At 64.6% G+C, this 224,879-nt stretch carries 205 protein-coding genes, 1 tRNA gene and 3 pseudogenes (1 of these 209 cut by a window edge); 113 read left to right on the forward strand and 96 right to left on the reverse strand.

Annotated elements, in window-relative coordinates; translation table 11 throughout:
* Positions 1-3: 3 nt before the first annotated feature.
* Positions 4-600 carry a hypothetical protein gene (locus tag ACVWYQ_RS26520; RefSeq protein ID WP_157287596.1) on the forward strand — a complete coding sequence of 199 codons (597 nt, stop codon included), beginning with the start codon at positions 4-6 and terminating at the stop codon, positions 598-600.
* A gap of 205 nt (positions 601-805) precedes the next feature.
* Here the strand turns inward: ACVWYQ_RS26520 and ACVWYQ_RS26525 are convergent, their stop codons facing one another.
* The 5 genes from ACVWYQ_RS26525 to ACVWYQ_RS26545 form a co-directional block, all read right to left on the reverse strand.
* Positions 806-1,894 carry a TRAP transporter substrate-binding protein gene (locus ACVWYQ_RS26525; RefSeq protein ID WP_157287597.1) on the reverse strand — a complete coding sequence of 363 codons (1,089 nt, stop codon included), beginning with the start codon at positions 1,892-1,894 and terminating at the stop codon, positions 806-808.
* A gap of 178 nt (positions 1,895-2,072) precedes the next feature.
* Positions 2,073-3,386, reverse strand: coding sequence for an NAD(P)H-dependent oxidoreductase (locus ACVWYQ_RS26530; RefSeq protein ID WP_404545564.1), 1,314 nt, complete (start codon positions 3,384-3,386; stop codon positions 2,073-2,075).
* A gap of 153 nt (positions 3,387-3,539) precedes the next feature.
* Positions 3,540-4,340 carry a phytanoyl-CoA dioxygenase family protein gene (locus tag ACVWYQ_RS26535; protein WP_404545566.1) on the reverse strand — a complete coding sequence of 267 codons (801 nt, stop codon included), beginning with the start codon at positions 4,338-4,340 and terminating at the stop codon, positions 3,540-3,542.
* A 162-nt stretch (positions 4,341-4,502) separates the two neighbouring features.
* Positions 4,503-5,180 carry a GntR family transcriptional regulator gene (locus ACVWYQ_RS26540; protein ID WP_404545568.1) on the reverse strand — a complete coding sequence of 226 codons (678 nt, stop codon included), beginning with the start codon at positions 5,178-5,180 and terminating at the stop codon, positions 4,503-4,505.
* 139 nt (positions 5,181-5,319) lie between these two features.
* The gene (locus tag ACVWYQ_RS26545; protein ID WP_404545570.1) at positions 5,320-6,219 is read right to left on the reverse strand and encodes a sigma-70 family RNA polymerase sigma factor; all 900 of its coding nucleotides are present in this window, start codon (positions 6,217-6,219) and stop codon (positions 5,320-5,322) included.
* Positions 6,220-6,319: 100 nt separating this feature from the next.
* Between ACVWYQ_RS26545 and ACVWYQ_RS26550 the strand changes: the two genes are divergently transcribed.
* Positions 6,320-6,775, forward strand: coding sequence for a carboxymuconolactone decarboxylase family protein (locus ACVWYQ_RS26550; protein WP_271546516.1), 456 nt, complete (start codon positions 6,320-6,322; stop codon positions 6,773-6,775).
* A gap of 1 nt (position 6,776) precedes the next feature.
* On the opposite strand, the gene ACVWYQ_RS26555 is transcribed toward ACVWYQ_RS26550, so the two are convergent.
* Both ACVWYQ_RS26555 and ACVWYQ_RS26560 read right to left on the reverse strand, forming a co-directional pair.
* Positions 6,777-7,589, reverse strand: a complete 813-nt coding sequence (locus ACVWYQ_RS26555) for an alpha/beta fold hydrolase (protein ID WP_404545572.1) — start codon at positions 7,587-7,589, stop codon at positions 6,777-6,779.
* Between the two features lie 2 nt (positions 7,590-7,591).
* Positions 7,592-8,410 (reverse strand): alpha/beta fold hydrolase, encoded by an 819-nt coding sequence (locus ACVWYQ_RS26560; protein ID WP_275497676.1) that lies wholly within the window; start codon positions 8,408-8,410, stop codon positions 7,592-7,594.
* A gap of 136 nt (positions 8,411-8,546) precedes the next feature.
* Here ACVWYQ_RS26560 and ACVWYQ_RS26565 point away from each other — a divergent pair, with 136 nt between their 5' ends.
* On the forward strand, positions 8,547-9,089 hold the full coding sequence (locus ACVWYQ_RS26565; protein WP_404545575.1) for a methylated-DNA--[protein]-cysteine S-methyltransferase: 543 nt from the start codon (positions 8,547-8,549) through the stop codon (positions 9,087-9,089).
* A 128-nt stretch (positions 9,090-9,217) separates the two neighbouring features.
* On the opposite strand, the gene ACVWYQ_RS26570 is transcribed toward ACVWYQ_RS26565, so the two are convergent.
* Positions 9,218-10,762: an acyl-CoA synthetase gene (locus ACVWYQ_RS26570; protein WP_404545577.1), complete on the reverse strand. Its 1,545-nt coding sequence runs from the start codon at positions 10,760-10,762 to the stop codon at positions 9,218-9,220.
* 117 nt (positions 10,763-10,879) lie between these two features.
* Positions 10,880-12,052, reverse strand: coding sequence for an acetyl-CoA C-acetyltransferase (locus ACVWYQ_RS26575; protein WP_109142268.1), 1,173 nt, complete (start codon positions 12,050-12,052; stop codon positions 10,880-10,882).
* 149 nt (positions 12,053-12,201) lie between these two features.
* Between ACVWYQ_RS26575 and ACVWYQ_RS26580 the strand changes: the two genes are divergently transcribed.
* The 7 genes from ACVWYQ_RS26580 (at position 12,202) to ACVWYQ_RS26610 (ending at position 20,644) form a co-directional block, all read left to right on the forward strand.
* Complete coding sequence (locus ACVWYQ_RS26580) at positions 12,202-12,855, forward strand: TetR family transcriptional regulator (protein WP_404545579.1); 654 nt, start codon at positions 12,202-12,204, stop codon at positions 12,853-12,855.
* 69 nt (positions 12,856-12,924) lie between these two features.
* The gene (locus ACVWYQ_RS26585; RefSeq protein ID WP_024337318.1) at positions 12,925-13,683 is read left to right on the forward strand and encodes an SDR family NAD(P)-dependent oxidoreductase; all 759 of its coding nucleotides are present in this window, start codon (positions 12,925-12,927) and stop codon (positions 13,681-13,683) included.
* Between the two features lie 192 nt (positions 13,684-13,875).
* The gene (locus ACVWYQ_RS26590; RefSeq protein ID WP_456726547.1) at positions 13,876-14,682 is read left to right on the forward strand and encodes an enoyl-CoA hydratase/isomerase family protein; all 807 of its coding nucleotides are present in this window, start codon (positions 13,876-13,878) and stop codon (positions 14,680-14,682) included.
* 43 nt (positions 14,683-14,725) lie between these two features.
* Positions 14,726-16,597, forward strand: a complete 1,872-nt coding sequence (locus tag ACVWYQ_RS26595; RefSeq protein ID WP_271546046.1) for an AMP-binding protein — start codon at positions 14,726-14,728, stop codon at positions 16,595-16,597.
* A gap of 162 nt (positions 16,598-16,759) precedes the next feature.
* Complete coding sequence (locus tag ACVWYQ_RS26600; RefSeq protein ID WP_271546044.1) at positions 16,760-17,887, forward strand: acyl-CoA dehydrogenase family protein; 1,128 nt, start codon at positions 16,760-16,762, stop codon at positions 17,885-17,887.
* A 131-nt stretch (positions 17,888-18,018) separates the two neighbouring features.
* Positions 18,019-19,263, forward strand: coding sequence for an acyl-CoA dehydrogenase (locus ACVWYQ_RS26605; protein WP_271546043.1), 1,245 nt, complete (start codon positions 18,019-18,021; stop codon positions 19,261-19,263).
* A 136-nt stretch (positions 19,264-19,399) separates the two neighbouring features.
* Complete coding sequence (locus ACVWYQ_RS26610) at positions 19,400-20,644, forward strand: acyl-CoA dehydrogenase (RefSeq protein WP_157283172.1); 1,245 nt, start codon at positions 19,400-19,402, stop codon at positions 20,642-20,644.
* 69 nt (positions 20,645-20,713) lie between these two features.
* Here ACVWYQ_RS26610 and ACVWYQ_RS26615 read toward each other — a convergent pair whose 3' ends face one another.
* The gene (locus ACVWYQ_RS26615) at positions 20,714-22,309 is read right to left on the reverse strand and encodes an ABC transporter substrate-binding protein (RefSeq protein WP_456726548.1); all 1,596 of its coding nucleotides are present in this window, start codon (positions 22,307-22,309) and stop codon (positions 20,714-20,716) included.
* Between the two features lie 196 nt (positions 22,310-22,505).
* Here ACVWYQ_RS26615 and ACVWYQ_RS26620 point away from each other — a divergent pair, with 196 nt between their 5' ends.
* From ACVWYQ_RS26620 to ACVWYQ_RS26675, 12 genes are all read left to right on the forward strand, one after another.
* The gene (locus ACVWYQ_RS26620; protein WP_404545583.1) at positions 22,506-24,164 is read left to right on the forward strand and encodes an ABC transporter substrate-binding protein; all 1,659 of its coding nucleotides are present in this window, start codon (positions 22,506-22,508) and stop codon (positions 24,162-24,164) included.
* Between the two features lie 244 nt (positions 24,165-24,408).
* Complete coding sequence (locus ACVWYQ_RS26625; protein ID WP_057028344.1) at positions 24,409-25,362, forward strand: ABC transporter permease; 954 nt, start codon at positions 24,409-24,411, stop codon at positions 25,360-25,362.
* Between the two features lie 216 nt (positions 25,363-25,578).
* Positions 25,579-26,481 carry an ABC transporter permease gene (locus ACVWYQ_RS26630; protein ID WP_057028343.1) on the forward strand — a complete coding sequence of 301 codons (903 nt, stop codon included), beginning with the start codon at positions 25,579-25,581 and terminating at the stop codon, positions 26,479-26,481.
* A 2-nt stretch (positions 26,482-26,483) separates the two neighbouring features.
* Complete coding sequence (locus tag ACVWYQ_RS26635) at positions 26,484-27,545, forward strand: ABC transporter ATP-binding protein (protein ID WP_271546033.1); 1,062 nt, start codon at positions 26,484-26,486, stop codon at positions 27,543-27,545.
* A complete protein-coding gene (locus tag ACVWYQ_RS26640; RefSeq protein ID WP_404545585.1) occupies positions 27,542-27,739 on the forward strand; it encodes a hypothetical protein in 198 nt (65 codons plus the stop codon). Before ACVWYQ_RS26635 ends, ACVWYQ_RS26640 begins: the two co-directional genes overlap by 4 nt.
* Complete coding sequence (locus ACVWYQ_RS26645) at positions 27,736-29,151, forward strand: amidase (RefSeq protein ID WP_271546028.1); 1,416 nt, start codon at positions 27,736-27,738, stop codon at positions 29,149-29,151. Before ACVWYQ_RS26640 ends, ACVWYQ_RS26645 begins: the two co-directional genes overlap by 4 nt.
* Positions 29,148-30,125, forward strand: coding sequence for an ABC transporter ATP-binding protein (locus ACVWYQ_RS26650; RefSeq protein WP_271546026.1), 978 nt, complete (start codon positions 29,148-29,150; stop codon positions 30,123-30,125). Before ACVWYQ_RS26645 ends, ACVWYQ_RS26650 begins: the two co-directional genes overlap by 4 nt.
* 99 nt (positions 30,126-30,224) lie before the next feature.
* A complete protein-coding gene (locus ACVWYQ_RS26655; protein ID WP_035997080.1) occupies positions 30,225-30,494 on the forward strand; it encodes a GlsB/YeaQ/YmgE family stress response membrane protein in 270 nt (89 codons plus the stop codon).
* Between the two features lie 255 nt (positions 30,495-30,749).
* Positions 30,750-32,498 carry a type I secretion system permease/ATPase gene (locus ACVWYQ_RS26660; RefSeq protein WP_057028339.1) on the forward strand — a complete coding sequence of 583 codons (1,749 nt, stop codon included), beginning with the start codon at positions 30,750-30,752 and terminating at the stop codon, positions 32,496-32,498.
* A gap of 10 nt (positions 32,499-32,508) precedes the next feature.
* On the forward strand, positions 32,509-33,840 hold the full coding sequence (locus ACVWYQ_RS26665) for an HlyD family type I secretion periplasmic adaptor subunit (RefSeq protein WP_271546022.1): 1,332 nt from the start codon (positions 32,509-32,511) through the stop codon (positions 33,838-33,840).
* 205 nt (positions 33,841-34,045) lie between these two features.
* Complete coding sequence (locus ACVWYQ_RS26670; RefSeq protein WP_271546021.1) at positions 34,046-35,515, forward strand: AMP nucleosidase; 1,470 nt, start codon at positions 34,046-34,048, stop codon at positions 35,513-35,515.
* 46 nt (positions 35,516-35,561) lie between these two features.
* Positions 35,562-35,870, forward strand: coding sequence for a DUF1488 family protein (locus tag ACVWYQ_RS26675; protein WP_271546019.1), 309 nt, complete (start codon positions 35,562-35,564; stop codon positions 35,868-35,870).
* A gap of 170 nt (positions 35,871-36,040) precedes the next feature.
* On the opposite strand, the gene ACVWYQ_RS26680 is transcribed toward ACVWYQ_RS26675, so the two are convergent.
* A complete protein-coding gene (locus ACVWYQ_RS26680; RefSeq protein WP_404545587.1) occupies positions 36,041-36,523 on the reverse strand; it encodes a CinA family protein in 483 nt (160 codons plus the stop codon).
* 145 nt (positions 36,524-36,668) lie between these two features.
* Between ACVWYQ_RS26680 and ACVWYQ_RS26685 the strand changes: the two genes are divergently transcribed.
* The 3 genes from ACVWYQ_RS26685 to ACVWYQ_RS26695 are packed head-to-tail and all read left to right on the forward strand — an operon-like array spanning position 36,669 to position 39,275.
* The gene (locus tag ACVWYQ_RS26685; protein ID WP_271546015.1) at positions 36,669-37,727 is read left to right on the forward strand and encodes an amidohydrolase family protein; all 1,059 of its coding nucleotides are present in this window, start codon (positions 36,669-36,671) and stop codon (positions 37,725-37,727) included.
* Between the two features lie 25 nt (positions 37,728-37,752).
* Positions 37,753-38,862, forward strand: coding sequence for an amidohydrolase family protein (locus tag ACVWYQ_RS26690; RefSeq protein WP_271546013.1), 1,110 nt, complete (start codon positions 37,753-37,755; stop codon positions 38,860-38,862).
* Positions 38,862-39,275: a Rieske (2Fe-2S) protein gene (locus ACVWYQ_RS26695; protein WP_157283159.1), complete on the forward strand. Its 414-nt coding sequence runs from the start codon at positions 38,862-38,864 to the stop codon at positions 39,273-39,275. The genes ACVWYQ_RS26690 and ACVWYQ_RS26695 overlap by 1 nt, the downstream gene beginning before the upstream one ends.
* A gap of 188 nt (positions 39,276-39,463) precedes the next feature.
* Here ACVWYQ_RS26695 and tcuC read toward each other — a convergent pair whose 3' ends face one another.
* Together tcuC and ACVWYQ_RS26705 are read right to left on the reverse strand one after the other, a co-directional pair.
* On the reverse strand, positions 39,464-40,792 hold the full coding sequence (tcuC, locus tag ACVWYQ_RS26700; RefSeq protein WP_271546011.1) for an MFS transporter: 1,329 nt from the start codon (positions 40,790-40,792) through the stop codon (positions 39,464-39,466).
* 144 nt (positions 40,793-40,936) lie between these two features.
* Positions 40,937-41,836 (reverse strand): transcriptional regulator GcvA, encoded by a 900-nt coding sequence (locus ACVWYQ_RS26705; RefSeq protein WP_157283157.1) that lies wholly within the window; start codon positions 41,834-41,836, stop codon positions 40,937-40,939.
* A gap of 110 nt (positions 41,837-41,946) precedes the next feature.
* Between ACVWYQ_RS26705 and ACVWYQ_RS26710 the strand changes: the two genes are divergently transcribed.
* Positions 41,947-42,150, forward strand: coding sequence for a DUF1127 domain-containing protein (locus ACVWYQ_RS26710; protein ID WP_271546010.1), 204 nt, complete (start codon positions 41,947-41,949; stop codon positions 42,148-42,150).
* A gap of 68 nt (positions 42,151-42,218) precedes the next feature.
* On the forward strand, positions 42,219-42,842 hold the full coding sequence (locus ACVWYQ_RS26715; RefSeq protein ID WP_271546008.1) for a GNAT family N-acetyltransferase: 624 nt from the start codon (positions 42,219-42,221) through the stop codon (positions 42,840-42,842).
* Positions 42,843-43,027: 185 nt separating this feature from the next.
* Here the strand turns inward: ACVWYQ_RS26715 and ACVWYQ_RS26720 are convergent, their stop codons facing one another.
* Positions 43,028-43,858: an enoyl-CoA hydratase gene (locus ACVWYQ_RS26720; RefSeq protein WP_157283155.1), complete on the reverse strand. Its 831-nt coding sequence runs from the start codon at positions 43,856-43,858 to the stop codon at positions 43,028-43,030.
* A 122-nt stretch (positions 43,859-43,980) separates the two neighbouring features.
* The gene (locus ACVWYQ_RS26725; RefSeq protein ID WP_404545591.1) at positions 43,981-44,682 is read right to left on the reverse strand and encodes an SDR family NAD(P)-dependent oxidoreductase; all 702 of its coding nucleotides are present in this window, start codon (positions 44,680-44,682) and stop codon (positions 43,981-43,983) included.
* A gap of 34 nt (positions 44,683-44,716) precedes the next feature.
* Between ACVWYQ_RS26725 and ACVWYQ_RS26730 the strand changes: the two genes are divergently transcribed.
* The 3 genes from ACVWYQ_RS26730 (at position 44,717) to ACVWYQ_RS26740 (ending at position 47,950) form a co-directional block, all read left to right on the forward strand.
* The gene (locus tag ACVWYQ_RS26730) at positions 44,717-44,920 is read left to right on the forward strand and encodes a hypothetical protein (protein WP_404545593.1); all 204 of its coding nucleotides are present in this window, start codon (positions 44,717-44,719) and stop codon (positions 44,918-44,920) included.
* Positions 44,904-46,688 carry an acyl-CoA dehydrogenase family protein gene (locus tag ACVWYQ_RS26735; protein ID WP_404545595.1) on the forward strand — a complete coding sequence of 595 codons (1,785 nt, stop codon included), beginning with the start codon at positions 44,904-44,906 and terminating at the stop codon, positions 46,686-46,688. The genes ACVWYQ_RS26730 and ACVWYQ_RS26735 overlap by 17 nt, the downstream gene beginning before the upstream one ends.
* A gap of 173 nt (positions 46,689-46,861) precedes the next feature.
* Positions 46,862-47,950, forward strand: coding sequence for a Zn-dependent alcohol dehydrogenase (locus ACVWYQ_RS26740; protein WP_271546002.1), 1,089 nt, complete (start codon positions 46,862-46,864; stop codon positions 47,948-47,950).
* Positions 47,951-48,066: 116 nt separating this feature from the next.
* Here the strand turns inward: ACVWYQ_RS26740 and ACVWYQ_RS26745 are convergent, their stop codons facing one another.
* The 6 genes from ACVWYQ_RS26745 to ACVWYQ_RS26770 all read right to left on the reverse strand — a co-directional run bounded on the left by ACVWYQ_RS26745 (position 48,067) and on the right by ACVWYQ_RS26770 (position 54,321).
* Complete coding sequence (locus ACVWYQ_RS26745) at positions 48,067-49,539, reverse strand: amidase (protein WP_404545597.1); 1,473 nt, start codon at positions 49,537-49,539, stop codon at positions 48,067-48,069.
* Between the two features lie 93 nt (positions 49,540-49,632).
* Entirely contained in the window at positions 49,633-50,781 is a 1,149-nt protein-coding gene (locus ACVWYQ_RS26750; protein WP_404545599.1) for an alpha/beta hydrolase, read from the reverse strand.
* A gap of 118 nt (positions 50,782-50,899) precedes the next feature.
* Complete coding sequence (locus ACVWYQ_RS26755) at positions 50,900-51,766, reverse strand: MBL fold metallo-hydrolase (RefSeq protein WP_404545601.1); 867 nt, start codon at positions 51,764-51,766, stop codon at positions 50,900-50,902.
* A 15-nt stretch (positions 51,767-51,781) separates the two neighbouring features.
* A complete protein-coding gene (locus ACVWYQ_RS26760) occupies positions 51,782-52,393 on the reverse strand; it encodes a glutathione S-transferase family protein (protein WP_157283150.1) in 612 nt (203 codons plus the stop codon).
* 150 nt (positions 52,394-52,543) lie between these two features.
* On the reverse strand, positions 52,544-53,386 hold the full coding sequence (locus ACVWYQ_RS26765; protein WP_271545994.1) for a fumarylacetoacetate hydrolase family protein: 843 nt from the start codon (positions 53,384-53,386) through the stop codon (positions 52,544-52,546).
* Positions 53,387-53,472: 86 nt separating this feature from the next.
* Positions 53,473-54,321, reverse strand: coding sequence for an MBL fold metallo-hydrolase (locus ACVWYQ_RS26770; protein ID WP_275497704.1), 849 nt, complete (start codon positions 54,319-54,321; stop codon positions 53,473-53,475).
* Between the two features lie 127 nt (positions 54,322-54,448).
* On the opposite strand from ACVWYQ_RS26770, the gene ACVWYQ_RS26775 reads away from it, so the two are divergent.
* On the forward strand, positions 54,449-54,925 hold the full coding sequence (locus ACVWYQ_RS26775) for a DUF3775 domain-containing protein (protein WP_271545992.1): 477 nt from the start codon (positions 54,449-54,451) through the stop codon (positions 54,923-54,925).
* Positions 54,926-55,095: 170 nt separating this feature from the next.
* On the opposite strand, the gene ACVWYQ_RS26780 is transcribed toward ACVWYQ_RS26775, so the two are convergent.
* Both ACVWYQ_RS26780 and ACVWYQ_RS26785 read right to left on the reverse strand, forming a co-directional pair.
* Positions 55,096-55,878: an SDR family oxidoreductase gene (locus tag ACVWYQ_RS26780; RefSeq protein ID WP_271545990.1), complete on the reverse strand. Its 783-nt coding sequence runs from the start codon at positions 55,876-55,878 to the stop codon at positions 55,096-55,098.
* A 130-nt stretch (positions 55,879-56,008) separates the two neighbouring features.
* Positions 56,009-56,521 carry a CvpA family protein gene (locus ACVWYQ_RS26785; RefSeq protein WP_036021099.1) on the reverse strand — a complete coding sequence of 171 codons (513 nt, stop codon included), beginning with the start codon at positions 56,519-56,521 and terminating at the stop codon, positions 56,009-56,011.
* A 121-nt stretch (positions 56,522-56,642) separates the two neighbouring features.
* Between ACVWYQ_RS26785 and ACVWYQ_RS26790 the strand changes: the two genes are divergently transcribed.
* Complete coding sequence (locus tag ACVWYQ_RS26790; RefSeq protein WP_404545604.1) at positions 56,643-57,404, forward strand: SDR family oxidoreductase; 762 nt, start codon at positions 56,643-56,645, stop codon at positions 57,402-57,404.
* Positions 57,405-57,611: 207 nt separating this feature from the next.
* On the opposite strand, the gene ACVWYQ_RS26795 is transcribed toward ACVWYQ_RS26790, so the two are convergent.
* Positions 57,612-59,204: a GMC family oxidoreductase gene (locus ACVWYQ_RS26795; RefSeq protein WP_404545606.1), complete on the reverse strand. Its 1,593-nt coding sequence runs from the start codon at positions 59,202-59,204 to the stop codon at positions 57,612-57,614.
* Positions 59,205-59,627: 423 nt separating this feature from the next.
* On the opposite strand from ACVWYQ_RS26795, the gene ACVWYQ_RS26800 reads away from it, so the two are divergent.
* A tRNA-Met gene (locus ACVWYQ_RS26800) sits at positions 59,628-59,704 on the forward strand.
* Between the two features lie 248 nt (positions 59,705-59,952).
* On the opposite strand, the gene ACVWYQ_RS26805 is transcribed toward ACVWYQ_RS26800, so the two are convergent.
* From ACVWYQ_RS26805 to ACVWYQ_RS26835, 7 genes are all read right to left on the reverse strand, one after another.
* Positions 59,953-60,438, reverse strand: a complete 486-nt coding sequence (locus tag ACVWYQ_RS26805) for a cupredoxin domain-containing protein (protein ID WP_193760727.1) — start codon at positions 60,436-60,438, stop codon at positions 59,953-59,955.
* Between the two features lie 110 nt (positions 60,439-60,548).
* Entirely contained in the window at positions 60,549-62,591 is a 2,043-nt protein-coding gene (locus ACVWYQ_RS26810; protein ID WP_456726549.1) for a peroxidase family protein, read from the reverse strand.
* A 331-nt stretch (positions 62,592-62,922) separates the two neighbouring features.
* Positions 62,923-63,690, reverse strand: a complete 768-nt coding sequence (locus tag ACVWYQ_RS26815; RefSeq protein WP_404545610.1) for an ABC transporter permease — start codon at positions 63,688-63,690, stop codon at positions 62,923-62,925.
* The gene (locus tag ACVWYQ_RS26820) at positions 63,687-64,451 is read right to left on the reverse strand and encodes an ABC transporter permease (RefSeq protein WP_404545612.1); all 765 of its coding nucleotides are present in this window, start codon (positions 64,449-64,451) and stop codon (positions 63,687-63,689) included. The genes ACVWYQ_RS26815 and ACVWYQ_RS26820 overlap by 4 nt, the downstream gene beginning before the upstream one ends.
* Entirely contained in the window at positions 64,448-65,254 is an 807-nt protein-coding gene (locus ACVWYQ_RS26825; RefSeq protein ID WP_404545614.1) for an ABC transporter ATP-binding protein, read from the reverse strand. The genes ACVWYQ_RS26820 and ACVWYQ_RS26825 overlap by 4 nt, the downstream gene beginning before the upstream one ends.
* The gene (locus ACVWYQ_RS26830; protein WP_271545975.1) at positions 65,251-65,955 is read right to left on the reverse strand and encodes a GntR family transcriptional regulator; all 705 of its coding nucleotides are present in this window, start codon (positions 65,953-65,955) and stop codon (positions 65,251-65,253) included. Before ACVWYQ_RS26830 ends, ACVWYQ_RS26825 begins: the two co-directional genes overlap by 4 nt.
* A gap of 12 nt (positions 65,956-65,967) precedes the next feature.
* Positions 65,968-66,876: an ABC transporter substrate-binding protein gene (locus ACVWYQ_RS26835; protein ID WP_456727211.1), complete on the reverse strand. Its 909-nt coding sequence runs from the start codon at positions 66,874-66,876 to the stop codon at positions 65,968-65,970.
* Positions 66,877-67,005: 129 nt separating this feature from the next.
* Between ACVWYQ_RS26835 and ACVWYQ_RS26840 the strand changes: the two genes are divergently transcribed.
* Both ACVWYQ_RS26840 and ACVWYQ_RS26845 read left to right on the forward strand, forming a co-directional pair.
* On the forward strand, positions 67,006-67,995 hold the full coding sequence (locus ACVWYQ_RS26840) for a fumarylacetoacetate hydrolase family protein (protein ID WP_271546514.1): 990 nt from the start codon (positions 67,006-67,008) through the stop codon (positions 67,993-67,995).
* Positions 67,996-68,054: 59 nt separating this feature from the next.
* Positions 68,055-68,831 (forward strand): cyclase family protein, encoded by a 777-nt coding sequence (locus ACVWYQ_RS26845; RefSeq protein WP_271545971.1) that lies wholly within the window; start codon positions 68,055-68,057, stop codon positions 68,829-68,831.
* 100 nt (positions 68,832-68,931) lie between these two features.
* Here ACVWYQ_RS26845 and ACVWYQ_RS26850 read toward each other — a convergent pair whose 3' ends face one another.
* Positions 68,932-69,885, reverse strand: a complete 954-nt coding sequence (locus tag ACVWYQ_RS26850; RefSeq protein ID WP_442869364.1) for a helix-turn-helix domain-containing protein — start codon at positions 69,883-69,885, stop codon at positions 68,932-68,934.
* A 130-nt stretch (positions 69,886-70,015) separates the two neighbouring features.
* Here ACVWYQ_RS26850 and ACVWYQ_RS26855 point away from each other — a divergent pair, with 130 nt between their 5' ends.
* The 3 genes from ACVWYQ_RS26855 to ACVWYQ_RS26865 all read left to right on the forward strand — a co-directional run bounded on the left by ACVWYQ_RS26855 (position 70,016) and on the right by ACVWYQ_RS26865 (position 73,987).
* Positions 70,016-70,720 carry a DJ-1/PfpI family protein gene (locus ACVWYQ_RS26855; RefSeq protein ID WP_157283137.1) on the forward strand — a complete coding sequence of 235 codons (705 nt, stop codon included), beginning with the start codon at positions 70,016-70,018 and terminating at the stop codon, positions 70,718-70,720.
* A gap of 55 nt (positions 70,721-70,775) precedes the next feature.
* Positions 70,776-72,002 carry an ABC transporter substrate-binding protein gene (locus ACVWYQ_RS26860; RefSeq protein ID WP_157283136.1) on the forward strand — a complete coding sequence of 409 codons (1,227 nt, stop codon included), beginning with the start codon at positions 70,776-70,778 and terminating at the stop codon, positions 72,000-72,002.
* A 371-nt stretch (positions 72,003-72,373) separates the two neighbouring features.
* Complete coding sequence (locus ACVWYQ_RS26865) at positions 72,374-73,987, forward strand: acyl-CoA synthetase (protein ID WP_404545618.1); 1,614 nt, start codon at positions 72,374-72,376, stop codon at positions 73,985-73,987.
* 36 nt (positions 73,988-74,023) lie between these two features.
* Here the strand turns inward: ACVWYQ_RS26865 and ACVWYQ_RS26870 are convergent, their stop codons facing one another.
* Both ACVWYQ_RS26870 and ACVWYQ_RS26875 read right to left on the reverse strand, forming a co-directional pair.
* On the reverse strand, positions 74,024-74,974 hold the full coding sequence (locus tag ACVWYQ_RS26870; RefSeq protein WP_271545966.1) for an AraC family transcriptional regulator: 951 nt from the start codon (positions 74,972-74,974) through the stop codon (positions 74,024-74,026).
* Positions 74,975-75,171: 197 nt separating this feature from the next.
* Positions 75,172-76,371: an MFS transporter gene (locus ACVWYQ_RS26875; protein WP_404545624.1), complete on the reverse strand. Its 1,200-nt coding sequence runs from the start codon at positions 76,369-76,371 to the stop codon at positions 75,172-75,174.
* Positions 76,372-76,557: 186 nt separating this feature from the next.
* Here ACVWYQ_RS26875 and ACVWYQ_RS26880 point away from each other — a divergent pair, with 186 nt between their 5' ends.
* The 3 genes from ACVWYQ_RS26880 (at position 76,558) to ACVWYQ_RS26890 (ending at position 79,482) form a co-directional block, all read left to right on the forward strand.
* On the forward strand, positions 76,558-77,361 hold the full coding sequence (locus tag ACVWYQ_RS26880; RefSeq protein ID WP_157283132.1) for an MBL fold metallo-hydrolase: 804 nt from the start codon (positions 76,558-76,560) through the stop codon (positions 77,359-77,361).
* Positions 77,362-77,508: 147 nt separating this feature from the next.
* Positions 77,509-78,525: an alpha/beta fold hydrolase gene (locus ACVWYQ_RS26885; protein ID WP_456726550.1), complete on the forward strand. Its 1,017-nt coding sequence runs from the start codon at positions 77,509-77,511 to the stop codon at positions 78,523-78,525.
* Between the two features lie 15 nt (positions 78,526-78,540).
* A complete protein-coding gene (locus tag ACVWYQ_RS26890; protein ID WP_404545628.1) occupies positions 78,541-79,482 on the forward strand; it encodes a fatty acid desaturase in 942 nt (313 codons plus the stop codon).
* A gap of 56 nt (positions 79,483-79,538) precedes the next feature.
* Here the strand turns inward: ACVWYQ_RS26890 and ACVWYQ_RS26895 are convergent, their stop codons facing one another.
* Positions 79,539-79,787: a hypothetical protein gene (locus tag ACVWYQ_RS26895; RefSeq protein ID WP_028138614.1), complete on the reverse strand. Its 249-nt coding sequence runs from the start codon at positions 79,785-79,787 to the stop codon at positions 79,539-79,541.
* 137 nt (positions 79,788-79,924) lie between these two features.
* Positions 79,925-80,905: a helix-turn-helix transcriptional regulator gene (locus tag ACVWYQ_RS26900; RefSeq protein WP_275497720.1), complete on the reverse strand. Its 981-nt coding sequence runs from the start codon at positions 80,903-80,905 to the stop codon at positions 79,925-79,927.
* An 86-nt stretch (positions 80,906-80,991) separates the two neighbouring features.
* On the opposite strand from ACVWYQ_RS26900, the gene ACVWYQ_RS26905 reads away from it, so the two are divergent.
* Complete coding sequence (locus ACVWYQ_RS26905) at positions 80,992-81,636, forward strand: glutathione S-transferase family protein (RefSeq protein WP_271545955.1); 645 nt, start codon at positions 80,992-80,994, stop codon at positions 81,634-81,636.
* 7 nt (positions 81,637-81,643) lie between these two features.
* Here ACVWYQ_RS26905 and ACVWYQ_RS26910 read toward each other — a convergent pair whose 3' ends face one another.
* From ACVWYQ_RS26910 to ACVWYQ_RS26920, 3 genes are all read right to left on the reverse strand, one after another.
* Complete coding sequence (locus ACVWYQ_RS26910) at positions 81,644-82,429, reverse strand: enoyl-CoA hydratase/isomerase family protein (RefSeq protein WP_404545631.1); 786 nt, start codon at positions 82,427-82,429, stop codon at positions 81,644-81,646.
* 123 nt (positions 82,430-82,552) lie between these two features.
* On the reverse strand, positions 82,553-82,771 hold the full coding sequence (locus ACVWYQ_RS26915) for a hypothetical protein (RefSeq protein ID WP_018321417.1): 219 nt from the start codon (positions 82,769-82,771) through the stop codon (positions 82,553-82,555).
* Positions 82,772-83,024: 253 nt separating this feature from the next.
* Entirely contained in the window at positions 83,025-84,470 is a 1,446-nt protein-coding gene (locus ACVWYQ_RS26920) for a TAXI family TRAP transporter solute-binding subunit (RefSeq protein WP_456726551.1), read from the reverse strand.
* Between the two features lie 403 nt (positions 84,471-84,873).
* Here ACVWYQ_RS26920 and ACVWYQ_RS26925 point away from each other — a divergent pair, with 403 nt between their 5' ends.
* Positions 84,874-85,221, forward strand: coding sequence for a DUF3307 domain-containing protein (locus ACVWYQ_RS26925; RefSeq protein ID WP_050991738.1), 348 nt, complete (start codon positions 84,874-84,876; stop codon positions 85,219-85,221).
* 308 nt (positions 85,222-85,529) lie between these two features.
* A complete protein-coding gene (locus tag ACVWYQ_RS26930; RefSeq protein ID WP_035997226.1) occupies positions 85,530-85,928 on the forward strand; it encodes a hypothetical protein in 399 nt (132 codons plus the stop codon).
* Here ACVWYQ_RS26930 and ACVWYQ_RS26935 read toward each other — a convergent pair.
* Together ACVWYQ_RS26935 and ACVWYQ_RS26940 are read right to left on the reverse strand one after the other, a co-directional pair.
* A complete protein-coding gene (locus tag ACVWYQ_RS26935; RefSeq protein ID WP_198399697.1) occupies positions 85,925-86,239 on the reverse strand; it encodes a YkgJ family cysteine cluster protein in 315 nt (104 codons plus the stop codon). The genes ACVWYQ_RS26930 and ACVWYQ_RS26935 overlap by 4 nt on opposite strands.
* A 5-nt stretch (positions 86,240-86,244) precedes the next feature.
* Positions 86,245-86,943, reverse strand: a complete 699-nt coding sequence (locus ACVWYQ_RS26940; RefSeq protein ID WP_025033709.1) for a helix-turn-helix transcriptional regulator — start codon at positions 86,941-86,943, stop codon at positions 86,245-86,247.
* 113 nt (positions 86,944-87,056) lie between these two features.
* Between ACVWYQ_RS26940 and ACVWYQ_RS26945 the strand changes: the two genes are divergently transcribed.
* Together ACVWYQ_RS26945 and ACVWYQ_RS26950 are read left to right on the forward strand one after the other, a co-directional pair.
* The gene (locus ACVWYQ_RS26945; RefSeq protein WP_035997233.1) at positions 87,057-87,332 is read left to right on the forward strand and encodes a hypothetical protein; all 276 of its coding nucleotides are present in this window, start codon (positions 87,057-87,059) and stop codon (positions 87,330-87,332) included.
* A 38-nt stretch (positions 87,333-87,370) separates the two neighbouring features.
* Positions 87,371-88,099 carry a glutathione S-transferase family protein gene (locus ACVWYQ_RS26950; RefSeq protein WP_035997236.1) on the forward strand — a complete coding sequence of 243 codons (729 nt, stop codon included), beginning with the start codon at positions 87,371-87,373 and terminating at the stop codon, positions 88,097-88,099.
* Between the two features lie 148 nt (positions 88,100-88,247).
* Here ACVWYQ_RS26950 and ACVWYQ_RS26955 read toward each other — a convergent pair whose 3' ends face one another.
* The 6 genes from ACVWYQ_RS26955 to ACVWYQ_RS26980 form a co-directional block, all read right to left on the reverse strand.
* Positions 88,248-89,399, reverse strand: coding sequence for an ABC transporter substrate-binding protein (locus ACVWYQ_RS26955; protein ID WP_404545636.1), 1,152 nt, complete (start codon positions 89,397-89,399; stop codon positions 88,248-88,250).
* Between the two features lie 78 nt (positions 89,400-89,477).
* Positions 89,478-89,897, reverse strand: a complete 420-nt coding sequence (locus ACVWYQ_RS26960; RefSeq protein ID WP_157283120.1) for an acyl-CoA thioesterase — start codon at positions 89,895-89,897, stop codon at positions 89,478-89,480.
* Between the two features lie 10 nt (positions 89,898-89,907).
* Positions 89,908-90,669 (reverse strand): SDR family NAD(P)-dependent oxidoreductase, encoded by a 762-nt coding sequence (locus tag ACVWYQ_RS26965; RefSeq protein ID WP_404545638.1) that lies wholly within the window; start codon positions 90,667-90,669, stop codon positions 89,908-89,910.
* A gap of 230 nt (positions 90,670-90,899) precedes the next feature.
* Positions 90,900-92,783, reverse strand: coding sequence for a feruloyl-CoA synthase (locus ACVWYQ_RS26970; RefSeq protein WP_271545938.1), 1,884 nt, complete (start codon positions 92,781-92,783; stop codon positions 90,900-90,902).
* 10 nt (positions 92,784-92,793) lie between these two features.
* Positions 92,794-93,603 carry a crotonase/enoyl-CoA hydratase family protein gene (locus tag ACVWYQ_RS26975; protein ID WP_404545640.1) on the reverse strand — a complete coding sequence of 270 codons (810 nt, stop codon included), beginning with the start codon at positions 93,601-93,603 and terminating at the stop codon, positions 92,794-92,796.
* A gap of 127 nt (positions 93,604-93,730) precedes the next feature.
* Entirely contained in the window at positions 93,731-94,576 is an 846-nt protein-coding gene (locus tag ACVWYQ_RS26980) for an SDR family NAD(P)-dependent oxidoreductase (RefSeq protein ID WP_404545642.1), read from the reverse strand.
* 181 nt (positions 94,577-94,757) lie between these two features.
* On the opposite strand from ACVWYQ_RS26980, the gene ACVWYQ_RS26985 reads away from it, so the two are divergent.
* The 5 genes from ACVWYQ_RS26985 (at position 94,758) to ACVWYQ_RS27005 (ending at position 100,160) form a co-directional block, all read left to right on the forward strand.
* Positions 94,758-96,254 (forward strand): aldehyde dehydrogenase family protein, encoded by a 1,497-nt coding sequence (locus ACVWYQ_RS26985; protein WP_404545644.1) that lies wholly within the window; start codon positions 94,758-94,760, stop codon positions 96,252-96,254.
* 111 nt (positions 96,255-96,365) lie between these two features.
* Positions 96,366-97,493, forward strand: a complete 1,128-nt coding sequence (locus tag ACVWYQ_RS26990) for an alkene reductase (protein WP_456726552.1) — start codon at positions 96,366-96,368, stop codon at positions 97,491-97,493.
* 77 nt (positions 97,494-97,570) lie between these two features.
* Complete coding sequence (locus ACVWYQ_RS26995; protein ID WP_404545648.1) at positions 97,571-97,726, forward strand: hypothetical protein; 156 nt, start codon at positions 97,571-97,573, stop codon at positions 97,724-97,726.
* A gap of 16 nt (positions 97,727-97,742) precedes the next feature.
* Positions 97,743-98,246: a GFA family protein gene (locus tag ACVWYQ_RS27000; protein ID WP_404545650.1), complete on the forward strand. Its 504-nt coding sequence runs from the start codon at positions 97,743-97,745 to the stop codon at positions 98,244-98,246.
* 252 nt (positions 98,247-98,498) lie between these two features.
* Positions 98,499-100,160 carry a thiamine pyrophosphate-binding protein gene (locus tag ACVWYQ_RS27005; protein ID WP_404545652.1) on the forward strand — a complete coding sequence of 554 codons (1,662 nt, stop codon included), beginning with the start codon at positions 98,499-98,501 and terminating at the stop codon, positions 100,158-100,160.
* A 161-nt stretch (positions 100,161-100,321) separates the two neighbouring features.
* Here the strand turns inward: ACVWYQ_RS27005 and ACVWYQ_RS27010 are convergent, their stop codons facing one another.
* On the reverse strand, positions 100,322-101,701 hold the full coding sequence (locus ACVWYQ_RS27010) for an LLM class flavin-dependent oxidoreductase (protein WP_456726553.1): 1,380 nt from the start codon (positions 101,699-101,701) through the stop codon (positions 100,322-100,324).
* 296 nt (positions 101,702-101,997) lie between these two features.
* On the opposite strand from ACVWYQ_RS27010, the gene ACVWYQ_RS27015 reads away from it, so the two are divergent.
* The 6 genes from ACVWYQ_RS27015 to ACVWYQ_RS27040 all read left to right on the forward strand — a co-directional run bounded on the left by ACVWYQ_RS27015 (position 101,998) and on the right by ACVWYQ_RS27040 (position 107,730).
* Positions 101,998-103,395, forward strand: a complete 1,398-nt coding sequence (locus ACVWYQ_RS27015) for a M20 family metallopeptidase (protein WP_456726554.1) — start codon at positions 101,998-102,000, stop codon at positions 103,393-103,395.
* Positions 103,396-103,482: 87 nt separating this feature from the next.
* The gene (locus ACVWYQ_RS27020) at positions 103,483-104,394 is read left to right on the forward strand and encodes an amino acid ABC transporter substrate-binding protein (protein ID WP_271545923.1); all 912 of its coding nucleotides are present in this window, start codon (positions 103,483-103,485) and stop codon (positions 104,392-104,394) included.
* A gap of 118 nt (positions 104,395-104,512) precedes the next feature.
* Positions 104,513-105,244 carry an amino acid ABC transporter permease gene (locus ACVWYQ_RS27025; protein ID WP_035997279.1) on the forward strand — a complete coding sequence of 244 codons (732 nt, stop codon included), beginning with the start codon at positions 104,513-104,515 and terminating at the stop codon, positions 105,242-105,244.
* A gap of 3 nt (positions 105,245-105,247) precedes the next feature.
* Positions 105,248-105,940, forward strand: coding sequence for an amino acid ABC transporter permease (locus ACVWYQ_RS27030; protein ID WP_128266201.1), 693 nt, complete (start codon positions 105,248-105,250; stop codon positions 105,938-105,940).
* 12 nt (positions 105,941-105,952) lie between these two features.
* Positions 105,953-106,684, forward strand: coding sequence for an amino acid ABC transporter ATP-binding protein (locus ACVWYQ_RS27035; protein ID WP_128266202.1), 732 nt, complete (start codon positions 105,953-105,955; stop codon positions 106,682-106,684).
* 185 nt (positions 106,685-106,869) lie between these two features.
* Entirely contained in the window at positions 106,870-107,730 is an 861-nt protein-coding gene (locus ACVWYQ_RS27040) for a D-amino-acid transaminase (RefSeq protein WP_456726555.1), read from the forward strand.
* Positions 107,731-107,866: 136 nt separating this feature from the next.
* On the opposite strand, the gene ACVWYQ_RS27045 is transcribed toward ACVWYQ_RS27040, so the two are convergent.
* From ACVWYQ_RS27045 to ACVWYQ_RS27055, 3 genes are read right to left on the reverse strand one after another with little or no spacing between them, the layout of a single operon-like run.
* Positions 107,867-108,328 carry a carboxymuconolactone decarboxylase family protein gene (locus ACVWYQ_RS27045; RefSeq protein ID WP_404654746.1) on the reverse strand — a complete coding sequence of 154 codons (462 nt, stop codon included), beginning with the start codon at positions 108,326-108,328 and terminating at the stop codon, positions 107,867-107,869.
* A gap of 26 nt (positions 108,329-108,354) precedes the next feature.
* Positions 108,355-109,965, reverse strand: a complete 1,611-nt coding sequence (locus tag ACVWYQ_RS27050; protein WP_271545916.1) for an MDR family MFS transporter — start codon at positions 109,963-109,965, stop codon at positions 108,355-108,357.
* Between the two features lie 4 nt (positions 109,966-109,969).
* Complete coding sequence (locus tag ACVWYQ_RS27055) at positions 109,970-111,151, reverse strand: HlyD family secretion protein (RefSeq protein WP_456726556.1); 1,182 nt, start codon at positions 111,149-111,151, stop codon at positions 109,970-109,972.
* 205 nt (positions 111,152-111,356) lie between these two features.
* Between ACVWYQ_RS27055 and ACVWYQ_RS27060 the strand changes: the two genes are divergently transcribed.
* Entirely contained in the window at positions 111,357-112,268 is a 912-nt protein-coding gene (locus ACVWYQ_RS27060; RefSeq protein ID WP_157283105.1) for a LysR family transcriptional regulator, read from the forward strand.
* Here ACVWYQ_RS27060 and ACVWYQ_RS27065 read toward each other — a convergent pair.
* Positions 112,252-112,596, reverse strand: a complete 345-nt coding sequence (locus tag ACVWYQ_RS27065) for a hypothetical protein (RefSeq protein ID WP_271545912.1) — start codon at positions 112,594-112,596, stop codon at positions 112,252-112,254. The genes ACVWYQ_RS27060 and ACVWYQ_RS27065 overlap by 17 nt on opposite strands.
* Between ACVWYQ_RS27065 and ACVWYQ_RS27070 the strand changes: the two genes are divergently transcribed.
* Complete coding sequence (locus tag ACVWYQ_RS27070) at positions 112,589-113,608, forward strand: DUF3616 domain-containing protein (RefSeq protein WP_456726557.1); 1,020 nt, start codon at positions 112,589-112,591, stop codon at positions 113,606-113,608. The two genes, ACVWYQ_RS27065 and ACVWYQ_RS27070, sit on opposite strands and share 8 nt — an antisense overlap.
* 81 nt (positions 113,609-113,689) lie before the next feature.
* Here the strand turns inward: ACVWYQ_RS27070 and iaaH are convergent, their stop codons facing one another.
* Both iaaH and ACVWYQ_RS27080 read right to left on the reverse strand, forming a co-directional pair.
* Positions 113,690-115,111, reverse strand: coding sequence for an indoleacetamide hydrolase (gene iaaH / locus ACVWYQ_RS27075; protein WP_456726558.1), 1,422 nt, complete (start codon positions 115,109-115,111; stop codon positions 113,690-113,692).
* A gap of 75 nt (positions 115,112-115,186) precedes the next feature.
* Positions 115,187-118,636 carry an indolepyruvate ferredoxin oxidoreductase family protein gene (locus ACVWYQ_RS27080; protein WP_456726559.1) on the reverse strand — a complete coding sequence of 1,150 codons (3,450 nt, stop codon included), beginning with the start codon at positions 118,634-118,636 and terminating at the stop codon, positions 115,187-115,189.
* A gap of 152 nt (positions 118,637-118,788) precedes the next feature.
* On the opposite strand from ACVWYQ_RS27080, the gene ACVWYQ_RS27085 reads away from it, so the two are divergent.
* Together ACVWYQ_RS27085 and ACVWYQ_RS27090 are read left to right on the forward strand one after the other, a co-directional pair.
* Complete coding sequence (locus ACVWYQ_RS27085) at positions 118,789-119,244, forward strand: Lrp/AsnC family transcriptional regulator (protein ID WP_404545671.1); 456 nt, start codon at positions 118,789-118,791, stop codon at positions 119,242-119,244.
* Between the two features lie 245 nt (positions 119,245-119,489).
* Positions 119,490-123,602 carry a bifunctional diguanylate cyclase/phosphodiesterase gene (locus tag ACVWYQ_RS27090; protein WP_404545673.1) on the forward strand — a complete coding sequence of 1,371 codons (4,113 nt, stop codon included), beginning with the start codon at positions 119,490-119,492 and terminating at the stop codon, positions 123,600-123,602.
* On the opposite strand, the gene ACVWYQ_RS27095 is transcribed toward ACVWYQ_RS27090, so the two are convergent.
* The 5 genes from ACVWYQ_RS27095 to ACVWYQ_RS27115 all read right to left on the reverse strand — a co-directional run bounded on the left by ACVWYQ_RS27095 (position 123,576) and on the right by ACVWYQ_RS27115 (position 129,404).
* Positions 123,576-123,917, reverse strand: a complete 342-nt coding sequence (locus ACVWYQ_RS27095; RefSeq protein WP_157283101.1) for a hypothetical protein — start codon at positions 123,915-123,917, stop codon at positions 123,576-123,578. The genes ACVWYQ_RS27090 and ACVWYQ_RS27095 overlap by 27 nt on opposite strands.
* Positions 123,918-124,137: 220 nt before the next feature.
* Positions 124,138-125,130, reverse strand: a complete 993-nt coding sequence (galE, locus tag ACVWYQ_RS27100; RefSeq protein WP_404545675.1) for a UDP-glucose 4-epimerase GalE — start codon at positions 125,128-125,130, stop codon at positions 124,138-124,140.
* Between the two features lie 19 nt (positions 125,131-125,149).
* Positions 125,150-125,953 (reverse strand): WecB/TagA/CpsF family glycosyltransferase, encoded by an 804-nt coding sequence (locus tag ACVWYQ_RS27105; protein WP_404545677.1) that lies wholly within the window; start codon positions 125,951-125,953, stop codon positions 125,150-125,152.
* Positions 125,946-128,321 carry a Wzz/FepE/Etk N-terminal domain-containing protein gene (locus ACVWYQ_RS27110; protein ID WP_404545679.1) on the reverse strand — a complete coding sequence of 792 codons (2,376 nt, stop codon included), beginning with the start codon at positions 128,319-128,321 and terminating at the stop codon, positions 125,946-125,948. The genes ACVWYQ_RS27105 and ACVWYQ_RS27110 overlap by 8 nt, the downstream gene beginning before the upstream one ends.
* A 282-nt stretch (positions 128,322-128,603) precedes the next feature.
* Entirely contained in the window at positions 128,604-129,404 is an 801-nt protein-coding gene (locus tag ACVWYQ_RS27115) for a class I SAM-dependent methyltransferase (protein WP_157283098.1), read from the reverse strand.
* 322 nt (positions 129,405-129,726) lie between these two features.
* Here ACVWYQ_RS27115 and ACVWYQ_RS27120 point away from each other — a divergent pair, with 322 nt between their 5' ends.
* Positions 129,727-130,755 carry a glycosyltransferase family 2 protein gene (locus ACVWYQ_RS27120; protein WP_456726560.1) on the forward strand — a complete coding sequence of 343 codons (1,029 nt, stop codon included), beginning with the start codon at positions 129,727-129,729 and terminating at the stop codon, positions 130,753-130,755.
* Positions 130,756-130,976: 221 nt separating this feature from the next.
* Here the strand turns inward: ACVWYQ_RS27120 and ACVWYQ_RS27125 are convergent, their stop codons facing one another.
* Positions 130,977-131,963 (reverse strand): glycosyltransferase, encoded by a 987-nt coding sequence (locus ACVWYQ_RS27125; RefSeq protein ID WP_275510744.1) that lies wholly within the window; start codon positions 131,961-131,963, stop codon positions 130,977-130,979.
* A 285-nt stretch (positions 131,964-132,248) separates the two neighbouring features.
* Between ACVWYQ_RS27125 and ACVWYQ_RS27130 the strand changes: the two are divergent.
* From ACVWYQ_RS27130 to ACVWYQ_RS27140, 3 genes and pseudogenes are all read left to right on the forward strand, one after another.
* Positions 132,249-133,315 (forward strand): annotated as a pseudogene (locus ACVWYQ_RS27130) (glycosyltransferase).
* A 3-nt stretch (positions 133,316-133,318) separates the two neighbouring features.
* Positions 133,319-134,671 (forward strand): O-antigen ligase family protein, encoded by a 1,353-nt coding sequence (locus tag ACVWYQ_RS27135; RefSeq protein WP_404545683.1) that lies wholly within the window; start codon positions 133,319-133,321, stop codon positions 134,669-134,671.
* Entirely contained in the window at positions 134,668-135,813 is a 1,146-nt protein-coding gene (locus ACVWYQ_RS27140) for a GNAT family N-acetyltransferase (RefSeq protein ID WP_404545685.1), read from the forward strand. Before ACVWYQ_RS27135 ends, ACVWYQ_RS27140 begins: the two co-directional genes overlap by 4 nt.
* A 21-nt stretch (positions 135,814-135,834) precedes the next feature.
* Here the strand turns inward: ACVWYQ_RS27140 and ACVWYQ_RS27145 are convergent, their stop codons facing one another.
* Positions 135,835-136,374 carry an RBBP9/YdeN family alpha/beta hydrolase gene (locus tag ACVWYQ_RS27145; protein ID WP_404545687.1) on the reverse strand — a complete coding sequence of 180 codons (540 nt, stop codon included), beginning with the start codon at positions 136,372-136,374 and terminating at the stop codon, positions 135,835-135,837.
* A gap of 123 nt (positions 136,375-136,497) precedes the next feature.
* On the opposite strand from ACVWYQ_RS27145, the gene ACVWYQ_RS27150 reads away from it, so the two are divergent.
* On the forward strand, positions 136,498-136,974 hold the full coding sequence (locus tag ACVWYQ_RS27150; RefSeq protein WP_404545689.1) for an Lrp/AsnC family transcriptional regulator: 477 nt from the start codon (positions 136,498-136,500) through the stop codon (positions 136,972-136,974).
* 103 nt (positions 136,975-137,077) lie between these two features.
* Positions 137,078-137,962, forward strand: a complete 885-nt coding sequence (locus ACVWYQ_RS27155) for a protein-L-isoaspartate O-methyltransferase family protein (RefSeq protein WP_404545691.1) — start codon at positions 137,078-137,080, stop codon at positions 137,960-137,962.
* Positions 137,963-138,027: 65 nt separating this feature from the next.
* Here the strand turns inward: ACVWYQ_RS27155 and wrbA are convergent, their stop codons facing one another.
* Together wrbA and ACVWYQ_RS27165 are read right to left on the reverse strand one after the other, a co-directional pair.
* Complete coding sequence (gene wrbA, locus ACVWYQ_RS27160) at positions 138,028-138,627, reverse strand: NAD(P)H:quinone oxidoreductase (protein WP_057028278.1); 600 nt, start codon at positions 138,625-138,627, stop codon at positions 138,028-138,030.
* 139 nt (positions 138,628-138,766) lie between these two features.
* The gene (locus tag ACVWYQ_RS27165; protein ID WP_404545693.1) at positions 138,767-139,465 is read right to left on the reverse strand and encodes a pirin family protein; all 699 of its coding nucleotides are present in this window, start codon (positions 139,463-139,465) and stop codon (positions 138,767-138,769) included.
* 113 nt (positions 139,466-139,578) lie between these two features.
* On the opposite strand from ACVWYQ_RS27165, the gene ACVWYQ_RS27170 reads away from it, so the two are divergent.
* On the forward strand, positions 139,579-140,514 hold the full coding sequence (locus ACVWYQ_RS27170; protein ID WP_404545695.1) for a LysR family transcriptional regulator: 936 nt from the start codon (positions 139,579-139,581) through the stop codon (positions 140,512-140,514).
* Between the two features lie 137 nt (positions 140,515-140,651).
* Positions 140,652-141,173 (forward strand): REP-associated tyrosine transposase, encoded by a 522-nt coding sequence (locus ACVWYQ_RS27175; RefSeq protein WP_404545697.1) that lies wholly within the window; start codon positions 140,652-140,654, stop codon positions 141,171-141,173.
* 112 nt (positions 141,174-141,285) lie between these two features.
* Here ACVWYQ_RS27175 and ACVWYQ_RS27180 read toward each other — a convergent pair whose 3' ends face one another.
* Positions 141,286-141,543 (reverse strand): hypothetical protein, encoded by a 258-nt coding sequence (locus ACVWYQ_RS27180; protein ID WP_404545699.1) that lies wholly within the window; start codon positions 141,541-141,543, stop codon positions 141,286-141,288.
* Between the two features lie 142 nt (positions 141,544-141,685).
* On the opposite strand from ACVWYQ_RS27180, the gene ACVWYQ_RS27185 reads away from it, so the two are divergent.
* Entirely contained in the window at positions 141,686-142,672 is a 987-nt protein-coding gene (locus ACVWYQ_RS27185; RefSeq protein WP_456726561.1) for a tripartite tricarboxylate transporter substrate binding protein, read from the forward strand.
* Between the two features lie 8 nt (positions 142,673-142,680).
* Here the strand turns inward: ACVWYQ_RS27185 and ACVWYQ_RS27190 are convergent, their stop codons facing one another.
* Positions 142,681-145,296, reverse strand: coding sequence for an autotransporter outer membrane beta-barrel domain-containing protein (locus ACVWYQ_RS27190; RefSeq protein WP_404545701.1), 2,616 nt, complete (start codon positions 145,294-145,296; stop codon positions 142,681-142,683).
* A gap of 250 nt (positions 145,297-145,546) precedes the next feature.
* Here ACVWYQ_RS27190 and ACVWYQ_RS27195 point away from each other — a divergent pair, with 250 nt between their 5' ends.
* The gene (locus tag ACVWYQ_RS27195) at positions 145,547-145,885 is read left to right on the forward strand and encodes a hypothetical protein (protein ID WP_157283186.1); all 339 of its coding nucleotides are present in this window, start codon (positions 145,547-145,549) and stop codon (positions 145,883-145,885) included.
* Between the two features lie 6 nt (positions 145,886-145,891).
* On the opposite strand, the gene ACVWYQ_RS27200 is transcribed toward ACVWYQ_RS27195, so the two are convergent.
* The 4 genes from ACVWYQ_RS27200 to ACVWYQ_RS27215 all read right to left on the reverse strand — a co-directional run bounded on the left by ACVWYQ_RS27200 (position 145,892) and on the right by ACVWYQ_RS27215 (position 148,630).
* Positions 145,892-146,359, reverse strand: a complete 468-nt coding sequence (locus ACVWYQ_RS27200) for a YbaK/EbsC family protein (RefSeq protein WP_157283085.1) — start codon at positions 146,357-146,359, stop codon at positions 145,892-145,894.
* Positions 146,360-146,400: 41 nt separating this feature from the next.
* Positions 146,401-147,132, reverse strand: a complete 732-nt coding sequence (locus ACVWYQ_RS27205) for a haloacid dehalogenase type II (RefSeq protein WP_404545703.1) — start codon at positions 147,130-147,132, stop codon at positions 146,401-146,403.
* A gap of 125 nt (positions 147,133-147,257) precedes the next feature.
* A complete protein-coding gene (locus tag ACVWYQ_RS27210) occupies positions 147,258-147,572 on the reverse strand; it encodes a barstar family protein (RefSeq protein ID WP_275497763.1) in 315 nt (104 codons plus the stop codon).
* A 686-nt stretch (positions 147,573-148,258) separates the two neighbouring features.
* Positions 148,259-148,630: a winged helix-turn-helix transcriptional regulator gene (locus tag ACVWYQ_RS27215; protein WP_275498095.1), complete on the reverse strand. Its 372-nt coding sequence runs from the start codon at positions 148,628-148,630 to the stop codon at positions 148,259-148,261.
* Positions 148,631-148,789: 159 nt separating this feature from the next.
* Between ACVWYQ_RS27215 and ACVWYQ_RS27220 the strand changes: the two genes are divergently transcribed.
* Complete coding sequence (locus ACVWYQ_RS27220; protein WP_275497764.1) at positions 148,790-149,524, forward strand: SDR family NAD(P)-dependent oxidoreductase; 735 nt, start codon at positions 148,790-148,792, stop codon at positions 149,522-149,524.
* Positions 149,525-149,701: 177 nt separating this feature from the next.
* Complete coding sequence (locus tag ACVWYQ_RS27225; RefSeq protein WP_404545705.1) at positions 149,702-150,601, forward strand: translation factor GTPase family protein; 900 nt, start codon at positions 149,702-149,704, stop codon at positions 150,599-150,601.
* Positions 150,602-150,660: 59 nt separating this feature from the next.
* Here the strand turns inward: ACVWYQ_RS27225 and ACVWYQ_RS27230 are convergent, their stop codons facing one another.
* Positions 150,661-151,545, reverse strand: coding sequence for an amidohydrolase family protein (locus ACVWYQ_RS27230; RefSeq protein WP_128266238.1), 885 nt, complete (start codon positions 151,543-151,545; stop codon positions 150,661-150,663).
* Positions 151,546-151,854: 309 nt separating this feature from the next.
* Here ACVWYQ_RS27230 and ykgO point away from each other — a divergent pair, with 309 nt between their 5' ends.
* From ykgO to ACVWYQ_RS27245, 3 genes are all read left to right on the forward strand, one after another.
* The gene (ykgO, locus tag ACVWYQ_RS27235) at positions 151,855-151,980 is read left to right on the forward strand and encodes a type B 50S ribosomal protein L36 (RefSeq protein WP_006611362.1); all 126 of its coding nucleotides are present in this window, start codon (positions 151,855-151,857) and stop codon (positions 151,978-151,980) included.
* 119 nt (positions 151,981-152,099) lie between these two features.
* Positions 152,100-152,735 (forward strand): tetratricopeptide repeat protein, encoded by a 636-nt coding sequence (locus ACVWYQ_RS27240; protein WP_157283076.1) that lies wholly within the window; start codon positions 152,100-152,102, stop codon positions 152,733-152,735.
* Positions 152,736-152,859: 124 nt separating this feature from the next.
* Positions 152,860-153,120: a hypothetical protein gene (locus ACVWYQ_RS27245; RefSeq protein ID WP_404545708.1), complete on the forward strand. Its 261-nt coding sequence runs from the start codon at positions 152,860-152,862 to the stop codon at positions 153,118-153,120.
* 7 nt (positions 153,121-153,127) lie between these two features.
* Here the strand turns inward: ACVWYQ_RS27245 and ACVWYQ_RS27250 are convergent, their stop codons facing one another.
* Positions 153,128-153,310, reverse strand: coding sequence for a hypothetical protein (locus tag ACVWYQ_RS27250; RefSeq protein ID WP_028180446.1), 183 nt, complete (start codon positions 153,308-153,310; stop codon positions 153,128-153,130).
* Between the two features lie 328 nt (positions 153,311-153,638).
* Between ACVWYQ_RS27250 and ACVWYQ_RS27255 the strand changes: the two genes are divergently transcribed.
* Complete coding sequence (locus ACVWYQ_RS27255) at positions 153,639-154,595, forward strand: alpha/beta fold hydrolase (RefSeq protein WP_157283072.1); 957 nt, start codon at positions 153,639-153,641, stop codon at positions 154,593-154,595.
* A gap of 117 nt (positions 154,596-154,712) precedes the next feature.
* Here ACVWYQ_RS27255 and cycA read toward each other — a convergent pair whose 3' ends face one another.
* Positions 154,713-155,108: a cytochrome c-550 CycA gene (gene cycA / locus ACVWYQ_RS27260; protein WP_157283070.1), complete on the reverse strand. Its 396-nt coding sequence runs from the start codon at positions 155,106-155,108 to the stop codon at positions 154,713-154,715.
* 228 nt (positions 155,109-155,336) lie between these two features.
* On the opposite strand from cycA, the gene ACVWYQ_RS27265 reads away from it, so the two are divergent.
* Positions 155,337-156,830 carry an FAD-linked oxidase C-terminal domain-containing protein gene (locus ACVWYQ_RS27265; RefSeq protein WP_404545711.1) on the forward strand — a complete coding sequence of 498 codons (1,494 nt, stop codon included), beginning with the start codon at positions 155,337-155,339 and terminating at the stop codon, positions 156,828-156,830.
* A gap of 5 nt (positions 156,831-156,835) precedes the next feature.
* On the opposite strand, the gene ACVWYQ_RS27270 is transcribed toward ACVWYQ_RS27265, so the two are convergent.
* Complete coding sequence (locus tag ACVWYQ_RS27270) at positions 156,836-157,606, reverse strand: hypothetical protein (protein ID WP_404545712.1); 771 nt, start codon at positions 157,604-157,606, stop codon at positions 156,836-156,838.
* A 220-nt stretch (positions 157,607-157,826) separates the two neighbouring features.
* Positions 157,827-159,404: a cation:proton antiporter gene (locus ACVWYQ_RS27275; RefSeq protein ID WP_456726562.1), complete on the reverse strand. Its 1,578-nt coding sequence runs from the start codon at positions 159,402-159,404 to the stop codon at positions 157,827-157,829.
* 85 nt (positions 159,405-159,489) lie between these two features.
* Here ACVWYQ_RS27275 and ACVWYQ_RS27280 point away from each other — a divergent pair, with 85 nt between their 5' ends.
* From ACVWYQ_RS27280 to ACVWYQ_RS27295, 4 genes and pseudogenes are all read left to right on the forward strand, one after another.
* A complete protein-coding gene (locus ACVWYQ_RS27280) occupies positions 159,490-160,248 on the forward strand; it encodes a tetratricopeptide repeat protein (protein WP_404545715.1) in 759 nt (252 codons plus the stop codon).
* A gap of 306 nt (positions 160,249-160,554) precedes the next feature.
* A complete protein-coding gene (locus ACVWYQ_RS27285; protein ID WP_271545850.1) occupies positions 160,555-161,946 on the forward strand; it encodes a tetratricopeptide repeat protein in 1,392 nt (463 codons plus the stop codon).
* Between the two features lie 368 nt (positions 161,947-162,314).
* A pseudogene (locus ACVWYQ_RS27290) lies at positions 162,315-164,226 on the forward strand (propionyl-CoA synthetase).
* Positions 164,227-164,383: 157 nt separating this feature from the next.
* Positions 164,384-164,653, forward strand: coding sequence for a hypothetical protein (locus tag ACVWYQ_RS27295; protein WP_404545717.1), 270 nt, complete (start codon positions 164,384-164,386; stop codon positions 164,651-164,653).
* Between the two features lie 149 nt (positions 164,654-164,802).
* Here ACVWYQ_RS27295 and ACVWYQ_RS27300 read toward each other — a convergent pair whose 3' ends face one another.
* A complete protein-coding gene (locus tag ACVWYQ_RS27300) occupies positions 164,803-165,498 on the reverse strand; it encodes a DUF1013 domain-containing protein (protein ID WP_035997500.1) in 696 nt (231 codons plus the stop codon).
* 263 nt (positions 165,499-165,761) lie between these two features.
* Between ACVWYQ_RS27300 and ispH the strand changes: the two genes are divergently transcribed.
* The 3 genes from ispH to rnhA are packed head-to-tail and all read left to right on the forward strand — an operon-like array spanning position 165,762 to position 168,181.
* A complete protein-coding gene (gene ispH / locus ACVWYQ_RS27305) occupies positions 165,762-166,730 on the forward strand; it encodes a 4-hydroxy-3-methylbut-2-enyl diphosphate reductase (protein ID WP_404545719.1) in 969 nt (322 codons plus the stop codon).
* Positions 166,731-166,736: 6 nt separating this feature from the next.
* The gene (locus tag ACVWYQ_RS27310; protein WP_404545721.1) at positions 166,737-167,720 is read left to right on the forward strand and encodes a homoserine kinase; all 984 of its coding nucleotides are present in this window, start codon (positions 166,737-166,739) and stop codon (positions 167,718-167,720) included.
* Positions 167,717-168,181 carry a ribonuclease HI gene (rnhA, locus tag ACVWYQ_RS27315; RefSeq protein ID WP_271545843.1) on the forward strand — a complete coding sequence of 155 codons (465 nt, stop codon included), beginning with the start codon at positions 167,717-167,719 and terminating at the stop codon, positions 168,179-168,181. The genes ACVWYQ_RS27310 and rnhA overlap by 4 nt, the downstream gene beginning before the upstream one ends.
* A gap of 153 nt (positions 168,182-168,334) precedes the next feature.
* Here the strand turns inward: rnhA and ACVWYQ_RS27320 are convergent, their stop codons facing one another.
* The 6 genes from ACVWYQ_RS27320 to ACVWYQ_RS27345 all read right to left on the reverse strand — a co-directional run bounded on the left by ACVWYQ_RS27320 (position 168,335) and on the right by ACVWYQ_RS27345 (position 175,998).
* Positions 168,335-168,820 carry a peroxiredoxin gene (locus ACVWYQ_RS27320; protein WP_028180275.1) on the reverse strand — a complete coding sequence of 162 codons (486 nt, stop codon included), beginning with the start codon at positions 168,818-168,820 and terminating at the stop codon, positions 168,335-168,337.
* Positions 168,821-168,928: 108 nt separating this feature from the next.
* Entirely contained in the window at positions 168,929-169,483 is a 555-nt protein-coding gene (locus tag ACVWYQ_RS27325; RefSeq protein WP_404545722.1) for a DUF924 family protein, read from the reverse strand.
* Positions 169,484-169,498: 15 nt separating this feature from the next.
* On the reverse strand, positions 169,499-171,184 hold the full coding sequence (locus tag ACVWYQ_RS27330) for a long-chain fatty acid--CoA ligase (protein WP_157283050.1): 1,686 nt from the start codon (positions 171,182-171,184) through the stop codon (positions 169,499-169,501).
* Positions 171,185-171,374: 190 nt separating this feature from the next.
* Positions 171,375-172,880, reverse strand: coding sequence for a D-alanyl-D-alanine carboxypeptidase family protein (locus ACVWYQ_RS27335; RefSeq protein ID WP_225111594.1), 1,506 nt, complete (start codon positions 172,878-172,880; stop codon positions 171,375-171,377).
* Between the two features lie 189 nt (positions 172,881-173,069).
* Positions 173,070-174,866, reverse strand: coding sequence for a glucan ABC transporter ATP-binding protein/ permease (locus tag ACVWYQ_RS27340; RefSeq protein ID WP_404545724.1), 1,797 nt, complete (start codon positions 174,864-174,866; stop codon positions 173,070-173,072).
* Positions 174,867-174,948: 82 nt separating this feature from the next.
* Positions 174,949-175,998, reverse strand: a complete 1,050-nt coding sequence (locus tag ACVWYQ_RS27345) for an ABC transporter substrate-binding protein (RefSeq protein ID WP_404545726.1) — start codon at positions 175,996-175,998, stop codon at positions 174,949-174,951.
* 226 nt (positions 175,999-176,224) lie between these two features.
* On the opposite strand from ACVWYQ_RS27345, the gene ACVWYQ_RS27350 reads away from it, so the two are divergent.
* The 7 genes from ACVWYQ_RS27350 to ACVWYQ_RS27380 all read left to right on the forward strand — a co-directional run bounded on the left by ACVWYQ_RS27350 (position 176,225) and on the right by ACVWYQ_RS27380 (position 181,813).
* The gene (locus tag ACVWYQ_RS27350; RefSeq protein ID WP_157283042.1) at positions 176,225-176,584 is read left to right on the forward strand and encodes a hypothetical protein; all 360 of its coding nucleotides are present in this window, start codon (positions 176,225-176,227) and stop codon (positions 176,582-176,584) included.
* Between the two features lie 118 nt (positions 176,585-176,702).
* Positions 176,703-177,107 (forward strand): phosphoribosyl-ATP diphosphatase, encoded by a 405-nt coding sequence (gene hisE, locus ACVWYQ_RS27355; RefSeq protein ID WP_157283040.1) that lies wholly within the window; start codon positions 176,703-176,705, stop codon positions 177,105-177,107.
* 46 nt (positions 177,108-177,153) lie between these two features.
* Entirely contained in the window at positions 177,154-177,756 is a 603-nt protein-coding gene (locus ACVWYQ_RS27360) for a YqaA family protein (RefSeq protein WP_081492862.1), read from the forward strand.
* A gap of 47 nt (positions 177,757-177,803) precedes the next feature.
* Positions 177,804-178,346: a hypothetical protein gene (locus ACVWYQ_RS27365; RefSeq protein ID WP_036021240.1), complete on the forward strand. Its 543-nt coding sequence runs from the start codon at positions 177,804-177,806 to the stop codon at positions 178,344-178,346.
* Positions 178,347-178,376: 30 nt separating this feature from the next.
* Entirely contained in the window at positions 178,377-179,777 is a 1,401-nt protein-coding gene (locus tag ACVWYQ_RS27370) for an aspartate ammonia-lyase (protein WP_271545832.1), read from the forward strand.
* A 271-nt stretch (positions 179,778-180,048) separates the two neighbouring features.
* A complete protein-coding gene (locus tag ACVWYQ_RS27375; protein WP_036021244.1) occupies positions 180,049-181,017 on the forward strand; it encodes an NAD(P)H-dependent flavin oxidoreductase in 969 nt (322 codons plus the stop codon).
* A 22-nt stretch (positions 181,018-181,039) separates the two neighbouring features.
* Positions 181,040-181,813 (forward strand): thioesterase family protein, encoded by a 774-nt coding sequence (locus ACVWYQ_RS27380; RefSeq protein WP_271545830.1) that lies wholly within the window; start codon positions 181,040-181,042, stop codon positions 181,811-181,813.
* A gap of 374 nt (positions 181,814-182,187) precedes the next feature.
* Here ACVWYQ_RS27380 and ACVWYQ_RS27385 read toward each other — a convergent pair whose 3' ends face one another.
* Positions 182,188-183,750 (reverse strand): AMP-binding protein, encoded by a 1,563-nt coding sequence (locus tag ACVWYQ_RS27385; protein ID WP_404545730.1) that lies wholly within the window; start codon positions 183,748-183,750, stop codon positions 182,188-182,190.
* A gap of 108 nt (positions 183,751-183,858) precedes the next feature.
* On the opposite strand from ACVWYQ_RS27385, the gene ACVWYQ_RS27390 reads away from it, so the two are divergent.
* The 4 genes from ACVWYQ_RS27390 (at position 183,859) to ACVWYQ_RS27405 (ending at position 186,819) form a co-directional block, all read left to right on the forward strand.
* Positions 183,859-184,824: an NAD(P)H-dependent flavin oxidoreductase gene (locus ACVWYQ_RS27390; RefSeq protein WP_271545828.1), complete on the forward strand. Its 966-nt coding sequence runs from the start codon at positions 183,859-183,861 to the stop codon at positions 184,822-184,824.
* A 136-nt stretch (positions 184,825-184,960) separates the two neighbouring features.
* Positions 184,961-185,209 (forward strand): hypothetical protein, encoded by a 249-nt coding sequence (locus tag ACVWYQ_RS27395; RefSeq protein WP_271545826.1) that lies wholly within the window; start codon positions 184,961-184,963, stop codon positions 185,207-185,209.
* A gap of 132 nt (positions 185,210-185,341) precedes the next feature.
* Positions 185,342-186,055 carry a hypothetical protein gene (locus ACVWYQ_RS27400; RefSeq protein ID WP_271545824.1) on the forward strand — a complete coding sequence of 238 codons (714 nt, stop codon included), beginning with the start codon at positions 185,342-185,344 and terminating at the stop codon, positions 186,053-186,055.
* Positions 186,056-186,144: 89 nt separating this feature from the next.
* Positions 186,145-186,819 carry a hypothetical protein gene (locus ACVWYQ_RS27405; protein ID WP_404545733.1) on the forward strand — a complete coding sequence of 225 codons (675 nt, stop codon included), beginning with the start codon at positions 186,145-186,147 and terminating at the stop codon, positions 186,817-186,819.
* Positions 186,820-186,862: 43 nt separating this feature from the next.
* Here ACVWYQ_RS27405 and ACVWYQ_RS27410 read toward each other — a convergent pair whose 3' ends face one another.
* Positions 186,863-188,419, reverse strand: a complete 1,557-nt coding sequence (locus tag ACVWYQ_RS27410) for a winged helix-turn-helix domain-containing tetratricopeptide repeat protein (protein WP_271545820.1) — start codon at positions 188,417-188,419, stop codon at positions 186,863-186,865.
* Positions 188,420-188,791: 372 nt separating this feature from the next.
* Between ACVWYQ_RS27410 and pcaB the strand changes: the two are divergent.
* Both pcaB and ACVWYQ_RS27420 read left to right on the forward strand, forming a co-directional pair.
* Positions 188,792-190,154: pseudogene (gene pcaB / locus ACVWYQ_RS27415) on the forward strand (3-carboxy-cis,cis-muconate cycloisomerase).
* Between the two features lie 113 nt (positions 190,155-190,267).
* Positions 190,268-191,527 (forward strand): aminopeptidase, encoded by a 1,260-nt coding sequence (locus ACVWYQ_RS27420; RefSeq protein WP_035997576.1) that lies wholly within the window; start codon positions 190,268-190,270, stop codon positions 191,525-191,527.
* Between the two features lie 189 nt (positions 191,528-191,716).
* Here ACVWYQ_RS27420 and ACVWYQ_RS27425 read toward each other — a convergent pair whose 3' ends face one another.
* A complete protein-coding gene (locus ACVWYQ_RS27425; protein ID WP_456726563.1) occupies positions 191,717-192,271 on the reverse strand; it encodes a hypothetical protein in 555 nt (184 codons plus the stop codon).
* A gap of 237 nt (positions 192,272-192,508) precedes the next feature.
* Here ACVWYQ_RS27425 and ACVWYQ_RS27430 point away from each other — a divergent pair, with 237 nt between their 5' ends.
* The gene (locus tag ACVWYQ_RS27430) at positions 192,509-192,964 is read left to right on the forward strand and encodes a cupin domain-containing protein (protein ID WP_456726564.1); all 456 of its coding nucleotides are present in this window, start codon (positions 192,509-192,511) and stop codon (positions 192,962-192,964) included.
* Positions 192,965-193,045: 81 nt separating this feature from the next.
* Here ACVWYQ_RS27430 and ACVWYQ_RS27435 read toward each other — a convergent pair whose 3' ends face one another.
* From ACVWYQ_RS27435 to ACVWYQ_RS27460, 6 genes are all read right to left on the reverse strand, one after another.
* The gene (locus ACVWYQ_RS27435) at positions 193,046-194,098 is read right to left on the reverse strand and encodes an amidohydrolase family protein (protein ID WP_456726565.1); all 1,053 of its coding nucleotides are present in this window, start codon (positions 194,096-194,098) and stop codon (positions 193,046-193,048) included.
* A gap of 110 nt (positions 194,099-194,208) precedes the next feature.
* A complete protein-coding gene (locus tag ACVWYQ_RS27440) occupies positions 194,209-194,730 on the reverse strand; it encodes a hypothetical protein (RefSeq protein WP_456726566.1) in 522 nt (173 codons plus the stop codon).
* 71 nt (positions 194,731-194,801) lie between these two features.
* On the reverse strand, positions 194,802-195,746 hold the full coding sequence (locus ACVWYQ_RS27445) for an EamA family transporter (protein ID WP_157283010.1): 945 nt from the start codon (positions 195,744-195,746) through the stop codon (positions 194,802-194,804).
* Positions 195,747-195,814: 68 nt separating this feature from the next.
* On the reverse strand, positions 195,815-196,627 hold the full coding sequence (locus tag ACVWYQ_RS27450; RefSeq protein WP_271545809.1) for an MBL fold metallo-hydrolase: 813 nt from the start codon (positions 196,625-196,627) through the stop codon (positions 195,815-195,817).
* Between the two features lie 91 nt (positions 196,628-196,718).
* Positions 196,719-198,248, reverse strand: coding sequence for a permease (locus ACVWYQ_RS27455; RefSeq protein ID WP_456726567.1), 1,530 nt, complete (start codon positions 198,246-198,248; stop codon positions 196,719-196,721).
* Positions 198,245-198,994, reverse strand: coding sequence for an ABC transporter ATP-binding protein (locus ACVWYQ_RS27460; RefSeq protein WP_456726568.1), 750 nt, complete (start codon positions 198,992-198,994; stop codon positions 198,245-198,247). Before ACVWYQ_RS27460 ends, ACVWYQ_RS27455 begins: the two co-directional genes overlap by 4 nt.
* A 274-nt stretch (positions 198,995-199,268) precedes the next feature.
* On the opposite strand from ACVWYQ_RS27460, the gene ACVWYQ_RS27465 reads away from it, so the two are divergent.
* The 6 genes from ACVWYQ_RS27465 to ACVWYQ_RS27490 all read left to right on the forward strand — a co-directional run bounded on the left by ACVWYQ_RS27465 (position 199,269) and on the right by ACVWYQ_RS27490 (position 206,063).
* On the forward strand, positions 199,269-200,144 hold the full coding sequence (locus ACVWYQ_RS27465; RefSeq protein WP_036021277.1) for a branched-chain amino acid ABC transporter permease: 876 nt from the start codon (positions 199,269-199,271) through the stop codon (positions 200,142-200,144).
* A 5-nt stretch (positions 200,145-200,149) separates the two neighbouring features.
* Positions 200,150-201,301 carry a branched-chain amino acid ABC transporter permease gene (locus tag ACVWYQ_RS27470; protein WP_404654784.1) on the forward strand — a complete coding sequence of 384 codons (1,152 nt, stop codon included), beginning with the start codon at positions 200,150-200,152 and terminating at the stop codon, positions 201,299-201,301.
* Positions 201,298-202,056, forward strand: a complete 759-nt coding sequence (locus tag ACVWYQ_RS27475) for an ABC transporter ATP-binding protein (protein ID WP_035997604.1) — start codon at positions 201,298-201,300, stop codon at positions 202,054-202,056. Before ACVWYQ_RS27470 ends, ACVWYQ_RS27475 begins: the two co-directional genes overlap by 4 nt.
* Positions 202,057-202,059: 3 nt before the next feature.
* Positions 202,060-202,848 carry an ABC transporter ATP-binding protein gene (locus ACVWYQ_RS27480; RefSeq protein WP_271545800.1) on the forward strand — a complete coding sequence of 263 codons (789 nt, stop codon included), beginning with the start codon at positions 202,060-202,062 and terminating at the stop codon, positions 202,846-202,848.
* 95 nt (positions 202,849-202,943) lie between these two features.
* Positions 202,944-204,782, forward strand: coding sequence for an AMP-dependent synthetase/ligase (locus ACVWYQ_RS27485; protein ID WP_404545747.1), 1,839 nt, complete (start codon positions 202,944-202,946; stop codon positions 204,780-204,782).
* Positions 204,783-204,863: 81 nt separating this feature from the next.
* Complete coding sequence (locus ACVWYQ_RS27490; RefSeq protein WP_035997612.1) at positions 204,864-206,063, forward strand: ABC transporter substrate-binding protein; 1,200 nt, start codon at positions 204,864-204,866, stop codon at positions 206,061-206,063.
* A 222-nt stretch (positions 206,064-206,285) separates the two neighbouring features.
* On the opposite strand, the gene ACVWYQ_RS27495 is transcribed toward ACVWYQ_RS27490, so the two are convergent.
* Both ACVWYQ_RS27495 and ACVWYQ_RS27500 read right to left on the reverse strand, forming a co-directional pair.
* Entirely contained in the window at positions 206,286-207,401 is a 1,116-nt protein-coding gene (locus ACVWYQ_RS27495; protein WP_271545796.1) for a lysozyme inhibitor LprI family protein, read from the reverse strand.
* A 178-nt stretch (positions 207,402-207,579) separates the two neighbouring features.
* Complete coding sequence (locus ACVWYQ_RS27500; protein WP_271545794.1) at positions 207,580-208,311, reverse strand: transglutaminase-like cysteine peptidase; 732 nt, start codon at positions 208,309-208,311, stop codon at positions 207,580-207,582.
* Positions 208,312-208,933: 622 nt separating this feature from the next.
* Between ACVWYQ_RS27500 and ACVWYQ_RS27505 the strand changes: the two genes are divergently transcribed.
* From ACVWYQ_RS27505 to ACVWYQ_RS27515, 3 genes are all read left to right on the forward strand, one after another.
* The gene (locus ACVWYQ_RS27505) at positions 208,934-214,759 is read left to right on the forward strand and encodes a VCBS domain-containing protein (protein ID WP_442869361.1); all 5,826 of its coding nucleotides are present in this window, start codon (positions 208,934-208,936) and stop codon (positions 214,757-214,759) included.
* Between the two features lie 142 nt (positions 214,760-214,901).
* Positions 214,902-217,133 (forward strand): CHASE2 domain-containing protein, encoded by a 2,232-nt coding sequence (locus tag ACVWYQ_RS27510; RefSeq protein WP_271545790.1) that lies wholly within the window; start codon positions 214,902-214,904, stop codon positions 217,131-217,133.
* Positions 217,134-217,267: 134 nt separating this feature from the next.
* Positions 217,268-217,966, forward strand: coding sequence for a nitroreductase (locus ACVWYQ_RS27515; protein ID WP_271545789.1), 699 nt, complete (start codon positions 217,268-217,270; stop codon positions 217,964-217,966).
* A gap of 97 nt (positions 217,967-218,063) precedes the next feature.
* On the opposite strand, the gene ACVWYQ_RS27520 is transcribed toward ACVWYQ_RS27515, so the two are convergent.
* Positions 218,064-218,612, reverse strand: coding sequence for a sigma-70 family RNA polymerase sigma factor (locus tag ACVWYQ_RS27520; RefSeq protein WP_018316216.1), 549 nt, complete (start codon positions 218,610-218,612; stop codon positions 218,064-218,066).
* Entirely contained in the window at positions 218,612-218,845 is a 234-nt protein-coding gene (locus ACVWYQ_RS27525) for a NepR family anti-sigma factor (RefSeq protein ID WP_025032292.1), read from the reverse strand. The genes ACVWYQ_RS27520 and ACVWYQ_RS27525 overlap by 1 nt, the downstream gene beginning before the upstream one ends.
* 231 nt (positions 218,846-219,076) lie before the next feature.
* On the opposite strand from ACVWYQ_RS27525, the gene ACVWYQ_RS27530 reads away from it, so the two are divergent.
* Positions 219,077-219,883: a response regulator gene (locus ACVWYQ_RS27530; protein WP_035997648.1), complete on the forward strand. Its 807-nt coding sequence runs from the start codon at positions 219,077-219,079 to the stop codon at positions 219,881-219,883.
* Between the two features lie 84 nt (positions 219,884-219,967).
* Here ACVWYQ_RS27530 and ACVWYQ_RS27535 read toward each other — a convergent pair whose 3' ends face one another.
* Positions 219,968-220,816, reverse strand: a complete 849-nt coding sequence (locus ACVWYQ_RS27535; RefSeq protein ID WP_404545753.1) for a TonB family protein — start codon at positions 220,814-220,816, stop codon at positions 219,968-219,970.
* 184 nt (positions 220,817-221,000) lie between these two features.
* Between ACVWYQ_RS27535 and ACVWYQ_RS27540 the strand changes: the two genes are divergently transcribed.
* The 4 genes from ACVWYQ_RS27540 to ACVWYQ_RS27555 all read left to right on the forward strand — a co-directional run bounded on the left by ACVWYQ_RS27540 (position 221,001) and on the right by ACVWYQ_RS27555 (position 224,679).
* Positions 221,001-221,657 (forward strand): nuclear transport factor 2 family protein, encoded by a 657-nt coding sequence (locus ACVWYQ_RS27540; protein ID WP_404545755.1) that lies wholly within the window; start codon positions 221,001-221,003, stop codon positions 221,655-221,657.
* A 240-nt stretch (positions 221,658-221,897) separates the two neighbouring features.
* Entirely contained in the window at positions 221,898-222,356 is a 459-nt protein-coding gene (locus ACVWYQ_RS27545; RefSeq protein WP_456726569.1) for a lipocalin-like domain-containing protein, read from the forward strand.
* Between the two features lie 283 nt (positions 222,357-222,639).
* A complete protein-coding gene (locus tag ACVWYQ_RS27550) occupies positions 222,640-223,797 on the forward strand; it encodes an alpha/beta hydrolase family protein (protein WP_404545759.1) in 1,158 nt (385 codons plus the stop codon).
* 87 nt (positions 223,798-223,884) lie between these two features.
* Complete coding sequence (locus ACVWYQ_RS27555; protein ID WP_404545761.1) at positions 223,885-224,679, forward strand: DUF3313 domain-containing protein; 795 nt, start codon at positions 223,885-223,887, stop codon at positions 224,677-224,679.
* Positions 224,680-224,871: 192 nt separating this feature from the next.
* On the opposite strand, the gene ACVWYQ_RS27560 is transcribed toward ACVWYQ_RS27555, so the two are convergent.
* Positions 224,872-224,879 carry the 3' end of a pyridoxal phosphate-dependent decarboxylase family protein gene (locus ACVWYQ_RS27560; protein ID WP_404545763.1) on the reverse strand. It continues 1,423 nt past the right edge of the window, so 8 of the gene's 1,431 nt are visible here — the last part of the coding sequence; the start codon falls outside the window, past its right edge — the gene reads right to left on this strand; its stop codon occupies positions 224,872-224,874.

Genomic DNA, 224,879 nt, shown 5'->3' on the forward strand with positions numbered 1-224,879 from the left:
TCCATGCCAGCATTGCTTCGTCCCGCCTTCGCCGCGCTCGGCGCCGCGTGTCTCGTGTCCGCAGCATCGATCGGCTCCTCCGGCACTGCGTTCGCGCAAGCCAAGCAGCAGGCGGCGCCCGCGCAACAGGCCGCGCCGGCGCAGCAGCAGGCGCCCGAGCTCAAGCAGATCGCGCTGACCGACAAGCAGCTCGACGGCGTGCTCGCCGCGCAGAAGGACATGGACGCGATCACGGAGAAGCTTCCCGAAAACACCGCGCCCGATCAGAAGGTCATCGCGCAGCTCGAGGAGGTCGCCAAGAAGCACGGCTTTGCCAGCTACGACGACTACAACAACGTCGTCGACAATATCAGCCTTGTCATCGGCGGCTTCGATCCCGCCACCAAGAAATATGTCGGCCCCGAAGCGGTGATCAAGGCTCAGATCGCGGAGATCCAGGCCGACAAGAAGATGCCGGCGAAGGACAAGAAGGAAGCCCTCGACGAGCTCAACCAGGCGCTGAAGACGCCTGCGCTCCAGGTCGAGCACAAGAGCAACATCGATCTCGTCGCCAGGTATTACGACAAGCTGATCGCAGCGCTCGGGGATGAGGAGAATTGAGGATGCTTGTGGTGCGTTGCTCGCGCCGCGCATTCGCTTCTCGTAGGGTGGGCAAAGGCGCGCGATGCGCGCCGTGCCCACGTCTTCTCAGCTTCCACGTGGGCACGCTTCGCTTTGCCCACCCTACGAGAGTCGTTTAATGGCAAAAGCCCCGGAGACATCTCCGGGGCTTTCGTCGTTCTGCCGTGCGCAGCGCGCGATGCGCTTACGTCCGCGTCCGCATCCGCATCATGAAGGTATCGAAGCTGAGCTCGGCCACCTGCATCCAGGCGAGCGACTCGCTGCGGAAGGCGGTGAGGCTCGCATACATCTTGCCGAAATGCGGGTTGTTCTTGGCGAGATCGGCGTAGATCTCGTTGGCTGCGCCGTAGCAGGCCTCGAGCACCTCCTGCGGGAACGGCTTCAGGATTGCGCCGGACGCCAGCAGCCGTTTCAGCGCGGGCGGGTTCACCGAATCGTACTTGCCGGTCACCCAGGTGAAGGTGTCCATCGATGCCGTGCTGATGGCGGCCTGGTAGTGCTTCGGCAGCCCATTCCACTTCTCGAGGTTCATGATGTTGTGGCCCTGGCCGGTGCCTTCCCACCAACCGGGATAGTAGTAGTACTTCGCCACCTTGACGAAGCCGAGCTTCTCGTCGTCATACGGACCGACCCACTCGGCAGCGTCGATCGTCCCTTTCTCCAGCGCGGGATAGATGTCGCCGGCCGCGATCTGTTGCGGCACGCCCCCGACCTTTGCGACAATGGTGCCGGCGAAGCCGCCAACCCGGAATTTCAGGCCCTTGAGATCATCGACGGTCTTGATCTCCTTGCGGAACCAGCCGCCCATCTGAGCCCCGGTCGAGCCGGTCGGCACGCCGATCGCGTTGTGCTCTTTCAAGAGCTCATTGAGCATGTCCTGACCGCCGCCCCATATCAGCCAGGAAATGTGCTGACGCGTATTGAGGCCGAACGGCAGCGAGGTGCCGAAGGTGAATGCCGGGTTCTTGCCCCAATAATAGTAGAGCGCCGTGTTGCCCATTTCGACGGTGCCGTTGGACACGGCATCGAGCACTTGCAGGCCTCCGACGATTTCGCCGGCCGCGAAGGGTTGGATCTGGAATCTGTTGTCGGTGATCTCCGCGACCCGCTTGCAGAAATACTCGCAGCCGCCGTAGAGCGTATCCAGTGATTTCGGCCAGCTCGCCGCCAGCCGCCATTTCACCTCGGGCATTGATTGTGCGACAGCCGGCGCTGCAATTGCGCTTGCGGCAAGGCCCAGTCCGCCTGCCGTCAGAAATTTACGACGTTCCATGCGTTCCCTCCTGCGGTGTCGTGTCCTCGACGAGGGATCGCGGTCTTGACGCCGCTTCATCTTCGCCGGTGGCCGACGTTTCTTGGTGTCCGAAATTCAATGTTCCCGGATCGCAGGCAGCATGACGAAAGGGGAACAGCAAATCAAGCTCGCTTTGGTTGTGCGCCTGCCAAGCCGATCAATGCTGCGGCGCGAACGCGGCTTCCATGGCCCTGCGTGCCTTCACCGTTTCGTTGCCGGGGTCGAATTCGACATCGCTCCAGCGTACCAACGTGCCATGGGCGACGTCGTGCTTAAGCTTGAGGCGATGTGCGAGCCCGATCGGCAGGGCCCCGGCCCTGAGGCTCGCGGCCGCCGGTATCAGCTTGCCCCATACCGTGTAGCCGCCTTCGCCGTCGAGCACCTCCCCGGCACGCAAGTTACGTTTGGCCACGGCGGCGACGTCGCCGCGGAAGCCGTAAGGCTGCCCGGTGGGCTCGCCCCGTAGCGCGGCCGACAGCACCGAGATGTTCAGCTCGAGCCCGATCAGGTGATACGGCTTGTACATGGCGGCGAAGCGTCCGCTGGCATCGGTCTTCAGTCCATATTGCCGGAAGCAGTCGGCGGCATAGTCGTTCGGTGCTTCCAGCACGACATAGACGCCCCAGCGCAGATCGCGAAACACCGGCCTGCCGTCGCGCTCGAGCGAGGAGACGACTTCGACGACACCGGATCGCTCCAGCACGCCGCCGCGCGAGCGCGGCCGCATGACATGCGGCAGATCGTCGACGCCGCACGGCGGAAACGCCAGGCCCTCCGCGGGCACGTCGAGGCCGCAGGCATTGGCAATCGCGGCCATCTCGATCGCCGATTTGGTGCCGTCGAGGAAAGAGTTGAACATTTGCGGATTCATGCCGGCCGACTGCGCTTCGCCCGCGGTCAGGCCATAGTGCTGCCAGACACCGTCGGGCGTCACGTCGTGATAGGCCGGCAGGTACTTCGTGCCCTTGCCGGCGGCAACGACGTGAAAGCCTGTGGCGCGGGCCCAATCGACCATCTCCGCCGTCAGCGCCGGCTGGTCGCCATAGGCGAGCGAATAGACCACGCCGGCTTTGCGCGCTTCGTCGGCGAGCAGCGCGCCCGCCAGCACGTCGGCCTCGACATTTACCATCACGATATGCTTGCCCGCCGCGATCGCGGCGCGCGCGTGGGCAATGCCGACGGCGGGATTGCCGGTCGCCTCCACCACCACGTCCATGGCGCCGCCGGCGATGGCGCGCACGCCGTCATCGGTGAACACGGTCGCGGCGATGCGCTCGGCGCTCCAGCCGACGGTCCGGCAGGCCTCGCGGGCCCGGTCGCGGTCGATGTCGACGATGATGGGCACCTCCAGCCCCGGCGTGTGCGGCACCTGTGCGAGGAACATCGAGCCGAACTTGCCGGCGCCGATCAGCGCGACACGGACGGGCTTGCCGGCGGATGCGCGGGCTTGCAGGAGGCGGAAGAGGTTCATGGGGGGTCCGAGATCGCTATGGCTGTGAGGTGACACTGTCAAACTTCGTCATTCCGGGGCGCGCGAAGCGCGAGCCCGGAATCCATTTCTCCACAAGCACTGCGGCCCGATGGATTCCGGGCTCGACGCTCCGCGTCGCCCCGGAATGACAGGTTACTCCGCCGCCTGCCGCGGTGTCCGTGCCAGCCGCAGCAGCGCGTCGTCGTCGACCGTCTTAATCGGCGTGAAATCGCGATGCGCGATGTAATCCGGTCGTGTCGGTGTGCGGATATGGTTCGAGACCGCATTCAGCGTCAGGTACACGATCTTGCGCGGATAGGGCGTGATGTTGCCGCTGGAGCCGTGCACGAGATTGCCGTGGAACATCAGCATGCCGCCGGGCTTGCCGGTGGGCGCGACGATGCCGCCCTGCTTGACGAGGCGCGTCACCGTATCCTCGTCCAGCGTCCACAGCGGGTAGGAGGTGGTGGCGAGATCGTGCGAAGCCTCGAGATCGCCCGCATTCTGGCTGCGCGGCACCAGCATCAGGGGGCCGTTGATCGGCATCACCTCGTCGAGGAAGATCGCGATGTTCATCGCCCGCGGCTCCGGCATGCCGTCGTCGCGCTTCCAGGTGCCGTAATCCTGGTGCCATTGCCAGACGTCGCCGGTGAAGGCCGATTTGGCGTTGATCTTGAACTGGTGCATGTAGACGGGCTCGCCGAACACCTGCTCGACCGGCTCGATCATGCGCGGATGCGCGCCGAGGATCGCGAACGCCTCGTTGTAGACATGCGCGGCAAAGGCGGTGCGCGGCGCGCCGCTCTTCTCGCGCCAGACCTCGGGCCGGTTGGCATCGTAAATGGCGACCGCCTCTCGCGCGAGCAGGTCGACCTCCTCTTGGGCGAACAGCTCGGGCAGGAACAGCCAGCCCTCGCGGTGGAAGAACTCCAATTGCTCCTGGGACAGTTTCACGGGTCGTCCTCCTGTTTGCTTTGTTTTGTCATTCCGGGGCACGCGAAGCGTGAGCCCGGAATCCATTCCTCCGCAGTCTCTGCCGCCCGATGGGTTCCGGGCTCGACGCTCCCGGGCCGCGCTTCGCGCGGTCCCGTCGCGTCGCCCCGGAATGACGGCGTGCTACGCCGCCGCCTCTTCCGTCACCCGCAATCTCTCCTCGGTCATCCGTCCCGCCGTCTGTGCATGCGCGAGCGCGGCGCGTTCGGCCGCCGTCGCGTTGCCGCTGAGAATATGTCCGGCAATATCGGCATGCTCCGCCCAGGCGCTGGCGCGATAATCGAGCTCGGAGAGCACTGTCGCCATCGAGCGCCGCATGTGCGGCCATTGCGGCGCCATGGCCTCCTCGATCACGGGATTGCCGGCGAGCTGATAGATCGCGCGGTGAAAATCGACATCGAGGGTGATGAGCTCGGGTAGAATCGTGTTGCGGTCACTGCGGCGCCCGGCGGCGAGCGCTGCCTCCAGTCGCGCGCGTCCCGCTGCGTCGCTGGCCGCGCGCTGAGCGGCCAGCCCGGCCGCCAGCGCGTCGATGGCGCCGCGCACCTCGTAGAGCTGACGGATGCGCGCGGGATCGAGCTGTGTCACTTCAAAGCCGCGGCGGCCGCTCTCGGCGACCAGGCCTTGCCGATGCAACAGATGCAGCGCATGCGACACCGGCTGGCGCGACACGCCGAGCCGATCGGCGAGCTCGTTCTGCCGGATGCGCTGGCCGGGCCGAAGCGTGCGGTCAGAGATCGCCTCCAGGATCCGCGCATAGACCTGGTCGATCAGGTTCGGGAGCGGGTCGAGAGGGATCACGCCGGCAGCTCCAAGCTTATCGGAATACGGAATTCCGTATTCGAACTTACGCTCGGCCAAGTAGAGCGTCAAGCCGTATCTGGGGCGATCCCAATGGCTTCATGTCACCCGGGTAAGCTGTTGATTTTCCTAAGTCCGTCTACTGTGCATGGGGTTGTTTTCGCGACAACGGGTCCGGATCTGAGCCATCCAGCACCTGCACCTCCATCGCGGCGATGTCGTCCGCATCGGCGACGGCCTCGATCGCGCCGATCCGCTCGCCCACGAACGTCACGCGCAGCGCGACCCGCAACTGTCCGCCGAGGATGACGGCAGCACCCATCTCGCCATCGACCAGCGCCGTGCGCGCCGCCCGGGCGCGGCCCTTGTAGAGCTGCGCGACAGCCTCGGCGCCGCGGACCTCCGCCAGCGAGCCGAGCCGCACCGCCGCCAGATCGGCGCGGAAGACGACGTCGGGATCCAGCACCGCGAGCAGCCCTTCGAAGTTGCCCCCGCGCGAGGCTTCGAGAAATGCATCGACGATCCTTCGCTGTTGCGTCAGATCCGTCTCCGGCACCGGTGCGCCCTGCACGCGCCGCCGGGCGCGGCTCGCCAGCTGCCGCGAGGCATCGACCGAGCGGCCGACGATCGGCGCGATCTCCTCGAACGGGACGGCGAACATGTCGTGCAGCACGAAGGCGAGCCGCTCCGCGGGCTGCAGCGTTTCCAGCACCACCAGCAGCGCCGCACCCACCGAATCGGCCATCTCCGCTTCGCGCTCGCGGGTATCGTCGACCGGCTCGGGTACGTGCGGACCCATCGGATACTCGCGGCGCGATTTCCGGGCGCGCAGCATGTCGAGGCAAATACGGGCAACGACCGTGGTCAGCCAGCCGCGCAAATTCGCGATGTCGGACAGGTCGTAGCGGCTGACCCGCAGCCAGGCCTCCTGCACGGCATCGTCGACCTCGGCGCGGGAGCCCAGCATGCGGTAGGCGACCGCACGCAAATGGTCCCTGCTCGCTTCGAACTGCTCAGTCAGAAAATTTTCTTCGGTCATCGGTCACATTCCCTCGTCGCGATCCGTCAAGCCCATGACGAAGCCAATCCAGTCGATGTGACCGGAACCTTCGAAATTCGACAGATGGAGTTGCAACATGATGCACGCCCGCATGAAACACCCTGTCATGGTCCTGCCGGAGGCCATGAATGTCCTTCAGTCCCTCGGCAACCTGACAAAACAGGGTCTGCCGGAAAAGCTCTTGGAACTGGTGCACCTGCGCGCCAGCCAGATCAATGGCTGCAGCGTCTGCGTCGACATGCACCCGAAGGTCGCCCGCAGGCTGGGCGAGACCGACGAGCGCCTGTTCGCCGTATCCGCCTGGCGCGAGGCGCCCTACTTCACCGATGCCGAGCGCGCCGCGCTGGCCCTGACCGAAGCCGCCACGCGCCTTGCCGATCGCGAGGATCCGGTGCCCGATGCGATCTGGAATGAAGCCGCCAAGCACTTCGACGAGCGCGAGCTCGCCACCCTGATTCTTGCGATCGCGACGATCAACGTGTGGAACCGCTTGAACGCGACGATCAAGATGCCCGTCGGCGTGTGGAAGGTGTGAGCTACTTCGCCAGGAACCTACTCACCACCTCGCCGAACTCGAGCGGCGCCTGCTCGAACATCCAGTGGCCGGCGTTCGCGATCACCGCCGTCTCGGCGCCCGCGATGTGCGCGGCCAGCACGCGCCACATCACTGACAGGCTGCCGGTGGTGGCGCCGCCGCCGATCAGCAGCGTCGGCGTCCTGATCGCCTGCGCATCGCCGAGCGTGTAGGGCCGGCGCTGCTCGTTGATCTGGCCGAGGAAGGTGAGCGCGTTGTCGCGCAGTTGCTGCTTGGCCGCAGCCGGCACGCGCCGCCAGGAGCCGTCGCCTTCGATACCTTCGTAGAAATTCCGCACCGCGCCCTCGAGGTCGCCGGCGCGGATCATCTCGACCGACCGCGCGGTGCGCGCCGCCAGCGGCGGATGCGCGGGCGTGCCTGCCGGCACAGGCAGGGATACGTCGAGATCGCCGCCGGGCTCGGCGAGCACCAGCTTGCGCAACAGATCGGGCCGCGCCTGCGCCACGCGGAAGGCGATGTGGCCGCCGCGCGAATGGCCCATCAGGTCGACGGGGCCGGGCTTGACCTGCTCGATGAAGGCGATCGTATCGGCAACGTGCTGCGCCATCTTGTAGTCGTCGCCGACGGCGTCCCAATGCTCGGGAAAGAAGTGCCGCAGGCTGACCGCGATCACGCGATGGGATTTCGACAGCGGACCGAGCACCGAATACCAGGTGCGGAAGTCGCCGAGTGTGCCGTGCACGCAGACCAGCGGCGGACCCTCACCGACTTCGAGATAGGCCATATCGTAACCGTTGACGTGGAAGCTTTGCATGGTCAGCTCGCCAGAAAATCCAAAACCACTTCGGAGAATTTCTGCGGCGCCTGCTCGAACATCGGATGCGTCGCGTTCGGGATGATCGCCGTCTTGGAATAAGGCACATGGGCGGCCAGCGCATGCAGCACTTTCGGCAAGAGGCCCTTGGTCCGCGCGCCCAGGATGAACAGCGTCGGCATCTTGATCGCCTCCGCGTCCGCCCTAGAGAACGGCGGGCGGCTGTCGCGGACCTGGCCGATCAGGGTATAGGCATTGTCGCGCAGGTTCTGCTTCACCATCGCGGGCAATCGCGGCCAGGTGCCGGGGCCTTCCAGCGTGTCGACGAAGACGGCAAGGCCGCCGTCGACATCGCCGGCGGCGATCTTCTCGGCCGAGGCGGTGAAGCGCGCCAGCAGCGGCGAGGGGCCGCCGACGTAATCCGGATCAAGGCTGGCATCTAGCTCGCCCCCCGGTTCGGCCAGGATCAGCCGTCGCAACAGATCGGGCCGCTGCTGTGCCACGCGGAAGCAGATATGCCCGCCGCGGGAATGGCCCATCAAATCGACCGGCCCGAGGTCGAGCTTGTCGATGAAGGCGATGACGTCGCTGGCGTGCTGGGCGATCGAATAGGTGTCACCGACCCCATCCCATTTTTCCGGGAAGAAGTGCCGCAGGCTGACGGCGATCACCCGGTGCCGCTGCGTCAGCGGCCCGAGCACGCAGCCCCAGACGCGGAAGTCATTCAGCGATCCATGCACGCAGACGAGTGGCGGACGGCCCCTGTCTTCGCCCACGTCGAGATAGGGCATGTCGTAACCGTTGACGTGGAGGCTCTGCATTATGGACTCGCGGGAGAGGATTGGAACGCCTGTGCAAGATTCCCGGAAACCGGGTGGATCGCAACTATTTCCAAGCCTAGATTTGGCACGACATCAAAGTGGGGGCCTGCAACGAAAGCAATCCAGGAACCAAGTCATGACCGACCAGCATTTTGCCCTGTTCGACACAAAGATCGGCCTGTGTGCCATCGCCTGGGGCCCGCGCGGCATCAACGGCACGCAATTGCCGATGGGCGGCGAGCAGAAGATCCGCACCCGCATCAGCCAGCGCCATCCTGACGCCATTGAGGCCGAGCCGACCGCCGAGGTGCAACAGGCGGTCGACCGCATGACGAGACTGCTCGCCGGCGAGCCGGATGATCTCACCGATATTCCGCTCGACCTCGACGGCGTGCCCGAGTTCAACCGCGGCGTCTACGCGATCGCCCGCGCGATTCCACCCGGCAAGACCGTCACCTACGGCGACATCGCCAAGCAGCTCGGCGGCGTCCAGCTGTCCCGCGACGTCGGCCAGGCGCTCGGCCGCAACCCGTGCCCGATCGTCGTGCCCTGCCATCGCGTGCTGGCGGCGGGCAACAAGCCCGGGGGCTTCTCCGCGAACGGCGGCGTGGTCACGAAGCTGAAGATGCTCGAGATCGAAGGCGCGCTGGTGAACCACACCCCGAGCCTGTTCGATTGAAGATACCAAAGCTTGCTCGGCGTCATGGCCGGGCTTGACCCGGCCATCCACGTCTTCCTTTGCGGTACAAAGAACGTGGATGCCCGGGACAAGCCCGGGCATGACGGTGTTGAGAGCGGCCGCTCTCCCTAAATCTTCGCCGCTGTCTTCGGCCAATACCGATCGCGCAAATGCCGCTTCACCAGCTTGCCGGTCGGCGTGCGTGGCAGCTCGGCTTCGAAATCGATCGAGCGCGGGCATTTGATGGCGGAGAGGCGGCTCTTGCAATAATCGATCAGATCGGCCTCGAGTGCCTTGCCGGCGCGGCTCATGTCGTGCGGCTGCACCACCGCCTTGACCTCTTCGCCCATCTCCTCGTTCGGCACGCCGAACACCGCGACGTCGGCCACCTCAGGGTGCGTGATCAGTACGTCCTCCGTCTCCTGCGGATAGATGTTCACCCCGCCGGAAATGATCATGTAGGACTTGCGGTCGGTGAGATAGAGGAAGCCGTCCTTGTCGAGATAGCCGACATCGCCGAGGGTCGACCAACCCTTGGCGTTGTAGGCCTTCTTCGTCTTCTCGGGATCGTTGTGATAGGTGAATGCGGGCGCGTCGGCGAAATAGACGGTACCGATTTCGCCGACCGGCAGCTCCTCGTCATTCTCGCCGAGAATCTTGATCTTGCCGACCACTGCGCGGCCGACGCTGCCGCGGTGCTCCAGCCATTGCTGCGAGTTGCAGACGGTGACGCCATTGCCTTCAGACCCGGCGTAATACTCGATCAGGATCGGCCCCCACCATTCGATCATCTTGGCCTTGACGTCGATGGGGCAGGGCGCGGCGGCGTGGATCGCGCCCTTCAGGGTGGAGACGTCGTACCTCGTGCGCACCTCGTCCGGCAGCTTCAGCATGCGCACGAACATGGTCGGCACCAGCTGTGATTGCGTCACCTTGTACTTTTCGACCAGCTTCAAGAACTCTTCGGCGTCAAAGTGCTCCATGATGATGGAGGTGCCGCCGAGCACGATCGCCATCATGTTGAAGCGCAGGGGCGCTGCGTGATAGAGCGGCGCCGGCGACAGATAGGTGCTCTCCGCATTCATGCCGCACATGTCGGCGCAGAGCACGCGCAGGAAGGCGTTCGGCACGTCGATCCTGTTGCCTTCGAAAGCCTTCTTGATTCCCTTCGGGCGGCCGGTGGTGCCCGACGAATACAGCATGTCGTAGCCTGCGACCTCATCGGCGATCGGCGTGGTCGGCTGCGCGGCGGCTTCCTTGTCGTAGGAGCGGAAGCCGGGCAGCGGGTCGTCCATCATGTAGAAGATCGGCTCGCCGGGCGTGCCCTTGATCAGGCCTTTGATCTGGTCGGCGCATTTCGGCGTCGTGATCACGACCTTGGCGCCGCAATCGGCGATGATGTAATCGATCTCGTCCTGCTTCAGGTAGCGGCTGATCGCGGTGTAATAGAGCCCGCTGCGCTGTGCCGCCCAGCACAGCTCCATGAAGGCGAGCCGGTTCTCCATCAACAGCGCAATGTGGTCACCGGCCTTGAGGCCAAGCGAGCGAAACAGCTGCGCGCCCTGGTTCGAGAGCTCGTCGAGCTCGCGATAGGTGATCGCCTTGCCGGTCCCGGCCATCTGGTAGGCGATCTTGTCGGGCGTCGTCTTGGCGTGGATACAGGGGTGGGTCATGGCGTTTCCTCAAAACGCGAATGGCGAGTAGCGAGTGGCGAATAGGGAAGAAGGGCAAACCGCTCTTCGCCTAGTCACCATTCGCTACTCGCCACTCGCTACTCGCTTTTGCTTTTCTTACAGCCGCTCCACGATCGTCACGTTGGCCATGCCACCACCCTCGCACATGGTCTGCAGGCCATAGCGCTTGCCGCGCTGGTGCAGGGCGTGGACCAGCGTCGTCATCAGCTTGGTGCCGGAGCCGCCGAGCGGATGGCCGAGCGCGATGGCGCCGCCGTTGACGTTGAGACGCTCCGGATCGGCACCCGTGGTCTTCAGCCAGGCGGTCGGCACCGAGGCGAAGGCTTCGTTGACCTCGAACAGGTCGATGTCGCCGATCTTCATGCCGGCCTTCTCCAGCGCACGCTTGGTGGCGTGCAGGGGAGCATCGAGCATGATCACGGGATCGCCGCCGGTCATGGTCATGTGATGGATGCGGGCGAGCGGCTTGACGCCAAGCTGCTTCAGGCCCTTCTCGTTCACCACCATGACGCCGGAGGCGCCGTCGCAGATCTGGCTGGCGCTGGCTGCGGTGAGCTTGCCGTTCTCGGCGATCAACTTGACGCCCTTGATGCCGTCGAGCGTGACATCGAAGCGGATACCTTCGTCGATGTGGTGGGTGTCCTTGCTGCCGTCGGCGCGGGTGATCTCGAGCGGCACGATCTCCTTCTTGAAGTGACCTGCTTGCGTCGCCGCGATCGCGCGCTGATGGCTGTCGTAGGAGTACTGGTCGAGCTCATCCTTGGAGAGGCCGTACTTCTCGGCCATCATCTCCGCGCCGGTGAACTGGCTGAACACGATGTTCGGATACTTCTTCTCGATGCCCGGGCTCTTGTAATTGCCAAAGCCGTTCTTGGCCGGAAGCTGCGACGACAGGCCCATGGGCACCCGCGTCATCGACTCCACGCCGGCCGCGATCACGACGTCCATCGCACCCGACATCACCGCCTGCGCGGCGAAGTGCAGCGCCTGCTGCGAGGAGCCGCACTGGCGGTCGATCGAGGTGCCCGGCACGCTTTCCGGAAGCTTCGAGGCCATGATCGCGTTGCGCGCGACGTTGTTGGACTGTTCGCCGACCTGCATGACGCAGCCCATGATCACGTCCTCCACCTGGGCCGGATCGACCTTGGTGCGGTCGACCAGCTCGTCCAGCACCTTCGCGGCGAGATCGGCCGGATGCCAGCCGGCGAGGCGGCCCCCCTTGCGCCCGCCGGCGGTACGCGCTGCGGCGACGATGTAAGCCTCGGCCATTCGGTCTCTCCCTGGATTCTGATTGGGTTAGTTGTCGGGGACGGATTTAAGGGGCCGAAGATCGTTTAGTCAATCGATCAATTAACTCTTGTGATGAGGCGCTGCTTGCGCTTATCTGCGCCCGCTCCAGCGGCCAAACAGGGATCTCCGTGGCGACCAGCGTACCGAACAGGCTCCCCAGCGGGAAAAATTCCACGGCAGAGAAATTGCTGGTGGCCGCGAGCGAGCTGATGATCGAGCGCTCGTCGATTGAGATCTCGCTCTCCGACATTGCGCAGAAGTCGGGCGCCAACGCGGCCCTGGTCAAATATCACTTCGGCAACAAGGACGGCCTGCTGCTGGCGCTGCTCGCGCGGGATGCCGCGACCGAGATGACCAACCTCGAATATCTGCTGGCGCAGCCGATCACGTCGACGGCGAAGCTGAAGCTGCATGTCGCCGGCATCATCCGCGCCTATCATCGGTTCCCCTACATGAACCGGCTGATCCACTATCTCTTGCACGAGACCAGCGCGAGCTCCGCCGACGAAGTCTCGAAATTCTTCGTTGCGCCGCTGTTGGACTTCCACCGCCGCCTGCTGGCGGAAGGCGTCAGCCGCGGCGAATTCCGCCCGACCGATCCGGTGCTGTTCTACACCAGCCTGATCGGCGCCTGCGATCACCTGTTCTTCGGCCGGCACGCGATGTCCCGCGCGACCGGCGTCGGCCCGGTCACCGATGATGTTTGCCGGCAATACATCAAGCACATGGAAACGCTGATCTGCGGCGGCATACTGAACGAGCGAATGGCGAATGGCGAATAGCGAATTGGGCCGCAGGCTCCATTCGCCACTCGCTATTCGCCATTCGCCACAACAAGGAGAGGTTCTAAAATGCAGTTGAAAGACGTAGCCGTTCTCATCACCGGCGGCGGCTCGGGCCTTGGTGCCGCGACCGCCCGCGCCATGGCCGCCAAGGGCGCCAAGATCGGCGTGATCGATCAGAGCAAGGAAAACGCCGAGAAGGTGGCCGCCGAAGTGAAGGGCGTCGCGCTGCACGCCGACGTCACCAGCGAGGAGCAGATCAAGGCTGCGATTGCCAAAGCGGAAGCCGCACACGGCGTCGCCCGCGTGCTGATGAACTGCGCCGGCATCGGCGGCTCGCAGCGCATCGTCGGCCGCGACGGTGTCTATCCGCTCGAAAAGTTCGCGCGCATCATCAACGTCAACCTGATCGGCACGTTCAACTGTCTGCGTCTGTTCGCTGAGCGCCTCGTCACTGCGGAGCCGATCGGCGAAGAGCGCGGCGTCATCATCAACACTGCCTCGGTTGCCGCCTACGAAGGCCAGATCGGCCAGATCGCCTATTCGGCCTCGAAGGGTGGCGTCGTCGGCCTCACGCTGCCGGCCGCGCGCGATCTCGCCAGCCAGAAGATCCGCGTCAACACCATTGCGCCCGGCCTGTTCTTCACGCCGCTGCTGATGGGCTTGAACGAAGAGGCCCGCAAGAGCCTGGGCGCCCAGGTGCCGCATCCCTCGCGTCTCGGCGATGCCAACGAATACGGCATGCTCGCGGTGCACATCGTCGAGAACCCGATGCTGAACGGCGAGACCATCCGCCTCGACGGCGCGATCAGGATGGCGCCAAGGTAGGCGGCTCTCTCTTACCCTCCCCTGGAGGGGGAGGGTCGGCGCGAAGCGCCGGGGTGGGGTGATCTCTCCACTCGGGCACTGTTCGGTGGGGAGAGACTGTCACCCCACCCCGCTCGCGCTGCGCGCGATCGACCCTCCCCCTCCAGGGGAGGGTGGGAGACGGTCTCTGTGTGGCACGAAGGTACGAGCCTCATGTCCCAACCGCTGCTGATCGAGCATGACGACGGCGTCGACCGGGTGACGCTCAATCGGCCCGAGCACCTCAACGCGCTCGATCCCTCGCTGATCGATGCGCTCAACGATTATTTCCAGGGCCTGCAACGCAATCGCGACACGCGCGTCGTCGTGCTCAAGGGCGCCGGCAGGAATTTTTGTGCCGGCCTCGATCTCAAAGCCGCGATGGAGCGCCGGGCCGGGCAGCAGGAGCCGCCGGGCGTCACGGAGTCGCTGGATTCGCAGCGGCGCATCGCCGACATCGTGATACTGATGCGGCGCTGTCCGCAGCCGATCCTGGCGCTGGTGCAGGGCGCGGCCGCCGGCGGCGGCTTTGCGCTGGCGCTGGCCTCAGACATGCGCATCGCGACGAGATCGGCGCGGATGAATTGTGCCTTCATCAAGCTCGGTCTCGGCGGCTGCGACATCGGCACCAGCTATTTTCTGCCGCGCCTCGTCGGCGTCTCCGTTGCATCCGAGCTGATCCTCACCGGGCGCTTCATCGGAGCGGAGCGCGCGCTCGCGGTCGGCCTCGTCTCGGAGCTCGTGGACGAGGACAAGCTCGATGACGCGGCAGGGCCTTACGTCGAGGCGATGATGACGGCCTCGCCCGTGGGCCTACGGCTATCCAAGGAATGCCTCAACATGAGCGTCGATGCCGGCTCGCTCGAAGCCGCGATTGCGATGGAGGATCGCAACCAGGTCCTGTGCAGCCGCTCGGAGGAGTTTTCGGAAGGCATCAGGGCCTTCCTTGAGAAGCGAAAGCCTGTCTATATCAGGCGCTGAACGAGAACGATCCGCAAAGGACAGTAATTCCGGGAGACGCAAAATGAGTGGAAGCGCGGCAGCGGTGATGACGAAGCCCGCCTTTCGCAAGGTCCAGTGGCTCGCGCGCGACATCGACGTCGAGCGCCGCGCCGACGGCACGGTGGTGCTGAAGTCGCGCATTCCGCTGCAGCCTTATGAGAAGCACATTCCGGCGTCGCTGGCGAAATGGGCGAAGGAAGCGCCCGAGCGCATCTGGCTGGCGCAGCGCGGCGGTCCGAACCGCGAATGGCGCAAGGTGTCCTATGGCGAAGCCAAGCGCATCGTGGACGCGCTGACGCAAGGCTTGCTCAATCTCGAGCTCGGCGGCCGGCCCGTCACGATCCTCTCGGGCAATTCGATCGAGCATGCGCTGATGACGCAGGCTGCGATGCAGGCGCGCGTCCCCGCAGCGCCGGTATCGCCGGCCTACTCCTTGATGAGCCACGACCACGTCAAGCTGAAGTATCTGTTCGACCTGATCAAGCCGGCCGTACTGATGGTGCAGGACGGACCGACCTTCGAGAAGGCGCTGAAGGCGCTCGACCTCAGCGGCGTCACCGTGGTCCACGTCGCGCGGCCCTGCGAGGGCATCAAGAGCGTCAGCTTTGCCGAGCTCGCAGCAACGCCCGTCACGGCCGATGTCGAGGCCTCGATCGCGAAGATCACGCCGCAGACCATCGGCAAGCTGCTGTTCACGTCGGGCTCGACCGGCATGCCCAAGGCCGTCATCAACACGCAGGAGATGATGTGCGCCAATGCGGCGATGATGATGCAGGTGCGGCCGCGCGATCCGAACGGGCCTGTTGCGACCATGCTGGACTGGATGCCCTGGAACCACACCATGGGCGGCAATGCCGCGTTCCATCCAATATTGGTCGACGGTGGCACGCTCTATATCGACGACGGGCGCCCGATGCCGGGCCAGTTCGAGGAGACGCTGCGCAATTTGCGCGAGATCTCGCCGACCTATTACGCCAACGTGCCCGCCGGCTATGCCGCGCTCGCCGCCGCCATGGAGAAGGACGACGCGCTTTGCCGCTCATTCTTCAAGAACCTCTCGATCATGGCCTATGGCGGCGCGCGCCTGCCTGACGATCTCTACGAGCGCATGCAAGCGCTGGCGGTAAAGACCACCGGAGAGCGGATCGTGTTCTATACCGGCTGGGGCTCGACCGAGACCGCGCCGACCTCGACCGGCACCTATTGGGACACCGAGCGCGTCGGCCTGATCGGCCTGCCGTTCCCAGGCGTCGAGTTGAAGATGGTGCCTTGCGGCTCGAAGTACGAATTGCGCCTGCGCGGCGTCAACGTCACGCCCGGCTATTTCGGCCAGCCGGAGCTGACCAGGAAAATGTTCGACGAGGAAGGATTCTACTGCATTGGCGATGCCGGCATCTTCGTCGACGATGCCGATCCGGTGCAAGGCATCATCTTTGCCGGCCGCGTGGTGGAAGACTTCAAGCTCACCACCGGCACGTTCGTGCATGTCGGCTCTCTGCGGACCGATGCGATCGCAGCAGCGACGCCTGTGGTGCACGACGCGCTGGTCGCGGGGCAGGACCGTCCCTTCATCGGCCTCTTGGCCTGGCCGAACCTGCACGCCTGCCGCCAGCTGGCCGGCAATCCCGATCTGAGCTTTACCGATGCGGTGAAGCATCCCGAGGTGATCGCCTGCTTCAGGCGCGGCCTGGAAGCCCACAACCGTGAGTGCGAAGGCGCCAGCAGCCGGGTCATCGCGCGCGCGATGCTGATGGTCGAGCCGCCTTCGATCGACGGCAACGAGCTCACCGACAAGGGCTACATCAACCAGCGCGCCGGCCTGGAACGCCGCGCGGCGCTGGTGGAGCGGCTCTATGCGGACAAGCCGGATGAAGATGTGATCGTGCTGAAATGAGAGCGCAACTCTCTCCCCTCGTCATTCCGGGATGGCCCGAAGGGCCAGGCCCGGAATCCATAACCCCGGCTCGTGGTTATGGATTCCGGGCTCGCGCCAAGGGGCGCGCCCCGGAATGACGGTGCCAATAAATGACAACGAATAAACAAAGGTAGCCCCGCCATGAACTTCGATTTCTCCGACGACCAAAAACAGCTCCGCGACCAAGCGCGCAAGTTCCTCGCCGAGAAATGCTCGCCCAAGGCGGTGCGTGTCGTGCTCGACGGCAAGACGCCTTACGACAAGGAGCTGTGGAAAGGCCTCGCCGAGATGGGCTTCCTCGGCGTCGCGATTCCCGAGGAGTTCGGCGGTGCCGGCGCGGGCCATCTCGAGCTGTGCGTGATCGCGGAAGAAATGGGCCGCGCCAACGCGCCGGTGCCGTTTTCCTCGACCGTGTACCTCGCCGCCGAAGCGTTGCTGATCGCCGGCAGCGACGCGCAAAAGAAGAAATGGCTGCCGGCGATTGCGTCCGGAGAGGCCATCGGCACGCTGGCGCTGTTCGAGGGCAAGGGCAACCCAGCGCCGAAGAACGTCAAGCTGACGGCTGCGAACGGGGTGCTCAACGGCGTCAAGAAGCCGGTCGCCGACGGTGCCATCGCCGATTTTGCGGTGGTTGCCGCGCGCACGGGATCGAGCGGGCGCGACAATGACATCTCGCTGTTCCTGGTCGATCTCAAAGCCGGCGGCGTCGAGGTCAAGAACCTCACTAATCTCGATCCGACCCGCGGGCAGGCCGAGATCACCTTTAAGGACGCCAAAGCCGAGCCTCTCGGCGCCGCGGGCGACGGCTGGAGCATCCTCACCCAGGTGCTCGACCGCGCCGCGGTGCTGTGCGCGTTCGAGCAGGTCGGCGGCGCCGACCGCGCGCTGGAGATGGGCCGCGACTACGCGCTGGACCGCATCGCCTTCGGCCGGCAGATCGGCTCGTTCCAGGCCGTCAAGCACATGCTGGCCGACATGTACGTCTCGGCGACGCTGGCGCGATCCAACAGCTATTACGGCGCCTGGGCACTCTCGACCAATGCGGCCGAGCTGCCGGAAGCCGCCGCCGCCGCGCGCATCAGCGCGACGCAGGCGTTCCAGCACTGCGCCAAGAACAACATCCAGGTCCACGGCGGCATGGGCTTCACCTGGGAATTTGACTGCCACATGTACTACCGCCGCGCCAATGCGATGGCGCTTGGCCTGGGCAGCCTGTCCTATTGGGAGGATCAGCTGATCGACCGCATGCGGAAGAAGAACGCGGCGTAACCCTCGCTCGTGTCCCGGACGCGGCGCGGAGCGCCGCAGAGCCGGGACCCAGGGGCTGCAATGGACCCCGGCTCTGCAGCGCACCGCTTCGCGCTGCGCAGCGTCCGGGGAACGAACCGAGAGATGAGACCATGAACTTCGACGACACCCCGCAGGAAGCCGAGTTCCGCGCCACCGCCCGCGCCTGGATCAACGCCAACGCGCCCAAGCAATACGAGGAGGAGCTGCGCAAATCCTCGCTCGGGCGTACCGTGCTCAAAAACGCGGATATCCTGCAGGTCGCAAAAGCCTGGCAGAAGAAAAAGGCCGACGCCGGCTGGGCCTGCCTGCACTGGCCGAAGGAATATGGCGGCCGCGGCGCCTCGCCGATCGAGCGCGTGATCTGGCAGCAGGAGGAAGGGCCGTTCGGCCAGCTCTCCCGCATGTTCATCATCGGCCACGGCATGTGCGGGCCGACCATGATGGCGTTCGCGCGCGAGGAGCATAAGCGCACCTATCTGCCGCCGCTCGCCTCCGGCGAGAAGGTCTGGTGCCAGCTGTTCTCCGAGCCCGCCGGCGGCTCTGATGTCGCGGGCCTCCGCACGCGTGCGGAGAAGGACGGCGACGACTGGGTGATCAACGGCCAGAAGATCTGGACCTCGGGCGCGCATTATTCAGACTATGGCATCCTGCTCACGCGCACCGATCCGACCGTGCCCAAGCACAAAGGCCTCACCATGTTCTTCCTGGACATGAAGAGCCCCGGCGTCGAGGTGCGGCCGATCAAGCAGGCGAGCGGCGCCTCGGATTTCAATGAGGTCTATTTCACCAACGTCCGCATCCCCGACCATCAGCGCCTCGGCGAGGTCGGCGACGGCTGGAACGTCTCGCTGACCACGCTGATGAACGAGCGCAGTGCGATCGGCGCGGCCGTATCGACCGGTTTCCCTGAATTGTTCGAGTACTGCTCCAGCTTGATGCTCGACGACGGCCCGGCGATCGAGGATCGCGCGGTGCGCTCCAAGCTGGCGAACTGGGCGGTGAAGGCGAGCGGCTTGAAATACACCAGCATGCGCGCGATCTCGGCGCTGTCGAGGGGCGAACGCCCGGGGCCGGAGAACTCCATCGGCAAGCTGGTGGCGGGCTCCATGATCCAGGACGTCGCGACCTACGCGTTGGATCTGCAGGGCGCGTCCGGCGTCGTCAGCGGTGAGGATGCCGAGCTCGCCGGCCGTTTCCAGGCCATGCTGCTGCGCGCGCCGGGTACCCGCGTCGAAGGCGGCACCGACGAGATCATGCGCAACATCATCGCCGAGCGGGTGCTGGGCCTGCCAGGCGACATCCGCGTCGACAAGGACGTGCCGTTCAACAGGATCCCGACGAAGGGAAGGAATTAGCCGTGTCCCGGACGCGATGCAGCACGCAGTGCTGCTTCGCAGAGCCGGGACCCAGATGGCCGCAATGGGCCCCGGCTCTGCAGCGCACCGCTTCGCGCTGCGCAGCGTCCGGGGCACGAGAGAGGAGAGCTCGAAGATGAATTTCGACGACACCCCGCAGGAAGCCGCGTTCCGTGAGACCGCGCGCAAATGGATCGAGACCAACGCGCCGAAGGAGCTGCATGGCGAGCTATCAAAGTCCTCGCTCGGCCGCATCCGCCTTGCCAACCGCGACATCGTCGAAGTCGGCAAGGCCTGGCAGAAGAAGAAGTTCGAGGGCAATTGGGCCTGCCTGCACTGGCCCAAGGAGTATGGCGGCCGCGGCGCGACGCCGATCGAGAAGGTGATCTGGCAGCAGGAGGAGGGCGTCTACGGCAAGCTGACGCAGCCGTTCCAGATCGGCGAAGGCATGTGCGGACCGACCGTGATGGCGTTCGGCAGTGAGGAGGCCAAGCGCCGTTACTTGCCGAAGCTCGCATCGGGCGAGGAGATCTGGTGCCAGCTGTTCTCCGAGCCGTCTGCCGGCTCCGATGTCGCAGGGCTTCGCACACGCGCGGAGAAGAAGGGCGACAATTGGGTCGTCAACGGCCAGAAGATCTGGACCTCGGGCGCGCATTATTCCGACTATGGCCTCCTCATCGCACGCACCGATCCGAACGTGCCCAAGCACAAGGGCCTCACCATGTTCTTCCTGGACATGAAGAGCCCCGGCGTTGAGGTGCGGCCGATCAAGCAAGCCAACGGCATGCAGGAGTTCAACGAGGTCTATTTCACCGATGTGGTGATCCCCGATAGCCAGCGGCTGGGCGCCGTCGGCGACGGCTGGAACGTCTCGCTGACCACGCTGATGAACGAGCGCATGTCGATCGGCGCGCGGCTCGCGACCGGCGTGCCTGAAATGTTCGAGCTCTGCTCGAACCTGATGCTGGAGGAGGGCCTCGCCATCGACGATCCCGCCGTGCGCTCGAAGCTCGCGAGCTGGGCGGCGAAGTCGAACGGGCTGAAATACACCAGCTACCGCACGATCTCGGCGCTATCGAAAGGCGAGCGCCCGGGCCCGGAGAATTCGATCGGCAAGCTGGTCTCGGGCATGATGCTGCAGGACATCGCGACTTACGCCATGGACCTGCAGGGTGCGGCCGGTGTTCTCACCGGCAACGACGAGGAAACGGCCCAGGGCCAATTCCAGCAGATGCTGCTGTCCTCGCCCTCGATGCGCATCGCCGGCGGTACCGACGAGATCCTGCGCAACATCATCGCCGAGCGCGTGCTGGGCCTGCCGGGCGACATCCGCGTCGACAAGGACGTGCCGTACAACAAGATCCCGACCAAGGGGCGGTGATCGCGCGCGCTGAGCATGGACCTCGGGTGGGCAAAGGCGCAAAGCGCCGTGCCCACCCTTGCGCGTTGCTCACTCCACCCCGATCGTCGTCAAGTCCTGGAACCAGTGCTGCGCCTGCACGAACTGCTTGATCTTCGGTGACAGCGCGTGCGGGTTGGTGTCGTGGACGACCCACACCAGCGTGGCATCGTCCACGATCAGCGCATGCGCCTGCGCCAGCAATTGATCCTGCTTGGTGCTCTCGAAAGTCTGCTTGGCCTCGTCGATCAGCGCGTCGACCTTCGGGTTCTTGTAGCCGCCCCAATTGACGCCTACCGGCGCGATCTGGCCGGAATGGAAGAAGCGGACGATGGCGTAAAGCGGATCCGAGGTGACATAGGCGATGTTGTTGGAGGTGATGCCGGCGTTCATCTCGTCGGCGGCGCCCTTGCGCCAATGCGTATAGAGCGTCTCCAGCTCGACCACCTTGAAGTCGATCTCGATGCCGATCTCCTTGAAGCTTTGCTGCAGGAATTCGTTCATCGGCAGCGACAGCATCTGGCCGGTGCCGCCTTGCGCGATGATGAAGGTGGTCTTCAGCGGCTTTGCTTTGGAATAGCCCGCTTCCTCCACCAGCTTCTTGGCGGCGGCGAGATCATATTTCAGCTCGAAGCTGGGCTTGCCGAACCACGGGCTCGACGGGTCGACCTGGCCCTTGGCGGGCTTGGCGAGGCCGTTCATCAGTCCGACGACTTCGTCGCGGTTGATCGCAAGGTTCAGCGCCTTGCGCAGGCGGATGTCGGTCCAGGGCGAGCCCGGCAGCACGCTGAGGTGATAATTCCACACATGCGGCGTGACGTTGTCGACCAGCTTCATTCCGGCCGCCTTCAACTGCGGCACGGCATCCGGCGCGGGTGTCTCGATCAGGTCGACCTGGCCGGCGAGCAGCGCATTGGTGCGCGTCAGCGCTTCCGGCATCGGTACCAGCACAATCTTGTCGGCCTTGGGAATGCGCTTCTTGTTCCAGTAGTCCGGATTTTTGCTGAGCTCGGCGAGCTCGCGCGGCACCAGCTTCGTCAGCTTGAACGGGCCGGTTCCGGAGGGCTGGCTGGCGAACTTGTCCCAATCCTTGCCGAGTTTTTCGTATTGCGCCGGGCTCGAGACCAGGAACCACAGCATCTGGTAGGGGAAGAAGGAATCGACCGTCTTGGTGGTGATCTCCACGGTGGAGTCGTCGATCTTGGCGTAGCTGGCGACGGAGGGGAGGCGGGTCTTCACCTGCGCGCTCTGCCGCTTGTCGAATTGCGGCGCCTTGTCGTTGAGCACCTTGTCGAGATTCCAGATCACCGCATCGGCGTTGAAATCGCTGCCGTCGTGAAACTTCACGCCCTTGCGCAAGCTGAAGCGCCACTTCGTCTTTTCGGCATCGTCCACCTTCCATTCGGTGGCAAGGCCCGGCACCAGCTTGCCGGGGCGGTCGGCGACGTCCATCTCCCAGGCCACCAGGGGATCGTAGATCGTGTAGGCCGTGAACTGATAGGCGCCGGCGCCGCGATCAGGCTGGCCGGTGGTGAGCGGAATATCCGCCATCGAGATGCCGTAGCGCACAACACTCTCCGCGCGCGCCGAGATTGCGGAGGACGCCAGCGCAAGCACGGCGAGACAGGTCGATAAGCGAATACGCATGGTCCAAGCTCCCAGGGATTTCGGAGCCGAACTTGCAATCTTGATGCCAGAATAGGCAGCCCGCCTGGTTGCCTCCTGGCGATCCACAAGGACTTGTCGCCGCAGGCAAGATTTGCAGAAAAAGTTTCTCCTTGGCATAGCCATTGCATACCATTGCATCAAAATTAATCATCCAAAGCCGGAGAAGGACGAGGCGATGCTTACTAAGAAGAAGACACGTGCGGCACTGATCGCGGTGCTCGCTCTGACGACAGCCGCCGCATGGCCGCGTGTGGCGAGCGCGCAGACCGTGCTGCGCATCGGCATGACCGCTGCCGATATTCCGCGCACGCTCGGCCAGCCCGATCAGGGTTTTGAAGGAAATCGCTTCACCGGCCTCACCATGTACGACGCGCTGACCGGCTGGGACCTGTCCTCCGCCGAGAAGGCGAGCGTGGTGATCCCCGGTCTTGCCACCGAGTGGAAGGTCGACGATGCCGACAAGACCAAATGGGTCTTCAAGCTGCGCCCCGGCGTCACCTTCCACGACGGCTCGCCGTTCAACGCGGACGCCGTGGTGTGGAACGTCGAGAAGGTGCTGAAGCAGGATGCGCCGCAATTCGACGCCAGCCAGGTCGGCGTCACGGCCTCGCGCATGCCGACGCTGGCCTCGGCGAAGAAGATCGACGACATGACCGTCGAGCTCACCACCAAGGAGCCCGACAGCTTCCTGCCGATCAACCTCACCAATCTGTTCATGGCGAGCCCGGCGAAGTGGCAGTCCTTCTACGACAAGACCGAGGGCGCCGACGCCAAGGCGAAGTCGCAGGCCGCCTGGACTGCGTTTGCCAAGGACGCCTCGGGTAGCGGTCCCTGGAAAATGGCGAGCTTCACGCCGCGCGAGCGGCTCGAGCTGGTCAAGAACGCGAACTACTGGAACAAGGATCGTGTGCCCAAGGTCGACAAGATGGTGCTGCTGCCGATGCCGGAAGCCAACGCGCGCACCGCGGCGCTGCTCTCCGGCCAGGTCGATTGGGTCGAGGCGCCGGCACCGGACGCGATCCCCGAATTGAAGCAGCGCGGCTTCAAGCTCTACTCCAACGAGCAGCCGCACGTCTGGCCATGGCAGTTCTCGCGCGTCGAGGGCTCGCCCTGGAACGACATCCGGGTGCGCAAGGCCGCGAACCTCTGCGTCGACCGCGAAGGCCTCAGGGACGGTCTGCTCGCCGGCCTGATGGTGCCGGCGACCGGCACCTTCGAGCCCGGCCATCCCTGGCGCGGCAATCCCACCTTCCAGATCAAGTACGACAAGGCGGCTGCGCAAAAGCTGATGCAGGAGGCCGGCTACGGTCCCAACAAGAAGCTGACCGTGAAGACGCAGACGTCGGCGTCCGGCTCGGGCCAGATGCAGCCCTTGCCGATGAACGAGTATCTGCAGCAGGCGCTGGCCGAATGCTATTTCGACGTCCAGCTCGACGTCATCGAATGGAATACGCTGTTCACCAACTGGCGCCGCGGCGCCAAGGATCCCAGCGCCAACGGCTCGCACGCGACCAACGTCACCTACGCGGCGATGGACCCGTTCTTCGCGCTGGTGCGCTTCCTGCAGTCGGGCATGGCGCCGCCGGTCTCGAACAATTGGGGCTTCATCAACAACCCCAAGTTCGACGAGCTGGTGAAGAAGGCGCGCCAGACCTTCGATCCCGCCGCGCGCGACGCCGCGCTCGCCGAGCTGCACGCAGCCTCCGTCGACGACGCCGCTTTCCTTTACGTCGCCCACGACGTCGGCCCGCGCGCCATGAGCCCGAAGGTGACAGGCGTCGTGCAACCGAAGAGCTGGTTCATCGACTTCTCGCCGGTGTCGATCAAGCAGTGAGGTGAGTACGCTCTATCGACGCGTCATGCCCGGGCTTGACCCGGGCATCCACGTGTCTCCTCCAGCTCCGTCATTGCGGGATCGTCCGAAGGACCAGACCTCAGGTGTGCAATTGCGCACCGGGGAATCTCGAGATTCCGGGTTCGATGCTTCGCATCGTCCCGGATGACGAACCAAGAAAACGTGGATGGCCGGGACAAGCCCGGCCATGACGACCACTACGCACTAACTTGAGTAATCCAACGTGCTCGCCTATACCGCCAGACGCATTGTCTACGTCGTCCCGATCGTCATCAGCGTCGCGCTGGTGTGCTTCCTGCTCGTGCACATCACGCCGGGCGATCCGCTGGTCGCCGTGCTGCCGGCCGACGCGTCGCAGGAGCTCGCCGCGCAGCTGCGCGCCGCCTACGGCTTCGACCGGCCGCTGCCGGTGCAGTTCGGCCTGTGGCTGTTGCGTGCCCTTCACGGCGATCTCGGCAATTCCATCGCGACGGGGCGTCCGGTGCTCGCCGAGGTCATGCGCGCGGTCGGCAACACCGTCACGCTCGCAATTGCCGCCGCCATCATCGGCTTCACCATGGGCGTCTTGCTCGGCCTGATCGCCGGCTATTTTCGCGAGACCTGGATCGACAAGGTCGCGACCTCCTTTGCCATCGCCGGGGTCTCGGTGCCGCATTACTGGCTCGGCATGCTGCTCGTCATCATCTTCTCGGTCCAGCTGAACTGGCTGCCCGCGGTCGGCGCCGGCCCCAGCGGCTCCAACTCCTGGGCCTGGGATTGGGCGCATCTCAAATATCTCGTGCTGCCGGCGATCACGACGTCGGTGATCCCGATGGGCATCGTCACCCGCACGGTCCGCGCGCTCACTGGCGACATTCTCTCGCAGGACTTCGTCGAGGCTTTGCGTGCAAAGGGCCTGCGCGAAACCGGCGTGTTCCGCCACGTCATCAAGAATGCCGCGCCCACCGCGCTCGCGGTGATGGGGCTTCAGCTCGGCTACATGCTCGGCGGCTCGATCCTGATCGAGACGGTGTTCTCCTGGCCGGGTTCGGGCTTCCTGCTCAACTCGGCGATCTTCCAGCGCGACCTGCCGCTGCTGCAGGGCACGATCCTGATCCTGGCGCTGTTCTTCGTCTTCCTCAATCTCCTGGTCGACATCGCCCAAGCCGCGATCGACCCGCGCATCAAGCGGGGCTAGCGGGATGCATTTGAGCCGAGCTATAGCCGCGAAGCCGGTGCGCTCCCTCCCCCGCGAGCGGGGGAGGGTTGGGGAGAGGGTGTCTCCGCTCGCGAGAACCCCCAAGAGGCGAAAGCCCTCACCCGTCGCTTCGCGACGACCTCTCCCGCAAGCGGGAGAGGTTAACCGACCAAGCGGTTCGCACCGACCACACCGATACGCAACGGGAGCCAGCCGATGAGCGAGCTTCCGCTGTCCGCCACCGCCGACGCCGCGCTGCAGGCGGCGCCTGCCACCAAGGCGCGCGGCTATTGGGCGACCGTCGGCCGCCGCATCATGCGCGACAAGGTCAGCATGGCCTGCGCGCTGGTGTTGCTGCTGATCTTCCTCTCCGCGATCCTCGCGCCGTGGCTCGGTCTCGAAGACCCCTACAAGGGTTCGATGATCCGCCGGCTCCGCCACATCGGCACCACAGGCTATCCGCTCGGCACCGACGAGCTCGGCCGCGACATGCTGGCGCGGCTGATCTATGGCGGGCGCCTGTCGCTGGTCATCGGCATCCTGCCCGTGATCCTGGCCTTCTGCATCGGCACCTCGCTCGGCATCATTGCCGGCTATGTCGGCGGCAAGCTCAACACCGCCATCATGCGCACGGTGGACGTGTTCTACGCCTTCCCGTCGGTGCTGCTGGCGATCGCGATCTCTGGCGCGCTCGGCGCCGGCATCCTCAACTCCATCGTGGCGCTGACCATCGTGTTCGTGCCGCAGATCACCCGCGTCGCCGAGAGCGTCACCACCGGCGTGCGCAACATGGACTTCGTCGAGGCCGCCCGTGCCTCCGGCGCGGGCGCCTTCACCATCATGCGCGTCCACATCCTCGGCAACGTGCTCGGCGCGATCTTCGTCTATGCCACCAGCCTGATCTCGGTCTCGATGATCCTGGCGGCCGGTCTGTCCTTCCTCGGCCTCGGCACCAAGCCGCCGGAGCCGGAATGGGGCCTGATGCTGAACACGCTGCGCACCGCGATCTACGTCAATCCCTGGGTCGCAGCCTTGCCGGGCGCAATGATCTTCGCAGTCTCGATCTGCTTCAATCTCCTTTCGGACGGCCTGCGCAGCGCCATGGACATCAGGAATTAGCCATGAGCGAGATCAACGCATCTGTCGCCATGCTGGAGCCGGTCGAGGACCGCGGCGGGCTCGCGCAGCCGCTGCTTCAGGTCAACGGCCTGACCAAGCATTTTCCGGTGCGCGGCGGCCTGTTCGCCGCCAAGCGCACGGTGCGTGCCGTCGACAATGTCTCCTTCTCCGTCGCCAAGGGCGAGACGGTCGGCATCGTCGGCGAGTCCGGCTGCGGCAAGTCCACGACCGCGCGGCTCCTGATGCACCTGATGCCGCGCGATGACGGCGACATTATCTATGACGGCATGACCGTCGGTCAGTCGCTGAGCTTGCGCGAGCTGCGCCGCGGCATGCAGATGGTGTTCCAGGATTCCTACGCTTCGCTCAATCCGCGCCTGACGATCGAGGAGTCGATCGCCTTCGGTCCCAAGGTCCACGGCATGGCCGATGGCTCGGCGCGCAATCTGGCGCGCGAGCTGCTCGGCAAGGTCGGCCTGCGCCCGGAAAACTTCGCCAACCGCTATCCGCACGAGATCTCCGGCGGCCAGCGCCAGCGCGTCAACATCGCCCGCGCGCTGGCGCTGTCGCCGCGGCTGGTGATCCTGGACGAGGCCGTCTCGGCGCTCGACAAATCCGTCGAGGCGCAGGTGCTCAATCTGCTCGCCGATCTCAAGCGCGAATTCGGCCTCACCTATCTCTTCATCAGCCACGACCTCAACGTGGTGCGCTACATCTCGGACCGCGTGCTGGTGATGTATCTCGGCGAGGTCGTCGAGCTCGGCCCGGTCGACCAGGTCTGGGACAGCCCGGCCCATCCCTACACCCGCGCGCTGCTCGCGGCGATGCCGTCTTCCGATCCCGACAGGCGCACCGAGACGCCCCCGATCACGGGCGATCCGCCCAATCCGATCGATCCGCCCCCCGGCTGCCGTTTCCACACCCGTTGCCCGTTTGCGGAGCCGCTCTGCGCAAATGCGACACCAAAGCTCACCGCGCTGGATAATATGGGTCACGAGGCCGCGTGCTACATGGCCATACCGGGCTCAGGCCATAGCCGCGCCCCCAGGGGAGATATCGCATGACGAGACCGACACCGAAAGAGATCAAGCCGATCGCGCATATCGCCGGCGTGCCCGTGGACGACGAGATCGCGATCCGCATCTCCAATGCCATCGGGCCCGCCTTCGAAGGCTTCACCGCGATCGCCGGCACGCTGCCGTTCGATCTGGAGCCCGCAACTTACGTGCTCGCGCAGACGCAGAAGGTGTCGAAATGAGCCGTGAGCCCGCTCTGATGACGCTCACCGAGGTCGCGCGCGCGATCGCGATGAAGCAGGTGTCCTCGCACGAGGCGACGCGTGCGCTGCTGCAGCGCATCGCGCAGTGGCAGCCGCATCTCAACGCCTTCATGTCGATCGAGGCCGAGGCTGCATTGAAAGCGGCGGATGCTGCCGATGCCGAGCTCGCCAAGGGCAATGTCCGCGGTCCCCTGCATGGCGTGCCGCTTGCGCACAAGGACATGTACTACGATGCCGGCCACGTCTCGACCTGCGGCTCGCTGATCCGCCGCGACTTCGTGCCGAACGTCACGTCCACCGCCTTGCAGCGGCTCAAGGACGCCGGCCAGGTCCGGCTCGGCACGCTGCATCTCGCCGAGTTCGCCTATGGCCCGACCGGGCACAACGCCCATTACGGTCCGGTGCGCAATCCCTGGAACGTCGCCCATATCACCGGCGGCTCCTCATCCGGCTCCGGCTCGGCGGTGGCCGCGCGCCTGACCTATGCGGCGCTCGGCTCGGACACCGGCGGCTCAATCCGCATGCCCGCGCATTTCTGTGGCGTCACGGGGCTCAAGACCACGGTGGGCCGCGTCAGCCGCGCCGGCGCAATGCCGCTGTCGCAATCGCTCGACACCGTCGGCCCGCTGGCCCGCACTGCCGAGGATTGCGCGCTGTTGCTGGCGCTGATGGCCGGGCCTGATCCCGCCGATTCGACCTGCAGCCACGAGCCGCTCTCGGACTACGTCGCGGCCACCAAGAGCTCGCTCAAAGGTCTCAAGATCGGCGTGCCCGCCTCGTTCTACGTCGACGATCTCGACAGCGAGGTTGCGCGCGTGCTCGACGAGACCATCGCGGTGCTCAAGCGCGAGGGCGCCGACATCGTCCCCGTCGAGCTGCCCGACCAGCGGCAATTGTCCTCGGCCAGCCAGCTCGTGCTCGCCGCGGAAGCTGCCGCCTTCCACAAGCGCTGGATGATCGAACGTCCGCAGGACTATGGCCCGCAGGTCTTGATGCGGCTTCAGAACGGCCTCGCCGTTCCCGCCATCACTTACCTCGAGGCGATGCGTTGGCGCGGGCCGGCGCTCGCGGCCCACAATGCCGCGACGGCAGGCGTCGATGCGGTGATCGCGCCGGCGTCCCCAGTGCCGGCGCCGACGATCGAGGAGAGCGACGTTGGCGGCGGCCCGAACGCGCCGGCGCTGTTGCAGCGGCTGACGCTGTTCACCCGCCCGGTGAATTTCCTGGGCTTGCCGTCACTGACCATTCCGTCGGGCTTCACCACGACCGGCCTGCCGGTCGGCATGCAGCTGATCGGCCGCTCCTTCGACGAAGCCACCCTGCTGACCATCGGCGCCGCGTTCCAGCGCGTCACCGATTATCACGATCGATTGCCGAAACTGCCGTCATGACAAAACTCGTCGAGATCTCAGGCCTCAACATCCGCTTCACCGGCGAGCGCACGGTCTATGCCGTGAACGATCTCAGCCTCTCGCTCGGCAACAGTGAGGTGCTGGGCCTGCTCGGCGAATCCGGCTCCGGCAAGAGCGTGACCTTGCGTGCGCTGATGCGGCTGTTGCCGAGGAAGCGCACGCAGATCTCGGGCACGGTCAATGTGTTGGGTCGTGACGTGCTCGCCATGAACGACGAGCAGCTATCGTCCTTTCGCGGCCAGACCGTCTCGATGATCTTCCAGGAGCCTGCGCTCGCGCTCGATCCGGTCTACACGATCGGCGCGCAGATCGCCGAAAGCGTCGTGCGCCACGAAGGCAAGAGTTTTGCGGAAGGGCGCGCGCGGGCGCTGGAAATGCTCGAGGTGGTGCGCATTCCTTCCGCCAAGCGCCGGCTGGATGCCTATCCGCACGAAATGTCCGGCGGCATGCGCCAGCGCGCCATGATTGCGCTGGCGCTGGCCTGTCGTCCCAAGATTCTGCTCGCGGACGAGCCGACCACCGCACTCGATGCCACCGTGCAGATCCAAATCCTGCTGCTGCTGCGCGAACTCCAGCGCGAGTTCGGCATGTCCGTCATCTTCGTCACCCACGACATCGGCGTTGCGATCGAGATCTGCGACCGCGTCGCAGTGATGTATGCCGGCCAGATCGTGGAGCAGGGCACCTTGCGCGACATCGTCCGCTCGCCGGTGCATCCCTATGCCAAGGGCCTGCTCGCCTCCACCATCCACGGCGCCAGGCGCGGACAGCGGCTGGAGACCATCCCCGGCACGCCGCCGTCGCTGGCCGAGAAGCCGCACAATTGCTCCTTTGCTCCCCGCTGCAAGCTCGCCGAGCCGCGCTGCCTGGAGCAATTGCCTGCCAATGTCGAGGTCGGGTCGGGCCGGGCGGCGAGGTGCGTGCTGGCGGAGCCGGTCACCGCAGTATCATAGTTCGGATGAATGAGCCGGGCTGAGCGAGCCTCCAGCATTCACACCCCGTTCATTCCGGTTCCCGTTCCATGGCTCCGTTCACGGAGAGGAACCTCACGGATGTACATTTCCAACGAAGGCCTGCTCGTTATCCTGTTCGTCGGTCTCGTCGCCGGTTGGCTCGCCGGCAAGATCGTGCGGGGCGCCGGGTTCGGCCTTATCGGCGACATCGTGATCGGCATCTGCGGTGCGCTGGTGGCAAGCCTGCTGTTTCCAAAGCTCGGCATTCGCCTGGGCACCGGCTTGATCTCCCAGATCGTCTATTCTGCCATCGGCGCGGTCATCCTGCTGCTGGTGGTCCGTCTGGTGCGCGGCGGGGGCCGGCTCTAGCCTCTGCATTCGGCTGAGCGGAACTTGAGCCGCGCTTTTCGCGGAAGCGGCTGAAAGCCTGCAAGAAAAAGCCGCAAGCCTGTGGAATTCCGGACTTGCGCGGAAGGCTGTCGGGGGTAAGATGTGGCCCATGAGGCCTCGGATTAAATTCGACCGCGTTGGACGGCCGGAAAACAGATGTTAATCCAAGGCGAGTACTCCTTGAATCGCCTTTGAAATCAGGGCTTTGCCCGTTAGCCGAAAGAGATCAGACTGATGGCAGCCATCCCTGGCGTCCGCCGTTCAGAGCTCGGTGACGCCTTGCGCGCTTGTCGCACGGCCTTCATCGGCGTGGGCCTGATGAGCTGCATGATCAACCTGCTCTATCTGACCGGGTCGATCTTCATGCTGGAGGTCTATGACCGGGTGCTGCCGAGCCGCAGCATCCCGACCCTGGTCGGCCTCATCATCCTCGCCAGCTTCCTCTACATGGCGCAGGGCGTGCTGGACATGATCCGCAACCGCATCTTGGGGCGGATCGGCACCGCGCTCGACGAGGCCCTCAATAAGCGCGTGTTCGACACCATCGTGCGCCTGCCGCTGCTGGTCGGCAGCCGCAACGAGGGCCTGCAGCCGCTGCGCGATCTCGACAATGTCCGTTCCTTCCTCGGCGGCATGGGCCCGAGCGCGTTCTTCGACCTGCCCTGGCTGCCGCTCTATCTCGCCATCTGCTTCGCTTTCCATGTCCTGATCGGCGTCACCGCGCTGGTCGGCGCCATCATCCTGGTCGGGCTGACGCTGGTGACCGAGTTCATGTCGCGCCAGCCGGCGAAGGAGGCGATGGGCCTCGCCGCCCAGCGCAACGATCTCGCCCAGGCCAGCCGCCGCAACGCCGAAGTGATGGTGTCGATGGGGATGGCCGGCCGGATGAACCAGCGCTGGAGCGAGGCCAACGAAAAATACCTCGCCGGCAATCAGCGGGCGAGCGACGTCGCCGGTGGTCTCGGCGCGGTCGCCAAGGTGCTTCGCATGATGCTGCAATCGGCCGTGCTCGCGGTCGGCGCCTATCTCGTCATCCACCAGGAGGCCACCGCCGGCATCATCATCGCCGGCTCGATCCTGTCCGCCCGCGCGCTCGCGCCGGTCGATCTCGCCATCGCGCATTGGAAATCCTTCGTCGCGGCGCGCCAGAGCTGGCAGCGTCTGACGCGCCTGTTGGAGCAGATGCCGGCGCAGGCGATGCCAACCCAGCTGCAGGCGCCGACCAGCCGGCTCTCGGTCGAGGGCGTCGCCATGGTGCCGCCCGGCGATCAGCGTCTCGTGGTGCAGGATGTCACCTTCGCGCTCGCCGCCGGCAACGGCCTCGGCGTGATCGGCCCGAGCGGTTCCGGCAAGTCGTCGCTGATCCGCGCGCTGGTCGGGGTCTGGCAGCCGGTGCGCGGCAAGGTGCGGCTCGACGGCGCGGCGCTCGATCAATGGACGAGCGACGCGCTCGGCCGCCATATCGGCTATCTGCCGCAGGACGTCGAATTGTTCGGCGGCACCATCGCGCAGAACATCAGCCGGTTCGATCCCGAGGCCACCTCCGAGGCGATTATCGCCGCGGCCAAGGAGGCCGGCGTGCACGAGATGATCATCAAGATGCGCGAGGGCTACAACACCCAAGTCGGCGAGCAGGGCGCCGCGCTTTCCGCAGGTCAAGCCCAGCGCGTGGCGCTGGCGCGCGCTCTCTACGGCAACCCCTTCCTGATCGTGCTCGACGAGCCCAATTCCAATCTCGACACCGAAGGCGACGAGGCGCTGACCCGCGCCGTCCGCTCGGCGCGCGAGCGCGGTGCCATCGTCGTCGTGGTGGCGCACCGCCCGATCGGCGTCGAGGCGGTCGACCAGATCCTGGTGCTGCGCGACGGCCGCATGCAGGCCTTTGGGCCGAAGGAGCAGGTGCTCGCCCAGGTGCTGCAGCCGCGCGTGACGCCGCCGGCGCCGATCAAGATCGTCAGCGAAGGCGGAGTGGCCAAACCATGAGCACGAAGCCATGAGCACGATGGCCATCGGCGGCCCCAAGGCGGCCGCGAAGACCGTCCGCGACTCCATCAGGTTCCACCTGATGCTCGGCCTCGCCATCGTGGTGGTCCTGGTCATCGGCCTCGGCGGCTGGGCCTCGACCGTCCTGATCTCGGGCGCGCTGATTGCGCCGGGCCAGATCGTGGTCGAATCCAACGTCAAGAAGGTGCAGCATCCGACCGGCGGCGTGGTCGGCGAGGTGCGCGCCCGCGACGGCGACCTGGTCAAGTCTGGCGACATCGTGGTGCGGCTCGACGACACCGTCACCAAGGCCAATCTTGCCATCGTCACCAAGAATCTCGATGCGGCGCAGGTGCGTGCGGCGCGATTGCAGGCCGAGCAGCGCGGCCTCGACCGAATCGAGTACCCGCAAAGCCTCATCGAGCGGGCGGGCGATCCCGACGTCAAGGCGCTGCTCGCGGCTGAAACCAAGCTGTTCGAGGTCCGCGTCAACGGCCGCACCGGGCAGAAGGCGCAGCTGCGCGAGCGCATCACGCAGCTCAACGAGGAGATCGCCGGTCTCAGCGCCCAGGAAAAGGCCAAGGACCAGGAGATCGCGCTGGTGCTGAACGAGCTTACCGGCGTGCGCGAGCTCTACGACAAGCGTCTGGTGCAGATCTCGCGCCTGACCCAGCTCGAGCGCGACTCGGCCCGCCTCAATGGCGAGCGCGCGCAGTACATCGCCGCGCGCGCCCAGGCCAAGGGCAAGATCACCGAGACCGAGCTCCAGATCATCCAGATCGACAAGGACGTGGTCAGCGAGGTCTCCAAGGACCTGCGCGAGACCAACGACAAGATCGGCGAGCTGATCGAGCGCAAGGTCGCGGCCGAAGACCAGCTCCGCCGCGTCGACATCCGCGCGCCGCAGGACGGCATGGTGCTGCAATCGAGCGTGCACACGATCGGCGGCGTCGTCACCGCCGGCGACACCTTGATGCTGATCGTGCCGCAGGCCGACGATCTCCAGGTCGAGGCCAAGGTCAATCCGGTCGACATCGACAAGCTCCAGATCGGCCAGAAGACGCTGCTGCGCCTTTCCGCGTTCAACCAGCGCACCACGCCCGAGCTCAACGGCGTCGTCAGCCGCGTCTCGCCCGACGTCACCACCGACCAGCGCACCGGCCAGAGCCATTACACCATCCGCGTCTCGATGCCGCCGGAAGAAATCGCCCGGCTCGGCGACGTCAAGATGATCCCCGGCATGCCCGTGGAAGCCTTCGTCCAGACCGGCGACCGCACCATGTTGTCCTATCTGATGAAGCCGTTTCACGACCAGCTGATGCGCGCGTTCCGCGAGAAGTGACGCGCGACATCGCGTCATCTTCACCCGTCATTGCGAGCGTAGCGAGGCAATCCAGTCTCGTAGGGTGGGCAAAGGCGCAAAGCGCCGTGCCCACGATCTTTCACACGATGAGCATATTGGTGGGCACGCTTTCGCTTTGCCCACCCTACAACACCGCCTTCTTTGCTATAGTTCGACTCAGGCCCAATCATCCGGCGGTCGAACCATGCAATCCCCACCCTCCATCGCCACCCAATCCTTCTCCGACGCGTCCCTCGCCGTTGCCCGCCTCGAGGAGATCTACGAGCGCAACACGAAATTCCTGCGCGACCGGTTCGAAGCCTATGTCGGCGGCGAGGCGATCACGACGCGGGTTCGCGCCTACTATCCCTTCGTCCGTCTCACCACCGCGACGCATGCGCGGCTGGATTCGCGTCTTGCTTACGGCTTCGTGGCCGGACCCGGCGTGCATGAAACCAGCGTGACGCGGCCGGATCTGTTCCGCAGCTATCTCACCGAGCAGATCGGCCTCTTGATCCAGAACCACGGTGTGCCCGTCGAGATCGGCGAGTCCGCCGAGCCGATCCCGATCCACTTCGCCTATCGGCGCGACATCAATATCGAAGCCGCCATCACCACCAGCGAGAACTCGTCCGTCACACGCTCGCTGCGCGATGCGTTCGACGTGCCCGTTCTCGCGACGATGGACGATTCGATCGCCGACGGCACCTTCGAGCTCCAGCCCGGCGCGCCCGAGCCGCTGTCCCTGTTCCGCGCCGCCCGCGTCGATTACTCGCTGCGCCGGCTCTATCACTACACCGGCACCGATCCCGAATATTTCCAGAACTTCGTCATCTTCACCAACTACCAGTTCTATGTCGACGCCTTTGCGCAAGCGTGCCAGCAGCGGCTGCAGTCCGGCGAGGCCGGACTCGAGGCTTTCGTCGCGCCCGGCAACGTGATCACGAACAGCGGCGGCGCGATCAGCGGCACTGCGCCGGCTCGTGCACCGCAGATGCCGGCCTTCCACCTGGTCGCACCTGGCTATCGCGGCATCACGTTGATCAACATCGGCACCGGCCCGTCCAATGCGCGCAATGTCACCGACCACGTCGCGGTGCTGCGGCCGCATGCCTGGCTGATGCTCGGCCATTGCGCGGGCCTGCGCAACACGCAGCGGCTCGGCGATTACGTGCTGGCGCACGGCTATGTGCGCGAGGATCACGTGCTCGACCGCGAGCTGCCGCTGTGGGTGCCGATCCCGGCTCTGGCCGAGATGCAGGTCGCGCTCGAGGAGGCGGTCGAGGACGTCACCGGGCTCGAAGGCTTCGAGCTCAAGCGCCTGATGCGCACCGGCACGGTCGCGAGCGTCGACAACCGCAATTGGGAAATTTCCGGGCCCGAGGTGATCCGCCGGCTGTCGCAATCGCGCGCGGTGGCGCTCGACATGGAATCGGCCGCGATCGCCGCCAACGGCTACCGCTTCCGCGTTCCCTACGGCACGCTGCTGTGCGTCTCCGACAAGCCGCTGCATGGCGAGATCAAGCTGGCCGGCATGGCCAGCGAATTCTACCGCCGTCGCGTCGGCCAGCATCTCGAGATCGGCCTGAAGGCGCTGGAGCGGCTCAAGCAGCAGGAATCGGAACGGCTGCATTCGCGCAAGCTCCGCAGCTTTGCCGAAGTGGCGTTCCAGTAGGGCCGAGGCCGCACTTTGCTGCTGACAAGCGCAGCGATTTTCAGCATTGTCCGGCGCGGGGCTCGACCGGGACGACTTGATGCCACTCATGCGCCACAAGATCATTGGCCATGATCTGGAACGGCTGGCCTTTCGCTTCACCATGCTGAACGATGGCGAGGTCGTGCAGTGCCAGATCAGCGACGCCGCGATGGACGAGCTCGCGGGCATGCAGGGCACCGAAAGCAGCGCACGACAGGCGCAATTCCTGTCGTTGCGTGAGACCATCGAGCGGATCGCGTCCGATCTCTACGACGAGGCACCGCGATTCCCGGGCTATGTGGTGCGGATTTTCATGCGGCATTTGGAAAGGTAGCTGTCTCGCCACACTCCGTCGTCATCGCCCGGCTTGACCGGGCGATCCAGTACTCCGAGACGGCAGTGATAGAACCGAGAAGACGCGGCGTACTGGATGCCCCGGTCAAGCCGGGGCATGACAGCGATTATGTGGCGAGCTTGTCCGCTCGCTCACATCGCACAGCCGCATCACCCCTCAAGCTTCCTCAACATCAGCTTCAGCGCCGTCGCCGTGAATACCTGCATGTTGCCGAACCGGTCGTTGCTTCCTGTCTCCAGCGTCATCACCTCTGGCGCGGGCCCTGCAACCGCCATGCAGCTATGGCCCGCCGAATCGCCGTAGCGGTTGCCGGCGGGGCCGGCGGCGCCGGTCTCGGACAGGCCCCAATCGCTGTCGAAGCGCGTTCGCATCTGCTCGGCCAGCAATTGCGCGTAGGGCTCCGACGAGGACCGAAAGCCCCTCATTCCTTCGTCCGAAATATCCATGAGCACGCGCCTGGCATCGCGCGTATAGACCACCGCGCCGCCGAGGAAATAGGCGGATGCGCCGGGCACCGCGAGCAGGCTGGCCGCGATCAAGCCGCCGGCGGAGGATTCGGCAACCGCAATGGTCTGTTTGCGCGCGATCAGTTTGGCGGCGACCTGTTCCGCAATGCCGACGAGCTCTTTCATGTCGTAACCCCTCATTCCTTCGCAACCGAGCTCAGCCTTCCTAGCATATGACAGGACGCTTGGCCGAGTTGCGGGCGGCGGGCAGGCCTGCTTGAATGGCGGGGATAAGAAGAGACATGCGAGGAAACGTGAGAAGGGAGACGTAATGGCATCCCTGATCGCCGGCGGCATCGACTGCGACGTGCATCCGGCCGTGCCGCATCTGACCAGCCTGCTGCCGTACCTGAACGATTATTGGCGCGATCAGGTCACGACGCGCGGCATGGTCGACCTTGTCTCGCAATCCTATCCGCAGAACTCGCCGATCACCGCGCGGCCGGACTGGCGCCCCGAGACCGGCAAGCCCGGCGAGAGTCTGGAGGCCATGCAGCGTCACGTGCTCGATCCCTTCCAGCTCAAGCATGCGATCTGCAATCCGCTCTACGGCGTTCAGATGGTGTTTTCGGAAGACATGCAGGCGGCCTTCTGCCGCGCGCTGAATGATTGGCTGGCGAAGGAGTGGCTCGATCGCGACGCGCGGCTCCGCGGCTCGATCGTGATCCCCACGCAAAGCGTCGAGAAAGCGGTTGCCGAGATCGAGCGCTGTGCACCGGACGAGCGCTTCGTGCAGGTGCTGATGCTGGTGATGGGCGATACGCCGCTCGGCAAGCGCGCGCTGTGGCCGATCTACGAGGCCGCGGAACGTCTGGAACTCCCGGTCGGCATCCACGCCGGTTCCGCCTATCACAATCCGCCGACCGCCGTGGGCTGGGGGTCCTATCACATCGAGGATTATGTCGGGCAGGCCCAGGCGTTCCAAACCCAGCTCACCAGCCTGATCGTCGAGGGCGTGTTCGCCAAATATCCGCGGCTGAAAATGGTGATGCTGGAGTCCGGCGTGTCCTGGATCGCGCCCTATCTGTGGCGTCTGCACAAGTTCTGGCGCGGGGTGCGGATGGAGACGCCGTGGGTCGATCGCGCGCCGCTGGAGATTGTGCGCAGCAACATCCGCTTCTCGTTACAGCCATTTGATGCCCCGCCGGAACCCGAGACATTAATTCGCCTGTTTGATCATATGCAGTCGGACGAATTGGTCCTATTCTCCACGGACTATCCGCACTGGCAGTTCGACGGCCAGGACGCGCTGCCCGAAGGTCTGTCCCCCGATCTCGTGCGCAAGATCATGATCGACAATCCGCATGCAACCTATCCCCGCCTGACATGAGCCCGCTGCCAAAGGAGGCAAGGCGATGAATATCCAGTTCCGCGAGAACCAAGAAGCCGCTTCCCCACTGACCGTCAAGACCGCAATCGCGGACTGCGACATCCATCCGGCACGAACGACCCCCACCGAGCTCTATCCCTACCTCGCCAAACGCTGGCAGCATCATCTCGAAATTTACGGCGTCCATGCCTATCAGGGCATGCTGGAAGGCCCGCCCTATCCAAAGGCCCAGCCCAACGCCTCGCGCCGCGATGCCTATCCGCCGGAAGGCGGCCCGCAGGGCTCTTCACTCGCCTTCATGCAGAAGCAATTGCTCGATCCCAACAACGTGCAGCTGGGCGTGCTCAACCCGCTCAACACCGGGCAGGGCATCCGCAATCACGAGCTCTCAGCCGCGCTGTGCTCGGCCATCAACGATTGGCAGATCGACAAATGGACCAGCAAAGATAAGCGGTTGAAGGCCTCGATCGTGGTCGGCAATGAGGACGGGCTATCGGCCGCCGCCGAGATTCGCGAGCGCGCCGGCGACAAGAATTTCGTGCAGGTGCTGCTGCTCAGCCGCAATGTCGAGCCGCTCGGCCAGCGTCGCTATTGGCCGATCTACCAGGCCGCAGAAGAAGCGGGGCTCCCGGTCGGCGTCCACGCCTTCGGCTTCGGCGGCAATCCGATCACGCCGTCGGGCTGGCCATCCTATTACATCGAGGAGATGGTCGGGCATTCGCAGTGCCAGCAATCGGCGCTTGCAAGTCTGGTTTTGGAGGGCGTGTTCGAGCGCTTCCCGAAATTGAAGATGGTGATGATCGAGGCCGGCTTCGGCTGGGCGCCGTCACTGGCGTGGCGGCTGGACAAGGCCTGGCAGCGGCTCAGGAGCGAGGTGCCGCATGTAAAACGGCCGCCGTCGGAATATATCCGCGAGCAGGTGTGGTGGACGACGCAGCCGATGGAAGATCCTGAAAGGCGCGAGGATCTGTTCGACGTCATCAAATGGATCGGCTGGGATCGTCTCTTGTTCGCCACCGATTATCCGCATTGGGACTATGACGAGCCGTCGCGCGTGCTGCCAGCGGGAGTCAGCGAGGCCAACCGCGAGGCGTTCTATCTCGGCAATGCGAAGAAGCTGTACGGAATCAATTGATGGCGCGGCACGTCATTGCGCCAGTGGATGAACTCCCGCCCGGCACGCGAAAATTCCTGGAGATCGACGGGCGGCCGATCGCAGTCTTCAACATCAAAGGCGAATATTTCGGCCTGATGAACCGCTGCCCGCATCAGGGCGCTGCGCTGTGCGAGGGGCCGTTGATCGGTCTCGCCCAGTCGCGCAATCCCGGCGAGATCGAATACACCAAGCTGGGTGAGATCATCCGCTGCCCCTGGCACGGCTGGGAGTTCGACATCCGCACCGGCCAATCCTATTGCGACCCCCGCCGTTTCCGCGTGAAGGCCTATCCCGCCCATGTCGAGCCGGGCGCGAGCGTGGTGAAGGGGCCCTATGTCGCGGAGACCATCCCGGTGAAAGTCGAGAGCGACTACGTGGTGGTCGAAATCTAAGCCGCACCGGCGGTGCGCTCCCTCGCCCCGTTCTTACAGGGAGAGGGTTGGGGTGAGGGGCCTCTCTCAACACGAGCGGTCGTCGAGATACCTGTACCCCCTCACCCGAATTCGATCTGCGATCGAATTCGACCTCTCCCCGCAAGCGGGGAGAGATGAAGAGAGTGCGCGTCCCGAAATGACACCGTCTAGCGCCCCGCCACCGGCTCCGGCACCGCATCATAGGCCGGCACTGTGCCGCCGCCGCGATACACCGTCGAGGCCGCGATGATGCCGAGCAGGGCGGCGAACATTAGCCAGAAGCCAGGCGCGGCCTTGTCGCCGGTGCGCTCGATCAGCCAGGTCGAGGCGAACGGCGTGAAGGTGCCGAACAGGGCGGCGGCGAGCGCGAAGGCGAGCGAGAAGCAGGTGGTGCGCACGTGCGCCGGCACGATCTCGACGAGTGCGCCGAGCATGGTGCCGCTGTAGACGCCGAAATAGAACGAGAACATCATCTCGACCGCGAGCAACTTGCCGAACGTCGGCGCGGCCACCAGCCAGTGCAGCGCCGGATAGGCGGTGACGAGAGAGAGGCCGGCGATGGCGAGCAGCACCGGCTTGCGGCCGATGCGATCGGACAGCGCGCCGCCGACCGGATTCCAGATGAAGTTGCTCACTGCGACGAGCAATGTCACGAGCAACGCGTCCTGCGTCGACAGCTTCAGCACAGTCTTGCCAAAGGTGGGCGTGTAGACGGTGACGAAATAGAACGTCGTCGTGGTCAGGATCGCGATCATCATGCCGAGCACGACGATGCGCCAGTTGGTGAGTGCGGAGGCGAACACCTCGCGCGTCGTCGGATGCTTTCTCATGGCAAGGAAGGCCGGCGTCTCCTCCAGCGTCCGCCGCAGGATGAAGATCAGCGGAATGATCAGGCAGCCCACGAAGAAGGGAATGCGCCAGCCCCAGGCGGCCACCAAGTCGGCCGGCATCACCTCCGAGAGGATGAAGCCGAGGATCGAGGCCACGAAGATCGCGACCTGCTGGCTCGCCGATTGGAACGAGGTGTAGAAGCCGCGATTGCCGGGCGTTGCGATTTCCGCGAGATATACCGAAACGCCGCCGAGCTCGACGCCCGCCGAGAAGCCCTGCAGCAGCCGGCCGATCAGCACGATGATTGGCGCGGCGATGCCGGTGGTCGCGTAGCTCGGGCAGAACGCGATGACGACGGTGCCGAAGGCCATGATGCCGAGCGTGACGATCAGGCCCTGGCGGCGGCCGATGCGGTCGATATAGGCGCCGAGCACGATCGCGCCGACGGGACGCATGAGAGCGCCGAGCCAGAATACGCCGAACGTGTTGAGTAGCGAGGCCGTCTCGTTGGTGGAGGGGAAGAACGCCTTGCCGATCGCGGCGGCATAGAAGCCGAACAGGAAGAAGTCGAACTGCTCGAGGAAATTGCCCGAGGTCGCGCGCAGGATGGCGCCGATGCGCGATTTGATCGCGGGTGGATTGGTCGATGCGGCTGATCCAGCCATGGCGTTCTCCCCTTGGAAAGGCGTGGCCGGCCGAGAATCGTTCTTTCGGCAAGGCGACAGATTGATGCTGCGACAATCTGCCATACCCCTTCCCGCGCGGGGCGAGGCGAGTCAACCGATTTCGCCGGGGAAGCTGATGAATTTTCAGGCTTTATTTTGCGCTGCAGCGATCATCCAGTCGCGAAAAGCGACCAACTTTGGCGCCTCGCGACGGCCCTCGGGCGAGACCAGGTAAAAGCCGGCGTCCGCCGGCAGCGCGATCTTGAACGGCACGACGAGCCGACCTTTGGCGATGTCGTCCTGCACGTAGGAGGTCCGTCCCATCGCGACGCCGATGCCGTCGATCGCCGCCTGGATGGTCATGAAGATCATGTCGAAGGTGATGCCGGGGTGTCTTGCGATATCGGCCGGCAGGCCCGCCGCGGTCAGCCACAGCCGCCAGTCGTCGCTATTGGTGCTCGACGTGTGCAGCAGCGGATGGTTGCGCAGATCCTCGGGGCGGCGCAGCGGCTTGTCGCCGCGCAGTAGCGACGGGCTGCACACCGGAAACAGCTCGTCCGCCATCAGCCAGTCGGCGCGCAGGCCCGGCCATTGGCCGCGGCCATAGCGGATCGCGGCATCGACATTGTCGCGTTGGAAATCGACGAGGCTGGTCGAGGTGGTGATGCGCACATCGATGCCGGGGTGCTGCTCCTGGAAATCGGTCAGCCGCGGCAGCAGCCATTTGGCGGCGAGTGAGGCCAGCGTCGACACCGTCAGCACCTTGTCGTCCTCCTTACGCAGCAGGCGGTCAGTGGCCAGGCGCAAGTCGTTGAAGGCGGCGCGGACGCCCGGCAGGTAATCGCGCGCCTCCGGCGTCAGCGCCAGCGCGCGGTTCTGCCGGATGAACAGGCGGATACCGAGCTCCTCCTCCAGCCTGCGGATCTGATGGCTGATCGCGGTCTGGGTCACGTTCAGCTCGCTGGCTGCCAGCGTGAAGCTGAGATGGCGCGCGGCGGCCTCGAACGCCCGCAATCCGTTCAGGGAGGGCAATCTGGCAGTCATTTGGCAGCAGGATGCATGACGTTATTTCATGCGAAAAGGTACAAATTGTCGTTTGTCGCGGCGCAGCAGAAGGCAGATATTAGCCGTCAACTTAGCTCCAGGAGCTGAAAATGTCTACATTGACCGACAATTCGATGACAAATCATCATGCGCACGGCCTCCTCTACCAGATCGGTGAAATCCTCCACGTCTGGCACGAGCGCTACCGGACCCGGCGCGAGCTGACCAACTGGACCGCCCGCGACCTCCACGACGTCGGGCTGTCCTGGTCCGACATTGCCTACGAGGCCGACAAGCCTTTCTGGCGGGCCTGATAGGCCGCCAGGCCGGCGCCGCCTGAGCACAGGGGCGCCGGCGGTCCCTTTTCCGCAGGGCATGTGACATGAGCAGCCTCCGCCTCGAAGACCTCAAGCAATATTCGGACGTGCTGCGCACCCGGCACGGTGAGCGGCTCAATGTCCGCTTCGTCGAGCCGCGCGACACCGATGAACTGCAGCACTATTTCCGCTCGCTCTCGACCCGCTCCCGCTACAACCGCTTCTTCGGCGCGATCAGCGAATTGCCCAAGGGCCTGCTGCACGATTTCCTCGAGGTCGGCGAGCGCGATCGCTTCACCATCGTGGCGACCATGATGGTCGACGGCTTCGAAACCATCGTGGCCGAAGCGCGCTATGCCTTCCATGCCGAGACCGCGACCCTCGAGTTCGGCCTCTCGGTCGATGACCGCTGGCAGGGCCACGGCATCGCCACCGCGCTGATGAAGAATCTCGAATGCCGCGCGGCCGCGCTCGGCGCCGAGCACATCTACGGCGACACGCTGCGCTCGAACGAGACCATGGTCTCGCTCGCGCGCAAATCCGGCTTCACCTTCGTCAACCACCCTGATGACTGGAAGCTGGTGCGCTTCGACAAGGAGATCAGGGTCGAACCGAAAGACATTCCCTGTGCGAGCTGGCGCCTCGCCGCCCTTTCCCGTCAGGCCGACAGCCCCTCAGCCTCGGCCTGACATGACTGCAGCCCGGCCTGGCCAAGCCAGCGCCGGGCTTTTTTTCCACTGCGGTCTCTCACTCCATCGTCATTCCGGGGCGCGCGTAGCGCGAACCCGGAATCCATTACACCGCGCGTTTCGCGGCCCGATGGATTCCGGGTTCGATGCTGCGCATCGCCCCGGAATGACGCCTCGTTTCGGAACTACTTCCCCGTGAACACCGCCTTGCGCTTCTCGATGAAGGCCTGCACGGCCTCCTTGTGGTCGGCGGTCGTGGTGAGGCGGACCAGCCGCTCGGCTTCGTGGTCGCGCGCGGTTTCGAAGTCGAACAGCAGGGCCTCGTCGAGATTGTCCTTCATGTAGCGCAGCGCGAGGCGCGGGCCTTCGGCGAGCGATTTGGCCAGTGCGAACGCCTCGGTCTGCAATTTGTCGTCGGGCACGACGCGGTTGACGAGGCCGATCGCTTCGGCGCGCGCGGCATCGACGCGGTCGCCGGTGAACATCAATTCGCGCGCCCGCGCGGTGCCGACCAGCCGAGTGAGCAGCCAGGCGATGCCATAATCGCCGCTGAGCGCGATGCGGGCATAGCCGGTGGCGACGAAGGCAGATTGCGCGGCGATGCGGATGTCGCAGGCCATGGCGATGGCGAGCCCGGCGCCGACCGCGGGGCCGGGAAGCGCAGCGATCGTCGGCTTGCGCACAGACACCAGCGCGCCGGTGAGCAGCCGCTGCCGCTCCTGCAGGTCGGCGACCTTGTCGTCAAAGGACATGTCGAGCTTGGCCTTGTCGCGATGCGCACCCATGCCCTTGACGTTGCCGCCGGCGCAGAAGGCTTCGCCCGCGCCGGTCAGCAGCAGCGCGCCGACATCGGGATTCTCGCCGCAGCTCCTGATCATCGTGCGCAGCGCCGGCGTCAGCGCGTCCGACAGCGAGTTGCGCGCCTCCGGCCGGTTCAGCGTGATCACAGCGACGCGGTCACGGACCGTGCAGAGGAGTTCATTGGTGCCGGTGTCAATGGTGGTTTCGGTGGTCATGTCGCCTCCCTCGTTCGTCATTGCGAGCGAAGCGAAGCAATCCAGAATCTTTCCGTAGAGCCAGTCTGGATTGCTTCGTCGCTTCGCTCCTCGCAATGACGGGTGTTGTTGTCAGCTCGCCCTCAAAACCTCTCCACCCAGGGCCGCAGCTCCAGCTCCCAGCTCCAGGCGCTGCGCGGCTGCTGCAGCACGTTCCAATAGCTCAGCGCGATCGCGTCGGGATCGAGCATCGAGTCCGACTTGTCCGCCGGATCCGTCCGCGCGGCGCTCCTGATGCCGCCGTCGATGACGAAATGCGCGACATGGATGCCCTGCGGCGAGAGTTCGCGCGCCATGCTCTGCGCAAGTCCGCGCAGCGCGAACTTGCCCATCGCGAAGGGAGCGGACTGCGCATAGCCCTTGACGCTGGCGGAGGCGCCGGTGAACAGGATCGCGCCGTGCTGGTTCGGCAGCATGCGCTTGGCCGCCTGCTGCGCCACCAGGAAACCGCCATAGGCGCTGACCGCAATCGCCTGCGCGACGTCGGCGGGCACGAGGTCGACGAACGGCCCGCGCGTGCGGCCGGAGGCGTTGTAGACGACGAGGTCGGGCATGCCGATCTCGCGCTCGACCAGGCCGAACAGCCGCTCCACCTCGTCGGGCTCGGTGGCGTTGCAGGCATAGGCCTTGGCCCCGGTCTCCGTGCAGAGCGCGCCAAGCTTCTCGATCTTGCGTGCGGCGAGCGCGACGCGGATGCCCTGCGCCGCCAGCAGGCGCGCCAGCGATGCGCTGAGGCCTTCGCCGGCACCGACGATGAGGGCGATCCTGTAGTTCGGGTGTTCCATGGCGTGATCTCTCCGAAGTAGGAGCCGCTGATCTATGCATGGTCCGCGCAGACAACCAGCCGGCGCGATCACAATTCCGCAGGGCGAGTTGCTCCCTCGCGGCGATCATGCCGCCCTGACATTTTGCGGCTTTATCGCTGTCTGCGACTGGAGCATGATCGACATCATCCAAAGCGGCAAGCGCAAAGAATTGCCGTCGGACGGAAACGAAGAGGACGATCATGCCCGGACCGGTTAAAGCGCAGCCAAAAGATATCGCGGCCGCACCCTCCGGCCTGCTGGCGCCCGATACGTCGGGCATGAATTTCTACCGCGCCGATCCCGCGCTCGCGGACCTGCTTCGCATCCATCTGCCGGAGAATCTGTTCCGCCACATCGAGCCGCATCTCGACCGGCTCGGTGAGCTCGCCGGCGGCCATCTCGACGAATGCGCGCGTCTTGCCGACCGTCACACGCCCATCCTGCACCAGCGCGACAAGTTCGGCCGCGACGTGCAATGGATCGAATATCACCCGGCCTATCGCGAGCTGGAGAACGCCGCGTTCGGCGAGTTCGGCATCCATGCGCTCTCGAACGCTAAGGGCATCATGGGCTGGCCGGAGAAATACCCTGTTGTCGCCAAGCACGCCTTCACCTTCCTGTTCAACCAGACCGAATTCGGGATGGGCTGCCCGATCAACGTCACCGATGGCTGCGCCAAGCTCTTGGCGAATTTCGGCAGCGAGGCGCTCAAGGCGAAATATCTGGATGGCCTGACCTCGACCGACATGAGCAAGCTGACCCAGGGCGGCCAGTTCATGACCGAGAAGGAAGGCGGCTCCGACGTCGGCACGCTGACCACGCGCGCCGTGCAGGAAGGCGACCATTGGCGCCTCTATGGCGAGAAATGGTTCTGCTCGAATGCCGACGCCAAGGTCGTAATGCTGCTGGCCCGGCCCGAAGGCGCCGGGCCCGGCACCCGCGGCGTCGGCCTGTTCCTGATGCCGCGCTTCCTCGACGACGGCACGCAGAACCATTACCGGATCGTGCGCCTCAAGGACAAGCTCGGCACCCGCTCGATGGCCTCGGGCGAGATCAAGCTCGAAGGCGCGATCGCCTACCCCGTAGGCAAGCTCGACCGTGGTTTCGTGCAGATGGCCGAGATGGTGAATTCGTCGCGGCTCTCCAACGGCGTCAAGTCCACCGCACTGATGCGCCGCGCCTATCACGATGCGATGACGGTCGCGACCAACCGCGTGGTGTTCGGGCAGCGCATCATCGATCTACCGCTGGGACGGCGGCAGATGCTGAAGATCATGCTGCCGGTGGAGCAGGGCCTGTCGATGAGCTTCCTCACTGCTGATGCCCTCGACCGTGCCGAGGCCGGCAGCCAGGATGCTGCGGCGCTGCTGCGCATCCTCACCCCGACGCTGAAATTCCGCGCCACGCGCGATGCGCGCAAGGTTTGCGGCGATGCGCTCGAGATGCGCGGCGGCATCGGCTATATCGAGGAATTCGCCACCGCCCGCCTGCTGCGCGATGCGCATCTCGGCTCGGTCTGGGAAGGCACCGGCAACATTGTCGCGATCGATGCGCTGCGGCGGGCAGTGGGCCGCCACGGCGCGGAATCCGCGCTCGCGGCCGATCTGCACGCCCGGCTCGGCGACAGCGCCTCGGTACCGCAGGCCTGGCGCGATCATCTGCGTGGCCTCACCGACCGCGTCGTCGGCTTCGCACGCGAAGTTGCGGCCAAGTCCGAGAACGAAGCCGATGCGCGCCGCGCCACCAGCGCGCTCTATCACGTCGCCAGCGCAGTCGCCTTCGCCTGGGAAGCGCACCGCGTCCACGAGATGCGTGGCGATGCACGCCGGCTGCTGCTCTCGCGCCTCGTGATCGACCATCGCGTGACGCCGAGCGATCCGTTCCGGCTGACGGAAAATGCCGCGCAGGCGAAGATTGCCGCGCTGTTGCTCGGCGATCGTGCCGCCAGCATGAGCGAGGTTGGCGAACTGGTTCTGGCGGCGTAGGCTTCTGTCTTCACCTCTCCCATAGGGAGAGGTCGATTTGCGTAGCAAATCGGGTGAGGGGCTCAGGTCCCACGAGGGGGTGTAACCCCTCACCCGACGCTTCGCGCCGACCTCTCCCCATGGGAGAGGTAACGTCCGCACGCAACGAAATCATAAACAACGAGGAAACACCGATGAAGGCCGCCGTCCTCTATGAAGTCAACCAGCCGCTCGTCATCGAGGACATCAGCCTGCCGAAGCCGGGACCGCGCGAGGTGCTGATCCGGACCGCCGTTGCCGGTCTCTGCCATTCCGACCTGCACTTCATGGAAGGGCTCTATCCGCATCCGCTGCCTGCGGTGCTCGGTCACGAATCCGCTGGCGTGGTTGAGCAGGTCGGCTCCGATGTGACTTATGTCAAGCCGGGCGACCATGTCGTCACATGTCTCTCCGTCTTCTGCGGCACCTGCGACAATTGCACCACCGGCCGCACTGTGCTCTGCACCGACGCGACGGTGAAGATGCTGCCGGGCGTCTCCAACCGGATGCAATGGTCGAAGCCGGAGAAGCTTCACCAGTTTCTCAATCTCTCCTCCTTCGCCGAGCAGATGCTGGTGCACGAGAACGCCATCGTGAAGATCCGCAAGGACATGCCGCTCGATCTCGCCGCCCTGATCGGCTGCGGCGTCATCACCGGCTATGGCGCGGTGGTGAACACGGCGAAGGTGACGGCCGGCGAGACCGTAGCGGTGATCGGCTGTGGCGGCGTCGGCATGGCCGCGATTAACGGCGCGCAGATCGCCGGCGCCGGTCGTATCATCGCCATCGACACCAATCCCGCAAAACTCCAGCTCGCGACCAAGCTGGGCGCGACCGACATCATCAACCCCGCCGACGGCGATGTCGTGAAGCAGGTGCGCGACCTCACCAATGGCGGCGTGCACCATGCCTTCGAGGTGCTCGGCCGCAAGGAGACGGCCGAGCAGGCTTTTGCGATGCTCGCCTCCGGCGGCACCGCCACCATCGTCGGCATGATCCCGTTCGGGCAGAAAATCGAGCTGCACGGCTTCGACTTCCTGCGCGAGCGCAAGATCCAGGGCTCCTCGATGGGCTCGAACCATTTCCGCGTCGACATGCCGCGCCTGGTCGACTTCTATTTGCGCGGCCGGCTGCATCTGGAAGATTGGATCTCGGCCAAGCTGAAGCTCTCCGAGATCAACGAGGGCTTCGCCAACATGAAAGCGGGCAAGACGCTACGCAGCGTGATCGTGTTCGATAGTTGATTCCAGAACCGCTGTTTCGCTCCGTCATTGCGAGGAGCCCTCGCGACGAAGCAATCCAGGAGTCTCCGCGGAGATAGTCTGGATTGCTTCGCTTCGCTCGCAATGACGTGAAGGAATCAATCATCGAACATCTTCGGCGGCACGAAGCCGCCGAACTCGCGCTCGATCAGCTCGGCGAGCTTGAGCGGCGTGCGGTCCTCGAGGAAGGGACCGACGATCTGAGCGCCGACCGGCAGGCCGTCCTTCGACAGGCCGAGCGGAACGGCCGTTGCCGGCAGGCCCGGAAGCGTTGCGATGCCCGGCCAGGCGAGCTGGTCGGAATAGGGGTAATCCTTGCCGTCGATGCTGATCGTTCGCAGGCGCTGCTCCGGCGAATGATCGTGCGGAAAGGCCGGCGTCGGCATGATCGGGCAGATCACCGCGTCGAAGCTCCCGAACAACGCCCGCCATTGCGCGCGCAGGACGGCGCGGGCCCCCGCATCGAGCACCCAGGCGCGGTGGCTCGCGGTGATGCCGCGCAGTCGCTCCGCGTCAAGGCTGGTGTCCTCCGGTGACAGCTGGCTCGCCCGCGCCTGCGCATCCGCCAGCTCGTCGGGAGGCAAGAACGCGCCGAGGAAACCCAGCAGCATGCGCATGTAAAGCCGGGACGTCTCCGCGAAGTCCGGGAGCAGCGCGCTCTCGCGTGCGACGGTGACGCCGGCCTTCGCAAGATCGATTGCGAGCTTGTCGATCGCGCTGCGGACATCTCGGTCGCTCGGCAGCAGAGGATGGCTGTCGATCACCAGGATACGAAAATCCCGCAGCGACTGATGCCGCGCAGCCGGCAAATCGAGCTTGTAGGCGATACCGATGTCGAGAGGATCGGGTCCCGCCATGACGTCGAGCAGCAAGGACAGATCCGCCGCATTGCGCGCCATCGGCCCGATGACGGCGAGGTCGCCCTCGCGCGGAATGGCTGGAAACGGCGGCGGGGTCTCGCCGCGCGCCGCGCAGAGATTGAGCGTCGGCTTGTGCGCGAACACGCCGCAATGAAATGCCGGCACACGCAGGGAGCCGCCGATGTCGGAGCCGGTGGCGAGCGCGCAATAGCCTGCGGCGAGGGCTGCCGCCGATCCCCCGGACGAACCGCCCGGCGTGCGGCCGAGATCGTAGGGGTTGTTGGTGGTGCCGTAGATGTCGTTGTAGCTCTGCCAGTCGCCGAGGCCGACCGGCAGGTTGGTCTTGCCGAGGATCACGCCGCCGGCTTGCTTGATGCGGGCCACGGCCAGCGCGTCTTCCACGGGCTTGAAATCCTTCTGCGGCAGGAATCCCCAGGTCGTCGGCAGGCCGGCGATGTTGAAGGATTCCTTGATCGTCGTAGGCAGGCCGAGCAGCGGCTTGCGCTCGCCGCGCGCCAGCGCCGCATCCGCCTCGCGCGCCGCAGCGAGCGCGCGATCGAAGTCGCGCACGCACACCGCGTTGATCCTGCCGTCGTGCCGTTCGATACGCGCGATCGCGTCCTGCGCCAGCTCGACGGCCGAGACCTTCTTCGCACGCAACGCGGCCGACAGTTCGACCGCACTCTTGAAACTCCATTCCGATCTGGCCACGGCGCTTCTCCCGCTCCGGTTCTTGGAAGATGATGCGCAGTTTGGCCGAATCTCTCAACGGCTGTTTGATGGAGATTGTGGTTCCCGATCAAATCAGGCCATGCCGGCGCTAGCGAGGAAGTCGAGCAGCAACCTGCTCACCGCGGCCGGCTGCTCCTGCTGGACCCAATGGCCGGCGCCGTCGACGAGATGGCAACCGAGCATCTTCGTGCACGCGCTGCGCTGCATCGTCTCGAATACGCCGGGCCGTTGATAGGTGCCCCAATCCTGCTTGCCCGAGATGAAGCAGGAGGGCACGTCGATGCTGCGGCCGGCAAACAATTGCATCTCATTGTTCAGCGTGCCCGACGTGCCGTAGCGGTACCATTGCAGCCCGCCCTGAAATCCGGTGCGGCTGTACTCGGCGCTGTAATGGGCAAGTTGGCTGTCCGGCAGCCATTGGTTCGCGGCGATCGCGGCCGGAGAGGGCATTTCCTTCGCGACCGTCTCGGCCATGGTCTCATGCAAGTCCATCACGTAATAGGTCGGCAGCTTCGCCAGCTCCTGCGCCGACCACGCTTGCAGCGGATAGGGCTTGTTGTCGGTCCAGTCCGCGCTCTTGTGATGATAATAGGCGCGCAGGAAATCGTGCACGCCCTGCGGTGCCTGCTGCATGTGGGCATTGGCTTCCCGTGTCGAATAGTACCATTGATAGTGCTTGCGTGGCCGCGGCAGCGCGGCGAGCTCGCGATGCACCGGGTCTTCCACCGCGGGCTTTGCCGGATTGTCGACCGTGCCGAACGGCAGCGCCGGTGGGCCGCCGAACGGCGCGCTCATCATCGTCACCGAACGAAACACGTCGGGCCGGATCAAGGCGCACCAGGCTGCGACCGGGCTGCCAAAATCATGTCCGACCACATCGACCTGCCTGTAGCCGAATGCCGACACCAGAGCGAGCGCATCGCGCACGAGATTGAGAAGCGAGAACGGCGCGAGAGGGCCGTCGTACTCCGCGCTCCATCCCGTGGTGCGTCCGTAGCCGCGCTGGTCCGGTGCGATTACGTGATAACCAGCGGCGGCCAGCGCCGGCATCACCTTGCGCCAGGAGAAGGCGAGCTCGGGAAAGCCGTGCAGCAAGAGGATACAGGGCCGTCCCTTGGTCTCGAAACCGGCCTCCAGCACATGCATCCGCAAGCCGTTGATGCCGTCGACGGTGCGCGAGCGGATTCCGGCGGGCAGGGGGACGTCGGGGAGTGCGGTCATCGTATTCTCCACACGGGCAGTATCGTAGGGTGGGCAAAGGCGCAAAGCGCCGTGCCCACCATTGTTCAACGCGAGATACCGTGGGCACGCTTCGCTTTGCCCACCCGACGACAGCTCGCTACACCGCCGTGCACACGAACGCGTTGCCCTTGCGCCTGATCTTCCCCACCGACGGCGAGGGGAAATGCGCGGTGCAGCACAGCGTGTCGGTGTCGCAATAGCGTTCCAGGAAGCTGCGGCGCGTTTTCGCGGCTGCGGCCGGATCGACGTCGAATTTGATCGACAGCTCCGGATAGAGCGTCTGCAGTGGCGAGTGGATGAGATCGCCCGAGAACACCGCATCGTCCTTGCCGCGGCCCATCGTGATGGCGATATGGCCCGGCGTATGGCCAGGTGTCGGCAGGATGCGGACGTGGTCGCCGATCTCGTGGTCGTTGCCGACGAGCTCGTGCCTGTTGGCCTCGACCACCGGCAACACGCTGTCGACGAAGGGCGGGATCTCCGTCTTCTCGTTCTGCGCGGACCAGTGATCGAATTCCTGCTTGGCGAACACATAGCGCGCCTTGGGGAAGGTCGGCACCCAGCGGCCGTTTTCCAGCCGCGTGTTCCAGCCGACATGGTCGACATGCAGATGCGTGCACATCACGAAGTCGATGTCGTCGACCGAAAACCCCGCGGCCCCGAGGCCGCGCAAATAGGTGTCGTCGGTCTTCATGTTCCATTTCGGCCGCGGCCGCGGCTTGTCGTTGCCGATGCAGCTGTCGACCAGGATGGTGTGGTGCGGCGTCTTCACTACGTAGGACTGGAAGCACAGCAGCAGCACGTCCTCTTCGTCCAGCGCCTTCGCCTCGCGCATCCACGCCCGGTTCTCGGCCAGCACCTCGGCCGTCAGCCCCGGCAGCATCTCCAGCGCCGGGACGAACGAGGTCTCCTGCTCGATGACGCGATGGATGGTGAGATCGCCGACCGAGAATCTGAGGCTCATGAGAACTCCCGAACTTTATGCGGGTGGCGGCACCGAGATCTTCACTGAGGGCCGCTCCAGCATCTTCTGGTGGAAGGCGTCGAGCTTGGGAAAGGCCTTGCGCCAGCCGCAATCGGCGAAGCGGAAGTCGGCATAGCCGAGCACGCAAACGAGGCCGATCTGCGAGATGTCGAACGGGCCGTTCAGCACGTCAGGCATGTTCTCGAAGCGCGCCATGCCGGTCCAGGCTCTGTTCCAATGGTCGTCCGACCAGGCCTGCCATTGCAGGCCCTGCGGCCGCACCATCTTCTCGTAACGGCACAGCAGCATGGAATCGAGCATGCCGTTGATCAGCGAGTGATTGGTCTTGGCCTTCCAGCGCCGCGGGCCGTAATCCGGAATCAGGCTGCCGCCGGCGATCTCGTTGAGATATTCGACGATGACGTAGGAATCCAGGATCACGTCGCCGTCATTGGTGATCAGCACCGGCAGCTTCTTCAGCGGCGTGATCTTCGAATAGTCCTCGTTGGCCGTGCCCGGCGTCACGCTTGCTGGCACGAATTCGATCTTGTCGATCAGCCCGAGCTCGATCGCGGCGATGCGCACCTTGCGGGCAAAGGGCGAGGCGGGGGAGAAGGTGAGCTTCATGGGAATTCCCTGCAATCGAACTTGTGCGAACGGCGTCTCCTCGTCATGGCCGGGCTTGACCCGGCCATCCACGCCTTGCCGCGTAGTCAGACTGTGAGACGTGGATGCCCGGGTCAAGCCCGGGCATGACGACGGTGTATGATGCGCGGCTTACGCCGCCACGATCTCCTGGCGCTGCTCGCCGAGGCCTTCGATGCCGAGCGTGACGACGTCGCCGACATTGAGGAAGGTCGGCGGCTTCATGCCGAGGCCGACTCCGGGCGGGGTGCCCGTGGTGATGACGTCGCCGGGCAGGAGCGTCATGAACTGCGAGACATAGGAAATGCACTTGGCCATCGAGAAGATCATGGTCTTGGTCGAGCCGGTCTGGCGGCGCTGGCCGTTGACATCGAGCCACATCGACAGGTTCTGCACATCCTTGATCTCGTCCTTGGTGGCGAGCCACGGCCCGAGCGGGCCGAATGTGTCGTGCGACTTGCCCTTGGTCCACTGGCCGAGGCGCTCGATCTGGAAGGCGCGCTCGGAGACGTCGTTGCAGACGCAATAGCCGGCGACGTGGTTTAGCGCGTCGGCTTCCGAGACATATTTGGCGCGAGTGCCGATGATGGCGGCGATCTCGACCTCCCAGTCGAGCTTGGTCGAGCCGCGCGGCTTCTCGACGGGATCATTCGGGCCCGACAGCGAGGTATTGGCCTTCATGAAGATGATCGGCTCGCTCGGAATCTCGGCGCCGGTCTCCTTGGCATGGTCGGAATAGTTGAGGCCGATCGCGACGAATTTCGAGATGCCGGTGACGGGCGCGCCGAACCGGGGCTTGCCGGAAACGGCGGGCAGCGAGGCGGGATCGATCGCGGCCAGCTTCTTCAGGGATTCCGGCGAATAAGCTTCGCCGGTGAGGTCCTTCAGATGCGCCGACAGGTCGCGCAATTGGCCGGATCTGTCGATCAGGCCGGGCTTTTCCGCACCCTTCTCGCCATAACGAACAAGCTTCATTCTCGTTTCTCCCTGGAGATTGGACCGATCGGTTGAATAGCTTCTTGGAACAGGGCGGCGGGAAATTCAACCGCCCAAAACGGGCATCACCCCAGCGCCACGAACCTGAATGCGTCGCCGTCCCGCTTGATATGTCCGGCCGAATAATGACCGCCGATCACCAGTGTGGGCGTGTCGGCAAAGCGCGAGAACACCGCGTACCGGCTTGCCGCCGATCGCGCGGGATCGGTATCCACGGTCGAGCACCAGTCGAGATGGGCCATCTGGCAGGGATGATGGGCAACGTCGCCGGTCAGAAGCGCCTGCTCGCCATCGGACTCGATCAGGACGCTCATGTGCCCCGGGCTGTGACCGGGGGTTGGGATCATTTCGATCTGCTCGCAAAGCCGATGGTCACTCGGGACCAGATCGGCCTGGCCGGCATCGACCACTGGCTTCACGGAATCGTTGAACACCGCGACCTTGTCCGGCTCGGCCGTGTAATCACGCCAGTGCTCATATTCGGTCCTGCCGAAAACATAGCGCGCCTTCGGAAATGTCGGCACCCAGCGGCCGTCAACCAGCCGCGTATTCCAGCCGACATGGTCGACGTGAAGATGCGTGCACAGCACGGTGTCGATGCTGTCAGGCGGAAACCCCGCCGCTGCCATGGTCTCCAGAAAGGGTGTGCTGCGGTTGTTCCAGGTGGGGACACCGCGGCCCTGCTTGTCGTTGCCAAGGCCGGTGTCCACCACGATCCGGCGCGTCGGCGTCTCCACCACCAGCGAGTGGATCGACATTTTCAGCCGGCCTTCGTCGGTGGCGAAATGCGGGATCAGCCAGGGCAGCTTCTGGATCTCGTCATTGGTCGCTGCCGGCAGGATGAAGCGGGTCGAGCCGACCGTCTCCATTTCGACGAATTTGGTGATCCTGACCTTGCCGACCTTCCACTGCATCCGGCGCCTCCCCTGTGTTCTTGCTCTTGCGCTGGAACATGCACATTTTCTGCCATCGGGCGCAATGGATCATCTGAGGTGATGTGGCGTTATCGCGGGGAACTGGATGCTAGCCGAAGAGGACGCCATGCCAGAGCTTGCGATTTCCGCGGAGAAGGTCGCCTTCATCATCGAGAAGGCGCGCGAATTCGACGTCAAGGAGGGGGCTTCTGATCCGGACTCCGGCTCGAACGCGGCCGACGACGATATGATGGACGTCCTCGACGACGATGGCTCCGATCCGGTCGTGCAAGAGCTCGGCAGCTTCATGATCGCCCTGAACGAGGACGAGCAGCTCGACCTCGTCGCGCTGACCTGGCTCGGCCGCGGCGACGGCACGATCGATGACTGGGACGAGCTGCGCGCCCGCGCGGCGGAGGCGCGCCGTGAATATGGCAGCCCACGCCGCGAAACGGTGCACTATCTGCTCGGCGAGCCCATGCTGGGCGATCTGCTCGCGAACGGGCTCGACGAATTCGGCATCGACTGGACCGATGAGCGCACCACCGCCGATTCCTCCGCTCCGAGCCAGCAGGATGAGGACGAGCCCACCAAGCAGCGGTGAGGATCGGGCTTTGACGCCTCCACATCGTCATGGCCGGGCATAGCCGTCCGAAGGACGGCGTCGCTTCCGCTCGCCTATGCCCGGCCATCCACGTCTTACTTTGCCGAACAAAGAACGTGGATGCCCGGGACAAGCCCGGGCATGACGATCCTTCGTGATGCGATGATGCTTTACAGCGTCCCCGGGAACGCGCCACCATCCAGCAGAATGTTCTGGCCGGTGATGAAGCCGGCCTTGGCGCCGCACAGGAAGGCGCAGGCATAGCCGAATTCGTCGGGCTGGCCGAAGCGGCCGGCGGGGTTGAGCTTGGCGCGCTCGGCCAGGATCTGCTGCGGCGTGACGCCACGCTTGTCGGCTTCGCCCTTCGCGGTGCTGGTCAGGCGATCGGTCTCGAACGGGCCCGGCAGAAGGCCATTGATGGTGACGTTGTTGATGACCGTCTTGCGCGACAGGCCGGCGATGAAGCCGGTGAGGCCGGCGCGGGCTCCGTTGGAGAGGCCGAGGATATCGATCGGCGCCTTCACCGCGGCCGAGGTGATGTTGACGATGCGGCCGAACTTGCGTGCCATCATGCCGTCGACCGTCGCCTTGATCAGCTCGATCGGGGTCAGCATGTTGGCGTCGATCGCCTTGATCCAGTCGTCGCGGGTCCAGTTGCGGAAATCGCCGGGCGGCGGGCCGCCGGCATTGTTGATCAGGATGTCGGGCTCGGGGCAGGCCTTCAGCACCGCCTCGCGGCCCGCCGGCGTCGTGATGTCGCCGACGATCTCGGTGACGGTCACGTCGGGATAGGCCTTGCGGATCTCGTCGGCGGTCTTCTTCAGCGTATCAGCGCCGCGCGCGGTCAGCGTGACGTGAACGCCGGCCTCGGCCAGCGAGATGGCGCAGGCGCGCCCCAAGCCCTTGCTGGATGCGCAGACGATGGCGCGGCGACCCTTGATCCCAAGATCCACTGTTTCACTCCCGTAAATGTCAGGCAGGTTTTGGACGGCGGCTACCTTAGCCAACTGTGATGCCGCTGATAAGGGAGCGGCCCGCACCAAAATGCATGCGCCTCGCGGCTAGCGATGCAAATGCGCCAGATCAGATCCGCCGCTCCTGCTTGAGGCGGTCGATCGCGGCGGCAGCTTCCGGCGGCAGCGACTTGAAGCCCATCTGGCCCGCGGTCGAGAACAGCGGGCGCAGATGCGAGCCGGCGAGGAAGGGCGGCTGGCGGTTCGTCGGCACGATCTGATCGAACACCAGCACCAAGGTGGTGGCGACGAGGCCGACCCTGACGGCGCCGAGCGCCGCGCCGCCGAGCCGGTCGCCGAGGCCGGCCTCGCCGATCGTGTCGTTCAGCGCGATGCGGCCGATATGGCCGAACAGCATGCCGACGACGACGAAGATGGCGAAGAACCAGATCCAGTTCTGCAACAGCGGCGAGTTCGGATTGCCGGCGATCTGCGGTGCGATCAGCGGCATCAGCGCCACCGCTATGGGTGCGGCGAGCAGATAAGCGAGGATGGTCATGGCACTGCGCAGCAGCCCGGTCCTGAACCCCAAGCCGACCGCGACTGCCAGCGCGGCGTAGACAGCGAGATCGAAACTGTTCATTCGCGAAAGCCCCGCCTCGACGGAACGAATGAACGCCGAGCCGATCATTCCGGTTTCAGATCGCTAAAATCGTCTGTATTGGTGGCCTCAAAGCTCAAGGGAACCGCGCAAGGAACGCGTCATGTCAGACCTATTCGACGTCAGTAAAGAAATCATCCTCGTCACGGGTGCGAGCCAGGGGCTGGGCCGGCAATTTGCCCGGGTGCTGGCCGCGCATGGTGCGGCCGTCGCGCTCGCTGCGCGGCAAACGGACAAACTGAGGAGCCTGGAAGAGGAGATCCGCGGCAAGGGCGGCCGCGCCGCTGCGGTCGCGCTCGACGTCACCGACACCGCCTCGATCGCCAGGGCTGTCGACGCCGCCGAGGCCGCGCTCGGGCCCGTCACCGTGCTGGTCAACAATGCCGGCATCGCCATCGAGAAGCTCGCGACCGAGCAGACCGAGGCGGATTGGGACGCCGTGATCGGTGCCAATCTCAAAGGCGCCTATTTCCTCGCAACCGAAGTGGCGCGGCGCATGATCGCGCGCAAGCAGCCGGGCAACATCGTCAACATCGCCTCCGTGCTCGGCACCGGCGTCTTGAAGGCGCTCTCGCCTTACGCGATCTCCAAGGCCGGCATCATCCAGGCGACGAGAGCGATGGCACTCGAGCTCGCGGGCCAGAACATCCGCGTCAACGCGCTCGCGCCCGGCTATATCGACACCGAGATGAACCACGCCTTCTGGTCGACGCCGGCAGGCGAGCGCCTCGCCAAGCGCATCCCGCAACGCCGCGTCGGCGCCGAGTCCGATCTCGACGGCGCGATCCTGCTGCTGGCATCGAACGCGTCGCGCTACATGACGGGCAGCGTGGTGACCGTGGACGGCGGCTTCTTGCTGAATTGAGCCCCTCTTCGCCTCTCCCCGCTTGCGGGGAGAGGCCGGAATTTGCGAAAGCAAATTCCGGGTGAGGGGGAGTCTCCACGTGTCGCGATCGTTGGCACACGCAGTGTTCCATCCACATCGTCATTGCGAGCGTAGCGAAGCAATCCAGAATCCCACCGCGGAAAGACTCTGGATTGCTTCGCTGCGCTCGCAATGACGGAGAACGACTTAGCGCATCTCCCCCCGGATCATATCCGCCGCCTTCTCCCCGATCATGATGGTCGGCGCATTGGTGTTGCCGCCGATAAGCGTCGGCATGATCGAAGCGTCGACGACGCGCAATCCTGCCACGCCATGCACCTTCAACGCCGGGTCGACCACGGCCATCGCGTCGGTGCCCATCTTGCAGGTGCCGACGGGGTGATAGACGGTGTCGACACGCGCGCGCAGAATTGCGCGGATGTCCTCGTCCGTCTTCACCTCGGATGTGAACATGTCCTTCTTCTGCAGCGCCCGCATCGCGGGCGTCTCCATCAGCCGCCGCGTCGTCTTGAAGCCGGCGACCATCGCCTCGAGATCCTCCGCCTCGCCCAGAAAGTTCGGGTCGATCATCGGTGCTGCGAGCGGATCGGCGCTTTTCAGCCAAATGCTGCCGCGGCTCTTCGGTCTGAGCAGACAGAAATGGCATGAGAAGCCCGCCTCCTTGTGCTTCTTGCGGCCGTGGTCGTCGAGCATCGCGATGACGAAGTGGAGCTGGATGTCAGGCACGTCGAGATCAGGCCGGGTTTTCAGAAAGCCACCGCACTCGGCGAAATTCGTCGTCATCACGCCGCGCCGTTCGCGGCGATAGCGCTGGATACCGCGCAGCAGGGATGGCAGCCGGCTGATCGAGGCGTGAACGAAGTGCGGATAATCGGAGGCGTAGACGAATACGAAGTCCGGATGGTCCTGCAGATTACGCCCGACGCCCGGCAGGTGATGCACGACGCCGATGCCGTGCGCGGCAAGTGCGTCGGCGTCGCCCACGCCCGACAGCATCAATAGCTGCGGCGACTGGAAGGCGCCGGCGGCGAGGATCACCTCGCGGCGGGCGCGCAGCTGCCTTGTCTGCTTGCCCTGCACATATTCGATGCCGACCGCGCGCCCAGCTTCGAACAGGATCTTCGTTGCCTGCGCTCCCGTCTCGACCCGCAGATTCGGCCGCTTGCCGAGATGAGGAGCCACATAAGCCCGCGCCGCGCTCCAGCGCTCGCCGCCCCGCTGCGTCACCTGGTAGCTGCCGAGCCCTTCGTGGTCCTCGGCATTGAAGTCCTCGCGGATGCGGAACTGCGCCTCGCGCGCCGCCTGATGGAAGACGTCATGGATCGGATTGTCCGAGCGCAGCCGGTTGACATGCAGCGGTCCGCCCTTGCCGTGATACTCGCCGTCGAAATCGGCGTTGTCTTCGGAAGCCTTGAAGTAGGGCAGCACGTCGGCATACGACCAGCCGGCATTGCCGAGCGCGGCCCAGTGGTCGTAATCCCATTTGTGGCCGCGGATATAGACCATGGCGTTGATCGCCGAGGACCCGCCGAGGCCCTTGCCGCGCGGCTGATAGCCGATGCGGCCGTTCAATCCTTTCTGCGGCACGGTATCGAAGGCCCAGTTGGCCGCGGCGTAAGGCAATGCGAGCCCGAATGGCGTCGTGATCCGCCAGGTGTCGTTCCGTCCCCCAGCATCGAGCAGCGCGACGGATGTCGGCGCATCCTCCGATAGCCGCCCCGCAACCGTGCAGCCGCCCGAGCCCGCGCCCACGACGACGAAATCGAATGTGTCGGTCAATGTTGTTTCCCCCATTTAGCGTCATTCCGGGGCGCGCGAAGCGCGAACCCGGAATCCATTCAGCCGCATGACGTGCTGAGAGATGGATTCCGGGTTCGATGCTGCGCATCGCCCCGGAATGACACTCCGGCGTTTCAGCCTTAATCTTGTTGCCGCAAGCTGGCCCTTTGTGGAACTTCTGGCAAGACCGCGCGAAACGGCGCGAAAATCCGCCCATTCCCCTGTCACAAAGTCGAAAAAAACGTTCCCGCAGCCCTTTCCAAAGGCAGCCCGCCTTGATACATACCCCCCGCACCCCGACGGGCATTGCCCAGGGGTCGCCTTCCAAGGAAGCCTTTGGGACGGAAGCGAAAAGCCAGCGCGACCAGCGCCGGCCGCAACAGACCGTCCCCAGGACTTAACGGAAGGCGCGCAAAGGTTTAACGCGGGGTGGAGCAGCCCGGTAGCTCGTCAGGCTCATAACCTGAAGGTCATAGGTTCAAATCCTATCCCCGCAACCAAATTCGGATTGACCGGATCCGAGACGAAAATGGCCCGCGATAAGCGGGCCATTTTTGTTTTTGGGGGGAAGGATCGCGGGCCGTCTCAAAGCCGGGACGAGGCCGCGGCTAGTGCCAATCCGCTTGAGTCGGTCAGCAATACGGCACGTCTGTGAACCGTGCCGAACTTGGCCAGGTCGGAGAGGCAAACTGAGGCGCTGTCATCGTAGCTCACAATCCGCGGACCAGCAGCACGTCGCAGCAACTGCTTATTCAATGACGATCTCGCCTATCATGCCGTGGTCGGCGTGCGTGCGGCCGTCAGCCGCAACGATGCCGCAGCGCAGGTCGGTGACGCGGCCGGTCGCCACCGGCACGAACCACCATTCCGCCGTTTGCCCGGGATAGACCTCAATCTCGCGGATCGCCCCCTTGAACTCGGCGAGCGCCGCCAACTTGCCGTCGCGCGTTCCCATGGCCTGGACCTTGCGCGTGAAAATGAGCTGCGCGAAGCCCTGCGAGGTGAAGTAATGCGCGTCGTTGCTCGGGTTCTTGAGCACCAGCTTGTAGAGCTTGCCGGTCTCGAACCTCAGCTTGTTTGGCACGAACACGTGCTGCCCTGGCTTGCCGAGCTCGATTGTGACCTCGATCGGCTCCTGCCCCGCCAGATTACCCGCGGCAAACGCGCCGCTCGCGAATGCCATAGACAACAGACCAACGACAGCTAGTGTCGAGGTGAAAGAAAATCTGCGCATGATCGTCATCCTCCTTGCTCGTCTGGTTCGCGCTTCATCCGTTTTCAATCCCGTCAACGATAGAAGTCCATGAACGGCTCGCGGCCGTTGTGGTATCTGCGGCTCCGCATTCAGACATCGAAAATGAAATCATATTTGTGAATGGCGGAGGGACGAACGCCAATCAGTTCGATGTGGTCATCGCCGACCGACACGATGGCATTGCCTTGCACAGATGAGATGCGGACATCATTCCAGCCGAGATTTTCTGCGTGCTTGAACTCGAGTTTGTCGACGCCGGGCTGGAAGTCGGTGATCGTGGCTCTGGTCCCGCCCTTGTCGAAGACGAAATGGTCGGCACCGCCCAGTCCCGTGAGTGTTTGCTTTCCAGTGCCGGCGAACAGGAAATCTCCCTGTGGGCCGCCGACAAGCGTGTCCTTGCCGTTCGAACCGATGACGAGCTGTCGCTCATCGGGATCTTCCGACTCCACGCCGCCCTTTAACCCGGTGTGTCGTGTGTATGCGATGAAGACATCGTCCTGAATGTGTTGGGTATCGGTGTTGCGGAGGATGATGTCGGCGAGCGTCGTCTGCTCGATCTGCTGCAATGTCTTGGCGTCGAAGCCCTGATTTTCAAACCAGAATCGGTCGCCATCGCGCAAGGCCCCGAACTGCATGGCGATGACGGTCTGGAAAGTCTCGCCGACGAGCGCGCCAGCGGCATGATTCTCGGCCAGCCCCCCGGTCCAAAGGTCGATCAGGTCGACGTTGTTCGAGAAGGCCTCCTTCAAGGCCGCCCGCGTTCCCGGATCGCTGGTGATCTGGTCGATCTCCGTATACCGGGCGAGGCCGAGCGATTCGCGTACGTCGTTGAGGGATCCGACACCGAAATCGCGCTCACGCTGGATGTTGATCGCGGCGAGATCCATGCTCACCGGCGGGTCGAAGAGGAAATTGCGCAGGTCTTCGACGATGCGAACATCCATAGCCTGCGACGGGTCGCCCGCCAGATGGCGCAACTGCCCGTCGGCGCCGCCGGACGCAACGAAATCCGATGGCGGTGCGAAGAAGATATCCTTGAGCTCACGCTCCGTTCCTTCGATCACCTCGCCGTTCTCCGCCAGGCTCTCGGTTTCTGCGGAGACGATCGAATGTCCGAAGCGGAAGGCGATGTTGAACTCAAGCGAAAGGCGCGGGTCCACGCTTGCGTCGTAACCGCCGTAAGGCGCAATCGCATCGTCGCCGAGCAGGTTCGGCAGAAATTCCTCATACGTGATGTTCGCGATCTCCGCCGTGACGATGGCTCGCGCATAGTTGTAGAGCTGATCGCCGCTCCAGGTCGGGTGCGCATTGTGCAGCTTGTCGACCTGATAATTGTGTTCGCGCACGAACAGCGTGTGCAGCGAAGTCAGCGCAAAGTTCTCTGCGGCGCGCGGATCGCCGGCAGCGAACATGCCGTTGACGATCGGAAGATTGCCTCCCTCCGACACCTTCATGTGTCCGTCGGGCAGGCGTAGGCTCGTCGCCGTCGCTAAGTTGGAGCCGTAGACCATGGAGGCATCGAGCCAGCCGGTGCTGAAATTGAGGGGAGTGGCCGGGTTGTCCGGGCTCGTTCCGCTCGACGGATCGGTGATCGCTCGGGTCATGGGCATGATTGCGCCGTCGCCGAACACGGGGTCGCCGTTGGGCACCGCGATGCTGATGTCATTGATGCCGTCGCTGCGCGTCAGCGTCAGATCGTGATCGATGAACTGGCCCCAGGCGTACATGAATGCCGACACGCCTTGCTCGTTGGGGACGTTCGCGTCGCCCTCGCCGACAACGACGTTGCTGATGGTCCGCGGGTTGGGGCCATCGAGCGGCTCGGAAATGCCGTCGCTGAAATGGGCGGGGCCAATGCGGTCGACCGCCGTACCGGCGGCGTTGAGGTCGAGGTCCGTGAGATTGTTTCCCGAACCGTCAAAGCTGCGAAACTGGAGCGTTGGCAAGGGCGGTTGCGGGCACCCGTACCAAACCTGATGGCCTTTAAACGCCCAGTGAAACTCGCCTGAATGACTGCCGCGCGGCTCTTGGAAACCAGTCCAGAGAGACGCGCCGGGGTCGTCGTCAAAGTCGAAAGGGTTCTGCTCGAGGCGAAACTCGCTTGGCCAAGTCGGTCGCAGCCCCCGCATCATGTGCCTCCCCTTTTTATGTAATGCGAGTAAGAATGATTTGCATCTGTAGTGCAAATGCGAATTAGTTGCAATACATTCGATACGGAGCGTCCGCGCCGGGGAGGGGAAGGGGCCTCCGGGCTCGGCAGATGTCGAGTTGTGGAGAGGTCGTGGCCGCGATGCACCTGCTGCTGGGATAGCGTCCAAGGTCTGCCGCTCAAATTGCGGCTTGAAGCAAGTGTCGGTATCGGTGGTTGCCTATCCCCGCAGTCAAATTCGGATTGACCGGATCCGAGACGACAACGGCCCGCGCGAAGCGGGCCGTTTTTGTTTTGGCGATGGGATCGCCGCGCTACCTCGCCGCGGTCTGCCAGGCGAGTAGCCGCTGCTCGACGAGTGACATCGCAACTGACGTCAAATATCCGGTCGCACCGAGCAGGATGACGCCGGCGAAGAGGTCGGCGGATCGAAACGCGCGTGCCGAGAGCAGGACCCAGTGACCAAGGCCGTCGAGGCCGGCCAGGATCTCGCAGACCACCGAGAGGATCAGCGCGACGGTCAGGCTGAGCCGCATGCCCGCGAGGATATCCGGCAATGCCGAGGGCAGGGCGATCTTGGCGATGATGGCGGTGCGCGACATCTGCAGCGAGCTGGCGACCTCATACAGCCGCGGCTCGACTGCGGCAAAGCCGTGAATGGTGGCGAGCATGATCGGCCAGATCGCGCCGAAGGCGATCACGAACAGCGCCATGCCTTGCGTCAGCCCGAGCATCGCGATCGCGACCGGGATGATCGCCGAGACCGGCAGGGGCCTTAAGAATTCCAGCGACGGCGCGACATAGGCGCGCATCGTCTTGGACGAGCCGATCAGCGCGCCGAGAGCAATGCCGGCGATCGAGGCGGCGAACCAGCCATAGGCCATGTGCTCCAGCGTGCCGACGAGCTTGCCCGCGAGATCGCCGCTGGCGAAGCCACGCACCAAAGCGGCCCAGGCGCGGTCCGGACCAGGCAGGAACACAGGCGACACCAGGCGCAGGTCGGCGATGAGCTGCCACGCCGCGATGAAGCCCGCTGCGACGAGGACGCTTGCGACACGCCAGAGGATCGCCGCGCGCTTCATGGATTGTCTCCGGCGAGCGCGGCGCGGCCGAACAGGCGGCGCTGGGCCCCGATCAACAGCATGTTCAGCGCGTAGCCGATCGCGCCGATCCAGACGAGATAGGCCAGCATCAGGTCGGCGCGCAGTGCCTGCTGCGCCAGCATGATGCCGGCACCCAAGCCGATCGGGTTGATGGCGATCTCGACGGTGACGGCGACGATCAGGGCGATCCCGGCCGACAGGCGGAAGGCGACGAAGATCCTCGGCAGTGCGGCCGGGATCACGATCTTCGCGATCCGTTGCGGCGCGCTCAGCCGCAAGGCCCGCGACACCTCCATCAATCGCGGCTCGATGCTGCGCACCGCGCTGCGCGTCATGATCAGCATCGGCCAGACGCAGGCGAACGCCACGATCACGATCTCCATGCGGTAGCCGAAGCCGAGCGCGATCAACGCAATCGGCAGCAGCGCGATCGAGGGAATCGGGCGGATCGCCTCGACCGTCACCTCCATCAGCCGGTCGAGGGGACGCGAGATGCCGAAGGCAATGCCGAGCGCAAGTCCGATGGCGCTGCCGATGGCAAGCCCCGCAAAGGCGGCGAACAGCGTGTCGCGGGTCGCGACCGGAATCGAGAGATCGGCGAGCGCCGTGGCCAGCGCCGCGAGGATTGCGCTCGGCGGCGCCAGGCTGTCGCTTTGCAGATGGGTGAGGCGCGCCCAGAGCTCAAACGCCAGCACCAGCGCCAGCGGCAGCAGCAAGGGCTTGGTGCGGTCGAGGCTCAATGCTCGGTCGCCTTGATGAAGTCGAACAATTGCCGGCGCAGCCGCAGGAATTCCGGATGTTCGCGGGTGGCGAGCTGGTCGCGCGGACGCGGCAGGTCGACGTCGAGCTCGATCCCGATCCGGCCGGGATGCGGCAAGAGGCCGATGACGCGGTCGCCGAGATAGATCGCCTCGTCAAGATCGTGGGTCACGAAGATCACGGTGGTCTGGCTCGCCTGCGTCAGCGACAGGACCTCGTCCTGCAAGCCTTGCCGGGTCATCGCATCCAGCGCGCCGAACGGCTCGTCCATCAGCAGCGTGGTCGGCTCCTGCGCAAGGCAGCGCGCGATCTGCAGCCGTTGCTGCATACCTCCTGACATCTCAGTCGGATATTTGTCGGCATGGCCGGGCAACCCGACCTTGCGCAGCAGCGCCTCGATGCGCGCGCCGCGTTCGCGCGCCGGCACCCGCGAGGCTTCCAGCGCCAGCGAGATGTTTCCGGCGGCGGTCCGCCACGGCAACAGCGCCTTGCCGTAATCCTGGAACACGATCGCGACCTCGCGCCGCGGCTCGGTGATCTCTTCGCCCTCAAACGTCACCGCGCCGCTCGTGGGGCGATAGAGGCCTGCGGCGAGCCGCAGCGCCGTGGTCTTGCCGCAGCCGGAGGCGCCGACGATGCAGAGGAATTCGCCCGGCCGCACCTGAAGATCGAGGTTCTCGATGATGGTCTTGCCGCCGAGCCGCAGCGTCGCGGCATTGAACGCGATCAGCGGTTTCTGCCGCCGCGCGGCGCGCGCCTCGCTGAGCCTTGCAACGACGCTCATGATTGCTCTCCGCCCACCTGCGGATAGACGAAGTCGATGGTCGAGTGCAGATGCGCCGCCAGCATTTTTTGCGCGGCGGCCACGTCGCGGGCGAGCACGTGGTCGGCGAGTATCTGGTGACTGCGGATGAATCTCTCGCCGCTGTCGATGGCGCCCATCATCACGCGGCGGTAGCGGTAGGCCTGGTCGTAGAGGTCGGAGTGGGCGGCCAGCATGCGCCGCGAGCCGCAGGCGGCGAGCAGCGCGGTGTGGAAGCCCTTGTGCAGCCGGTCGAACTCCGCAGCGCCCTCGCGGAATTCGTTGCCGGTGCGCTCGATATGCCGGCGCATCTGATGCAGCGCGCTGATGATGCCGGCCTCCCAGGCGGCATCGCCGTGCAGGATCGCCAGCCTGACCGCCTCGATCTCGACCGCGGTCCGCATGCAGGTGATGTCGGCGAGATCTTCGCGGCTGACCTCGGCGACGCGGAAGCCGCGCTGGCCGATGCCGACGATCAGGCCGCGCGACATCAGCCGCGACAGGCCTTCACGCAGCGGCGTGGCGCCGATATCGTAACGCTGCACGAGGTCGACGATGCCGAGCCGCGATCCCGGCGCGAGATCTCCGGCCAGGATGTCCTGCTCGATGAGGTTTGCGGCACGCTCGCTCAAGGTGCCGGCTTCCGTCGGCGGGCGTTCGAGAGTGCGCTCGGGAGCTGGCATCGTCGATATCCCCTAGTTCAGCACCAGTTTCGCGGTGTCGAGCTTCGATTGCAGCATCTTCTGCGACGACATCACCTCGATCCACCAGCTGAGGTTTTGCGGCTTGAGGTTCGGCTCGGACTGGTTCGGCGGCGTCGCCTTGACGAGATCGAGCGGCTGCTTGGTGAACTTGGCGATCGAGGCCGAGGCCTTCTCGCGGTCGCTGTTGACGATCGTGGCGGCCTCCGCGATCGCTTCGCGGAACTTCTTCACGGTGGCCACATTCTTCTCCGCCCAGTCGCGGGATGCGGCATAGAAGATGATCGGATCGGTGCGGCCGAGCTCGGCGCCATAGCGCGCGCCGACCGAGCCGAGCCCCGCATTGCTCATGCGCGTGATGAACGGCTCGGCGGTGAGCACGGCATCGACGCCGCCTGATTTGATGATGTCGGCCATGGTCGGGAAGGTGACCTCGACGAAATTGACGCTTAGGGGATCGACGCCTTTCTCGACCAGCCATTTCACGAACAGCACGTGCAGGAAGGCGTTCAGGCCCGGCGCGCCGACCTTCTTGCCGATGAAGTCCTTGGGATCCTTGATTGTGATGCCGTTGCGGACGAAGGCCGCGATCGCGGTGTTGGAGGTCGGGTTCATGACCGAGGCGCCGGCAATCGCGACGAGGTCGAGGCCGCCGTCGACGGCTTGCAGGAAGACGGTGGAGGTGGGTCCGCCGACCTGAATCGAATTCGACAGGATCGCCGCCGGGATGTTGGAGTTGATCGCGATCGGCGTCATCTCGACGTTCAGCCCGTGCTTTCTAAAAATGCCTTCGTCGACTGCGACCATGGCCGAGGCGCAGTCCGAAGTCGCGGTGCAGCCGATCTGGATCTTGGCCTGCGCCAGCACGGGCGCCGTGGAAGCAACGGACACCCCAAGGCCCACCGTGAGACCTGCCAATATCGCCCTGACCTGTGTCCCTCTCACCGCGCTCTCCCGATTTGTATTTTTCTATCTTGTTTATCGATATTTTATCTGATCATATATTTCGAACGATAACAAGGGGTGCCCAAGGTGAAACTCGCAACATTCAGATCGGCCGGTCAGGAGAAGATCGGAGCCGTCCACAGCAATAGCAGCCAGGTGTTCGACCTCGCCGCCGCGGCCGCACGGGACGGCGGGGCCGATCCGGCCTTTGGCTCGATGCTGGCGCTGATCGACGCCGGGCCCCGCGCGCTCGATCGGGCCCGGGCCCTGCTCGACAAGCACGGCCAGGACGCGACGCTGTCGGCGGCGGTCAACGCCGTCGACATCCTCGCGCCGGTCCCGGAGCCCAGGCAAATGCGGGACGGCATGTCGTTTCCCCTGCACATCCTGCAGGCGCCGCGCGGGCAGCAAAAGCTCGCCGCGCGTGCCAAGGGCGACATGGCGGCATTGGCGCGCATCGACGCCGAGCCGCTCGGCGAATTGCCCGAGGTCTATCGCAAGCAGCCGATCTTCTACATCACCAACCGCTTCAGCGTCCGCGGCACCAACACCACGGTGAAATGGCCTCGCTACAGCAAGGTGATGGACTACGAGCTCGAATTCGGGATCATCACCAAGAACAAGGGCGCCAACATCACGCCTGCGAAGGCTGGGGATCACATCTTCGGCTATACCATCTTCAACGATTTCTCGGCGCGCGACGCCCAGCGCATCGAGATGGAGGGACGGCTCGGCCCTGCCAAGGGCAAGAGTTTTGACGGCGGCAACGTGATGGGGCCCTGGATCGTGACACCGGACGAGATCGGTGATCCCTACAAGCTAAAGATGGAAGCGCGCGTCAACGGCGAGACCCGCTCGAAAGGCGTGAGCGAGGGCATGCTGTTTTCGTTCGAGGAGATCATCGCGCACGTCTCCCAGGACGAGACGCTGATGCCCGGTGAATTCATCGGCTCCGGCACGGTCGGCAATGGCTGCGGCCTCGAGCTCGGCTGGTTTCTCGAGCATGGCGATACGATCGAGCTCGAGGTCGAGAAGATCGGTATCTTGAAGAACCGCGTCGAGCGGCAAGATACCTGAAGGGGACGTCTGAAGGCGCGGCTGACGCCGCCAACGAAAACAATCGACGAGGAAGCGCCATGACGAGCAAGCTGATCGACATCTCAGTCCCTCTCCAGAACGACGTGCCCGCCGACCCGCCCGGCAATCATCCGACGATCCAGTATATCGATCATCAGCAGGGCCTGCCGCGCATGCTGCAGTTCTTCGACGGGCTGAAGGCCGAGGATCTGCCTGATGGCCAGGGCTGGGCGGTGGAGCAGGTCAGTCTCTCCACCCACAACGGCACGCATCTCGACGCCCCCTGGCATTTTCACCCGACCATGAATCGCGGCGAGCGGTCCTGGACCATCGACGAGGTGCCGCTGGAATGGTGCTACCAGCCCGGCGTGAAGCTCGACTTCCGGCACCTGCCGGACGGCTATGTCGCAACGGCCAAGGACGTCGAGGCCGAGCTCGAGCGCATCGGCCACGAGCTGAAGCCGCTCGAGATCGTCGTGGTCAACACCAGCGCTGGCGCCAAATATGGCCGGCAGGACTACGTCACGTCGGGCTGTGGCATGGGCTACGAAGCAACCATGTACCTGCTCGAGCGCGGCGTGCGCCTGACCGGCACCGACGGCTGGAGCTGGGACGCGCCGTTCGTTCACACCGCGAAGAAATATGCCGAGACGAAAGACGCCAGCCTGATCTGGGAAGGCCACAAGGCCGGACGCCATATCGGCTATTGTCATCTCGAGAAGCTGCACAATCTCGAACTGCTGCCGCCGTCAGGCTTCAAGGTGTCATGCTTCCCGGTCAAGATCGAGCGCGCCTCGGCCGGATGGACGCGTGCGGTCGCGATCTTGGAAGGCTAGCTCCTCGAGGCCCGCGACCACCGAGACCGACAATTGCCGATGACGTCCATTTGACGCGATTGACGCCCAACGCGGAGCCGCCGCCGGCCTGTCGCTGACTTTACCCTTGATGGAATCGAGTCCGATAGTCATGCGGCAACACGTTCAGGCGGCGGCGGAACGCGCGGCGCAGATGCTCTTCGCTTTGAAAGCCTGCGCGCGCGGCGATTTCCTTGATAGGGGAGGCGGACTCTTCCAGCGCGCGTCGGGCGGCCTCGACGCGAAGCTCTTCCACCGCCTTGGCCGGGGTGCGGCCGGTCTTCTGGCGAAACACGCGCGCGAAGGTGCGCGGGCTCATGCCGGCTCGTTCGGCGAGACTTTCGACGCGCAAATCGCGGCCCAGATTTTCCTGCATCCAGCTCGAAATTGTTTCGAAAGCGCGGTCTTCCGAGGCCTGCATTGACAGCGGCACGCTGAATTGCGCCTGCCCGCCGGGCCGCTTGAGGAAAACGACGAGCCGGCGCGCGATGCGCATGGCCTCGCGATGGCCGAGATCATCTTCCAGCAGCGTAAGCGCCAGATCGATGCCGGCCGTCACGCCTGCCGATGTCCAGATGCCGCCGTCATGCACAAAGACTGGATCGACCTGAACCGAAACGTCGGGATGTTTTTCTCGCAGCAGGTCACAGGAACCCCAATGGGTGACCGCGCGCCGCCCGCGCAGCAGCCCGGCCGCAGCCAGAACGAATGTACCCGTGCAGACCGAGCAGACGCGCCTTGCCTTCGGCGCTGCCAGGCGAAACCAATCGACCAGCGCGGCTTCTGCAGCGGCGCGATGGACGCCGGGACCCCCACCCACCACGAGGGTGTCGATGTTCTTTTGGTCGCAATCAGCGAGGGCGGTCGTGATCACCTCCAGACCGGACGAGGTTTTGACCGGCCCGCCCTTCAACGAGCAGATCTGCCAGACATAGGGCGCCTGCCCCGCTTTGGACGTTTCGCAGGCCAACTCGAAGGCCTGCAGCGGTCCGGCGAAGTCGAGCAACAGGCAGTCGTCGAACAGCACGAAGATCACGCGGCGGCGGACGGAACGGGCCATTGGCAGCGCCTTGAGCAGGGACGGCTTGGCAGGAATTGCGTGTGTAATGACATTTCGGCAAATGCCCTCCGCTGTCAACATGGGTTATCCAACGTAGGAGGGCTCCATGTCCGGCAAGCGGATCGAAATCGGAATTCTGTACTATCCCGGGATGACGCAGCTGGACGTCACCGGACCTTTCGAAGTGTTTGCCCGTCTGCCGAACGTCCGCATGCACCTGTTGTGGAAGCGTATCGAGCCTGTCGTCAGCGACGTCGGTCTTCCGCTGCTGCCAACCACGACGTTCGCCGACTGCCCGGATCTGGACGTGTTCTGCATCGGCGGCGGCCCGGGACAGGTCGCCACCATGGACGATGACGAGGTGATTGCCTTCGTTCGCGACAAGGGTGGATCGGCACGCTACATCACTTCGGTTTGCGCCGGCTGTCTGATCCTCGGCGCCGCAGGCCTGATCGACGGATACAGGTCAGCCTGCCATTGGCTGATGAGCGACCAGCTTGCTGCCTTTGGCGCCATCGCCGTCGACGAACGCGTCGTGGTTGACCGCAACCGCATTTCCGGCGGCGGTGTCACCGCCGGTATCGATTTCGGTTTTCAGGTCGCCGCCGAGCTCTGCGGCGAAGACGTTGCGAAAAATCTCCAGCTGATGCTGGAATATCAGCCGCAGCCGCCGTTCGACATCACCGTGCAGAATGCGCCGCGTGAGCTGATTTCCCGCATGCGCCGCGAGGCCGAACCTTGGCTGCAAAAGCGCGCAGCCGCGGTGCAGAAGGCAGTTTCTAAACTCAAGGCGAAAGCAACGGCAGCTTAAGCCCGTTCGGCACAGGGAGGAAAGCCACAAGCGCCACTATTGGAAAGGTGTTCGCATGAACTGGCACGGCCGCATCGCTACCCTTCTCGTCGTTGGGACTTTCATCGCATCTTGTCCGCCCACTCGCGCCGCCGAACTCTCCGGTAGTGTGGTCCGGATCGGCATCATCAATGACCAGACCGGGCCATTGTCCGACCTGTCGGGATCGGGCTCCGTTGCGGCAGCCAAGATGGCGGCGGAAGATTTTCAGAAATTAGTGCCGTCGATCAAGGTCGAGATCTTGGCCGCCGATCATCAGAACAAGCCTGATATCGGCGTCGGCATTGTGCGGAAATGGTTCGACGTCGACGGCGTCGACATGGTCGCCGACGTGTCCAATTCGGCCGTGGGGCTGGCGATCCAGTCGCTGGCGCGCGACAAGAACAAGATTGCGATCTATTCGGCGGTGGCGACCACCGAATTGACGGGCAAGCAATGTTCGCGAAGCGGCCTGGCCTGGCTGCACGATTCCTACAATCTGGTGTCGGGACCGATCCGTACCCTGGTCAGCCAGGGCTACGACACCTGGTTCTTCATCGCGGCCGATTACGCGTTCGGCAAGAACATGGTGTCGGAATCGCAGCGCGTGCTGGCGGCCGCGGGCGGCAAGTCGCTCGGCGCGGTGTATCACCCGATTGGCAACGCGGACTACAGCTCGTTCATCCTGCAGGCGAAGGCGTCTGGCGCGAAGGCGATCGCCTTCGCCAATGCCGGCGATCAGCTGGTCAATCTGATGAAGCAGTGGAACGAGTTCGGCATGAACACGGGAAACCAGAAGCCCGTGGCCGAACTGATGTTCGACACCGATGTTCATGCCATGGGCCCGAAAATCGCCATGGGCCTGACCACGCTGACGGCATGGTACTGGGCGCTGGATGACGAGAGCCGGGCGTTCGGCCAGCGCTTCTTCAAGCTTCGCAGCGCCATGCCCACGGCACCGCAAGCCGCGGTCTATTCCGGCGTCAGCCACTATCTGAAAGCAGTCGCTGCCGTAGGCACGGATGCAACGGATCCAGTGCTGGAGAAGATGCGCGCGACGTCCGTCGACGATTTCTACGCACGCGGCGCGCGGTTGCGCGAGGACGGCAAGCTCGTGCACGACTTCTACCTTGTGCAGGTGAAGGATCCGTCCGAGGTCAAGGCACCCTGGGAGTACTACAACGTGCTCGAGAAAATTCCGAGCGGCGAAGTCTACGCTTCGCTCGCTGACAGTGAATGCCCGCTGGTCAGGCGGGGTAATTGAGCTTGGAGTGCCAAACCGCGATGATGCCACTATGCTCCTGTTTTGCCCGACGAAGCAAATCACGGGAGACGTCATTCGGATGGGAGCAACCATCGCGGCCAATTCTCCTCGGCTCGCTTAGGCGCGCCGGACGGGCGAGTGGAACCACTGTCCCTTGGCTTTTTGGCTCCTGAAATCCTGCCCGACTCACACCCAATCCCGCTTCCCACCTAACCCATTGATCTTGCAGCCACCGTCTACTGTGCATGGGGTTGTTTTCGCGGGTTTTATTTGCCCGCGTGTAATTTGACGTCGCTGACGGCGCCGACTACGGTCCGCGAAACACGAAAGCTCGCGGCCTTTGTGCTGAACGAAAATTCCACGGGGAAGAAATGACCGGCGACATTGCAGCCACCATCTCGAAAGCGCGCGAGCATTCCATCGGCGATCTCCTGCGCCGCTCCGCAGGCCGCGAGCCGAACAAGCTCGCGGTGAGCTGCGGCGACGTGAGCTGGAGCTTTGCCGAGATTGACGCGATCTGCAACCGGCTCGGCCGCGGCCTGCTTGGCCTCGGCGTCGGGAAGGGCGACCGCCTCGCCGTGCTCTCGCGCAACTCGCACGCCTTCGCTGCGCTGCGCTTCGCGGCGGCGCGGATCGGCGCGGTGCTGGTGCCGATCAACTTCATGCTCAATCCGGACGAGATCAATTTCATCCTGAAGAGCTCCGGCGCAAAGCTGCTCGCGACCGGTCCCGATTTCGTCGAGCCCGCACGCGCGGCGAGCGCAAAGGATTGCGCGGTCGAGAAGATGATCTGGCTGCCGGGCGAGGATCCGGCCGCGCCGCCCGCAGACCTCACCACCTTCGATGATCTCCTGCATCCGGACGGCTCGTTCCTGGACGCCTCGGTCGACAGCCGCGATCTCGCGCAGATCGTCTACACCTCAGGCACGGAATCGCTGCCCAAGGGCGCGATGCTGACCCATGAAGCCGTGATGTGGCAGTATGTCAGCTGCATCATCGACGGCGGCATGAGCGTGGACGACAAGTTCCTGCACGCTCTGCCGCTCTATCATTGCGCGCAGCTGGATGTGTTCCTGGGCCCGCAGGTGTATCTCGGCGCCTCCGGCGTAATTACCGGCAAGCCGACCGCCGACAACATCCTGGCGCTGATCCAGGCGCACAGGATCACCTCGTTCTTCGCGCCGCCGACGATCTGGATCGCGATGCTGCGCTCGCCGAACTTCGACAAGACCGATCTGTCGACCTTGCAGAAGGGCTATTACGGCGCCTCGATCATGCCGGTGGAGGTGCTGCTCGAATTGCAGCGCCGTCTGCCCGCGGTCAAGTTCTGGAATTTCTACGGCCAGACCGAGATCGCGCCGCTCGCGACCGTGCTGCGACCGGAGGATCAGCTCCGCAAGGCCGGCTCCGCCGGCAAGCCCGTGCTCAATGTCGAGACGCGCGTCGTCAACACGGCGATGGAGGATGTCAAGGTCGGCGAAGTCGGCGAGATCGTGCATCGCTCGCCGCATCTGCTCTCCGGCTATTACAACGATCCGGTCAAGACTGCGGCGGCATTTGCCGGCGGCTGGTTTCACTCCGGCGATCTCGCCACCGTCGACGAGGAAGGCCACATCACCGTGGTCGACCGCGTCAAGGACATGATCAAGACCGGCGGCGAGAACGTCGCGAGCCGCGAGGTCGAGGAGATGGTCTATCGCATTCCGGAGGTCTCCGAGGTCGCGGTGGTCGGCCTGCCCGATCCGCGCTGGATCGAGGCCGTGACCGCCATCGTCGTGGTCAAGACCGGGGCGAAGCTCGACGAAGACGCCGTCATCAGGCATTGCGCCGGCCACATGGCCCATTTCAAGGTGCCCAAGCGCGTGATCTTCGTGGACGCCCTGCCGAAGAATCCGAGCGGCAAGCTGCTCAAGCGCGAGCTGCGCCAGCGCTTCGTCGGCGGCGAGACGCTCGACAAGGCGGTGCAGAAGAGTTTTGGGACCTAGCAGGCGCCGTTCCGGCGCCGTCGCGGCGGAACTCGCTTATTCGGCCTCGCCAGCCAGCTTCCTGACATCGTCGGGCGTCGCTCCGAAACGGCGGCGAAACGCGCGATGGAAGTAGGAGACGTCGTGAAAGCCAGCGAGGTGCGCGATCTCGATGATCTTGCGGCTGCGCATGGCAGGACTTCGCAGCAGTCGTTCGGCGCGCAGTAATCTTTGCTCCAGCACGAAGCCGCTATAGGTGATGCCGGCGCGCTCGAACAGCAATTGGATGCTGCGCGGACTGATCCGGTGCGCGGCTGCGAGGTCGGACAGCGACAATGCGGGGCTGTCCAGCTGAGCCAGGATGTCGGACTTGAGCGCTTCGAAGCGCGCCGCCGCAAGGCCCCGCAATTGAGCCTCTTCGGCGGCATCGCCGCGTGCGCCGAGCATCAGGACGGCGAGGTCGAACAGGTGCTGCGAGACCGCATCGAGCTCCGCCGGCGCGAGCTTGTCCGCGTGCGCGTGTGCGAGGTCGTAATATCGCAGGAACATCGATGTGATCGGGTTGGCGCCGGAGATCGACCCCGCGATTAGGTCCTCGGCATTCGGGCAGGCGCGCAGCAGAGCTTTCCGCGGCAGCAGCGCGGTCTGGAAATTACCATACGCCAGTTGCGTGATTTGGGCCCCCTTGATCGAGGGATCGCCGATCGTGATGTCGCCGGCGGCGACCTCCAGTGGCCGTTTCCCCATGGCCCCACGCAATGCCGAATTGGGCGACGTCGTGATCACCAACTCGTCGTTCGTTCCCAATGACACGAAGGACATCGGCGTGCCGAACGAGGCCGAGAGTCTGAGGCGGGGAAGAATGGCAGGCGCAATGGTTCGGTGAACGCGCCCTTCACCAACCGGCACGAAATCGACGTTCGCTACCTGACGGCAAAACTGCTCGCGCCATTGCTCATAGGCCGCACCGTTCGGATCGCCATCGAATGAGAGCTGCGGCTGGGTCATCGATCGCCGGAACGCCTATTGCCGATTCATTGCGGTCCGCACTTTCGTCGGCGCGCCGGGGATGCGGCAACTGGAAAAGCGCCAGATTGCGCGAAAAACCACTCGCACCTACGCGCTGAGCCAGCGACGAGGTGCCGCAGCCTGCTTATTGGGCAAATCGAGCACTTTGCGCCGCGACCGCCAGGCGCCGGAGAACCTCAATACTTCTTCACCGCCGCACTGAAGGCCAGCCACAGCGCGATCGACGCCAGGCCAAAGCCGCCGAGCAGCAGGAAGGTCGGCCCATAGCCGATCCATTGCGCGATCCAGCCGCCGAGAGCGGGACTGAGGCTCGCGCCGATACCCTGCACGGTGATCACGGCGCCCTGGCCGAGATTGATGCGGCCGGTGCCGTTGAGCGAGCGCGCGACCATGCCGGGGACGGCGACCGTTTGCAGTCCGGTGCCGATGCCGTCGAGCACCTGCATCGGCACCACGCCCCACCATCCCGTGACGAAGAACGCGAGCACGCCGCGGACCGGCAAGAACATGAAAGACACCAGGATCACCGGCCAGTAATTGCGCTTGCTCGCGGCCGTCATCGCGATCAGCGAGGTCACGATCATCACGCCCTGTGCGATCACCACGGTCGTTGCGACGAAGCTCGGGCCGTTGGCCTGTCCCTCGGCGACCGCGGCAAGTCCGTACAGCGGCACGATCGCGGCATTGCCGAGGTGGAACAGCGCGAGGGCGAGAGCAAGCACGAGCAACGCCTTGTGCTTCAGCAGCATCGTCATCGCATCCGGCGGCGCCTTGGAATCGTCCTCCTTGCTGCCGCGCGCGGCGCGGTCGTCGATCGCCTTGGCTGGAATCATCAGCACGCAAGCGATCGCGATGGCGCCGAACAAGGCCGCCAGCGCGAACACGGCAAAATAGCCATACTTGTAGCCGAGATAGCCTGAGAGCGCGGCTCCGACCATGTTGCCGGCGTGGTTGTACGCCTGGTTGCGGCCATTGAGCGCATTGAAGCCCTTCTGCTTGGCGATACCGAGCGTGATGCCCGTGACGGCCGGCACGATTGCGGCGCTCGCCAGCGATTGCGCGACTTGCGAGAACGTCACCGCCCAGAAGTTTTGCGAGATCAGGATGATTGCGGACGCCGAAACGACGCAGATGCCGGGAATGATCACCCACAGCCGCTTGTTGCGGCTGGAATCGATGAAGCCGCCGATCGGAGTCGTGACCAGCATGCCCGCGACGTTGCCGATCGTCATTGCCGTGCCGATCAGGCCGGTCGCCCAGCCGCGTTCCTGAAGGAAGACCCCGACGAACGGCCCGATGCCCGACTGCATGTCGGCCATGAAGAAATTGAGCGCGAACAGGGGCCAGATGCGAGACGTTGAAGGGCGCGATGTCATCGAGACGCTGAACTTGATGCTGCCGATCGAATCGGATCTCGCATGAGACGGGCTCGGCGGGCGCTGCGGGCGCCCGGGGCGGACCAGAACTTAACCTGCTCTCATGGCGTTGGTTCCGGTTGCTCTTGCGATCCGGCGCGCGCGACGTCATGTCTTGCAAGAATGGACTCACGATGGATCAGCGCGATGCCCCTCTGGACCTGCGCAACCTGCGGCGCTCAATTCCCGGATAGCGGGAATCCCCCTGCGGCCTGTCCGATCTGCGAGGACGAGCGCCAGTTCGTCGGCTGGGACGGTCAAGCCTTCCTCACGCGCGAGGAGCTCGCGCGCAAGCACCGACTGGTGGGGCGCGACGATCTCGGCCTGACCGGAATCGGCATGGAGCCGAGCTTTGCCATCGGGCAGCGCGCGCTGCTGGTGCCCGACGGCGGCGGCTGCTTGATGTGGGACTGCATTCCACTCGCGAGCGACGAGGCCATCCATCACATCGCAGCGCTCGGCGGCCTCAAGGCCATTGCGATCTCGCATCCGCATTATTATGGCGCGGCCGCCGACTGGAGCGACAGGTTCGGTGGCGTGCCGGTCTATCTGCATGCCGACGATCGCGCCTTCGTCACGCGACCTCACCCGGCGATCGTGCACTGGACCGGCGAAAGCCATCGCCTCTCCGACGACGTGCTGCTGCTGCGCACCGGCGGCCACTTCGCCGGCGCCACCGTGCTGCATTATGCGCGTGGTGCGGACGGCAAGGGCGCGCTGCTCACGGGAGATATCGCGCAGGTGACGATGGACCGGCGCTTCGTCAGCTTTATGTATTCCTACCCGAACTACATGCCGCTCAACGCCGCTGCGGTACGGCGGATCGCGTCGGCTGTCGAGCCGCTCGCCTTCGACCGGATCTACGGCGCCTGGTGGGGCCGCAACATCGCCGGCGGTGCCAAGGCGGCGTTTGCTGCGTCGGTCGCGCGCTATCTCGCGGCCATCGCCTGAGCCGGGCTGCGGATCGGATTTGTCTTGCCGGTCTCTAATAACTGTACTAGAAGTACAATATAGGCCAATCGAAGCATCTGGCCAAGGGCCGGCATGATCGATGCATTGCGGACGCCGAGAAGGCCTCCGCGAGCGGGAGCTGAGTGCATGACGGTGCAGCGCGATGACGAGATCTTCGAGGCTAGCGACGTCGCGCTCCAATCCGGGACCGTCTTTCCCTCCCTGAAGCTCGCCTACAAGACCTACGGCACGCTGAGCCCGGCCAGGGACAACGTCATCCTCTATCCGACCTCGTTCAGCGCGCAGCATACCGACATTGAATGGCTGATCGGCCCCGACGGCATGCTCGATCCCACGCGCTACTTCATCATCATCCCGAACCTGTTCGGCAACGGCCTATCGTCTTCGCCCTCGAACACGCCCGCGCCCTTCCCGGAGGTGAGCTATCACGATGCCATCGCGGTCCAGCACCGGCTGCTCACCGAACGCTTCGGCATCTCGAAGCTTGCGCTGGTCTATGGCTGGTCGATGGGCGGCATGCAGGCCTATCACTGGTCGGCGCTGCATCCCGACATGGTCGAGCGCGCCGCCGTCGTTTGCGGCAGCGCCCGCTGCGCGCCCTATAACTACGTCTTCCTTGAAAGCGTGAAGGCCGCGCTCACGGCCGATCCCGCCTTCCGCGACGGCCGCTTCCTCGAAAAACCCGTCGCCGGCTACCGCGCCATGGGACGCGTCTATGCCGGCTGGGCGATGTCGCACGGCTTCTATCGCGACGAGCTCTGGCGCGAGGCCGGCTTCACTTCACTCGAGGATTATCTCGCCCGCGCCTGGGATGCGACCTTCGCGCGGCGCGATGCCAACGATCTCCTGGCGCAGATCGGCATCTGGCAGCGTGGCGACATTAGCCGGTGTGTGGCATTCGCCGGTGATCTCGATCGCGCGCTGGCGGCGATCAAGGCACACATGCTGCTGATGCCGGGCGCGACCGACCGCTATTTCGACGTGCACGACAACGAGGACGAGCTCGGCAAGCTCGTCAACGCGAGATCGGCGGTGCTGCATCCGATCCCATCGCTGCATGGCCACCGCGCCGGCAATCCCATCAACAATCCCCGCGACCAGGCCTTCATCAAGGCCGAGATCGCCGAGCTTCTCCGCAAGTAGGGCACGCAATCGATCATGAGCGACGCAACGGACGCCGGCCATCGCCTGAAGCCCCTGACACCCACCACGCTGCGCGAATTGTCGGTTCGCTCCAACATCAGAGGTGCGGTGCAGAGCCTCGGCCATTACGGCGTGATCGTGCTGGTGGGCGCGCTGATCTGGAAGGTTTGGTCGAGCTGGGGCGCGCTCTGGGCGCTGCCGCTGATGGTGGTGCAGGGCTATGTCGTCGCCTTCCTGTTCATGGCGGTGCACGAGACCGCGCACAAGACGGCGTTCAGGAGCCGGGGCCTCAATCTCGGCGTCGGCTATCTCTCGGCGTTCATCATCGGGCTGCCTTACGAATATTACTGCCTGTTTCACTGGGACCATCATCGCTACACGCAGGACCCCGAAAAGGATCCCGAGCTGATCGTTGGCGTGAAGCCGACGTCCGACACCCAGCTTGCGCTCGCCTATAGCGGCCTGCTCCAGGTCGCCGGCCGTCTGCGGCTGATGCTCGGCCACGCGATCACCAGCAAGGTCGTCGTGCCATGGATTCCCGAGAGCAAGCGCAGCACCATCGTGGCCGAGGCGCGCGCCTATGTCGCGCTCTACGCCCTGCTGCTGGCGCTGTCGCTGTGGTTCTCTTCAGCGCTGCTGCTCTGGGTCTGGATCGTGCCGCTCGTGATCGGGCAGTTCTTCCTGCGGCCCTATCTTTACGCCGAGCATACCGGTTGCGACCGCACCCGCAGCGCCTTTCAGAACACCCGCACGACTTACACCGGTGCTATCGTCAAATGGTTCGCGTGGAACATGCCGTATCATGTCGAGCACCACGCTTATCCCTCGATCCCCTTTCACGCCCTGCCGAAGCTGAACGCGATTGTCGACGGCGAGATCGTCCATCGCGGCCGCGGTTACATCAGAACGACGCGCGAGACCTGGGCTTGGTTTCGCCGGCAGCGGCAGGCCGGCTAGCTCAACGCAAAACTCCGGCCGCGATGCGACCGGAGCTTTGTCGGGATATCGAGATATCAGTAGATCCCGTAGGCGCAGACGTTCACGACGCGCACGCGCAGGCCGTGACGGGTCCGGACCAGGCGCTCCTGATAGCAATTGCTGACGCCGGTGTTGAGGTAGATACCGCCAAAGCCCCAGCCGGGACCCCAGTGGTGATGACCATGATGGTGATGGAAGCCGCCGGCCGAGGCCGCGGTGGGGGCGAGAGCGGCAACGCCGAGCGAGCCGGCGGCGATCAGACCAAGTGCAAGCTTACGAAACATCTTCATTCTCCATTCGGCGCTAGGGCCATTGTTGCGTCCCTGCATTTCCGTCGAGACGAGACGCGATCGCGTTCATGGCAAGCGGGAAGAATCGTGTTTCAGGAATGTTTCGTCGGCTGCGGCAGAATGCGCCGCGATCAGGCTTTCTGCGCCGCGCGATACCGCGCGGCCATCGCCTGCGTCAGCTCGGCCATCTTGTCGCGGAGATCGGCCGGTTCAAGGACTTCGGCTTCCGGGCCGAGTCGCAGCAGTTCGGCCGCGGCATGCCACGATGTCTTTCCGACCGGCACGCGCGCAATGCGCCAGCCGTCTGCATCGGTTGTCTCCTCGAGCTGCGTGCGTGCCTTGACATAGGGCTGGCTCAGCGCGCCGAGCAGCTTCACGCCGAACGGCGACAGCCGGACGATCGCGACATTGGGATGCATCTCCGCTTCGAGCCGCAGCGTCGCGGCCCGCCAATGGGCGGCGAGGTCGAAGCCGGCGGGACGATCGAAGCGGTCGCCAAGGGCTGTGCAGTCGAGCACGCGTGCGACGCGATAGGTACGCACGCTGGCGTCGACTTGTCCTGCGAGATACCAGCTGCCGCCCTTCAGCACGAGGCCGAGCGGCGCGACGCGGCGCTGCTTCTCAGCACGCCAGCTCTGGTACCGAATCCTGATCAGCGTCCCGCGCAGTACGGCGCCGGCGATGGTGCGCAGGTGCTTCGGGTCTTCCGCTTCGCCGAACCAGCCGGGCGCGTCCAGGTGGAAACGCTCCTGCATCCGCCCGGCATCCTCGCGCAAATTCGGAGGCAGTGCCGCCATCAGCTTGTTTTGGGCGGCGATCATCGCGGCATCGAGCCCGAGCGCGGCGGCCGGGCCCGGCAATCCTGCCAGGAACAACGCGCCCGCCTCGCTCTGCGACAGCCCGTTCAGTCGCACGCGATAGCCGTCGAGCAGGCGATAGCCGCCTTCCGCGCCGCGGTCGGCGTAAACGGGAACGCCGGACGCCGCGAGCGCGTCGATGTCGCGATAGATCGTGCGCACCGAGACCTCACAGGCCGCCGCGAGCTCGGGAGCGGTAACCATCCCCCTGGCCTGAAGGGTGGTGAGAATCGACATCATTCGGCTCGCGCGCATGATCCCTTAGACCATACCTGACAGAGGATGTCAGGTATGGTCCGCTACAAGCGGCGCCATCGCCAGCCGGCCAGATGGAGATTGCCATGACCGATCCGAACCGCATCACCCTGTTCTATTCGCCGCAGTCGCGGGCCACCGGCACGCGGATGCTGCTGGAGGAGCTGGGGGCTCCTTACGATCTCCATGTCCTCAACATGAAGGCCGGCGAGCAGCGCAAGCCCGCTTATCTCGCCGTCAACCCGCTGGGCAAGGTGCCGGCGATTCGCCACGGCGAGGCGCTGGTGACCGAGCAGGTCGCGATCACCATCTATCTCGCCGACCTGTTCCCGCAAGCGGGGCTGACCCCCGCCCTGAACGATCCGCTGCGCGGGCCTTATCTGCGCTGGATCGCCTATTATGGGTCGTCGTTCGAGCCGGCCTTGATCGACAAGTTCATGCAGCGAGAGCCGGCGCCGATCACGCAATCGCCCTATGCCGATTACGATACGATGCTGGGTGCGCTCGAGGCCCAGCTGGCGAACGGGCCCTATCTGCTCGGCGAGCGCATGACGGCGGCCGACGTATTGTGGGGCGTCGCCTTCAGCTGGACCATGATGTTCGGCATCGTGCCGAAGAAGGATGTCTTCGTCCGCTATGCGGAGCGCATGACGGCGCGGCCGGCGTTCCAGCGCATCAATGCCGCAGATGCGGAGATGGCGGCGCAGCATGCCGCCGCGGCGGGTGGATGAGAGGGCGTCAAAATCGCGGTGCCCGCTTCTCGGCGAACGCCTTGATGCCTTCCTTGATCTCGTCGCCGCGCATGCTGTCGCGGTGGCGCTGATCGGCGGCGTCCTCCTCGAGCTCGCCGCGGGCGAACTCGTTGATCGCCCGCTTCATGCCGCGCATCGCCTCCGGGGCGTTGCCGGCGAGGATCGCAGCGAGCTTGTCGACCTCCTGATCCAGCAAGTCCACCGGCACCATCGCGGTGAGATAGCCGATACGCAGCATCTCCGGAGCGTCGATCTTCTGCGCGGTGAGGAACAGCTTTTTCGCATTGTCCATGCCGAGGCGAGTCACGTAGCGTTTGATGCCGCTCGGGTAGTAGTGCAGCCCAAGTCGCGCCGCCGGCATGAACATTTCCGCGGTATCGACGCCGATGCGGAAATCGCAGGCGAGCGCGAGGTCGGTCGAGCCGCCATAGACGCCGCCATTGAGCCGGCAGATCGTGGGAACGCCGAGATCCTCGAGCCGGTTGACCACCGCCTCGAAGGCCGAGCCCGCGCTCTGCTGCTCGCTCGCGCTGACCGCGCGTTCCGCGACTGAATTGAGATCGTAGCCGGCGGAGAAGGCGCGCCCGGTGCCCGTCAGCACCAGCACGCGAATAGCAGGGTCGGCCTCGACCCGGCCGAACAATCTCGTCAGCTCGTCGAGATCCTCGGCCTGGAGCCGGTTGAGATGCTTGGGCCGGTTGAGGCGGATGGTGGCGCGGGCGCCGATGATTTCGAGCAGGGGGCTAGAAGCTGCGTCGGCTGTGTCCGACATTCTCGTCTCCGTTGTCGGCGCCAAAGTGCCCGCCCGGGCGGAGGCCGTCAACGACGGCGCCGGTCGTTTGCCGCGCCGCTGCACCGGGCCTGCCGTCCACGCCGCTGTCCCTGGCGAGGTGCCCTACCTGAAATGTGGCGGTTCGTCGTAGCCGCGGCGGCTGCTGAAGAACAGCAGCACCATCAGCCCGACGCCGACGATGACGGAGAACCCCGCGCCCAGCGCCAGCGCCACATAGCCTTCCGTCGGGATCGGCTCACCTTCGACCGCCATTGCGGAATAGGCGAAGTAGCCGGCCGCCGCCAGCATTCCCAGAAGGAGGATGATGAGGAGTGCACGCATGCCGCGTTCTCCGGTTGCAACCGGAAACCAACGGTTGCGGATGGGCAGGGTTCCAGACGGCCGGCTGGCGATCGGACGGGCCTCGGTGTCGTCCCCCGGACGCAGCGCAGCACGCAGTGATGCGCCGCAGAGCCGGGGCCCATGTGGCAACGCATATTGTCGCCGGTTCCTGGGTCCCGGCTCAGCGCTGCAACGCCTTTGTGCATTGCAGCTTGTCCGGGACACGGACGGTGGTGTGCTCAATCCGGCGGGGTCAGGCGCTCTGGGCGGTCTTCACCACCACGACATTGCTGTCGTCCGACGGAGCCGGGCCGGCATCGCGTACCGTCTTGTCGGCTTCGCCGGCATGACGTTTCAGATAGTCGCGGCGCATGCCGATCTCGTCACGGACGAATTCGTAGCCGAGCTTGAAGGTGTCGAGCCCGTCGGTACTGATCGTGCCGTCCCTGAGGCCGATGACGGCACCGCGCAAGATAGTCTCGAGCTCATCCTGGAGACATTCGAGCTGATCCAGCGAATGGGGGTGCTCGATCCGCTCGCCGATATCCAGGATGGCGGTGGAGAGCTCGCTGGCCTTCTCCGGCGCGATCCGCGTGATCTTGGCGTAGATCGCCGCGAAGATCGAGCCGATGATGCTGAGCGCGGCGACGCCCAGATACATCACGTCACTGTACTTATCCAGGAACGACTTGGTGTCGTCGTTGATGTAGTCGGCGGCGCCCCGATGCGCGATCACGAAGGCGTCCTTCTCCACCGAGGCCGGCTCGATCCTGGTGGCAAAGCCGTTGTCGAGCCCGAGCGCCGACTTATTCTCGTAGACGGTGCGGGCGAGCTCGCCGGCCGTGCTTGGGGATATCCGGGATTGCGCGACCAGCAGCCATTCGAGACCGATCGTGTCGAGATCGTCGTCGGGAATCTGCGGGGATGTCGACACCGAGCCTGCCGTTACGGTCTCGTCGGAAATGCCGGGAAATTTGCGCGCCAGCGTCTTGGCTTCTTCGATGGTGTTCAGTGTGAAGCCGCCGCGTTTGGCGGCTTGCTCATAGGATTTGTCCCGGACTGCCTTCGAGGCGTGGACGATCGCGATCACCGCGCTGAAGCCGTTTGCCGGGGCGAACAGCTTGTCGAGCGTCGCGCCCTGCGGCGCCATCTGGATCTTCGCAGCCTCAGGGCCATCGGGGACGTCGAGGATGCTGCGGACGAAGGCGAGCGAGGATTCGTTCTCGGCGACGACCGCCACCTTCTTCTTCTTCAATTCGGCCAGCGATTTGATCTTCTTGTTGCCGGGACCGAGCAGGAGCACGAGATCGTGCTCGAGGATCGCGAGCGTGCGCGCCCGCAGCGGCACCTTGGCGTCGGTGCGCAGCACGGCGAGGTCGGCCTGCCTGCGGTCGAACTGCGCGAGCGCCTTGGCATTGTCGGCGTTGTTGACGATGTTGATCCGCAAGCGCGACGCGTTGTTCTTCAGGAGGGCGGCGAGCTTGGCCGCGAACAGCGCCTCATCGCTGTTGGGGCCGCCGACGGCAAAGGTCAGCGTCTCCGAATTGTGCACCAGCGTGCGGCCGGCCCAGACAGTGGCGAACGACAGCAGCAGGGTCAGCACGACGTAGAGGAGAACCTGCTGCTGGTTGGTCTTGATCACCTTGGGGCGCCGGGGCGGCGGCATGGTCGGCGATGCGATGGGGCCTTCGGTACTCATGGCAGCACTCTGGCCTTATCGTTTGGCTGGCGGCGGCGCGTGGCTTGGAAGCGCGGCGGGCCCCGGTAATTCGTAAACGCCTGAAAAAAGAACGATATTCCCGATCGCCGATGATAGCGCGAAGGCGGCGGAATGCAAATTTCGAGCCGGAGGTAACCTTACTCGATATGTCCGCGGCGATTGGCACTCCTATCACCGGTTAGCCACACTTGGCGATTTTCCGGTTCCACCCGGCTGCATTCCGCCGCGGGAGATGTCATAAATTGCGCGTCCCGGCGCTTGACCGGTCCAAGAAGAAGTTGCGCTGAACGCTCCAATTCTTCTCGTCACGTCAATGAGGGCGTCAGCTTTGTCGTTTCCACCCATGTCATCGGCGATTCCGGTTGAAGCGCTCATTGGCTGGATGTTGCTGCTCACCTTCAAGCACGTCATCGCCGATTTCGTTCTTCAAACCGCCTGGATGGCGCACGGCAAGGATCAGAAGCATGGCTGGGCCCTGCCGCTCCTGGTGCACTGCCTGGTCCACCTTGCCGTCGCGCTGCCGCTGATCGTGATCGTGGCGCCGCGATTCTGGTTCGTGGCCTTCATCGACTTCCTGATCCACATCACGATCGACCGCGCCAAGGGATACGTCTCCGCCAATTTCGGCGTCGACCTCGCCCATCCCTGGTTCTGGACGCTGATCGGCGTCGACCAGGCGCTGCACCACCTGACCGGCTTCGGCCTCGCGATCTTCATGGCGGCGAACTGAGGGCGGGCTGCCCTTTTGAGCGAGGCAACTTTTCATCGGCACTAGAGGTCGTCATGCCCGGGCTTGTCCCGGGCATCCACGTTCTTCGTGCATCTGGGCTGTCCGTGGATGGCCGGGACAAGCCCGGCCATGACGCAGTGGAGACGCCGGTGCCCCGCTATCCCAGCCGGCGCGGTAGTCCCCGAGTCCCCACTGCGCCCCACCGATTCGCGGCCGACGCGCAACTACCCCGGGTGACTACCGGGCAGCGTGGTTAACCTTTCGTTAGAGAATTGCGCTGCATCTTCCTCACACGAGGGAGAACTGCAATGTTTTCAAGCCGCGACGCCTTTGAAAGCGATTTCTGCCCGGTCCGCGACGAGCTCCTTGGCGAGATGTATCGCGCCAGCGAGAGTGGCCTGCCGAGGCTGGTTGAGAGTGTTTCCCCTGACGTGCGCGCCAGGCTGGCGCTGTTCTGCTACCGCCGTAGCCATTTGCACTCGCTGGCGGTCGCGATCGCAGCGAGCTGCAGCGAGCGCGATCTGATCGAGAATGGCGGCCGCGTCGGCTCGACGCTCTTCGCGCTGTCGCGCGAAGGCACCGCGAAAGCTTCGACGTCGCTGACGGGTGGGCGCAAGCCGATCACGCTGTCGACCAAGCCGCTCTCGGTGCTCGCACCGCTGGATGACGAGCTCGACGACGAGATCGGCGAAGCCGTCCCCGCCTAAGCGGCCTCGATAACGGGCAGGCCGAACTTCCGCCGCGCCATCGCGCATTCGGCGTCACCAGGCATGCAGGTGCGGCACACCTCCGGCCGCACGTCATAGATGCCACAGGCCGTCATCTTTCCGATCTCGCCTTGCAACGCCGCGCAGCGATCGCCCTCGCATCGCATGCCCGATTGCCGGTCGTTGACGAGCGCCTCCGGGATCAGCGCAAGCTCCTCGTCGCTCTCGATCGAGAAGCGCGGCCAGTTCTGCGAATAGCCGCAGCAGGCGCCGCAGCCCTGGCAACAGCTCGACAGCTCGGTCTCGTCCATCGTCCTCACGTGTCCTTCGGCGGACCCCAGACCAGGCTTTGCCGCCATCTCGCGCGCAGAACGTCGCGCCTTTCAGGATATTTCTCGTCGAGATAGGTCGCCTCGACCACGCGGTCGGTGCGGAAGCTGCGGAAGTCGCCGCGCAGCTCGCACCAGGCCGCCAGCAGCCGCACCGCTTCGAGATAGCCGACCGAGATCGGCCAGATCATGCGCTCGCTGGGGCGGCCCTGTTCGTCGCGATAGCGCAGCATGATCTTCTTGCCTTCATGGATTTGGGTGCGCGTGCGCGCCATGTCCAGGCGGTCCGGTTCCCGGTTCCAGCTCGGACGCGCCCGGCTCGCCGGCTCCAGCACGAAGGGGCGCAGGCGCTCCGGGACGGTATCGGCGATCTTGGCCATCAAGTCTTCGGCCGCGCGCGCCAGCGCGGAATCGGCGTGGCCCGCGACCCATTGCGCGCCCAGCACGGCCGCCTCGATCTCGTCCGGCGTCAGCATCAGGGGCGGCAGGTCGAAACCCTTTTCCAGGATGTAACCCATGCCGGCTTCGCCGCGGATCGGCACGCGCTGGCCGATCAGTGTTGCGATGTCGCGGTAGATGGTGCGCTTCGAAGTCTCGAGCTCGGCCGCGATCGCGTCTGCCGTCAGCGGCTTACGCGTGCGCCTCAGCACCTGGATGATTTGAAACAGCCGGTCGGCGCGTCTCATGACAATTCTCTTCTCGAACGATGGATCAGAAATCGGCGCGCGGCTGCTGACAGGATGTTGGCAGCAGGGGGGTTCTATACCGGGACAACACATCGACTGAAGAGGATTTGTCCATGATCATTCCAACCCATTTCGGCCAGGCCGGTCCACTGTGGCGGGCGCAGCTGTGGCACGGCCAAATGTTGCGGGCTTGGGCGTTTGGCCGCCTCGTTCCGCTTGATCTCATGGCCGTTGATCTCCGATTTGCGCTCGCAAGCGTGGTGACACGCTCGCTGAACCATGCCGCGGATGCGCTGGTCCGCCATCTGATGGGCCGCGCCTGGCGCGGGGCCCGCTTCGCAGAAGATATCACGGCTGCTGCCACCATGGTGGCAGCAGCCGGCCGCTAGGTTCCTTCCACTCGTTCGACAGGTTCAGGAGAGCTTGCATGATCACGCTTTACGGTTTTGGCGCCGGCTTCGGCCTGCCGGAAATCAGCCCCTTCGTCACCAAGACCGAGGTGCAGCTCAAGATGGCGGGACTGCCTTACCGGAAAGAGCGGGCGATGCCGCCGGCCTCGCCCAAGGGGCAGCTGCCCTTCATCGACGACGGCGGCGAGGCGGTGGCCGATTCCACCTTCATCCGGGCCCATATCGAGCGCCGCTATGGCTTCGATTTCGATGCCGGCCTCACTTTGGCCGAGCGGGCGCAGGCCTGGGCGTTCGAGCGCATGATCGAGCACCATGTGTATTGGGCGCTGGTGGGCGCGCGCTGGGTCGATCCGGTCAATTTCGCCAAGGGGCCCGCGCATTTCTTCGACGGCGCGCCGGAGCACAATCGCGAGAAGCTGCGCGAGGATGCGCAGTTCCGCGTCGCCGAGAACTACCTGCTCTCCGGACTCGGCCGCCATGCGCCGGATGACGACGTCGATCTTGCCGTGCGTTCGCTGTTCGCGCTCTCGGTGCAGCTCGGCGACAAAGCCTACCTGATGGGCAACAGGCCCTGCGGCGTCGATGCCACTGCGTTCGGCATGCTCGCCGGCGTTCTCTCGCCGTTCTTTGAATCCGCCTTGCGCGAGCGGGCCGAGGGATTTCCGAACCTCACCGCTTATGTCGACCGCATGATGGACGACTATTATCCCGAGTTCGCCTGGACCCCGTTGCGGCAGGCGGCGTAGCCGCGGTGCATCGGCTGACTCGGTGCAACCTCTCTCCCGCTTGCGGGAGAGGGGGCGCACCTGGGCCGGTGCCGCAGCTTGCCCCATTGACCAAACAAAAGAGCCGGCCCATCGGGCCGGCTCTCGTCGTCTCGAATCTTCGCCGCGCCTACTTCACCAGCGTGTACTTGCCGTCCTTCACCGTGAGCAGGATGCGCGAGCGCTCGTCGAGGCCGTAGCGGTCCTTTTCGGTGAAGTTGTAGACGCCCTGGCTCGCCGCCAGCTCCTTCTCCGTCAGCAGCGCCTGGCGGATGGCTTCGCGGAATTCCGGCGTGCCGGGCTTGGCCGTCTTCAACGCCGCTGGAATGACGCGCTTGAGGATCTCGAACGCATCAAAGGAATGGCCGGCGAACTGGCTGCGGCTGTTGGGGCCGTACTTTGCCTCGTAGGCGGAGTTCAGCGCGAGGCCTGGCTTCTTGGTCAGCGCGCTGTCCGGCTGTTCCTCGGGGGCCATGACGGGACCCGAGGCCATCAGCACGCCTTCCGCCGCTTTGCCGGCAATGCGGATGAAGTCCATGCTGGCCGCGCCGTGGGTCTGGTAGATCAGGCCCTTGTAGCCGCGCTCGCGCAGCTCGGTCTGCGGCAGCGCGGCCGCGGTGCCGGACGCCCCGACCAGGACGGCGTCGGGATTGGCGGCGACGAGCTTCAGCACCTGGCCGGTCACCGAAGTGTCGGGACGGGCGAAGCGCTCCTCGTCGACGATCGTCATTCCCATCGGCACGGCCTGCGCCTTGAGGTCGTTGAACCAGAGGTCGCCGTAGGAATCGGAATAGCCGATATAACCGAGCGTCTTCACGCCCTTGGACTTCATGTGGTCGTACAGCACCTTGCCGACGATCGGAATCGGCTGCGGCATCGCCACCGACCACTTCATGCGCTCCGGCGTGATCGGGAAGGGTGCCAGACCGAAGTGCGGGATACCGGCTTCGTTGGCGACATTGGAGACCGCGATGGTCGGCGGCGTCAGCGCCGAGCCCATGATGATGTCGGCCTTGGATTCGGTGACGAAGCGACGGGCGTTGGTGGTGGCGGTGGTGGGATCGCCGCCGTCGTCGAGCACGATCACCTTCAGCGGCACGCCGCCGATCTCCTTCGGCACGAATTCCAGCGCGTTGCGCTCGGGAATGCCGAGTGCCGCACCCGGGCCGGTCGTGGTGGTGGTGATGCCGATGGTGACTTCGCTGGTCTGGGCCAGCGCGGGCAATGCCGGCAGGGCCAGCGCAGCCGCAGTGATGGCAGCGGTCAAATAAAAGCGTTTCATCTATTCCTCCCTTGACGTGTTTATTTGAAAGCAGAAATCGGGGGGTAATTCAGCCCCCTCTTTTGGTGATGCGGCGATTTAGCTTCCCGTGAATTTGGCTACCATTTCCGCCGGGAACGGTGCCGATTTCAACTTGTCTGGGTTAACGGGATCGCGGCCGACCAGGACGCGGGTCTCGAAACCCTCGATGGCGAGCGCCTCGCCCTTGTAGACGTTGTGCTTCACCTCGAAGCTCGAGCGCTTGATGCTCTCGATCTTGGTTTCAATGGTGATCCAGTCGCCATAGGTCGAGGGGATGTAGAACTTGGCCCGCGTATCGACCATGGGAATGCCCACCAGGCCGTATTTGCGGACCAGGTCCTGCTTGGAGAAGCCGGCGGCTTCGAACAGGGTCGAGGTCGAATCGTCGAACATCGCGAAATAGCGCGGGTAGTAGACGATGTTCGCGGGGTCGCAATCGCCCCACTGGATCTGGACCTCGCGCCGGTTCACGAACATGAGCGCTGCCTTACTTGGGCGCCATGCGCAGCGAACCGTCGAGGCGCACCACCTCGCCGTTCAGGTAGGCATTCTCGACCATGTGCAGCGCGAGCGCTGCGAACTCGTCGGCTTGTCCGAGCCGGCGCGGGAAGGGGATCGCGGCGGCGAGCGAGTCCTGGGCCTCCTGCGGCAGGTTCGCCAGCAGCGGCGTCAGGAACAGGCCGGGGGCGATCGTCAGCACGCGGACGCCGAACTGCGCGAGCTCGCGCGCGATCGGCAGCGTCATGCCGACGATGCCGCCCTTGGAGGCCGAATAGGCGGATTGGCCGATCTGGCCGTCATAGGCGGCAACGGAGGCGGTGTTGATGATGACGCCGCGCTCGCCGGTCGTCTGCGGCTCCAGCTTGGACATTTCGGTGGCGGCGAGGCGCAGCATGTTGAAGGTGCCGATCAGGTTGACCTTGATCACCTTGTCGAAATCCGAAAGCGCCATCGGGCCGTCGCGGCCGACCACGCGCTTGGCAACGCCGATGCCGGCGCAATTGACCAGCACGCGCGCCGGGCCGTGGGCCTTGGTCGCCTGCGCGATCGCGGCTTCAGCGGAGGCGGCATCGGAGACGTCGCAGGTGACGGCCACGCCCTTGATCTCTGCCGCGACCGTTTCGGCCAGCTTGGTGTTGAGGTCGCACACAGCGACCTTGGCGCCCTGTGCCGCCAGCGTTCTTGCGGTGGCCGCACCAAGTCCCGATGCGCCGCCGGTGACGATGGCTGCCTGATCCTTCAACAACATGGCGTTCTCCTTTGACCGTTCTTGGGTGCGACCGGATCGGCCGGTCTGCTCCCTCTCCCCGTTCTTACGGGGAGAGGGTTTGGGTGAGGGGCTTGCTTCCGCGAATGCGGTGGCAGTGGGACTCGCGGCGGCTCCCCCTCACCCGAATTTGCGCGTTGCGCAAATTCGACCTCTCCCCGCAAGCGGGGCGAGGTGAAGGAAGCGCCGACTGGTTCACTCCCATTGTCATGTTAGCCGACCGATATCACACGGTTCGACGGATTGGCAGCGTAGAGCTCCTCGATCAGCTCGCCGCGATGCTCCAGCACTGCGCGCTGGTTGATCGAGCCCTTGTCGGTGACTTCGCCCTTGTCGATCGAGAGCGGCGTGTCCATCAGGATCGCGCGCGTGATCCGTGTCGAGGATCCCGTGGCCTGGCCGAGGAAACGGGTCAGGCGCTCGCGGAAAGCCTCGCGCACCAGGCGGTCGCGCGTCGCGACGATGAGATCGTCGGGCGGCAGTGTCGGGTTGATCAGCCGGCAGCCGTCGAGATCGAGCACGACCAGCGCGGAGATCTCGTCGCGGTTGATGCCGGCGATGACGACGTCGCGCACCAGGGGCGCGCAGGCCGCGGTGAGGCGCGCGCGCAGCGGGCCGACGCTGACCCAGGTGCCGCTCGCGAGCTTGAAGTCCTCGCTGACGCGGCCGTCGAAGTCGAAGCCGGCGTTGAAATCATCGGGATCGGCGGGCTTGAGCGCATCGCCCATCTTGTAAAATCCTTCCTCGTCGAAGGATTTTGCCGTGATGTCGGGTTGGCGCCAGTAGCCGGGCATCACGTTCGGCCCCTTGGCGCGCACTTCCAGCTTGCCGTTGTTCGGCACCAGCTTGGCGTCGTTGCCAGAGACCGGCAGGCCGACATGGCCGGAGCGGCTGGTGCGCGGATTGACCGACATGAAGAACGGCGCGGTCTCGGTCGCGCCGAGACCGGTCAGCATCGGCACGCGATAGCCCTTCTCCTTCGCCGCGAGCTCGTCGAGGCTGTCCCAGACGAACGGCGACAGCGCCGCGCCGGAGAAGAACATCGCATGCAGCCGGTCGAAGAACTTGGCTCGCAAGCCCTGGTCGTCGCGCAGATAGGGCAGCAGCGATTCGTAGCCCTTGGGCACGTTGAAATAGACCGTCGGTGAAATTTCCCGGAGATTGCGCACGGTCTCCTCGATGCCCCCAGGCACCGGCTTGCCGGCGTCCAGATACATCGAGCCGCCGTTGTAGAGCGTCAGGCCGATGTTGTGATTGCCGCCGAAGGTGTGATTCCACGGCAGCCAATCGATGATGACTGGCGGCTCGTCCTTCAGGAAAGCGAGCGTCTCGCGCAGCATCACCTGATTGGCGCAGATCATGCGCTGGGTGTTGATGACGGCCTTGGGATTACCGGTCGAGCCCGAGGTCAGCAGGAATTTTGCGATCGTGTCGGGGCCGATCCGGCCGTGGACATCGTCGAGGTCGCCACGGATCGGCGTCGCCATCAGGTCGGCCAGCAGGGTGACGTCGCGGCCCGGCACTTGGCCATAGGACGCGGCGATCTCGGTGCCGAGCGAGACGTTGGCGGCGAGCGCATCGGCGAACTTGTCGGCATCGTCGGCGAAGACGAGGCCCGGCGTCAGCAGCTTCATCAGATAGGACAGCTTGCCGTAATCCTTCGACACCAGCGAATAGGCCGGCGACACCGGGCAGAACGGAACGCCGGCATAGAACGCGCCGAACGCCAGGAGCGCGTGGTCGATCGAATTGCCCGAGAGGATGACGACCGGCCGCTCCGCCGACAGGCCGCGCTGGATCAATGCGGAGGCGATGTGCCGGCTCGCGGTGAGCAGCTCGGCATAGGTGATCTTGCGCCAGCCGCGGCCGCCTTCGCGCTCGGCCATGAAGACGCGGTCCGGCGTCGTCGTGGCCCAATGATGCAGGCGGTCGGTGATGCGGACCGGATATTCGCCGAGCGGCTGCTTTGGCCGCAGGTAAATCGTGCCGTCGTCGCGCCGCTCGATGTTGACGACGGGATCACCGAACGAGATGGGCCGCAGCGGGAAATTGCTCGCGCCGCGCTCGATGCCGGAAGAGGACGGCTGGGCGCTCATGACTTTACGCTCATGATTTGGGCTTCACCTTCGCGGTCTTGTGCTCGAGGAATTCGCGGATCCGCCGCTTGGCCTCCTTGTCGCTCTGCGCGACGGTGGCCATCAGCGACTCCATCAACAGGCCGGTCTGCGGATTGGTTTCTGCGATCATCGGCAGCGCCTGGAGCACGGCGAAATTCGTCAGCGGGGCGTTGGACGCCACCTTGGTCGCAAGCTCCAGTGCTTTGCCGAGCCCGTTGCCGGCCTCCGTCAGATATTGCGCAAAGCCGTAGGACGCGCCCTCGGTCGCGCTGTAGACGCGTCCCGTCAGCATCATGTCCATCATCCGGGCAACGCCGATCAGCCGCGGCAGCCGCACCGAGCCGCCGCCGCCGACGAAAATGCCGCGCTGCCCCTCCGGCAGCGCGAAATAGGTCGAGGGCTCGGCGACGCGTATATGGGCCGCGCAGGCAAGCTCCAGCCCGCCGCCGATCACGGCGCCCCGGAGCGCTGCGATCACGGGCACGCGGCTGTACTGGATGCGGTCGAACACCCGGTGCCACATCTGGGAGTGCAGGAGCCCGCCGGTGGCGTCGTGCTCGGTCAGCTCGGAGAGGTCGAGACCACTGGAGAAATGGTCGCCGATACCGTGGATGACGACCGCGCCGATATCCTCGGGCAGGTTCGCAAAACACTCGCCGATTTCCAGGATGATGCCGTCATTGAGCGCATTGCGCTTGGCCGGCCGGTTCAGACCCACGGTCAGAACCCGGTCCGCCCGCTCGATCCTCAAAAGCCCGGAGGGACCCGCATTCGCGGTCTCGGCGTTTCCTTGTGTCATTTGCGTCCTTGTCAGAATAGTTATGTTGTATAACGAATTTTGGGGGAGTCAAGGTGGGGCAAGGCCAGGCGGCCGTGACCCCACCCTCTCCGTGAGACCCGGGGACGAGCGAGAGAGCGGTGCAGGCCTACTCACGCGCCACAAACTTCGCGAACGCATCGGCGTAATCCGGATGCCAGCGCGACAATGGCGGGCGGTTCTCGACGATATCGCCGGCCGCCCAGAGCATGCGCTTCTCGTCGAGCGCGCGCGGCACGTCATTATCCGGGCAGAGAATGTAGAAGTCGCCGACCTCCAGCCGCGCCAGCATGAAATCGACCGTCTGCTCCGGCGTCCAGGCGCCGGCCGGCTTCTCGGTGCGGCCCTTTGCGGTCAGGCCGGTGAAGACGAAGCCGGGGATCAAGAGGTGCGCCGTGACGCGACAGTCTTTCGTGTTGCGCAACTCGTGCTGGAGCGCCTCGGTGAACGCCTTCACGCCGGCCTTGGAGACGTTGTAGGCGGGATCGCCGGGCGGCGTGGTGATGCCCTGCTTGGAACCGGTGTTGATGATGAGGCCGCGCCTGCCACGGGCGATCATGTTGGGTGCGAAGATGCGCGAGCCGTTGATGATGCCCCACATGTTGACGGCGATGATGCGCTGCCAATTGTCCGGCGCGTCGAACAAGGTGCTGCCGGGCTGAATGCCGGCATTGTTCATGAGGACATCGGTGCCGCCGAACCGCGCGTGGACGGCGCGCTCGAGTTCCGTCACGCTCTCGATCCTGCTAACATCGACGGCCGAGGTCATGACGTTTGCGGCCGATGTTACGGATGACAATCTTGTTGCAGCTTCTGCCAACCGTGTCTCGTCGACATCCGCGATACACACCTTCATTCCAGCGCGCGCAAATGCCGCGGCGGCGGCAAATCCGATGCCGGCTGCGCCACCCGTGATCACGGCAACATTGTCCTTGACGATGGCGGGATGTGACATCGAGCGTCTCCGTGGAAAGCCTTCAGCCGAGCTATAGCATGGCAGCCGTGCGACCCTGCACAAGTCGGCATGGGAGGTCTTCGTTGCGCGCTGCCTTTACGCCTATCAGGCGCGGCTGTATCCTCGACAAAACGATCCCGCCCAGATCGAACCAATCAATCACCTGACAGGGAGTGCAGCCATGGCTGTGTCGCAGGCTATTCCGATCACGCGCCATCCGTTCGCCAACGGGTCCTACAAGCAGATGCTGATCGACGGCAAGTGGGTCGATGCAGCCTCGGGCAAGCGCTTCGAGACCCGCAATCCCGCCACTGGCGAGCTGCTCGCAACCGTCGCCGAAGGCGACAAGGAAGACATCGATCGTGCGGTCGCGGCCGCGCGCCGCTCTTTCGAAGGTCCGTGGAGCAAGGTCAAGCCGTTCGAGCGGCAGAACCTGCTTCTGAAGCTCGCCGATCTCGTCGAGAAGAATTTCGACGAATTGTCGCAGCTCGACACGCTCGACATGGGCGCGCCGCTGAGCCGCACCCGTGCCTACCGCCTGCGCGCCGTCGGCATGCTGCGCTATTACGCCGGCCAGACCACCGCGATTCATGGCGAGACCATCGAGAACTCGCTGCCCGGCGAGATATTCTCCTACACGCTGAAGGAGCCGGTCGGTGTCGTCGGCGCCATCATTCCCTGGAACGGGCCGCTGACCGCGACGATCTGGAAGATCGGCCCGGCGATCGCGACCGGCTGCACCGTGGTGCTCAAGCCGGCCGAAGAAGCGCCGCTGACCTCGCTGCGCATCGCTGAGCTCGCGCTGGAAGCGGGCGTGCCGCCCGGTGTCATCAACGTCGTTCCCGGCTATGGCGAGACCGCGGGCGCGGCGCTCGCCTCGCACCACGACGTCGACAAGGTCGCGTTCACCGGCTCGCATGTCACGGGCCAGTCGATCATCCGTGCCTCCGCCGGCAACCTCAAGCGCGTCTCGCTCGAGCTCGGCGGCAAGTCGCCGGACATCGTGTTCGCCGATGCCGATCTCGACGCCGCCGTGCCGGGTGCCGCGATGGCGGTGTTCGCCAATTCGGGGCAGATCTGCAGCGCCGGCACGCGCCTGTTTGTCGAGCACTCGATCTACGACGAGTTCGTCGGCCGCGTCGCCGAGTTCGGCAAGAAGCTGCAGGTCGGCAACGGCCTCGATCCCAACGTGCAGATCGGCCCGCTCGTCTCCGAGCAGCAGCTCGAGCGCGTCACCGGCTATCTCGACATCGGCCAGAAGGAAGGCGCGAAGGCGCTTGCCGGCGGCGGCCGTGTCACCGAAGGCGCGCTGTCGAAGGGCTTCTTCGTCTCGCCGACGGTGTTCGCGGGTGTCGAGGACAACATGCGCATCGCGCAGGAGGAGATTTTTGGCCCCGTCATTTCCGCGATCGCGTTCAAGGACATGGACGAGCTGGTCAAGCGCGCCAACAACACCACCTTCGGCCTCGGCTCCGGCCTGTGGACGCGCGACGTCAGCAAGGCCCATGCGGTGGCGAAACGCTTGCGTGCCGGCTCGGTGTGGGTCAATTGCTACCAGGCGATGGACCCGGCGGTGCCGTTCGGCGGCTACAAGATGAGCGGCTACGGCCGCGAATCCGGCAAGCAGCACGTCGAGGAATATCTCAACGTGAAGGCCGTCTGGATCAAGACGGCCTAATGTCCCTCCTGCGTTTCGCGGGGAGGAGTTTCCTTCGTGGGGGCGGCGCCTTCTCCAGGTTTCGCCCCCGCTCTATGATCGTCATCTTACCAAGCTCCAGTTGAGGCCAGCATGAAATTCGAAGCGTTGTTTCGGCCGTTGCAGGTCGGTCCCTACAGGCTCGCGCATCGCGTCGCGATGGCGCCGTTGACGCGCATGCGGGCCGAGCGCGACACTTTCGCACCGCGGCCGCTCAACGCCGAGTATTACGGCCAGCGCGCGACGAAGGGCGGCTTGATCATCGCCGAAGCCTCGCCGGTGCTCTCGCACGGCCGCGGCAACCCGGCGACGCCAGGCATCTATTCGGAGGCGCAGGTCGCAGGCTGGCGCGAGGTGACGGATGCCGTGCACGTCAAGGGCGGCATCATCTTCCTCCAGCTCTGGCATGTCGGTCGCGTCTCGCATTCCTCCTTCCATGGCGGTGAGCTGCCGGTTTCGGCCTCGGCAATTCCGATCAAGGCCGAAGGCATGAAAGCGATGACGGCCGACGGCAAGATCGCCGACTACGAGACGCCACGCGCGCTGGAGACCGATGAGGTCAAGGGCATCGTGGAAGCATTCCGGCAGGGTGCCAAGAATGCGCTCGCCGCCGGCTTCGACGGTGTCGAGATCCATGGCGCCAACGGCTATCTGCTCGAGCAATTCCTGCAATCGCGCAGCAACCAGCGCACGGACCAATATGGCGGCGGAATCGAGAACCGTGCGCGCCTTCTGCTCGAGGTCACGCAGGCCGCGATCGACGTCTGGGGCGCCAACCGCGTCGCGGTGCGGCTATCACCCCACGGCATCGCCAATGATTCCGGCGAGCCGGATCCGATGCCGCTCTACACGCACGTGGTGAAGACGCTTGACAAGCTCGGTCTCGCCTATCTGCATCTCATCGAGCCGCGCTCGAGCGGCGCCGGCCGCGCCGAGGTCAATTGGCAGAACGTGCCGTCCGCCATGGTGCTGTTCCGCCCGCTCTACAGCGGCGTCTTGATGACGGCCGGCGGCTTCACCGGCGAGACCGCGAATGCGGCGATCGCGGAAGGCCACGCCGACATCATCGCCTTCGGCCGCATCTTCATCTCCAATCCGGATCTGCCGCGTCGTCTTGAGCACGGCTACCCGATCACGCCGTACAACCGCGCGACCTTCTACAGCGGCGAGGAGAAGGGGTACACGGATTATCCGGTCTATGACGAGCTGACGCCGGCTTAGGCGCTCTCTCTCGGTCATTCCGGGGCGCGACGAAGTCGCGAGCCCGGAATCCATCGGGCCGCATGCCTGGACGTGGGATGGATTCCGGGCTCGATGCTTCGCATCGCCCCGGAAATGACGAGCTTGATTTGTTGCGCGACCGCCACCACAGATTCCGTCATTACGAGCGCAGCAAAGCAATCCAGCATCTCTCCGCTGAGGCACTCTGGATTGCTTCGCTGCGCTCGCAATGACGACGGAGAGACGTCCATGGCCAAAGCCGCAGCCGCCGCAGGGATCGCCACGGGCCGATGCCTCTGCGGCAAGGTCGCCTTCGAGATCGACGTGCCTGCGCGCTGGGCCTGGCACGATCATTCCGCCGGCAGCCGGCGCGCCCATGGCGCGGCTTACGCCACCTATGTCGGAAGCTGGAAGAAGCGCTTCCGCATCACCTCGGGCAAGACCGCGCTGACCCGCTACGAGGACAAGGCGACGAAGACCGCGCGCAGCTTCTGCTCGCATTGCGGCACGCCGATCATGTACGAGCGCCCGCGCGGGCCGCACATGGTCAACATCCCCCGCGCCCTGTTCAACGAGCGCACCGGCCGCCAGCCGCTCTATCACATCGCCATCGAGGAGCTGCAGGAATGGGCCTATACCGGCGAGCCCCTGGTGCCGCTGAAGGGCTTTCCCGGCGTCGTCTGGCAGCGCTCGAAAAAGAAGAAGCGCCCAGGCGGCGAGGATCCGTTCGAGCTGGGGCGGGAGGAGATGTAGCTCAACTCTCGTGCCCCGGACGCAGCGCAGCACCTCTTCGGTGGTGCGCTGCTGAGCCGGGGCCCATGCAGCGGAGAATGGGGTGAGCAACTGGGTCCCGGCTCAGCGCCGCAACGTTGCACGTGGCGACGCGTGCGGGACACGAAACCGCCGAGCGCAACGCAGCCATGACCGCGCTTCCTTGCGCCTCTGCCAACATCTCGGCCATCATGCTTTCGGTCCTTGCGGCAACGGTCCGCTCCTGGAGGAAACATGAAGAACAAGATTACCGGCCGCTCCGCCTTTCTCGCGCTGCTCAAGGACGAGGGCATCACGCATCTGTTCGGCAATCCCGGAACCACCGAGCTGCCGATCATGCATGCGCTGAAGGACCATCCCGATCTCACTTACGTGATGGCGATGCAGGAGAGCCTGGTGGTCGCGATCGCCGACGGCTACAGCCGCGCTTCGGGCAAGCTCGTCGCCTGCAACGTTCACGTCGCGCCCGGCCTTGGCAATGCCATGGGCTCGCTCTACAACGCCCAGTTCACGGGCACGCCGATGATCCTGACCGCAGGCCAGCAGGAGCAGGGCCACGGTCTGATGGAGCCGGTGCTCTATGGTCCGCTGGTGCGCATGGCCGAGCCGCTGGTGAAATGGGCGGTCGAGGTGACACGGCTGGAGGACCTGCCGCGCATCGTGCGCCGTGCCGCCAAGGTGGCGATGACGCCGCCGACCGGGCCAGTGTTCATCTCGCTGCCCGGCGACATCCTCAACAGCGAAGCGGGGATCGATCTCGGTCGCTCCACCCGCATCGATGCGCGCACGAAACCGTCGGACGAGGCGCTGAAGGCCTTTGCCGCACGCCTGCTCAAGGCCGAGCGTCCCGTGATCGTCACCATGGACGAGGTGGTCAAGAGCGATGCGCTGAAGGAGGCCGCTGAACTCGCCGAGCTGCTCGGCGCTGCGGCCTATCAGTCCTCGACGCCGTACGGCTCGCACTTTCTGTCCGAAAGCCCGAGCTTCGTCGGAACGCTCGCGCGCGTACAGAAGGTCGCCCGCGATACGCTCGCGCCATACGATCTCCTGATCGCGCTTGGCGGTGATCCCTTGCGGATGTCGGTCTATAGCGAGGTCGACGCGCTGCCTGAGGGCCTCGGCATCGTGCAGATCGGCCTCGTCGACTGGGAGATCGCCAAGAATTACGGGGCCGAGATCGCACTGAAGGCGGATCTGAAGGAAACGCTGCGCGCGCTGATCCCGGTACTCAAGGAGATGGGCGGGGCAGCCCTCGCGAGCCGCGCTAAGCAGCGTCTCGCCGAACTCGCGCCGAAGAACTGGACCGCGCGCCGCGCGGCGCTGGTCGAGCAGATCGGCAAGAGTGCCGGCCGCACACCGATCGATCCGGACTTCCTCGTGCTGCAAATGGTCGAGGCGATGCCTGACAACGCCATCCTGGTCGATGAAGGTCTCACCTCCAGCCGCCAGATCCCGGCCCTGTATCCGCATCGCGACCGCTACGGCTATCACGGGCTCGCCTCCGGCGGCATCGGCTGGGGCCTGCCGGCCTCGGTCGGCGCCAGCATTGCCAATCCCGATCGCCCCGTCGTGTGCTTCTCCGGCGATGGCAGCGCGATGTACTCGATCCAGTCGCTCTGGACCGCGGCGCATCACAAGCTGCCGCTCAACGTCGTCATCGCCAACAACGGCGGCTATCGCATCATCAAGCAGCGCCTGCTCGCCTTCCACGGCGACGACAATTACGTCGGCATGGACTTCGTCGATCCGCCCGTGGATTTCGCCGGCGTCGCGAAGGCGCTGGGCTGCGAGGCGATCAAGGTCAGCGATGTCAGCGAACTCAAGGCAACGCTGGCGTCGGCGTTTGGCCGGCCGGGGACGAAGCTGATCGAGGTGATGGTGGACGGGAAGGTGTAGCCCCGCTGTCGTCCCCGCGAAGGCGGGGACCCATACCGCGTGATCTATCGACTGCGGCTGGTAGGCGTACCGAACTCCCGAGTCTTCGCCAAACCACTCCCTGTGGTTATGGGTCCCCGCCTTCGCGGGGACGACAGCCTGCCTGTGGCGCGATTTTCCGCCTACCCCTTCTTCCCTACGCGGTACCCCGCCGCTGGGTGTGACGCACCTAACCGTGCGCGGCCCCCACCGAACAGCTTCTCCCGCAACGTGCCCTTGGCGTACTCGCGCTTGTACCGCCCGCGCCGTGTCAGCTCCGGCACCAACATCTCGGCGATATCCTCGAAATCGCCGGGCGAGATCGCGAAGGCGACGTTGAGCCCGTCGACGTCGGTCTTCTCGAACCAATCCTCGATCTTGTCGGCGACGCTTTCCGGCGTGCCGACCACGACCGGACCGGCGCCGCCGATGCCAACATGCTCGATGACGTCGCGCACGGTCCAGATGCGGTCGGGGTCGGCGCGGGTGACGTTGTCCATGGCGCTGCGGCCGGCATCGTTCTGGACGTGGCGCACCTGCTGGTCGAGGTCGTAGCCGGAGAAGTCGACACCGGTCCATCCCGACATCAGCGCCAGCGCGCCTTCGGGGCTGATGTGGCGGCGGTAGTCGGCGTATTTTTCCTTCGCCTCGGCCTCCGTCCGGCCGAGGATGATCGTCATCATCGAGAACATCAGGATTTCGGCGGGGTTGCGGCCGAGCGCCGCAGCCTCCTGCCGGATCGCGGCGACGCGCGGCGCGATCACCTTGGCCGACGGTCCCGACATGAACACGCACTCGGCGTGCCTGGCCGCGAATTGCCGGCCGCGCGGCGAGGTGCCGGCCTGGTACAGCACCGGCGTGCGCTGCGGCGAGGGCTCGCTGAGGTGAATGGTGTTGTTGATGCGGTAGTTCGCGCCCTCATGATTGACGCGATGAACTTTTGCCGGGTCGGTGAAGATGCCGCGCTTGCGGTCGCGCAGCACGGCATCGTCCTCCCAGCTTCCTTCCCAGAGCTTGTAGACGACCTCCATATATTCGTCGGCGATGTCGTAGCGGTCGTCATGCCCGGTCTGCTTGTCCCTGCCCGCACCGCGCGCGGCGCTGTCGAGATAGCCCGTGACGACGTTCCAGCCGATCCGCCCCTCGGTGAGGTGATCGAGCGTCGACATCCGCCGTGCGAACGGATAGGGCGGCTCGAAGGACAGATTGCTGGTGACGCCGAAGCCGAGATTTTGCGTCACCGCCGCCATCGCCGATAGTAGCAGCAGCGGCTCGTTCGACGGCGTCTGCGCTGCATTGCGCAAGGCTGCGTCAGGGCTGTTGCCATAGACGTCGTAGACGCCAAGTACGTCGGCCAGGAACAGCCCGTCGAAACGGCCGCGCTCCAGCGTCTTGGCGAGATCGATCCAGTAGGGCAGGCGGTTATACTCGGCGGTGCGGTCGCGCGGATGGGTCCACAGGCCCGGTGATTGGTGTGCGACGCAATTCATCGCAAAGGCGTTGAGCCTGATCTCTTTGGCCATGCTGGTCCCTCGGCGCTCTGTACTGAGCGCTCTTCGAATGATAGACGTGCGCCCCAACTTGGCGAAGTTCTTGCATATAATTGGCCCTTGGCAAGGGCCAAGAATAGAAGGCTTGCGCTTGGCAAGGCCAAAGTCAGCGTCGCAGCTGCGCTTGGCAAGCCAGTCTCAAGGAAGCAAGAACGAAAATCCCAAGAGAACCACGAGAAGAAAACTACAAGAACTATCCAGTCCCCGCCACTTTCGAAGGCCAACTCGCCTCAGGTAAGGTCCTTCGTCTCACATCTCGAAAAGCAAGTATGACCAGAGCCGACGCCATCGCCCGCGCCCGTGAGGATTTCAAGTCCGGCGCGTTCCTCGCCGAACTCGACCGCCGCGTCGCCTACAAGACCGAGAGTCAGAATCCGCAGCGCGGCCCCGAGCTGCGTGCTTATCTGGAGCAGGAGATGCAGCCGGCTTTCGCCGCGCTCGATTTTTCCAGCCGCATCGTCGAATCCCCGAGCGGCAAGGCGCCGTTCCTGTTCGCCGAGCATCACGAGAGCGCGTCTGCGCCGACCGTGCTGGTCTACGGCCATGGCGACGTCGTCGACGGCATGGAAGGCGAGTGGCGTGATGGCCGGGATCCCTGGCGCACCAATGCTTCCGGCACGCGCCTCTATGGCCGCGGCACCGCCGACAACAAGGGCCAGCACAGCATCAACATGGCCGCGCTGCGTGCAGTGCGCGAGGCGCGCGGCGGTAAGCTCGGCTTCAATGCCAAGTTCATCATCGAGATGGGCGAGGAGATCGGCTCGCCCGATCTCGGCAAGGTCTGCGACCTCCATCGCGACGCGCTCAAGGCCGACCTGTTCATGGCCTCCGACGGGCCGCGCCTCTCGGCCGATCGGCCGACGCTCTTTCTCGGCTGCCGGGGCGGCATCCGCATCCATCTCGACGTGAACTTGCGCGACGGCGGTCACCATTCCGGCAATTGGGGCGGCGTGCTCGCCAACCCTGCGACCATCCTGGTCAACGCGATCTCCACCCTGGTCGACGGCCGCGGCCGTCTCCAGCTCGATGCCTTGAAGCCGCCGCGGCTGACCAACCAGATCCGCGCCTATCTCGCCGACGTCGAGGTGGTGCCGACCGCGGACGAGCCGGCGCTGGCCGAAAATTGGGGCGAGGAGGGTCTTTCGGCCGCCGAACGGCTTTACGCCTGGAACACGCTGGAAGTGCTGGCGATGTCCTCAGGCAATATCGAGAAGCCGACCAACGCGATTCCAGGCCATGCCAATGCGGTGCTGCAACTGCGTTTCGTGGTCGGGACGAAGGTTGACGGGCTGATCGACGCGGTCCGCGCGCATCTGGTCGGACGCGGTTTTCCGATGGTCGAGGTGCGCGCGGCGCAGAGTTTTGCTGCATCGCGCACCGATTTCGACAGCCCGTGGATCAAATGGGCGGCGGATTCGGTGCAGGAGACCACCGGCAAGGCGCCGGCCGTGCTGCCGAATTTCGGCGGTTCGCTGCCCAACGACGTGTTTTCCGAGATCCTGGGACTGCCGACGATCTGGGTGCCGCATTCCTATCCCGGCTGCTCCCAGCATGCGCCCAATGAGCACATCCTGCTGCCATTGACCGAAGAGGCCTTGACGGTGATGGCCGGGCTGTTCTGGGATCTCGGCGAGCTGCCAAAGCCACTGACAGGCCCGTTAACCTGAGCCGATGATCCAGCCGAAAGTTACATTCTAATCCGGCCCGATTTGTGCTTGCATCCGGGCCGCATCATCCGAAAGGGGAAGAAAAACGTGAAACATTTCCGTCACATCGGGCTCGCGCTCGCCGCGACCTTCGTCGTCAGCCAAGCCGGGGCCCAGGAGCTGACCGGCACGCTGAAGAACATCAAGGACACCGGCGCGATCACGCTCGGCTTCCGCGATTCCTCGATCCCGTTCTCTTATCTCGACGACAACCAGAAGCCCGTCGGCTTCGCGATGGACATCTGCTACAAGATCGTCGATGCCGTGAAGAAGGAGCTCAAGCTCGACAAGCTCGAGGTCAAGCTCAACCCGGTGACCTCGGCGACGCGTATCCCGCTGATGGCCAACGGCACCATCGACCTCGAATGCGGCTCGACCACCAACAATGCCGAGCGCCAGAAGCAGGTCGCCTTCACCAACACCCACTACCTGACCGCCAGCCGCTACGTCTTCAAGAAATCGAGCGGCCTGAAGTCGATCGATGACCTCAAGGGCAAGACCGTGGTCTCGACCGCCGGCACCACCAACATCAAGCAGCTCACCGAAGCCAATGTCGCCAAGGGCCTCGGCGCCAACATCATTCCGGCCAAGGATCACGCCGAAGCCTTCCTGATGGTCGAGACCGACCGCGCGGTCGCCTTCGTCATGGACGACATCCTGCTGGCAAGCCTCGTCGCCGGTTCGAAGAACCCGGACGACTACGTTATCTCCAAGGACGCGTTCTCCAAGCCCGAGCCCTACGGCATCATGCTGCGCAAGGACGATCCCGCCTTCAAGAAGGTGGTTGATGCGGCGACCGCCGCGCTCTACACCTCCGGCGAGGCCGAGAAGATCTACAACAAGTGGTTCACCCAGAAGATCCCGCCGAAGGGCCTGAACCTCAACACGCCGATCTCTGCCGAGCTGAAGAACGAGTTCGCCAAGCCGACGGACTCGCCGAACCCGGACGACTACAAGTAAGATAGAACCTCGATTTTTCGATCGGGATCATGTCCGGCCACTCTTGACACCAGGGTGGCCGGACATTTGCATAGGCGCTCAAGACGTCCAATGACGGGCGCGTTCGCGCGGGGGACACGTGAACTACAACTGGAACTGGGGAATCTTCTTCCAGCCGAACCCGATGGGGACCGGCACCTACCTCGACATGCTGCTGTCGGGGCTGGCGCTGACCCTCAAGACCGCGGCGCTGGCCTGGGTGATCGCGCTGATCACAGGCTCGATCGTCGGCGTCATGCGCACGCTGCCGTCGAAGGGCGCCAATTGGTTCGGCTTCGCCTACGTCGAATTCTTCCGCAACATGCCGCTTCTGGTGCAGCTCTTCCTGTGGTTTTTCGTGCTGCCGGAAATTCTGCCGAGGGCGGCCGGGCTGTGGCTGAAGCAATTGCCGAACGCGCCGTTCTGGACGGCGGCGATCGGGGTCGGCTTCTTCATGTCGGCACGCGTCGCCGTGCAGCTGCAGGCCGGCATCTCCTCGCTGCCGCGCGGGCAGAAGATGGCGGCGACCGCGCTCGGCCTGACCACCGTGCAGGGCTATCGCTACGTGCTGCTGCCGATGGCCTTCCGCATCATCCTGCCGCCGCTGACGTCTGAATTCCTCAACACCATCAAGAACACCGCGGTCGCGATCACCATCGGCCTGCTGGAGCTGACCGGACAGGCGCGCTCGATGCAGGAATTCTCGTTCCAGGTGTTCGAGGCCTTCACCGCCGCGACCATCCTCTATCTCCTCGTCAACGCCGTCGTCGTGACCGCGATGCGCTTCCTCGAGCGCTGGGTCGCGATCCCCGGCTACATCACGGGGAAATAAGCGATGTTCGGCAATCTCGATTTCGATGTCATCCGCCGCGCGCTGCCCTATCTGTTCTACGAGGGCATGACGTTTACCCTGACGCTGACCTTCCTCGCAGCTCTCGGCGGTCTCGTCTTCGGCACGGCGCTCGCCCTGATGCGCCTGTCCGGATTCAAGATTCTGGGCCGCATCGCCGGCATCTATGTCGACTTCATGCGCTCGCTGCCACTGGTGTTGGTGATCTTCTGGTTCTACTTCCTGGTGCCCTATATCGGGCAGTGGGTGACAGGCGCCTCGCGTCCGATCAGCGTCGGCGCGTTCACGTCCTCGCTCGTCACTTTCATCATGTTCGAGGCGGCGTATTTCTCCGAGATCATGCGCGCCGGCATCCAGTCGATCTCGCGCGGCCAGCCGGCCGCGGCGAGTGCGCTGGGGCTGACCTACGCCCAGACCATGCGCTACGTCGTGCTGCCGCAGGCCTTCCGCAACATGCTGCCGGTGCTGATCACGCAAACCATCGTGCTGTTCCAGGACACCTCGCTGGTCTACGTCCTGTCGATCACCGACTTCCTGGGCGCGGCGAGCAAGGTGGCGCAGCGTGACGGCCGCCTGGTCGAAATGTATCTGTTCGCCGCCGTGGTCTACTTCACCATCTCCTGTATCGCGTCCTACGGCGTCCGCCGCCTCCAGGCGCGCATCGCCATCATTCGCTAGGGCTCCCCGCTCATGATCGAAATCAGCCACGTCAACAAATGGTACAGCCCCACCTTCCAGGTGCTGACCGACTGCACCACCAATGTCACCAAGGGCGAGGTGGTCGTGGTCTGCGGCCCCTCCGGCTCGGGCAAGTCGACGCTGATCAAATGCGTCAACGCGCTGGAGCCGTTCCAGAGCGGCGACATCCTGGTCGACGGCATCAAGGTGAACGATCCCAAGACCAACCTGCCGAAGCTGCGTTCGCGCGTCGGCATGGTGTTCCAGCACTTCGAGCTGTTTCCTCACCTGAAGATCATCGACAATCTCTGTCTCGCGCAGGAGAAGGTGCTCGACCGGTCGCGCGACAAGGCGATGGCGAAAGGCATGCAGCTGCTGGAGCGCGTGGGCCTCAAGGAACAGGCGCAAAAGTATCCCGCGAATCTGTCCGGCGGCCAGCAGCAGCGCGTTGCGATCGCCCGTGCGCTCGCCATGGATCCGATCGTCATGCTGTTCGACGAGCCGACCTCGGCGCTCGATCCGGAAATGGTCAGTGAGGTGCTCGACGTCATGGTGGACCTCGCTCATGAGGGCATGACCATGATGGTTGTCACCCACGAGATGGGCTTTGCCCGCAAAGTGGCCAATCGCGTGATCTTCATGGACCGTGGCGAGATCGTCGAGGACGCGGCGAAGGAAGACTTCTTCGGCAAGCCCCGCAGCGACCGCGCACAGAAGTTCTTGTCGAAGATTTTGTCGCATTAACCGGTCGTCATCCCGGGGCGCGCATAGCGCGAGCCCGGGATCCATCATGCGGCAGTACCGCGGTGAGATGGATTCCGGGCTCATTCGCCTTGCGAATGCCCCGTAATGACGGATCGTGGGTTTATCGAGCCCGCCAAATCTCCTATACCCGTGGCCAAATCCCTTCCCCTCCCAGGAGACCTGCCTTGGACTCGATCGCCTACGTCAACGGCTCATTCGTCCCGCTCTCGGAAGCCAAGATCTCGGTGCTCGATCGCGGCTTCCTGTTCGCCGACGGCATCTACGAGGTCTCGGCCGTGCTCGACGGCAAACTGGTCGACAATGCTTCGCATCTGGCGCGGCTGGAGCGGTCCGTCGGCGAGATCAGGTTGAAGCTGCCGGAGACCATCGAGCGCATCACCGAGCTGCAGAAGGAGCTGATCGCCCGCAACAAGCTCGTGAACGGCCTCGTCTATCTCCAGGTGACGCGCGGCGCCGACAAGGGGCGCGACTTCCCGTTTCCCAAGGCCGACGTCAAGTCGAGCCTGGTGATGTTCACGTCCGAGAAGGACATCATCAACGCCGCGGTGGCCAAGACCGGCATCAATGTCATCACGGTGCCCGACATCCGCTGGGAGCGCCGGGACATCAAGAGCGTGGCGCTGCTGGCGCAGGTGCTGGCAAAGCAGGCCGCGGCGGAAGCCGGCGCCGGCGAAGCCTGGATGCTGCAGGATGGCTATGTGACGGAAGGCGGCTCGTCCACGGCGTTCATCCTGACCAAGGACGACGTCATCGTCACCCGCCAGAACTCCAACGCGATCCTGCCCGGCTGCACCCGCAAGGCCGTGATTGCGCTTGCCGAGGAGCGCCAGCTGCGCGTCGAGGAACGCTCCTTCACGGTCGCCGAAGCGCTCGCCGCCAAGGAAGCGTTCATCACCAGCGCATCCTCGTTCGTGCAGCCAGTGGTCGCCATCGACGGCAAGACGATCGGCGACGGCAAGCCCGGCCCGATGGCGACGCGCCTGCGCGAGATCTACGTGGACTTCGCCAAGGCGACGGCGGTCTGAGCCACACACTCGGCTGCCGTAGGGTGGGCAAAGCGAAGCGTGCCCACCTTTTCTTGAGTTCATGGAGAGATGGTGGGCACGGCGCAAGTGCGCCTTTGCCCACCCTACAATACTGCGCCCGAGGCGGCGCTGTAGCCTACGCCACCGACGCCTTCACCTTCACCGGATGCACGGCGCGGAACGCGATCGCGATCCTGTTCCAGGCATTGATGGCACCGATCAGCATGGTCAGGTTCACCGTCTCCTCCTCGGAGAACTGCGCGCGAACCTGTTCGTAAGTCTCGTCGGGCGCGTGCGTCTCGGCGATCAGCGTCACCGCTTCGGTCCAGGCCAGCGCGGCGCGCTCGCGGTCGGAATAGAGCGGGGATTCGCGCCAGGCGTTGAGCAGGTAGATGCGCTGCTCGGTCTCGCCGCGCTTGCGGGCGTCCTCGGTGTGCATGTTGATGCAGAAGGCGCAGCCGTTGATCTGCGAGGCCCGGATCTTGACCAGCTCGATCAGCGATTTCTCAAGGCCCGTCGACTGGATCTGCTGCTCAAGCGCCATCAGCGCTTTGATCGTATCGGGCGCGGCCTGGTAGTAGTTCATGCGGGGCTTCATGGTCGTTCTCCTTTTCTTTGGTTGGGTTAGTGGGCTCCGCCGGCCGAGACTTGGCCGGGCTTCTTCAGAAAGAATACGGCGACGAGGGCAACGATCAGCGCCATGCCGAGCAAGTAGAACGTGTCGCTGAAGGCGAAGATGAAGGCCTGCTTCTGTACGGTATGGCCGATCGCGACATAGGCGCGATGCGCGGCGTCCGCACGGTCGAGAACGCCGTGATTGACGAAATATTGCGTGAGCTGCTCGAGCCGCGTGCGCGTGGCCTCCTCGAAAACAGAGACCGACTGCATCAGCACGTTGGAGTGATATTGCTCGCGCTTGGACAGCACGGTTTGCAAAAGCGCGATGCCGACGGCGCCGCCGAGATTGCGCATCATGTTGAACAGGCCGGAGGCCGAGCCCGCATTCTCCGCTTCGATGCCTGCCGTCGCCACCGCCGACAACGGCGCCATCACCAGCGCCTGGCCGATGGCGCGCACGACATTGGGCCACAGCAGCTGGTCGGCGGCATAGTCGTTGGTCATGTAAATGTTCATGAAATTTGATGCTGCGAACAGAACGAAGCCGACGCCGATGATGATCCGCGCATCGAACTTCTGCATCAGGCGCGGCACCAGCGGGATCAGCACGAGTTGCGGCAGCCCGGTCCAGGCCAGCACCATGCCGATCTGCTCGGCATTGTAGCCCTGGATGCGTGACAGATATTGCGGCAGGATGAACACGGAGCCGTAGAGTGCAATGCCGAGCAGGAAGTTCGCGAGCATGCCGAAGCCGAAGTTGCGACGCACGAGCAGACGCAGATTGAGCAGCGGCTTCTTCACCGTGAGCTCGATGATCAGGAATGCCGTCAGCGCAACAGCGGCGATGATCGAGAGCTTGACGATGAACGGCGAGCCGAACCAGTCGTCCTTGTTGCCTTCCTCCAGCACGGTCTGGAGCGCGGACAGGCCGATCGCCATGGTGATGATGCCGGCCCAGTCGCCCTCGCGAAGCAGCGCCAGCTTCATCGGCTTGGGCTCGAGCGCGTACCAGAGCATGCCGACCATGATCGCGCCGGGCACCAGGTTGACGTAGAAGATGTATTGCCAGCCGAAATTCTCGGTGAGATAGCCGCCGATGGTCGGGCCGATCGCCGGCGCGAAAGTCGCCGACAGCGCGAACAGCGCAAGGCCGACCGGCTGCTTGGCGCGCGGCAGCAGCATGATGATCAGCGTGAAGGCCATCGGGATCAGCACGCCGCCGGTGAAGCCCTGGATGGCGCGCAGCACGATCATCTGCGACAGATCCTGCGCCAGCGCGCAGGCCGCGGACAGAATCAGGAACAGGATCGCGTTGGTGAGCAGGTAGATGCGGATCGAGAACACCTGCGCCAGCCAGCCCGACAGCGGGATGACCACGATCTCGGCGATCAAATAGGAGGTCGAGATCCAGCCGCCGTCGTCGATGCCGGCGCCGATCGCGCCCTGGATGTCCGCGAGCGAGGCGTTGACGATCTGGATGTTCAGAACTGCCATGAAGGCGCCGAGCGTGGCGCCGATCACCGCGATCCAGGTTTTTGTCGACACCGTGGGCGCGAGGGGGGCAGCGGGGGCGGGGAGGCCGGCAGCGGCGTCGACCGTCGGTTGGAGCGTGCTCATGGTTTCAACCGCCATTCGCGCGGGACGTACTGCCGGCGAGACGCTTGGCCGTCTCCCGCTCGGCCAGCACCGCCTGTTTGGTGTCGACGGTCGGCACCGCGGACATGCCGGGCCGCAGCAAGCCGGTGAGGCTGTGGTCGTCGAGGACGATCTTCACCGGAACGCGCTGCACGATCTTGGTGAAGTTGCCGGTGGCGTTGTCGGGCGGCAGCAGTGCGAATTCGAGCCCGCTCGCCGGCGACAGGCTGTCGACATGGCCGCGCAGGGTGGTGTTGCGGAAGCTGTCGACGTGCAACTCGACCGGCTGGCCCGGCCGCACATGCGTGAGCTGGGTCTCCTTGAAATTGGCGACGACGTAGACGGCGTCGAGCGGCACCACCGCCATCAATTGCGTGCCGGCCTGCACGTATTGGCCGACACGCAAGCTGCGGGCGCCGACCGTGCCGTCCACCGGCGCGGTGATCTCGGTATAGGACAGGTTCAGCGCCGCCTGCTGCGCGACCGGCCGGGCGCGTTCGAGCTGGGCGGTGGCCTGAGCGCGCTGGGTGGTGAGCACGTCGACCTTGCGCTGCGCGGCGACGAGGCCGGACTTGGCATGCTGCAATTGTGCGCTGCTGGCGCGCAGCGCCGCGTCGGTCTGCTGCGCGCGCTGGATCGTGCCGGAGCCCGACTTCATGAGGTCGTCGTAGCGGGCGCGCTCCTCCTGCGCGAATTTCAGATTGGCTTCTGCAGCTGCGACGTCGGCGGTGCTCTGTTCGATGATCGGCTGCTGCAGTTCGAGCTGGGCGTCGATGTTGCGGACCGAGGCTTCGCCGGCAGCGACGTCGGCTTTCGCCTGGTCGAGCGCCGCCTTGAAATCGCGGTCGTCGATCTTGGCCAGCAGCTGGCCCGCCCGAACCTTCTCATTGTCCCCGACCAGCACCTTGGCGATGTAGCCAGAGACCTTCGGCGCAACGATCGTGGAGTCCGCCTTCACATAGGCGTCGTCGGTGGATTCGAGGTAGCGGCCGTTGGCCCAGTAATCGTGTCCGTAGTAGCCCATGGTCGCAGTGGTTGCGAGCAGTGCGAGCACCAAGGCCGCCCGCCGGACCCTGTTCCGGGCCGGCGTAGCGGGCGGCGCCTTGGCGTAATCGCGCGTGATTTCAGCGGCTTGCTGGAAGGTCTCGGTGCGGGGCATTTCGGACATCGCAGTCTCCTGTCGGCTCGCTGAGACTATCGGTCTTGCTGGCCCGGATGATAATCGGCTAGATTCTGGAAGGATTATCCATTCAGGGTGGATAATCTGAGCAGTCACCCCTGTTCGTGATGTCTACCGGGTCAGGCGCGCGGCTACGCCAGCGCGATTGCCGCGCGATTGCTGCTGAGGCGCACATCCCAGTGCAAGGAAAGCCATGGATCGATTGACCAGCCTCGAAGTGTTCAGCCGGGTGGTCGAGACCGGCGGCTTCTCCGCAGCAGCCCGCAAGCTCAACATGTCGACTACCATGGTGAGCAATCACGTGCAGGCATTGGAAGACCGGCTCGGGGTGCGGCTGCTTCACCGCACCACGCGCAAGGTCAATCTGACCGAGATCGGGAAGGCCTATTACGACCGCTGCGTCCAGATTCTCGCCGACATCGAACAGGCCGACGACATCGCGAGCGAATTGCAGTCGGTGCCGCGCGGCACGCTGCGCATTCACGTCGCCACGCACATGGTGCCGTTCGTCGCGCCGATTGCGGCCAAACTGCTGTCGACCCATCCGGAGCTCAAGATCGATCTGCGCATGGGCGAGGCCGAGGTCGACCTCATCGAGGAAGGCTATGACGTTGCCCTGCGCATGACACAGCCACCGGATTCAAGCCTGATCGTGCGGAGCCTTGCCACCTGGCGCCACGTGCTGTGTTGCTCCCACGATTACATCGAGAAGCACGGCCGGGTGCAAAAGCTCGACGAACTCGCCGGGCACAATTGTGGTCGGCACTTGAACTATCCGTTCGGCGACGAATGGCGCTTCCTCGATCGCAAGGGCACGCCGGCCTCGGTGCGCGTCTCCGGCAGCTTCGTCACCAATAGCGGAGAAGCGCTGCGCAAGGTCGCGCTGGAGGGCGCCGCGATCTGCCTGATGGCGGGGTTCCTCATTCAGGATGATCTCGAAGCCGGCCGCCTCGTGCGCCTGTTGCCGGAATATCGGACGGTCGAGCTCTCCATGAACGCGGTCTATCCGCATCGTCATCATCTGTCGGCGAAGGTGAGGACCTTCATCGACCTGCTCGTGCACCACAGCGCCGAGCAGCAGAAGCTGATCAACCCGTATTCATGAGACCGTTCACCGGCGGCTCCACGTGCGGCAGAAAGCGTGTTGACATCGCCGAGTTGTCTGCAACAATACAACCTGAGATATGAATGATGTATTTGGGACCGAGGCAATCGGTTCGATCCTTTTTGATACGACGTTTCGTCCAGGCCAGCTTTCTAGCTTCTCCTCTTCCATCTGTTGCTCTTCCATGTTTGACGGATCGACGGGCGGCAAGCCGGTCAACGTTCTCTTGCGTGAGAGCTTCGCAAGGGATCGGCGGCAACATCCCTGTGATGGAGCTGGATGGCTTGGTCTGGCCCGACTGCCGCTCTAGGGAGGCTTCGATGACCATTGCCAGAACAGGATGGATTGCGACTTTGCTGCTCGGCCTCGTGATGGCGAGTGGCGTGCAGCCTTCTCCTGCTGCGGCCGACGATGCGTGGCCAGTCAAGAACAAGCTGATCGGCAAGGACGGAGGCAAGTCGAAGGATGTCAGCGGCATCGCCTGCACGACCGCTGATGGGTTTCCCCGTTCGTGCCTCGTTATCGACGACAATCTCCAGGGCGCTCAATTCATCGAATTGACCGACGGCAAGCTCGTCGCCGGCAGCCCCGTGAAGTTGATCGACAACACGTTCAATGGCAAGGCGCTCGAACTTGATGGCGAGGGCATCGCCTTCTCCAAACGGCAGTATTACGTCATCGGCTCGCATGGCCATCCGCGGGACAAGGACCACAAGCTCGACCCCAAGAAAGATGCCGATAAGATTCGAGCGAGGATTGCCGCAAGCAGCCAGATCGTTCGGTTCCGCACGACGGGGGCAGATGGCAATGCGTCGGGCATCGAGCGTACGGGACAATTGCGAGAGGTCATCGCGGCCGAACCTGCACTTCTCGAGTTCATGGATATCAGGCTGGAGAAGAACGGCTTGACCATCGAGGGCGTGGCGATCAAGGACGATCGGACGTTGCTCGCGGGATTCCGGGGGCCCGTCTTGAACGACAATCGCGCCGTCGTCCTGTCGGTAGAGATAGACGCGCTGTTCGGTGATCGAAAAAGCACGACTCACCGGCTGTTCCGACTTCCGCTCGGTGACAACAGGGGTGTACGCGATCTCGCCGCGTTCGGCGATCGCATCCTCATCCTGGCCGGTCCTGGTGCGGACGTGCCGGGAGCCTACGCAATATATTCTTGGGACGGAGCGTCCGAGACCGTACGGCTATTGAAGGAACTTCCGTTCGATCCAAAGCGAAAGCCGGAGGGACTACTGCCGTTGGGCGCGACTTCCGCCGGACTGCGCGTCCTGATCGTATTCGACAGCGATAAGGAAGGTACGCCCACCCCCATCGAAATACCACGATGAACGGGATCGGACCTCCCCTCGCCTTGTCCGGCCGGCCGAACGAACGAGGCGCCACCTTCGATCATTTCCGGAGGGAGTCCGTCAGCGAGCCGGTGGCGGCAAGCGCCCGAACGCAGCCTCGAGCGCCATGCCGATCGCGAGCAGGCGGGAATCGCTACGAGCGGGGCCATCGAACTCAAGCCCGATCGGCAATCTGCTGCTGGCACCGAGCGCGATCGGGATCTGGATGCCGGGAATCCCGGCATTGCTGCCGGGGTCCGTGTTCTGAATGAACAGGCCGAAATTCTCGAGGCTGCTGGACTCCGGATTGGAGGGAATGGCGACGCGCGGCGTGGTCGGGAAGGCGATCGCATCGAGCCGGTTGTCGGCAAAGCTCCTGGCGTACAGCGCCTGCAGCGCGGGGCGCGCAATCTCTATCGCGGCGTCGTAGATCGGCTTGGCGTCGACCAGGGTGCCGTCGGGACCAGGCAGCTTGCGCGGGATCACCAAGCCGTCATAGGTGCCCTTCACATCGGCGCTGGCGATCTGCTCCGCCAGTGCCGCGATGGAGAGGCCGGTGCCGGTGTGCCTGAGATAGGCGACCAGATCGTCATAGGCCTCGTACAGCGCGACGGGAAAGCTGACTTGGGCGTCGAGCTCTGCCAGTTGCGGCATCTCGATCTCGACGACCGTGACGCCTTGCACCTTCATTTTCGCGACGGCTTCCTGGAACGCGGCCTCGGTGTCGGCATCGAGATTGGCTAGCATCGATCTCGCGAGGCCGACTCGGACCTGAGTCAGATCCGCCGGCGCAAGCGCATCGCCACCGGCGATGACGCGGTCGAGCAGCGCGACATCTGCCATGGTTGCAGCCATCGGGCCTGCGGTATCGCGGGTGTGCGAGATCGGCGCGATGCCGTCTTGCGGGTAGCGACCGACGGTCGGGCGCAGCGAGGCGCATCCGTTCAGGGCGGCAGGCACCCGCACCGATCCGCCGGTGTCCGTGCCGAGCCCGCCGGCGACGATCCGCGCGCCGATCGCCGCGCCCGTGCCTGACGAGGAGCCGCCGGCGATCAATGTGCGATCATAGGCGTTGCGCACGCCATACTCGGCGCCGGTCTTGAACGCGGTGTTGTAGCCGGAGATACCGAAGGCGAGCTCGTGCATGCTGGTCTTGCCGATGATGACCGCTCCGGCATCGCGCAGCTTTGTCACGACAGGCGCGTCGGCCTTCGGAATGTAATCCTTCAGCGCCGGTGTGCCGGCGCTGCAGGGCAGTCCCGCGACCTCGATATTGTCCTTGATCACGATAGGTACGCCGCCGAGCGGCTTTGTCTTGTCGCCTGCCGCGTCGAACGCGGCCGCGGCCTTCAAGGCGCCAGCTTCGTCCAGGGTGACAAAGGCATTGAGTTCGGCGTTGGCCTTGGCGCGGGCCAGGGCTTCCCGGGTGAGTGCGGTGCTCGTGAATGTCCCGGCGGCGAGGCCGGCCGCGGCCTCGGTCAGTGTCAACTGGTCGAAATCCATGATGCATCACCCGATTGCAGGAGGCCATCAGAGCGCCCCTTAAGGAGCAGAGGCTGAAGCGTCCGCGGCGCCGCGTCAACCGGTGGCGAGCATCCTTGCCGGCGATGGCGTGTCCAGTTCGGCGAGTAGCCGCTCGACGTCGGCCTTCACCTTCACAACCGCGATGTCCTTCACCGGGCCATAGCCGCGGATATCCATCGGGCCTTTGGCGATCGCCACGAGATTTGGCAGATGCGCCGCATCGAGCTCGCCCAGCATCCGCTCGATCAGGCCTTCATACCAGGCGATCAGTTCACGCTCGGCGCGCCGTTCCGCGGTGTAGCCGAACGGATCGAACGGCGTGCCACGCAGTGCTTTCAAGCGCGCAAGCATGGCCAGAGGCACCTGAATCCACTGGCCGAAGGCGCGTTTGCGCGGACGTCCCCGTGCATCGCGCCGCGACTTCAGGAAAGGCGGGGCGAGGTGGTACTGGATGCTGAAGCCGTCCTCGAACTCGCGCTTCAATTCGTCGAGGAAGCCGCTTCGCATGTGCAGCCGCGCCACCTCGTACTCGTCCTTGTAGGCCATCAGCTTGAACAGGCCGCGAGCGACCGCCTCGGTCAGCGCCTCACTGTTCAGCTTGGCCTCGGCATTGCGGACCTTTCCGACCATCGCCCGGTAGCGCGCCGCGTAGGCGTCGTTCTGATAGGCCGTGAGGAACTCGGCGCGCCGGGCAATGATCTGGTCGAGCGTCTCGGCTTCAGGTGGCTTGTCCGAGGTCGGCAGAAAATCCGGATCGGCAACGGCGATCCGGCCCCAGGCAAAGGCCTGCTTGTTGCGCTCGACCGCGACGCCGTTGAGCTCGATCGCGCGGAGCAGCGCCTGTAATGAAACAGGGATGAGACCGCGCTGCCAGGCAAAGCCCAGCATGATGATGTTGGCGTAGACGGCATCGCCGAGCAGGCGCTCGGCCAGCGCATTGGCATTGACCGTGTCGAGATTGTGCTCGCCGATGACCTGACCGATCGCGCGCAGGCGGCTTGGCGCAGCGAGATCGGCGTCGCGGAAGCGGACCACGTCGCCGGTCGGCATTTCCGCGGTATTGACGGCGGCACGGGTGCCGCGGCGATATGTGCCTGAGGCTTTGGGCGAGGCGCTGACGACGAGGTCGCAGCCGATCAGCGCATCGGCCGCGCCCTGGTCGATGCGAACCTGGTGCAGCGCCTCGGGGCTCGCGGCCAGGCGAATGTAGCTCAGCACAGGCCCGAATTTCTGCGCAAAGCCGGTGAAGTCGAGCACCGAAACGCCGCGGCGTTCCAGATGCGCGGCCATGCCGATCAGCGCGCCGACGGTGATCACGCCGGTGCCGCCGACGCCGGTCACCAAGAGATCGTAGGGCCGCTCGAGCGTTGCGGGGGCGGGCAGGGGTAGCGTGGCGGCGTGGCCGGCCGCATCGATCCGGCTCGCGCTCTTCTTCCGCCGCGTCGCGCCTTCTATCGTGACAAAGCTCGGGCAGAAGCCGTTGAGGCAGGAAAAATCCTTGTTGCAGGACGACAGATTGATCTGCCGCTTGCGGCCGAACGGCGTCTCCTTCGGCTCGACGCTGAGGCAATTGGATTCGACCGAGCAGTCGCCGCAGCCTTCGCAGACGAGGTCGTTGATGTAAGCGAAGCGCTTGGGATCGGCCATCTGCCCGCGCTTGCGCCGGCGCCGCTTCTCGGTGGCGCAGGTCTGCTGGTAGATCAGCACCGAGACGCCGGGAACCTCGCGCAGCTCGCGCTGCACGGCATCCATCTCCTCACGCGGATGGGTGGTCACGCCGGATGGCAGGTCGGCCGGCCTGAATTGCGCGGGATCGTCCGACACCAGGGCGATGCGCTCGACACCTTCGGCGCGGACGCTGTGGGCGATGGCATGGACGCTGACGGGCCCATCGACCGGCTGGCCGCCGGTCATGGCGACCGCGTCGTTGAACAGGATCTTGTAGGTGATGTTGGCCTTGGCCGCGATCGCCTGCCGGATCGCCATCGAGCCGGAATGGTAGTAGGTGCCTTCGCCGAGATTCTGGAACACGTGCTTGCGGCCGGTGAATCGCGATGAAGCAGCCCAGTTCACGCCCTCGCCGCCCATTTGGATCAGTGAGGAAGTCTCGCGGTCCATCCAGCTTGCCATGAAGTGACAGCCGATGCCGGCGAGCGCCTTCGATCCTTCCGGCACTTTGGTCGAGGTGTTGTGCGGACATCCCGAGCAGAAATAGGGCGTGCGGGTCGCGCCGCTGACATTGATCGTGCGCGCGGCCTCCGGCATCAGGGCGGCCGCGCGCGCGGCGAGATTGAGACCCGGAAACATCGGATCGAGCCGGCGCGCGAGCACGTTCGCGAGCGCGCGAGGCGACAATTCGCCGATCCAGGAGATCAGCCGTGCGCCGGTTTCGTCGTGCTTGCCGACCATGCGCTCGGGCTTGCTGCCGGGATAATCGTAAAAATATTCCTTGAACTGGCTCTCGATGATGCCGCGCTTCTCCTCGACCACCAGGATCTCGCGCTTGCCCTTCACGAACTCCATCGCGTCGTGCAGCGCCAGCGGCCAGACCATGCCGACCTTGTAGACGTCGATGCCGATGCGGCGACAGGCCGCTTCATCGAGGCCCATCAGCCGCAGCGCTTCCATCAGGTCGAGATGCGCCTTGCCGGTGGTGACGATGCCGTAGCTGGCGCTGGGGATATCGTAGATGTGGCGGTCGATCGGATTGGCCTTGGCGAAGGCGTAGACGGCGTGCTTCTTGGCTTCCAGCCGTTCCTCGATCTGCGGGCCCGGCAAATCGGGCCAGCGATAGTGCAGGCCGCCGGGCGGCGGCGTGAAATCGGGCGTGCGGAAGACGCGCGGCGGGCGCAGCGCGACGGATGCGCCTGATTCCACGATCTCGGAGATCGCCTTGAAGCCGACCCACATGCCGGAGAAGCGGCTCAGCGCGTAGCCATATTCGCCGAACGCCAGATATTCGCCGACGTCGCCCGGATGCAGCGTCGGCATGAACCAGCTCATGAAGGCGACGTCGGACTGGTGCGGCATCGAGGAGGAGACGCAGCCATGGTCGTCGCCGGCGACCACCAGCACGCCGCCATGCGGCGAGGAGCCATAGGCATTGCCGTGCTTGAGCGCATCGCCGGACCGATCGACGCCCGGGCCCTTGCCGTACCAGAGCCCGAATACGCCATCGACCTCGCGGTCGCCTTGCGTCTCGACCTGCTGCGATCCCAGCACCGCGGTCGCCGCGAGGTCCTCGTTCACGGCGGGGAGGAATTCGATGCGGTCCTGCTTGAGCCGCTGCTGGATGCGCCAGAGCTCGAGATCGATGCCACCGAGCGGCGAGCCGCGATAGCCGGAGATGAAGCCGGCGGTGTTGAGCCCGGCCGCACGGTCTCGTCGCGCCTGGTCGAGCGCGATGCGGACGATGGCCTGCGTGCCCGTGAGGAAGACGCGGCCCTCCTCGCGCTCGTAGCGATCGGAGAGCTCGTACGTGTCGAGTGACGGAATGGCGTCCATGGCGGACCTCGCGCGGCATCCTGCCCAGTGATGGAAGGTTATGCCTGGGTCGCCGGTAGGTCTTACCTATTTATCCCTTCTGCTATAGAAATTCGGTAGAATTTTGCATGCAGACGTCGAATCTGGTAGATCTGCTCGAACTGGAGCCTCCCATGATCGAAGAGCAGGACACCCGCATTCTTGCCCATCTCCAGCGAGATGGCCGCGCCACCAACCAGCAACTCGCCGACGAGGTCGGCATGTCCACCTCGGCCTGCTGGCGGCGGGTGCGAGCGCTGGAGGAGAGCGGCGTCATCCAGGGCTATGCGGCGCTGGTCGCGCGCGAACGGGCAGGCTTTGCGATGTCCGCCATCCTCCACGTCTCGCTGGAGCGGCACGATGCAAAGTTCGTCGATGAATTCGTGGCGAGGGTCACCAAACGCCGCGAGGTGCTGGAGTGTTTTGCGACCACCGGGGACGCCGATTATCACCTCCGCGTCGTCGTCCAGGACATCGCGGCCTACAACCGCTTCCTCGACGAGTTCATGTTCCGCATCCCCGGCATCCGTTACGTCCGTAGCAACGTGGTGCTGAAGGAGATCAAGACCAGCGTGGCGCTGCCGTTTTGAAGGAGGTGCTACGGCACCGCGATATCAACCTCCCGTAAATCATCACAGGCTGCAAACTGGTAGACGGAACATGCCATTCGTGGGCGGTTCGACCTCGCAGCGGTATTCCGGTCAGTTTTGTCGCGCTCGTTCGCAGCTCGTTCACTTTGATCGACGGTTTGCGCCGCGCAATAACGACCACTTAGGCGATCGCCGCGCATAAAGGCCCCGGGATAAATAGGCAGAAATGCCCGGGAGCTGAGATCGTGCCGACGACACTCGCGCGCACCTTTGCGGCGTTGAGCGCCATCAATGAAGCGATCCTGTACGCGAGATCGCCGGAGGAGCTGTACCAGAAGGTCTGCGACGCCGGGTTTTCGAGCGGGGATTTTCTGGCCGTTGCCGTTTTCCTGGTCGAGCCGGACGGCCGAAGGCTGCGCTACGCGGCCGGTTGTGGCGATGACATTGCGCGGCTCCGCTCGATCGTGATCACGACGGAAGCCGGCACGCCAGAGGGATCCGGCGTCGGCGGCGAGGCGTTTCGCGATCAGAAGCTGTGCGTCAGCAACGACTATCTGAACGATCCGCGCTCGCTGGCGTGGCGCGAAGGCGCCGCCAAGGCGCATATCGGTGCGGCCGCGGCGCTGCCGCTGCTCTGCAATGGCAAGAGCGTCGGCGTATTGTATGTGACGCGGAGCGAGGCCAACTCGCTGAACGAGCAGATGGTGTCACTGTTCGAGCGCATGTCGGCGAACGTTTCCTACGCGCTGGACAATTTCGCCCGTGAGACCGCGCGGCAGACCAGCGAGCGGGCGACGCGGCGGCTCAACCGCATGTTCGGCGCCATCAGCGCCACCAACGAGGCCATCCTGCGCGCCAAGACCGAGCGGGAGCTATACCAGCTCGTGTGCGACGCTTCGGTCCACAGCGGCAAGTCGCTGGCGACCATCGTGCTGCTTCGCGAGCCGGACTCGCACTGGATGAAGCCTGTCGCCGCCACCGGGCAGAACCTCGATCTCGTCACCCAGGCGCGCTATTCGGTCGATCCGGACAATCCTTACGGCAAGGGTATCTCGGGCGAGGTGTTCCGGACGCAGAAAGCCATCGTCGAGGACGATCTTGCCAGCCGCACAAGGGGCACGCCGTGGGAGCAGGCCAACGTCAACACCGGCGTCGCCGCCTGCGTGGTCGCGCCGTTGATCAGGTACGGCGAGAGCGTCGGCGTGCTGCTGTTCTTCATCAGCCGGTCCTGGGCCAAGGACGAGGAGATCGTCGCGCTGCTGCTGCGCATGGCCGAGAACGTCTCCTTCGCGATCGAGAATTTCGGCCGCGAGGCCGAGAAAGCCCGGATCTCCGCCGAAGAAGAGTGCCTGGCGCGGATGTATGCGGCGCTCAGCGCCACCAACGAGGCGATCCTGCGGGCACGGTCGCGGGCTGAGCTGTTCGACCTCGTCTGCGAGGCGACCGCAACGGGAGCAAAGTTCACCTCGGCCACCGTCGCGCTGGTCGACCATCAGACCGGGCTGCTGCGCGTCGTCGCCTGCTACGGGCCGAATGCGGATCAGGTTCGCAACTTCACGTTCTCCACCTCCGACCAGGTGCCCGAAGGGCGCGGCTTGACCGGCACCGCGTTTCGCACGCGCCAGCCCGCCGTCAGCAACGACGTGCTCGCTGACGAGCGCATTGCGCCGTGGCAGGCCAGTGCCCGCCGCAACGGCATCGCGTCCTCCGCGGCCTTGCCGCTGTTCAACGGCGACTGGGTCGAGGGCGTCTTTCTGTTCAACTCCCCGGAGCGCGGCACCTTCACCCCGGAGCTTGTCGAGCTACTGCGCAAGCTTCAGGCCAACGTCGCCTTCGCGCTCGAAAGTTTCGACCGCGCCGACGAGAAGGCGCGGGCGGACAAGCAGCGCAATCGTCTGAGCGGAATGTTCGAGGCGCTGAGCGCGACCAACGAAGCCATCATGCGCGCCAAGACGCGCGAGGAGTTGTTCGAGGCGGCCTGCCAGGCGGCCGTGCTCGGCGACCTGTTCGCCTCGGCGACGATCGGCATCATCGACGACGCGCGCGAGCTCGTCCGCGTCGTTGCCGTCAAGGGACGCCTGCAGGAGCGTATGACCGGGCGCACCTGCATCATTTCCGCCGATCATCCCGAAGGCCAGGGCATCATCGGCACCTCGCTGCGGACGTGCCGGCCCAGTGTGATGAACGATTATCTGAACGAGCCGCGCTCCGCATATTGGCGCGCAAAGGCCATCGAGGATGGAACGCGGGCTGCGGCGAGCTTCCCGCTTCTGAGAGCGGGACGGGAACCGATCGGCATTCTGCTCTTCCTCGCACCGGAAGAGAATACGTTCACGCCCGATCTGGTCGAGCTGCTCGGGCGCCTCGCGGAGAACGTCTCCTTCGCACTCGACAATTTCGAGCGCGCTGAGGAGAAGGCCCGCACCGAAGCGCAGAAGGAGCGCCTGACGCGCATGTTCGCGGCGCTGAGTGCGACCAACGAGGCGATCATGCGCGCGAAGTCGCGCGCCGAGCTGTTTGACCTCGTCTGCCTTGCGGCATCGAACGGCGCCAAGTTCACCTCGACCACGATTGCCCTAGCCAGATCCGGCACGGACCAGCTCGAGATCGTCGCCGCCGCAGGTCCCTCCGCCGGCACCACGCGCAATGTCCGTCTCTCCATCGATCCGGATCGGCCGGAAGGGCGCGGCATGAGCGGCACGGCGTTCCGCACGCGCCAGCCCTGCATCAGCAACGATTATCTCAACGACGACCGCGTCCGTGTCTTCCACCCCATCGTGCGCGGGGACGGCGCGCGGTCGGGCGCCGCGTTTCCGCTCATCGTGCACGACCAGGCGGTTGGCGTCATGATCTACATGTCGACCGAACCGGCGACCTTCACGCCCGAATTCGTCGAGCTGTTGCAGCGCCTCGCCGACAACGTCTCCTTCGCGATGGAGAACTTCGATCGCGCCGACGAGAAGAACAAGGCCGACGAGCGCATCGAATACCTCGCCTCGCACGACAGCCTGACCGACCTGCCGAACCGCGAGACCTTCAACGCCCTGCTGCGCGAGGCGATCGATGCGGCGCAACGCCACGATCACCGCTTTGCGGTGCTGTTCATCGACCTCGACCGCTTCAAGGTCATCAACGATTCGCTGGGTCACGAGGCCGGCGACCTGCTCCTGCTCGAAGTGGCGAACCGCTTGCGCGGCGCTCTGCGAGCGAGCGACGTGGTCGCGCGCCTCGGCGGCGACGAGTTCGTGGTGATCCTCGACCAGTGCGGCGAGATCGAGGACGTCCAGCGCATCGCCACCGGGCTGCTCGCCGCGCTCGCCGAGCCCATGCAGCTGGCCGGCCACGAGTGCCATTCCACCGCCTCGATCGGCATCGCGATGTATCCGGCCAACGGCTCCGACGCCCAGACGCTGACCAAGAACGCCGACATGGCGATGTACCTCGCCAAGGAGGACGGCAAGAACGGCTATCGCTTCTTCTCCAACGAGGTGAAGACGCAATCGATCGAGCGGCTGTCGCTGGAGAGCGCGCTGCGCCGCGCGCTGGAGCGCGAGCAGTTCTCGCTCAACTACCAGCCCAAGGTGGACATGGCGACGGGGCAGATCACGGGCGTCGAGGCGCTGCTGCGCTGGACGCATCCCGATCTCGGCAATGTCTCGCCGGCACAGTTCATTCCGCTCGCGGAGGAAACCGGGCTGATCGTGCCGATCGGCCGCTGGGTGCTGAAAGAGGCCTGCGCGCAGGCCATGGCCTGGCAGCGCCGCGGCCTGCTGCCGCTGTCGATGGCGGTCAACCTGTCGCCGCGGCAGTTTGCCGACGAGCATCTGTTGCAGGACGTCGACGAGGCGCTGGCGGCCTCCGGCATGTCGCCCGTGCTGCTCCAGCTCGAGGTCACCGAGAGCATGATGATGCGCAATGTCGGCCGCGCGCTGAAGGTGCTCGACTCCATTCAGAGCCGCGGCATCCGTCTCGCCATCGACGATTTCGGCACCGGCTATTCGTCCATGTCGCTGATGAAGCACTTCCCGATCGACACCATCAAGATCGACCGCTCCTTCGTGCGCGATCTGCCGCAAGATTCGGAGGATCAGGCCATCGCGCAGGCGATCATCAGCATGGGCAAGGCCCTCGGCATGACCGTCGTCGCCGAAGGCGTCGAGAACGCCGAGCAGGAGGCATTCCTGCGCGCCCATGGCTGCGACGAGATGCAGGGCTTCCTGATCTCCAAGCCGCTGCCGGCGCGGCAGATGAGCGAGCTGCTGCGGCCCATGGCGCTGCCCGTCGCGCCGCCGCTGCAGCCGGAGCAGGACGCTGCAGTCACGGAAGCTGCGTCACGGCTGAAACGCACTGTCGTCTGACGGCTGCGGCTGCAGCTCGCGAATCTCGTCATCCTTGGTGTCTGCCTTGCGCGGAAAATCCTCCGGCCAAGACACCGAGGTCTGATCCTCGAACAGAGCGAGGAGCAGACACGCGCCCTCTGCAAAGGTCGATCCGTCTTCGAGGCCGAGCGCATGCGACCACGCACCGGGCATCGGCTGGCGCACGTCGAGCACCGCGATCGCGGGTCCCCACCACCAAGCCGGCGCCGGCGAGCGCTCGTCCTCGGGCACGGCGAGCCAGCGGGCGAACTCGTTCACCACGCGCTCGAATTGCAGGCTTGCGGCCTGATGCATTCGCTCGGTGCTCCTTGTCGCGCCTGAAACCAGGCCGATGCGCGCACTCGGTCGTGGTCGTGAAGTTTTGAAGAACGGCGTCTCTCGGAGGCCGTATGCCGGCCCATCGGGGCCATACCACAAGCAAGCGACGGCCGGAAAAGAGGCCGGCGCGGCTGTCATAGTCTCTTCATTCTCTTTAGCGGTTGAAGGTGCCCACCGGCAAGGAGCAATATGCTGCCTAACGCGGCCTGAACGGATGCGCTTTCTGGTGCCAGGCCCAGGCCGTGCGGACGATCGTCGGCAGGTCGGAGTGACGCGGCACGAAGTTCAGCACCTTTCTCGCAGCAGAGGGATCGGCGACCAGGAAGGTGGGATCGCCGGCGCGGCGCGGCTTGACCGTGTGCGGCACCTCGCGCCCGGTCTCCAGCCTGATGGCGTCGAGGATCTCGCGCACGGAAAAGCCGGAGCCGGTGCCGAGATTGAAGCTGCCGCCGGCGTGGCCTTGCTCCAAGAGCCTCAAGGCCGCCACATGCGCCGCCGCAAGGTCCGTGACGTGGATGTAGTCGCGGATCGCGGTGCCGTCGGGCGTGTCGTAGTCGTCGCCGAACACCGCGAACTCGACATGGCCCTGAAGCGCCATCATCGCGCGGGGAATGAGGTGGGTTTCGTTGTCGCGCAGCTCGCCGATACCACCGGCCGGATCGGCGCCGCTGGCGTTGAAATAGCGCAGGCAGAACGCGCCGAAGCCGTAGGCCGTGCGGTAGTCGGCGAGCATGCGCTCGATCATCAATTTCGACGCGCCGTAAGGATTGATCGGCGCGCAAGGAAAGTCCTCCGGCAGCGCCTTTGAATCGGCGTTGCCGTAGACGGCGCCGGTCGAGGAAAACACGATGCGATGGCAGCCCGCGTTGCGCATCGCCTGCAGCAGCGACAGCGTGCCCTGGACGTTGTTGATGTAATATTTCTGCGGGTCGGTCATGGATTCCCCGACGAGGCTCGCCGCCGCGAAATGCATCACCGCCGCGATCTTGTGGTCGGCGAAGGCGCGCGCCAGGGCCGCGCCGTCGAGCAGATCGCCCGTCACCAGCGGGCCCGATACGAAGCTGCGATGACCTGTCGAGAGATTGTCATAAACGACGGGCTGGTAGCCGGCGGCGGACAATGCACGGCAGGCATGCGAGCCAATATAGCCAGCGCCCCCGGTGACGAGGACGGTCGGTCGGTCGGTCATGTCGTATTCTGCTCTTCTCTTAATGGAGGGGCCGGTTGCGGCTGAAGAGAAGATAGAGCGCGCGGGGGTTGGTGGTCAAATAACGCCAGAGCAGACGGCGCGGCTCGAGCAAGGTGCGCCAGGCCCATTCGAGCCCGATCTTCTGCATCCATTGCGGCGCGCGGGAACGGCTGCCTGACAAGAAGTTGAACAATCCGCCGGATGTCTTGATGACGCCAACATTGGTCAGATGCGGCGTAAATTCCTTCACGAATGCCTGTTCGTTGGGCACACCGAGCGCGACCCACAGATAGTCCGGCGCCAGGGCGTTGATCTCCTCGACCTTGGCACGCAGCGCCTCGCCGCGCAGATAGCCGTGGCTGTGCCCGACGATCTTGAGACGTGGATACATTTTCTGGACGTTCGCGACCGCCGCGGCGTTCTCGGCCTCGCTTGCGCCGAACATGTAGAAGGTGCGGCCGGCGGCTTCGGCCTTGCGCGCGACGACGTGGAACAGGTCCGTGGTTGCGACGCGCTCCGGCAGCGGGAACCAGGATTGCAGCTTTGAAGCGGCGACCAGCGGCTGTCCGTCGGCGTTGATCAGATCGGCGGCACGGAACAGCTGCTCGGTCTGCGGCTCGGTCGAGCAGCGCGCCAGCACCTCGCCATTGGCCGAGGTCAGGAACAGCGGACGGCCGATGCGATGGTCGGGATTCGTCGCCTCGATCATGAAATCGGCGGTCTCTTCCAGGTCGATCGCGGCCATGCGAAGTCCGCCGACGGTGATTCTCGGCACCTCGGCAGTTGCTGCCCGTCCGTCGAGGTTGACGCGGCGCTCAAGCATATTGTCTGCCTCGCTGGCGCGTTTGCATTGCAGGGGTGAGCTCGTCGAGCACGACGCCGACGAGCTTGCGCTCGGCCGGGCCGAGCGCGGCTAGGATTTCTTCCAGGCTGTCGTTGACGTCGAGGCTGGTCGGCAGCACTGCCACCAGCGAGTCGATGTCCTCAAGCAGCTTGCGGCCGCCGGCCGCGAGCGGAATGGCCGGGCCGTCGAGGATCACGAGATCATAGCCGCCGGCTGAACGGGCCTGCGCAATCGCCTTGTGGATGGCATCGGCGGCCTTGCCGGCGTCGCCTTCGGCGGCCGGCAGCACCGAGATGCCGTTGACCGTCTTGATCTCGCGCGCGTCCTTGCTGCCGATCGAGAGCCAGCCGAGCCTGCTCGACTCGCTCTTGCCGGGACGGATGACCCTGTTCGTGAGCGAGCGCGCCTGATGGTCGGCATCGATCATCAGCACGCGGGCGCCGTCGCGTGCGGCCGCCAGCGCGAAGTTCAGCGCGGCCACGCTGCGGCCGCTGGTCTTGCCGGTGCCGACGAGCGCGACGACCGGCATCGCCTTGCCGCCGGCGCGGCGCGTCACCGCGGCGCGCATGTCGCGCCAGGCGTTGAGCAAGCTGGTCATGGGAAAGCCGGGGCGCAGCGTCGGCCAACCCAGCCGCGTGAGATCGACGCCGCCGCCGGTGGGAAGGATGGCGCCGAGCGTATGGATGACGTCGGCCTCCTGGAAGCGTGCGATCAGCGGCTTCTCGATCACTGGCTGCTCGACCATCGAAGGCTGCAGCGGGGGCGCGGCAAGTTCCGGCGTCGATGGCGCTGCTTCAGGAACGCGCGGGGCCTGCCGCGGCGGAGCAACCTCCGCAGCGCGCGGCAGCTCCGGAGCTCGGGACGTCTGCGGCGCCGGCGAGCGCTCACGCCGGGCGGGTGTCGGCGTCCCGGGCGCGGCTGCGCCGGCGAAAAGCAAATCTGCCACAACGAACCAGCTCGACGCCGCGATCGCCCCGAAGATGAAGCCGATCATGGCGAACAGGCTCATGGCCGGCGGGAACGAGCGCCGCTGCGGCACCGTCGCCTCGCCGATGACGCGGGCGGCCGAGGTGTTCAGGCTCTCCTGCTCCTCGGTCTCGCGGGAGCGCTTGAGAAAGGACTGATAGACCTCGCGGCTGGCATCGGCTTCGCGCTCGAGCTCGCGCAGGCGCACGGCGGCCTGGCTGAGCTGGACGCTCTGCCGCTTCTGCGCTTCCAGCGCGCGGTTGAGCGAGGCCTCGAAATCGCGGGCGCGCGTCAGATCGTTCTTGGCGGACTGGGCGAAGCGGTCGATCTCCTCGTTGATGGTGCGCTTGAGATCCTCGACCTGCTTCTCGGTCTGACGCAGCGCCGGGTGGCGCGGGCCGAGCTCACCGGCCTGCTCCGCATATTTCTTGCGCGCATCGGCATATTGCGCGCGCAAATTCGCAATCGTCGGCGATTGCAGCGCCTCCGGAATCGCGCCGGCATCGGCAGCGGTGCGGCGGCTCGCCTCGATCTGGTCGAGCCGCGCCTGCGCGTCCATCGTCGCTGCGCGGGCCGCGGAAAGCCGCTGATTGCTGGCGGAGAGCTGCTGATCGCTAATCAACGCATCCTGGGTGCCGACGAAATTGTTCTGGGCCTTGTAGGTCGCCAGCGCAGTCTCGGCGTTACGCAGCCGGTCGCGCAGCTCCTTCAGGCGGCTGGAGAGATCGTTGGTGGCGCGCCGTGCCGCCGAAGCCTGCGACTTGCGGGACTCGGCGAGATAGGCATTGGTCAGCGTGTTGGCGAGCATCGCCGCCTTGGCGGGATTCGTCGACCAGACCTCGATGTCGACGATGAAGCTCTTCTCGGTTTTGCGGATCGCGATGTGCTTGTTCAACGCATCGAGCGCCGCGAGCTCCACTTCCCTCTTCTCCGCAGCGGAGGGCGCGCGCGGTTGCAGGCCGATCAGGCCGAGCAGCGACGACATCAGGCTCCCAGCCTCACCGCCTCCGAATTCCGGATCCTTGTCGAGGCCGGCCTGCTGGATCACCTGGAGCAGCACGCTGTTGGAGGTGATCAAGCGCGCCTGGCTCTCCACCACCATGGCCATGCCGGTGACGTCCTGGGCCCGGGGCGTGAGCTCGCGGTCGACGAGCTGAAGCTCGCGCGGGTCGACATAGAGCTGAGCGGTGGCGGTGTAGCGGGGCGTCACGCTCTTGCCGATCGTGACGGCAAGCGCCGCACCGAGCAGGGCGGCCGCGGCGATCGCGACCTTCCGCCGCCAGAGCAGATTGGCGAGCTCCAGCACGTTGAAGCCGGCCTGAGGCTTCCGTTGCGCGGCCTCCGGTCCGGCTCGATCGATCGGCTGGTTATAATCAAGCATGATCCCCAGCTTTCATTCCAAGTGCCGCGGGCTGAGGGGTTACTCTTCGCTTTACGCCACGCACCCGGGATATAGGTGTCCGATCAACGCAACAGGGAAAATTAACCATACTCATTGAGGGACTATTCACCGAAATGGCAAACAAAGCGTTTAAGCGCATGCCATCCCTCGGCGCCTTCCTGTGAATCTCGCGATACCCGCTCCTTAACGGTTCGTTACCGCGCGCAGCATGGCCGCGAGCCGTCGCTCGTCCCTTGATGGGCCGCGCACGTGCCATCGCCGTCAGATCCTCCGAAGGATGACGTGATAGTCGCCGCGGCGGACGTCGGTGCCGCGCGGCAGCACGGCGTTGAGCACCGCGGCGCCGGCGTCGACCAGGGCCGCAAACAGCGGCTTGCGCCGGCGCATCTCGGGATAGCGCGGACTTTCGACTTCACGACGATAGATCATCTCGAGGCCGTTGGCGGCTGCGAATGCTTCCAGCCGGGGCAGCGTCACCAGCGGATGGAAGAACGTCGGGAACGGCGGCTCGCCGGGCAGGCCGGCGTCCTTGATGCCGCGGATATGCCGGTAGAACCAGACGTGAAACCAGTGCGGCGAATATTTGGTGACGAACCCGGAGAGCGAGCGCGGATTCGGTGCGCCGATCAGGATCATCCCGCCCCGCCTCAGCGCATCGCGGAAGTTCAAGAGCGCGGCGTCGACATGGGGCAAGTGCTCGATCACGTTGTAGCATATCACGAGATCGAAGGTCTCGCGGGCGAAGCTGTAGGTCTGGACGTCGCCGAGGATCGCCTCGTCGGCGTAGGTGTTGTTGCGGACCTGGTCCTCGTCGATGTCGACCACGGTGACCTTGCTGCGGCTCAGCAAGTCCGGTGGCAGAACGCTGCACGAGCCGCCGCCCGCCTCATAGATCGCGAGCCGGCCCTGCGGCAGCTCGCGGCACAGCACGTCGTGGACGGCGAGCAGGCTGTCGCGGGCTTCGCCGGGAACGAGATCATGGAGCGCCTCGGCATATGGTGCAGCCGCGGGGAATTGGATCGCCGTGGCTGTCGCGAAATCGATCGGTGCTGGCTTGTTCATGGATTCTGACCGCGCTTGTTCTATTCAAATTTACAGGAAAAAATGCGCCTGCCCGAAGAGCAAATCCGATGCCGCACCGTCTCACCGGTCGCAGTGCTTACGGCCCGGTTAATGCGCATGCGCATTAACTACGGTATTGTTCATGTTGGAGCGTTGCCGGCGCATGGACCGCCGATTGCAGCATGACGCGCGGCGAACATGGTGGCTATGTACCGCGCGGCAGCCGTTCATTTTGAGACGCATCTGTCCCGCGGCGATGTGCCGTCGTGGGACGCGCGATCGAAGCAGGGATTCTTCAATACATCTCGGACATCTAGACCTCATGACATTGATCCCGACAGACCTGTCTGCAGCACGCATCCCGGATGCCGTGCGCGATTCCAACCGGGAGATCGTGGCGAGCTCTCGCGTCATCGACCTCTCGGTCGGCATCGTCGTCTGTGTCCCGTGCTTCCGTCGTCCGCAACACCTGCGCCTGACGCTGGAGTCGCTCGCGAACCAGCGCACCCCGCGCTCCTTTGCCGTCGTCATGGTCGAGAACGATGCGGTGCGGCGCGAAAGCGCGCCGGTTGCCGCGGAGTTTCTGGCCGCTGGAAGGCTCCAGGGCGTCTGCCTCATCGAGAAGCGGCAGGGGAACTGCCAGGCGATCAATGCTGCCTTCGAGACGGCGCAACAGCTGTTTCCCGCCGCGACCCGTTTCCTGATGATCGACGACGACGAGATCGCATCAAGCGACTGGCTTGAGCTGATGGTCCGCACCGCGGAGGCGACCGGCGCCGACGTGGTCGGCGGGCCGGTGCTGCCGGTCTTCGACGACGACAGCAAGCCCTGGCTTTCGCGTCATCCCGCCTTCTGTCCAGCCTACGACTACAGCGGTGCGGTGCCGCTGATCTACGGCTGCGGCAATTGCCTGATCACGCGTGCCGCCTTTGAGCGGTTCGACCGTCCCGCGTTCGACCTGCGCTTCAATTTTCTCGGCGGGGGAGATTGCGATTTCTTCGTGCGGTGCCGTGACGCCGGCATGCTGTTCCACTGGACGGCGGAAGCCGTCATCACCGAGACCGTGCCGCGTAGCCGCACCAGCCTCGGCTGGATCGCAAAGCGCGGCTTGCGCATCGGCGCGATCAATTATCGTGTGCAGTACAAGGCCGCCCCGAGCGCAGCAGCGCGGGCGCGGGTGTTTGCGCAGATGCTGGGCCGTTTGCCGCTGTCGCTGCTTCGCGCCGCCGCCTTGTTGCCGTCGTCGAAAGCCGTCGTCGCGATGCATCCGGTGATGGTTGCGTCTGGCGCCGCGCTGGCGGCTCTCGGCCTTGAGCCGAAGCCTTACGAGGCCTCGAAGATCGCGTCCTGACGCGGCGACGACTAGAGCGTGATGAGATCGGGTTGATTGCTACAAGGTAAGTGCACTCCCTCTCCCGCTTGCGGGAGAGGGCCGGGGAGAGGGTGTTTCCGCAATGGGATAGCCCCCTAGAGGAGAAAGCCCTCACCCGCGCCTTCGGCGCGACCTCTCCCGCAAGCGGGAGAGGTTGCAACGAGCCCGTGGCAAGCGATTCGACTTAAAGCCATTCCGCTTTAGATACCGAAACGGGCGAAGGCGACCCGGATTGCCGAGCGTGGCAGCGATTTGAGCGACTGCCGGCCGATCATCGCGAGATAAGCGAACGCCTGGCGATATCTGCCGAAGCGGACCGCCTGCATCGCCGAGTAGGTGACGAGATGAATCTCGGCGGCAAGGCGCAGCCCGGCTGTCATGTGCTCGGGCAATCTCGCCAGGATCAATCCGTCATCGAACACCCGCGCGATGGCCGGGAAGAAGTCCTTCGGCGTCCGGACCGCGGCGTTCATGGTGTTGGCGGTGTGAAGACGATAATCGAGCAGCAGCTCCGGCGCGAACGCGAACTCCCCGATCGCAGCGAGGCGGCACCAGCAATGCCAGTCCTCGCAATATTTGAGGGACGTATCGAAGCCGCCGATGGCGCGGAAAGCTTCCGCGCGTGCGAGCGCGATGCCGCCATTGACGATGAAATTGCCGGCGGCGAGCCGCGTCAGCACGTCTCCGGACGGCTTCCGGCGCCCCTTTAGGAGGCCGCGCCGGCCGATCTGGCGGCCTTCGCTGTCGATGGTGTTGTAGTCGCCATAGACGAGAACGGCGCGCGGCGCGCCACGCGCTGCAGCGAGCAGCGCCGCCACCGCGCCGGGGCGCAGGCGGTCGTCGGCATCGAGGAAGAGCAACCACTCGCCGCTTGCCTGTCTTGCGCCGAGATTGCGTGCGGCCGATACGCCCGCGGAATCGTTGTGGAACAAGTGCAGCCGCGGGTCACGCATGCCGCGGACGATCGCAACGGTTTCGTCGTCCGAGCCGTCGTCTACGACGATCACCTCGGTCACCTCGCGCTGCGCCAGTGCGCTGGCGAGCGTTTCGCCGACATAGGCCGCAACGTTCTTGGCGGGAATGACGACCGATACCGATGTGGTCGAGCCGACCTGAAGCGGAAAGCGCGCCGGCGCTGCCGCGCGGGAGGCGGCTGGCAGTTCAAGAACCTCTTCAGCGGTGATCAAGCTACGGCTCGCCTTTAATGATCCGTTAACCAGGACCCATGTGCCGCGCTGGTAACGCTGGCGATCTGCAAGTCCGGCGTGCGCGCATGATACTCGCATTGCGCTCGAGCGGTTGCCGAGAAGGCTCGCGTGCCGCCGGTTTCGTAGAATAACGTTAAGCCGCTGGCATTAAGCCTGTGGCAAATTTGGAAGAGTGCGGCGGCCTATCCCGTGCGAGAATACGCATCGGAATGCCGCGGATGGAATCCCGTGCCCGTAAACAGGTTCGAACACGCCCCCGATACGATGATCCTGAACCTCTTCTACGAGGACAAGGATGACCGCTGGTTTCCGGGCGACCGGCATCTGCGCCGCATCGCCCGCCGGTTGTTGCTCGGCGAGCCGCGCATGAGTGGCCAGCTGCGCGTGTTCCTCAATCTCTGTGCGGGGCTCGACCGGCTCGGCATCCGCTACCGCGTCAACGATTACGGCTACATCGCGGAACATCCCGACGAGCTCGCCTGCGTCGTCGGCCGCACTTTCTTGCTCGACAAGTTCCCATGGAAGAACCCGATCCTGCTCGGCGCTGCCGCCCACAATCATCCGCTCGACGACCCTGATCTATTCAAGCGTCTGCCGGTGAAGAAGGTCGTGGTGCCCGGTCCCTGGTACGTCGATATGTACCGGCCATATTGGCCCGAGACCGAGGCCTGGCCTGTCGGCATCGACACGAGTCTCTGGGCGCCGTCGGCTCGAGCCCAAAAGACCATCGATGTCCTGATCTACGACAAGGTGCACTGGGATCGCGAGCGTTACGCGCCGGAGATGATCGAGCCCGTGCGCGCCCGGCTCATCAAGGAAGGCCGCTCGTTCACGGAGCTGCGCTACGGCAGCTACAAGGAGGCAGATTATCAGGCTGCGCTCGCGCGTTCGCGCGCGATGATCTTCCTGTGCCAGAGCGAGAGCCAGGGCATCGCCTATCAACAGGCCTTATCCTGCGGCGTGCCGGTGTTTGCCTGGGATCCGGGCGGGCCGTGGCGCGACCCCGACTATTATCCGCATCGCGTGCAGTTCGCGCCGGTTCGTCGGTGCCGTATTGGGACGAACGCTGCGGCGTCAGGTTCACCGACATCGCCGGCTTCGAGGCGGGCTGGGACAATTTCTGGGCCGGGTGCAGCGCTGGCGAGTTCGATCCGCGCGGCTACATCCTGGACAATATCACGCTGGAACAAAGAGCGCTGCAATATTACGAGATCGCGCGGAGCATCCTGCGGCAGCCCGTGGTGTCGCAGACCTCCGCAAGGCCCGTTGACGAAGCCTCGGAAGGGTTGAGCCGCGACCCGAAGCTTCACCGGCGTTACCAAATGTCTTGAGCCATGGACCGCAGCGCCGCCAACATGACCGACGTCGAGCCCCGACCGTTCGGCCATATCCTGCGTGATCGCCTCGCAGGGCTCGATGCCGTGCAGGTGGCGCGCTGCCTCGTTGCGGTCGGGGCGCTGCTGCTGGTGCTCGTGACACTCGATCCGTTCCCGGACCTTGGCAATCCCAACGTCACCATGATCGTCGGCGGACGAATGGCGCTGACCTATGTCGCCTGGGGCCTGCTGGCTGCGGTCGCTATCCTGTGTGTCGCTGCCACCGATGCGCCCGCGCTGAAGAGCCTGGTGACGCCGCTGCATCTCTGCCTGCTGGGCTGGCTTGTGATCAACATCGTGTTCTCCGAAAGCCGCGGCGTTTCGATGCAGCGATTCGTGCTCACGGTCAGCGTGACGTCGCTCGCCATCGTGTTGCTGTTGCTGCCGCCGACGCGGCGCAGCTTCAACCTTTGCCTGGGCGGCGCTGCGCTCGTGCTGCTCGCGCTGTGCTATCTCGGCGTCTTCCTCGCGCCGCAATATGCGGTCCACACGGCGCTCGACGTCACCGAGCCGCAGCTTGCCGGCGACTGGCGCGGCAGCTTTGGCCACAAGAACATCGCCTCCGCCGTGATGACCATCCTGGTCTATGTCGGCATCTACCTGTCCGCCGTCGGCTCGTTCGTGATGGGGCCTGTGGTCGCCGTGCTGGCCGGCACCTTCCTGATCTTCACCGGCGGCAAGACGTCCTCGGTGCTGTGCCTTGCGATCTACGTGCTCGCTTCGCTGGTCTATGTCACGCCAAGCCTGTGGCTGAAGCGGCTCATCTGCTTCGTGCCGCTGATTGCGATGAACCTGTTGACCGTCGGCAGTGTCGTCAGCCCGGTGCTGGCGGCGATGACACGGCTGCTTCCGCTCGATCCCACCTTCACCGGACGCTCCGCGATCTGGGATTTCGCGCTCGCGGCCGTCGCCGAGAAGCCGATCATCGGCCACGGCTATTCTGCGTTCTGGGACGACGTGAGTGCGCGGGCCACCGCGGAAGGAGCCGAATGGGCAACATCGGCGGCGCACAGCCACAATAGCTACCTCGATCTCGCGGTCATGATCGGTCTGCCGGGGCTGCTGCTGGTGATCCTCATCTTCGTGCTCGCTCCGCTCCGCAATTTCCAGACGGCGCAGGCTCACAGCCGCAGTGGCGCACTGGCCAAGCTGTTCCTGACCGTGTGGCTGTTCGGCCTGTACTACGGTGCCACCGAGACCTTCCTGCTCGAACGACAGAATCCGATCTGGTTCATGTTCGCGCTGGCGGTGGCCGGCCTGCACTTCCTGGCAAGGTTCCAATGCATCGAGCAGACCGAGCCCCGCGCATGACCTTCCTCAGCGTTGATCAGCCCGACGATTTTGCGTCCAGCGCGTCGGCCATCGCGGTCGATTTCCTGCGTGACTGGCGGCATGCGGCCTCGCGCCTGAACGCCGGGCACCGCACCGCTTTCCAGCATGCTGGCTGGCTCGGCGCCTGGTACGAGTCGTTTCACGACGTCGCTCCGTTGATCGCCGTGATCTCCGATGCTGCCACCGGCAAGGACATCGCGGTCGTGCCGATGATGAGCCATGTCCGGCGCGGCATCCGCATCGTCGAGTTCGCGGACCTCGGCGTCTCCGACAACAACGCACCGATCCTGGCGCTCGATGCCTCGTTGGATGCGGGAACGGCGGATGCGATCAACACGGCGCTGATCGGCACGTTGCGCGCGCTGCCCGATCGTTTTGATCTGCTCCGCCTGAAGAAGATGCCGGCAGAGGTCGGCGGCAAGCCGAATCCGCTGGTATCGCTCGGCCGGATCGGATCCTCCTCGCTCAACGGCAATCTCGTGTTGATGGGCGACGACTATGGCGGCTATCAGGCCGCGATCAAGCGCCTGCAGATGCCGCGCTGCTGGCGGGTCTTCAGCCGTCATGCCGGTGCGCGGTTCGAGATCGCCGCCGATGTCGGGCGTGCGCACGAGCTGTTGGACGTGATGGATCTCCAGCAGCAGGCACGCATGCAAAAGCTCGGCTCGCGGTTCGTTCTCAACGACGAGACCCATGCGCGATTCTATCGCGAGGTCGTCCGCCGGGGCCTCGCGGGAGGTCATGCCATGGTCTCGGCACTCGTGTGCGAGGAAGGCATTGTCGCCACCGCGCTTGGCGTCAAGCATGGCGCGACCTATGTCCTGCTGCGCATCAGCCATGGCGGCGATCAATGGTCGAATTGCTCGCCGGGTCTGCTCGTCATCGAGCGCACCATGGCGGCGCTGCATGCGCAAGGCCTGCGCCGTTTCGACCTCAGCATCGGCAATCAGGACTACAAGCGGCGCCTCGGCGCCGAGAGGGTGCCGCTGATCGATGTCAGCGTCGCGCTGTCCTGGCGCGGCCTGCCCTTCGCCTGGCGCGATCACGCCGCGCAGGGCCTTCGGCGCTATCCGAAGCTCGCCTCCCTCGCGGCGAGGGCGATGGGCAAGGGAGCGCGCTGACGGGCGCCCTCTGTTTCGCCATCACCTCGGAAGGCCCGCCCGGAAAGCATCCAGCAACGCGCGTCCGTGCGGCCAGTCGCAGAGCCCGCTCGCGGCATTGATGTGGCCGAGCGCGCCGGGCACGATCAGGCCGGACTGCCAGTCCTGCGCCCGCCGCCGTGTCACCTCGAGCGCTCCATAGGGATCATTCGTGCTCGCGATGATCAGCGCGGGAAAACGCAACGCGCCGCCGGGGACCGGCTTGAACGCTGCGGCCTCCGCGGGAAAATGGCCGCCATCGGGATCGGGCACGGCCACCAGAAAGGCGCCTGCAATCGCAGAAGGGAAGCGCGCGGCCCAGTGCGCCACCAAAAGGCAGGCGAGGCTGTGTGCGACCAGGACGGGCGGCCTGGCGCAGCGCGCGACCGCGTGCTCCAGGGCTTGCTCCCAGTCGTCGAGCTCCGGCTGGTCCCAGCTCGCCGGCTGGAATCGCGCGAAGCGCGCATCAGCGCGCTCCCATAGCGTCTGCCAGTGGGTATCTCCGGAGCCGCCGAGCCCGGGCAATGTGATGATGTCGTGCATGAACGTCTCGTGATATCTGAGGTGACGCCGCAGTGTGACCGATCGCGGTCCTGCATCACATGGCAAGTCATCGGCGAAATCGACCATCTGCCGATGATCTCAAGGTGGAACGGAGAATTGAGTTTGGATCGCTTCGGGAGCATCGATGCCAAGGATTTGAAGATCCTCGAGGCGCTGCAGGCCAATGCGCGCGTGCCGTTGTCCGAGCTCGGCCGTTCCGTCGGGCTGTCCCAGCCGGCCGTGTCCGAACGCGTCAAGCGGCTCGAGGAAGCCGGCATCATCGAGGGCTACGGCGCCCGCATCAACCCGCGCGCCCTCGGGCTCGGCCTGATGGCGCTGGTGCGCCTGCGCACCTCGCACGAGCATATCAAGACCTGCCTCAAGCGGTTCAGCGAAATCCCTCACATTATCGAAGTCCATCGCGTCACGGGCGATGACTGTTTCGTGCTCAAGGTGCTCGTTCCGGCGCCGGAGGATCTCGAGACCATCGTGGATCGCATTGCCGGTTTTGGCGCTGTGACGACCTCGCTGGTGCTGCGGAGCGAACCCGTGCGGCCAATCGGCAGGGACCTCGTCAGGAAGAAAACAGAACGGAGTTGAGGCGTGGCCACGTCACCGCGCCGTCACAAAGGCCCGCGATTGCGCAAGCCTTCCGATGATCGTCCTCGTTGTGTTATCGTCGCTTCCATTCCGCGGAGGCGACATGGAAGACCGTTCGGCAAAATATCGTGCATTCTATGCGCAGTTGATTTGCGCTGCTGCGAAGGCTGCAGACCCTCGCCTCGAGCAGGCCTTTCGGACCATCAGGCGCGAGCCGTTCGCCGGGCCCGGGCCGTGGTCGATCTGTCTCGGCGGTCATCCCTATGTGGTCACGCCTGACGATGATCCCGCCTTCCTCTATCAGAACGCGCTGTTGGCGCTGGACCCGGCGCGCGGTCTCAACATCGGCATGCCCGGAGCGCACGCCTACTGGCTCAACGGCTGCGCCGTGAAGGAAGGCGAGACCGTGGTCCAGATCGGCGCCGGCAGCGGCTACTACACCGCGATTCTCGCGCATCTCGTCGGTCCCGGCGGCCGCGTTCACGCCTATGAGATCGATGAACGTCTGGCGGGACTGGCGCGCGACAATCTGAAGGGCATCGCCCATGTGGACGTGCGCGGACGCTCGGGCATCGCTTCCGATCTGCCGGCGGCCGACGTGATCTATGTCTGCGCGGGGGCGGCGCAGCCGGCGGCGGAATGGCTCGATGCGCTGCGGCCCGGCGGGCGGCTGGTGTTTCCGCTCGCGCCCGAAGGCATGCTCGGCGGCATGTTGATGATCACCCGGCCGGATGATGGTGCGATCTGGCCGGCGAAATTCCTCAGCCGCGCCCAATTCATCGGCTGCGCGGGATTGCAGGATGCCGAGGCCGGCCGGCGATTGGGCGAGGCGTTCGCGAAAGGTTGGGAAGGGGTGCAGTCGTTGCGGAGAGAGGGCGCCCCCGACGAGACATGCTGGTTTGCCGGTGAGGGCTGGTGGCTCTCGAGAGCGGCCGCACCTCTACCGACGGAGCCGGTTCGGCCTCACGCCGACATCACGCAGATTTAACGGTGACCCTATCCCAATCCCGGATTGGGGCGGCATTCCCGACTGAGAATGCCGCCCGGGTCGCATCAGCCATGCAGCTTCTTGGCGGTCTCCGCGATCTGGCGGCCCTGATAGCGCGCGCCGGCGAGCTCGTTGGCGCTGGGCTGGCGGCTGCCGTCGCCGCCGGTGATCGTGGTGGCGCCATAGGGCGCACCGCCCGTGACCTCGTCGAGCTTCATCTGGCCGGCAAAGCCGTAGTTCATGCCGACCACGACCATGCCGAAATGCAGCAAGTTGGTGATGATCGAGAACAGCGTGGTCTCCTGGCCGCCGTGCTGGGTCGCGGTGGCCGTGAAGGCGCCGCCGACCTTGCCGTGCAGCGCGCCCTTGGCCCAGAGCCCGCCGGCCTGGTCGAGGAAGTTCGCCATCTGCGAGGCCATGCGGCCGAAGCGGGTGCCGGTGCCGACGATGATCGCGTCGTAATTGGCGAGGTCCTCGATCTTGGCGACCGGCGCGGCCTGGTCGAGCTTGTAATAGGAGGCTTTCGCGACCTCGGCCGGCACCAGCTCGGGCACGCGCTTGATGTCGACGGTCGCGCCGGCCTCGCGCGCGCCTTCGGCGACGGCATTGGCCATCGCCTCGATATGGCCATAGGCGGAATAATAGAGGACGAGAACTTTGGTCATGGTGGTCTCCGTTGGGACTAGTGTTGGTCTAATTGTTGAGGTCGTCATGCCCGGGCTTGTCCCGGGCATCCACGTTGTTGTCGGCGCGTGGAGAGGCGTGGATGGCCGGGACGAGCCCGGCCATGACGGAGAGAGCGGTTTAGGCCGCGTCGACGAGCACGAGCTCGGAATCTTCGAGCGCCGTGATCTTCAGCCTGGCCTCGTCGCGGATCGCGGCGCCGTCGCGGGCATTGACGCGGACGCCGTTGACCTCGACGGCGCCTGCCGCCGGCACCAGATAGAGATGCCGCGACGTCTGCGGCTCATATTCCGCGCTCTCGCCCGCCTTCAGCGTGGTGGCGAGCACTCGGGCATCGGCGCGGATCGGCAGTGCGTCCGTGTCGCCCGCCAAGCCGCTGGCGATGGTGACGAGCCTGCCGGAGCGGTCTGCCTTCGGAAACGGCTTCGAGCCCCAGGTCGGCTGTCCGCCGCGCATCGCCGGCTCGATCCAGATCTGGAAGATCCGCGTCCTGGTCGGCTCGAAATTGTACTCGGAGTGGCGGATGCCGCTGCCGGCGCTCATCACCTGCACGTCGCCCGCTTCGGTGCGGCCCTCGTTGCCGAGGCTGTCCTGATGGGTGATCGCGCCCTCGCGCACATAGGTGATGATCTCCATGTTGGCGTGGGGATGGGCGGGAAAGCCGGTGTTGGGCGCGATCTCGTCGTCATTCCACACCCGCAAGGCGCCGTGGCCCATGTTGTTCGGGTCGTAATGGCCAGCAAACGAGAAATGATGCTTGGCCTTGAGCCAGCCGTGATCGGCGCCGCCGAGCTTCGCGAAAGGTCTGAGTTCGATCATCTGTGCAATTCCTTGATGTCGGATTGACTGTTGGATAAGCCTTCGCCCGTGGTATAGAAATAGAAACTGTTGAAACGCATTGTTTCCTCAAATGCCCTACCAGGACGGCTGTCATGGCAAAACTCCCCGACTTCGAGGCACTCGCGATCTTCGCCAAAGTCGTGGAGCTGCGATCATTTGCGGGGGCTGCGAGCGAGCTTGGGATGTCCAAGGCCACGGTGTCCAAGGCGGTCACGCGATTGGAGGAGCGGCTCGGCGCGCGGCTGTTCAACCGCACCTCGCGCCGGCTCGCGCTGACCGATGCCGGCCACAAGCTGGCCGAACGTGCGACGCGCCTCTTGGCCGACGGCGAGGCCGCCGAGAACGAGGCGTTGGCGCAGTCGGTGGCGCCGCGCGGCCTGGTGCGGCTCGCCGTCCCCATGACGTTCGGCATCAAGGCGGTGGCGCCGCTGCTGCCGGAATTTTTCGAGACCTATCCGGAGGTCTCGGTCGATCTGCATTTGAGCGATGCGACCGTCGACCTGATCGGCGAAGGTTTCGACATGGCGGTGCGGATCGCGCGGCTGCCTGACTCTTCGCTGATCGCGCGGCGGCTCTTCACCATGCCGCGCTACACGGTCGCCGCGCCGTCTTATCTCAAGAAGCACGGCCGGCCGACGCACCCGATGCATCTCGCCGCACACAAATGCTTCAGCTACGCCTATCTCTCCACGCCCAACGCGTGGCACTACACCAATTCGGCCGGCGAGCAGGCCAGCGTCCGCCCGGGCGGCCAGCTTCGCGTCAACAATGGCGAAGCCGTGATGCCGGCGTTGATCGCGGGGCTCGGCATCGCCGAGCTGCCGGAATTCATCGTCGGCGAGGCGATCTCGTCGGGCGAGGTCGAAGTCATCCTGAAGGACTGGAAGCAGGCCGAAGGCGCCGTGCATCTCGTGACCCCGCCCGGCGGCCCCCGCCCCGCGCGCGTCGAAGCGCTCGCCGATTTCCTCGCAGCCAAGCTGCCGGGCACATGCAAGCGGCGGCCGAAGAAGGGTGTGAGAGTGCCGTGATATTTGGTCGGCGGGCACGGCGCGCGAGGAGCGCGCCTTTGCCCACCCTGCGGAATCTCGCTAGTCTATCCTAAACGCAGCTATCGTAGGGTGGGCAAAGCGAAGCGTGCCCACGTCTTTGCCCGAGGTTATTGCAAGTGTCTCGATATCGGCGCGCGCAGGGCAGCACGTTCTTCTTCACGGTCGTGCTCGCCGATCGTTCAAGCACGTTGCTCGTGGATCATGTTGATCGCCTGAGGCGAATTTACCAGACGGTCCAGCAACGCCGCCCGTTCGAAACGATCGCGATCTGTATCCTGCCCGATCATCTCCATGCCATTTGGTCGCTTCCGGACCACGACGTCAATTTTTCGTCGCGGTGGAATCTGATCAAGGGCGGCTTTTCGCGCGGGATAGAACCGCGGGAGCGCTCGGTAAGCAAACTGCTCAAGCGCGAGAAGGGCATCTGGCAGCGCCGCTACTGGGAGCATGCCATTCGCGACGATGCGGACCTGGAGCATCACGTTGACTACATCCATTTCAATCCAGTGAAGCACGGCCTCGTCGAGCGCGTGCGCGATTGGTCTCTCAGCAGCTTCCATCGCTACGTGCAACAGGGTGACCTTCCCCTGGATTGGGGCGGGGATATGCGAGACATCGCGGGTCGTTTTGGAGAGTGATCGTGGGCACGGCGCGCGAAGAGCGCGCCTTTGCCCACCCTACGAGATCTCGCTGGTCGAATCTAGGTGCGGCTACCGTAGCGTGACGCAAAGCGGCGTCCCCACCATCTCGCTACGACACCTTCACGCCATGGATCGCGACGACGCGCAGGTTCGGCTTCAGCGTCCCCTCCAATTGCGCCTTCAATTCGTGAACACGTGGGTCGCTCGACCGCGCCGCGCACACACCATATTGATGGACGGATCGTGCCAGCGCGCGCCGCGCTTCCGGCGTTCGCGTCAATTCGGGCGTCGAAAGCCGCAACACGATCGCTGCGAGATTCACCAGCATCTCGTCCAAGGCGACGTCGATGGTTCCAAGATTGTGCATCACTCACTCCCTGGAAGGCCAACGGCGGCTCAAGGCCGGCGTTCCTGGCCACCCCGGACATGGCTAACGTTTGGTAAACGACTTGTCCTTGCCGGTCGCCGCGCTAGGCTGGCGAAACAAGAAAATCAGGGGAGGGACCACTATGGATCGACGCGATCTCTTGCGCGCCGCTGCGGCATTGCCGTTGCTGCGGGCTGCTTGGCCGGACAAGGCCGCTGCGCAAGCCTATCCGGCGCGCAACATCACCATGATCGTTCCGTTTCCGGCCGGCGGACAGGCCGATCTCGCTGCGCGACCGGTCGCGACGGCGTTGGAGCGAATTCTCGGCAAGCCCGTGATCGTCGACAACCGGGCGGGAGGCGGCGGCGGATCGGTCGGAAATGCCGCGGCCGCGCGTGCCGAGCCCGACGGTTACACGCTGCTGATGACACTGTCCTCGCTCGCGGTGCTCCCCGAGGCCGACCGGCTGTTCGACCGACCCGTCGCCTACGAGGTGTCGCAGTTCATGCCGATCGCGCGCGTGCTCGCCGATCCCACGCTGCTCGCCGTGCCGGCCTCGGCGCCCTGGAGAACCGCACAGGATTTCGTCGAGGACGCGAAGAAGCGGCCGGGCCAGATCACCTATGGCTCGTCCGGACCGTACGGCACCCTGCATGTGGCGATGGAGATGTTCGCGAGCAGCGCCGGCATCAAACTGCTGCACGTGCCGTTCCGCGGAGCAGGCCCCGCGCTGACCGCGATCCTCGGCGGCACCGTGCAGGCGATCACCGCTGCACACGGCACGCTGAAACCGCAGGTCGACGACGGCAAGCTGCGCGTGCTCGGCAATTGCGGCGCGCAGCGCATCGCGAGCTTCCCTGATGTGCCGACCTTCCAGGAGCTCGGCTACAAGGATGTCGAGTTTTACATCTGGGCCGGGCTGTTCGCGCAGAGCGCTCTGCCTGCGCCGATCGCGACCCGCCTGCGCGAGGCGATGGCGCAGGTGATGACGAGCCCCGACGTCCTCAAGGCGTTCGAGACCTCGGGCAGCCTCGTCGCCTATCAGGACGCGCCGGCCTTCTCTGAGTTCGTCGCGACCGACAGCAAGCGGCTGATCGCGGCGGTGAAGAAGATCGGCAAGGTGGAGTAGGGCGAGGTTCAGAATTCGCTGCGGACCAGGCCGCGCAGCGTGTGACGGTCGTATCCCGGCGCGAACGCGCCCTCGTACGAGGCCTTGAACGATGTCGCGGTCGTCAGATCCCACCGGATTTCGGCGCCGGCAAGCGCCACCGTGCGCGCGCGCTCGACGCCGGTGATCGCGAACGGAATGCCGGGTGCGCCTTCCAGAGCCGCCGTCGTGGTTGCCGCGCTGCCGGTAAACTCATGACGAACGGCAATGGTCGCGCCGAACTGTGCCGCGTGGCCATTCGGCATCATCATGCGCTGGCTGCCGCGCAGGCCAGCCGTGCCATAGCCGAGGTCGAAACTGCCGCCTCGCACCAGCTGATTTACCCCCGGCGCACCGGCCTCTGAAAGACTGCCCTGGCGTGTCGCGTACCAGTCAGCCTTGGCAAAGGGCTCGGCGACAAGACCCCATCCGGTCTGGAACGGCCGCGAGATGCCCAGCGAAGCGGCAAAGGTGTTTGCGCGCGAAGCGGCAGTTGCCGTCTCGCCGAGGAACGCGATCGTGCGTGAGGAGTCGAGCGCCGCGAAGGAATAGCTGATCGCCGATGCGAGATTGAATCCGCCGGCTTCGCCGCGCGCGTAGACGCCGGCATGCCCGGCATTGGCCTCGATGCGGTCGGCGCGGCCGGCCATGCGCAGCTGGCCGGTCGATGCGCCAATCGCGAGGCCTGCCGTAAAGCCCGGCCTGTGCCAGAGATCGGCACCGAGCGCGGCGCCGGCGATGGTCGTATTGGTTCCGAAGGCAATGTCGCTCGCGGCCACCTTGTCCCAATTGCCATAGCCGCCAAACCAGACGCTCTGCATCGGCGCCGCGCGGCGGCGGTTCAGCGCCTTGCCGATCGGGTCCGTGGGCTCCGGCGCATAAGCGGACGCGGTCATCCGAACGGTCTCGCCGCGCGACTGCGTTCCGGCGTTCCACATGAAGCTCTGAAACATGTCGGCCTGATCGGCGACGAAGCGGCGTCCATCGGCGTGGATTTGACCGGCCAGGTCGTCGAGGCCGGCCTTGATAACAGGCGTGTTGAGCGCGGCGAGCGTGTTGATCGCAGTCGCCAGCAATCCCGATGCGCCGCCGAGCTGTGCCTGATCGAGTGCGCCGGCCACCGCAGCCTGGTTCGGCGTCAGACCGGACAGCGTGCCGAACCCGCCGATCTGCTGCAGCAGGAAATAGACGTTGTTTGCATCGTAGCTGAGCTGCCCCGTGACCAGCGGGCTGCCGGAGTTCGTGAGCGCCGCGAACGTGCCGCTGACGCCGCCGGCCGCCGAGAGGATGGTGTATTGCGTATTGGCGATAAAGCCTGCGCCGAGCGGCACGATCTGCACCGTCCCGCCGTTGAGCGTCGCGGTGCCCGTTGCCGCGATTCTGTCGGACTGGCCGGCGGGGTTGATCTCGACCTGGAAGGTCGAGCCGGCATTGAAGGCGACGTTGCCGTTGACGTTGAGCGTCCCGATCGAATTGCCGGGCGCGACCATGCCGCCATTGTTGACGACGATTCCGCCGACCGTGCCGGTGCCGCCGAGATAGCCGCCATTGATCGTGACGACCGAGGGCAATGTGCCGTTCACGATCAGGCCGCCCGCGTCCACTGTCGTCGCGCCGTTGAAGGCGGTGGTGCCGGTCAGCGTCCAGACGGAGTTGCCGTTCTTCTTCAGTTGCTCGAACTCGTCATATTGCAGGCCGGGGCCGAGATTGCCGAGGTCGAACGTGGCGCTGCCAATGCTGCCGAAGTTCAGCGTATCGGTACCGCTCCCGCCGCGAACATTCCCGGTGATCGTCGCGCCCGGCGCGAGGCCGAGCTGATCATCGCCGCCATTCAGCTCGATCGCTCCGCTGCCGCCGCCCGAGATGGTGCCGGCGTTGAAGATGGTGTCGCTGCCGGAAGAGCCCTGGATGGCGAGGAAGAAGCCGCCGGAGATCGTGCCGCCATTGACGAGCGAATTGCCGCCGGCGATGAATTGCACGCCGGTATGGCCGCCGCCGATCGATCCGCTGTCATAGACGAGGACAACATTGCCGCTCGACGTCCCGCTGATCCGGAGCCCCGTCGTGTTTGCCCCGGTGCCGACCGCCGTCCCGCGAATGTTGACGAGATTGTCGTTCGAATTGTCGATGACTATGGCTGCTTCGGCATTGCCCGTACCCTCCGCGATCCCACCGGCCGCGATCGTCACATTGTTGTGGATCGATCCGTTGGAGAGCAGAACCGCTCCGCTGTAGGTCGAGGCTGTCGCCTGATTGTTGACGGTAATGTGCGAGGCGATAGTGCTGTCGAAAACGACCGCAGGTATGCCTGCGCCCGGCAGCAGCGACGTCGTGGTGCCGTCACCGACATTCACGGTGACGTTGCTGCCGCCGGTGGCGTTGATGTGATCGGTGTTGCCGAGGCCGGTGCAGGTCGCGACGTCGCCCGAATTGAGCGCGCCGATCGTGCCCGTGCCGGCCACGGTGCAGGCGGCGCGCGCCGGGCTGGACGTCAGGACGGGGAAGGCGAGCACGATGGGCGCCAGCGCGGTGGTGACCAGCAGCTTGCGGCGAAAGATTGCGGCCGTGCTGGCGTTTTGCGCATAGACCGGTTGTGCAGTCGGCATCGACGTTCCCCTCATTGCAGCACATTGCTAGCGGGAGCGCCCTCATCCTTCTTGGCGTCAGGCGAAATGCCTTATGGCGAAAGACGCAAGACGCCGGTTTGCCTCGGCCCTGTTGCTGAGGCGCCACGGACCAAAGCGTCAGCGAGAGCTGCCATGGTTCCTGACCCGTTTTCACAATTTGTTGTTGGTCCAGAACCGGCTCCCGCCTCATTGATTGATGAAAATCGACGGGAATCGGGAAGGATCTGACATGCGGACAGAGCGGATAGCGCTGGGTGTCGTGCTCGCGATCGGCGGCATCGTCGCGCCGGGCGCAGCATTCGCCCAAGAATATCGCGGGACCATGGAGCAGCAGATGGCCTGCACGCCGGATGTCTGGCGTCTCTGCAGCGATCAGATTCCCGATGTGAACCGCATTGTGGCCTGCCTGCAGCAGAATACGCCGCAGCTTTCGAGCGGCTGCCGCGCGGTATTCCAATCCAACAATCAGATGCCGCCGCAGCAACAGGTTCCGCGCGGTCGCGCCGCTCCGCCACCACGCTACATTGCTCCGCCGCCTCCACAGCGGCCTTACGACGAGGACGAATAGCGCCGCTCAGGGCCTGTGCTCGCAGACGTCGACCCATTCAGCCGCGGTCAGCTCGGCCATCCGCTCCGGTGTGATGCGCACCGCGCTATGGGTCGAGCCGGCAGCCGGCACCACGACATCGAAGGCCTTCAGCGAGACGTCGCAATAGATCGGCAGCGGCGACTTCAGGCCGAAAGGGCAGACGCCACCGACCTCGTGTCCGGTGATGTCGGCGACTTCCTCCAGACCCAGCATCTTCGGCTTGCCGCCGAACTGCGCCTTCACCTTCTTGTTGTCCATGCGCGAGGTGCCGCTCGCGACGATCAGGATCACGCGCTCGCCGATCCGCAGCGACAGCGTCTTGGCGATCCGTCCCGGCTCGACGCCATAGGCTTCGGCCGCCAGCGCCACGGTCGCGGAGCTGATCGGGGATTCGATGACGGAGATGTCGGGGGCTTTCTCGGCGAAGAAGGCGCGAACGGATTCCAGGCTCATTCCGGGCAGCTCATTCCAATCTTACAGGCGGGCAACGACCCCTAAGCGATTCTCGGCAGCTCGGAGAGGGCGCGGACACGATGATCCGGCGCAAAGCCGAGCTCATCCATCTGGGTGCGGATCGCCTTGAACATGGTGAGCGGTGCCACGAGTTCGTTCTCGACGCAAGCCAGCGCCATCGCTTCGGGCGTCACCCGCTCGATCCAGGCAACCTTCAGTCCGAACGATTTTGCCCCGGCGGCGTCCCATGGATTGGAGGAGACGAACAGAACCTCATCAGGCGCGGTGCCGAGCACCTCGCCGATCAACTCATAGGCCTGTGGGCTCGGCTTGAAGATCTTCTTCGCGTCGACGCTGATGCTGGAATCGAGCAGGAGGTCGAGCCCGGAATTGCGCACCAGCGCATTGAGCATGTCCGGGCTGCCGTTGGAGAGGATGGCGAGCTTGCGTGGTCTCAAGGCCGCAAGCGTTTCCGCCGCATCCGGATAGAGATCGAGATGCAGATATTTCTCGATGACGCGCTCGAATGCCTGGCTCTCATAGACGAGCCCGAGCACACGCAGCGTATAGGCGAGGGAATCGCGCGTGACCGCGTCAAAATCCTGGTAAGCTTGCATCAGCGAGCGCAGCCAGGTGTATTCGAGCTGCTTGATGCGCCAGACCTGCGTGATGATCTCGCCATAGCCCGGAAACGCATCCTCGGTGACGTCAGCGACCGACTGGATGTCGTAGAGCGTGCCATAGGCGTCGAAGACGACGGCTTTGATGGGCATTGGCTGTCCTCCCGGGGTTGTGGTCACAGGAACTCCGATTGGGGCGTGCGTATAATTCGTCAGCTTACCAGAGCAATGCGGATATGTGTGTCATGCAAGCGTGACCGGTGGCTGCGGACCCGAGCTCAGTTTGTGATTTCAAGACTAGCCGCAACGTTCTCGCCTGTTCGGGTGAGCCGACGCTTTCGTGTTGCTTCCATGGCAGAGGAAAGGTCGTGGACCAGCTCCTTTAGCGCCGGCGCAAGCTGTGCGGTATTCACGACTTTAATGATGTATGGAGGCTTGAGCGCATTCATGCCTCCTCCAAAAATTGAGTCCAGGAAGGCACCGGCCGTGTCGCCATGCCACTCCGGTGCTCCTATCGCAACCTTAAGTGCGGACCGAAAATCGGATGCTGTATTCCAGCTGCTAGCATCGAGTTCTATAGTGACAATAGTCATTTCGATGTCGTCCGCCGCGCGTTTCTGATGCACCAAGGTGGCTACAAAGTCTCACCACGCCCGAAGCAATAATCTCATCTTGCCACTTTCATGGCTATTGCGCCAACTTCCGCTTGGGCCCAGCAGGAACGTGCTGCGCTTCCGCGAGAGGACCGGCTACCGAGAGTATTGCGGGCACCAACGGAGCAGGTAGTAATCTGTGACCCACAGGTCGGCCAACGAATGACTCGGACTAATTCATTCACGCTTCTGCTTGTGCTGGCAGCAGCCCTTCATCCGCTCGTCACGTCTGCGCAAGAACAGAGCTGTCTCGGAATTCGCTGCCGCGCACATGCCCATTTCTAACCTGCGATAGGCCGCGGGAGGGAGCTACGGTCGTTTCGGCGCATGTGATCGCGGTCTCAAGAGAATGCTCGAACGAAATCCTCTCAATGCGGATTGATGATGCGAAAGCCCGGGATCTTCCGGCATCATCGAGGTCAAACTTGGCGGTTGCATTTCGTTTGCCGGTCAAGTGGGTGATTTAATCCGGGTCGCATTATTTGAACGACCTCGTCCCGATAGGAAGCGATACCGCTTCGCCTGTAATGTTTGGTAGGTGAGCTTGTGATCCCAGCCGGTCTCAGAGCCAGTCACGCCAGCGCTGCTGAAGGGCAGAGCAGACCTCGGACGGAGTCTTGCGCAAATCAAACGGTCGGCTGACGTCCTGGCCGCGGCCAGGTCGCCCTTTCGGCAAACACCCGGCTGACCTCCGCCATGTGCTCGGTGCCCCACGTGCAGAGCGGCACCAGCGCTTCGGCGAGGCTCTGGCCCAGAGGCGTGAGGCTATAGTCCACCCGCGGCGGCACCTCCTTGTAGTCGGTCCGCTTCACCAGGCCATCGGCCTCCAGCTCCTTGAGCTGCTGGATCAGCACCTTGTCGCTGACGTCGCGTATGGCGCGCCGAAGCTCGCCGTAACGGGTCGGTCCGTCCTGGGCGACAAAGTACAGGATCAGCGGCTTCCACTTGCCCGAGACGACCCGCAAGGTCGCGTCGAGGCCGCAGGTGAAGCCGGGCAGGTTCGGTGTGCAACGTTGGACGTCTGCTTGGGCTTGCGCCGGCGGGGAGATGAGGTCTGAATGGTCTGACGACATTTTTGGGTACTTACCAAAAGGTGCATACTTGTGGTTAGGTAGGTAGGCCGCCAGCTCAGTGCAACCTCAATGAAGGAGCACATCATGAGCAGACTACAAGGCAAGACGGCGGTGGTGACGGGCGGTGGAACGGGCATCGGGCTCGGAGCCGCCAAACGGTTCGTCGATGAGGGCGCATTCGTCTATCTCTTCGGGCGGCGGCAGGAGCCGCTCGACGCTGCGCTCGCGCAGCTGGGGTCCGCGGCGCGCGCCGTCAGGGGATCGGTCACCGATCTGTCCGACCTCGACCGGCTGTATGCGACGGTGAAGGCCGAACGCGGCAATGTCGACGTCCTGTTCGCCAATGCCGGGACCGGCGCGTTTGCGCCGCTCGGCCAGATCACCCCCGAGCACTATGATCAGATCTTCGATGTCAATGTGAGGGGGCTGGTGTTCACCGTGCAGAAAGCCCTGCCGTTGATGCGCAGGGGATCGTCGATCATCCTGACCGGCTCGAGCACGGGCGTGATGGGGACGCCGCAATTCAGCATCTACAGCGCGACCAAGGCGGCGATCCGCAATCTCGCGCGCAGCTGGGCGCTGGACCTGCGCGGCACGGGCATCCGCGTCAACGTGCTGTCGCCGGGACCGACCAAGACCGAGCTGGCGCTGGAGGTCGTGGGCGAGGAAGCCTTCGATGCACTCGGCAGCGCCACGCCCATCGGGCGCGTCGGCGACCCCAGCGAGACCGGCGCGGTGGCCGCATTCCTGGCGTCCTCCGACAGCAGCTACATGACGGGCGGCGAGGTTTTCGTCGATGGAGGCCTCGCGCAGGTCTGACGCAGCTTGAGCGCGATGGGCGCCGACTGCCTCCACAGCGTCATGGCCGGGCTTGTCCCGGCCATCCACGCCGTTCCACGCAGCACAAAGAACGTGGATGCCCGGGACAAGCCCGGGCATGACGAGCTCTGTGATAGAGTAGAAAGCGACCTCGGAACGCAGGTTAGAGATCCATCAATGAAGGATGATGTCAGTAGTCAACCATTGCTGGTCGAGGTCGCCATCGAGGCAGCGTCTCGGGCGGAGCATGAGAAGCTCGTGACGGCGCTCGCCAGGCTCGCCGCCGAGGACCACTCGTTCATGGTGTCGCTCGATCCCATGTCGGGTCAGACTGTGCTGAAGGGGGTGAGCGAAGGTCATCTCGCAGGCAAGATCGACGTGCTCAATCGGGCCGATGGGATCGCCGTCAATGTCGGCGCGTTGCAGGTCGCATTTCTGGAGCGCCCAACCACACGGGCAGAGGTAACTTACACGCACAAGAAGATCTGTGGCCCTAAAGGCGACTTTGCCGCCGTCAAGCTTGGTGTGGGACCCATCGATTCCGGGAAGGGCTTTCACTTCGAGTCCAAGATCGACGAGAGCGTGCTACCGAGGAAGTATCTCCCTGGCGTCGAGAAAGGTGTGAAGGACGTCCTCGCTTGCGGCGTCGTTGCGGGCTTTCCGGTGATCGATGTCGGGGTCGAGCTGATCGATGCCAAATATCACGATGTCGACTCATCGGTACTTGCCTTCGAGGTCGCTACGAGAACAGCCTTTCGCGAGGCCCTGAACATGGCGAAGCCGGTTCTGCTCGAACCGATCATGAACGTCGAGGTGGTGACACCGGCAGCCTTTGCAGAAGCCATCGCCGACGATTTGCGATTGCGTCGTGGGCAGGTTGGCGTCACGAAGGTCGAGAACGACATTGTCGCGATCGACGCGATCCTGCCGCTCATGACCATGCTTGGCTATACGAACAGTCTTGGCTTGATGAGCGAGGGGCGAGCGACCTACACCATGCGCTTCGACCATTACGCTGCAATTCCATCGCCGGGGGGTGATCCGCCGTTTCGCCCAGCGATCGGGATGCGCGCTTGAGGCCCGCAATGTCCGCGCGCGCAGTCGCGGCAAGCGGCTCCGCCGACTTATAAGGACGCCTAGATCCCTAACAGCTTCCTTGCGTTCGCCTTCAGCACCTTCGGCCGGATCTCGTCGCGGATGTCGATCTTGGCGAAATCGGACAGCCAGCGGTCCGGCGTGATCACCGGCCAATCGGAGCCGAACAGCATCTTGTCCTGGAGAATCGAGTTGATGTAGCGCACCAGGATCGGCGGGAAATACTTTGGCGACCAGCCCGACAGGTCGATGTAGACGTTCGGCTTGTGGGTCGCGACCGAGAGCGCCTCCTCCTGCCAGGGGAAGGAGGGGTGGGCGAGGATGATCTTGAGGTCGGGGAAATCGGCCGCGACGTCGTCCATGTACATCGGGTTGGAATATTTCAGCCGCATGCCCATGCCGCCGGGCATGCCGGAGCCGACGCCGGTCTGGCCGGTGTGGAACAGCGCGATCGCGCCGCCATTGTTGATCTCTTCATAGAGCGGATAGGCCATGCGGTCGTTGGCGTAGAAGCCCTGCATGGTCGGATGGAATTTGAAGCCGCGCACGCCGTATTCCTCGATCAGCTTGCGCGCCTCGCGGGCCCCGAGCTTGCCCTTGTGCGGGTCGATCGAGACGAAGGGGATGAGCACGTCGAGATGCTCGGAGGCGATCTCCAGCATCTCCTCGTTCTTGTAGCGGCGGAAGCCGGTCTCGCGCTCGGCATCGACAGGGAAGATCACCGCGGCGATGTTCTTGGAGCGGTAATAGGCCGCGGTCTCGGGCACGGTCGGCGGATGCTTATGCGGCGACTTGAAATACTCCGCCATCTGCGCCTGGAAATCGTCATAGCCGTCGTCGGGATGGGTGCCGCAGGGCTCCTCGGCATGGGTGTGGATGTCGATGGCGACGACTTTGTCGATATCAGGCAGCTTCAGCTTCGGCATGGGTGTCCTCCCGACGGGTTGCCGAATTGATTATAGGATATAACGAATTTGGCAAGGCCGCGTTGGAGGCCCTTGAAGTCACTGCAAGAAAATCGGGCCGATCCGGCCGCTTCTACTGTGCATGGGGTTGTTTTCACGTTTTGCCGGGCCGCACGGGCAGTTAACATTGACATGACCTCCCGCCATGCCTTAAGAACCGCTCCGTCCCGGGCGGTCGGTCTGCCAGCGGGAAAAATCTCATTTTGCCACATTCGCGCGTGCCGAAACGGTAGTGCCGAACACGGCCTTTCGAACGTTCAGGATTCTGCCATGAAGGTCCGTAACTCGCTGAAATCGCTGCGCGGTCGCCATCGCGCCAACCGCCTGGTCCGCCGCAAGGGCCGGGTCTATGTGATCAACAAGGTGCAGCGCCGCTTCAAGGCGCGCCAAGGCTGATCTGAGCGGCTGACCACGCCCGGCCGGGCGCTTTCGCGCGCCCGCAAGACCACGGTCTCACACGAGTTTGACGCCGCCTTTGCTTTGCAAGGGCGGCTTTGCGCGTTTAGACTTGCACCATGGCAGTGAGATTCCGTTTCGCGCGCACTCTGTGTCTGGCCCTCGTGCTGGGAACCGCCGGCCTTGCTCCGGCCGCCCTGGCCCAGCAGGTCGAGCCGCCCGGCAAGCAGAAGAAGCTGCCCGAGGCGCCGTCAAAGCTGCCGAAGGTCGACCGCAGCAAGAATCTCGATTTCCTGTTCGGCGCGCTGAAGGCGGCGCCCGATGAGGCCAGCGCCAAGCATGTCGAGGCGCGGATCTGGGCGATCTGGCTGCAGACCCCGAGCGACACCGCCGCGCTCCTGATGTCTCGCGCCAAGACCGCGGTCGATGCGAAGAAGATCGACGTCGCGATCAAGCTCCTGGATTCGATCATCAAGCTCAGGCCCGATTACATCGAGGCCTGGAACCGGCGTGCGACGCTCTATTACATGCAGAACGATTATGGCCGCTCGCTCGCGGACATTCAGCAAGTGCTGATCCGGGAGCCCCGCCATTTCGGCGCGCTCGCCGGCCTCGGCATGATCATGCAGGAGGTCGGGGACGAGAAGCGCGCGCTAGATGCCTACCGCAAGGCGCTCGCCGTCAATCCGCACCTGGAAAAGATCCCCGACCAGGTCAAGGCGCTGACCGAGAAGGTCGAAGGCCGCGACATCTAGCTATAACTCGATCATTTCTTGAGCGATCGCGGCCGCCGCGGATTAACCACGATCCGAGCCGGGGCGTCGCAAGGACTATTGCGGGGCCTGTTGCAGGCCTACCTGCATGGCAGGAGCGAAAGCCATGAAGCATTTGATGGTCACAGCGACATTGCTGCTCGCGTCGGGGACGGTGAGCTTCGCCGACGGACTGTTCTGGGTGGTCGGCAATCGTGCCACCGGCAAATGCACCATCGTGACCAGCAATCCAGTCATCATTGGCGACATCTGGTTCGGCGACGGTCCCTACAAGTCCAGGGCCGATGCCAAGCTTGCGCGCTCGACGATTCGCGTCTGTCCCCCGGTCACGCCCGAGGAAGAAAAGCAGGAGGAGGGGGCGAACTAGGCTGCGCTTAATGCAGCACGCTGCTGCCGCGCTCGACCAGGCCGCGGTCGGCGGCTGCGGCGTAGGCCTTTGCCAGCTCGGTCTCGAGATGCTCGTTGATCAGGAGCAGCGCCCGCACGGCACCGCGCAGGTCGCCGTTGCAGCTCGCGACGATTTCGTCGATTGCAGTATCGTTCGATCTGAAGCTCATCGAAAATTCTCCGGTTCAAACCAGGACAATCCTGCCGGTCTTTCCCGCATCCCCTGATGTTGCGAGGAGGATCGGCGCCCACCCGCGCCTAGATGGCGGAACCGACCATGGCGATTATATGGAAGCTGCGATGACGCCCGCATGAAGCTGGTCCGAAGCTTGCGTGCGGCTTTGAACATCCCTGATTTCATTGAGTTTTCTCGATCGGCAATTATGCACATATCCACAGCCCCTGCATTTTCAGTGGAAGCGCGCACCGCCGGCGGCGAAACTGCCGACCGAGCAGACCCGTAACTGCCCCGTGCCCAGGATCACCCGGATTCTCTCCATGATCGTGATGTCAGTCGTGACGGCGCTGGTCCTGCTGGCGCTGCTCACGCAGGCCGGAGTCGTCGCCGTGCAGCGGGCCTTTCCGCCGCAGGGGCGCATGATCGAGGTCGAGGGCGCCGCGCTTCACGTCGTCGAGCTCGGCCCGCGCGAGGCCGCCCCGCCGATCGTGATGCTGCACGGCGCGAGCTCCAACCTCGAAGCGATGCGGCGGCCGCTCGGCGATCTCCTCGCGAGGGATCATCGCGTGATTCTGATCGACCGCCCCGGCCATGGCTGGAGCACGCGCGCAAGCCGGCAGGATTCGACGCCGCAGATTCAGGCGCGCATGATCGACGAGGCGCTCGGCAAGCTCGGGATCGATCGCGCGGTCTTCGTGGTGCATTCCTGGAGCGGCGCCCTCGGCGCGCGGATCGCGCTCGATCACCCGCGCCGCGTGGCGGGCCTCGTGATGCTCGCGCCCGTCACGCATCCCTGGCGCGGCGGTGTCGGGCGCTACAACGAGATCATCGCAACGCCCGTGATCGGCCCGCTGCTCGCCTACACGATCACGCTGCCGCTCGGCTATTTCATCACCGAAGCCGGCGCCCGCAACGTGTTCCTGCCGCAGACCATGCCGGATGGTTTCGTGCAGGACTCCGCGACGCCGCTCTTGCTGCGCCCGCGCGAGTTCATTGCCAATGCCTATGATCTGGTGACGCTGAAGGAGTCGGTCGCCGCGCAAGTCGCGCGCTATGGCGAGATCACGGCGCCTGTTACGATCATCGCCGGCGAGCCCGACAAGACGGTGAGAACCAATATCCACGCGCGTCCGTTCGCCGCGGCTGTGTCGAATGCAAAGCTGATCGTGCTGCCCGATCTCGGCCACATGGTGCAGAACGCCGTGCCGGATCTCGTGAAGGCGGAGATCGAGACGATGATCGGACACATCGCCCCGGCGCAGGCGGTTGCCGAATAAAGCGTTTTTCGAGCGAGGTGGAAACCGGTTCGCGCGAAGAAACGCGTCAGAACAAGAAAGCCAGAGCTTCAATTCCGATCCGATCAGAACCGAAGCTCTAGCGTCCGCCTCGTGCGCTTACTGCTTGATCTTCCCATCCTTGTCGTATTGGGCAAGGAAGGCCCAGAGATTGGTGATCTCTGTCTCGTTCTTGATGCCGGCGAACGCCATCTTGGTGCCGGGGATCTTGGCCTTGGGGTCCTTGATGTATTCCTTGAATGTGGCCTCGTCCCAGGTGATGCCGGAATTCTTGTTGGCGTCCGTGTAGCTATAGCCCTCAGCCGTGCCCGACTTGCGGCCGTTGAGGCCGTTGAGCTCCGGGCCGACCTTGTTCTTGGCGCCTTCGCCGATCGCGTGGCAGGCCAGGCACTTGTTGAACGATGTCTTGCCGGCCGCGACATCCTGCGCCATCGCGGCGGGTGCGGTGGCAATGACGGTGAGGATCGTCAGCGCGCCCAAAGTCAGTTTTGTCATAGTGTGCTCTTCGTCTCTTCCCGGGTCAGATGGAGGGTCGTGGTTTTGGCAGGTCCGATGCAAGTGGACAAGCCGCGAAACTTTGACAGGTTTCCTGCTAGCAGACTTGCCCCAGAGAGAACTTGCGCTGCAACAAAGCAATGCGACCTTCGGAGGACCTACCCAAAGACGACAAGACATGATTGATTTGCCGAGATAATTCCATCCGTCGGACGAAGGCTTCTTAAAATGGCCATCATGATGCCCGCAAGCGACCAGGCCGTGCTGGCGCGTCGCAGCGAAATCGTCGCCGCCTTGCGCGCAATCGTGCCGGGCGAGGGCGTGATCGACAGCCTCGCCGAGATGCGGGCCTATGAATCCGACGGGCTGACCGCGTATCGGCAGCCGCCGATGGTCGTGGTGCTGCCGGATACGACCGAGCAGGTCTCGCTCGTCCTGAAATATTGTGCGGCGCAGAACATCAAGGTGGTGCCGCGCGGCTCCGGCACTTCACTGTCCGGCGGCGCGCTGCCGCTGGAGGACGGCGTGCTGCTCGGCCTCGGCAAGTTCAAGCGCATCCGCGAGATCGATTTCGACAACCGCGTCGTCGTCACCGAGCCCGGCGTCACCAATCTCGCAATCAGCCAGGCGGTCGCCCATGCCGGCTTCTACTACGCGCCCGATCCGTCCTCGCAGATCGCCTGCTCGATCGGCGGCAACGTGGCGGAAAATTCTGGCGGCGTGCACTGCCTGAAATACGGCATGACCACCAACAACGTGCTCGGCTGCGAGATCGTGCTGATGAGCGGCGAGATCCTGCGCATCGGCGGCAAGGGCTGCGAGAATCCCGGCTATGACCTGATGGGCGTCATCACTGGTTCCGAGGGCCTGCTCGGCGTCATCACGGAGATCACGGTGCGCATCCTGCAGAAGCCGGAAACGGCGCGCGCGCTGATGGTTGGCTTCGCGCAGGTCGAGGCGGCCGGCGAATGCGTGGCACGCATCATCGGCGCTGGCATCATCCCCGGCGGCATGGAGATGATGGACAAGCCCGCGATCCACGCCGCGGAGGCCTTCGTCCATGCCGGCTACCCGCTCTATGTCGAAGCGCTGCTCATCATCGAGCTCGACGGGCCCAAGATCGAGGTCGACGAGCTGATCACGCGCGTCGAGGCTATTGCGAACGCTTGCGGCTCGACCACCTGCCAGATCTCGACTTCGGAGGCCGAGCGCAACCTGTTCTGGGCCGGCCGCAAGGCCGCATTCCCCGCCGTGGGCCGCATCTCGCCCGATTATCTCTGCATGGACGGCACCATCCCGCGCGGCGCGCTGCCGAAGGCGCTGGCGCGCATCCGCGAGCTCTCGGAAAAGTACCAGCTCGGCTGCGCCAACGTGTTCCACGCCGGCGACGGCAATCTGCACCCCCTGATCCTCTACGATGCCAACAAGCCCGGCGAGATCGAGCGCGCCGAAGCCTTCGGCGCCGACATCTTGCGCGCCTGCGTTGAGTTCGGCGGCGTGCTCACCGGCGAGCACGGAGTCGGCATCGAGAAACGCGACCTCATGCCCGACATGTTCAGCGAGATCGACCTCAACCAGCAGCAGCGCCTGAAATGCGCCTTCGACGCGAAGGGCCTGCTCAATCCCGGAAAAGTATTTCCGACCCTGCACCGCTGCGCCGAGCTCGGCCGCATGCACGTCCACGCGGGCAAGCTGGCGTTCCCGGATTTGCCGCGGTTCTAGGCCGCCTACTGCGCCAGCGCCAGGATGCCGCCGGCAAATGCGTGCCACGCCGCCGTTTCGCTGACCGGCCAGTTGAGCACCTTCACCGCCAGAAGCGCGAGCGTGCCCGTGATGTACACCGGATGCACGCGGCCCTCGGCGCGCCAGTCGCGCACCATGGCGACGACGAGCAGAAGGGAGGCGACGACAGCAGGCGCGATCGTCACAGGCACCGGCGGCGGGCCGGGCGGTCCTGATGGTGCGAGGAAGGTCAGGAACCAACGCGCGATCGCGGCGTCGAGGATCGAGACCGCCGCGAGCAGCATCAGGCGCTTGTGAACCTCGAGCCTGCGCGTGTTCATGATGGCGAGCACGAACACCACGGCAAAGAACGCGATGCCGCTCAGCGGCACGATCGAGAAGGCGATGCCCGCATCGGCCTGTCCCAGCGCCGCAGCCTTCTTCATCGACGCTACGGAAGCGAAGAATCCGAAAATGACCATCGCGGTCGCGAGCGAGACGCCGACGATGCCGCACGAGCGGTGGTTGACCACACGGCCCGAGGCGGCGAGCCAGGTCTGGAGCACGAAATAGAGCGACCAGGTGAAGAACAAGAGTCCGTGAAAATGGATCACCGGGCTTGCGGAGAATGTCCGGTGAGCGAGCGGCACCCAATAGGTCGGTGCGAAGCCGAGAAAGGCAGTGGCGGCGCAGGCGAGCGCCATGTGAAGATAAAAATATCGTGCAGGCGAGGCATCACGCGCGCGTACACGACGGTCGTCAATCAGGGTCGTCATCAGGGGTGAGTCTGGAAAGGCGGCGTTTGGTTCAACGTCTCCCCGTCCACCCTCCGGTGTCGTCCCGGACAAGCGTAAGCGCAGATCCGGGACCCATAACCATAAGGCGTAGTTGTATCGCTCGCCGGCAACTCCGCGTCTTCGCCAAACAGAATTTCGTGGCTATGGGTCCCGGATCTGCGCGCGCTTTGGGCGCGCTTGTCCGGGACGACAGCGGAGGTTAACCCCCCGCACTCAATTCTGCGCGATCGAGCTCCTCCTCGAGCCGATGAAACGCATCGTCGCCGATCACCTCGGTGGCGCGCAGGTCGAAGATCGCCTTGCGCGCGGCCTCGATAGCGCGGCGGCGCAGGGGATCGGCGGGCAGTTCGCTGTTGCTGATGCCACCGTTGGGATCGGTCTCGGCCTGCATCAGGATGGCGCGATATTCGAGCCGCAGGATCTCCGCCTCCTCCGACGGATCGCTCTCGATCGCATTGAGCGCGGCACGATAGGCCACGGCGCGGCCGCGGGCGACCTCGATGCCGACCGGATCGTCGTCCTTGAGGTTGAAAGCGAGGATCAGCGGCCGCAGCGTCAGGCCCTGGATCACCAGCGATCCCAGCACCACCGCAAACGCGATGAAGACGATGAAGTCACGATAGGGAAAGTTTTCCGGCAGGGCGAAGGCGGTGGCGAGCGTGACGAGGCCGCGCATGCCGCACCAGGAGATGATGAGCCCGCCCTTGGGCGAGGCCACCTGCTGCGGATCCTTGGGGTGATAGAGCCCCTGCGCGATCAGCACCCGCAGGCTCGTGCGATAGAACGTCACCCAGAACAGGCGTACCAGGATCACCGTAAGCAGGATCCAGGCGGCGGCCACGCAGTATTCCCAGCGCACGTCCGCATCCAGCCGCGTCCAGATCGGCCGCATCTGCATGCCGATCAGCATGAAGGCGAGCACGTTGAGCACGAACACGGTCGTCTCCCATACCGCATAGGACGGCACCCGCAGCCGCGCCGGGATGCGCGCCGGCGCGGTGCGCGCGACCGTGATGGCGTAGACCACGATGGTGAGGATGCCGGAGAGACCGAGATGCTCGGCGGCGATCCAGACCATGAAGGTGGTGGCGAACTGCACGATGATGGCGCTCGGCGCCTCCGTCACCCGCTCCATGAACAGCGGAATGATGCGGCCTGCGGCCAGACCCGCGATGACGCTGCCGACCAGCGCCAACGCCATGGTCGGGGCGACCTGGCTCCAGGTCAGATGCTCGGTGGCGACCGCGCCGACGGCGATGCGATAGATCAGCAGCGCACTGGCATCGTTGAGCAGGCTTTCGCCCTCCAGCACCTTGACCATGCGGTGGGGCAGCTTGACCTGGCTCAGGATAGCAACCGCAGCGGCCGCATCCGGCGGCGCCACGATGGCGCCGAGCGCGACCGCGGCGGCCCAGGGCATGTCGGGCATCAGCCGGTGCGCGACATAGGCCACGGCGGCCGTGGTCAGGCCGACCGCGGCCACCACCAGGGTCGAGACCGGAACCCAGTTCTTGCGAAGGTCGCGCAGCGACGTGTCGAAGGCGGCATCGAGCAGGACCGGCGCGACAAAAAGGGCAAGGGCGAGGTCCGGCTCCAGCGTCCAGGACGGGCTCGACGGCACGAAGGCGATCAGCGCGCCGCCGATGGCGAGAAAGGTCGGGTAGGGCACCTTGATCCGCCGCGCCAGCGCCGATAAGCCGACCGCGCCGAGCAGCAACACAATGATCCATTCGAATGTCGACACGATGATCCCCGAAGCCGATTTCAGCGGCGCCACAAGCTAGCACCAATCCGGCCGTATGATGGATAGTGCGGCTTCAAGGCCAGAGCTTAACATCGACGACAAGGCTCGACTGCAACGCATGCGTTTTCTCATTCAACTGATCGGCGCCGGACTGCTCTATGCGCGCTCGTTCGCCCCGGCCGATGCCGTGACCGGCGGCGAGCCGGTGGCTGTGACGCAGGTCGATGTCGCGCCCTGCCTCGCCGCGGCCGCAGCCGATGACATGGACAAGGCCGCCACGGCCTGCGCCGAAGTGATCGACAACGAGAAGACGACGAAGGGCGATCTGATCAAGGCCCTGATCGCGCGCGGTGCGCTCTATGCGCGGCACGATCAGGTCGACCATGCCATCGCCGACGACAGCCGTGCTCTTCTGCTCGATCCCGGCCTTGCCGACGTCTTCAATGCGCGCGGCGAACTCTGGCTGAAGAAGGGTGACAAGCCGAAGGCGGTGCAGGATTTCGGCGCAGCGCTCAGGATCGATCCGAACCACGAGAAGGCCAAAGCCAATCACAAGGCGATGGCGCGCGAGATCGAGCGGATCGGCGCGCAGATGGCGGTCGCCGGCAAGCCCAGCTTCAATTGCGGGCGAGCGCGTCGGGCGGTGGAACGGGCGATCTGCGGCAATCGCGAACTCGCCGATCTCGATCGCGAGGTCTTTGCCTCCAATGCCCGTGCGATCCGGGAGGCGCGCAATGCGGCCGAGGCCAAAGCGCTCCAGCGCGAGCAGGACGAGTTCATCGCGCGCCGCAATGCCGATTTCGGCCGGCCGGGATACGATCTGAAGAAGGCGATGCAGCAGCGCTTGCAGCGGCTGAACGGTGTGGATGGATATTGAGACTTTCGCCTCTCCCCGCAAGCGGCAGGGCAATCGCATTTGAATATTGCGGGGGTCGTCATGCCCGGGCTTGTCCCGGGCATCCACGTTCTTTGCGCCGTGTGGAAAGGCGTGGATGGCCGGGACAAGCCCGGCCATGACGCTGTGGAGACAGCCGGTGCCCATAGCCACATCTCATATGCGATAGTCCTGCCCAAGCAGGGCGAGGGAGAGCCGGCAGCGCTCCGTCCCTCCCAGGCCCGGTTTGAACCCATCGCTTGCCAGCTGCGACAACGGTGAGAACCCGACGTCACGGAGCCCTATGTCATGTGCGGCACTCACGCCTCCGCGCAAGCGCTTTCGCCTGCCAAAATCTCGCTTCGCGCCCTCTTTCTCGGCGCGGCCATGAGTTTCGTTCTCGCGGCTCCCGCCGCGGCGAGCACCGAGTGCGTGCTGGGAAGCAAGGCCACCCCGGCCGAGTTGATCTCCGCGTGCAGCGCCATCATCGACCAGACCGCCAATTCGGCCGCCGAACGCAGCGCGGCCCTCGTCGTCCGCGCCGAAGCCAATGCGCAGACCCTTGGAGGCCAGTCGCAGGCGCTGCGGGATCTCGACCGCGCCATCGCGCTCGACGGCAAGAACGCGAAGGCCTGGCGCGTGCGTGGCGACCTCCTGCGCGAGGCCGGCGGCGACCTCAATCGCGCCGCGGCGGATCTGACCAAGGCGATCGAGCTCGACCCGCAGGATGCCGAAGCTTACGAGCTGCGCGGCGTCGTCTACACCAATCAGCGCCGCCTCGACCGCGCGCTCGCCGATTACGACCAGGCGATCAAGCTGAAGCCAGACGATGCGCAAGCCTGGTCCGACCGCGGTGTGGCCTATTATCTCGGCGGCGACAACGAGAAGGCGATCAGAAATTTCGACGAGGCGCTGCGGCTCGATCCCAACCGCGCGCGTACCTACACCAATCGCGGCGCGGCCTACAAGAAGCTCGGCCAGCTCGACAAGGCGGTCGCCGACGACGGCGAGGCGATCAGGCTCGACCCGAAGGTGCCGGAATATTACGACAACCGCGGCCTGACCTATGCTGCGATGGGCGAGTACGACAAGGCGATTGCCGATTACGACCAGGCGATCCGGCGGGAGCAGCGCGCCAACTTCCTGACCAACCGCGGCGATTCCTACCAGTTCAAGGGCGAGCTCGGGGCGGCGCTGAGCGACTACGAGGCTGCGCTCAAGCTCGATCCGAATTTCGCGAAGACCTACAATAACCGCGCGGTGCTCCACAAGAAGATGGGCGAGCGCAAGAAGGCGCTGGCCGATTATGAGACGGCGCTGAAGCTGGATCCTGGCAACGAGAATGCAGCGAACGGCCGCCGCAGCATGATTGCCGAGATCGCCAGGTTCGGCGCGGCGTCGCCGGGCCCAATGCATGCGCGCTCGGCCGACGATAGCGGTCCTTCGTTCAATTGCGCCACCGCCAAGCGCGAGGTCGAGAAAGTGATCTGCGCCGATCCGCAGCTCGGCGTGCTCGACCGTCAGATCGCCGAGACCTATGAACGTGTGCTGAGGGCTTCCAAAGGACGTTCCGCTAGCGACCTGCGCAAGACCCAGCGCGAGTTCCTCACGACGCGCAATGCGAGCTTCCGCCGCCCCGGATACGATCTGAAGAAGATCATGCAGGACCGCTTGCAGCGGTTGAACGCGATGGAGAGCTGAAAGGCGAAGGAGCTGAAGCCTTGCGGCTGGCTCCGTAACCTCTCCCGCCTGCGGGAGAGGTCGACGCGCTCGGAGAGCGCGGCGGGTGAGGGCTCTCTCCTCTGGGGGACCTCATGAATCTTGCACGATCCCAACGCGGAGACACCCCCACCCCAACCCTCCCCCGCAAGCGGGAGAGGGAGCCGACTGCCGATGCCGCGCAAGCTTCACACCTCTCCGCCAAAAAACCCATCCTTTTCAGCTTGAACCGCGGCCCGTTCCCGGGAAAATGGCTCCAAACAAGGCCGGCAATTGATCCTGGTCATGGCGGGGCGCCTGTCCTGCCACGAGGTTCAAGCCAGGTGAATAAAGGGAACGGGAGCGCGGGAATGAATATCCAGGGCAAAAGCCGTTATCACGAGGTCCACGCGCGTTCGCTGGCGGATCCGGAAGGGTTCTGGGCCGAGGCGGCCAAAGAGATCGACTGGATCGAGCCTGCAACGAAGATCTTCGATCCCTCGCAAGGAACCTACGGCCGCTGGTTTGCCGGCGGCGTCGTCAACACCTGCTACAACGCCCTTGACCGCCACGTCGACGCGCGGCCGCGCCGACCAAGTCGCGCTGATCCATGATTCGCCGCTGACGGGCTCGGTCACCAAGCTCACCTATGCCGAACTGCTGAACGAGGTCCAGGCGCTCGCCGCAATCATGCAGGATTTCGGTGTCGCCAAAGGCGATCGTGTCATCCTCTATATGCCGATGGTGCCGGAGGCGGTGGTCGCGATGCTCGCCTGCGCGCGGCTCGGTGCGGTGCACTCGGTGGTGTTCGGCGGCTTTGCCGCGAAAGAGCTTGCCACCCGCATCGACGATGCGCAGCCCAAGCTGATCCTGTCCGCCAGCTGCGGCATCGAGCCCGGCCGCATCGTGCAGTACAAGCCGCTGCTCGACGAGGCGATCAAGCTTGCCAGCAGCAAGCCGAAAGCCTGCATCGTGCTGCAGCGTCCGCAGCTCACCTGCGAGATGACGCCGAGCCGCGATTACGACTGGGCCAGCCTGCGGCGCAAGGCGCTGAACGACGGCAAGCGCGCGGCTTGCGTGCCTGTCGCCGCGACAGACCCGCTCTACATCCTCTATACCTCGGGCACAACAGGCGTGCCGAAGGGCGTCGTGCGCGACAATGGCGGGCATCTCGTCGCGGTGAAATGGTCGATGTTCAACCTCTACGGCGTCAAGCCGGGCGAGGTCTGGTGGTGCGGCTCCGACATCGGCTGGGTGGTCGGCCACAGCTACATCGTCTACGGCCCGCTGCTGCACGGCGCGACCACGATCATGTACGAGGGCAAGCCGGTCGGCACGCCCGACGCCGGCGCGTTCTGGCGCGTGATCTCCGAGCACAAGGCGGTGGCCTTCTTCACCGCGCCGACGGCCTTCCGCGCCATCCGCAAGGACGACCCGGAAGGGAAATTCATCCGGCAGTACGACCTCTCGAAATTCCGCACGCTGTTTCTCGCCGGCGAGCGTGCCGATCCGCCGACCGTGGAATGGGCGGAGCAGCAGCTGAAGGTCCCGGTGATCGACCATTGGTGGCAGACCGAGACCGGCTGGTGCATCGCCGGCAATCCGGTCGGCCTCGGCATGTTGCCGGTGAAGCACGGCTCGCCGACGGTGCCGATGCCGGGCTATCAGGTCGATGTCGTCGACGAGGCGGCAAAGCCGGTCGGCCCCAACACCATGGGCTCGATCGTCATCAAGCTGCCGATGCCGCCGGGCTGCCTGCCCACGCTGTGGAACCAGGACGCGCGCTTCAAGGAGGCGTACCTGAGCGAATTCCCCGGCTATTACAAAACCTCCGACGCCGGCTACAAGGACGAGGACGGCTATGTCTTCGTGATGGGCCGCACCGACGACATCATCAACGTCGCCGGCCATCGCCTCTCCACCGGCGGCATGGAGGAGATCCTGGCCTCGCATCCCGATGTCGCCGAATGCGCCGTGCTCGGCGTCAAGGACGCGATCAAGGGCGAGGTGCCCTGCGGCTTCCTGGTGCTGAAGGCAGGCGTGAAGCGCCCGCCGGCCGAGATCGAGAAGGAGATCATCGCGCTGGTGCGCGACAAGCTCGGCCCGGTCGCCGCGTTCAAGCTCGCCATCACCGTCGGCCGCCTGCCCAAGACGCGCTCCGGAAAGATCCTGCGCGGCACCATCAAGAAGATCGCCGACGGCGAATCCTGGACAATGCCGGCGACGATCGAGGATCCCAAGGCACTCGAGGAGATCGGAGAGGCGCTGAAGGGACGGATGTGAGGCGAAGCGTCATCCCGGGGCGGGAAGGGCGTTGCTTCACCGCTCTCCACTGTCATCGCTGCCTGTGCGGGGAACGACAGCGAGCGTGGAACGGCGTCCAGGGACTTACAATCTCCGCATTCCGCGCTAAACAGGGCCGGCCGATAGGGAACCTCGTATGCCACTTGCCGCCGCGCCACGCCTGCTGACCGCCTTAGCTTTCGCCGTCGCTCTCTCCGCCTGCTCGGCACGCTACCAGAATCCGGTGGCGGCGGGCGGCGATGATGACGACGCCGTCTGCCAGAGCCGGGGATATGCGCAGGGCTCGCCGGATTACGTGGCCTGCCGCAAGGACCGCGACGTCCAGCGCAACGCGGCCACCGCGCGCGCCGACCGCCGCCAGCGCGATCTCGGCGAGTACATGCTGAACAACCCCGTGCGGCCGTAAAGATAGCGCTCCCCGCCTTCTACGTCATTGCGCGCTGCGCTTGCAGTGACGGGATGGCTGAAGTTCTCTCGCGACAATCGAGCAAAAAACGCGGCAGTTTTTCCTGCCGCGTCTTGCCTGATGCATAATCGCGAACGAAGTGCGGAGCCTTACTCCTCCTCGTCCTCGTGCTTCTTGCCGCCGAGCGTCTTCAGCTTGGCGAACACGGCGTCGACGTTGAGGTCGTCACTGGACTTCTCCGCGGGCTCGTACTCGTCCTTGCGGGTGGTCTCGGAGGCCGGCAGCAGGGTGGCGCCGCCATAGGCTGCGTCGATCGGCTTCTCCTTCGCCGCGCGCTGCACCTCGAAATCGAGCTCGATCTGCGAGCACAGACCGAGCGTGACCGGGTCGATCGGGGTCAGCGCCGAGGTGTTCCAGTGGGTACGGTCGCGCACGCTCGCGATCGTGCTCTTGGTGGTGCCGACCAGGCGCATGATCTGGGCGTCCTTGAGCTCCGCATGGTTGCGCAGCAGCCAGAGGATGGCGCTCGGGCGCTCATGGCGGCGCGAGACCGGGGTGTAACGCGGGCCCTTGCGCTTGGGCTGGGGCGGCAGCACCACCTTGCTCTCCTGGAGGCGGAGCCGGTAGTCCGGGTTCTTCTCGCCCTTCTCGATTTCCTCGCGGGTCAGCTGGCCATTGGAGAGGGGATCCATGCCCTTGATGCCCTGGGCCGCGTCGCCGTCGGCGATGGCGCGCACCTCGAGGGGATGCATCTTGGTGAAATCGGCGACCTGGTCGAAGGTCAGCGCGGTGTTGTCGAGCAGCCAAACGGCGGTCGCCTTGGGCATCAGAGGTGCGTTGCTCATGGCAAATCTCCTTTGTGCTTCGCCCACCCCTCTGGAGGCGAAACCGGTGGTCATCAGCGATGACAGGGAATTCGCGCTATATAAGCCCGGAGGGGGTAGCCATGCAATGGTTCTGCTATAGATAGTGCCTTGACACCGCCCGAAAGGGGGCCCAATTCCCTTTGAACCACTGTATGGTTCAAGCCGACAGTTTTAAGCCAAATTCCCATCCATCGACCGCCCCGGCAGAACGCGATCGGGTGATTCGGTCCCGAGATCGCTCAATGTCAGCCAAACCAGACCTCAAGATCGTGCTTTGTTCTCCCCGCGGCTTCTGTGCCGGGGTGGTCCGGGCGATCGACACCGTCGAACGGGCGCTCGATAAGTACGGCGCCCCCGTCTATGTTCGCCATGAGATTGTGCACAACAAGTACGTCGTCGATGGGTTGAAGAAGAAGGGCGCCATCTTCGTCGAGGAGCTCGCAGAAATCCCGGATAATACCACCGCCCCGGTGGTGTTCTCGGCCCACGGCGTGCCGAAGTCGGTTCCGGCCGACGCCCAGTCCCGCAACCTGTTCTCGCTGGATGCGACTTGCCCGCTGGTGACGAAGGTGCATCGCGAGGCCGCGATCCACTTCAAGCGCGGCCGCGAGATCTTCCTGATCGGCCATTCCCACCATCCCGAGGTGGTCGGCACGCTCGGCCAGCTGCCGCCGGGTGCCGTGACCCTGATCGAGACCGCCGAGGACGCCAAGACCATCACGCCGAAGGACCCCAACAACCTCGCCTTCGTGACCCAGACCACGCTGTCGATCGACGACACCGCGGAGATCGTCGCGCTGCTCAAGGAACGCTTCCCCAACATCAACGGGCCGCACAAGGAAGACATCTGCTACGCCACCACCAACCGCCAGCTCGCCGTGAAGAAGGTGGCGCCGGTGGTGGACGCGCTCATCGTGGTCGGTGCTCCCAACTCGTCGAACTCGCAGCGCCTGCGCGAGGTTGCCGAGCGCGAGGGCTGCAAGATCGCGGTGCTGGCGCAGCGCGCCACCGACATCGACTGGGGCAGGTTCGGCAACATCAAGAGCCTCGGCATCACCGCGGGCGCGTCCGCGCCCGAGGTGATCGTCGAGGAAATCATGGACGCCTTCGCCGAGCGCTACACGCTGCACGTGGAGACGGTCTCGGCCGCGGAAGAGAACGAGTTCTTCCCGTTGCCGCGTCAGGTGCGCCCCGAAGCCGCCGCCGAGTAGACCTTTATGGCGGTCTACACCGACGTCGCCGCCGACGAGCTTGCGGATTTCCTGGAGCAATACGATCTCGGCGAATTGCTCTCCTACAAGGGCATCGCCGAGGGCGTCGAAAATTCCAACTTCCTGCTGCACACGAGCAAAGGCTCGTTCATCCTCACGCTGTACGAAAAGCGCGTGGCGAAGAACGATCTGCCGTTCTTCCTCGGACTGATGACGCACCTCGCCGAGCACGGCCTCAATTGTCCGCTGCCCGTGAGGGGACGCGACGGCGAGGCCTTGCGCGAGCTCGCAGGCCGGCCCGCCGCGATCATCACCTTTCTCGAAGGCATCTGGCCGCGCAAGCCGAACGCGACCCATTGCGCCGGCGTCGGCGAGGGGCTGGCCCGGATGCATCTGGCCGGCGCCAATTTCGCGGTTCGGCGCGCCAATGCACTCTCGGTCGCCGGCTGGCGGCCGCTGTTCGATGCGGCTTCGAATCGTGCGGACGAGGTGCAGCCGGGGCTGCGCGCCTTCCTCGCCGCCGAGCTCGACTATCTTTCCAGCGGGGTCTGGCCGAGCAACCTGCCCGAAGGCGTGATCCACGCCGACCTTTTCAACGACAACGTCTTTTTCCTCGGCGACAAGCTCTCGGGGATCATCGACTTCACCTTCGCCTGCAACGACATGCTGGCCTATGACGTCGCGATCTGCCTCAACGCCTGGTGCTTCGAGCCGGATCATTCCTTCAACGTCACCAAGGCGCGTGCCTTCCTCAACGCCTATGGCCGGGTGCGCAAGCTGAGCGAAGCCGAAGAAGCCGCGCTGCCGCTGCTGGCCCGCGGGGCTGCGATCCGCTTCCTGCTGACGCGGCTGGTCGACTGGCTCAACGTGCCCGCAGGCGCGCTGGTCAAGCCGAAGGATCCCTTGGAGTATTTCCGTAAGCTGCGCTTCCACCAAAGCGTGACGAGCGTGCGTGACTACGGGCTTATGCCGTCGGGACTGGTGGCGTGAGCGAGCTTCCCAAGGTGACGATCTACACCGACGGCGCCTGCTCGGGAAATCCCGGGCCGGGCGGCTGGGGCGCGATCCTGAAGTTCGGCGACAAGGAGAAGGAGCTGAACGGCGGCCAGCCGCACACCACCAACAACCAGATGGAATTGATGGCGGCGATCTCGGCGCTCGAAGCGCTGAAGCGGCCGTGCACGGTCGATCTCTACACCGACAGCCAGTATGTCCGGCAGGGCATCACCGGCTGGATCTTCGGCTGGAAGCGCAACGGCTGGCGCACCGCCGACAAGAAGCCGGTGAAGAATGTCGAGCTATGGCAGCGCCTCGACGCATCGCTGAAGCAGCACGAGGTCCGCTGGCACTGGGTCAAGGGCCACGCCGGCCACCCCGAGAACGAGCGCGCCGACCAGCTGGCGCGCGATGGGATCGTCATGGCGCGGTTGCAGCAGCGGGTGAGGGAGTAGGGGGCGGCGTCGTCGCTCCGCCCCGAACTGTCATCACCCGCGAAGGCGGGTGATCCAGTATTCCAGAGGCGGTTGTGATTGAGCCGAGAGGCCGCGGCGTACTGGATGCCCCGGTCAAGCCGGGGCATGACAGCGTCTGTTGTCGCGAAGCGCTTACAGCTGCCCAAGCAGCGTATCGCCGCCGGAGACCTCGACCTTGCCGGGCATCGCCTCGAGGTTCAGCTTCTTGACCACGCCGTCCTCGATCAGCATCGAATAGCGCTTGGAGCGGATGCCGAGGCCGTTGGCGGAGGCGTCCAGCTCCATGCCGATCGCCTTGGTGAAGTCGGCATTGCCGTCGGCGAGGAAGACGGCCTCGTCGCGCTGGTCCGTGTCGCGCTTCCAGGCGTTCATGACGAAGGCGTCGTTGACGGAGACGATGGCGATGGTGTCGACACCCTTGTCCTTCATGGCATAGGCGTTGAGGAAGATGCTCGGCAGATGCATCTTGTGGCAGGTGCCGGTATAGGCGCCGGGCACCGCGAACAGCGCCACCTTCTTGCCCTTGAAGATGTCGTCGGTGGTCTTCACCTGCGGGCCTTCCGCCGTCATCACGCGGAATTTCGCCTCGGGCAGCTTGTCGCCAATCTGGATCGCCATCGTCAGTCTCCCTGAAAATCGGTCCCGCTTTTTAGACCGGGCGGCGGGCCTGCACAATATTGCCGGTGGCGGAAGCGGCGAGGATGGCGGCCGTTCACCGTGATGTCATCAGCCGGCAAAACCGCCGCCGTCGAGGAAGGCCTGCTCCTCCTCGGTGGTGTCGCGGCCGAGGAGACGGTTGCGGTGGGGAAAGCGGCCGAACCGCGCGATGATGTCGGCGTGGTCGCGCGCGTATTTCAGGCTTTCGGCATTGTCGGTGTTTTGAAACAGCGCGACGCAGTGCAACTGGTCGGCCAGGTGCTCGGAATGCATGAAGGGCAAATAGAGGAATTCGAGCAGGAGGGGATCGACCCTGCGATCGACGCCGCGCGCGATGGCGCGGCGGGCGACGTCGCGCGCCTGTGCGTCGCTGGCAAAGGCCTGCGGTGTGCCGCGAAACATGTTGCGGGGAAACTGGTCGAGCACGATGACGAGTGCGAGCGCGCCGTCGTCGCTCGCCTCCCATGACGCCAGCTCGCCAGCGGCCGCCCTCTGCCACAGCGAGAGAAAGCGGCGTCGTATCTCCGCATCGAAAGCATCGCTGCGCTCGTACCAGCGTTCGCGCCCGGCCTCTCGCCAGAAGGCGAGAACGCCTGATGGCGTGATGTTGCGGGCGTCAGCCATGAACGGAGGCGCGCCTTAAGCCGCCTCCGCCTTCTTCTCGTCGCGCAGCTGCCGACGCAGGATCTTGCCGACATTGGTCTTCGGCAGATCGTTGCGGAATTCGACGTGCTTGGGCACCTTGTAGCCGGTGAGCTGGTCGTGACAGAACTTGATCACGGCATCCGCCGTGAGGTTCGGGTCCTTCTTCACCACGAAGGCCTTCACCGCTTCGCCCGACTTGGAATCGGGGATGCCGATCACGGCGCATTCGAGCACGCCCGGATGGCTCGCGATGACTTCCTCGACCTCGTTCGGATAGACATTGAAGCCGGAGACCAGGATCATGTCCTTCTTGCGGTCGACGATCTTGATATAGCCCCTCTCGTCCATCACGCCGATGTCGCCGGTGCGGAAATAGCCGTCCGCGGTCATCACCTTGGCGGTCTCCTCCGGCCTGTTCCAGTAGCCCGACATCACCTGCGGGCCCTTGGCGCAGATCTCGCCCGCCTGTCCGAGCGGCACCTCGTTGCCCTCGTCGTCCCGGATCGAGATGTAAGTCGACGGCACGGGGATGCCGATCGAGCCGGCGAACTCGGTCGCCGTCGGCGGATTGCAGGTCAGGACAGGCGAGGTCTCCGACAGGCCGTAGCCCTCGGCGATGCTGCAGCCCGTGATGTTCTTCCATTGCTCGGCAACGGGGCGCTGCACCGCCATGCCGCCGCCGTTCGAGATCTTCAGCTTGGAGAAGTCGAGCTTCTTGAAGTCGGGATGGTTCATCAAGGCGTTGTAGAGCGTATTCACCGCCGGGAAGGTGTTGACCTGGTATTTCGCCAGCTCCTTGATGAAGCCGGGAATGTCGCGCGGGTTCGGGATCAGCAGGTTGCAGCCGCCGGCGCGCACTGCGAGCAGATAACAGGCCGTCAGCGCGAAGATGTGATAGAGCGGCAGCGCGCAGACGATCATCAGCTGCTCGACATGTGGCGGCGCGGCGAGCGCCGGCTGCAGCCACGCATCGTTCTGCAAGACGTTGGCGACGATGTTGCGGTGGAGCAGGGTGGCGCCCTTGGAGACGCCGGTGGTGCCGCCGGTATATTGCAGGAAGGCGACGTCGCCCGGCGACAGCTTCGGCTTGTTGAACGTCATGCCGCGGCCGGCGGATAGTGCGTCGTTGAAAGAGACCGAGCCTGGCAGCGACCAGGCCGGTACCATCTTCTTGACCCGGCGGACGACGAGGTTGACGATCACGCCCTTGAAGCCGAGCAGGTCGCCCATGCTGGCGACGATGACGTGCTTCACCTGCGTCCTCGCGATCACCTGCTCGACCGTATGAGCGAAGTTCTCCAGCACGATGATGGCTTCGGCGCCCGAATCCTTCAGCTGGTGCTCGAGCTCGCGCGGCGTATAGAGCGGGTTGACGTTGACCACCGCGAAACCGGCGCGCAGCACGGCGGCTGTCGCGACCGGGTATTGCAGCACGTTCGGCATCATGATGGCGATACGCGCGCCGCGCTGCAGCCCGCGGCCCTGCAAGTAAGCGGCAAGCGCGACCGACATCTGGTCGAGGTCGCGATAGCTGATCGACTTGTCCATGCAGATGAATGCCTTGCGGTCGGCGAACTTGGTGAAGCTCTCCTCCAGCAGGTCGACCAGCGATGCGTATTGCGTCGGCTCGATATCGGCAGGCACGCCGGGCGGATATTGCTTGAGCCAGATGCGCTCCATGGAAGACTCCCCTCATTGACCAGGGCCCGTTGTTCTCGGGCTTGCCTCGTTGTCGCCAGTATCCAGCTTGCCGGAACGGGTGGCAAGCCGTCGTGGCTTAGGGCAAAGGTCGCAGCGTCGCTACTGGAATCGTCGCAAAACGGTGCTGCCGCAGGTGCTAAGCGGGGCTGCGGTTTAGTGCCGAGCGGCGTTAACTGTTGTTGGCCGGCTTGGCCGCGGCGGGAGGCTTCGTCGCGGCGGGGGTCGTCGCTGCCTTGGGCTTGGCGGGCTTCGCCGCCTGATCGCCGCCGGCCGAAGGCTTCTCGGCGGGCTTCGCCACCGCATCCGGCTTGGTCGCGGCATGCTTGGCGCCAGCCGGCTTGGTTGCGGCCGGTTGGGGCGTGGCCGGCTTGGCCGCCTTGCCGTCAGTCGGCTTGGCATCCGGCTTGGCCGCCGCGGTCTTGGTGTCCTTGGGCTTATCGGCCGGCTTGTCGGCGGCGTCTGGCTTCTTGGCGACGCGCGGCTTCTTGGCGCGCGGCTTGGACGCGGCCTGCTGGTCGGCATCGGCTGCCACAGCAGCAATCAGGGCGGTGCCGGTGCGGGTCGGGCCGGTATAGACCAGCACGGGCTCGGTCGGCGCCGCAGCCGAGGCCATCAGCTCGGAAGCTTTCATCAGCGGCGGCTGCAGGCCTGCCGTGAAGAAGGTGAACTGGGCCGCGCCGCCGGTGGCGGAGCCCGATCCGGTCGCGCCGCCACTGGCCGCAATCAGCGCATCGTCGTCGTCGCTGGCCGGCCGCTTGCGGTTGGGTCCGCACATCTCGTCGCGCAGGTTCGGCGGCGTGGCATCGACCGGCACGAGATTGTCGACCGTGCCGAGCGAGGGGCGCAGCCAGGTGAGGTTGTCCGGAGCGAAGCCACGCTCCAGCAGCTGCGCCGCCTTCACCGCGCGTGCCGTGCCGGAGTTTGCACCGAGCACCACCGCGATCAGCCGGCGGCCGTTGCGCGTGGCCGAGGCGACGAGGTTGTAGCCGGAGGCGCAGATGAAGCCGGTCTTGAACCCGTCGGCGCCGGGATAGCGGCCGATCAGCTTGTTGAAATTGCCGGTGACGCGCTTGCCGAAGCGGATCGCCGGAATATGCATGTAGTACTCGTATTCCGGCAGGTCGCGCAGGAAAGACCGCGCCAAGATGCCGAGGTCGCGCGCAGAGGTGATCTGGCCCTCGGCGGGCAGGCCGTTTGGATTTACATAGCTCGTCTGCGCCATGCCGAGCTTCCTCGCGGTGTCGTTCATCACCGCGGAGAAGCCGTCGACCGAGCCGCTGACGCCTTCGGCGAGCACCACGGCCATGTCGTTCGCCGACTTGACCATCATCATCTTCAGCGCGTTGTCGACGGTCACTTGGGTTCCCGGGCGGAACCCCATCTTCGATGGCGATTGCGAGGCCGCGGTCGGCGACACCGTGAGCAGCGTGTCGAGCGTCAGCCTGCCGTCCTTGACCGCCTTCAGCGTCACATAGGCGGTCATGATCTTGGTGACGGAGGCCGGATACCAGGGAAGGGTCGCGTTTTCGGCCTGCAACACCTTGCCGCTGTCGGCCTCGATCAGCAGCAGCGCTTCGGCACTCGCCGTGCGCGGCGCGAGCATCGCGGCACAGGCGAGCATCGCAGCGAACAGGTTGAACAGGGATTTGCGAAGCAGCGGGCGAAGGGCGTGCACTATCCGATTCCGGTCCTTGGAGATCCGCCTGATACGGCCGGTTCTCGTGATCTGATTGTCGGTTCTGAAATCCAGCGCCGCCGCTTGCGGCGTCGCAAACCTATACCGGCTGGTGCGTCGAGAATAGGGGGATCGGCGCGGTATTCCGCAACGAAGTAGGCCGAATTTCGACGGTCCTCTCGGGACTTGCTAGGGGGATTTGACAGCTGTCGAGGCAGCCTCGGCGGCCGTCACGCTGGCCCGTGCGTTCTCCTGCACCATGAACTGGGCCTTGGCCATCTCGGCAAAATGGCCGCCTTTGGCCACGAGTTCATCGAAAGTTCCGGTTTCGATCACCCGTCCATTCTCGAACACCAGGATCCGCGTGGCGTTGCGAATGGTGGAGAGGCGATGGGCGATCACGAAGGTGGTGCGGCCCCTCATCACTTCGTCGAGAGCGGCGTTCACCTTGACCTCGGTGACCGCGTCGAGCGCGGAGGTCGCCTCGTCCAGGATCAGGATCGGCGGGTCCTTCAGCAGGGCGCGGGCGATCGAGAGCCGCTGCCGTTCGCCGCCGGAGAGCATGCGGCCGCGCTCGCCGGCATTGGTCTCGAAACCGCCGCTGCGCTCGATGAACTCCAGCGCCTGCGCGCGTTCCGCCGCCTTACGCATCTCGGCCTCGGTCGCATCCGGCTTGCCGACGCGCAAGTTCTCCGCGATCGAGCGGTTGAACAGCAGCGCTTCCTGGAACACGACACCGATGTTCCGCCGCAGCGAGGTCAACGTGACGCCGCGCACGTCCATGCCGTCGATCTTGATGACGCCGGATTGCGGATCGAAGGCCCGGTGCAGGAGCGCAATCGCGGTGGACTTGCCGGCCCCGGTCGGGCCGACCAGCGCAATGGTCTGGCCCGGCAGCGCGGTGAAGGTGAGGTCCTCGATCGCCGGCCGCTTGCCGTCATAGGAGAACGTGACGTCGTTGAACTCGACGAGGCCCGACAGCCTGCCGGCATCGATTGCGTCCGGCCGGTCGTGCACCGCGGGCACGGCGTCGAGCACATTGAAGAACTCGCGCAGCCGCGGAGCTTCCATGAACACGTTGTTGATGAAGCTGACCACCTGCTCGAGCTTCTGGATCAGCAGCGTCGCGAAGCTCACGAACATCACGATCTCGCCGACCGAGGTCAGGCCCTGGTCGTGCAACGCGATGCCGAGGGTGAAGATCGCGAGCACCGTGATGGTGGTGGAGGCGCGCGTGATCACCGTGACCAGCGCCCACCACGACAACACCGGCATCTGCGCGGCCAGCAGCTCGTCGGCGACCGAGCGCAGCCCTTTGACCTCGGATTCGACGCGCACGAAGCTCTGCACCAGCGCGACGTTGCCGAGCGCATCAGACGCGCGCGCGGAGAGCTCGCTGTAGTGCTCCTCGACCGCCATCTGCATGCCGAAGGTCCTGCGCACCACGAAGGTGGTCAGCGCCGTGAACACGATGCAGAGCACGAACAAGAGGATCGCCAGCCGCCAGTTCAGGTAGAGCGACAACGGCAGCAGCACGACGACCGACAGGATCGCGGCAAAATGCTCGCGGAAGAAGCCGACCCACAGCCGCCACAGCGCGTCGGTGCCATTGAGCATGACCTTCATCAACCGGCCGGAATGGGTGCCGGAGTGGAAGGTCAACGGTAGCTGCAGGATGTGCTCGAAATAGTCGGTCAGCACCGCCTGGCGCTGGCGATGCGAGAGGCGGTCGGCCTGCAAAGCCACGATCGCGCTGCAGACGATGGTGAACAGCCCGAACGCGACCCAGGCGACCAGGAACGGCCAGGCCGAGCTCGAGCCGGCCACGGTCTTGCCCGAGAGCACGTCGACGATCCGGCCGAACAGCACGGGCTCGGCGAACTGCGATCCCGCCAGCAGGAGGTTGGCGACCGCGAGCAGCCAGCCCAGCCGCGCCTCCTTGCCGAGCAGCTCGAGAACGCGGGTGTAGAGACGGAGGAGGGACATGGAGGCGAGGGACTCGGCGAAGACGGAGTCCACATTCTAAGCCGGGACCGCCGCGAGATACAGCGCAAGCTTTCAGTTTTGCTCAGTTGATCAGCCGCTCTGCCGGCGGCGGCAGGTACTGGTCGTCGAAAACGTCGCGAGCCGTCGGCCGTTTGCGGAATTTGAAGTCCCGCGCGATCTGATCGATCGAACGTTCCAGGCGCGCCGGCTCGACGCCGCCGAGGCCGTTGCGCTTGACCTCCTCGGTCAGGATGTTGTCGGCAAGGACCGCGTGCAGGCGCTTCAGCTCCAAATTGCGGTCGCCGTCGTCGATGCGGCTCGCGGCCTCCTCCGCCGCACGCGCCGGCTCCCTCGCCGTCGCGATGATGCCCGCGATCAAGGCGCGAACGAAGCCTTTCACGGCATCCGGCTTCGCTGCGGCGAAGGCGGTGTTGGCCACCACGGCAAAGCCGTAGGCCTCACAGCCGTAGTCCGCATAGCGCAGCACGACGAGATCGGCTTCGGGTACGCCGCGATCGCGCAGGTTCACCGCCGAGAGATAGCTGAACCCGGCGACGGCATCGACCTGTCCTGCGGACAGGATCGGCTCGCGCACCGCGGCACTGATCTTGTGGAATTTGACGTGCGATGCCTTGATGCCGTTCTGCTGCGCCAGCGCCGGCCATAGCCGCATCGACAGATCGCCGTCGGCAACGCCGACGGTCTTGCCGTCGAGGTCGGGCAGGAGACGGATACCGCGGCTTTTGCGCGCGACGATCGCATAAGGCGCGCGGTCGAACAGCACGAACACGGCCTTGACCGGCGCCGCGTCGTCCTTGTCACGAAAGCGTATCAGCTCGTTGATGTCGACGAGCGCGAGCTCGCTGTCGCCTTTGGCGAGCCGTGCGAGCGCCTCCGGCGATCCGCTCGCGCTGTTGAAGGACACGTTGAGATGCTCGGCGCCGAACCTGCCGTCCTTCGCCGCAAGGAAGAATGGCGCCATGCTCGCATCGATGGGACGGTCGAAGGTGAAATGGATGGCAGTCGAGGGAGTGTCGCTCCCGGCCGCAATGGCTTCGCGCACCGTCGATAGGGCGAACGCGATTGCAAGGGCCAGCAGCCACTGAAGGGCGATCGTCTTGAATCCGGACATCGGTCGCGCCGGCCCCGCATTGTTATGGTTTCGTGACGCTTGGCAAGCGCCGGCCGCGACGAACGTGCGCGCGCCAACATGAACGGCGGATGAGCGGGCTTGCGGCATCGTTACGCAACCCCGTTCAGCCTGTGTTGGGGTGGGGGAACCTACTTAGGTGGTGAGTGTTTGACAGACATCAGCCTGTCGTCAGGCACAATCCGAGGTCCCAAGGAGGGTCCAGATCATGTTTGACAGCCTTTCGAAGTTCGTCGGCCGCAAGGCCGTTCTGGCCACGGCCGCCGTGGTGGCCCTGACTGCCGTTGCACCCAGCGCCTCTTACGCGGGCGGTCGTCATTGGCATCGCGGTGGCGGCGGCGCAGCTGCTGCAGCGATGTTCGGCCTGGCCGCGACCGGCCTCGCCATCGCAGCCAGCCGCAATGCCTACGCCTATGATCCGGGTCCGGTTTACTATTACGAGGGCGGCCCGGCCTATTACAGCGGCCCCGGCTATGGTCCCTATTATTACGACTCGGGCAACCGCTACACCTATGGCGGCTACAAGAACCCCTGCGCCCACGGCTATTCCGGCTACAGCTGCTATTAACCGGTCGGGCATACGTCATCGGCGAACAGGCCGTCGCGCTTGCCGCGGCGGCTTGTTTTTTGCTTATATTGCCGCGTGTTAACACGCCGGCCATTTGTTTCGAGTAGTTTTGGGTACCATGAGTGATTCGCTTGAGCGGCTATATCTGGCTGTGCTCGCGGCCAGAGACCTTGATCCGGCAACATCGCGCACGGCCCGGCTGTTTCAGCGTGGGCCCTCACAGATGGCGAAGAAACTGGCCGAAGAAGCCATCGAGGTCGTCATCGATGCGGTCAATGGCGATAGCGAGGCCGTGATCCGGGAAAGCGCCGACCTGCTCTACAATCTCACCGTGCTGTGGGCTTCGGCCGGAGTACGCCCCGAGGACGTCTGGCGGGAAATGACGCGGCGGGAGGACATGCTCGGAATTGCCGAGAAACTGCCGAAGTCGCCGGCGAAATTGCCCAAAGTCGCATCACCGCGCATGGCCTCGCGGCGGCCTATTGTCGCGCTTGACGGCCGCGCCGCGCGCAAGCGCCACTAGAAGCGTCACAAATCGCTCAAAAACTGGCGATGGACAAATCCGTCCCATGGTGCTTCATCGCGGCGCCATGCTGAAACGAATGTACGACTGGTGCATCGACGCCGCCCACAAGCCCTATGCGCTCTGGATCATGGGCATCGTGTCCTTCGCCGAAAGCTCCTTCTTTCCGGTCCCGCCGGATGTGATGCTGATTCCGATGTCCCTGGCGCGGCCGCAGCGCGCCTGGTTCTATGCCGCGATCTGCACCGTGACCTCGGTGCTCGGCGGCGTCGTTGGCTACGCCATCGGCGCGCTGCTGTTCGACTCGGTCGGCCAGTGGCTGATCCAGGTCTACGGCCTCGCCGACAAGGTCGACGCCTTCCGCGCCTCCTATGCGGAATGGGGTGCGGTCATCATCCTGCTCAAAGGACTGACGCCGATCCCCTACAAGCTCGTCACCATCACCTCGGGCTTTGCCGGCTACAACATCCTCCTGTTCGTCCTGTGCTCGATCGTCGCGCGCGGCGGACGCTTCTTCGTCGTCGCGATCCTGCTCAACCGCTACGGCGACTGGATCCGGGTCAGGATCGAGCGGCATCTCGGATTGTGGGTCGCGCTCGGCGCGATCGTGCTGGTGCTCGGCTTCGTTATCGCCATCAAGCTGATCTAGAGCCGCGGCGCTTTGCCGCCGCGCCGGCTTCGGCTACGGTTGTCGTCATGATGGTTCGATCCGGCAATCCGGCGGCACGGCATGGGACGCTGATGTCGACAGCGCTGCTGCTGCTGCTGCTCGCTGCCGGAGGGACGGCCCGGCCGCAATCCGCCCCGCCGGCGCTCGGCCTTCAGCAGCAGGGGGCGCAGGCCGGCCCGTCGCCATCGACGCCCGCTCCCTCGGCGCCGCCGGCGCGCGAGGAGAATCCCGGGCTGATCAACGAAATGGGCAAGCTGTTCGACAAGCTGCCTTCGATCCTGCCGCCGATTAAAAGCCCCAGTGAAACCATGGACGACCTGTCGCGGCTGGCCAAGCCCTCGACCATGGTGTCGGGGCGCGTGATCTGCCCGGTCTCTGCGAACGGCGCGCCCGACTGCAAGCAGGCGGCCGACCAGCTCTGCCAGGGCAAGGGCTACAAGGAAGGCAAGAGCCTGAACGCCGACTCCGCGGAAAAATGCTCGGCCAAGGTCCTGATCCCGGGCCGGCAACGTAAACCGGACGACTGCCGCACCGACACTTTCGTGACCAGCGCGCTGTGCCAGAACTGAAGGCCGGCGCGCGAGAACCAAGGAGCGCCCATGAGCCGCACGGAGCAGGACTTCCTCGGACAGCGTGAGATCGCCGACGACATCTATTACGGCGTCCAGACCATCCGGGGTAAGGAGAACTTCCACATCACCGGCATTCCGATGAACCAGGAGCCTTACTTCGTGAAGGCGCTTGGTTATGTCAAGAAGGCCGCCGCGATGGCCAATCGCGACCTCGGCGCGATCGATGCCAAGGTCGCGGACGCCATCATCCTCGGCTGCGACCGCGTCATCGCGGGCGACATGATGGATCAGTTCGTCACCGATTTCATCCAGGGCGGTGCCGGCACGTCGACCAACATGAACGCCAACGAGGTGATCGCGAACCTCGCGCTGGAATCGCTCGGCTTTGCCAAGGGCGACTACCAGCACGTCAGTCCGAACGATCACGTCAATTACGGCCAGTCGACCAACGACACCTATCCGACCGCCTTTCGGCTGGCCCTGATCCTGCGGCTCGAGAGCTACATGACCGCGTTGCGCCAGCTCCAGGAAGCCTTCTTCGCCAAGGGTCGCGAGTTCGACCGGGTCCTGAAGATGGGCCGCACGCATCTGCAGGACGCGGTGCCGATGTCGCTCGGCGCCGAATTCCGGGGCTGGGGCACCACGATCGGCGAGGAGGTCGACCGCATCTCGGAAGCGCGCGCGCTGCTGCGCGAGATCAATCTCGGCGCCACCGCGATCGGCACCTCCGTCACGGCGGCGATCGGTTATCCCAAGCTCGCCGTCAGGCACCTCAGCGCGCTCACCGGCGTCGATTTCATTCTCGCCGGCGATCTCGTCGAGGCGACCTCCGACACCGGCGCCTATGTGCAGCTCTCCGGCGTGCTGAAGCGCACGGCCAGCAAGCTGACGAAAATCTGCAACGACATCCGCCTGCTTGCCTCCGGTCCACGCGCGGGCTTGAACGAGATCAACCTGCCGCAGCTTCAGCCGGGCTCCTCGATCATGCCCGGCAAGGTCAATCCGGTCATTCCCGAAGTCGTCAACCAGACCAGCTTCCTCGTCATCGGCCTCGATACCACGGTGACGCTGGCGGCAAGCGCCGGCCAGCTCCAGCTCAACGTGATGGAGCCGGTGATCTCGTTCGCGCTGTTCTTCTCGATCCGCACCATGGAGCGTGCGGTCAACAGCCTGCGCGAGAATTGCGTCGTCGGCATCACCGCCAACGAGGAGCACACCCGCAACATGGTGCTGAACTCGCTCGGCATCGTCACGGTGTTGAAGCCGCTGCTCGGCTACAAGCAATGCGCCGAGATCGCGCGCGAAGGCTACAAGAGTGGCAAGTCGCTGCACCAGATCGTCGTGGCCGAACGCAAGCTGCTGACGCAGGAGAAGTGGGACGAGATGTTCTCGTTCGAGCGGCTGATCAACCCGGATCTGATCGGGTAGGCGGTCGCTGTCATTCCAGGGCGCGCGAAGCGCGAGCCCGGGATCCATTGCGCCGCGCGTGCTGACGCCCGACGGATTCTCTGATGCGCAATCGCGCATCATAGCTCGACGCTCCGCCTCGCCCCGGAATGACGGGTGAGGAATTCCGCTGCTTGGAATTGCGGCAATGGCCTCCGCTGCGGCGCCAAAACGCAATACTTGACAGTGGAAAGATTGCCTTGTTGGTATGGCTCCCAACTTCAACTTGACCGGCTGAGAGGATCGTACCGCAATGTCCATGCCTGCCTTGTTCAAGGGGCGCCTGTCGATCCCCGTGATCGGCTCGCCGCTCTTCATCATCTCGGTGCCCGATCTCGTGATCGCGCAGTGCAAGGCGGGTGTGGTCGGCTCGTTTCCGGCGCTGAATGCGCGGCCGCCGGAGCTGCTGGACGAATGGCTGGCGCGGATCACCGAAGAGCTCGCGGCCTATGACCGCGCCCATCCCGACAGGCCGTCGGCGCCGTTCGCGGTCAACCAGATCGTGCACAAGTCGAACAACCGGCTCGATCACGACATGCAGCTCTGCGCCAAGTACAAGGTGCCGATGATCATCTCCTCGCTCGGCGCCCGCGAGGAGCTGAACCAGGCCGTGCACGGCTGGGGCGGCATCGTCTTCCACGACGTGATCAACCAGAAGTTCGCGCACAAGGCGATCGAGAAGGGCGCCGACGGCCTGATCCTGGTCGCGGCCGGCGCCGGCGGCCATGCCGGCACCATCTCGCCGCTGGCCTTCGTGGCCGAGACGCGAAAATGGTTCGACGGTCCGATCGCGCTGTCGGGTGCGATCGGCAATGGCAAGGCGATCCGCGCCGCGCGTATCCTGGGGGCCGACTTCGCCTATATCGGTTCGGCCTTCATCGCGACCAAGGAGGCCAATGCGGTCGAGAAGTACAAGGAGATGATCGCGGGCTCGAGCGCCGACGACATCGTCTATTCCAATCTCTTCACCGGCGTGCACGGCAACTATCTGAAGCCCTCGATCCTGGCCGCAGGCATGGACCCCGAAAATCTGCCGACGTCCGATCCCTCCAAGATGAACTTCGGCACCGACGCCTCCGGCGAGCGCGCCAAGCCGAAGGCCTGGAAGGAGATCTGGGGAAGCGGCCAGGGCATCGGCAGCATCGACAAGGTCGTGCCGGCGGCCGAGCTGATCGCGCGCTTCAAGAAGGAATACGACGAAGCGATCGATCCGCCGTTGTGATCGCACCCAGATCGAGTGCTGCATGCCCCCCATCTACCGCGTCGACGGCAACGACGTCGTCACCAGCCCCGATGCAGCCGGCCCCTGGGACCGGCGCATGCAGCACGGCTCGGCACCGGCATCGCTGGTGACATGGGCGGCTGAGCGCATCCCTGCGGCGGTGCCGATGGATATCGCGCGCGTGACCATCGATCTGATGCGCCCGGTACCGGTGGCGCCGCTCACGATCGCGACCGAAATCTTGCGCGAGGGCCGCAAGATCCAGCTCTGCGGGATCAAGCTGCTCGCCGACGGCGTGCAGGTGGTCGGCGCCACCGTGCTCAAGATCAGGCGCCAGGCGCTGACGCTGCCCGACGAGGTCGAGGAACTTCCGGTCACGTTGCCTTCGCCGGAGGATTCGTTGGTCGAGGACGGTCACGCCGCCACCAGTCCGTTCGTGCGATCGGTCTCGATGCGCGCCGCGCGCGGCCGCTTCGGCCAGGCCGGCGCCGGCGCGATCTGGTTTCGCGTCGACCATCCGCTGATCGAAGGCGAGGCCGTCTCGCAGGCGATGCGCGCCGTGGTCGCCGCCGACTTCTCCAACGGCACCGCCTCGACGCTCGATTTCCGCGCCTGGACCTACATCAACGCCGACCTCACCGTGAGCTTTGCGCGCCAGCCGGTCGGCGAGTGGATTTTGCTCGACGGCGATTCCTGGATCGGCCCCGACGGCGCGGGCCTTGCGATGTCACGCCTCGCCGACCGCCAGGGCTATTTCGGCCGCGCGGTGCAGAGCCTCGTGATCGAGAAGCGGTGAGAGGCGCTATGTGCGATCAGCCGGGCGATGACACCGATAGTGTGAGAGCTATCTTGCGCATCGCGGGATTGAACGGCAGGCTTCCGCCGCCGCGGAAGGGATGCAAGGTCGTGTTCGACCAGGGCATCCTGCCAGTTCACACACCGTAGAAGATCTTGATCCCCCACAGCACCACGATGATGGCCGTGATCAACGTGATCGCGGCGACTGCACTTTCCAGGGAAGCGACTCTCATTTCACTCTCCGCTTCCCAGCCCCGTCAGCGGTCTAGTTGATTCCCTGATTCGCCGGCAATTGCGCGGGCGTCGCCGTCGCAGACTCCGTTGCGGGCTGTGGTGCCGAAGCAACAACGACACCGTAGAATTCCGGAGTATTTACCCCACCATCCGGTCCCGCCCGCTCCAAAAGCCCGCGCGTAGCACCTTCTTGTCGACCTTGCCGACGCCGGTCATCGGCAATTGCTTGACGAACTGGATCTGCTTGGGCGCATGCGCCGAGCCCTTTCGCGTCTTCACCAGGTTGATCAGCTCGTCCGGATTGGGCTTCGTCCCTTCGCGCGGGACGACGATGGCGGTGACGGCTTCGCCCCATTTCTCGTCGGGAATGCCGACGACCGCGACCATCGCCACGTCCGCGTGCTGCGACAGCACGTCCTCGACCTCGCGGGGGAAGATATTGAAGCCGCCGGTGACGATCATGTCCTTCTTGCGATCGAGGATGAACATGTAGCCGCGCTCGTCCTGACGTGCGATGTCGCCGGTGTGGACCCAGCCGTTCTTCAGCGTCTCGGCGGTGATGTCGGGCCGCTTCCAGTACTCCGCCATCACATGCGGCGCGCGCACGCAGATCTCGCCGGCCTCGCCCGTCTTCACCTCCTGGTCGTTGTCGTCGAGGATCTTGACCTCGCAGGCCGCGATCGGGAAGCCGCAGGACAGGAACAGCTCCGGCCGCTTGGGATCGTGATCGGCCTTGCGCAGCACCGAGACGGGATAGCACTCGGTCTGTCCGTAGAGCTGCGAGAACACAGGGCCGATGCGTTCGATGCCCTCCAGCAGTCGGCTCGGCGACATCGCGGAGGCGCCATAGAGCACGAGCTCGAGCGAGGAGAGGTCGGTCTTGCCGAGCGCGGGCTGATCGAGCAGCACATAGATCATGGTCGGAACGAACAGCGTGAAGTTGATGCGCTCGCGTGCGATCGTTGACAGCACGGCTTCGGGATCGAAGCCTTTCAGCATGTGCACGGTGCCGCCGCGCATCAGGGTCGGCAGCACCTTCGTGCCCGCGACATGGCTGATCGGCGCGACCGTGAGGTAGCGCGCAGCCTCGGGGATCTCGAAGTCGGCGAGGATCGCGCCCGCTGCGCCGGCATTTTCGCGGTGATAGCGCAACGCGCCCTTGGATTTTCCGGTGGTGCCGCCGGTGTAGTTCAGTGTGGCGAGATCGTCGGAGCCGGCGAGGCACTGTGCGCTGGCGTGCCCCGCACTCTCGACCGCCGCCAGCAGATCGACGCCGTAGCTGGCCGGTCCCATGGTGAAGACCGCCTTGAGCCGGCCGGCCTTCGCGGCGAGCTCGCCGCCGCGGTCGCGGAAGGCGGCCGCATCCACCACCAGCATCTCGGCTTCGGAATCCTCGAGCTGGAACAGCTGGTCCTCCAGCGAGCCCAGAGGGTGGAGCCAGGTGATGCAGAGGCGGGCCAACTGGGCGGCGACGCCGGCGCACCAGCTGTCGGCGCGGTTCGCGGTGAGGAAGGCGACGCGGGCGCCGGGCTGCAAGCCGAGCCGCATGAACACGCCCTGGATCCGTCCGATCAGGTCGATGGCCCCGCGATAGCCCAGCGATCCCTCGGGCCAGGCGAAAGCAATGCGGTCGGGATAGCGCGACAGCGCCCGTAGCGTCTGCGCACAAGCCGGGGATGATGCGTGGAGCGGATCAGGCATATGTTTCCTCGTTGCTTTGTCACCGGCTTGTGGCGTGCCAATGTTGCTGACGACGCTAGCACAGAGACTGCGGGAGGAAACTACAAAGCCCGCGCGAGGGAGGCATGCATGCCATCGGATCGACTGCAACGCTTCCGCGATCGTCTTGCTCTGCCGCTGATCGCGGCGCCGATGTTTCTGGTATCGGGCGTCGAGCTCATGGTCGCAGCCTGCCGCAACGGGGTGATCGGCAGCTTTCCCACCGCGAATTGCCGTGGCGCGGAACAGCTCGATGAATGGCTCACCGAAATCAAGCTGCGGCTGCGGCAGCATGAAGATCAAACCGGGCGAAAGGCAGCGCCACTTTGCCCGAACTTGATCGTCCACCGCTCCAATGCGCGGCTGGAGCAGGATCTCGCCATGCTGCTGCGGCACAAGCCGGAGATCGTCATCACGTCGGTCGGCTCGCCCGCGCCAGTCTTGAAGCCGCTGCACGACGCCGGTGCGCTGGTGCTGGCGGACGTGGCCTCGATCCGCCATGCCGAACGCGCCGCGGAAGCGGGGGCGGACGGGCTGGTCCTGCTCACTGCCGGTGCCGGCGGCCAGACCGGCTGGCTCAACCCGTTCGCCTTCGTCCGTGCGGTGCGCGCATTCTACGACGGCATCATCGTGCTCGCGGGCGGAATCAGCGACGGTCGCGCGCTGCGTGCCGCCGAAGTGCTCGGCTGCGATCTCGCCTATATGGGCACGAAGTTCATCGCGACGCGTGAGAGCATGGCGGACGAGCGTCACAAGCAGATGCTGATCGAGAGCAGCGCCGACGACATCTTGCTCACCACCGCGTTCACGGGCTTGCAGACCAGCATGCTGAGGCCATCGATCGCGGCCGCCGGGCTCGATCCCGACAATCTGCCGGCGCGCGGCGCGATCAATATCACTGAGGATATCGACGTCGCCGCCCGCGACAGCCGCCCCAAGCGCTGGCGCGATATCTGGAGCGGCGGGCATTCGACCTCGGGTGTCACCGATGTGCTCGCGGTCGAGGATCTCGTTGCGCAGACCATCGCCGAATATCGGGAGGCGGGTGGGCGGTAGCGTCGTCGCCTCTCCCACAGGGGATCGGGCAGGGTTAATCCCGCATCCATCCGGCCCGTCCCACTTAACGGCGGATTAACCATCGCCAGCCAAGAATCCCTCTTGTGGCCGCCAATCAGGACGAGAGGGACAGGCGATGGACTTCAATTATCTCAACGGCAAAACGGCTGCGACCCTGGACGAGATTCGCGTCCGCGTCGCCCATGCGCTGGCCCGCCACCCGCTGTGCCGCAACGTCCGGTTTGATATCGTCAGCGTCCCCCGGACTCGCCGCGGCGGCAATTGGACGGTGACGCTGCAATCGGTCGAGCCGCGCGCGGTCTGGGAAGCCTCGGAGATCGTCGCCGACATCCAGGAGGCCTATGACCTCGCGGCAGCGGCCTGATTTCCTTGGGGTTTCCAGGCGATGTCGCCGTAGTCCGCGCGATTGCCGCCGCGATGGCACGGTTCAGCCTTAATTATCGCCCAGTTTCCGGGCAGTGATCACGTGGACTTGAAGTCGGACGCGGAGAGACGTTTGTCCAAAGCCATCACCATCGTCGCGCTGACCTGTTTCCTCGTCCTCGGCGCCGCCACCACCGCCATCCTCGGCCGCGACAGCGTTCCCAGCGTCAGCGCCGCGATGATCGCCGAGACCCCCCCGGCCAAGCCGCTCGCAACCAACCGCGCCGCCAAAGCCGACCGTCTGGTTCCGACGCTCGCGCTGGCCTCGGCCGCGATCGAGCCGGTCCAGGTTGCCGCCGACAAGCTGGCGCAGGCACCGGCCCTGACCGAGCCGCTGCGTCAGGCCTTCGCCGCCGCCACGCCATCCGATTTCCCGATGCCGAAGCCGAGCGCGCACGAGGCGCCCGCCGCGACCGAGGTTCCGGCCATCGAAGTTCCAGCCAAGCCGAAAGTCGTCGCCAAGCCGCAGCCGCAAAAATCCTATTCGCTGCTGTCCGACGTGCAGATCGCGGGCATCAGGGATCGCCTGAAACTCTCCTCGTCCCAGGAATATTACTGGCCCTCGGTCGAGACGGCGCTGCGCAACGTCGCCCGGAAGATCCAGGCGAACAGGCTGTCGAATCCGAATGCGCCGCCCAGCGCGCAGATCGATCCGAATTGCGACGAGGTGCAGCAGTTGAAGTCGGCCGCGATGCCGCTGTTGTTCCAGCTTCGCGACGACCAGAAGGAAGAAGTGCGCAAGCTCGCTCGCCTCATCGGGCTCGAGAAGGTCGCGCAGCAGATCTGATGCACGCGGTTCCTCGTCGAGGAGCCGCGGCATATCAGGAACATCTGGCAATCCCCAGGCGTTGCCCGCTCCAAAGAGGGAGTGGATGAATGCGCGCCTCGACAGCCTATTTTGTCGGTGCAGGAACCATCATCGCGGCCATCGCCATTGGTCTCGGTGGTGGCATCGTTGCCGGCAACATCATGAACCCGGTTGAGTCCAAGCAGGGGCCGGACACCAGCAAGATGGCGCAGCGCGCGGCAACTCCCACGCCGGCCAGCACCAACGCTCCCTCCGAGCGTGTGAACTATCTCACCGGCTCACAAGCCTTTGGCGCGATGATCGCCGCGCCCGCACAGGCCGAAGCAAAGCCTGAACCCGCAAAACCCGACACGCCAACTACGCAGGCGAATGTCGCACCGGCGCCGCAACCTTCGCAAGCCGCTGCAGTCGAGCCGCCCAAGCCCGCCGCTGCGCCACAGGCCGCAAAGCCTGCCGAGCAGCAGGCCTCGACCGAGCCGTCGTCCTCACCGAACGCCTATGCCAAGGCGAGGGATTCCGATGTGAAGCGCGTCGCGTCCGAACGGCGCCGCGCCGAGCGTCGCGAGCGCTGGGCCGAGCGCCGCTATTATTACGAGTCCCGCGAGCCGCGCGGCATGCGCGACCGCACCGATTGGGATGACGTCGCGCGTAACATTCGCGAGGATTCCGATGCGCGCGATTACGCGGGGCGGTCGCGCGGCGGCTTCCCGCAGATCAGGCTGTTTGGGCCTGACGACGATTAGCACCTGAAGCGGGGATCAAGCGGAGCAGTCGCGCCAGCGACCGTCACGTCATTCCGGCGCGCCGCAACCCCTCGAGATAGTGCGTACGATCCTCTTCCCGCAGCATCGGCAGCTCGCGCGTGATCCAGGCAAGCGAGACCTCGGGCTGGGCGCGGCGTAGGCCTTCCAGGGCGGATGCCGCGAGGGCGGGATCGCCGAGCATGCCGGCGGCGGCCGTCAGCACGCGGTGGGCGCCGACGAAATCCCCGCGCTGGCGCATCGATTCCCGAGCCATCTGCACGGCGCCCGCGTAGTCGCGGCCGACGAACCGAGCATAGGCCGCAACCCCGCAATAGATCGCCGCGAGCGGGTCGCGCGGGCTCAGCCGCAGCGCGCGGCGGGCGGCGGCATCGCCGTCCTGCCATCGTCCGGCATAGCACAGCGTCACGCCGTGGAAGGCATGCGCCATCGCGAAATTCGGGTTGAGCCGCAGGGCCAGCTCGAATTCAGCCAGCGCGTCGTCAAAGCGGCGGCGGAACAGATAGGTGTAAGCAAGGCCGTGATGGGCCCAGGCATCCTCGCGATCGGCCTCCACGGCAGCGAGCGCCGCACGTTCGGCGACCGGCACGGTCGCCGCCATGTCGGCCCAGCCCATATGTGCGCCGAACATATGGCTGGTCGCGAGCAGGCCGAGCGCCTTGCCATAGGCGGGATCGACCGCCACCGCTTCTTCCAGCAGCTTCTGCGCGGCGGCATTGTCCTCGCGGGTGATGCGCCAATAATGCGACAGCGCACGCATCACGAGGTCCCATGCATCCAGGCTGCCCGGCGGCTTCTGCTGGGCCCGGAAGCTTTCGGCAGCATAGAGCTGCGGCTCGATGGCGGCGACGATCGCTTCCGTGATCTCGTCCTGCACGGCGAAGATGTCGGCGAGCTCCCGGTCGTAGCGTTCGGCCCAGAGATGGCTGCCGGTCGAGACGTCGTTGAGCTGGGCCGAGATGCGCACCCGTTCGCCGCTCCGCCGCACGCTGCCCTCGACCACGTAGCGCACCCCGAGCTCCCGCGCGACCTCGTGGATGTGCACGGCGCGGCCCTTGTAGACGAAGGAGGAGTTGCGGGCGATGACGAAGAACCAGCGCAGCTTCGACAGCGCCGTGATGATGTCCTCGCTGATACCGTCGGAGAAATAATCCTGCTGGACCTCGCCGCTCATATTGGTGAAGGGCAGCACGGCGATCGCGGGCCGCTCCGGCAGCCCGAAGGTGGCCTGGGACGGGGCGATCCGGACCGGCTCCGGCGCGACCGCGCCGATTTGTGTCTGGACGTCGCCGACGAAGCGAAAACCCTTGCGCGTGATGGTACGGATCAGCGACTGGCTCGCGCCATCGTCGCCGATCGCCTTGCGCGCCGCGTTGATCCGGCTGGTCAGGGTGGATTCGGAGACGCTACGCCCGTGCCAGATCTTGTCGATCAACTCGTCCTTGCTGACGACCCGGTCGCGGTTCTGCATGAGATGGACGACGAGGTCGAAAACCTGCGGCTCCACGGCAATGGGAACCTGCTCGCGGCTCAGCTCGCGCCGGTCGGTATCCAGAAGGTGGTCCCGGAACAGAAACTGCACGTCGAAAACTCGGGCCTCATTGCGAAATCGGGCAAACAAACAAAATGAAATTTGGGTCGAAAGATCGTGTGTCTACCGAAGGGGGCGTTTGGTTCATCGCAATCGCGTGATTGCAGCCATGTGGTTTTCCGAGGGGGAATACATCCGCAGCTAGAATGTTGCGGTGTAAATCTGGCGACGAGATCAGGTCGCCCCTCCAGCACCGTCATCCTGGAGCGCGGGAGCGTAGCGCAGGCCCTCTCAGCGACAACGGCTTCGCCATTGCGCGGGAATGCCGTTTTAGTGTCGCGCACAACGGCGAATGCCCTTTGCCGATCTGCCCTGCGTACGTAAGGTACACCGACAGAAAACACCAACCCAGAAGAAGTGTCCATGCCTGCTTTCCCCGCCGCCACCACTGTGCTCGACTCCCTGCTGTTTCGCGACGCTTTCGGCACGCCTGAGATGCGTGAGGTGTTCTCGGACGTCGCGACGGTCGCACGCTATGCCGAGGTCGAGGTGGCGCTGGCGAAGGCGGAGGCGAAGTGCGGTGTGATCCCACAGGAGGCGGCCGCAGCGATCGCGGCGCGGACCGACATCGGCGCGCTGGATTTCGATCTGCTCAGGCACGAGACCGATGTCGTCGGCTACCCGATCCTGCCTTTGGTGCATCAGATGGTGAAGCAATGCGGCGAGGCGGGCCGCTACGTGCATTGGGGCGCCACCACGCAGGACATCATGGACACCGCCGTCGTGCTGCAACTGCGTGCCGCGCTCGAGATCGTCGAACGCGACATCGCCGAGCTGCGCAAGATCCTCGCCGATCTGTCGAAGCGCCATCGCGACACTGCGATGGCGGGCCGCACCCATCTGCAACAGGCGCTGCCGGTGACCTTCGGCTACAAGTCCGCGATCTGGCTCGCGATGTTCGACCGCCATGCCGAGCGGCTGGCGCAGCTGAAGCCGCGCGTGCTGGTCGGCCAGTTCGCCGGTGCGGCCGGTACGTTGGCTTCGCTCGGCGACAGGGGGTTCGAGGTGCAGGAAGCGCTCTGCACCGAGCTGAAGCTCGGCGTTCCCGCCTCGACCTGGCACGTCGCGCGCGACGGCTTTGCCGAAGCCGTTAACTTCCTTGCTCTCGTCACCGGCTCTCTCGGCAAGATCGCGCTCGACATCATGATGATGGCCTCGACCGAGTTCGCCGAGGTCTATGAGCCTTTCGTCAAGGGGCGCGGCGCCTCCTCGACCATGCCGCAGAAGCGCAACCCGATCTCCTCGGAGCTGATGCTTGCGGCCTCCAAGGCGGTGCGCCAGCACGCCGGCCTGATGCTCGACGCCATGGTGCAGGATTTCGAGCGTGCCACCGGCCCCTGGCACGCGGAATGGATGGCGATCCCGGAAAGCTTCGTGCTGACCGCCGGCGCGCTGCATCAGGCGAAGTTCGCGCTTGGGGGCCTCATCGTGGACGAGGCGAAGATGAACGACAATCTCGCCATCAGCCGCGGCCTGATTGTGGCCGAAGCGGTCATGATGGGCCTCGCCCCGCAGATCGGCCGGCAGGAGGCGCACGACGTCGTCTACGACGCCTGCCGTCAGGCCAACGAGAGGGGAATGAGCCTTGCTGACCGCGCTATCCGCAGATTCACGGATATCGAGCCGCATCGATCGTGCCACAATCGAGGCGCTCACTTCACCGAAAAATTACCTCGGCCTTGCGCCCGCCATGGTCGACCGGGTGCTGGCATCAGCAACGCGTTGAAAACCAAAATGCGTGAAACTGCGTATCTTTCCAAGGGCGCAAGACGCTCGCATACTTGTGCCCCGCGATGCTAGACTTAAATTGAGTGAGCGACTTTCGGCAGAGGGCCCGGTATGACTGATCAACGCAATCCTTCCACTCCCATCGATCCGGCGAAGCTCGACCGGCTGGCCGAGGTGGCGGTGAAAGTGGGCCTGGGCTTGCGGCCGGGACAGGATCTGCTTCTGACGGCGCCCGCGATCGCGCTGCCGCTGGTGCGGCGGATCGCCGTGCATGCCTACAAGGCCGGCGCTGGCCTCGTGACGCCGATCCTGTCGGACGAGGAGATGACGCTGGCGCGCTACCGCCACGGCCACGACAACAGTTTCGATCGTGCCGCCGGCTGGCTCTACGAGGGCATGGCCAAGGCGTTCTCCGACAACACTGCACGGCTCGCCATCGTCGGCGACAACCCGATGTTGCTGTCGGGCGAGGATCCTTCCAAGGTGGCGCGCGCCAGCAAGGCCAATTCGATGGCCTATCAGCCTGCGCTGGAGAAGATCGTCAATTTCGACACCAACTGGAATATCATCGCCTATCCGAGCGCGTCCTGGGCGAAGCTGGTGTTCCCGAACGATCCCGAGGACGTTGCGGTCGGCAAGCTCGCAGACGCGATTTTCGCCGCGTCCCGTGTCGATCGCGAGGACGCGATCAGCAATTGGGCGAGCCACAATGCGGTGCTGCGCGAGCGCACCAACTGGCTCAACGGCCAGCGTTTCCGCGCGCTTCAGTACTCGGGTCCCGGCACCGATCTCACCATCGGCCTTGCCGACGGCCACGAATGGGAAGGCGGCGCCTCGCTGTCCAAGAACGGCATCAGCTGCAACGCCAATATCCCGACCGAAGAGGTCTTCACCACGCCGCATTGCCGCCGCGTCTACGGCCACGTCGTGAGCTCGAAGCCGCTGTCCTATCAGGGCACGCTGATCGACAACATCGCGGTGCGGTTCGAGGACGGCAAGATCGTCGACGCCAAGGCCTCGCGCGGCGCCGAGGTGCTGAACAAGGTGCTCGATACCGACGAGGGCGCGCGGCGCCTCGGCGAAGTGGCCTTGGTGCCGCATTCCTCGCCGATCTCGCAGAGCGGGCTGTTGTTCTACAACACGCTGTTCGACGAGAACGCGGCCTCGCACATCGCGCTCGGCCAGTGCTATTCGAAATGCTTCGTCAACGGTGCCCAGCTCACGCCGCAGCAGATCGCGGCGCAAGGCGGCAACCAGAGCCTGATCCATATTGATTGGATGATCGGCTCGGCCGAGACCGACATCGACGGCATCTTGGCCGACGGCAGCAAGGTGCCCGTCTTCCGCAAGGGCGAATGGGCGAAGTCGTAATCTAGACGTGGTCCACCTCTCCCGTAGGGAGAGGTGGATCGCATCGAAAGATGCGATTCGGGTGAGGGGTTACAGCCTCACGTCATGCTGCGGCCCCTCACCCGGATTGCTGCGCAATCCGACCTCTCCCCGCTGGGGAGAGGTAAGGGTCGGCCGATAGACTTCATTAGACTCACGTCAAGTGCTCTCTCACGCCGCCGCGTTGCGCAGGGTCGGGCTATTGTCGATGCTGAAGCGGTTGAACAGCGTCGTGAACGGGCTGCCGTCGGTGGCCCGCACGATCGCGTCGGACGCCGCCACCGCCTCGTAGAGCGCGCCAACCGGATCGTCCGCGTCCGCCAGCGCGAGCGCGCCGCGGATTTGTTCACGGGCCTCGCTGACGTCATCCTCGTCTTGGAGCCTTGCCTCCAGCGCATCCGCCGCGCGGCGCATCTCTGCAAGGTCGCCGCCCCCGGAGAATTTGAGGATGTCGCGCCAGTAAGGACGGGCAACGACAAGCTGGATCAATGCATCGAAACTTTCCGCGATGATGCCCGCGCGGCCCTCTGACGAGACATAGAGCACATTCTGTGACGGCAGCAGCACGAACGCGCTGCCGGAGCCGTCACTGCCGATGTGCCGCGGGCTTTCGATGCCGTCGATGGTGAACCAGGGCTCCTCGTCCGGTTCGAAGGAGACGTCGAGACTGCGGAGCCTGGCGACGACCTCGCTGTTGGCTGTCAGAATCTCCGGCGTGAGGGGCATCGGTGCGGCTCCTTCCCAAGACTTCGCGCACTTTGTCGCACCCCGGACAAGCTAGGTTCATGTGTGCGAATTCGCAGAGGAAATCGTGACGTTAACCGTATCGCACCCGCAACTCGGGGCTGATTGTCGAGTACCATGTAAGAAAGAATTAAAAGCAGCCTACTAGCGTCCCAACTTCTTTCGAAGCAATCCGGGCCGAGACCCGGCCATTCATATTTATATCTTCTGGGGAAGCAGATGTCGCGCACATTGATTGAAATCGGTAGTTGCAATGTGGACCTCGAGCTGCGGCCGATCGAGCCGTCCTGGATCATCGAGGGCAATCCGGTATCCCGCTCCCGCGTCCTGTCGACCAGCGCGGACGGCACCGCGCAGACGATCATCTGGCACTGCACCGAAGGCCGCTTCAACTGGTACTACGACATCGACGAGACGATCATGATCATGGAAGGATCGATCGTGCTCGAGAGCGACGGCATGCCGCCCAAGCGCTACGGCCCCGGCGACGTCATTTTCTTCCGCGACGGCGCGCATGCCAAATGGCATGTCGAAGGCCAGGTCAAGAAGATCGCCTTCTGCCGCAAGACCAATCCGGTGATGATCGGTTTCCTGATCCGCGTCGTCAACAAGCTGAAGAAGATGTTCGCCTCCACCGGCGAGCGCCGTCCGGCCTCGCTGATGGGCGCCGGCTAAGCGGACACCAGGGTTTCAAGGACGCTTCCCAGCGGCCACGACGAAGAGGGGTCGGGATCAAGGTCCCGGCCCCTCTTTTCATCATGACGGCAGCTCGAGCCGGTAGACGTCGATCGCGGTCTGCGAGAACAACGCCGTCTTGTCGGCCTCGCTCAGCTTTGAAGTGATACGCTTGAAGGCGTTGAAGATCACCTGGTAGCTGCACTGGCCCTTGTCCGGGGGGAAGTTGCTTTCGAACATCGCGCGCTTCGGGCCGAACGCCTCGATGCAGGTCTCGACATAGGGCCGCCAGGCCGCAGCCAGCTCCTCGGATGTCGGCGGCCTCTCGCGCAAATGGAAGTCGTAACCAAGCAGGCACATCGCGAGACCGCCGAGCTTCACCACCACGTTCTCGCATGTCGCGATCTCCCGGATCGAGGCGCGCCATTGCGCAAACACCTCCTCGCGCCGGCCCGCGAAGCGGCCGGTTCCGACCGGGCCGCCGCAATGGTCGAGCACAATCCTGGTGTCGGGGAAGGCGTGCGCCAGCGCCATGAGCTCACCGATCTGCGGGTGGAACAGCCAGGCATCGAAGCTGAGCTTGAGGGGGGCGAGGCAGGCAAAGCCTTTGCGGAAGGTCGGGTCCTGCAACAATCCCTTCGGCCTTTTCGCATACGTGCCGGCGACGACAGGATCTTCGTCCCAGGCCGAAGAATGCCGGATGCCGCGAAAGCGGCCGTTGCCTGCGGCGATCTCGGCTTCCAGCACGCCCTTCGCGGCGTCGCCGAGCAGCAGGTTGGCATGGCTGACGATGCCGGCGCAGATCGCGGCCTTGCCGTAGCCGCCGCTCGCACTCATGGCGGCGACGCCGTTGGCGAACTCGACCTCGCCAACGGGCCGGAACGCCTCGGGTCCATGCGCGCGGTACATCGAACGGCAGTCGACATAGACGGTGGCGATGACGTTGTGACCGGAGGCGATGTCGGCGGCCATCTCCTCGATCAGATAGCGGTGCCCGCGATTCCACAGATGATGATGGGGATCGACGATCGGCCGCAAGGGATCGATGATCTCCTCCCGATGCAGCGCGAGCCAGTCCTCACGCGGATCGACGAACAGCCCGCTCGTGTTGGCGGGCACACCGCTTGCTGCCATCGGCCTTCGCTCCCTGATGTTTTGTGTCGGGAGCCTAGCACCTCATTTCCGCATGCAGCAGCGCGCCTTGCGCAACCGCACCCATCATCACGAGCAATGCGGTATGCTCGTCAGCCCGTCCGCCGTCTCGCTCTCACTTCGACCATCAGCCGCCAGTCCGCTGCCGTGGCCGGCTTGACCTCCCCACGCCAGAGGAAGGAGTCCCCGGTAATCTCAGTAAAGCTCCAGCGCGTCAGCTCGCCGGATTCGGTCGTGCCTTCCTGCACGATGTCCTCGCCGCGGGGACGGCCGGTCTGCTGCCGGAACACACGGCGGCCCGGATCGAACCAGGAAATCCGCCACGCATCCATGGCCGGATCGTAGACGCGCAGCGTGGTGCCGTACCAATTGCCGGCGATCGGAAAGGCTGCGCTGCCCGCCGGCCGGGGAATGATCCAGACGTCCTGCACCGCACGGCCTTCCAGCACCCAGCCGAAATGGATTTCGCCCGGCGCGGTGTGGCTTCTGCCGTCCGGTCCAAAGGCGGTGATCTCGGCGTCCCAGTCGCCGACGAAACGGCCGTAGAGCTGAAGCGCGGCCGCGTGCTCGGGATGCGGTGCGCTGGCGTGAAGAAGTCTCGCAAAGTCGTTCATGTTGCTCTCCTGCTGCGGAGGATTCAGCACGGATGAGCCGCGGGCGACTTGGAGAAAATTGCCGTCGGTCGTCAGGTCTTGCGCAGCGACAGATGTCTCATGGGACGATCGGCCTCCGCCTGCGTCGACCGATTGCTCGAGCTCTCAGCACGCCAGATGGCGACAACGGCGACAATGACGAGACTCGCGCCCACGAGCATCATGCGAGAGAACGGCTCTCCGAGCACGAGGGTGCCGAGCAGCACCGCGATGACCGGATTGACGAATGTGTAGGTCGAGACCAGGGAGGTCGAGACATTCTCGAGCAGCCAATTGTAGGCGGCGAAGCCGATCACGCTGCCGGAGACGATCAGCCAAAGTGCTGCTGCAACGGACGTCATCGAGACCTCGCTCGGTCTAAAGCTCTCCAGTTCGCCCGTCAGCCAGCTGATCGCGAACAACACGGCGCCCCCGATCGATAGCTGCATGCCCGACAGCGCGATCGCGGATGCTTGATGCGACATGCTGCGCGACAGCACGGTGCCGATCGACCACGACAGCGCCGCCGCGAGCAGCCAGACGATCGGAAGCATGCTGATGCCGGCCTGCTGGGCATTTTGCCATGCCACGAGCCCGACGCCCACGAAGCCGGGGATGAGCGCGAGCAGCGCGATCGGTCGCGGGCGCTGATCGCCCGGAAAGAGCGTGTCCGCCAGAAGGATCCAGAACGGAATCGTGGCGAGCACGATGGCGGCCACGCCGGACGGAACCGATTGTTGTGCGAAGGCGAGAACGCCGTGGCAGCCGACGAAGAAAAGCAGCCCGCAAAGGCCTGCCTGCAACCATGTCCGGCCCGGGGTATTCGCGACATGCCTGCCGCTGAAGGCGAGCAAGATCATGCCGCCGCATAACGATCGAACTGCCATCAGCAGAAACGGCGGTATCGATTGCAAGCCCAGCGTGATGGCGAAATAGGTGGAACCCCACAGGAGATAGATGGCCGCAAACGAGCCGATGACCAGGAACCGTCTGCTCATGATTGCTCCGACTGAGGTGGGTCTTGGAGCAACCAAGTCGTTGACGGGTGATGCGTTCCGGTTCTGAGTCAGACCCCGTCGAGGATGATCACCGTCGGCTTCGTCGGCAGCGTATCCCGCGACATCCGGAACGAGCGCTCGACGCGCCGGTCGATCTCGAACTGCTGGCCGATCCGGCGCATGAAGTCGTCGAGCGGGGTGGCGAAGCGGTGCATCGGCAGCACCACGGAGGCGCGCAGCCGCTTGGTGATCTCGGAAATGCCGTCGAGCGACATGGTATAGGTGCCGTCGATCGGCACCATCACGATGTCGAGCCGCCCGATCTGCGCAAAATGGCTGTCGTCGAGCTTGTGATGCAGGTGGCCGAGATGGCCTATGCAGAGGCCGGCCGCCTCGAAGATGAAGATGGAATTGCCGTCGCGGATCATGTCGCTGCCGGCATCGTCGGCGAAATAGCGGCGGATATCGGTGGTGACGTTGCGGATGAAGGTGTCGCTGATGCGCTGCGACACGATCGCCGGCTTGCCGTCTTCGCTCCAGCCATGCAGCACGTGGGGAATGCGCTTGTCCGGAAAGAGAGTGTAATGGGTGCTGTGCGCCCGGTTCATGGTGACGACATCGGGCAGTCGCCCGACCTGGTAGGCGCCGCTATAGTCGGTCGCGATGCGCAAGCCGGCGGGCGTGTCGATGAAATAAGTGGAGTGGCCGGCATAGGTGATCTCGACCTCGGCCGCAGCTGCAGCCTGCCTGAAGACGACCGGCATGATCCGCGGCGCCGCATTGGCCATCGCCAGGCATTCGCTGCGCAGTGGCTGCTGGGCCAAGGTAGGGGTCAGGAATGCGCCGAACAGCGCGATAGCCGCCAAAACCAGTCGCCGCATGGATCCGTCCCCGATGACTTCGCGGCGAAGTCTAGCGTGCAATGCGGAGCCTCGCCAATGGGGGGCGATCAACAGCGCGTCAGTGTCGCACCTATTGCTCGCGCTTCGGGCTGAACTTCCAGGTGACCGCGACAAGGCTAGCGGTAATCAGGCCGCTGATGAGGCCGGCCAGTGGCAGGGCGAGCAGCAGTGCGGCGGTGGCGGCCCAGCCGATCGAGGAGAAGGCCTCGGCGAAGGTCGCAAGCCGCGAGGACGTCTGCCGGCGCCGGAATTGGCTGCGCCTTGCCTGCACCCGGAACCAGAGCTGGATCGCGGTCGCCGAGGCCGCGCTAATGACGATCGCAACCGCGCTGATTGCGGCCTGGGATGGCGAGGCAATGGCCAGCGCCGCGAGCAGCGGAGCGAAGATTGCGGCAATCGCGATCAGCACCACCTCGATCTTGGCACGGATGATGCCGGACGGCATCAAGGGCGCGGTCGCGACCAAGTCGGGCGCGTCCTCGCCCGAGATCGTCAGCCAGGCGAGCCCGCCGGCGAGCTGTCCGGCCGCCATCACGATGACGGGTGTGATCAGTGTCAGGGCCGCGGAGCTGTCGGCGAAATTGCGCCAGAGCAGCAGCGCCGGCGGCACCAGATAGAGCAGCTGCATCAAGGTCTGCGAGATCAGCCAGGGATCGCGCCACAGCAGCATGAACTCCTTGCGCCGCAGCGCCTGCTGGCGCGATTCGCGGCGGAACGGGCGCTCCTTGGCACGGACGCGGCCCGACGTGGCGTAGGCCGCCGCATCGATCGCGGTGTCGGCAAAGCGGTGCGAGAAGATCGCCATCACGCCGCCGAGCATGACCAGCGCGAGCGCGAGAAGCAGCGCCAGCGCCTCGCTGTCGCCCATCGCGGCCCGCGCCGGCCACCACCAGATGCTGTCGACGTCGGGGGCGTAGGCGGCAACGCTGCCCGAGGTCAGCATGGTGAAGCGCGATAGCGTGCCGTAGGACATGATCGCGGCGACCTGAAGCGCGATCACGAAACCCGCACCGATGATGGCGGCGAGGATCTGTGCGATCAGGCGCGTCCGCGCCGGGCCGATCAACCGGAACAGGAGAATGGTGACGGCGATCGCGATCGCCGCCGCGGACAGGCCCATCGCAATGACGACGCCGAAGGCCGCCAGCCAGCGTGCGCCGCCGCCGATCACCAGAACGTCGATGAAGGGCGTCGAGAACAGCAGCGCCAGCACGGTGACGGTCAGCGCGATCGCGGCGATGCGGACCGAGAACAGATTGGCCAGCCGCGCCGGCGAGGACATGATCAGGTCGAGATCGGCGCGGGCGTAGAATACCCGCGTCACGGATTCGATCGCTTGCGACAGCATCAAGGTCCAGGCGAGAAAGATCGTCGCCGAAATCGCGATCAGAGAGGATTTGTCGAGCGGCAACTGCAGGTCGGCGAAACGGCCGATCACCGCCCAGGCCGGCAGGTGGAGCAGCGCGGCGAAGCACATCAGGCCGATCATTGCGGCGCGCGCCCGTTTGCGCCGCCCGCCCGTCATCATGGCGAGCCATTCGCGCCAGGCGAGCCGCAGCTCGTGGCGGGCAAACCAGGACAGCGCGGTGGCCGAGCTCATGCCGCTTCCTGAAGCGTCACCAGCGCGATGAAGAGGTCTTCCAGGCTGGTGTCGGCATGGCCGTTCTGGTGGCGCAGCTCGGTGAGCGTGCCTTCCGCGACCAGGCGGCCGGAGGCGATCACGCCGATGCGGTCGGCCATGCGCTCGGCGACTTCGAGGATATGCGTGGTCATGATGACGGTGCAGCCGGCGCGGACACGCGCGCTGAGCAGGCCCTTCACATGGCGGGCGGAGACCGCATCGAGCCCCGTCAAGGGTTCGTCGAGGATGATGAGGCGGGGATCGTGCACCAGCGCCCCTGCGAGAGCGACCTTCTGGCGCATGCCCTTGGAAAAGCCCTCGCAGCGCTCGTGGCGGTGCGCCTCGAGGCCGAGCGAATCGAGCAGTTCCTCCGCGGCCGGTTGCGCGATCGACGGCGCCATGCCCCAGAGGCCCGCGACGAATTCGAGATATTCGAGCGGGGTGAGCTTGTCGTAGATCATGGGCTCGTCGGAGACCCAGGCCATCACCTGCTTGGCGGCGACGGGGTCTTGGAGGGCATCGATGCCGAAGATCGAGACGGCGCCGGCATCGGGCCTGAGCAGGCCCGCAACCATCCGTAAAGTGGTGGTCTTGCCGGCGCCATTGGGGCCGACCAGCCCGTAGAATTCGCCGGCGTGAATGGTGAGATCGAGGCTGTCGACCGCCAGTCGGTCAAAACGCTTCGTTAACCCTCGGACTTCCAGGGCCGAGTTGTCCGGCTTCATGACGGCCACACCATCCGGTTTGCATCGCCCGCGACCATGACCCGAAGATGTTTCGGCGCCGTGAATCGCACTGCCGCAAATTCCGCCAACCGGATTGGACTAAAGGCAAGGCATCCCGACAAGTCACCGTTTGTTGACAGCGCGCGGGCGTTCAGGCTGAATTGATTCCGGACAAATGGCGCTAATGCGGCGAAACGACTGCGTAGCGACTGGACACAAGATGCGGCAAGGCGGCCTCGAAGAACGCCGGTTGCATCGGGGAGGACGCGCGTCAATGCTGGATTTCGTTCAGCAGCTGGTCAGCGGTGTTGCGCTCGGCTGCGTCTACGGCCTGATCGCGCTCGGCTTCGTGCTCGTCTACAAGGCCACCGAAGTCGTCAATTTTGCCCAGGGCGATCTGATGATGCTGGGCGGTTTCTTCGCCTTCACCTTCATCGGCATGATGGGCCTGAACTACTGGATCGGCTTCGCCGGTGCGGTCGCCGCCATGGCGCTGTTCGGCATGCTGGCCGAGCGGGTGGTCGTGCGGCCGATCCTCGGCTATCCCCAGTTCTCCATCATCATGGTCACGATCGGTCTCGGCTATTTTCTGCGTTCGGTCGCCGGGATGATCTGGGGCACCGACGACCTGAAGATCGAGACGCCGTTCAGCCAGGGCGTGCTGCGCATGGGCTCGCTGGTGCTCGCCTACGACAAGCTCTCGGTGATCGCAGCGACGATGATCCTGTGCACCCTGCTCTGGCTGTTCTTCAACAAGACCACGCTCGGCACCGCGATGCGCGCCAGCTCCGAGAACATGCTGGCGGCCTATTACATGGGCATTCCGGTCAAGCGCGTGGTGGCGGTGGTCTGGGCGATCAGCGCGGCGGTCGCGACCTGCGCCGGCGTGCTGCTGGCGCCGATCACCTTCATCCACTCCAATGTCGGCCTCGTGCTCGGCCTGAAGGCATTTCCCGCCGCCGTGCTCGGCGGTTTCGGCTCGATCCCGGGCGCGGTGGTCGGCGGCGTCCTGATCGGCGTGATCGAGAGCATGGCCGGCTTTTACCTGCCCGAGGGCTGGAAGGACGCCGCGCCTTACATCGTGCTGCTGACCGTGCTGCTGCTGAAGCCCGAGGGCCTGTTCGGCCTCCACGTCCGCAAGAAGGTCTGAACGCCATGCGCTTCCTGTTCAAGACCGACTACCAGGACGACATCAAGCTGTTCCCGCATTCGGGCTACGTCGTCACCTACGGCGTTCTGCTCGCGCTGCTGCTGATCGCGCCCCACGTGCTCTCCAGCTATCTGATGAGCCAGCTCGTCTTCGTCTGCATCTATGCGATCGTCGGCGTGGCGCTGTTGATTCTGACCGGCTTCACCGGCCAGGCCTCGCTTGGGCACGCGGCATTCCTCGCGATCGGCGCCTACACGGCGGCGTACTTGCAGAAATACAACGTGCCGTTCCCCGTCTACTTCCTCGCCGCCGGGCTGTTGACCGGCATCATCGGCGCGATGGTCGGCTTTCCGGCGCTGCGCCTCACCGGCATCTATCTCGTCATCGCCACCATCTCGTTTGCCCTGATCGTGGAGGAGATCCTGGCGCGGTGGGAAAGCGTTACCCACGGTAACGAGGGCATGCGGGTCAAGACGCTGTCGCTGCTCGGCGTCGCCGTGCCGCGCGACAGCCCGACCTTCTATTACCTCTGCCTCGCCGTGCTGGTGCTGACCATCGTCGGCACGCTCAATCTGCTGCGTTCGCCGACGGGCCGCGCGTTCGTCGCAATCCGCGATTCCGAGACGGCGGCGCGCAGCATGGGCGTCAATGTCGCGCTCTACAAGGTGAAGTCGTTCGCGATCTCGGCCGCGATCACCGGCTTTGCCGGCGTCCTGTTCGCGCACAAGCTCTCCTTCATCTCGCCGGAGATGTTCACGCTTCAGCTCTCGATCGAGTTCATCATCGTCATCCTGATCGGCGGCACCTTCAGCCTGCACGGCGCCGTGCTCGGCGCGATCTTCATCGTGATGATCGACCCGTTCCTCACCTATCTCAAGGACGACATGCCCGGCATCATCGCCGGCATTGCCGCGGCGTTCGGGGCCGGCACGGCGACTGCGGGCAATATCGAGGCGAAAGTCGCGGCCTTTGCCTCGCTCAACGGTCTGAAAGGCGCGATCTACGGCATCATCATCGTGCTGTTCGTGCTGTTCGAGCCGCTCGGGCTCTACGGCCGCTGGCTCAAGATCAAGCTCTTCTTCCAGCTGTTCCCGCTCTACAAGCGCGCCACCTTCAAGCGGCAGAAGATCTACGTGAAGTCGGAGCGCAATCGATGAGCTATTTCCGCGCCGAGAACCTGTCGCTGCATTTCGGCGGCCTCAAGGCGGTCGATGCGGTCTCGTTCGCGGTGGAGAAGGGCGAGATCCTCTCGATCATCGGGCCGAACGGAGCCGGCAAGAGCTCGATCTTCAACCTGATCTCGCGGATCTACCGGCCGACCTCGGGCCGCATCTTCTTCGAGGACCAGGACATCACCGAGCAGCCGCCCTACGACATCGCCAAGCTCGGCATCGCCCGTACCTTCCAGAACATCGAGCTGTTCGAGAACGCGACCGTGCTGTCGAACCTTCTGGTCGGCCGCCACCGCCATTCGACCACGCAGCTGTGGCAGGAGCTCTTGTTCCTGCCGAGCGTGCGAGCCAACGAAAAGGTTCACCGCCGCCGGGTCGAGCAGGTCATCGAATTCCTCGACCTCGAACCCTATCGCGACAAGCTGATCTCGGGCCTGCCTTACGGCGTGCGCAAGGTGATCGAGCTGGCGCGCGCGCTATGCTCGGAGCCGAAGCTGATCCTGCTGGACGAGCCGTCCTCGGGTCTCAACGTGGAGGAGACCGGCGACATGTCGTTCTGGATTCGGGACATGAGGACCGAGCTCGGTATCACCGTGCTGATGGTCGAGCACGACATGTCGCTGGTCAACCGGGTCTCCGATCGCGTCATCGCACTGAACTACGGAAGGGTGCTGGCGATGGGCTCGCCCGCTGAAGTGCAGCAGCACCCCGACGTCGTCGCCGCGTATCTGGGAGCCTGACCGATGGATGCCGCTGCGCCCCAGGATATCATCCTCAAGCTCTCCAACATCGAGAGCTATTACGGGCCGATCATGGCGATCCGCGGCATCTCGCTGGAGGTGCCGCGCGGGCGCATCGTCACGCTGCTCGGGGCCAACGGGGCCGGCAAGACCACCGTGCTGAAGACCATCTCCGGCATCCTCGATCCGCAGAAGGGCGCGATCGAGTTCATGGGCAAGCCGATCCAGCGCATGGAGGCCGACCGCATCGTGCGGCTCGGCCTCAGCCACGTGCCCGAGGGGCGCGAGGTGTTCCCGTTTCTCACGGTGCGCGAGAACCTGATGATGGGTGCCTATCCACGCAAGGATCGGGACGGCGTCGCGGAGGATATGGAGCGCGTCTACGGCTATTTCCCGCGCCTGAAGGAGCGCACCAACCAGCCGGCGGGCCAGCTCTCCGGCGGCGAGCAGCAGATGCTCGCGATCGGGCGCGCGCTGATGAACCGGCCGACGCTGCTCTTGCTCGACGAGCCCTCGCTCGGCCTGTCGCCGCTGCTGGTAAAGGAGATATTCACCATCATCCGCCGGGTGAACGAGGAGCAGGGCATGTCGATCCTGCTGGTCGAGCAGAACGCCAAGGTGGCGCTGGAAACCGCCCATTACGGCTATGTGCTGGAGATCGGCCGTATCGTGATGAACGATACCTGCGACCGCTTGATGCATTCCCAGGACATCCAGGAATTCTACCTTGGCGCCAAGGAAGCCGGCGCGCGCGGCGAGCGGCGCTGGAAAAAGAAGAAGACGTGGCGGTGAGGACGAGCTGGCAGTAAGATGAGCTTGCCCAACGTTGAGCAAAGACCGGCCGGCAAGGCAGGCAGCGGAGGGAAGGCGACAAGGAGGAGAGGTGCATGGCCCGACCGGCGGTGCTGACGGTCGCTGATACGATCGCGAAGAGCTTCTTGCGCGCCGCCGAGACGCGGGGCGACAGGCCGGCGATCCGCGAGAAGAAGTTCGGCATCTGGCAGCCGACGAGCTGGCGAGAATGGCTGGAGATCTCCAAAGAGATCGCCTACGCGCTTCGCGCCGTCGGCTTCATGCCCGGCGAGGTCGCTTCCATCATCGCCAATGCCGTGCCCGAATGGGTCTACGCCGACATGGGCATATTGTGCGCCGGCGGCGTCTCCAGCGGAATCTATCCGACCGATTCTTCGTCCCAGGTCGAATATCTCGTCAACGACTCCGCCACGAAGGTGATCTTCGCCGAGGACGAGGAGCAGCTCGACAAGATTCTCACCTGCCGCGCGCGGTGCCCCAGCTTGCAGAAGATCATCGTGTTCGACATGGAGGGCCTCAGCGGTTTCTCCGACGACATGGTGATGTCGCTCGACGAGTTTCGCGCGCTCGGCCGCAACCACATGGTCAGCCGCGAAGCGCTGTGGCAGGAGATGATCGACAGCCGCAGCGCCGGCGATCTCGCGATCCTCGTCTATACGTCCGGCACCACCGGTCCGCCCAAGGGCGCGATGCACGCCAACCGCAGCGTCACCCACCAGATGCGGCACGCCAACGACTTCATACCCGCGCGAGAGGACGAGGACCGGCTGGTCTTCCTGCCGCTCTGCCACGTCGCGGAGCGCATCGGCGGCTATTACATCTCGGTCGCGCTCGGCTCGGTGATGAATTTTGCCGAGAGCACGGAAACCGTGCCTGACAATCTGCGCGAGGTGCAGCCGACCGCCTTTCTGGCGGTGCCGCGCGTCTGGGAAAAATTCTATTCCGCCATCACCATCGCGTTGAAGGATGCAACGCCGCTGCAGCAATGGGTCTATCGCCGCGCCATCGGCATCGGCTACCGCATGGTCGATTGCCGGCTCGAGGGCAGGGCGGTGCCGCTGTCGCTGCGCATCGCCAACCGCATCGCCTACCTGATCGCGTTCCGCAACATCCGCCGCATGATCGGGCTCGACCGCTGCCGCATCGCGTTCACCGGCGCAGCCCCGATCGCACCGGAGTTGATCCGCTGGTATCTGGCGCTCGGCATCGACATGCACGAGGTCTACGGTCAGACCGAGAATTGCGGGGTCGCAACCATGATGCCCGCGGACAAGATCAAGCTCGGATCGGTCGGCACCGCGGTGCCCTGGGGCGAGGTCGCGCTGTCGCCCGCCGGCGAGATCCTGATCAAGGGCGACTTCCTGTTCATGGGCTATCTGAACCAGCCGGAGAAGACCGCAGAGACGATCGATTCCCGCGGCTGGCTGCACACCGGTGACGTCGGCACCATCGACAATGAGGGCTTCGTCCGCATCACCGACCGTATGAAGGACATCATCATCACCTCGGGCGGCAAGAACATCACGCCGTCCGAGATCGAGAACCAGCTCAAGTTCTCGCCCTACATCTCCGACGCGGTCGTGATCGGCGACAAGCGGCCCTATCTCACCTGCCTCGTGATGATTGACCAGGAGAATGTTGAGAAGTTCGCCCAGGATCACGACATCCCCTTTACCAATTATGCCAGCCTGTGCCGGGCGAAGGAGATCCAGGACCTGATCGGGCGCGAGATCGAGCAGGTCAACGGCAATTTTGCCCGCGTCGAGACCATCAAGAGGTTCTACCTGATCGAGCGCCAGCTCACGCCCGAGGACGAGGAGCTGACGCCGACCATGAAGCTGAAGCGCGGCTTCGTGAACAAGCGCTACGCCGCCGAGATCGAGGCGATGTATCGCGAGCGTGCGGTGGCGTGACGAGTCGGTCCATTTCGAGAAAGCGAAGGAGCTGTGGCCCCGCCCTTCGTGCAATACGGGCCTTTAGGAGAGGAGACGTCAATGTCGAAATCGTTCAGCGCATTCGGCCTTGCTGTGGGTGCCGTGGTGCTCACCTGTCTGCCGGCCGCAGCGCAGACCAAGGTCACCAACGAGGGCATCTCGGCAACCGAGATCGTCATCGGCACTCACCAGGATCTATCGGGTCCGATCAAGGGATGGGGTGTCCCGGTCGCAAACGGCATGAAGATGGCGGCCGAGGAGATCAATGCGGCCGGCGGAATTCACGGCCGCAAGATCCGGCTGGTCGTCGAGGACAGCGGCTACGATCCGAAGAAGGCCGTGCTGGCGTCGCAAAAGCTGATCGAGCGCGACAAGATCTTCGCGATGGTGGGGCCGATGGGATCACCGACGGTGCTCGCCGCGCAAGACATCCTGTTCGATGCCGGTGTCCTGCAGCTGTTCCCGCTGACGGCGGCCGAATTCACCTTCAAGTTCGACCCGGCCAAGCCGCAGGAGCGCCTGAAGTTCAACAATTTGCTGCCTTATGTCGAGAGCACGCGGGCTGCGGTGAAATACATGATCGAGTGGAAGGGCTTCAAGAAGCCCTGCATCATGCATCAGGACGACGAGTACGGTAAGAACGTGCTCGATGGCTTCAATCAGCAGCTCACTGCCATGAAGGCGCAGCCGGCCTCGATCACGAGCTACAAGCGCGGCGCCTCCGATTTCAGCGCGCAGATCGCCAAGATGAAGTCAGATGGCTGCGACCTCGTCGTGCTCGGCACCGTGCTGCGCGAGACCATCGGGGCGATGACCGAAGCCAAGAAGCTCGGCTGGGACGTCACCTTCCTCGGGGCCACCCCCACGAACGTGATGGAGGTTCCTGCGCTGGGCAAGGACGCCGTCGAGGGTCTCTATGCTGCCAGCGGCTTCGAGATACCTTATGAGGACACCGCCAAGGGCAAGGTGAAGGATTGGCTCGTCAACTACAAGAAGATGTTCAACGCCGACGCCAACACGCAAGCCATCATCGGCTACAATGCCATGATGACGTTTGCGTTCTACGCCAACAAGGCCGGCAAGGATCTCACCGGGCAGAAGATGCTCGATGCGCTCGAGTCGGGCGAGAAATTCCTCGACATCTTCAACTCGCCGCCCACCAAGTTCTCCAAAACCGACCACCTCGCCAACACCATCACCCAGGTGCAGCAGGTCAAGGGCGGCCGCTGGGTGCTGGTGAAGGACAATCTGATGTTCTGATGCGTGTTCGCCTCTCCCGCTTGCGGGAGAGGCCGACGCGCTCGCAGAGCGCGGCGGGTGAGGGCTCTCGCCGCGCAGGGACAGCCTCCGCATTTCTCGACCATCCCGCCGCTGAGACACCCTCTCCCCAACCCTCCCCCGCGAGCGGGGGAGGGAGCGCAGTCCCGACGCCGAAGCATTATTCACACCATATGCGATAGCCCTGCCCTCAGAGGAGAGTCCCTACGATCCCCCGCCCGCGGTGCCCGCGTTCACCGGGGCGAGCTCGTCTTCCCGGCAGCGCCAGCCGTCGGCGGCTTTGACGAAGGCGAAGGTTCGCTGGACCCGCAGCCGGCGCGAGACGTTGAAGACGTCTGCTGAGCGCGTCTTGTTGCCGGCTCCCTGCTGCGGCCGACCCGTCGTGGCGTCCCAGCAGGTGCCGGTGCAGATGGAGGCGATCCTGCTGCACACGGTGAAGGGAGCGAGCACGGCCATCTCGATTTCGCCCGTGACCAGTGCCTCCTGTTCGGTCACCTGGCTGTCGAGCGCATAGACGCGGTTGATGCGCAGGAAGTTGCCGCAGGAATTGGCCGCATGAATCCGCGCGGCGCAGAAATCGACGGCGTCGGCGTCGGGAATGCGGGCCGCGACCTGCCGGCCGAACACTTTTTTGGGATCGCCCTTCGCGGCGCGGATTTCGTCTGTCTTGCGCTTCAAATGTTCGGCGAGACAGTCCTCCGCGGATTCCAGCTCCTGCAGCGGCACGTTCTCCTTGCCGACCAGATTGCATTTGCGGTCGCGCTCGCGCGTCCACCGTCCATATTCGGCGAAGGCAAAGCGTGCCGCAGTCGGGTCCAATTTGCCGATCAGGCCGAGTACCTGGCCGTTGAGCTCGGTTTCGGCAAGCGTCAGCGAGGGGTCTGCGCAGATCACCGCGCCCGCAGCAGTGTTGGCCGCAAGGCAGTCGAAATCCGGATCGCTAACGATCGCGGCCCGCTCCTCGGTGACCTTGAGCAGGCACGCCTTGACCGCCTCGAAGTGGTCGGGGCGGATCGCGGTCTGGCCGACGATGCCGCAGCTGAGGTTGCGTTGGCGGACCCAGATCGCATTCTCCTCGATAGCGGGCAGGCGATCCGGCAGGCGGGCGAGCCGCGCCTCGATCGCGATGCTCAGTTTCTCGGCGGCGGCGGCAAGCGCGGCATCACCGCAGAACAATTGGTTGCCGGGGTCGCGAATCAGCTGGCAGTCATTCCTGGCAAACAGCGGCAGCCTGTCGGCAATCGCGCGGTCGGATTGCGCGGACGCGGGCACAGCCGGCAATGCCAGCAGCGCAAGCACAGACAGCACGATGAATCGCATTCCAAGTCGCCCCCGCACGGAAGGCGCCATGCTAGCGCCTGGTCTTGCGCGGTGAAATGGGTTTGTGGGGACGAGCAGTGGAAGGTCTGTAGCCCGGTTGGAGCGCAAGCTTAATCCGGGGCCGGTGCGAGTGGTAAGAGGCCCGGATTTCGCTGCGCTCCATCCGGGCTACGAGCAATCAACGCGCCACCGCGGCCGCCATCGAGACCTGCACCGGCTCGTCGACATATTTCAGCACGGCCGACTGGTGGAGCACGAACAGTGGCTGATAGCTCCGCGTCGCGTCGTCCCTGACCATCGCCATGCGGCGATTGTCAAGCATCAGCCATTGGCCGTCGAGCTTTGCCGCGGCAATTGCGTGCGCCTCGCTGGCCTTGATGTCGCGCACCACGACGATGCGGAGGTCTTCAGAGGCAATTCCCGCCAGCCGCAGCGCGGCCAGCTTGGCGATGGCATAGTCCTCGCAATCGCCGGTCCCGCGCGCGAAGGTCGAAAGCGGCGAGCTCCAGACGTCGTCGGTGCCATCATTGGCGGCATGGATGGCGAGATTGATGGCGCGGTTGACCTCGCCGAGCCGCGCGCGACCGTCGCGGGCGCGGGCGTGGTCGACGATGGCGAGCAGCTCGAGAGCCGCCGGTGAAGCGCAATTGTCCCGGTCGCCGTCGCACAGCGCGAGCTGCACCATGTCGTCGTCGAGCTTGTCCTTCAGCGCGGACCATCGCTGTTGCAGGCCACCGGACGAGATGGCGAAGGCGAACACGCCGAACGGTTCGGCGGATTTGCGCACGAGGACGCCGGCGCCCGGCGACAGCAGCGTGCCGGCGCGAAGCTCGGCGGCCGATCCGAGCAGAATCAAGCCGCACATGACAAGGATTGCGCGCCAGGCGCGCGAGCGAGCAGCGGTCTCCATCTGACATCCCCTTCCCAGGCTTCACGAGATCCCCCTCGATCTCGACGTGCCGGGCTTTGTTGCTTTCGTGGAGATAGTGCGAGACGGGCCATTTTGTTCTGCTTAACGCGGTCGGCTGGGGTTCCAAAACCGGGTGACAGGCTGAACCGGACCCGCTCGAATTGCGTAAAATTTTATGATTCGGGCCTAGGAGGGACCTGGATGCCGCGAAATGGAACCAATTGCGGGCAGAAGTTGCGATGGCCGCCGATTCTGGCGCCTATGGCTAACGGCCCGCTATTTCACGGGTTCTGTTAGTTAGGTCACAGAATTAACGTCGTATTTGCTGCAGGATGTTGCAGGGCGTCACGAACAAAAGATAACGCAAGTATCCATTCTACGCATTTTACTTGAGAGGACTTGGGGTGAGGGGGAATGCGCGCATCTAAGCTTATTTCGACTTGGAAGCTCCGGAAAAATGACTTCCGCTCCTCTGGGAGGGGCGCCGCGCCGCGCAGGCTCTTACGGTCAAGTGACGCGAAATCACACAAGCAATAGATGGTTTCGCTAAGGACTTGGTAATGCTAAGCAAGCTTAAGCGGTCGATACTTACTTAGATTTTAACCCTTTTTACGGTGCCCGGTTGAATTACGCTGGCAAATTTGACGCCGCGACGTCTTTGGACGGCCAGGGTTCCAGTTCGCCCGCCTTTGCCGATTCCTTTACCGCCAAGCCCTTCATTGCCAAGGCGCACGGCCATGTGCCTGACGGGGCGTTCGTTGTTCCCGACCCCAATCTGATCTTCAACGGCGAGTTCAAGCGTGCCGGGCTCGACCTCGTGCTGTCCCACGACGGCCACGAATTCGTCGTTCACGATTATTTCAGGGGCGACAAGCGCGCCGCGCTCGCTTCGCCCGACGGCGCCCACCTCAGCGGCGACGTCGTCAACGCCCTCACCGGCCATGTCCAGGTTGCCCAGGCCGCCCCCGGTGCCGGTGCGGGCCAGGTCATCGGTCACGTCACTAAGCTCGTGGGCAGCGCGACCGCGATCCGCAACGGCGTCTCGGTCATCCTGAATAACGGCGACAACGTCGAGAAGGGCGACGTGGTCTCGACCGGCTCCGACTCGACGCTCGGCATCACCTTCATCGACGGCACCGTGTTCGGCCTGTCCTCCAACGCGCGGATGGTGCTGAACGAGATGGTCTACGACCCCAACGGGTCGAACAATTCCTCGCTGCTCAGCCTCGTCGCGGGCACCATCACCTTCGTCGCTGGCGAAACCGCCAAGCGCGGCGACATGAAGGTCGACACGCCGGTCGCCACCATGGGCATCCGCGGCACGGCGGTGCTGACCCAGATCAACTTCGTCGTTCCCGCCGGCGGCGGCGATCCGCAGCCGCAGGCGAGTTTCCAGGTGCTGGTCGAGCCGAACGGCACGACCGGCTCCTACATCCTGTTCGACAAGGTCACGCTGCTGCCGATCGCGACGGTCAACCAGGCCGGCCAGATGATCCAGATCAGCGGCGGCAACGTCTCGATCACCAATGCACTGATGTCGCCGGAGGTGCAGAAGCTGATCACGGACGTGTTCACGCTGAAGTTCACCGACAACAACACCAACACCAAGCTGACCACGAACTACACCGATACGATCACGCCGTTCGGCTATGAGGTGTTGCTCAAATCGTCGTCCGGCCCCACCGCCACCGCGACATTCGTCAATCTCAATCCGCAGACGCAGGAAAGCTCCAACACGCCGACGCCGACGCCCGGCCGCATTCCCAATCAGCCGATCGCGCAAAGCTTCGACCTCGCCGGCAACGTGAAGACGGCGTTCGCGCTGACCGAACGGGCGGACACCACCGGCGATACGCGCGCCGACACGATTTCCGGATTGATCAGATTCCTCGATCAAAACCTCGGCGACCTGCCGACGGTGAGCGTGAGCCTCGCCGAGGCGCCGAACTACGTCTACAAGAATGCCGGCCAGCAGGACGTTACCGGTTCGCTCACCGCGCTGCAGAAGCAGGACATCGCGGCGACGCAGATCCAGATCAGTGTCGTCGCCGACCCCGCCAACAACAACAACGGCTCGGCGGTCTGGACCTATACGATCCCCGACCACGTCTTCGATTTCCTCGCGGCTGGCGAAACCCTGACGCTGACCTACATGGTCCGCGTCGACACCAATTTCGCGGTGAACCCCGAGTCCAAGTTCATCCCGATCACCATCACGATAACGGGAACGAACGACAAGCCGACCGTCGCGACATCGGGCGGCACTGTCATTGAGCAGGTCGGGACCGGCAACGAGGCGCTCGACGTCATTACCGGCACGGTCACCTTCACCGACGTCGATCTGACGGACCGGCCGATCGTCAGCGCCGAACTCTCGTCCACGCAGCCGTTCAAATATCTCGACGCGGAAGGCAACGACATCACCGCGACGTTGACGCCGGCGCAGCTCGCGGCGATCTCTGCTGTCAAGGTGCCCCTGACCGTTGTTCAGGGAGCCGGCAACGGCAACAACGGCACGGCAACTTGGACCTACAGCGTTCCCGACCATCTTTTTGACTTTCTTGCCGAGGACGAGAAGCTTATCCTCAACTACGTGGTGCAGGTCGATGACGGTCACGGCGGTGTCGTCAGCACGCCGCTCACGGTGTCCATCAACGGCGCGGACGTCAATGTCGAGGGCACCAACGACCTGCCGACGATCGTCGAGGACTCGACGACGCCCACCGGAGCGGTGACAGAGGATACGGCGGCAACCCTGACGGCGAACGGCACCATCGCCTTCAACGACCCCGATCTCACGGATACGCACACTGCCAGTTACGTCCTGAAGTCGACGACGTCGAACGCGCATCTGCCCGGCTTCGGCAACGGCACCTCGCATATCGGCACGTTTGCGCTGGGAACGGTGATTCAAAGCCCGGGCGCAAGCTCCCGCGGATCAGTCGGCTGGACCTTCACGATCGACGACAACGATCCGGTGCTGCAGTCGCTGGCCGAGGGCCAGACCATCACCCAAGTCTACACCGTGACCGTCGACGACCATCACGGTGGCACCGTCACCCGGGACGTCACGGTCACCATCACCGGCACCAATGACACGCCGACCATCACGAGTGATGCAGACGCTGCAAAGGGCAGCGTCACCGAGGATGCCTGCGCGACGCTGTCGATCGAGGGCACGCTTGCGATTCAGGATCTCGATCTGATCGACACCCACACCGCGCAGGCCGCATTCAAGTCGGCGACGTCGAACGCGCATCTGCCCGGTTTTGACGGCAGCGCGCCGCTCGGCACGTTCACGATCGATACCGACGTCTCGGAGTTCAGCACCGACACCATTAATGTTGCGACGCTGGGCTGGCACTTCAGCCTCGACAACAACAACGCGGTGCTTCAGTCGCTGGCCAAGGGCCAGACCATCACCCAGGTCTACACTGTCACCTTCACCGACGACCACGGCGCGCAGGTTTCGCAGGACGTGACCGTCACGATCAACGGCGCCAATGACGCGCCGACGATCACCAGCAGCGCCGCGGATGCCGCCGGAGCCGTCACCGAGGATTGCGCGACGCTTTCGATCGAGGACACGCTGGCGATCCAGGATGTCGACCTGATCGACACCCACACCGCGGAAGCCGTGTTCAAGTCGGCGACGTCGAACGCGCATCTCCCGGGCTTCGATGGTAATACGCCGCTCGGCACCTTCACGATCGATTGCGAGGTCGCGGAGTTCAACACCGATACCGACAACAGCGCGACGCTGGGCTGGCACTTCAGCCTCGACAACGACAATGCGGTGCTGCAATCGCTGGCGCATGGCCAGACCATCACCCAAGTCTACACCGTCACCTTTACTGACGATCACGGTGCACAGGTCTCCCAGGACGTCACTGTCACGATCAACGGCGCCAACGACGCGCCGACGATCACGAGCGATCCCGAGGCGGCAACGGGTGCGGTTACCGAGGATGACTGCGCCTCGCTGACGACCAGCGGTACGCTGGCGATCCAGGACGTTGACCTGATCGACACCCATACGGCGCAGGTGCAGTTCAAGTCATCGTCCGTCAGTTCAACTCTGCCGGGATTCGAGGACGACAGCACGAATATCGGCACCTTCTCCATCGGCGCGGTGTCCGAATCCAACGCCGACACCAGCAACGGCGCGACGCTCGACTGGCACTTCACGCTCGACAACAGCGATCCCGTGCTGCAGTCGCTGGCGGAAGGGCAGACCATAACTCAGGTCTACACCGTCACCTTCAAGGACAATCACAACGCGACGGTCACGCAAGACGTCACCGTCACCATCACCGGCACCAACGATGCGCCGACCGTCTCCTATGTGACGTCGGACTACATGAACTTCGACGGTGCGACCATCGCGGTCGGCGACGTACCGACGGTCGCCACCGACGACGTGACGCTGGACGGCTGGGTGAACTGGAACGGAGACGCTGCCTCCGCCAGCCAGGTCTTGTTCTACAATGGCAATACCTCGACCACCGGTTTCGGCCTCATGGGCACCGTCATCAGCGGCAAGCTGGAGATCGCGATTCTCGAGGGCGGCGTCGAGATCCAGGATACCGGCTTCGCGCTTACTGCGGGGCAATGGCATAACCTCGCCTTGACGCGCGACGACGGCATCTTCACGCTTTATGTCGATGGCAACGTCGTCTATTCCCACAGTGGCGGCGTCAACGCGATCGCTGGCGCTCAGGAACCGTCCTACATGATGATCGGAGCGGCGAGCGGCAGGTACGCTCCGGGCTTCGGCACGCAAGGCTTCACCGGCTCGATCGCCGATGTCAGCGTCTGGACCACCGCACTCACGCAGGCGCAAATTCAGTCGTACGACTTCACCGCGCTCACCGGCAACGAGGCCAATCTGGCCGCCTATTATACGCTTGGCGACGGCAGCGGGAGCACGGCCTCCAATACGGTCAACCCCACCAAGAGCCTCGCCATTGAAGGTGATGCGGATTGGGCCAGCGGGACCTCCGGGCCGGGCGGCGCATTTGCCGATCTGATGGAGACCAATGGCGGCCAGCTTTCGCATGGCGTGCTGGCGGTCTCCGACGTCGACGCGACCGATCACGTCACGGTATCGGTCGATGCAGTGCAGGTTAAGCTCGACAACGTGTTGCAAACGGGCAGCGTCGGCGGGCTGTCGCATGCCGATCTCCTGAACTATCTGACCGTGCCGTCCGGCGACATTCTCAACGGCACGGCGACCCACGCCCAGTTTACCTGGCAGTTCAACTCGGCCGGCCAGGCCTTCGACTTCCTCGCCGCTGGTCAGACGCTATCGCTGCAATACACCATCGTTCCGTCGGATGCTCAGGGCTTTGGAACTAGCGCGGTCGTGACCATCAACGTCACCGGCACGAACGACGCACCGACGCTGTCCGATCTCCACATCGGCCCGCTCACGGACACCGCTGACGACGACACCTTCTCCAATCTCACCGGGCAACTGGCCGGGACGGACGCCGACAGCGGTGAGACGGCGACGCTGACCTATGCCGTCCTCAATTCAGATCACCAGGCGGCCACGACGGTCGCGGGACTCTACGGCTCGCTGACGGTCAATTCCAACGGCAGCTACAGCTACGTTCCAAATGATGCTGCGATCAATGCTTTGGCGGACGGCTCGTATGTCGATACGTTCACGCTCCAGACCACGGACATCCATGGTGCGACCAACACGGCAACGCTCAAGGTGAACGTGACCGGTGCGGACGACGGTGCAGGCCCGGTCATCAACACCGAGAGCTTCCAGGTCGAGCACATCATCGAGAACAGCAACGAGATCATCACCGATCTCATGATTACCGACACCGATCCCGGCGCCGCGACGGACACTTTCACGGTCACGCTGTCGACCGCAAATCCGGACGTCAGCCTCGCCAGTGTTTATCCGACGACCGGTACGCTCGAGCAGATCAACACCGCCCTCGCGCAAGGCGCGGGCATCGTCTACGAGCCGACCGGCGCTGATCCCGAGGCGGAGCTGCCCGCCACCGATCAGATCACGCTGACCATTGCCGACTCCGCCGGCCGCTCCGACACTGTGAACTTCATCTTCGTCGAAGGGGCCGAGAGCCAGGGCATGACCCTGCAAGGCACCGCCGGCAAGGACGTCATTTTCGCGACCGAGTCGAGTGATACGCTGATCGGCGGCAGTGCCAAGGATCAGTTCGTATTCGCACCGGCCTCGTCGCAGGATTCGGTTCAGCACACCGTGAATGATTTCGAGTACGGCCTCGACAAGATCGACCTACGGCAGTTCAGCGGCATCGGCTCCTTGAACGACCTTGCCCCGACCGCCGCGCAGGATGGCGGCACGTTGCTTACGCTGGATAGCCACGAGACGATCCTGCTCAAGGGTGTCGCCGTCGCGAATCTCCAGTCCAGCGATTTCATTTTCGGCACTCACGTCGGCTAGTGGAAGCAGGCGGCGCTCCCGGCTTGCACCTCGACCGCGGCAAAAAATCCATAATCCTCGGCACTAAGGGAATAGCCAACCGTCTGCCGACGCTCCATGATCGGTGCGCCCGGCATCGTCCGGGACAGGAAGTCAGACTGGCATGAAACGTCTCAAGATCCTGCGGCGGTGGTTTGCGCGGAAGTTCGGCCTTGCGCGGCTGATCTGCCTTGCGCTGCTGGTCTTGTTCGCGGGCGCGCGCCTGTGGGATCCGCCGCCGATCCAGGAATTGCGGCTGCGCACCTTCGACATGTTTCAATTGATCGATCCGCGCGAGAAGGCGGCGCGGCCGGTCGTCATCGTCGATATCGACGATAAGAGCCTCGCCAGGCTCGGCCAGTGGCCCTGGCCGCGCTCGCGCATCGCCGACATGGTCCAGAACCTGACCAACAACGGCGCGGTGGCGATCGGCTTCGACGTGGTCTTCTCCGAAGCCGACCGGCTCAACCCGGATCAGGTCGCGAGCCAGATGCGCTATCTCGACGACGCGACCCGCGCCAAGCTGCGTGAGCTGCCGAGCAACGATCAGATCCTCGCCGACGCGATCAAGCGCTCGCTCGTCGTGCTGGGCGAGACCGGGCTTCCGGAGGTCTTGTCCGAGCTCGACAAGTCGCTGCCGTTCACGGGGGTGGCCACGGTGGGGGAGGACGGGGCCGAGCGTTTCCTGTTCGAATTCCCCGGCCTGCTCCGCAACGTGCCGGTCATCGAGAGGGCCGCGGCCGGCCGCGGCCTGTTCTCGATCCGGACCGAGCGTGACGGATTGATCCGCCGCGTGCCGATGATCATGCGCGCCCAGGGCAACATCATGCCCTCGCTCAGCCTCGAGATCCTGCGCGTCGTCACGGGCACGCCGACCCTGCTGGTCCGTACCGATAAGACGGGTATCAAGTCGATCCGCCTCAAGGGTTTGGAGGTTCCGACCGACAAGAACGGTCAGCTCTGGGTGCACTATGCCCGCCGGGATCCTTCGATCTACGTCTCCGCGGTCGACGTGCTCGACAATGCGGTGCCGCCCACGAGGTTTGCCGGCAAACTAGTGCTGGTCGGCACTTCCGCGGGCGGCTTGAACGACATCAAGACCACGCCGGTGTCCCGGGCCATGCCGGGTGTCGAGATCCATGCCCAGGTGCTGGAGGGCGTGCTGAGCCGTGCGGTGATCTCGCAGCCGAACTATGCGCTGGGCGTCGAGCTGATCGCGGCGCTGATCATCGGCCTGCTCGTCATCATCTTCACGCCGAATCTCGGCCCCGTCCGCCTAGTGCTGGTGGGCGCGGCCTTCGCGGCCATCCTGATCGGCGTGTCCTGGTTCTCCTACACCCAGCACCGCTATCTCATCGACTTCACCTATCCGCTGCTGTCGACGACCGCAGTCTACCTGACGCTGATCTTTGCGAGCTTCGTGCGCGAGCAGCGCCAGCGCGTGCAGATCCGCGGGCAATTCGCGCAATACATGTCGCCTGTGCTGGTCGAGCAGCTGGCGCAGTCGCCGGAAAAGCTCGTGCTCGGCGGCGAGGAACGCGAGATGACGATCATGTTCTCCGACGTGCGCGGCTTCACCACGATCTCCGAGAGCTACAAGCACGATCCGCAGGGCCTGATCGAGCTGATGAACCGCTTCCTGACGCCGCTGACCGACGTCATCATCGACCGCAAGGGCTATATCGACAAGTATATGGGCGACGCCATCATGGCGTTCTGGAACGCGCCGCTCGACGACGCCGAGCACGAGATCAACGCCTGCGAAGCCGCGATCCAGATGCTCGAGCAGATCGACGAGGTCAACAAGGAGCGCGAGCAGGAGGCCGCCGACGGCGGCCACGTCTATATCCCGCTCAATGTCGGCATCGGTCTCAACACCGGAATCGGCGTGGTCGGCAACATGGGGTCCGACCTGAAGAAGAACTATTCGGTGCTCGGCGACAGCGTGAACCTGGCCTCACGCCTCGAGGGCCAGTCGAAGGCGTACGGATTTCCGATCATCGTGGGCTCGCGCACGGCGCTCGCCGCCAAGGAGAAGTTCGCGATCCTCGAGCTCGACTTCATCATGGTCAAGGGCAAGACCGAGCCGGAAGTGATCTACGCCATCGCCGGCCGCGAGGACGTGATGCATTCGGCCGCGTTCCAGCGGCTGCGCAACATCACCATCGAGATGCTCGGCTGCTACCGCAGCCGCGACTGGCAGGGCGCACTGGATGCGATCGAGCGCGGCCGCAAAAGCGAGGACGCCGACACGCTGGAGAAGCTGTTCAGGCTTTACGAGGCGCGAATCAAGGATTTCCAGATCGATCCGCCGCCGGAGGGCTGGACCGGTGCCTATGCCCTGCTGACCAAATAGGTGTCACGGTCACCGCTCGCGCTGGGTGGGCAGAACAAAGCCTGCCTACCATATGCAGGTGCATCGAGGTAAGTATGGCGGTGGGGACGGCGCTTGGCGCCTCTGCCAACCAGAAGAAAAAGGCGAGCTGAGTGATGGACGCACAAGTGAGACAGAACGACCGCATCGAGGTGCTCGAAGAGCTCCTCAACGAGCGCTACTCCGTTCGCGCATTTCTCCCCAAGGAGGTCGATCGCGCCACCATCGAGCATGTGCTGGCGACCGCGCAGCGCACGGCGTCCTGGTGCAACAGCCAGCCCTGGCAGGTCATCATCGCCAGTGGCGAGGCCAAGGAGCGCTTTCGCAAGGCGATCTACGCGGAGGCCTCGAAGGGCCTCGGCGATGACTACGACTTCACGCCACCGCGCGAATATGTCGGGGTCTATCTCGATCGCCGCCGCGAGAGCGGCTTCCAACTCTACAACACGCTCGGCATCGCCCGCGGCGACAAGGCGGCCTATGCCAAGCAGGCGCTGGAGAACTACAATTTCTTCGGCGCACCGCATGTCGCCGTCATCCACACCAACGAGCCGCTCGGTATCTACGGTGCGATCGATTGCGGCGCCTATGTCTCCAACTTCATGCTGGCGGCGCAGGCGCTCGGGCTCGGCACTATTCCGCAGGCCGCGCTGGCGCGGCATTCCGGCCTGATCCGCCGCCACTTCGATCTGCCCGATGACCGCCGCGTCGTCTGCGGTATCTCGTTCGGCTATGCGGACCATGCGCACCAGGTCAACAGCTACCGCACTTCGCGGGCGAGCGTGGCCGAGACCGCAACCTTCGTGGATGTGTAATCGCGGCGTGAGCCGGACGCATCGGCGTCAGACGCGCGCGAAGACAGCCGTGGAAGCGGCCGTCTTCGTCTCGTTCCGGTGCGATTGACGGCGGCGGTCAGCCGCCGCTGCCGCCGATCACGGCCCGCACGGTCTCGTCAGGCCCAAAATCCTCGGCGCCGTCGACATAGAGCAGCGCGGCGAGCTTCGAGCGGGCGCGGTTCACGCGGCTCTTGATGGTGCCGACTGCGCAGCCGCAGATCGAGGCGGCGTCCTCATAGGAGAAGCCGGACGCGCCGACCAGGATCAAGGCTTCACGCTGATCCTGCGGAAGCTTGTCGAGCGCGGTGCGAAACTCCTCGAATTCGAGGTGCGCATTCTGCGAGGGCTGGGTCTTCAGCGTCTTGGCGTAATTGCCCTCGGCATCCTCGACCTCGCGCCGCCGCTTGCGATAGTCGGACCGGAACAGGTTGCGCAGGATCGTGAAAAGCCAGGCCGGCAGGTTGGAGCCGGGCTGGAACGAGTCGATGTTGGCGAGCGCACGCAGCAGCGTCTCCTGGACCAAATCGTCGGCGCGGTCCGCATTGCCGCTGAGCGAGATGGCGAAGGCGCGCAGACTAGGCACGGCCGCCAAGATGTCGTTACGCAGGGAGTCCGTGAGAGGCATCAATCCCTCCCATTGTTGTTGTCGTTGGATCCGCCCTCATTTTCCACGTGGGGTGACGCTCCCGGCGCATCAAGCTTCTTGATCAGTTCTGCGAACCGATCCGGAACCCCCTGTCGCACGACATCGTCGTACATGGCGCGCAACTGGTGCCCGATCCGGGATTGAATCTCCGGAGTCAGGCCTCCCTTGCCGGGGGTCGTGCTTCTGCTGGCTTGAGACTTGAGATCTTTCATGACCTGTTCCACGTTTCCCCGAGTTAAGTGACTGTAAAATCGAGAAGTTTTCTCAACCGGGAGCCGTTCCCTGGATAGGCACAATTCCAGCTGCGCCAAAAAGTTCCCAGCTCGGCGGAACTTTTGTTGTCGTGAGGCGTAGACAGCCCAGCAGGGGAACCTGGGCCCCCCGCGTGATGCCTGACCTCAGGATTGGACCTCAAGGTTGGCCCGAAGACGAATGGAGTGGGGATGTCCCGTTCACAGGTAGTTGCTGAACACTTGCCGTTGTTGCGCCGGTACGCGCGGGCTCTGACAGGCAGCCAGGCCTCCGGTGACGCCTATGTCGCCGCGATGTTGGAAGCCATGCTGGGCGATCCGTCGGTGCTCGACGAGAACCATGGGCCCCGGGCCGGCCTGTTCCGGCTCTTCACCCAGATCTGGAATTCAGTCTCGATCAACGACGATGCCGAGGTGACGACCCTGCCGATGCCGCCGGAACGGCGGCTGTCGAACATCACCCCGCTGCCGCGCCAGGCCTTCCTGCTGCTATCGCTCGAGGGCTTTTCGGAAGAGGAAGTCGCCTTCATTCTCGGCACCGACGTCGCCGAGACGCGCCGTCTTGCGGACGCAGCCGGACGCGAGATGGCCGCCGAGATCGCCACCGACGTGCTGATCATCGAGGACGAGACCTTCATCGCCATGGACCTCGAGAGCCTGGTGAAGAATCTCGGCCACAACGTCGTCGGCGTCGCGCGCACCCATGCCGATGCGGTCGCGCTGGCCAAGAACAAGCGGCCCGGCCTGATCCTTGCCGATATCCAGCTTGCCGACGGCTCGTCGGGCCTGGACGCCGTCAACGAGCTCCTGCGTACCTTCGAGGTGCCGGTGGTGTTCATCACGGCCTATCCGGAGCGCTTCCTCACCGGCGAGCGTCCCGAGCCGGCGTTCCTGATCTCAAAGCCGTTCCAGCCCGCGATGGTATCGGCGGTGGCGAGCCAGGCCCTGTTCTTCCAGCGCAACTCGCGCAATCGCACGCCGAAGGCGCCGGCGGCGTAAGAAAAGGCCTATCGAACACAAGGGCGGCGCGTCGCAAGGCGCGCCGCCCTCATATGTGCCGACGGAGCGTCATCCTGCTCTGCCTCAGCAACCGCGGCAGATGCTGCGAAGCATCGCGTTCAGCTTTGTATCATCCGTTCCAGGAGATTTCGCATTCAGCTTGGCCTGGCCCTCGATCCAGGATTGAAGCAATTTCTCGCCTTCCGGCGACGGCGCCAGGTTGGGCTCCGTCCCATCGTAAGCTATGAGGACGGTTAATCTCTGCAGGTCGTCCTTTGCCTCGGCGGGCGGCTTCGGGAACGGCACGGATCGCTCGACCATTGCCAACGTCGCAGCATCCAGCGGCGCGAAGCCCGTGCTTTCCACTAAAGCGCTTGAGATTAATTTGCCCGAGCGATCGACCACGAATGTAACGCCGGCATCAGCCCTTCGCCCAATCGCCTGCGGAGGAAATCCCCTGTTGCGCCAGACATGCTCGGTGATTGCCTTGCGCCAAGCGGCCATGGCCTCGGACTCTGCGAGGCCGGAAGCCGGTGTGCTCAGCACCAGACCGTTGGGCGGCACCTGAAACTGACGGCCCTTGAAGACAATCGGGATCAAGAAATGGAAAGTCTCTTCCTTCAGCTCCGAAGGTGGTTCGGGAAACGGTTGGGCGCGGGCGACGATCTCCAGCGCAGCATCGTCGAGCAGTCGCGAGCCGCTGCTCGCAGCCAGTCCCCGCGAGACCAATTTGCCGGACCGGTCGACGACGAAGCCCACCTTGGCCTCACCGGTTTGCCCCAGTGCCTGGGCTGGAAATAGTCTGCTCTTGGCGATATGCGCCGAAAGCCTTGCCTTCCAGGCCTGGGCACTTTCGCTCTGCTTTTCAGTCTGTGCGTGCGCCGGGAAAGCCGCAAGGAATCCGAGAAATGCGGCCAGCAAGGGAATTTTCATCTGCATGATCCCGGATACTAATCGCCGGCTGGTTGATTGCAAGGCTCGTTGCTCGCATCGCATTCACCCGGGTTAGGGTGGTGAACGACCGCGCCCGGCCGCTTGACGCCGTCCAAATTGCCCCGTTGATACGTCGGGCCGATGACGTCCATCGCAGCCTCAGGCCGCCGGGAGAATACGGACCATGGACCAGCAACTCCTCGATCGTCTTGCCATCCGCGACCTCATCGAGAACTGGGCGGTGTGGCGCGATGCCGGCGACTGGGAGCGCTTTGCCACGGTCTGGCACGAAGAAGGCTGGATGTCCGCGACCTGGTTTCAGGGGCCGGCGCGGGACTTCATGCGCGTCAGCCAGGAGGGTTTTGCCAGGGGCGTGCGCATCCTGCATTTCCTCGGCGGCACCAGCATCGACCTTGCGGGTGCGCGCGCGATCGCGCAGACCAAGATGACCATCTCGCAGCGCGGCCTCGTGCACGACGTGCTCTGCGACGTCGTCTGCACCGGACGCTTCTACGATTTCCTGGAGAAGCGGGACGACCCATCAGGTATCGGCAAATGGGGCATTGTCCGCCGCCAGCCGATCTACGAGAAGGATCGGATCGACCCGGTCGATCCCGCCGCGACGCTTCGGCTCGACCAGGAAGCGCTGGCTGCGCTCCCCGAGGGCTACCGCCACCTCGCCTACATGCAGGAGCTGATCGGCTACAAGGTCAAGCGCGACATGCCGGGCCTGATCGGGCCCGAGGTCGAGAAGCTCTATGGCGAGGGCCGGGAGTGGCTGGCAGGAAAGGCGAAGCAGACCGCGGACAGGCGTGGAGATGAGAGCTGCTGTCCCATTTGAGCTATTGGGTCGCGCGAGCTTTTTCGGCGCGGCCGTCCAGCCGTCGTCCCACAAATGCCCGTTGTCGGACCTTGTCATCTCGTCGGTTGCGGAGTGACGCCATGGCAAACGCAGCAGAGGCAGTACTTGGTCTTTCATCAAGACCAACTACGTAGAGCGACGATCAACGACTAACAACCTGTAAAAGATGGAGCCTACATGAAGAGCCCCGGACTTGCAGCCCGGGTCTTTGCGGTCGCATTGGCCCTCGCTGTCGGCACTGCCGAAGCACGGCCGCTCAATCAGGTGCTCGGCACTTGGCGCATGGTTTCAGCTCAACTCGATCCGGATGGCCGGAATGTCCCGGCCTACGGGCAGAAGCCAAACAGCCTTTTGGTCTTCACCGAAGACATGCACTTTATCGAGGTTCTGACCGACGCCTCCATTCCGAAATTCGCTTCCAACGAGCGAGGTGCCGGCACCGACGAAGAGAACCGGGCTGCGATGGCGGGCAGCATCGCGTTCTTCGGCACTTACACCGTCGATGAGAATGGCGTCTTCAGCGGCAATCGCGTTGAAGGCTCGACCTTCCCAAACTGGGTCGGTAGCGAGCGCACGCGACAGGATCTGAACTTCGATGTAATCGGGGACCGCATGATCGAGAACTTTCAGCGGCCGGAGGGCACCAAGGTCGTCATCATCTGGGAGCGGGTGCGCTAGCGCGTCCCCCAGGCAGACCCGTCCGAATGGAGGCTGGAGGCGCAGACCGAAGCTCTCCGGCACCACGTGCGCGACGTAGTGCCTTACAGCAGCCTTGAGCAAGACGAGAGATGGAGGTGACCTGTCGGATAATCACGCGCGCGTTACTGACTGCCGCGTGGCCTGCGTCAAAATAATGCACCCAGTGCAGTTTTATTGACACAAAGAACGCGGACTGTTACCGAATTGGCTTCGGCACAGTGCTGTAGATGCCGAGTGCGGGGACGTAGCAGGAGTAATGGTCATGAGAAGCTGGCTCGCTGCTATGGCATTGGCATGTGCCGTCGGGATGGCGCTGCCTGAAGGTGCGAACGCACAGAATGCTCAGGTGCAACAAGAGCATGCGGCCTTTCGTGCGGTCGACTTCGATTGGATAGATACGTCTCGAGGTCGCGAAGTTCCTGCTCGCTTGTATTGGCCCACTGAGGCATCGCCGGGACGGGTGCCACTGATCATCTTCTCGCACGGCATGGGCGGTTCGCGAAACGGCTACACCTACCTCGCCGCCCGGTGGGCCGCCCACGGCATCGCGAGTTTGCATGTCCAGCATATCGGGAGCGATTCCTCTCTCTGGCGTGGAAATCCCTTCGAGCTCGTGGGGCGGCTGCAAGCGGCGACCCGGGATGATGAGGCCGCCGCACGTGTCGGAGATATCCGTTTTGCGCTCGACCAAATGCTATTGTTTGCAACCGGTCCGTACGCCCGATTCATCGATATGCGACGCATCGCCGTGGCCGGCCATTCCTATGGCGCGAACACTGCATTGTTGACGGTGGGTGCGCGGGTCGTTCGGGATGGTCGTTGGCTCGATTTCCGCGACCGGCGCTTCAAGGCGGCGATCGTGATTTCCGCCCCACCTTTCTACGGCGAGAAAGACTTGCCGAGCGTGCTCGCCAACATCGCCGTGCCGACGCTTCACGTGACGGCGACGCAGGACGTCATCAAAATTCCCGGATTCTACTCGGCTGCGCGCGATCGGGTCGCAATATTCGAGGCGATCGCCAATCGGCGCAAGCTCCTGGTCATGTTCCAAGGGGGATCCCATAGCATATTCACGGACCGCGCTCTGACCGGAGGACCAGGACTGAATCCGAAGGTCAAGGAAGCCACCGGAGATCTAACGCTTGCATTCCTGGACTATGCGTTTGCCGGGGATTCCAAAGCTTTGGCGCAATGGAGCTTCGACTGGCAGGACATTCTCGCGCAGCCCACAATGGCGAACGCGATCCCGATCTCAGGTGCGACCGCACAGTCGGATCGACAAGGCCATATCCGTGTGACCTCGGCCGAAAAGGGCCGTGCGACAACCAGTGAGCAACAGAAAAATTATCCTCTCCTTGCGGCCGGCGCACGTCAGGCGACCGCAGAAATCGACGGGCCGGCATCTGCATTGCGTCGCTGAAGTCCGATGCAGCGTTTCCCGCTCATAGCGGTCTTGTGTCTGCTGACCGCCGGGTGCGCGACTGCGCCGCTGAACAGGGCGGGATCGTTGACCAGTTATGATGGTCTGGCGCCGTCAGACGGTATTTTGACGAAGTCGATCGTTCGTGTCGACAAGGAAGACGTTCTCGGCGCCAAGACCGTCCGGCTGGTAGAAACTCGATTTTCGACCAAAGCGGCTGCAGAGGTCTCCTTCTCGCCGGAGCAGCGCAAGATCATCGGCAACGCCATCGACCGTGCTCTGTGCTTCGGACTGAGCGAGCGGTTCGACATTGTCGGCCCAGCGGATCAAGCCGACCTGACCGTTCAAGCCGTCGTCACACATGCGGCGGCGACCGATCCTGCGGCGGCAGGCGCGTCCGGTGTCGCGCGGGTCGCAAAGTCTGTACTCCTGCCTGGCGTGCCGGTACCCGTTCCGCGCATCCCGTTGGGACTTGGCAGCCTTTCGGTCGAAGGTGAGGCGAGGGACAGAAGAGGGAAGCAGAAGGCGGCTATGGTGTGGGGCCGCGGGGCGAATTCTTTCACGAGCTCGCCGCGCGTATCGCCGGACGGCGATGCATACGACCTCTCGACCGCCTTTGCCGCCGACTTCAGCAGGTTGCTGGTCACGGGCAGTACCCCATTCGGGGCGGCTCCATCGCTGCCGTCGCTGGACAGCTTGCACGTTCTGCTGGGTGGTGCGCCGAAGCAATCCGCGTGCGAAGCGTTCGGACGAGCTCCCGGAATTGCGGGGTTCATCGGCCAAGGACTTGGAGCTCCCCCAAGTTGGACCGACAAGGGCGCGGCGCCTCCATCGCCTCCGGCGGCCGCGCCACCAGTCAGCGAGCCTTCACCCGCGACATGAGATCGACGAAGCGGCGGATCGCCGACATGCGCGATGTTGACGCGCATACCGGGCCACCGGCGAGCGTCGGGTATGAAGGTCGATCCAGGCGCAAGCAGTTGCCGCCTGAGTCCGCACCTCAGTTGCAACCTGACCGTGGCGTCCCGATGTGGCGATGTCCGCGGGCCATGCACCCCCATCTATCCGGGCCATTCACGAAA

This window comes from Bradyrhizobium sp. USDA 3397, assembly GCF_054060965.1.

What these genes read in the sequence shown, in the direction of transcription:
- ACVWYQ_RS26520 (WP_157287596.1), top strand. Translation starts at nt 4, where the DNA reads ATGCCAGCATTGCTTCGTCCCGCCTTCGCCGCGCTCGGCGCCGCGTGT.
- ACVWYQ_RS26525 (WP_157287597.1), bottom strand. Translation starts at nt 1,894, where the DNA reads ATGGAACGTCGTAAATTTCTGACGGCAGGCGGACTGGGCCTTGCCGCA.
- ACVWYQ_RS26530 (WP_404545564.1), bottom strand. Translation starts at nt 3,386, where the DNA reads ATGAACCTCTTCCGCCTCCTGCAAGCCCGCGCATCCGCCGGCAAGCCC.
- ACVWYQ_RS26545 (WP_404545570.1), bottom strand. Translation starts at nt 6,219, where the DNA reads ATGACCGAAGAAAATTTTCTGACTGAGCAGTTCGAAGCGAGCAGGGAC.
- ACVWYQ_RS26550 (WP_271546516.1), top strand. Translation starts at nt 6,320, where the DNA reads ATGCACGCCCGCATGAAACACCCTGTCATGGTCCTGCCGGAGGCCATG.
- ACVWYQ_RS26555 (WP_404545572.1), bottom strand. Translation starts at nt 7,589, where the DNA reads ATGCAAAGCTTCCACGTCAACGGTTACGATATGGCCTATCTCGAAGTC.
- ACVWYQ_RS26560 (WP_275497676.1), bottom strand. Translation starts at nt 8,410, where the DNA reads ATGCAGAGCCTCCACGTCAACGGTTACGACATGCCCTATCTCGACGTG.
- ACVWYQ_RS26565 (WP_404545575.1), top strand. Translation starts at nt 8,547, where the DNA reads ATGACCGACCAGCATTTTGCCCTGTTCGACACAAAGATCGGCCTGTGT.
- ACVWYQ_RS26570 (WP_404545577.1), bottom strand. Translation starts at nt 10,762, where the DNA reads ATGACCCACCCCTGTATCCACGCCAAGACGACGCCCGACAAGATCGCC.
- ACVWYQ_RS26575 (WP_109142268.1), bottom strand. Translation starts at nt 12,052, where the DNA reads ATGGCCGAGGCTTACATCGTCGCCGCAGCGCGTACCGCCGGCGGGCGC.
- ACVWYQ_RS26585 (WP_024337318.1), top strand. Translation starts at nt 12,925, where the DNA reads ATGCAGTTGAAAGACGTAGCCGTTCTCATCACCGGCGGCGGCTCGGGC.
- ACVWYQ_RS26590 (WP_456726547.1), top strand. Translation starts at nt 13,876, where the DNA reads ATGTCCCAACCGCTGCTGATCGAGCATGACGACGGCGTCGACCGGGTG.
- ACVWYQ_RS26595 (WP_271546046.1), top strand. Translation starts at nt 14,726, where the DNA reads ATGAGTGGAAGCGCGGCAGCGGTGATGACGAAGCCCGCCTTTCGCAAG.
- ACVWYQ_RS26600 (WP_271546044.1), top strand. Translation starts at nt 16,760, where the DNA reads ATGAACTTCGATTTCTCCGACGACCAAAAACAGCTCCGCGACCAAGCG.
- ACVWYQ_RS26605 (WP_271546043.1), top strand. Translation starts at nt 18,019, where the DNA reads ATGAACTTCGACGACACCCCGCAGGAAGCCGAGTTCCGCGCCACCGCC.
- ACVWYQ_RS26610 (WP_157283172.1), top strand. Translation starts at nt 19,400, where the DNA reads ATGAATTTCGACGACACCCCGCAGGAAGCCGCGTTCCGTGAGACCGCG.
- ACVWYQ_RS26615 (WP_456726548.1), bottom strand. Translation starts at nt 22,309, where the DNA reads ATGCGTATTCGCTTATCGACCTGTCTCGCCGTGCTTGCGCTGGCGTCC.
- ACVWYQ_RS26620 (WP_404545583.1), top strand. Translation starts at nt 22,506, where the DNA reads ATGCTTACTAAGAAGAAGACACGTGCGGCACTGATCGCGGTGCTCGCT.
- ACVWYQ_RS26630 (WP_057028343.1), top strand. Translation starts at nt 25,579, where the DNA reads ATGAGCGAGCTTCCGCTGTCCGCCACCGCCGACGCCGCGCTGCAGGCG.
- ACVWYQ_RS26635 (WP_271546033.1), top strand. Translation starts at nt 26,484, where the DNA reads ATGAGCGAGATCAACGCATCTGTCGCCATGCTGGAGCCGGTCGAGGAC.
- ACVWYQ_RS26640 (WP_404545585.1), top strand. Translation starts at nt 27,542, where the DNA reads ATGACGAGACCGACACCGAAAGAGATCAAGCCGATCGCGCATATCGCC.
- ACVWYQ_RS26645 (WP_271546028.1), top strand. Translation starts at nt 27,736, where the DNA reads ATGAGCCGTGAGCCCGCTCTGATGACGCTCACCGAGGTCGCGCGCGCG.
- ACVWYQ_RS26650 (WP_271546026.1), top strand. Translation starts at nt 29,148, where the DNA reads ATGACAAAACTCGTCGAGATCTCAGGCCTCAACATCCGCTTCACCGGC.
- ACVWYQ_RS26655 (WP_035997080.1), top strand. Translation starts at nt 30,225, where the DNA reads ATGTACATTTCCAACGAAGGCCTGCTCGTTATCCTGTTCGTCGGTCTC.
- ACVWYQ_RS26660 (WP_057028339.1), top strand. Translation starts at nt 30,750, where the DNA reads ATGGCAGCCATCCCTGGCGTCCGCCGTTCAGAGCTCGGTGACGCCTTG.
- ACVWYQ_RS26665 (WP_271546022.1), top strand. Translation starts at nt 32,509, where the DNA reads ATGAGCACGATGGCCATCGGCGGCCCCAAGGCGGCCGCGAAGACCGTC.
- ACVWYQ_RS26670 (WP_271546021.1), top strand. Translation starts at nt 34,046, where the DNA reads ATGCAATCCCCACCCTCCATCGCCACCCAATCCTTCTCCGACGCGTCC.
- ACVWYQ_RS26680 (WP_404545587.1), bottom strand. Translation starts at nt 36,523, where the DNA reads ATGAAAGAGCTCGTCGGCATTGCGGAACAGGTCGCCGCCAAACTGATC.
- ACVWYQ_RS26685 (WP_271546015.1), top strand. Translation starts at nt 36,669, where the DNA reads ATGGCATCCCTGATCGCCGGCGGCATCGACTGCGACGTGCATCCGGCC.
- ACVWYQ_RS26690 (WP_271546013.1), top strand. Translation starts at nt 37,753, where the DNA reads ATGAATATCCAGTTCCGCGAGAACCAAGAAGCCGCTTCCCCACTGACC.
- ACVWYQ_RS26695 (WP_157283159.1), top strand. Translation starts at nt 38,862, where the DNA reads ATGGCGCGGCACGTCATTGCGCCAGTGGATGAACTCCCGCCCGGCACG.
- tcuC (WP_271546011.1), bottom strand. Translation starts at nt 40,792, where the DNA reads ATGGCTGGATCAGCCGCATCGACCAATCCACCCGCGATCAAATCGCGC.
- ACVWYQ_RS26705 (WP_157283157.1), bottom strand. Translation starts at nt 41,836, where the DNA reads ATGACTGCCAGATTGCCCTCCCTGAACGGATTGCGGGCGTTCGAGGCC.
- ACVWYQ_RS26710 (WP_271546010.1), top strand. Translation starts at nt 41,947, where the DNA reads ATGTCTACATTGACCGACAATTCGATGACAAATCATCATGCGCACGGC.
- ACVWYQ_RS26715 (WP_271546008.1), top strand. Translation starts at nt 42,219, where the DNA reads ATGAGCAGCCTCCGCCTCGAAGACCTCAAGCAATATTCGGACGTGCTG.
- ACVWYQ_RS26720 (WP_157283155.1), bottom strand. Translation starts at nt 43,858, where the DNA reads ATGACCACCGAAACCACCATTGACACCGGCACCAATGAACTCCTCTGC.
- ACVWYQ_RS26725 (WP_404545591.1), bottom strand. Translation starts at nt 44,682, where the DNA reads ATGGAACACCCGAACTACAGGATCGCCCTCATCGTCGGTGCCGGCGAA.
- ACVWYQ_RS26730 (WP_404545593.1), top strand. Translation starts at nt 44,717, where the DNA reads ATGCATGGTCCGCGCAGACAACCAGCCGGCGCGATCACAATTCCGCAG.
- ACVWYQ_RS26735 (WP_404545595.1), top strand. Translation starts at nt 44,904, where the DNA reads ATGCCCGGACCGGTTAAAGCGCAGCCAAAAGATATCGCGGCCGCACCC.
- ACVWYQ_RS26740 (WP_271546002.1), top strand. Translation starts at nt 46,862, where the DNA reads ATGAAGGCCGCCGTCCTCTATGAAGTCAACCAGCCGCTCGTCATCGAG.
- ACVWYQ_RS26750 (WP_404545599.1), bottom strand. Translation starts at nt 50,781, where the DNA reads ATGACCGCACTCCCCGACGTCCCCCTGCCCGCCGGAATCCGCTCGCGC.
- ACVWYQ_RS26755 (WP_404545601.1), bottom strand. Translation starts at nt 51,766, where the DNA reads ATGAGCCTCAGATTCTCGGTCGGCGATCTCACCATCCATCGCGTCATC.
- ACVWYQ_RS26760 (WP_157283150.1), bottom strand. Translation starts at nt 52,393, where the DNA reads ATGAAGCTCACCTTCTCCCCCGCCTCGCCCTTTGCCCGCAAGGTGCGC.
- ACVWYQ_RS26765 (WP_271545994.1), bottom strand. Translation starts at nt 53,386, where the DNA reads ATGAAGCTTGTTCGTTATGGCGAGAAGGGTGCGGAAAAGCCCGGCCTG.
- ACVWYQ_RS26770 (WP_275497704.1), bottom strand. Translation starts at nt 54,321, where the DNA reads ATGCAGTGGAAGGTCGGCAAGGTCAGGATCACCAAATTCGTCGAAATG.
- ACVWYQ_RS26775 (WP_271545992.1), top strand. Translation starts at nt 54,449, where the DNA reads ATGCCAGAGCTTGCGATTTCCGCGGAGAAGGTCGCCTTCATCATCGAG.
- ACVWYQ_RS26785 (WP_036021099.1), bottom strand. Translation starts at nt 56,521, where the DNA reads ATGAACAGTTTCGATCTCGCTGTCTACGCCGCGCTGGCAGTCGCGGTC.
- ACVWYQ_RS26790 (WP_404545604.1), top strand. Translation starts at nt 56,643, where the DNA reads ATGTCAGACCTATTCGACGTCAGTAAAGAAATCATCCTCGTCACGGGT.
- ACVWYQ_RS26805 (WP_193760727.1), bottom strand. Translation starts at nt 60,438, where the DNA reads ATGCGCAGATTTTCTTTCACCTCGACACTAGCTGTCGTTGGTCTGTTG.
- ACVWYQ_RS26810 (WP_456726549.1), bottom strand. Translation starts at nt 62,591, where the DNA reads ATGATGCGGGGGCTGCGACCGACTTGGCCAAGCGAGTTTCGCCTCGAG.
- ACVWYQ_RS26815 (WP_404545610.1), bottom strand. Translation starts at nt 63,690, where the DNA reads ATGAAGCGCGCGGCGATCCTCTGGCGTGTCGCAAGCGTCCTCGTCGCA.
- ACVWYQ_RS26825 (WP_404545614.1), bottom strand. Translation starts at nt 65,254, where the DNA reads ATGAGCGTCGTTGCAAGGCTCAGCGAGGCGCGCGCCGCGCGGCGGCAG.
- ACVWYQ_RS26830 (WP_271545975.1), bottom strand. Translation starts at nt 65,955, where the DNA reads ATGCCAGCTCCCGAGCGCACTCTCGAACGCCCGCCGACGGAAGCCGGC.
- ACVWYQ_RS26845 (WP_271545971.1), top strand. Translation starts at nt 68,055, where the DNA reads ATGACGAGCAAGCTGATCGACATCTCAGTCCCTCTCCAGAACGACGTG.
- ACVWYQ_RS26855 (WP_157283137.1), top strand. Translation starts at nt 70,016, where the DNA reads ATGTCCGGCAAGCGGATCGAAATCGGAATTCTGTACTATCCCGGGATG.
- ACVWYQ_RS26860 (WP_157283136.1), top strand. Translation starts at nt 70,776, where the DNA reads ATGAACTGGCACGGCCGCATCGCTACCCTTCTCGTCGTTGGGACTTTC.
- ACVWYQ_RS26865 (WP_404545618.1), top strand. Translation starts at nt 72,374, where the DNA reads ATGACCGGCGACATTGCAGCCACCATCTCGAAAGCGCGCGAGCATTCC.
- ACVWYQ_RS26870 (WP_271545966.1), bottom strand. Translation starts at nt 74,974, where the DNA reads ATGACCCAGCCGCAGCTCTCATTCGATGGCGATCCGAACGGTGCGGCC.
- ACVWYQ_RS26875 (WP_404545624.1), bottom strand. Translation starts at nt 76,371, where the DNA reads ATGACATCGCGCCCTTCAACGTCTCGCATCTGGCCCCTGTTCGCGCTC.
- ACVWYQ_RS26880 (WP_157283132.1), top strand. Translation starts at nt 76,558, where the DNA reads ATGCCCCTCTGGACCTGCGCAACCTGCGGCGCTCAATTCCCGGATAGC.
- ACVWYQ_RS26885 (WP_456726550.1), top strand. Translation starts at nt 77,509, where the DNA reads ATGACGGTGCAGCGCGATGACGAGATCTTCGAGGCTAGCGACGTCGCG.
- ACVWYQ_RS26890 (WP_404545628.1), top strand. Translation starts at nt 78,541, where the DNA reads ATGAGCGACGCAACGGACGCCGGCCATCGCCTGAAGCCCCTGACACCC.
- ACVWYQ_RS26895 (WP_028138614.1), bottom strand. Translation starts at nt 79,787, where the DNA reads ATGTTTCGTAAGCTTGCACTTGGTCTGATCGCCGCCGGCTCGCTCGGC.
- ACVWYQ_RS26900 (WP_275497720.1), bottom strand. Translation starts at nt 80,905, where the DNA reads ATGCGCGCGAGCCGAATGATGTCGATTCTCACCACCCTTCAGGCCAGG.
- ACVWYQ_RS26905 (WP_271545955.1), top strand. Translation starts at nt 80,992, where the DNA reads ATGACCGATCCGAACCGCATCACCCTGTTCTATTCGCCGCAGTCGCGG.
- ACVWYQ_RS26910 (WP_404545631.1), bottom strand. Translation starts at nt 82,429, where the DNA reads ATGTCGGACACAGCCGACGCAGCTTCTAGCCCCCTGCTCGAAATCATC.
- ACVWYQ_RS26915 (WP_018321417.1), bottom strand. Translation starts at nt 82,771, where the DNA reads ATGCGTGCACTCCTCATCATCCTCCTTCTGGGAATGCTGGCGGCGGCC.
- ACVWYQ_RS26920 (WP_456726551.1), bottom strand. Translation starts at nt 84,470, where the DNA reads ATGAGTACCGAAGGCCCCATCGCATCGCCGACCATGCCGCCGCCCCGG.
- ACVWYQ_RS26925 (WP_050991738.1), top strand. Translation starts at nt 84,874, where the DNA reads ATGTTGCTGCTCACCTTCAAGCACGTCATCGCCGATTTCGTTCTTCAA.
- ACVWYQ_RS26930 (WP_035997226.1), top strand. Translation starts at nt 85,530, where the DNA reads ATGTTTTCAAGCCGCGACGCCTTTGAAAGCGATTTCTGCCCGGTCCGC.
- ACVWYQ_RS26935 (WP_198399697.1), bottom strand. Translation starts at nt 86,239, where the DNA reads ATGGACGAGACCGAGCTGTCGAGCTGTTGCCAGGGCTGCGGCGCCTGC.
- ACVWYQ_RS26940 (WP_025033709.1), bottom strand. Translation starts at nt 86,943, where the DNA reads ATGAGACGCGCCGACCGGCTGTTTCAAATCATCCAGGTGCTGAGGCGC.
- ACVWYQ_RS26945 (WP_035997233.1), top strand. Translation starts at nt 87,057, where the DNA reads ATGATCATTCCAACCCATTTCGGCCAGGCCGGTCCACTGTGGCGGGCG.
- ACVWYQ_RS26950 (WP_035997236.1), top strand. Translation starts at nt 87,371, where the DNA reads ATGATCACGCTTTACGGTTTTGGCGCCGGCTTCGGCCTGCCGGAAATC.
- ACVWYQ_RS26955 (WP_404545636.1), bottom strand. Translation starts at nt 89,399, where the DNA reads ATGAAACGCTTTTATTTGACCGCTGCCATCACTGCGGCTGCGCTGGCC.
- ACVWYQ_RS26960 (WP_157283120.1), bottom strand. Translation starts at nt 89,897, where the DNA reads ATGTTCGTGAACCGGCGCGAGGTCCAGATCCAGTGGGGCGATTGCGAC.
- ACVWYQ_RS26965 (WP_404545638.1), bottom strand. Translation starts at nt 90,669, where the DNA reads ATGTTGTTGAAGGATCAGGCAGCCATCGTCACCGGCGGCGCATCGGGA.
- ACVWYQ_RS26970 (WP_271545938.1), bottom strand. Translation starts at nt 92,783, where the DNA reads ATGAGCGCCCAGCCGTCCTCTTCCGGCATCGAGCGCGGCGCGAGCAAT.
- ACVWYQ_RS26975 (WP_404545640.1), bottom strand. Translation starts at nt 93,603, where the DNA reads ATGACACAAGGAAACGCCGAGACCGCGAATGCGGGTCCCTCCGGGCTT.
- ACVWYQ_RS26980 (WP_404545642.1), bottom strand. Translation starts at nt 94,576, where the DNA reads ATGTCACATCCCGCCATCGTCAAGGACAATGTTGCCGTGATCACGGGT.
- ACVWYQ_RS26985 (WP_404545644.1), top strand. Translation starts at nt 94,758, where the DNA reads ATGGCTGTGTCGCAGGCTATTCCGATCACGCGCCATCCGTTCGCCAAC.
- ACVWYQ_RS26990 (WP_456726552.1), top strand. Translation starts at nt 96,366, where the DNA reads ATGAAATTCGAAGCGTTGTTTCGGCCGTTGCAGGTCGGTCCCTACAGG.
- ACVWYQ_RS26995 (WP_404545648.1), top strand. Translation starts at nt 97,571, where the DNA reads ATGGATTCCGGGCTCGATGCTTCGCATCGCCCCGGAAATGACGAGCTT.
- ACVWYQ_RS27000 (WP_404545650.1), top strand. Translation starts at nt 97,743, where the DNA reads ATGGCCAAAGCCGCAGCCGCCGCAGGGATCGCCACGGGCCGATGCCTC.
- ACVWYQ_RS27005 (WP_404545652.1), top strand. Translation starts at nt 98,499, where the DNA reads ATGAAGAACAAGATTACCGGCCGCTCCGCCTTTCTCGCGCTGCTCAAG.
- ACVWYQ_RS27010 (WP_456726553.1), bottom strand. Translation starts at nt 101,701, where the DNA reads ATGGCCAAAGAGATCAGGCTCAACGCCTTTGCGATGAATTGCGTCGCA.
- ACVWYQ_RS27015 (WP_456726554.1), top strand. Translation starts at nt 101,998, where the DNA reads ATGACCAGAGCCGACGCCATCGCCCGCGCCCGTGAGGATTTCAAGTCC.
- ACVWYQ_RS27030 (WP_128266201.1), top strand. Translation starts at nt 105,248, where the DNA reads ATGTTCGGCAATCTCGATTTCGATGTCATCCGCCGCGCGCTGCCCTAT.
- ACVWYQ_RS27035 (WP_128266202.1), top strand. Translation starts at nt 105,953, where the DNA reads ATGATCGAAATCAGCCACGTCAACAAATGGTACAGCCCCACCTTCCAG.
- ACVWYQ_RS27045 (WP_404654746.1), bottom strand. Translation starts at nt 108,328, where the DNA reads ATGAAGCCCCGCATGAACTACTACCAGGCCGCGCCCGATACGATCAAA.
- ACVWYQ_RS27050 (WP_271545916.1), bottom strand. Translation starts at nt 109,965, where the DNA reads ATGAGCACGCTCCAACCGACGGTCGACGCCGCTGCCGGCCTCCCCGCC.
- ACVWYQ_RS27055 (WP_456726556.1), bottom strand. Translation starts at nt 111,151, where the DNA reads ATGTCCGAAATGCCCCGCACCGAGACCTTCCAGCAAGCCGCTGAAATC.
- ACVWYQ_RS27060 (WP_157283105.1), top strand. Translation starts at nt 111,357, where the DNA reads ATGGATCGATTGACCAGCCTCGAAGTGTTCAGCCGGGTGGTCGAGACC.
- ACVWYQ_RS27070 (WP_456726557.1), top strand. Translation starts at nt 112,589, where the DNA reads ATGACCATTGCCAGAACAGGATGGATTGCGACTTTGCTGCTCGGCCTC.
- ACVWYQ_RS27065 (WP_271545912.1), bottom strand. Translation starts at nt 112,596, where the DNA reads ATGGTCATCGAAGCCTCCCTAGAGCGGCAGTCGGGCCAGACCAAGCCA.
- iaaH (WP_456726558.1), bottom strand. Translation starts at nt 115,111, where the DNA reads ATGGATTTCGACCAGTTGACACTGACCGAGGCCGCGGCCGGCCTCGCC.
- ACVWYQ_RS27080 (WP_456726559.1), bottom strand. Translation starts at nt 118,636, where the DNA reads ATGGACGCCATTCCGTCACTCGACACGTACGAGCTCTCCGATCGCTAC.
- ACVWYQ_RS27085 (WP_404545671.1), top strand. Translation starts at nt 118,789, where the DNA reads ATGATCGAAGAGCAGGACACCCGCATTCTTGCCCATCTCCAGCGAGAT.
- ACVWYQ_RS27095 (WP_157283101.1), bottom strand. Translation starts at nt 123,917, where the DNA reads ATGCATCAGGCCGCAAGCCTGCAATTCGAGCGCGTGGTGAACGAGTTC.
- galE (WP_404545675.1), bottom strand. Translation starts at nt 125,130, where the DNA reads ATGACCGACCGACCGACCGTCCTCGTCACCGGGGGCGCTGGCTATATT.
- ACVWYQ_RS27105 (WP_404545677.1), bottom strand. Translation starts at nt 125,953, where the DNA reads ATGCTTGAGCGCCGCGTCAACCTCGACGGACGGGCAGCAACTGCCGAG.
- ACVWYQ_RS27110 (WP_404545679.1), bottom strand. Translation starts at nt 128,321, where the DNA reads ATGCTTGATTATAACCAGCCGATCGATCGAGCCGGACCGGAGGCCGCG.
- ACVWYQ_RS27115 (WP_157283098.1), bottom strand. Translation starts at nt 129,404, where the DNA reads ATGAACAAGCCAGCACCGATCGATTTCGCGACAGCCACGGCGATCCAA.
- ACVWYQ_RS27120 (WP_456726560.1), top strand. Translation starts at nt 129,727, where the DNA reads ATGACATTGATCCCGACAGACCTGTCTGCAGCACGCATCCCGGATGCC.
- ACVWYQ_RS27135 (WP_404545683.1), top strand. Translation starts at nt 133,319, where the DNA reads ATGGACCGCAGCGCCGCCAACATGACCGACGTCGAGCCCCGACCGTTC.
- ACVWYQ_RS27140 (WP_404545685.1), top strand. Translation starts at nt 134,668, where the DNA reads ATGACCTTCCTCAGCGTTGATCAGCCCGACGATTTTGCGTCCAGCGCG.
- ACVWYQ_RS27145 (WP_404545687.1), bottom strand. Translation starts at nt 136,374, where the DNA reads ATGCACGACATCATCACATTGCCCGGGCTCGGCGGCTCCGGAGATACC.
- ACVWYQ_RS27155 (WP_404545691.1), top strand. Translation starts at nt 137,078, where the DNA reads ATGGAAGACCGTTCGGCAAAATATCGTGCATTCTATGCGCAGTTGATT.
- wrbA (WP_057028278.1), bottom strand. Translation starts at nt 138,627, where the DNA reads ATGACCAAAGTTCTCGTCCTCTATTATTCCGCCTATGGCCATATCGAG.
- ACVWYQ_RS27165 (WP_404545693.1), bottom strand. Translation starts at nt 139,465, where the DNA reads ATGATCGAACTCAGACCTTTCGCGAAGCTCGGCGGCGCCGATCACGGC.
- ACVWYQ_RS27170 (WP_404545695.1), top strand. Translation starts at nt 139,579, where the DNA reads ATGGCAAAACTCCCCGACTTCGAGGCACTCGCGATCTTCGCCAAAGTC.
- ACVWYQ_RS27180 (WP_404545699.1), bottom strand. Translation starts at nt 141,543, where the DNA reads ATGCACAATCTTGGAACCATCGACGTCGCCTTGGACGAGATGCTGGTG.
- ACVWYQ_RS27185 (WP_456726561.1), top strand. Translation starts at nt 141,686, where the DNA reads ATGGATCGACGCGATCTCTTGCGCGCCGCTGCGGCATTGCCGTTGCTG.
- ACVWYQ_RS27190 (WP_404545701.1), bottom strand. Translation starts at nt 145,296, where the DNA reads ATGCCGACTGCACAACCGGTCTATGCGCAAAACGCCAGCACGGCCGCA.
- ACVWYQ_RS27195 (WP_157283186.1), top strand. Translation starts at nt 145,547, where the DNA reads ATGCGGACAGAGCGGATAGCGCTGGGTGTCGTGCTCGCGATCGGCGGC.
- ACVWYQ_RS27200 (WP_157283085.1), bottom strand. Translation starts at nt 146,359, where the DNA reads ATGAGCCTGGAATCCGTTCGCGCCTTCTTCGCCGAGAAAGCCCCCGAC.
- ACVWYQ_RS27205 (WP_404545703.1), bottom strand. Translation starts at nt 147,132, where the DNA reads ATGCCCATCAAAGCCGTCGTCTTCGACGCCTATGGCACGCTCTACGAC.
- ACVWYQ_RS27210 (WP_275497763.1), bottom strand. Translation starts at nt 147,572, where the DNA reads ATGACTATTGTCACTATAGAACTCGATGCTAGCAGCTGGAATACAGCA.
- ACVWYQ_RS27220 (WP_275497764.1), top strand. Translation starts at nt 148,790, where the DNA reads ATGAGCAGACTACAAGGCAAGACGGCGGTGGTGACGGGCGGTGGAACG.
- ACVWYQ_RS27225 (WP_404545705.1), top strand. Translation starts at nt 149,702, where the DNA reads ATGAAGGATGATGTCAGTAGTCAACCATTGCTGGTCGAGGTCGCCATC.
- ACVWYQ_RS27230 (WP_128266238.1), bottom strand. Translation starts at nt 151,545, where the DNA reads ATGCCGAAGCTGAAGCTGCCTGATATCGACAAAGTCGTCGCCATCGAC.
- ykgO (WP_006611362.1), top strand. Translation starts at nt 151,855, where the DNA reads ATGAAGGTCCGTAACTCGCTGAAATCGCTGCGCGGTCGCCATCGCGCC.
- ACVWYQ_RS27240 (WP_157283076.1), top strand. Translation starts at nt 152,100, where the DNA reads ATGGCAGTGAGATTCCGTTTCGCGCGCACTCTGTGTCTGGCCCTCGTG.
- ACVWYQ_RS27245 (WP_404545708.1), top strand. Translation starts at nt 152,860, where the DNA reads ATGAAGCATTTGATGGTCACAGCGACATTGCTGCTCGCGTCGGGGACG.
- ACVWYQ_RS27250 (WP_028180446.1), bottom strand. Translation starts at nt 153,310, where the DNA reads ATGAGCTTCAGATCGAACGATACTGCAATCGACGAAATCGTCGCGAGC.
- ACVWYQ_RS27255 (WP_157283072.1), top strand. Translation starts at nt 153,639, where the DNA reads ATGATCGTGATGTCAGTCGTGACGGCGCTGGTCCTGCTGGCGCTGCTC.
- cycA (WP_157283070.1), bottom strand. Translation starts at nt 155,108, where the DNA reads ATGACAAAACTGACTTTGGGCGCGCTGACGATCCTCACCGTCATTGCC.
- ACVWYQ_RS27265 (WP_404545711.1), top strand. Translation starts at nt 155,337, where the DNA reads ATGGCCATCATGATGCCCGCAAGCGACCAGGCCGTGCTGGCGCGTCGC.
- ACVWYQ_RS27270 (WP_404545712.1), bottom strand. Translation starts at nt 157,606, where the DNA reads ATGACGACCCTGATTGACGACCGTCGTGTACGCGCGCGTGATGCCTCG.
- ACVWYQ_RS27280 (WP_404545715.1), top strand. Translation starts at nt 159,490, where the DNA reads ATGCGTTTTCTCATTCAACTGATCGGCGCCGGACTGCTCTATGCGCGC.
- ACVWYQ_RS27285 (WP_271545850.1), top strand. Translation starts at nt 160,555, where the DNA reads ATGTGCGGCACTCACGCCTCCGCGCAAGCGCTTTCGCCTGCCAAAATC.
- ACVWYQ_RS27295 (WP_404545717.1), top strand. Translation starts at nt 164,384, where the DNA reads ATGCCACTTGCCGCCGCGCCACGCCTGCTGACCGCCTTAGCTTTCGCC.
- ACVWYQ_RS27300 (WP_035997500.1), bottom strand. Translation starts at nt 165,498, where the DNA reads ATGAGCAACGCACCTCTGATGCCCAAGGCGACCGCCGTTTGGCTGCTC.
- ispH (WP_404545719.1), top strand. Translation starts at nt 165,762, where the DNA reads ATGTCAGCCAAACCAGACCTCAAGATCGTGCTTTGTTCTCCCCGCGGC.
- ACVWYQ_RS27310 (WP_404545721.1), top strand. Translation starts at nt 166,737, where the DNA reads ATGGCGGTCTACACCGACGTCGCCGCCGACGAGCTTGCGGATTTCCTG.
- ACVWYQ_RS27320 (WP_028180275.1), bottom strand. Translation starts at nt 168,820, where the DNA reads ATGGCGATCCAGATTGGCGACAAGCTGCCCGAGGCGAAATTCCGCGTG.
- ACVWYQ_RS27325 (WP_404545722.1), bottom strand. Translation starts at nt 169,483, where the DNA reads ATGGCTGACGCCCGCAACATCACGCCATCAGGCGTTCTCGCCTTCTGG.
- ACVWYQ_RS27330 (WP_157283050.1), bottom strand. Translation starts at nt 171,184, where the DNA reads ATGGAGCGCATCTGGCTCAAGCAATATCCGCCCGGCGTGCCTGCCGAT.
- ACVWYQ_RS27340 (WP_404545724.1), bottom strand. Translation starts at nt 174,866, where the DNA reads ATGTCCCTCCTCCGTCTCTACACCCGCGTTCTCGAGCTGCTCGGCAAG.
- ACVWYQ_RS27345 (WP_404545726.1), bottom strand. Translation starts at nt 175,998, where the DNA reads ATGTCCGGATTCAAGACGATCGCCCTTCAGTGGCTGCTGGCCCTTGCA.
- ACVWYQ_RS27350 (WP_157283042.1), top strand. Translation starts at nt 176,225, where the DNA reads ATGTTTGACAGCCTTTCGAAGTTCGTCGGCCGCAAGGCCGTTCTGGCC.
- hisE (WP_157283040.1), top strand. Translation starts at nt 176,703, where the DNA reads ATGAGTGATTCGCTTGAGCGGCTATATCTGGCTGTGCTCGCGGCCAGA.
- ACVWYQ_RS27360 (WP_081492862.1), top strand. Translation starts at nt 177,154, where the DNA reads ATGGTGCTTCATCGCGGCGCCATGCTGAAACGAATGTACGACTGGTGC.
- ACVWYQ_RS27365 (WP_036021240.1), top strand. Translation starts at nt 177,804, where the DNA reads ATGATGGTTCGATCCGGCAATCCGGCGGCACGGCATGGGACGCTGATG.
- ACVWYQ_RS27370 (WP_271545832.1), top strand. Translation starts at nt 178,377, where the DNA reads ATGAGCCGCACGGAGCAGGACTTCCTCGGACAGCGTGAGATCGCCGAC.
- ACVWYQ_RS27375 (WP_036021244.1), top strand. Translation starts at nt 180,049, where the DNA reads ATGTCCATGCCTGCCTTGTTCAAGGGGCGCCTGTCGATCCCCGTGATC.
- ACVWYQ_RS27380 (WP_271545830.1), top strand. Translation starts at nt 181,040, where the DNA reads ATGCCCCCCATCTACCGCGTCGACGGCAACGACGTCGTCACCAGCCCC.
- ACVWYQ_RS27385 (WP_404545730.1), bottom strand. Translation starts at nt 183,750, where the DNA reads ATGCCTGATCCGCTCCACGCATCATCCCCGGCTTGTGCGCAGACGCTA.
- ACVWYQ_RS27390 (WP_271545828.1), top strand. Translation starts at nt 183,859, where the DNA reads ATGCCATCGGATCGACTGCAACGCTTCCGCGATCGTCTTGCTCTGCCG.
- ACVWYQ_RS27395 (WP_271545826.1), top strand. Translation starts at nt 184,961, where the DNA reads ATGGACTTCAATTATCTCAACGGCAAAACGGCTGCGACCCTGGACGAG.
- ACVWYQ_RS27405 (WP_404545733.1), top strand. Translation starts at nt 186,145, where the DNA reads ATGCGCGCCTCGACAGCCTATTTTGTCGGTGCAGGAACCATCATCGCG.
- ACVWYQ_RS27420 (WP_035997576.1), top strand. Translation starts at nt 190,268, where the DNA reads ATGACTGATCAACGCAATCCTTCCACTCCCATCGATCCGGCGAAGCTC.
- ACVWYQ_RS27425 (WP_456726563.1), bottom strand. Translation starts at nt 192,271, where the DNA reads ATGCCCCTCACGCCGGAGATTCTGACAGCCAACAGCGAGGTCGTCGCC.
- ACVWYQ_RS27430 (WP_456726564.1), top strand. Translation starts at nt 192,509, where the DNA reads ATGTCGCGCACATTGATTGAAATCGGTAGTTGCAATGTGGACCTCGAG.
- ACVWYQ_RS27435 (WP_456726565.1), bottom strand. Translation starts at nt 194,098, where the DNA reads ATGGCAGCAAGCGGTGTGCCCGCCAACACGAGCGGGCTGTTCGTCGAT.
- ACVWYQ_RS27440 (WP_456726566.1), bottom strand. Translation starts at nt 194,730, where the DNA reads ATGAACGACTTTGCGAGACTTCTTCACGCCAGCGCACCGCATCCCGAG.
- ACVWYQ_RS27445 (WP_157283010.1), bottom strand. Translation starts at nt 195,746, where the DNA reads ATGAGCAGACGGTTCCTGGTCATCGGCTCGTTTGCGGCCATCTATCTC.
- ACVWYQ_RS27450 (WP_271545809.1), bottom strand. Translation starts at nt 196,627, where the DNA reads ATGCGGCGACTGGTTTTGGCGGCTATCGCGCTGTTCGGCGCATTCCTG.
- ACVWYQ_RS27455 (WP_456726567.1), bottom strand. Translation starts at nt 198,248, where the DNA reads ATGAGCTCGGCCACCGCGCTGTCCTGGTTTGCCCGCCACGAGCTGCGG.
- ACVWYQ_RS27460 (WP_456726568.1), bottom strand. Translation starts at nt 198,994, where the DNA reads ATGAAGCCGGACAACTCGGCCCTGGAAGTCCGAGGGTTAACGAAGCGT.
- ACVWYQ_RS27465 (WP_036021277.1), top strand. Translation starts at nt 199,269, where the DNA reads ATGCTGGATTTCGTTCAGCAGCTGGTCAGCGGTGTTGCGCTCGGCTGC.
- ACVWYQ_RS27470 (WP_404654784.1), top strand. Translation starts at nt 200,150, where the DNA reads ATGCGCTTCCTGTTCAAGACCGACTACCAGGACGACATCAAGCTGTTC.
- ACVWYQ_RS27475 (WP_035997604.1), top strand. Translation starts at nt 201,298, where the DNA reads ATGAGCTATTTCCGCGCCGAGAACCTGTCGCTGCATTTCGGCGGCCTC.
- ACVWYQ_RS27480 (WP_271545800.1), top strand. Translation starts at nt 202,060, where the DNA reads ATGGATGCCGCTGCGCCCCAGGATATCATCCTCAAGCTCTCCAACATC.
- ACVWYQ_RS27485 (WP_404545747.1), top strand. Translation starts at nt 202,944, where the DNA reads ATGGCCCGACCGGCGGTGCTGACGGTCGCTGATACGATCGCGAAGAGC.
- ACVWYQ_RS27490 (WP_035997612.1), top strand. Translation starts at nt 204,864, where the DNA reads ATGTCGAAATCGTTCAGCGCATTCGGCCTTGCTGTGGGTGCCGTGGTG.
- ACVWYQ_RS27495 (WP_271545796.1), bottom strand. Translation starts at nt 207,401, where the DNA reads ATGCGATTCATCGTGCTGTCTGTGCTTGCGCTGCTGGCATTGCCGGCT.
- ACVWYQ_RS27500 (WP_271545794.1), bottom strand. Translation starts at nt 208,311, where the DNA reads ATGGAGACCGCTGCTCGCTCGCGCGCCTGGCGCGCAATCCTTGTCATG.
- ACVWYQ_RS27510 (WP_271545790.1), top strand. Translation starts at nt 214,902, where the DNA reads ATGAAACGTCTCAAGATCCTGCGGCGGTGGTTTGCGCGGAAGTTCGGC.
- ACVWYQ_RS27515 (WP_271545789.1), top strand. Translation starts at nt 217,268, where the DNA reads ATGGACGCACAAGTGAGACAGAACGACCGCATCGAGGTGCTCGAAGAG.
- ACVWYQ_RS27520 (WP_018316216.1), bottom strand. Translation starts at nt 218,612, where the DNA reads ATGCCTCTCACGGACTCCCTGCGTAACGACATCTTGGCGGCCGTGCCT.
- ACVWYQ_RS27525 (WP_025032292.1), bottom strand. Translation starts at nt 218,845, where the DNA reads ATGAAAGATCTCAAGTCTCAAGCCAGCAGAAGCACGACCCCCGGCAAG.
- ACVWYQ_RS27530 (WP_035997648.1), top strand. Translation starts at nt 219,077, where the DNA reads ATGTCCCGTTCACAGGTAGTTGCTGAACACTTGCCGTTGTTGCGCCGG.
- ACVWYQ_RS27535 (WP_404545753.1), bottom strand. Translation starts at nt 220,816, where the DNA reads ATGAAAATTCCCTTGCTGGCCGCATTTCTCGGATTCCTTGCGGCTTTC.
- ACVWYQ_RS27540 (WP_404545755.1), top strand. Translation starts at nt 221,001, where the DNA reads ATGGACCAGCAACTCCTCGATCGTCTTGCCATCCGCGACCTCATCGAG.
- ACVWYQ_RS27550 (WP_404545759.1), top strand. Translation starts at nt 222,640, where the DNA reads ATGAGAAGCTGGCTCGCTGCTATGGCATTGGCATGTGCCGTCGGGATG.